This is a genomic window from Halorarum halophilum (assembly GCF_013401515.1).
In the GTDB taxonomy this organism is placed as follows: domain Archaea; phylum Halobacteriota; class Halobacteria; order Halobacteriales; family Haloferacaceae; genus Halorarum; species Halorarum halophilum.
The window spans coordinates 1,157,704-1,380,724 of the sequence record NZ_CP058529.1 but is presented as its reverse complement, the minus strand read 5'-3'; the positions used below and the strand labels follow the sequence as shown (position 1 = coordinate 1,380,724).

The following is a 223,021-nucleotide window of genomic DNA, read 5'->3' as shown; positions in this document are numbered from 1 at the left end:
GTCGGGTTTCCTCGAACGCGAGGCCGAACTCCTGGAGACGGCGTACGAGAAACTGCCGACGCTCCCGTTCGACGACCTCGACGTGCTCGTCGTCGACCAGATGGGCAAGGAAATCAGCGGGACGGGTATGGACACGAACGTCGTCGGCCGCCGCGAGTTTGGCTTCGAACCCGAACCGGAGTCGCCGACCATCGGGCGAATCTACGTCCGCTCGCTGACCGAACCGTCCCACGGAAACGCGACGGCGCTGGGCATGGCCGACCTCGTCCACCGGGATCTCATCGCCGAGACGGACCTCTCCAAGGCGGTCATCAACACCGTCACCGCGAGCAATCTCCGGGGCGCGCGAGTCCCGCCCATCATGGAGTCGGACTACGCCGCGCTCGTCGCAGCGCTCTCGACGGTGGGCATCGTCGGCCCCGAGGAGGTCCGCGTCGCCCGTGTCACCGACACGATGCGGCTCGAACGGCTGTACGTCTCGGAGGCGCTCATCGAGGAGGCCCGCGAGCGCGACGACCTGCGCGTCGTCGCCGAGCCAGAACCGGTCGAGTTCGACGGCGAGGGAGGGTTCACCGCGCCCCCACCCTCGCCCGACGCAGACTAACGCCGAAACGATACCGTGGGCGGCGTTATCCCTTCCGTTCACCGTCCGCGTCGACGTGAACGGTTCCCTTACCCGAACCGTCGGCGTCGCCCGTGGGGACGTTGCTGTCCGTCCGAGGGCTTCGACTCCACTCCCGTCGCACCGGCCCCTACCCGTTCCGCTCCTCGTCGAACCGTTCGGCAGCCACGAGCCGGCGGCCGGATTCAGCACTGACTTCTCCCGGAGAGGTGTCGCTGAACCCTCGGAGGGTCGTTCGTGGACCCGGAGCACGACGGACGGCTAACTCGTCGGGAAGTCCTTGGACCACACGATACGACCTCACTACCCCGGTCGCTCTCGGCGGTGCCGCGTTCGAGAGCGCCGCTCACGAGGATGGTCCGTTCGGTAGCTTTGACTTAACGCAATAAGCTTCCGTTAAAATATAAGATACAGCTACACTTTTCCTTATCCCACCTAGCCCTGGGGAAAGCTATATGTCGATAGCATGGGAGGGTGTAGTATGCCACCGTTTGGCAAGAGAACACTTGACAGACGAGAACTGCTGACACACCTCGCCGCCGCCGGAACCACCGCGGCCGTCGCCGGTTGCATGGGCGTTCCAGGCGGCCAGGGTGGCCAGGGTGGCCAGGACGGCCAGGGCGGTTCAGGTTCCTCCGAATTCCAAAACGAAATCGGGAATATCGATTTTGCTGGCAACTGGCAACAGCGCCGTACCGCCTCTGTGGACCAATGGCCGATCGAGAAACGAACGGCGGTCCCGGAGGGCGACGCTGTCACCAACAAGCAGGCATGGTTGGACTCGGAATCGGTGAAGAGTTCCACCTGGGAGCCTCCGAAAGGGTGGGAGGACACGGCAGCCGGTGACGTCGACAAGATTCAAGTCCTCAACTATGGGGACATGCAGTTCGATCCGGCAACGTACGCGGTCGACGCCATGTTCGAGGAGAAGACCGGCATCACCGTCGAACGGATCCAGATCGTCGTCGACCAGGCCATCCCGAAGATGGCGGCGTCGCTCTCCTCGAAGGAGCCCACGCCTCACCTCCTGCAGTCCACCGTCGACACGTCGATGACGACGTACGCCCAGAACGGGTGGCTCGAACCGGCGGACTTCCTCCTGCCGGACGACGAAATGTACAATCCGTACATTCCGCTCCTCAAGCAGACGTTCACCTGGCAGGGGACCAACTGGGGTGCGCCGGCGAACGTCGAGGGTAACCCGGTCCACGTCCGCGTCGACCTGCTCGAGGAACAAGGCGTCAGTAAGGGTGTCATCGATAAGATCCGGAACGGAAACTGGTCGTGGGACGAACTCGAGACGGTGATGAAGGCGTTCGAGGGTACCGACGTCTACGCCTGGGGCTTCCGCGGTTCCTCCCTGACCTACACCGAGCGGGACTTCCGCATCCACTGGTACCAGACCGGAGGTCAGTACATCCAGGACGACGAGTCGATCAAGGTGAACGGTGAAGGTGCGAAGGCCGCCCTCTCGAAGCTCATCGAGTGGCGTGAGAACGGCTGGCTGCCGGACCCCTCCACAACGTGGACGCAGGGTGACCTCGCGGACGGCTTCATCTCGGGGAACCTAGCGATGGTCCCCGTGGCGACGGACCTGTTCGCAGACGCCAGTAGCGAGTACGAACTCGACAGCCAGTACATCCTCGCCGCGCCGCCCAAGGCGAACGTCGGTCCAAGCCCGACGCAGGCCACCTGGGCAGGCGGTCCAGTCCTGGCGACGAACAAGTTCGCCCCAACGGCGGAGAAGGCCGCGGGCGCGCTCCTCCAGGACGCCCGGTTCTCCACCGAGAACGGCTGGTGGGAGTACGTCGTCGAGAGCAATTTGACCTACGTTAAAAGCAACTACGACGTCGCCGGCCAAAACAACGTAGTGCCGTTCTCGCAGGTCCGCGGCAAGTCGATGGAAGTCGCCAAGAACGAAGTGTTCCCGCAGCAGCGCGCAGTCATGCAGAAGGTTAGCGAGGAGCTCAGCCTGGCGTACTCCGGCGAGAAATCCCCGGAAGAGGCGCTCAACTCGGCTCAGGAGTTCATCGACACGGTCCTGGGTCAGTAGAGACGCCACTACAACAGGACAATATATTCATGGCCACTGAAACACCAACAACCGGTATTGGTACCCAGTCGGACGGCCTGAAGGGACGTATCAGCGCGTGGCTCAACGACCACGTGGTGCTCGTCCTGCTCGGCCCGCCGCTGGCTCTCATCACGGCGATCTTCGTCTACCCGGTTCTCTGGATGTTTTATCAGTCGCTATTCCTGACGGCCCCGGGCATCCCGGAGCCCATCTTCCGCCCACTCTACAACTACGAGAAACTGTTCACGTCGTCGGTGTTCTACACGTACCTGGAACAGACGCTGATCTACTCGTTCGGCTCGCTGGCGCTCTCGTTCACGTCCGGGCTTCTCGTCGCCCTCGCGGCCAATCACGTTGTAAACAAACGGCTGCGGTCGACGTACACGACGATCATCCTCTTCTCGTGGGCGCTCCCGCTCGCGGTAGTCGCGCTCACGTGGAACTGGATTTTCGTCGGACAGCCGTACGGGCTGTTGAACCAGGTTTTGATGGACCTCGGGATAATCTCCAGCCCGCTCGCGCTCCTGGCTAACAAGCGTCTCGCGCTGCCCCTCGTGACGTTCGTCGACGCTTGGCTGCGGATGCCGTTCGCGATGGTCGTGTTCCTCGCGGGACTCCAGTCGATTCCACAGCACATGTACGACGCCGCGAAGATCGACGGCGCGACGACGTGGCAACGGTTCTGGAAGATAACGTTGCCGTACCTGCGGCCCTACATGGCTATCGTGGGGCTCATCTCGTGGATGTTCGCCTTCCGGGCCTTCTCCATCATCTATCCGATGACGCAGGGGGGACCTGGCGTCCGCACGACGACGCTAGCCATCTACATCTACCGCGAGGGGATGGTAAAACTGGACTTCGGGTACGGGTCGGCCATCGCCGTATTCCTGGTCGCGGTCACCGTCATCCTCGCCATCTTCTACGTGACCGTGGTACTCGAACGGATAGAGGAGTGATCACGATGTGTAACAGTCACCAAATGACGACCCACGACGGCCTGCTCGCGGGGCGTGATCCCCGATGAGCACCGAGGAGAGCTACGAGCGAATCAGCTACGAAAAAAGACAGGCGTTCTGGAACGTCATCGAGGGACCGTACATCGTCCACGCCGTACTGGTCTTTACGGTGCTCTCCGTCCTGGTGCCGATCTTCTGGATGAGCCTCACGTCGTTCAAGACGCCCAACGGGGTGTTCTCGCCGACGTACCTCCCCGAGGAGTTCACGTTCCAGGCGTACCAGTTGGTAGTGATTCGAGAAGGATACTGGCGGGCGCTGCTCAACAGCGCCATCATCTCGACAACGACGACCGCCATCGTGATGGTGCTCTCGATCCCGGCCGGCTACGCGTTCAGTCGCTTCCGCTTCCGGTTCGACAACGCCATCTTCATCGGCGTCATCTTCTCGCGGCTGTTCCCGCCGATCGGCATCATCATTCCCTACTTCCAGGGACTGTCCGCGTTCGGCCTGCTCAACAGCCGCACCGGAATCATCCTCGCCCAGGTGTACCTCTGGTTGCCCCTGATGATCTACATCATGCGGAACTTCTTCATTTCCATCCCGAAGGAGATCGACGAATCCGCGCTCGTTGACGGCTGCACGCAGCTACAGGCGTTCCGGAGGGTCGTTGTTCCGCTGGCGATGCCAGGCGTCGCCGCCGTCGGTATCCTCACCTTCCTCTACTCGTGGCGGGAGTTCCTCTTCTCGTTCATGATCTCGAGCACGCTGGCGTCCCGACCTATCTCGGTCGCAGTGTACGACTTCGTCGGCGAGGTGAACATCTCGTGGGCCCAGATGGGCGCCGCGGCGGTGCTCGCCATCATCCCGACCGTCCTCGTCGTACTGTTCTTCCAGCAGTACATCGTGAGCGGGCTGACAGCGGGGGCGATGAAAGGAGAATGACCTCCTCCTTTCACCTCCGACCGGAACGACCGACCAGTAGCCGTACCGATTATCAGTCGAATCCAGAGATACCAAAGGAGATGACACCATGACCGATACAACCTCACAAACGGAACCCTCGACCGCGGACGAGGAGTCCGCCCCCGACACCGCGGGGCCGGACATCAACGTCCGCATCGTCGGGCTGACGAAGATATTCCAGGATAGCGACGGGACGGACGTGGTCGCCGTGGACGACGTTTCGATAGACGTCCGCCGCGGCGAGTTCCTCGTGCTCGTCGGCCCGTCGGGATGTGGAAAGACCACGACGCTCCGAACCGTCGCCGGTCTCGAGGAGCCGACGGAGGGCAGCATCGTCATCGAGGAGATGAACGTGACCGGGCTCGACCCCCGCCAGCGGGACATCGCGATGGTGTTCCAGAACTACGCGCTCTACCCCCACATGCGGGTACGCGAGAACCTTGCGTTCCCCCTCGACGTTCGGAAGTTCCCCCAGGAGGAGATCGACCGTCGCGTCGAAGAAGCGGCAACCCTGCTCAGCATCTCGGACCTGCTCGACCGCAAGCCGGGGGCGCTGTCGGGCGGCCAGCAGCAGCGCGTCGCCCTCGGGCGCGCCATCGTCCGCGAACCGTCGGTCTTCCTCATGGACGAACCGCTGTCGAATCTCGACGCGAAGCTACGGGTGCAGATGCGGACCGAACTCAATGACCTGCACAAGCGCGTCGGCAAGACCACCATCTACGTCACGCACGACCAGGCCGAGGCGATGACGCTCGGCGACCGCGTGGCCGTGATGAACGACGGCAAACTCCAGCAGGTCGACCCGCCCCAGCACCTGTACGACAATCCGACGAACCAGTTCGTCGCCGGCTTTATCGGCGAACCGCCGATGAACTTCTTCGACGTCGACGTCAGGGAGGCGGGCGACCGGCAGTTCGCCGAATCGTCGCTCTTCGACTTCGGGCTTCCGGACGACCTGTCGGCTGCCGTCGAGTCGTGGGATGGTGACCGGGACGCCCTGACGCTGGGACTCCGGCCCGAGGACATCCACGACGCCGAGGTTGCCGACGAGCGGGTCGGCGAGTCGAACACCTTCGAGGCGTACGTCCGCCTCATCGAGCCGATGGGCTCCGACAAGTTCCTGACGCTCACCGACCCCGACGCACCGGACGACCTCGACACCGAGTTCTCCGCCCGCGTCTCACCCGAAAGCACCATCGAGGAGGACGAGGTGGTCACGCTCGTGGCCAACCTGGACAAGATCCACCTCTTCGACGACGTGACCGGCGAGAACGTCACTAACTGAGGCGCCGGTCGTCTCACGCGACCTGGCGTCCGTTTTTCCCGTCCGCCGGCCTCAGTCGTCCTTCCGGTAGGTCTCCAGCCCCTCGAACCGGATGCCGTGTCCCGGATCGTCCGGCGGCGTGAACGCCCCCTCGACGGGTTCCAGTGGCGTCTCCATCACGCTGTCGAGCACCGTCGAGTGGTGTTCGATGTAGGGGACGTTGTCGAAGGCCGTCGCCAGGTGGACGTGCAGCGGTTCGACGAAGTGCGGCGACACGGGGAGGTCCCACGTCCGGGCCGCATGCGCGACGGCGAGCCACGCGGAGACGCCGCCGACGCGGGTGACGTCGGGCTGGAGGACGTCCGCCGCGCCGAGCGCCATCGCCTGCTTGAACTGCGTCTCGTTGAACAGGTTCTCGCCGAGCGCGACCGGCACGGCGATCCGGTCCCGGAGGTCGGCGTGACCGGCGAAGTCCCCCTTGTCGAGCGGTTCCTCCAGCCAGTCGAGCGGGACGGCCCCGAGGTGTCTGGCGAACCGTCGCGCCTCGGGAACCGTGTACGCACAGTTGGCGTCGACCATGAGGTCCATCCCGTCCGGCAGCGCCTCCCGGACCGCGCGGACGCGCTCTGCGTCCTCCGCGTGGCCCCTGCCCACTTTCATCTTCATCCCGGCGAAGCCGCGTTCGGCGGCGTCGTGGGCGTTCTCGACCAGTTCGTGGGTGTCGTACTGGAGCCACCCGCCGTGCGTCTGGTAGGCTGGCACCTCGCGGCGCTCGCCGCCGACGAGTTCGTACAGCGGGGCGTCGAGGCGACGCCCCAGCGCGTCCCAGAGCGCGATGTCGATGGCGGAGACGGCGAGTTCGGAGACGCCCTCGCGGCCGACGTACGTCGTCGCCGCCCGTATCCGGTCGCGGGCAACCCGCGGGGCGGCCGTCCCCCCGACGAGGACCGGGGCGAGCGTCGTCTCGACGAACTCGCGGACCGCCGACCCACCTTCGCCGATCGTGTGCGTGAATCCCATCCCAGGTCCGTCGTCGGTCTCCACATCGACGACGACCAGTTCGAGTTCGTCGAACGATTGGGTTGCGTCGTCCAGCGATTCCTCATTCGGGACGCCGTACAGGTTGACGTCGACGTCGGTTACGCGCGTCACGTCGCCGGCTACGGGTGCTCCACCTATCAAACTACGCGCGGTACCGGTCGATCGCGTCGGCGTCGAGGTCCACCCCAAGACCCGGATCGTCCGGGATCGACACGCGACCGTCCTCCGCGGCGAACGATTCCGCGGCCAGTTCCTCGCGGAGCGGGTTTGACGATCGGTCGAACTCCAGCCACGGCCGGCCGTCGAGCGTGGCGACGAGCTGAAGGCTCGCCCCGAGACTGACGGACGTCCCCCACACGTGCGGCACGAGCGAGACGCCGTGGTCGCGCGCCCGCCGCGCGATGCGGCGGGCCGGCGTCAGGCCGCCAACGATGCAGACGTCCGGCTGGGCGACGTCGACGGCGTGCGTCTCCAGAAGACGGTCGAACTCGGCCGGCGTGTGACACTCCCCACCAGCGACGGGGACCTCGAGCGTCTCGCGTAGCTCCGCGTACCCCTCGAGGTCCTCCGGCTGGACTGGCTCCTCGAACCACTCCACATCGAGCGATTCGAGTTCGCGGCCGACCCGACGAGCGTCCCGCCGGTCGTAGGCGTAGTTGGCGTCGACCATCATCGTCGTCTTCGGGCCGACTGCCTCCCGGACGCGGCGGACGAGTTCGACGTCCTCCCGGGGGCCGTAGCCGAGCAGTTCGAGGCCGACCTTCAGTTTGACCGCGCCGAGTTCGGTCGCGTTCGTCCGCGCCTCCGCCGCGATGCGGTCGTACTGCTCCTCGAGATCGTCGACGGGCTTGAAGTAGTGGCCCGTGGCGTAGGGCCGAATCGACTCGCGCCGCCGGCCGCCGAGCAGTGTCGCCGTAGACACGCCCTGTAGCTTCCCCGCGAGGTCCCACAGCGCGATGTCGAGGCCGCTGATCGCCGGCAGGGGCACGATGGTCTGGTACGTCGCCCGCCCCACGTCGTAGAGCCGGTCGTAGAGTCGCTCGACTTCGAGTGGGTTCTCGTCAACGACATGCGGGGCGAGCACGGACTCGACGACATCGCCGGTCCCCTCGACGGGGCCCCAGCACTCGCCCCACCCGACGGTGCCGTCACTCGCCTCGACGCGAACCAGCGTCGCCGTCCGCTCGTCGACCCACGACTGCGCGTAGCCGAACGGCTCGTCGGTCGGTGCGCACACGCCGATGGCTTCCACCGAGTCAACGGTAACGTCGCTCATTCGAGCGGACGTCGGTGGGGAGACTAATAACCGTGTTCGATTCCGTGTCAAGTGGTACCGGGGAACAACGCTTTGTGCTCGCTCGACGAACTGGTTGCGCATGTCAGACCTCACGGAGGAGTACGAGCGGAGGACGCCGGAGTCGCGGCGGCTGTTCGAGGAGGCGGGCGCCGTCATGCCCGGCGGCGACACGCGCGAGGTGACGTACTTCGACCCATACCCGACGTTCGTCGAGGAGGCGTCGGGGTGTACGCTGACGACGGCCGACGGCGAGGAGCTGCTCGACTTCCTCAACAACTACACGCAGGCGGTCCTCGGCCACGCGCCGCCCGCGGTCGTCGAGGCGGTCACTGAGCGGTTCGCCCGCGGCAACGGCTTCGCGGCACCGACGCGCGAGGCGACCGACCTCGCCGAACGGATCGTCGAGCGGACGCCGTCGGTCGAGTCGGTCCGGTTCGCCAACTCGGGTACGGAGGCGACGATGAACGCCGTCCGGGCCGCCATCGCCCACACTGGGAACGACCACGTCCTCAAACTCGACGGCGCGTTCCACGGCACCCACGACACGGTACTCGTCGGCGTCACCGGCGACGGTCGGGAGAACCCCGGCATACCACGGAACGTCGAAGAGCGGGTGTCGACCGTCCCGTTCAACGATGCCGACGCGCTGGTCGAGGCGTTCGAGCGCCTCGGCGACGACCTCGCGTGTTTCATCGTCGACCCCATCATGGGCAACGCGGGAGTGATTCCACCCCGCCACGACTACCTCGAGACCGCGCGCGACCTGACCGAGGACGCCGACACGCTGCTGGTGTTCGACGAGGTCATGACGTACCGCCTCGCCGAGGGCGGCGCACAGGAGCGATACGGCGTCACGCCCGACCTGACGGCGTTCGGGAAGTTCATCGGCGGCGGCCTCCCGTGCGGCGCGTTCGGCGGCCGCGAGGACGTGATGGCGGTGTTCGACCCCGTCCGCGGGTCGGTCACCCACTCGGGGACATTCAACGGCAACCCGACGACGATGGCGGGCGGCCTCGCCACGCTCGACGCGCTCGACGCCGACGCCATCGACCGCATCAACGATCTGGGCGCGACCGCCCGCGACCGACTCGACGAGGTCTGCGCCGACGCCGACCTCCCGGTGCAGGTGACCGGCGACGGCTCCTTCTTCAACGTTCACTTCACTGACGAGGAGGTGGTCGACGCGGCCACGTCGACGACTGGCCACGAGTCGAGCGGCGGGCCGACCGAACAGTTCTTCCTCGCGCTCCGGAATCGCGGGGTATTCGTCGCCAGGCGCGGGCTGATGAACGTCTCGACCCCGATGGGCGACGCCGAAATCGACGCGCTCGTCGACGCGTTCGAGGCGGCGCTCAGCGATGTCGCCCCAGCCGTCGCGGCTGAGGTCGACTGAATCCTCACCGACCCCGGCTTCCCCACGCGAACGCCGTCCAGCCCCCGTCGGCCGTGAGCACCTCGCCGGTCACGAAGTTGTCCCGCGAGGCGAGAAAGAGCGCACAGTTCGCCATCTCCTCCGTGGAACCGAACCGCCCGAGCGGAGTCCGGTTCCGTACCTCCGCTTCGGTGTAGCCCGCCGACTCCATCGACTGGTCGGTGATGGCCGTGCGGATGTACCCGGGGGCAAGCGCGTTGACGTGGACCCCGTGTTCGGCCCACTCGACCGCTAGCGTCCGGGTGAGGTTGTCGACGCCGCCCTTAGCCGCACAGTACGGCGTTCGCATGTGGAGCCCCATCGACCCCATCATGCTGGAGACGTTGACTATCGCGCCGCCGTCGCCCCGTTCTATCATCCGCCGGCCCGCGGCCTGCGACCCGTAGAATACGCCCGAGAGGTCGACGTCTATCACCTGTCGCCAGTCCTCGGGAGCCATCTCCTCGGCGGGGTCGATGATGGTCATCCCGGCGTTGTTCACCATCACGTCGAGGCGGCCGAACTCCTCGACCGTCGCGTCGACGAGCGCCGACACCGAGTCCGGGTCGGTCACGTCGCACTCGACGGGGAGCGTCGACGCGCCGTCGACCTCGGCGGCTATCTCCTCTGCGGCCGCCTCCGCTCGCTCGTGGGAGCGGGAGTTCGTGACTACGTTCGCGCCCTCCCGGGCCAGCGCTTTGGCGATCGACATGCCGATGCCCTTGCTAGACCCCGTGACGATGGCAGTCTCGCCGTCGAATCGTCCGCTCATGCGGTGATGTCACGACTGTGTGTAATAGTCTCTCGCATCCCTCGCTGGCGGTCGAACCGGTCAGGCCGGGCTGCCCGCAGTGGGCGAGCCCGACCGACGTAGACAGCAGCGACGAACTAGCCGTCGACATCGAGATATCCAGTCCGACGCGGTAAGAACCCTCCACGGACGGACGACCGACGACGACCGGCCGAAGCTTTACCTTTGTCACCGGAGCAGGGAGGCCATGGCACTGAGCGACGACGAGCTCTGTGACCGGTACGAACAGTTGCACCCAGGCGCGGTGGCCGACGGCCTCGACGCACTCGGCTACGAGCGCCGGACGCTCCGGAGCGACGTCGGCCCGCTGACCCTCGACACCCGAATGGCCGGGCTCGCCTTCCCGGTTCGGGGCCACCCCGACGAGGGGACCGACTACGATGAGAACATCGAGCGCTTCCTGCGGATGCTGGGAGACGTCCCCGAACACGGCGTCGTCGCCTACGAGACGAACGACGACGAGTCGGCCCACCTCGGCGAGCTATCGACGACGGCGCTCGCCGCGGGGGGGTGCCGGGGCGCGGTCGTCGACGGCGGCGTCCGAGACGTGCGCTTCATCCTCGAGCAGGGCTTCCCCGTCTTCTCGCGCTATCGGACGCCGGCGGACGCGCCGCCCCGATGGCGACTCGACGACTGGGACGTGCCCGCGCTCGTCGGCGGCGTGGAGATCCGCCCCGGCGACGTGCTCGTCGGCGACGTCGACGGCGTCGTCTGCGTCCCGAGCGATGTCGCCGAGGCGGTGCTGGAGCGCGCCGAGACCAAGGCGGGGACCGAGGACGAGGTGCGCGAGGCTGTCCGCGACGGGACGTCACCGCTCGACGCCTACCGCGAGTTCGGCGCGTTCTAGGCGTCGAGTTCCATCGCGTCGGGAGCTATCTGTCCTGGCGAGGTAACCCTCCCGCATGGAAATCACCGCCGTGGAGACGATCGGCCTCTCGGACATGGACTTCGAGGAGACGTGACGAAGTACGACTACAACCACCTCCTCTCGCGGGTACCGGTCGACGTCGTGATGTTCGATATCGAGTGGATGGGCGGGCTCACGGAGGCCGGGAAGGTGACGGCGATGGCCGAGGCGAACCAGGTGCCGTTCGCCCCACACAACTGCGGCGGGCCGGTGTTGCACTTCGCGAACCTCCACCTCGGGGCCGCGGCGCCGAACCCGAGTGATCATGGAGTCCGTCCGGGGTCGCTACAACGGGTGGCACCGCGAACTCGTGACGACGCCTGCCGAGGCCGAGGACGGCCACCTCCTGCTCCCCGAGGGTCCCGGCCTCGGGACCGAACTCGCCGACTCGGTGCTGGAGGCCGACGGCGTCGAACGCCGCGTGACCGGGGCGTGACTACTCGAAGGCGCTCGCGGCGAAGCCGCCGTCGACGGTGAGGATCTCCCCCGTCGTGTACGACGCCGCGTCGCTGGCGAGGTAAATCGCCGCGCCGGCAATCTCCCCGGGGTCGGCCATCCGTCCCATCGGCGCGCGCTCGCGGATGCGTTCGTACCGGTAGCTCCCCTCGGCGTAGGCGTCCGCCGTCTGGGGGGTCGCGACGTACCCGGGTCGGATGGCGTTGACGCGGATTTCGGGGGCCAACTCCTTGGCGGCGTTGCGCGTGAACGCGTCGATGGCCCCCTTCGCCGTCGAGTAGGCGACGAGGTCCGCCATCGTCACGACGGACGAGAGCGACGAGATGTTGACGAGGCTCCCCCCGTCCATCCGACGGGCGAAGGTCTGACACGTGCGGACGACCCCCGTCAGTTGCACGCCGAGGACGGACGCCCACTCCTCCTCGGTCACGTCGAGCAGCCCCCGGCGGGCGATGGCGCTCGGGGAGTTCACCAGCACGTCGACGCCCCCGAACTCGTCGGCGGTCGCCTCGTAGAGGGCGACGAGCGAATCGCGGTCGGTGACGTCGCAGGTGACGGCGACCGAGGACGCCTCCAGCGAGCGGAGTTCCGCGGTCGTCTCCTCGACGCGCTCCTCGGTCCGGCTGGACGCGACCACGTCCGCCCCGTCAGCGGCGAACGCCCGCGCGATCGCGCGCCCGATGCCGCTCGTGCCGCCCACGACCACCGCCGTCTTCCCCGCGACCGAAACCGGGACGTGCTCGAACTCGCTCGTCATGCCGCCACACACCGACGGTGCGGGCTTAGCTCTTCGCCCGGGACGTAGCTTTATCTCGAAGACCGTCCCACGCCGTGTATGGAGATCACCGACGTCGAGACCTACACGCTCCACCAGCCGCTCGACCGGGTCGTCGGCGACTCGCGGCTCGAAATCACCGACATGTACACCGTCGTCGTGGAACTGGAGACCGACGAGGGGTACACCGGGACGGGGTGGATGAACTCGCTCGGCTTCGCGCCCGACCTGATGGAGCGCTTCGTCGACTCGCAGTTCCGGGACCTCGTCGTCGGCGCCGACCCCTTCGCCACGGAGGAACTGCGGCAGCGGCTCCGGGCGCAAACCGTCTACTACGGCGAACTGGGTCTGTCGGCGTGGCCCCGGGCCGCCATCGACGTCGCCTGCTGGGACATCAAAGCCAAGGCCGCAGGGCAGCCGCTCTACCGGCTCCTCGGCGGCGACGACGACCGCGTCAGGGCGTACGCCTCCAGCATGGACGCCCACCATGACCTCGACGAACTCCGGGCGCTGCACGGGGGATTCGCCGACGAGGGCTTCACCGCGTTCAAGACGAAGGTGGGCGACAAGTCGACTGCGGAGGAGGCCCGCCGCGTCGCCGAGGTGCGCGAGGCGGTCGGCTCCGACGCCGACGTCTTCGTTGACGCCAACCAGGCGTGGACCGTCTCGGAGGCAATCGAGACGGTCGAGGCGATGGACGAACACGGCGTCGACTGGGTCGAGGAGCCCATCACGGAGTTCAACCTCGAGGGCCACCGGCGAGTGGCGGAGGCGACGGGGCCGCCGCTTGCGACGGGCGAGATGCTGAACCGCCCCGAGCAGTTCATCCGCCTCCTGGAGCGCGGCGGCATGGAGGTCGCCCAGCCGGACCTGATCCGGGCGGGCGGGGTCTCCGGCGCGACGCGCGTCGCCGACCTCGCGGCGACGTACGACGTCCCACTGGCAACGCACTTCTACTACGTCGTCAGCGCGCACCTCGTCAGCGCCGCGCAGACGGGGTTCGTCGTCGAGTACATTCCCGAGTACGACGTGGGGCCGCTCCTCGACCCGTCCCCGGTAATCGAGGACGGCACCGTCCTCCTGCCGGACCGTCCAGGCCACGGGTACCGCGTCGACCCCGACGCGAAGGAGGAACACCTCGTCACCTTCGATTGAAGGCACCCTGTCACGTTCGACTGACGAACGCCTCGTCGCGTTCAAGCGAGCGGCCCGAGGGACCGCCGGTACCGTCTTGGTCCGTCCCGCCGACCGATGCACCGATGTCAGAGACGAGGGTCTCCCACGACGAGGACGCCAACCTGTCCGTCCTCGACGGTCGACCGGTGGCGGTGTTCGGCTACGGCAACCAGGGACGGTGGAGGGCACTTAATGCGGACCGACGGATACGGTAACGCCATGGAACGAGAGACCGGTCGGATCGCTATCGATCCCCGACGGATGGTGACGGAGCCGTGAGCGACGAACGCCTCAGGGCAACGTACCTGATAGAGACGGCCCGACCCCTCCGCGAGGCGGCGAGCGCGATGGCAGGCGAACAGTCCTCGGGGACGTTCGTCGACGTCCCGGGGGAGACGGGGGAACTGGAGGCGCGCCACGGCGCACGCGTCGAGGATTTGGTGGAACTCGACGTGGCCGACGAACCGTCGCTTCCCGGCGCGGCGGAGCCGGAGCGATCGGCGAATCCTGAGTACCGGCGGGCGCGGGTCGTCGTCTCGTTCCCCGCGGAGAACGTCGGCGCGTCGCTGCCCAACCTCCGCGCGACGGTCGCGGGCAACCTCTTCGAGTTGCGGCAGTTCTCCGGTCTCCGACTCCTCGATCTCGAACTCCCGGACTCGTTCACTCGGTCGTGCCCCGGCCCGCAGTTCGGGATCGAGGGCACCCGCGAGATTGTCGGCGTCGAGGACCGCCCGATAATCGGCACCATCGTCAAGCCCAACGTGGGCCTCACGCCCGCGGAGACGGCCGACACCGTCGCCGAGGTCGTCGACGCCGGCCTGGACTTCGTGAAGGACGACGAACTCATTGCCGATCCGCCGTACTCGCCGGTCGAGGAGCGCGTCGAGGCGGTCATGGACGTCGTCCGCGACCACGAGGCCGAGACCGGCCAGGAGGTGATGTACGCCTGCAACATCACCGGGAGCGTCCACGAGATGCTCGAGCGCCACGACGCCGTGAAGGACGCCGGGGGCAATTGCGTGATGGTGAGCATGAACAGCGTGGGCATCTCGGGCCTCCTGGACCTGCGCCGGGAGGCCGACCTGCCGATCCACGCACACCGCAACGGGTGGGGGGCGCTCTCCCGACATCCGCTCCTCGGATTCGACTACGCCGCCTACCACACGTTCTTCCGCCTCGCGGGCGCGGACCACATGCACGTGAACGGGATCCGGAACAAGTTCTGCGAGTCCGACGCGTCGGTCGTCCGCTCGGCGCGGGCCTGCCAGGCGCCCATCGCCGACGAGGACGACAGGGTGATGCCGGTGTTCTCGTCCGGACAGTGGGCCGGGCAGGCCCCCGAAACCTACGAGGCGCTCGGCAACCCGGACCTGATGTACCTCGCCGGCGGTGGCATCTTGGGGCACCCCGACGGGCCGGCCGCGGGGGTGGCCCACATCAAGCAGGGGTGGGAGGCGGCGATGCGGGGGATTCCGCTAGAGGAGTACGCCGAAACCCACGAGGAACTGCGGACCGCGATCGAATACTACGGTCCCGTCGGGAGCGGTCGCTGAGATGGTCGGTTCGGACTTCCTCCTCGCCTACTACGGCGACGACTTCACCGGCTCGACCGACGTGCTGGAGGCGTTGTCGCTCTGCGGCGTCCCGACGGTGCTCTTCCTCGAACCACCCGAGCCCGGGGACCTGGAGGAGTTCGACGCGGTGCGGGCAGTCGGCGTCGCCGGCACCAGTCGGAGCATGACGCCGGCGGAGATGGAGGAGGAACTCACGGACGCATTCGCGGCGCTCGGTCGATTCGACGCCGACGTATTCCAGTACAAGGTCTGCTCGACGTTCGACTCCTCTCCGGAGGTGGGGAGCATCGGTCGGGCCCTTGACGTCGGCCAGCGCGCCGTCGACTCGCCGTTCGTCCCCGTCGTCGTCGCCGCGCCGTCGCTCGCCCCGCGCGGGCGCTACGTCCTGTTCGGCAACCTCTTCGCGACGGTGGACGGGGAGACCTACCGACTCGATCGACACCCGACGATGCGCGACCACCCGGTGACGCCGATGCGGGAGGCCGACCTCGTGGACCACCTTGGCGAGCAGACCGACCGCTCCGTCGGCAACCTCGAGATCCGGCACCTCGACGGCGGGGCCGACGACGACCTCGACCGGGCGCTCGAATCCACGCTCGCGGAGAGCGACGTCGTCGTCTTCGACGGTCTGAACCACGACCACCAGCGGACGGTCGGCCGCCTCCTCTGGGAGCGGCGCCCGGACGACGGCCCGCTCTTCGCCGTCGGCTCCTCGGGGCTGAACTACGCGCTGGCCGACCACTGGCGGTCGGTCGGGGTCGTCGACGACCCCGACCTGCCGCAGACGCTCGACGCCGTCGATCGGACGGTCGTCGTCTCGGGGAGCGCATCGCCCGTCAACGCCGCCCAGATCGAGTGGGCGCTCGACCACGGGTTCGTCGGCTTGCCGCTTGACGCGCCGGCGCTCGTCGACCCCGACGCGGCCGACGACGCGAGAGCGCGAGCCGTGGAGGCGGCGACTGACGCGATCGAGCGCGGCGAGAGCCCCATCGTCTACTCGGCCCGCGGCCCCGACGATTCGATCGTCGAGCGGACGAGCGCGCGCGCTCGGGAACTCGGCATCGACGACGAGCGCGTCGGTCGGCGACTCGGCCGACAGCAGGGGCGGATCTTGCGCGACGTGCTGGCTGAGACCGGGCTGGAACGTGCCTGCGTCGCCGGCGGCGACACCAGCGGGTACGTCGTCCCGGAATTGGGAATCTACGCGCTGGAGTTCGCGGCTCCGGTCGGTCCCGGGAGTCCGCTCTGTCGGGCGCGCTCGCACGTTGACACCTTCGACGGCCTCGAGATAGCGCTGAAGGGCGGCCAGGTCGAGACCGCCGCCGAGGAGCCGAACTTCTTCGACGCCGTCCGGAACGGCGGCCTGATCGAAGAGACGTAGTCGCCGCTCGTGTATTCGGAAACGATCGCCGTGGCGCGGCACGCGCCGCCGGCGAAACGGCTAACACGGCACGGTGGAACTTGTTGGACGGCACGATGACGGTCACACTCACCCTCATGGGCGCCGGCGGCAAGATGGGCTGTCGGATCACGGACCAGCTGAAGGACCACCCGGACTACCGGATGCGATACGTCGAACCGAGCGAGGCGGGGCGGGAGCGGCTGGCCGACCGCGGCGTCTCGGCGACGACGGTCGCCGAGGCGGTCGACGGTGCTGACGTCGTCGTCATGGCCGTCCCCGACTCGCTTATGCGGGCCGTCTGCGAAGATGTCGTCCCCGATCTGGACGACGGGGCGATGGTCGTCCTCCTCGACCCCGCCGCGGCGTACGCCGACATCCTACCGGAGCGGGAGGGCGTCTCCTACTTCGTCTCCCACCCGTGTCACCCGCCGGTGTTCAACGACGAGACCGACCCCGAGGCGCAGGCGGACCTCTTCGGCGGGCAGGGGCTTGCGGAGCAGGACATCGTTTGCGCCCTCCACCGGGGGTCGGAAGCGGATTACGCCCGCGGGGAAGCCGTCGCCCGGGACGTCTACGCGCCGGTGAACGAGGCCCACCGGGTCACGACCGAACAGATGGCGATCCTCGAACCCGCGCTGGTCGAGACGCTCCTCGCGACCTGTCTGACGGTCGTCCGCGAGGGATTCGACCGCGCAGTCGAGATGGGCGTTCCCGAGGAGGCCGCCCGCTCGTTCCTGCTGGGTCACATCCGCATCGAGACGGCGATCATTATGGGTCTCACCGACTTCCCCCTCTCCGATGCGGCACTCGAGGCCGTCGAGGAGGCCAAGCCGCGCGTCTTCCGTGACGATTGGAAGGAGAACGTCTTCGCGGTCGAGAGCATCAGGAAGAGTGCCGAGGACATCGCGACGACCGATTGACGCTCCCGAGGGGACGGCTCGATGGAGGGCGACGGCTAGGGCGGACGCGTCGCGAGGACCGTAGTAGCTACACGTCGCGCCGGATTTCGAACGAAGGAAACGGCGAACGCCGGAGAGACACGTCGACGACGGGGCGCTCGGCGGTCGCTCTCCGATCGGTGAGCCCGTACGACCGCGTCGGCCGGAGGACGCGCCGGCCGTTCGGACGACAGCGCGTCCGACGCTCGACGGCAGTTGAATGCGCAGCGGTGTTCGGTACCGCATGAGGTACGCCATCCCGGCGAGCAGCATGGCAGCGATTGACGGGGGAAAGCAACGTTCAAGCGGCCGCCGGGACCACCGACGTACCGATGGAAGACACACAGTCCGGCGTTCGCGCCGGCGCGAGGGACATGGTTCCGCTCCTCTCGGGCGCGATCCCGTTCGGGATGCTCGTCGGCGTCGCCGCCGTCGGGGTGGGCTTCACGTCGGTGCAGGCGACGGTCATGTCTATCCTCCTCTTCGCCGGGGCGTCCCAGTTCGCCGCCTTCGACCTCCTGGCCCGCGACGCCCCCGCCGCCGTCGTCGTGGCCACGGTGCTCGTCGTCAACGTCCGGATGACCATGTACAGCGCCTCGATCGCGCCGTACTTCAGGCAGTTCTCGCCCCGGTGGCGCTGGCCGTTCGTCTACATCCTGACCGACTACATCTACGCGCTGGCCATCACCGAGTTCGACGAGTCCCACCCGGACTACAACCGTCGGTACTACCTCGGGGCGGCGATCCCGCTGTGGATCGCCTACGTCGGCGGAACCGCCGCCGGCGCGGTCCTCGGCGCGCGGATTCCATCGTCGTGGGGACTCGACTTCGTCATCCCGCTCGCGTTCGTCGCCCTCGCGGTCCCGACCATCGAGAACCGCGCGTCGCTCCTGGCCGCGGTGGCCGCGGGCGTCGTCGCCGTCGCCGGCGCGGGACTGCCGTTCAACCTCGGCCTCGTCGTCGCAGCGGTCGCGGGCGTCGCCGCCGGACTGGTCGTCGACTGGGGGGCGGCCTGATGGCCGAGACCGCGGTCTCCCCCACGCTCGTCTGGCTCGTCATCGTCGCGGCCGCGGTCGGCACGCTCGCGCTCCGGGCGTCGTTCGTCGTCCTCTTTCGGCGCGTCGAGACGGTTCCCCCACGGGTCGAGCGGGCGCTGAGCTACGTCCCCCCCGCTGTGCTGACTGCGCTCGTCGTCCCCGCCGTGGTCGTCGTCGACGGGTCGATCGCCGTCTCGCCGGGCAACGAGCGCCTCCTCGCGGCGGCGGTGGCGGCCCTCGTCGCGTGGCGCACCGAGCGGGTCCTCCCGACGCTCGGCGTCGGGATGGCCGTCTTCTGGGGGCTTCGGTTCCTCGCGTGATCAGGCGTCCCCGAGGGGGTCAGTCGTCCCCGGAGGCGGGCCGGCCGTCGTCGGTGGCCGGCGGTGCGCCGACGATGAGCCAGACGTGCTCGCTATCGGTGTCGTTGAGCACCTGTCGGTTGGTCTCGGGCGGGATGCGGACCGCAGTCCCCTCCGGCACGTCGAGCAGCTCCCCCGCGATCTTCATTCGGCCGGGTCCCCGGAGGACGTAGTAGAGTTCCTCCTGTTCGGTTTGGCGGTGGTAGCTCATCGCGTCGCCGGGCGAGAGGTACCACACCTTCGGTCGCATCTCCGTACAGCCGAGCTGTTCGACCAGGTCGACGTGGTCGGTTCCGGAACTCTTCGACGGCTTCGGTTCTACGTCGTCCACCCGGACGATGCTGTATTCGTCGGACATCGTCCGGCGTTCGCCGCCGTCCGCCAAAAAGATGGACCGTCCGACCGCTCGCGGCGTAGTTTTCCCCGATCCCTCGCATCGGTCGGCATGGGTCGAATCGAGCTCCCGAACTCGAATCGTTCGCGCGTTCGGTCGTCGAGTCGTGGGACACCCCGCCGGACGTCGCGGCCGACATCGCAGCGTCGCTCGTCGGCGCCGACCTGACCGGCCACGGCTCCCACGGCGTGCGCCGCCTCGCCACGTTCTCCCCAGATATGCTCGCCAGGGGTGCGCGTCCCTCACGTGCGTCCGGACGTCTCAGGTACGACAACGGCGGTCGAGGCGTCGAGCGTGGCGGTATCCGTCATCCCGGGCTCATCCCGTTCCGCGCAGTTCGTTCGTCATCGTCCGTTGCAATCGGGCGTTCGCCCATATCGTTTCCCCCGGGGGGTGGTTTCTTGTCGGTTCCCCCTGTGGAGCGCGCATGGACACGGAGTTCACGAACGCGTTGCGCGAGGGCGACCCGGTGGTCGGCAACTGGCTCTCCATCGGACACCCGAAGGTCGCGGAGATAAACGGCATCGTCGGGTTCGACTTCGTCCTCGTCGACACCGAACACACGGCGACAAGCCTCGAGACCGTCGAGGACCTCGTCCGTGCGCTCGAGTATGGGAGCGAACCGCGGCCCATCGTCCGGGTCGGCGGCAACGACCCCGTCGAGATAAAGCGCGTCCTCGACATCGGGGTCGACGGCGTCATGGTGCCGATGGTGGAGACGGCCGAGGAGGCCGAGGCCGTCGTCGCCGCGATGCGCTACCCGCCGGATGGAATTCGCGGCGTCGCTACCGGCCGCGCGGCGGGCTACGGCTCGACGTTCGAGGAGTACGTCTCCCGGGCGAACGACGAACTGCTCACGATCGTCCAGATCGAGACGGAGACCGCGGTTGAGAACGCGGCGGGGATCGCCGCCGTCGACGGCGTCGACGCGATGTTCGTCGGACCGTCGGACCTCTCGACGTCCCTCGGCGTCATGGGCGACTGGGAGAGCGAGACGCTGCTCGACGCGATGTCCCGGGTCGTCGAAGCAGGGGAGGAGGCGGGCACCGCGGTCGGATCGCTCGCCGTCTCCGCCGCGGACGTCGACCGCTGGATGGGCCTCGGTTTCGACTTCCTCATCGTCGGCACCGACACGCGCTATCTCATCCGTGGAGGCAACGAACTGAAGGGGGCGTTCGAGGACGCCGCGGGCGGCGACTGACGCCGGCGCACGGGCAGGTTTATGGTGGCACCTCCATACCCCCTCGGCATGGAAGGTGGACGCAAAGACGTCGACTACGCCCCCGTCGACGCCGGATCGTGGACCCTGCGGGACGAGGAGGCGCGGACATTCGTCTCCGCCGCGACGCGGACTGTCGCGTCGCTCGTCCGCTCGACGCTCGGCCCGAACGGCATGAGCACCCAGGTTCAGACCGTCGACAACGTCGAGGAACCCGAGACGGTGCTGACGTCCGACGCCAGCGAGATACTCGACGCCATTGAGCGCGGCGGCGGCTTCGGCCACCCCGTCGCCGCGCTGTTCGTCGACGCCGTCGACGGTATGCGGCGCGAACTCGGCGACGGCTCGACCACCGCTGTCCTCCTCGGGGAGGCCCTGGTCGACGAAGGAGTCGACCTTGTCGAGGCGGGTCTCCACCCGGGGAACGTCGTCGTCGGCTTCTCGATGGCGGCCGCCCGCGCGGGAGCCGTCCTCGACGCGCTCGCGAGGGAGGTCGACCCGGAGGACGTCGACCTGCTCGAACGCGTCGCCGCCACCTCGATGACCGGCGACCTCGACGCGACCACGCGCGAGGCGTACGCCGCTCGCGTCGCGGAGACGATACGCGTGCTCGCCGAGTGGGGCGACACCGACTGGATCGACACCGACGACGCGAAGGTGCTCGCCGGCCCCGAAGCGCCCGGCGGTCGCTACCGCGGCGTCGTCGTCCGCCGCTACCCGGGGCCGCTCGACGAGTCGGATGAGTCGTTGCGGGAGTTCGACTGGTCGATGCTCGAGCCGATGACCGACGCGACGGTGGCGCTCGTCGACGAGGAGATCGACGTCGAGAAGACGGCGACCCCGTTCGGTCAGGGGAGCGACCCCGGGGTCGAAATTGAGTCGTTCGAACAGTGGACCGACTACACCGAGGGGCTGAATCGCCGCGTCGCGGCGCTCGTCGACCGCCTCGACGGGATGGGCGTCGACGTGCTGGTCTCCCAGGAGCGGCTCGACGACCGGACGCGGACGGCGTTCGAGTCCGGCGGCGTCGCGGTCGTCGACGAGGTGAAGTACCCGCTCGTCGATGTCTACCGGCTGGCGCGGGCGTCCGGCGGGACCGTCGTCGACGACCTCTCGGAGCTGACGCCGGACCAACTCGGGATGGTCGGATCGATAACCGAGCGCCGCGTCGGCGACGAGAAGTGGACCTTCTTCGACGACTGCGAGGGCGCCGTGTACACGCTCATCGTCGACGTGGAGACCGAGACGGCCAGCGCCGAACACGAGCGGATGCTGGAGGACGCCCTCGAGGTGACGGCGACGGCGGCCACCGACGGTCAGGTACTTCCCGGGGCGGGTGCGCCCGCGATGGCCGTCGCCGCCGACCTCCGGGGGTACGCCACCTCCATCTCGGACCTCGAACAGCTGGCCATCGAGGCGTTCGCCGACGCGCTCGAATCCGTGCCGGCGGCGCTGGCGGCGAACGCCGGTGCCGACCGCCTCGACCTGCTCGCGGCCCTGCGGGCCGAACACGCGACGAACGAGGGGCCGATATCCGCGGGTGTCTCCGTCGACGGCGAATCGTTCGACGCGTGGGAGGCCGGCGTCGTGGAACCCCGTCGGCTGTTCTCGCAGGCCGTCGAGACGGCGAACTCGGTCGCCGAGCAGTTGCTCACCGTCGACGCGGTGATTCACCCCGGCGTCGACCTGGGGGAGTTCCGTCCGGAACCCGAACGGGACTGACCGTCCTCAGGGACGCTCCCCGAGCCTGTCCGCCGTCTCCTCGTCGCTCAGGTCGGACGCGGGGACCTCGGCGTCCATGCGGACGAGGTGTGTCGCGAGGTCGGTCGCCGCCGACCAGACGTCGCGCTTGAGCGCCGTCGGTTCGGCGATGGGGTCCTCGGCGAGGACGTCGCGGGTCTCGCCGAACAGGCAGTCGACGCCGACCGCGTCGTGCCCCTCGTGGTGGGCGACCCGGAGGCGAACGAGGCCGCGCCAGCCGTCGATGCCGGCGTTGACCGCCAGCGCCCGGGGGATGGTCGCCATCGCGTCGCCGAACGCCTCGATCGCGAGCTGTTCAGCCCCGGCGACCGACCGGGCGTGTTCGCGGACCGCGAGCGTCGCCCCCGTCTCCGCCGCGCCGCCGCCGGGGACGACGGTGCGGGTCCGGAAGGCGTGGTCGACGGCGGCCAGCGCGCTCTCGACGGAGCGCTCGAACGCCTCAACCGAACGGGAATCGGGTGCCCGACAGAACAGCGTGTAGACCGGTTCCCGCTCGGCGCCGACGGACACGAAGGACGTCACGTCGCGGCCGGCCCACCGGGTGACGCGGACGGTCGCGCGCCCGCACGTCTCCGGGGTCACCTGTTCGAGCCCCGGGACGACCGTTGCGCCCGTGGCACGGGCGACGCGCGGCAGGTCCTCGTCGTCGACGCGCTGGAGGGCGAGGACGCCGGCGTTCGCCAGCATCCGCTCGACGCGCTCGTTGATGGCCATGCCCGTCACGACGACGCGGCAGCCGGCGTCGACGGCGGCGTCGAGGTGCTCGCGGAAGCGCTCGCGCTCGCCGTCGCCAATCGCGGCCCGGTCCTCGAAGCGCTCGGGGCTGATCGAGAGCCTGGCGTCCAGCCTGCCGGTACTGCCGCCGAGCTTCGGCACGTCGACCGTCGCCGAGAGCACCGCCACGCCGGCGTCCTCGAGCGTCCGCGGCATGTCGTCGGTCACGGGGTCTCGGTCGAGGACGACGCCCTCGACGAGTTCCGTCTCCGACTCGCCCCCGCCAAGCTGCGACAGGACCTTCACTCGATCGGCGTCGAAGCTGTCGTCGTCGGCGAGGCTCTCGGCGATGCGCGCCACGTACTCGCCCACTTGCGCGCGCGTGTTCGGGTTTCGCGTCGCCGTGAGCGCCGTGCGCGCGACGGCGTCGACGCCCACCTCGTCGAGGGGGCGGGCGCTCTGCTCCAATCGGTCGACCGCGACGCCGAGCGCCTCGCGGTACCCCCGTTCTATCGTCGTCGGGTGGAGTCCCAGTTCCGCGAGGCGGTCGGCCTCGGTCAGGAGCGCCCCCGTGAGCGCGACGACGGAACTCGCCCCATCGCCGTGGGCGTCCCTGAAGTCGCTCGCCGCGCCCTTCAACAGGTTCACCGCCGGGTTGTCGAGTTCGAGCGAGTCGAGAACGAGCGACCCCGACGCCGTCGTCTTCGCCGTCCCGTTCGTGCCGAGTACGAGTTTGTTGGCGCCGAACGGCCCGACCGTCGTCCGGACGAGGTCACAGACGGTGCGGGCGTCGGCAGTGAGGTCGGCACGCGCGTTCTCGGCCATGCCTGTTCCATGGCGCATACGGTGTTATAGATGTGTTGAACCGCGGAACCATCGAACCGCGGGCACCCGTAACGTTATGCCGTCGCCGCGTGCCTGCGTATCCATAGCATGCCTAATTATACCGTGGTCGCCACCGACCAGAACTACGGGGAGTTCGGGGTGGAGCGCGAGATCCTCGGCGACATCGCCGAGATTCGGTTGCTCAGGGAGGACGGCGTCTCGCTCGCCGACGCGGACGCCCTCATCAACCACGTCGACGTCGTCTCCGCCGCTGACGTCGCCGAACTCGACGGCTGCCGCGTCATCGCGCGATACGGCATCGGCGTCGACAACATCGACGTCGAGGCTGCCACCGAGCGGGACATCTACGTCGCCAACGTTCCCGACTACTGTCTGGAGGAGGTCCCGACCCACGCCGTTGCCCTGATTCTGGCGCTCGACCGCCAGCTCAAGCAGTACGACGCCGGGATCGCCGCCGGGGAGTGGAAGACCGACCGGGCCGCGGAGATCCACCGCTTCTCCGAGGAGACGGTGAGTGTCGTCGGGTTCGGGAAACTCGGCCGCGGCGTCGGCGACCGGGCCTCGGCGCTGGGGGCGACGGTGCTGGCGGCCGACCCGTACCTCGAACCCGAGGACCTCGCCGGCCACGACGCCGAACTCGTCCCGTTCGAGGAGGCCGTCGAACGGGCCGACTATCTCTCGGTCCACTCGCCGCTCACGCCCGAGACGGAAGGGCTAATCGACGCCGACGTCCTCGCGCGGATGAAGGAGACGGCATCCCTGGTGAACGTCGCGCGCGGCCCCATCGTCGACGAGACGGCGCTCGTCGAGGCGCTCGACGCCGGCGAGATCGCCGGCGCGGGCCTCGACGTCTTCGAGGAGGAACCCACCGCGCCCGACAGCCCGCTCCGAGATCACCCGCGGGTCGTCGCCACGCCGCACCAGGCGTGGTACTCCGAGGAGTCGAAACGGGAGTGCCGGGAGGGCGTCGCGCGCGCCATCCGACAGGCGCTCGCGGGGGAACGCCCCGAGACGGCGGTGAACGACCCATGAAAGTCGTCGACTGCGAGACGTTCGCCGTCCCGCCACGGTGGCTGTTCGTCCGCCTCGAGACCGCGGACGGCACCGTCGGGTGGGGCGAACACGTCACGGGCGGCGGCGGTCCGGCCCCCGTCGCGGCGGCCGTCGCCGCGCTCTTCGAGCAGCGACTGCGCGGGGCGGACCCGCTGCACATCGAGGACCACTGGACGACGATGTACCGCGGCGGCTTCTACCGGGGCGGCCCCGTGCTCATGAGCGCCATCGCCGGCATCGATCAGGCCCTCTGGGACATCAAGGGCAAGCACCACGGCGCACCCGTCCACGAACTACTCGGAGGGAGAGCCCGCGACCGGATGCGGGTCTACCAGTGGATCGGCGGCGACAGGCCGGCCGACGTCGGCGAGGCGGCCGAACGGAAGGTCGACCAGGGGTTCACCGCCATGAAGATGAACGCGACCGAGGAGTTCCGCCGCGTCGAGTCGCCCGCCGCCGTCGAGGCGGCGGTCGCTCGCCTCCGCGAGGTCCGCGAGGTGGTCGGGCCGGACGTCGACGTCGCCGTTGACTTCCACGGACGGGTGGCCAAGCCGATGGCGAAGAAGCTGGCGGCGGCGCTGGAGCCCCACGACCCGATGTTCGTCGAGGAACCCGTCCTCTCCGAGCACCTCGAGGCGTTCTCGGAGGTGGCGGCCCACACGGACTCGCCGATCGCGACCGGCGAGCGGCTGTTCACCCGCTGGGACTTCAAGCCGCTCTTCGAGTCCGGCGCGGTCGACGTCGTCCAGCCGGACCTCTCGCACGCCGGCGGCATCACGGAGGTGCGGAAGATCGCGGCGATGGCGGAGGCGTACGACGTCGCGCTGGCGCCCCACTGCCCGCTCGGCCCGGTCGCGCTCGCCTCCTGCCTCCAGGTCGACGCCGCCACGCCGAACGCCGTCATCCAGGAACAGAGCCTCGACATCCACTACAACCGCGAGGCGGACCTGCTCGATTACCTCGAGGACCCGTCGGTCTTCGAGTACGAGGACGGCTACGTCGACATCCCGGACGGTCCCGGGCTGGGGGTCACCATCGACGAATCGAAGGTTCGAGGGGCGGCCGAGGACCCCGCGACGGTCGACTGGGGGGAGGCGCTCTCGTTCCACCGCGACGTCTGGCGGCACGAGGACGGGAGTTTCGCCGAGTGGTGAGACGCGGCACACTTTTGACGTCACCCCCCCACTTCGGCACCGATGCGAATCTCCGGCACGATTCCGCCGATGGTGACGCCGACGCTCGGTCGCGACGGCGGCGTCGACGCCCCCACGCTCCGGTCGTTCACCGAGTCGCTCGTCGACGGCGGCGTCCACGCGCTGTTCCCGAACGGCTCGAACGGCGAGTTCTCCAGCCTCACGCGCGCGGAGCGCCGGACGGTCGTCGAGACGGTGGTCGACGCCGCGGACGGGACGCCTATCATCGCCGGCTGCGGCGGGACGAGCGTGGGCGACGTGCTGGCCGGCATCGACGACGCAGAGGCCGCGGGCGCTGACGCCGCCGTCGTGGTGACGCCCTACTACCTCTCGACCCGGCAGTCGGGACTGCGGGAGTTCTACGAGACCGTGGCGACCCGCTCGCCCCTTCCGGTGGTGCTGTACAACATCCCGCAGTTGACGGGCGTCTCCCTCGACGTCGAGACGGTTGCTGCGCTCTCCGGCCACGACGACATCGTCGGCATCAAGGACTCCTGTGGGGGAGCGACCTACCACTTCAGGCTCATCGAGAACACGCCCGAGGACTTCTCGGTCATCCAGGGAATCACGACGCTCGCGACGGCGTCGCTCGACGCAGGTTCGGACGGCATCGTCACGGGGACGGCGAACGTCTTCCCGGGGGCGATGGCCGACCTGTACGACGCCCACGTCGCCGGCGAGGGGGAGCGGGTAACCCGACTCCTCAAGGATGTCGTCATACCCATCAGCGCTGCCCACGACGGCATCCCGACGGCGATGGCGCTGAAGTTCCTCGTCCGCCATAGCGGCACGGAGGTCGGCCCGCCGCTGTTGCCGCTGCCGGAACTGTCCCCCGCGGAGGAACGGCGCCTCGCGGACGCGTACGACGCCGTCGCTACTCGGCTGGACGCGACCCGATGACCGTCGCAGGGCGGCCGGACGCGACCCGCTGACTGACCACCCCTGCAACTTAATGTGAGCCGGTGCGGTTTACCCACCGAGCTATGACTGGAGACGAAGCGGACTACCGGATTCCGCCGGGTGGCGGCGTTCCGTGGCGCGACCTGAGCGTCGAGGAACGCCACCGGCCGCCAGAGCGCGATATCGAGATCACGGGCATCGAGACAATGGCGGTCGCGGGGAACTTCACGTGGGGACTGGTCAAGGTCGAGACGAACACCGAACACTACGGCATCGGCGAGACGTTCCGGGCCGAGGCGGCGCTCGATATGGCCGAGCGGCTCATCGTCGACCTTGCGGGGGAGAACCCGCTCGACATCGACCGCCTACTCGAACTGATGAACCAGCGCTACACCGGCAGCGGGCGCATCGGGCAGGCGGCGTTCACCGGCATCGAGACGGCGCTGTGGGACATCAAGGGAAAGGTCCTCGACGTCCCCGTCTACGAACTGCTCGGCGGGAAGTACCGCGACGAGATACGAATCTACTGTGACACCCACGGCGGCGAATCGCTGGGGCAGGCCGCCTCGCGCGACCCGATGGACGTCTACACACCCGAGTCGTACGCGCAGGCGGCCCGCGAGGTAGTCGACGAGGGGTTTGAGGCGCTGAAATTCGACCTCGACGTGCCCACGCACCGGGACGTCGACACGGCGGCGCGCCGTCTCGACAACGAGGCGATCGAACACAAGGTGTCGCTCGTGGAGGCGGTCCGCGACGAGATCGGGTACGACGTCGACCTTGGGATGGACCTCCACTGGAACTTCACCGTCGAGACGGCCCGTCGCATCGGGCGGAAACTCGAACCGTACGACCTGGCGTGGCTCGAAGACCCCGTCCCGCCGGAGCAACTGGAGGCGCACGCCAGGCTCGCCGAGGAACTGCACCTCCCGATCCTGACGGGCGAGAACCTCGTAACCGCCGACGCGTTCAACGATTACGCGGGGGCCGGCGCGATGGACATCGCGGCGCCCGACGTCAACAAGTGCGGCGGGCTGTGGGAACTCCGGAAGATCGCGACCGTCTGTGACCTCAACGGTATCCCGCTGTCGCCGCACAACATCTCCAGTCCTGTCGGCACGGTCGCGGGCGCCCACGTTTGTGCCGCTATCCCGAACTTCCTCTCGCTCGAGTGGCATGCGCGTGACGTCCCGTGGTGGGGCGAGTTGGTGGACAGGACCGATGCCCCCGACGACCCCATCATCGGCGACGGCTATATCGACCTGCCCGAGGGGTCGGGCCTCGGCGTCGAGCTCGATGCCGACGTCGTCGAGGATCACCTCGTCGAGGGGTCGACGTCGTTCCTCTGAGTTCGCTGAGGGCGGGACACTCTCGTGTTCTGGTTCGTTCGTCCCCTGTACTGGACATACTGTCGGACTCAACGTCCATTCGAACCGTTCGCGAGCTACTTCCGCCTCGTTCCGTGGAATTTTCCGACCCGACACGACCGGCGTGGGATGCGATTTCGGTCGATGTCTCCCAGATGGTCGAGGCGAAGGCTCCCTCGCTCGTCGGCTCAATAATTGACGATCTAACAGGACGGGGAGGGGTTCGGGATGAGAGCGGTGGGACAACACCGCAGTCGGCCGTTTCTGCCGAAAAGTGATATTTTACTATCATTACTTCCGGCGAACCATGCCCCGAACTTTTATTACATATACCGCTTAAGACGAAACTGGTATGTCAAAACATGACACAATGGCTGCCGAAGAACCGCCGGATTCCTCTCGACGTAACTTCCTGAAAGTTACCAGTGCTGCGGGGGCGACCGGCGCGCTCGGGGCGCTCGCCGGCTGTGCCGGCGGCGGAAACGGGGGCGGGAACGGCGACGGAAACGGGGGCGGAAACGGGGGCGGGAACGGCGGCGGAAACGGGGGCGGGAACGGCGGCGGTTCCGAGGGTGCCAGTTTCCAGTATCTCTCGGCCGAAGCCGCCGAAAACTCGCTGACGAAGCCTCACTTCACGGAATCGGTAAAACGCTTCAACGAACAGACCGGCAACAACGCCTCGCTGCAGACGGCCTCGTACTCCGACGTCAGACAGAAGATCTCCTCGACCGTCTCGGCGGGCAACCCGCCGGCGCTGGCGGAGTCCGGCGGCGCGGGGATCGAGTTCTGGAACGACGGAACCGTGCCCGACCACGATCAGTGGGTCGAGGGGAGCGACTACCCGGACCGCTGGAGCGTCGCGTCGGAGGCGACGGCGAACTTCCGCGGGAACTGGTGGAGCGGCGGGCCGCTCCGCCACAGCGTGAGCTCCCTCGGCATCCGGCCGAAGATGTTCAGCCAGGCCGGCGTCTCGGGGCCCGACCAGCTCGAGACGTGGAGCGGGTTCTACGAGGCGCTCCAGATGGTGCAGGAGGAGTTCCCGGACGCGAACGCCTACGAGGAGACCGGCGTCGGGCCCGACCTCGAATCCTACTGGGGACAGGCTCGTACGGCGTACACCGAAGGGACGGACCCGTGGATCCGCGGCGACCCGACCGACCCCGACGTCATCATCAACTCGGACGGCGACGACGGCAAGCGGACCGACGGGATGATCAAGAACACGGTCACGCTGGCCCACGAGTTCTCCAGCAGCGAGTCGGCCAGCCGCGGCGACGAGGAGATTCCGTCGCTGATGCTGACCGACCGCGTCGGGTCGTTCACCTACATGACCCAGAACTTCACCCGCTGGAAGCAGGTGAAAAAGGACGCCACCTTCGGCTGGAACGGCGGGAACGGCGACGTGATGCTGCTTCCCAACCCCAGACTCGACGCCGAGTACGGCTCGAAAATAGGCATCAGCGAACTGGAAGGGTTCGAGGGCCAGCACGGCGGCCACGTATGGGCGCTTGAACAGGCACACTCCATCTTCGACGTCGGCGACCAGGCGAAGATGGACGCCGCCTGGGAGCTCAACACCTTCCTGCACCAGGACGACCAGCACGTCCTCACGCTCTACGGGGAAAAATACCCCGCGATCCCGGCGGACTCGCCGATGCAGCAGAAGCTGCTCGAGGAGTACCCCGACCTGCCGCAGAACTTCAAGAAGGTCCTGTCCAACCTCGAGGAGTACGGCACGCAGTACAACAACACGGGCGCCCCCTGGGACGTCTGGGGCACCGATCAGATCCGCTGGACGGACATCAACGAGACGATGAGCCAGTCCATCGCGGGCCAGGTCCCGGTCGAAAACCTGCCCCAGCAGATCCGCCAGAAGGTCGACACCACACTGCAGGAGCGCAACCAGTAACGTTTCGGTAGGGCACTCGGATGCCATATCGAAGACACCCCATTCGACGGAGGACAGCACGGACATGACTCACAATGATTTTTATACCGGGTTAGTGAATCACTCAACGATGCTCAGAGGTGACTGTTAGCGTGGCACAAGAACAACGAACCGCAGAGGCAATCCGCGAACGATACGGCGTCGGGGACGAGACGCTCCTCGACAGAATCAGGGAGAACTACACCAGTTACCTGTTCATCCTGCCGACGTTCGTCATGTTCATCCTCCTGTTCTACATCCCGATCATCCAGGGGATCTTCCTCACGTTCACGAACGCGACGCTCGGCGGGACGAGCTACCAGTTCGTCGGGCTGGACAACTACGTGTGGATGCTCTCGAACGACCTGTTCGTGTTCGCGCTCGGCTGGACCATGGCGTTCGTCTTCAGCGTGACGGCCCTGCAACTGGTCATCGGTCTCATGGCCGCACTGCTGTTGAACGAGCTCCGGAGCGGGCTGAAGGAGACGTTCAGCGCGGTCCTGATGTCGCCGTACTTCTCGGCCCCCCTGGCCGGCGGTGTCATCTGGTTCTGGTTCCTGAACAGCGACTTCGGGTTACTCGCCAAGGTCGCCTCCGACCTCGGCATGACCCTGCCGGCGTTCCTCGCCGACGGCTTCTGGCCCTACGTCTCGCTCATCGTCGCCCAGGCGTGGCACGACTACGCGTACGCGGCCATCATCTACGGGGCCGCGCTGGCGTCGGTGCCGAGCGCACAGTACGAGGCCGCCGCCCTCGACGGCGCCGGCCGACTCCGTCGGTTCCGCGACGTGACGCTCCCGCACCTGCTCATCCCCACGGTGATCATCCTCGCGTTGCGGACCGCCTGGAACGTCGCCGAGTTCGCACAGCCGTTCGAACTGACCGGCGGTGGGCCGGGGACCAGGACGATGCTCCTGTCCATCCTGACGTACCGCACCGCGTTCGTCAACCTCTCGTTCGCGCGAGCGTTCTCCATCGGCGTGGTGATGATCCTGCTCGCGATGTTCGCGGGAATCGTCTACGTCAACGCCATCAGACAGGAGGAACAACTCTACGTCTAACCATGCTCAACGAAAACAAGCGATCGAAAACGCTGCTGTGGGTCGGCATCGCCGTCTTCACGCTCTGGGCGCTGATCCCCTACATGTGGGTCCTCAGAACGTCAATATTGACGAACTTCGCCGCCGTCGACCCGGCGTCACCGTATATCCCGGCCGGCGAGGTCTTCAGTCTCCAGCCGTTCACGCAGATCTGGAACCGCGCCGACTTCCCGCTGTTCTTCAAGAACAGCATCATCGTCGCGCTCTCGGCGATGGTGATCTCGGTGCTGTTCTCCATCCCGGGCGCGTACGCGTTCGCCCGGTTGGACTTCCCGGGACGGCAGATACTGTTCTACACGGCAGTGTTCACCATCATGTTCCCCTGGATCGTCATCACCATCCCGGTGTACGATATCTTCTACCGGGCGGGACTGGTGAACACGCTCACGGGCGTCATCATCGCCATCGCGATCTTCACGCTGCCACAGAACATCTGGTTGCTCCAGGGGTTCTTCCGGCAGGGGATACCGCCGAACATCGAGGAGGCGGCGCTGCTCGACGGCAACACGGAGATCACCGCGTTCCTCCGCATCGTGCTCCCGCTGAGCGCGCCCGCCATCGGTGCCGCGGCCCTGTTCTCGTTCCTCTCGGGGTGGAACAACTTCCTGTGGGTATTCATCCTCACGAGCGACGAGGACGTCCGGACGGCGACCGTCGCGATCCACTACATCCTCGGGAGCGACGTGCTCCGCGAGTGGAACGTCCTGATGGCCGCCGTCGTGATTCTGGTCGCGCCGCCGGTCATCTTCTACGGCCTCTCCCAGCGCTACGTCGGCGAGGGGCTGGGCGGAACCACCGGAGGTGGATGATCGTGACAGGAACCGATCCCACCCCCGCGCGGCGCTCGCATCGGCCGGCATCGAACCCCGGCACGGCGAGCGTCGTGAGCGGTCCGGGAGTAACGCTAAATAACGGCAGTCCAACATCCACGCAACGAGACACCCATGGCACGATTACAGATAGATAACCTCACGAAAGTATTCGATGCGGATTCCGGTCCCATCGTCGCGGTCGAAGAGCTTGACCTGGACATCAAAGACGGCGAGTTCGTCGTCGTCGTCGGCCCCTCGGGCTGTGGCAAGTCGACGACGTTACGGACGGTCGCCGGCCTCGAGACCGCCACTGAGGGCGAGATCCGCATCGGCGACGAGGTCATCAACGACAAACCGCCCAAGGACCGCGATATCGCCATGGTCTTCCAGAGCTACGCGCTCTACCCCCACAAGACGGTCAGGGGGAACATGGCGTACGGCCTCCGGCTCTCGACCGACCTCACGGATGAAGAGATCGACAAACGGGTCGAGGAGGCCGCGTCGATGATGGGAATCGAGGACCTCCTGGACAAGAAACCCGGCTCGCTCTCGGGCGGCCAACAGCAGCGTGTCGCCACAGGTCGCGCCATCGTCCGCGAGCCCGCGGTGTTCCTGTTCGACGAGCCGCTGTCGAACCTCGACGCGAAGCTCCGCAAGCACATGCGGACCGAACTGGCCCGCCTCCACACGGAACTGGGCATCACGACGATGTACGTGACCCACGACCAGGAGGAGGCGATGACGATGGCCGACCGCATCGTCGTGCTCAACGACGGCCGACTCCAGCAGATGGCCACGCCGAAGGAGGTCTACTACGAACCGGTGAACTACTTCGTCGCCGACTTCATCGGATCGCCCAGCATGAACTTCTTCGAGGTCGAACTGGAGACCGACGCCGACGGCGGCGGACGGCTGGGCAACGAGAGCTTCACCTACGAGGTGTCCGAGCGCATCGTGAACAACGTCCAGGACCGAAGGAGCGATCGGATGATCATGGGAATCCGCCCCGAGAGCATGAGCCCTGCGGACGCGACGACCCCAGAGGGCAAGACCCTCAGCGCCCGCGTCGACGTCGTCGAGGTCGTCGGCTCGGACAACTTCATCTACCTCGACATGGACGGCAAGGAGTGCCGCGTGCGGACGCCGTCGACGATCGAACCCGCCCTCGACACGACCTTCGAGTTCACCTTCGACGAGGAGAACATCCACCTCTTCGACATCGAGACCGAGCAAGCGCTCACCCACGGGACGGAGAAATCCACGGCGTCAGGGGATCAGGAAGCCCCCATCGAGGAAGTAGGCAGCGCGGAGTAGCCCGCCGAACAGTTTTCGCGTTCGCCCCTCGCACTGCGGTAAGGCCGGATTGATTCGTCGAGTTCCCGCGCGTGGTCCAGTCTACTCGTGTCCCGAGACGCGGACCGGTTCGTACGGTTCTTCGAGGTAGTCCATCTCGCTCCCCGACAGCGAGATGTCGAGCGCCTCGACGGCGTCCTCGAGGTGCTCGACGCTCGTCGTCCCCACGATCGGTGCGGTGACCTCGTCCCTGTGCAACAGCCACGCGAGCGCGATCTGGGCCATCTTCACGCCCTTCTCGGCGGCCAGTTCCTCGACCCGCTCGTTCACCTCGATTCCGCCACCCTCGCGGTAGGGGTGTTCGTACATCCGCCGTTCTGACTCCCCGCGGGTCGTCGCGTCGATGTCCTCGGCCGGCCGGGTGAGAAAGCCGCGGGCGAGCGGCGACCACGGGATGACGCCGACGTTCGCTCGCGCACAGAGCGGGAGCATCTCGCGCTCCTCCTCGCGGTAGGCGAGGTTGTAGTGGTTCTGCATCGTCGCGAACCGGTCGGTGCCGAGGCGGTCGCTCGTGGCGAGCGCGTCGGCGAACTGGTGGGCCCACATCGAGGAGGCGCCGAGATACCGCACCTTCCCCCGCCGGACCGCGTCGTCGAGCGCGCGCATCGTCGTCTTGATCGGCGTGTCGTCGTCCCAGCGGTGGATCTGGTAGAGGTCGACCGTCTCCATGCCGAGGCGGTCGAGCGAGGCGTCGAGTTCCTGCTCGATGGCCTTGCGTGACAGGCCGCCCGAGTTCGGGTCGTCCTCGCGCATGTCGCCGTACACCTTCGTCGCGACGACCGACTCCTCGCGCCGCCCGTCCAGCGCCGTCCCGAGGACGCGCTCGGACTCGCCCTTCGAGTACACGTTCGCGGTGTCGAAGAAGTTGATCCCGAGGTCGACCGCCCGGTCGATGATCTCGACGCTCTCCTCCTCGTCGAGCACCCAGTCGCGCCACTCGCTCGTCCCGAAGCTCATGCAGCCGAGACAGATCCGCGATACCTCGAGTCCCGTGTCACCGAGTGTCGTGTACTCCACGCGCGTGGCGTCGGGCGACGCGACGAAAAAGGTACGCGTTAGAGTAAACGGGCGCTGACGGTCGCCCCGTCGCCCCGATCACTCCCGGTCGAGCCAGAAGTCGAACGACCGCCCCGGCGCGAACACGTCGACGCCGACGGCCCGCTCGTCGCCCGTGTTCTCGACGCGGTGGCGCTCCCAAGGTTCGAGCCACGTCGAGTCGTAGGGACCGAGCGTCACCTCGTCGTCTTCGGTGTAGACGGTGAGTTCGCCCTCGGTCACAAGACAGACCTGCTCGTTCTCGTGGTCGTGCATCGGCGAGGAGTGGCCGGGCGGCTTCTCGAACCACTCGAACGAGAATGCGTCGGAGCCAGCCATCGCGACGCGGCGCCAGCCCTCCTCGGGTTCGTACGTCTCCGCCTGGTCGAAGGATACAGGCTCCATTGCACTCCAGCGGACGCGGCACGACGCCATGAACCTTGGCATAGGGACGGATCTGCGTGGGGGCGGACTTGGCATAGGGATGGACCTGACGGGAGGACGGACCCGCTCGGTTGTGACGCTGACGAGCGAATTAAGGGGGCTGGTGACGACGGTGGCTCGTATGCCGAATCGAGTCACCGTTCTCGAAGGTGGTACCGATGACTGAATCGCCGGACATCGTGGTTCTGCGCCGTGCGGCCCATGGGATGTCGACGACGATGCTCGCCGAGGCGATACGCGAGCGACTCCCCGACTACGAGGTGGTCCGGCCGGGAACGCCGGCGGGGGAACGCGAGGCCGCCGCCGAGGCACCGGTCATCGTCGGCCACGGCATCGACGAGGAACTGCTGGAGGCGGCCGAGGAACTGGAACTGTTCGCCTGCTTTTCGGCGGGCGTCGGCCACCTGCCACAGGAGGAACTGGCGGCCCGTGGCGTCGCCGTCACGAACGCCTCGGGCGTCCACGGCCCGAACATCGCGGAGCAGGTCATCGGCAACGTCCTCGCCTTCGTGCGCAACCTCCACGTAGGGTGGGAGCGACAGCGGAACCACGAGTGGCGCCACTACCAGGGGTTCCCGCGTGAACTGGGGGACAGCACCGTTACCGTCGTCGGCCTCGGCCCGATCGGCCAGGCCATCGTTGAGCGCCTCGACGCGTTCGGTCCCCACCTCATCGGGGTCCGATACACCCCGGGGAAGGGAGGCCCGACCGACGAGGTGCTCGGCTTCGACGGGGCGGAGTTCCACGACGCGCTGGCCAGGACGGATTACCTCGTGCTGGCGTGTCCACTGACCGAGACGACCCGCGGGCTCGTCGGACGGGCGGAGTTCGAGACGCTCCCGCCCCACGCCGTCCTCGTCAACGTCGGCCGCGGCCCCATCGTGGACACCGAGGCGCTGACCGACGCGATCAAGGACAACGCCATCCGCGGGGCGGCGCTCGACGTGACGGACCCCGAACCGCTCCCGTCGGACCACGACCTCTGGCGGATGGGCAACGTCCACATCACGCCGCACAACTCCGGCTACACGCCGCAGTACTATCCCCGCGTCGCCGACATCCTCGCCCGGAACCTCGGCCGTGTCGAGGAGACCGGGTCCTACGACGACCTCGAGAACCAGGTCGTCTGAGTCGCCCGGCGACGGCGCGTGCGTAGTACATTTATACCATCGGACGGACTACATCGGATATGACCTACGGCCTGGATGCCATCCACGAACTCATCGAGGATTCCGGGTGGAGCTATCCGGTGACGGTCACCCGCCTCGAACGCGAACACGCCCTCAAGAACGTCAAGCTCGACGAGGACGGCCGGCACATGATCATGGTCTCGGAGCTGTTCGTCGACAACGACGTCGACCGCTTCGAGAACCGCGAGGACCTCGACCGGAAGCTCGAACCGATAATCGAGTCGGAGATACGCTCGCGCCAGGTCAGTCTCTTCGGCCGTCTCAAACAGGCCCTCTTCGCCTGGCGATGACGAACTGGCTACGCGTCGTCTCCGTTTCGTCCGGCACGTTCCTGTTCGCGCTGAGCGTCTGGGCCGCCGTCGCCTACGGCGGCCCGCTCCGGTTCCTGCCGGGCGTCATCACCGCGCTGACAATTCTGCTGCTCCCGAGAGCGCTCGCGTACGCGAAGCTTTGGTCGCGCCGCGGGAGGCGGTACCTCGTGGCCCGCCGCCGTGGCGCCGCGGAACTCGACGCGACGTTCGTCTCGGACGAACCCGACCCGAACCCCGACGGGGCGCTCACGATCATCGCCGACGCCGTCGGCGGCGACATCGCCGACTCCGTCCGTCGGGAGTCGTTCTCCGAGGGCGAGGGGTTGATGGTCAAACACGGCGGCTTCCACAACTCGTTCGTCCGGCTCACCGACAGCGGGCGGCTCGTCGTCACCGGCGCCTCCGAGAGGACGCGGACGCTGGCGGAGTGGGTGGCCGACCTCCGGGACGTGTCGATGCGGAGCCACTCGAACAACCCACTAGTCGGACCGATCCCCGTCCGCGGCGCCCCCAGGTGGTTCCTCGCGCTCGGCCTCGTTGCTATCCTCGTCATTGGGGTCATGGGCGTCGTCAACACGGCGTACGCGACCGACACCTACACCGCCCCCGAGAAGGCCGTGCTCGTCTCCTACGACGCCCGCGCCGACTTCGATCCCGGCACGACGCCGACCGACGCACGCCTCGGGAAGGCCGAGTTCCTGGTCGGCGCGCTCTCCGAGGAGGCGGTCGAGGTGGCCTGGGAGAAAAACGAATCGGCCTACATCGTTGAGGACGGCCGACAGGCCATCGAGATGAGCCGGGACGTCAGGACGCACCTCCGGACGGCCCGCGAGGGGTCGCTCACGCCCGACCAGCAGGAGCGGGCGGCTGACATCGAGACGGACCTCCACGAGGCAGAGCGGGAAGTGGCGGCCGCGCTGGGTGAGCGTCTCGAGTACGGCACCGCCGGGCCGTACGCCGGCGAGGTTCGGTCGCTGCGGGGGCGCCTGCTGCGCCTCGCGGAACGGCCGGCCTGAGAGCTCTCGGCGTGTGGGATGTTACCTCACCAAAAGCGTTTTCTCCTCACATCGTATCGACACGCGTACGCATGGAAATCACCGAAATCGAGAGTTTCGCGGTCTCGATACCGCTCGAGGAACCGGTGTCGTTCGCCACCCGAACCGTCGAGGAGCGGGACCACGCTATCGTCTACGTCCGGACCGACGAGGGGCACGAGGGGCTCGGCTACTCGCTGGGCTACGGCGGCGCCAAACTCGTCGCCGACGCCGCCTCCGACGTGCTCGCGCCGATGCTCGAGGGCGAGGACCCGCGGGACACGACACGCCTCTGGCGGGAGATGTTCGACGGGACCGTCCAGATCGGCCGCAAGGGCGTCATGGTGCGTGCCATCTCCATCCTCGACATCGCGCTGTGGGACATCAAGGCGAAGGCCGCCGGGATGCCGCTCTACAAACTCCTCGGCGGGAGTAAGGAGCGGATACCCGCCTACGCAAGCGGCGGCTACTACCGCGAGTCGAAGGGGCTCGAGGGGCTCCGCGAGGAGATGCGGACGTACGTCGACCGGGGACACAACACGGTCAAGATGAAGGTCGGCCGGAGATCGGTCGAGGAGGAAGTCGAACGCGTCCGCACCGTCCGAGAGACGATCGGCCCCGACCGGACGCTCCTCATGGACGCCAACGGCAAGTGGTCGAACAAACAGGAGGCCGTTCGGGCCTGCCGCGCCTTCGGCGAGTACGACCCCTACTTCATTGAGGAGCCGGTAATGCCCGACAGCATCGACCTGATGAGCGAGGTGAACGCCGCGCTCTCGTACCCCGTCGCGGCCGGCGAACTGGAGTTCACCCGCTACGGCTTCGAGCACCTGATGGACTCCGGCGCGGTCGAGATAATCCAGCCGGACGTCACCGTCGTCGGCGGCGTCACCGAGTGGATGCGCGTCGCGAACGCCGCGGCCGCCCGCGACATCCCCGTCGCGCCCCACTACAATTGGGACCTCCACGTCCACCTACTCGGCGCCATCGAGAACGGCCTCTGGGCGGAGTTCTTCTACCGCGACTCCGACGTGAAGGCGTTCGACGATGTCCTCGTCCACCCGATGGAGGCCGAGGACGGCTACCTCGAAATCCCCGACCGCGACGGCCACGGCGTCGAACTCGACGACGATGCGCTCGAACAGTTCCGCATCTGAGCGACCGGGATTGCGGGGAGAGGAGCTTTTATGATTCGATGCGACGGGACAGGACGTAGCCGACATGAGAGATTATTCCAACCACGCCACGAACCGCGTGCCGGAGCGCGACGTCGAGATAACCGACATCGAGACCTGCGTCGTCAAGGGGAACTTCGAGTGGAACATTGTCAAGGTCCACACCGACGCCGGCGTGACCGGCATCGGCGAGTCCTACCGAGGCGGCGGCGTCACCGCCATCGTCGAGTACATGAAGCGATTCCTTGTCGGCGAGAACCCCCTCGACGTCGAGCGACTGTTCCGCCGGATGGTCCAGGAGACGTCCGGCCACAGCGGCACCACGGGCAAGGTCGTCACCGCGGCGACCGGCATCGAGATCGCGCTGTGGGACGTCGCCGGCAAGGTGCTCGACGTCCCCGTCTACCAGTTGCTCGGCGGCAAGTACCGCGACGAGGTGCGAATCTACTGCGACTGCCACGCCGGTGAGGCGTTCGCTACGGACGCCGGCTACCACTCGCCGGCGTCCGACGACGCGTACGCGGTCGAGGCGTACGCCCAGGAGGCGGGCCGCGTCGCCGACATGGGCTTTTCCGCGCTGAAGTTCGACCTCGACCAGCCGTTCGACAACCACCCGGACCCATACAACGGGCGGGTCTCGAACGCCGCAATCCAGCGGAAGGTCGACACCGTCGAGGCCATCCGCGACGAGATCGGCTATGAGATCGACCTGGCGTTCGACATCCACTGGGACTACTCGATGGACAGCGCGAAACGGCTCTGCCGGAAGCTCGAACCGTACGACCTGATGTGGCTCGAAGACCCCGTGCCGCCGGAGAACATGGATGCCCAGCGCGAGATAACTCGCGTCTCGCCGGTTCCCATCGCCACTGGCGAGAACCGATTCCGCGTCCACGAGTTCAAGGACCTGCTGTACGACTTCGGCGTCGACATCATCACGCCGGACCCCTCGACGTGCGGCGGGCTCGCCGAGTCGAAGGCGATCGCCAACCGCGCCGAGGAGAACTACATCGCCTTCTCGCCGCACAACGTCTGTGGCCCCATCGGCACGATGGCCTGCGTCCACCTCGGGGCGTGCGTCCCCAACTTCGACGTGCTGGAGTTCCACGCGCTCGAAGTCGACTGGTGGGACGACCTCCACGACCACGAGGATCCGCTCATTGAGGACGGTTACATCGAGGTGCCCGAGGAACCCGGCCTCGGCATCGAGCTGAACGAGGAGGTCGCGAAGGAACACCTCCACGACCCGGGCACGATGTTCGCGTAGGCGGCCTTGGGGCCGCTCGCTCGCCAGTCGTTGTCCGCACCCACGGAAAATCGTGGACAGTCGTCGACGACTCGGGAACTAAGTCACGTTCACTCACGGACGAACTATATTTCTATCCAATAAAGAAAAATGCTAGAATCGGTGCATAAATTAACACCCTCTTCGGCGGGGTCGACCGGTCGCCTCAGTCCACTCGATAGCGTTCGACCGCCGCTTCGTCGACTTCGACGCCGAGCCCCGGCCGCTGCGGCACGTCGAGCGTGCCGCCGCTCGGGTCGAACGGCTCCGTGATGAGTTCCTCCCGGAGCGGGTTCTCGCTGCGGTCGAACTCGAACAGAAACGGGTCGGGGAGGTTGTCGTTGTGGGGGTACGAGGGTAGACTCGCCGCGAACTGGAGCGCGGCGGCGACGCCGACGCCGCCGTTCCAGACGTGCGGGTAGACGGCGACGTTCTCCGTCGTCGCGAGTTTCGCGAGGAAACGCGACTCCGAGAGGCCGCCCGCCCGGCCGAGGTCCGGTTGGACGATGTCGACGGCGTGGTCCCTGATGAGTCGTCCGTAGTCGAAGCGCCCGAAGTGCGACTCGCCCGTGGCGACGGGTACGTCTACGCGGTCGGTGAGTTTGCGGAGACCGGTGTAGTCCTCCGGCGGGACAGGTTCCTCTATCCAGGTGAGGTCGTAGGGTTCGAGCGCCTCGACCGATCGGATGGCCTGTTTCAGCCGGTAGTTGCCGTTGTAGTCGACCATGAGGTGGGCGTCGTCGCCGAGGAGGTTCCGAGCGGTTTCGACGCGGCGCCTGTCGTCTTCCACCCCGCGGCCGATCTTCAGTTTCGCCGCCGTGAACCCCTCGTCGACGGCGTCCCTGATAGGATCGGCGGGGTCCTCTTCCCACTCGGTGATGTACATCGTCGACGCGTACGGGACGACGTGATCGGCGTCGCCCCCGCCGAGCAGGCGGTAGACGGGTTCGTCCACCGATTTCCCGATGATGTCCCATAGAGCGACGTCGACGGCCGAGAGCGCGCTCTGGAGGACGGGGCCGCCGGCGACGTTGTACGCCTCGGCGTGCGTCCGTTCGACCAGCGTCTCCACCTCGTAGGGGTCGATTCCCTCGACCATCGGCGCGAGCACCTCGTCGACGGCGGCCGCAGTCGTCCGCGGCGTCGCGAGTGCTTCCCCCCACCCGACGGTGCCGTCGGCCGTCTCGGCACGGACGAGCACGCAGCTCCGCCTCGATGTCAGTCCCCGGGCGTGTCCGAACGACCTTCCCTCGTCGAGTTCGTGCGCCAGTGGTATCGCGTCGACTTCAGTGACTCGCATGGTTCCTGACCCGGGTCGCCGAGATATAAGTTCTCGTCCACGGGGTCTTCCGTGGCGTCGACGCCCGGGAATGGGGTGGTTACTCGACTTCGTCCTCGTCGAGGAACTCCGTCCAGGGACCGTCGATGTGGGGATACTCCTCGACGGCGTCGAAGTCGACTTCCACCCCGAGGCCCGGGCCGTCAGGCACCTCGAAGTAGCCGTCCTCGATGTCGATGTCGTCGACGAGGATCTCCTCGGCCAGCGGGAAGGGGTACATGCCCGCGACGTCGTCGCCGAAGACCGGATACTCCAGGTAGCCCTCCAGCGGCGTCGCCGCCGCGAGGTGGGCGTTCGCGACCAGCCCCAGGTTCGTCCCGAAGTTGTGCGGCAGGAACGTCACGTCCGTCCCCCGGCAGTGTTCGACGACCTCCCAGCACCCCGTGTAGCCCCGGTGGTGTCGGACGTCGCCCTGGAGGAAGCCGACGGCGCCCGTCTCCGCGAGTTCGACGAGGCCCTCCGGCGACTCCTCGCTCTCGCCGCCGGCCAGCGTGACCTCCACCTCGGCGGCCAGGTCCCGGTAGGCGTCGTAGTCGGCCGGCGGCACCGGTTCTTCCAGCCAGTAGGGGTCGAACGCCTCCATCTCGGTCACCAAGTCGACGAGTTCGTCGAACGAGTAGGAGGCGTCGCCCATCTTCCACCAGGTGTGGGCGTCGACCATAATCTCCATGTCGTCGCCCACGGCTTCGCGGATGAGGCGAATGGTCCGGAGGTCGTCGTCGTAGCCCAGTCCCGGGCGGTACTTGTACCCCTTGAATCCCCGGTCCCGTATCGCGGCGGCCTGGTCCGCGTACCCCTCGGGGGGCATGTACATTCCGGCGCTGGCGTACAACGGCATCCGGGTCGTCACGTCGCCGTCGGCGAGCAGATCGTACACCGGGATGCCGCGGCGCTTGCCGAGGATGTCGTGGTACGCGACGTCGACGACCGAGACGGCCTGCGATTCGAGCATCTCGGGGAGGCCGGCGGCCGCGATTCGCTCGTGTATCTCGGCCGGATCCTCGATCGGGTCGCCCGTCACCTCGGGGGCGACCACCTCCTCGATGACGCTGGCGAAGTCGTCCTGGGAGGCGCCCTCGAAGTACTCACGCATCGCAGAACTCGAGGCGCCGCCAGGCGCGACACCTACTTCCCCGTCCGCCGTCTCGACGACGACGAGGACAAAGTCCCGCTTGAGCAGCCGGCGGACGCCGCCCGCGAAGTGGCGATCCTGTGGGGGGTCGATGGGCGAGGAGAGCGTGTGTGCCGTGACGTTCGTGAGTCGCATGTGAACCCCTCTCGCGGAGGGGAGGACATAAAGATACCCGCGGCGGGCACCGTGAGGCGCCTCGTTGACCGAACTGTGCCGCGGTCGACCGGACCGAACCACAGTCAAAAGACGTACTCGGGGCCGTCGACGTACGAGAACCGCTCGTCGTAGTCCTCCCGAAGCGTGAAGCCGAGTCCGGGGCGCTCGGGCGCCTGGACGCGGCCGTCGCGGACATCGAACTCCTCCTCGAAGATGTCGTACATGAGCGGCATGTGTCCCTGGCTCACCTCGAGGACGTGGCAGTTCGGCGTCGCCATCGCCAGGTGGATGCTGGCGGCGAAGAGGACGCCGCTGCCCCAGGCGTGCGGCGCGACACGCAGGCCGCGCGCGGAGGCCATCGCCGCGATACGACGTATCTCGGTGAACCCGCCGGCGCGGGAGACGTCGGGCTGGGCGACGTCGAGCGCGCGCTCCTCGAAGAGGCTCAGGAAATCGAACCGGGTGAACTCCCGTTCGCCCGTCGCGATAGGGATGGTGGTCGCCCGGCGGACCTCCGCCAGGCCGGCGTGGTCGTCCGGCGAGACCGGCTCCTCGAACCAGGAGATGTCGTAGGGTTCGAGCGCGTCGGCGAGCCGGATCGCCGTTGACACGTCCAGACAGCCGTGGGCGTCGACCATGAGGTCGACGTCGTCGCCGATGCCGCGCCGTGCCGCCTCGACCCGGCGGACCGTGTGCTCGATGGCGAAGTCGTCCTCGCCGACGACGCGCATCTTCACGGCGTCGAACCCCTTCTCGGCGTAGCCGCGCAGCTCCGCTTCGGCCGCGTCGCCCGGAGCCCACCCGCCGCTCGCGTACGCCCGGATGTCGTCCCTGACTGGGCCGAGCAGCTTGTAGACGGGCTGGTCGAGGAGCTTCCCCTTCAGGTCCCACAGCGCGATGTCGAGCCCCGAGATGGCCTCCAGCGTCACGCCCCGGCGGTCCTCCCGCGGCTGGGAGTACCCCCGCTCCAGCGACGGCTTCCACCGCGACCCGTCGTACATCTTCTCCCACAGCCGTTCCGTGTAGAGGGGATCTTCGTCGAGCAGCAGCGGCGCGAGTTCGTGTTCGACGATGCTCGTTATCGTCGGCGGGTTGCCGAGTGACGCGCCGACGCCGGTCGACCCGTCGTCGCTCTCGACGAAGACCAACGTCGCGTCCGTCTTCACCTTGGTTCCGAGGTCCGTTCGGTGGCGTTTTTCCTCCGGTACTGGGTCCGACAGCGGGACAGCACGCACGTCCGTGATGTGCATGCACCCGCCAACGCGGTTCGAACGTAAAGAGCTATCACACAACACGACGGGTTCCGAGGTCCAGCGGACCGACCGGGAATCGCCGGGTCTGGCGAACACGAGTCGGAACTGGGTCCACGAAAGGGGGCCGGCACCCGCGAAGCGGGCCGACGCACGCCTGCGAACCGAGCCGTGGCGACGGTGACGGTACGCGTAGTGTAGTCCCGTCCCCACCGGAATTCTCGTCGCCCCGACCACAGGGTCATATGGAATGGGTGCGATGAGGGGCCATGGCGCTGACCGTTCAGCCGTCCGAAGTGCTCGAGGCGTACGTCCCGGACGAGGGCATCGAACTCCGCCCCCTCGTCAGCAGCGACGACCTGATGGTGGTGCGCGTCGACATCGCGCCGAGCGCGACGCTCCAGGTGCACGAACACCCCCACGAACAGGCGGGCTACGTCGCCGAGGGGTCGTTCACGTTCACCGGCGACGAGACGCGCGACGTCGAGGAGGGCGACGGCTACTACGTCCCGCCCGGTCACCGGCACGGCGTCGAGGGCGGCGACGACCACGCCGTCGCCATCGACGCGTTCACGCCCGCCCGCGAGGGCTACCGCGAGCGGTTCGACCACCTCTGAGCCGGCGTCGTCAGGGCGTCGGCGCACTGGTAGCCGAGGCGGACGCCGCTCGGCTGCTGGAGGTTCGCGAGCAACTGCCGGACGTCCGAACGGGCCAGGTCTGGGGCGTCGTCGGCGGACGCGCGTGCGGTCACGACGTACGACCCCCACACGAGGACGGCATCGGCGCCCGACTTCTCGCCCGGCTGAACCTGCGCCATCGCGCGGTCCGGCGAGCGCCAGCGGTCGACGGAGAGCCGGTACTGCCGGCCGCTCGGCGACTCGTAGACGATGAAATGGCGGACGGGCGGGAATACTGACCGCCGTTCGTCGTTGGGGTCGAAATCGGTGAGGTTCCCGTCGAGGACGACTTGCCATCCCTCCAGCCCTGACGTGCTCGCCGTCCGCACGACGCCGGGCCTGATGAGGACCGGGTGGGCGTCGGCCGGGGGAGGGGGACACGCTGACGGCAGGTCGAGCGCCGCGGGTATCGGCGTCGGCGTCGTGGTCCCGGTCCGAGTCCAGGTCGGTGCGCCACCCCCGCCGTCGACGTCGTCGCCGATTCGTGACGTCGACCCCCGGTCGAACTGGGGGCCGACGAGCAGGGGGGTCGTCGCCCCGACCACGACGAGAAGGAGCACCGCCACCGCCGCAAGCGTGCGCGACGAGAGGGTCGTCCGGACGCGGCGAGACTGCGGAATGCCCCGGGCCCGCTCCGTCCCGTGGGAGATACGGGCTCCGAGCGTCGGGTGTTCGGCGCCCGCCCGGAGGTGGCGCTCCCGGAGGCGTCGCCGGTCGGCGTCACCGATGGCGTAGGCGAACCGCTCGTAGAGGTCGCTCGCGTCGACGTGTTCGAACCCGACGTCGGGGCGGAACAGCCGGACGGCGTGGACGGCGGCGCGACCCACCGGACCGCGGGTGACGACGACGTCCGTCGCGTTCGGCCGGGCCAGGAACGAGGCGGTCGCGGCGCCCGTCCCGACGACGCGGAGCGTCGACGACTCGCGGCCGGCTTCGTCGGTCGCCTCGAAGCGGTCCGGCGCTTCGACGATCGTACGCCACCCGCGAGCGGTCCAGAGCGCGGCCACGAAGTCGACGAACGCCGGACCGTCGAGCGACCGGAGTGCCAACACGAACCGCCTCTTTGCGTCGGAAGTCATCGGTGAGCGGTGGGGCCGCGCGCCGTCCCGATTCCCGTTCCGGGTTCGACGGCCTCCGTTGGTTCCGCTACGGTGAACCGCTATATCAGCGTGGTCCCCGTCGGCCACGCGGGAGCGTTCGGGGATCGCACCCATCATTTATTATGAGACTCCCCCTCCTCTCTCCTGAGATGCTACACGCCCAGGGAACACTCCTCACCGTCGACGTGGGCGCACGGGAGGCGGACACGACGAACATCGACGACGAACTCTCGCAGTTCGTCGGCGGAAGGGGCATCGCGACGAAACTGGGCCACGACCGGATCCCGTTCGACGCCGACCCGTTCGGCCCGGAGAACCGGGTCTACTTCTCGACGGGGCCGTACCAGGTCTCCCAGATGAGCTTCACCGGTCGGATGAACATGACGGGGCTCTCGCCGCTGACGGACGGCCTGCTGTCGACGAACGCCGGCGGCTACATGTCGCGGGAGTTCGCGGACACGGGACACAGCGTCGTCGAGATCACCGGCGCGAGCGACGAACTCGTCGCGGTGCACGTCACCGACGAGGGCGTCGAGTTCGAACCAGTGCCCGACCTCGAAGCGGCGAAGACCTCCGAGGTGACCAAGTACATGGCCGACGAACACGACCTGGCCCCAGAGAACATCGCCTGCATCGGCCCCGGCGGAGAAAACCGGGTCCGCTTCGCCTGCGTGATGACCTACGAGAGCCGCGCATTCGGTCGCGGTGGCCTCGGCGCGGTGCTCGGGGCGAAGAACGTCAAGGCGGTCACGTTCCGGGGCGACTCCCGTCGGGAGATCGACCTCGACGAGGAGGCGATGTCGGAGATCCACCGGACGGCCGCCACCGCCGACGACATGATGAAGCGGCAGGGGACGACCGCCAACACCGAGTTCATCAACGACAACTTCTCGCTGCCGACGCGGTACTTCTCGGAGATGAACTTCGAGCACGTCGAGGATATCGGCGGCGACGCCGTCGAGGAGAAGAAGTACAAGAAGGGGGCGTGTTCGGTCTGTGCGTTCGCCTGCAAGCTTCCGACGAAGGACGAGGCCCGCGGCCTCGTCACCGAGGGGCCGGAGTTCGAGACGGTCATGTCGTTCGGGAGCAACTGCGGCGTCGGCGACATCGTCGACGTGATGCAGTCGAACGAACTCTGCGACGAGTTCGGCCTCGATACCATCTCCTGTGGCGACACCGTCGCGGCGTACCTCGCCTCCGAGGACGAGTTCGGCAACCCCGAGTTGGTCCACGAGACGGTCGAGAAGATCGCCCACCGCGAGGGCGTCGGCGACCTGCTCGCAGAGGGTGTCGCCCGCGCCCACGAAGAACTCGGCGTCGAGAACTGGTCGGTCAAGGGCATGGAGTTCGCCGCCCACGACGGCCGCGTCCTCAACGGACAGGGGCTGAGCTACGCCGTCGCCAACCGCGGCGGCGACCACATGTACACGACGACACTCCGCCTCGAATACGACGGCGAGATCGACCCCGAGGGCCTCGACGGCAAACCCGAGATCGTCAAACGGCGCGAAGACATGTGCGCCTTCCGCGACAGCGGCATCGTCTGTGCGTTCGGCGACAGGAGCGAGTACGTCGACGAGGCGTTCCACGAGACGCTCATGGGCTGTGAGTACGAGGATCTGATGGCGATGGGCGCGCGCGTCGTCGAGATGGAGCGACACTTCAACAACAAACGCGGGATGGACCGCGACGACGACGTCCTCCCGTACGACCTTCCCGACTTCGAGTCGGCGCTCGACGAGTACTACGAACTCCGCGGCTGGAACGACGACGGCACCGTCCCCGACAGCACGGTCTCGGAGTACGCCGAGGCGGACGACTGAGCCCGCTGCCGACGTCCCCTATTCTCGCCCGCCGACGACCTGCGGTGCCGTCCGGAGCACGTCGCCGTCCTCCAGTTCCGTCGCCAGTTCATCGCGCTGTCTGACGTTCGTCCCGTTGACGGTGACGTTGACGTGGGTGTCGATGTCGCCCTCGTCGTCGAGGAGACGTCCGTCGAGCACGGGGTAGTCCGCGACGAGGTCCGCGACGAGGTCGGCAACCGTCGCTCCCTCGGGGAGCGTCCGGACGAGCGTCTTCTCGCCCACGTCCTCGCGCATCGGACCAAACAGCTTGACTTCGACGTCCATGCCCGGTGTAACCCCTCCGTCGATATGTAAGCTCCCGTTCCGGTTCTCGTCCACGAACGCGTGTGATCGGGTGACACAACCCTTTTCTTCCGTCCCGGAGTGCGCCGGGACGTATGAATCCGGACTTCCACCGCGCGCTGACCGCCCGCGAGCGACTCACCGGCACCTGGATCTCCATCGGTCACCCGGCGGTCGGGGAGATGAGCGCTCAGCTGGGCTTCGATTACGTCGTCGTCGACACCGAACACACCTCGACGAGTGTCTCGGAACTCGAGGACGTCATACGGGCCGTCGAGGCCGCAGAGGGCGATACTGCACCGCTGGTGCGCGTGCCGAGCCACGACCCGGGCCGCGTCAAGCGCGTCCTCGATGCGGGGGCCGTGGGACTGATGTTTCCGATGGTCGAGACGGCCGAAGAGGCCGAGGACATCGTGGCCGCGATGCGCTACCCGCCCGAGGGCGTCCGCGGCGTCGCGCCCGCCCGCGCCTCCGACTACGGCCGCAGCCTGGGCGAGTACTTCGCGGGCGCCAACGATGGCCTCGTGACTATCACCCAGATCGAGACCCGGCGGGGCGTCGAGAACGCGGCGGAGATCGCCGCCGTCGACGGCGTCGACGCGATACAGATCGGCCAGGGCGACCTCTCGGCCTCGCTCGGCGCGTTCGGCGACTGGGGGGCCAAGGACTTCCAGGGGGCCGTCGACGACGTCGTCGAGGCCGCCCACGCGGCCGACGTCCCCGTGGGGATGCTCGCACTCAATCACGACGGCATCGACCGATGGCTCGACGCTGGCGTTGACTTCATGCAGGTCGGTGCCGACATGGTCTACCTCACCGAGGGCGCGAAGGCGGCCAAAGCGCACTTCGAGGACGCCGTCGATGGGTAGGACCGACGCTCTAATACCAGTCGGTCCGTACGCCGCCCCGTGCAGGTAGAGGTCAACTGTTACGGCGCGGTCGGCGAGGCGGTAGGCGGGAAGTCACACGAGATGACGCTCGAGGACGGCGCGACGGTGCGGACGGTCGTCGAACGGCTCGACGAGCGCGCGCCGGGACTGCTCGACAGACTCCTCCACGACGACCCGAAGCCGCTGGTGGTGATGCGGAACGTGCGGCACGTCTCGATACAGGACGGGGGCGGGACGCGCCTCGAAGACGGCGACACGCTCGCGCTCTCGGACCCGCCGATGCCGGAAGGCTAGCGCCCCGGGTCGAGGCTTCAGATCAGGTGGCGTGTCCCGTCGTCGAACAGGGCGTCGAGTTGCTCGATGCAGGAGGTGCCGCTTGCGAGGACCTCCCTGTCAAGATGGGCGGAGAACTCGGCCTGGAGGTCGCCGCCGACGTCCATGCTGAGTTCGTAGTCCTCGGACTTGTAGCCGAACGACCCCGCCATCCCGCAACACTCGACGGTGGAGGTCCCCACGTCGAAGCCACGCCCGTCGAGGACCGCCTCGGTGTGGGCGTCGAGGCCGAGCGTCAGTTGCTGGCTGTGAGCGTGAGAGGCGACCGCCTCGGCCACTGTCTCGACGAACCCCCCGGTCGTCGTTCTGGTCCAACTCGACCCCTGCTCCTCCAGGGATGGCTCGAATTCCGTAGGGGGTTGTACAGCCATGCCACATCTCACCGACCCAGTACGGGTACCGTTCGACCGCTCCGACCGGTTCCGAGGTCCGTTCCGACCGTCCCGACTGCCTCGGGAAGTGAATACTCACTCCTCGAACAGTCCGTGCGGCGTCGCGACCGTTGCGTCCGGCTCCGGGCCGGCGTCGTCCTCGCGCGCGTGTTCGGTAACGAGCACCGCGTCGATGCCGACACGCCTGGCGCCCGCGACGTCGGAACCCCGTGAGTCGCCCACCATCGCGACGCGACCCTCGACGCCCGACAGCGCCCGCTCGAACAGTTCCGGTTCCGGCTTGCCGACGACGGTGGCGTCCCGCCCAGTCGCGGCCCGGAGTGCGGCCACCAGCGCGCCAGTTCCTGGGGCGATGCCCTCCTCAGTCGGGTAGGCACCGTCGGCGTTCGCGGCCACGAACGACGCGCCGTTACGGACGAGACGGGTCGCGGTCGCGAGGTCGTCGTACGTCGCCGTCCGAGCGAGGCCGACGGCGACGGCGTCAGCGTCCGCCTCGGTCGGCCGCACGCCGTGGCGGCGCATCTCCTCGGTGAAGCCGTCGCTGCCGAGGACGTAGACGGACGATGCGCCCGCATCGGCCAGGTGGGCCGCGGTCGCCGACGCGGCGGTGAACGTCTCCTCGACTGCTGCCTCGACGCCGAGCGATTCGAGGTGGTCGCTGACGCTCTCGCGGGTCGACCGGGAGTTGTTGGTAACGAAGCGGACCTGGGCCCCCCGGTCGCGGAGGCGTTCGAGCGTCTCCACTGCCCCCGTCACGGGGCGGTCGCCAACCACGACGACGCCGTCGAGGTCGAAGAGGAACGCGTCGTACCGGTCTGCGAGCATCGACCGACGGTTCCCCTCCGCTGTACTTCAGCCTCCCGTTCGGGCCGCGTCGGTTCTCCGGTCCTCCCCGTCGGCGAGGACGGTCCGCATCACCTCGTCTTGCGGCGTCAACCGCAATGATTCACGGTCGAGGTCGACGGGCACTCTGGCGGCTAGCCGGCCGTCAGCCCGCCCGTGGCTATAAGACCGTCTGCACGGTTCGTTCCCGTATGTCCGAGGGCGTCCACTCGATCACCGAGACGAACAGCATCAAGTCCCCCGCCGATGTCCGCTACGGCATCGGTGCGACTGGGGAACTCGCCGAGTTCGCCGGAAGCGAGGGCGTCGAGCGAGCGCTCGTCGTCACCGACGCCGACATCGTCGCCGCCGGCGTCCTCGACCCTATCGAGGGCGCGCTCGAATCCGCTGGGGTGGCGGTCGAGGTATTCGACGGCGTCGAACCCGAGCCGAAGCTGTCGATGGTCGAGGACGCCGCGGCTGCGCTCCGCGCGGACGAGTTCGACCTCGTGGTCGGCGCTGGCGGGGGGAGCTGCATGGACACCGCGAAACTGGCGTCCGTGCTCGCAGTCCACGACGTGCCTGTCCGCGACACCGTCGGCATGGGCAACGCCCCCGGGGCAGGCCTGGCGCTCGCGCTCCTGCCGACGACGGCCGGCACCGGCAGCGAGGTGACCCACATCGGCGTCTTCTCGGACTCGGAGGACGGCGGCAACAAGGTCGTCGTCTACGACGACCAGCTCTTCTCGGACCTTTCCATCGTCGACCCGGCGCTCACCGAGTCGCTCCCGGCGGGGATCGCGGCCGCGACGGGAATGGACGCGCTCACCCACGCGATCGAGTCATCCGTGACGATGCTGCGGACGCCGTACTCCGACGTGCTGGCCCGTGACGCCATCGAGCGCATCGGCGACAACCTCCGTGCTGCGGTCCACCAGGGCGCGGGCAACGACCGCGCGCGCTACGAGATGAGTTTCGCCGCGACGACGGCCGGCAAGGCGTTCGTCAACTCCGGGCTTGGCGCGGTCCACGCGCTCACCTACCCGCTTGGCATCGAGTGCGGCATTGGTCACGGCCTCGCGAACGCCGTCCTCCTGCCCCACGTCATGGCGTATAACGTCCCCGCCGAACCCGAACACTTCGCCGAGATCGCTCGACTCCTCGGCGAGGAGCGGGCTCCCGGCGAGTCGACGCTCGATCTCGCGTACCGGAGCGTCGACGCCGTCATGGAACTCAACGACGACGTCGGCATCCCCAACCACATCAGCGAACTCGGCGACGTCGACCCCGACGAGTTCGACCGCTTCGCGGACATCTGCTTCGAATACTCGGAACATAACATCGAGCGGAACCCCCGCGACATGGACCACGACGACGTGGTCGGCGTCTTCGAGGACGCGTACTGACCATCGGTTTTGCGATGCGCTGGCATACCTTTAGGGCCGCCCGCGCCGACTTAAGTGGCGATGCGCATCAGCGAACTGGAGATCCACGAGTTCACCTACCGACTCGACGACGTGGGAATGTCACACGGCCACCAGGGGTACGACCCCGGGAACGTCCTCGAACCGCCGGGGTTCGTCCTCACGATACGGACCGCCGACGGTCTGGAAGGCCACTACCGCGGCTTCTACTTCGTCCCGCCGATGCTGGCACAGATCAGGATGGCGTCGTCGGCCCTGCTCGACCGCGACCCGCTCGAACGGGAGGACATCTGGCAGGACCTCTGGAAGGCGATGCGCCACCTCGACCACGTCGGGATGGGCCCCATCGACGTCGCGCTGTGGGACCTCGCGGGTAACCACTACGGCGCGTCCGTCTCGGAACTCCTCGGCGGCACCAGCGAGCCGGTGCCGGCGTACGCCTCGACGTTCATGGCCGACGATAACGGCGGGCTGGATTCGCCGGAGGCGTACGCTGACTTCGCCGAGGAGTGTCTCGACCGCGGCTTTCCCGCCTACAAGCTGCATGGGTTCGGCGCCCCCGACGGGGACGTCGCCGCCTGTCGCGCGGTCGCCGACCGCGTCGGCGACGAGATGGACCTCATGCTCGACCCGGCCAGCGAGTACGACACCTACGCCGACACCCTCCGCGTCGGACGAGCCCTCGACGAACTCGACTTCTTCTGGTACGAGGACCCGATGGCCGACGGCGGCGAGAGCATGGAGATGACACGACAACTTGCCCGTGACCTCGACACCCCCATCCTCGGCGTCGAACACGTCCGGGGCGGGCCCTACACCCGCGCGAACCACCTCGCCGACGAGGCGCTCGACCTCGTCCGCGCCGACGCCCACCTCGACGGGGGCATCACCGGCGCGATGAAGATCGCGAACGTCGCCGAGTCGTTCGGCCGCGACGTCGAACTCCACGTCGGCGGCCCCGCACACCTCCACTGTATGAGCGCCATCCGCAACACGAACTACTACGAACACGGCCTCGTCCACCCGGCTGGCATCGAGTGGATGAGCGCACAGGGCTTCCTCGAGTCGCCTGAGCACATCGACGACGACGGCACCGTTCCGATTCCCGACGGCCCCGGCCTCGGCGTCGAGGTCGACTGGGACTTCGTCGACGAGCGCCTGACGAACCACGAGGTCATCGACGAACCCCTCGTGAGCGGTCTCGCCTAGAGCGGGAGATCCGTCCGGTACTCCTCGAGCACATCTCGGTCCAGCGTCACGCCGAGTCCCGGCCGGTCCGGGACCTCGACGCGGCCGTCCTCGGCGGTGAAGTCCTCCTCGACGAGGTCCCAGCGGAGCGGCGACTCCTCGACGCAGTATTCGAGCAGCGGCGCGTTCCGCGTGGCCGCGATGAGCTGGAGGTTGGCGGCGACGATGACGTCCGTGCTGTAACCGTGCGGGACGAAGGGGATCCCCGCCCCCGCCGCGATGTCGGCGATCTTCCGCATGTGGGTGATGCCACCCGACCGGGCGACGTCCGGCTGGACCGCGTCGGGACGGCCGCGGTCGACGAACTCCCGGAAGCCGTAGGCGGTGTACTCCTCCTCGCCGCCGACGATTCGCGTCTCGCAGGCGTCGGCGATAGCGGCGTAGCCGTCGAGGTTGTCCGCGTAGACCGGCTCCTCCACCCAGTAGAGGTCGTGCTCGCTGTCGAGTTCGTTGATGCCCTTGATGGCGCGTTTCACGTCGCCTTGCCAGACCATGCCCGCGTCGACCATGAGGTCGAACTCGGGGCCGAGCACGTCGCGAGCCGCGCCGACGAGTTCGAGGTCCTGTACCCGGTCCCGTCCGAACCCGCCCCAGCCGAACTTGATGGCCGAGAAGCCGTCGTCCAGCGCCTGTCCGGCCTCCTCGCGCACGTGGTTGAGGTCGGTCGGTTCCGCCGGGAAGAGGGTGCTCGCGTAGGCCCGCACGGAGTCGCGGTGTTTGCCCCCGATTAGCTGGTAGAGCGGTCGGTCGGTCGCCTTCCCGACGACGTCCCACATCGCCATGTCGACGGCGCTCATCGCGGTGATGGCCGCGCCGCGCCGCCCGAAGAAGTAGGTGCGGTCGTACATCTCGTTCCAGAGCGCCTCCACGTCGAAGGGGTCGCGGCCGAGCAGCACCTCCTTCAGCCCCGCGCTCTTGTCGTGGGAAACCGGCGCCTCGACGATGGCCTTCACCACGAGCGGCGAGGAGTCTGCCTCGCCGACGCCCGTGATCCCCTCGTCGGTCTCCACCTCGACGATGCACGCGTCCTGTGAGCCGTCGGCCTTCTCGCCCTCGACCTCGTCGACCGACAGCGTGTGGACGACGATGTCCGTGATCTCCATGCAGGGTACACCGGCTGACCCCGCCAAGAATCTTCGCCCCGTCCGTCGAGAGCGGTTTTTCGTCGCGGTTCGGGGTACCAGCATGCGACACGACAACGAGATGCGGGAGACACTCGAATCGCCAGTGTGCCCGTCGGCTACTCGGTAACGAGCCCATCGTCGCCGAGACGGGCGAGGGACCACACGCCACCGTCGGCGACCTCGTCTACTCCGGCAGAACCCCGAACCGGCGGCGAGTCGGTCTGCGACGTCGACGGCGAGAGGGTGGCGGTCACGCCCGTCGACTTGCCGTACGTCCCGCCGGGAATCCACGTCGACGCGGGGGCGTGCTACGAGAGCATCGACCGCCTGCGGGAGCGGGTCAGCGAGGATGGCGTCAACCTGAGCGGGCACATGCCGGAGGTGCTCGACCACGACAGCTACCCGGTCACGTAGTCAGTCGAGGTCGAAGACGTCCTCGCCCGGCGCGGCGTGTTCGGTGACCACCTCGGCGTCGAGGTCGATGCCGATGCCCGGTTCCTCGGGCACCTGGATCTCGCCACCGACGATGAGTGGGTCGCCCGTGTGCAGGTCGTCCCACCAGTCGACCTCCCGGGCGTGCCACTCGAGCGCGAACGCGTTCGGCACGGTGGCGCAGGCGTGGACGCTCGCCATCGTCCCGACCGGGCTGGAGATGTTGTGGGGCGCGACAGGAACGTCGAAAGCGTCGGCGACGGTGGCGATCTTGCGGAGTTCGAGGAGGCCGCCGCACTTCTGAATGTCGGGTGCGACGACGTCGACCGCCTGCTCGGTGAGGAAGGGCAGGAACCCCTCGACGCGGGTAAGGTTCTCGCCCGCGAGGACGGGCGTGCTCGTGCTCTCTGTCACCTTCCGGTGGGCATCGACGTTCTCAGGGGGGACCGGGTCCTCGATCCAGTCGAGGTCGTACTCCTCGACGCCCCGAGCGAGTTTCGTCGCCGTCTCGACCGTGAAGTTCCAGTGGAGGTCGAAGCCGAGCGTCGGGTCGTATCCCACCTCCTCGCGGACGGCGTCGACAACGTCGATCTTGTGCTGGATGGCGCCGTTCGAGAGCCGCCTGGTGGCCGTGTCGGCGTCCTCTATCTTGACGTCGAGGTCGAACTTCAGCGCGTCGAACCCCTCGTCGATTACCTCGCGGGCGACGTCGGCGTACGACTCCGGTGTGTAGATGTCGCGGGGGTCGGCCTCCGCCGCCGCCGCGAGGTTCTCGCCCGCGTGACAGTCGGCGTATATCCGGACGGCGTCGCGGTACTTGCCGCCGAGCAACTGGTAGACGGGGACATCGAGCACCTTGCCGGCGACGTCCCACAGCGCGATCTCGATGCCACTGACCGCCGCCTGCGAGTAGCCGAGCGACCCGCCGAGTCCGGAGACGAGCTGCGTCATGTGCTCGACGAGACGGTCCACGTCGAGCGGGTTCTCGCCGACGAGCCCTGGCTTCAGGAACTCGATGTACTCGCCGGCCGGCCCGGGGAACGCCTCGCCGAGGCCGTACTCGTCCGCGTCGGTGCTGACCTTGATCAGGTTCCACGGGAAGTTGCCCTCGACGACGACACACTCCACGTCGGTGATCTCGACGTCGCGCTCGGGGTCCCGCCGCAGGCCGTCGGCCCGCAGGTCGCGCCAGCCGACGCCGCCGGTCATGTCCGCTACGAGCTGTCGGTATTTCGAGTCCGGCATGCGAATCGAGGCTCGACGTCGAGCGGCAAATACCTTCGTCCCGCCGGCTCAGAGCCGCGCTAGGAGGACGTCGGGGTCCTCGATGCTCTCGATGACGTGGTCGGCGAACCCCGCGGCGGTGACGCCGTCGACAAGGCGGTGGTCGTACGACAGCGACAGGTGGAGCTGTTCGCGGATCTCCATCTCGCCGTCGACGGCGACCGGCTCCTCCGCGATGCGGCCGAGCCCCATGATGGCCGCCTCGGGGTGGTTGATGATGGGCGTCCCGAAGGTCCCGTGCTCGCTGTGGCTCCCGACGTTCGTCACCGTGAACGTGCTCCCGCGGAGCTGTCCGGGGTCGAGCGACCGTTCGCGCGCGCCCGCCGCGAGGGAGTCGAGTTCCTCGGACACCTCGACGAGCGACTTGCCGTCGACGTCGCGGACGACGGGGACGAGCAGGCCGTCCTCCGTGTGGGTCGCGACGCCGATGTCGTAGTGGTGCTTCTCGATTATCTCCTCGCCCGACTCGGAGACGCTGGCGTTCACGAGCGGGAACTCCGCGAGCGCGGGGACGACCGCCTTCACCACCATCGCCGTGTAGGAGATGCGCGCGTCGTGCTTCCCGTTCAGCCGCTCGCGGAGCTTCACGAACTCGACGGCGTCGGCCCGGAAGCCGGAGGTGACGTGCGGGATCTCGTCCGTCGAGCGGACCATGTTGTCGGCGATGGCCCGCCGCAGTCCCGTCAGAGGGCGACGGGTCTCGCGGTCGTCGGACGTCGAGCGGTCCTCGGCGTCGGTAGCAGCGGGACGAGCTGACTCGTTTACCCCGGCCGCTTCACTCGCTTGGCCGTCGCCGTGTGCGTCTACGTCGGAGCGGAGCACACGACCGCCGGGGCCGGTCCCCTCGACGGCCGAGAGGTCGACACCGGACTCGCGGGCGTACCGCCGCGTGCTCGGGGCTGCGAACACCCGGCCGTCGGCGTCGGCGTCGGCGTCCGCGGTGGTCCCGGCCTCTGCGGGTTCGGCGGACTGGGCGGATTCGGCCGACTCTGAGGACCGGGTCGATCCGGCGGGTTCGGTATCTTCGGCGGATTCGACCCGGTCGATAGCGCCGGTCGCCGTGGTCGTTCCGGCGGCATCGCGCTGTTCCGCCCCCGCCGTTCCACCGCCCGAGGCGGACTCGGACTCGTCGTCCGCTGCACCCTCGACGCTCCCTTCCTGCTGGCGTTCCGTCGGGGGAGCGTCCGTCTCGAAGACGGCGACGACGTCGCCGACGGCGAGCACGTCACCAGGCGACGCGCGCCGTTCCTCGAGTGTCCCCTCGCAGGGGGCCGGGATCTCGACGACCGCCTTGTCGGTCTCGACGTCGACGAGCGGGTCGTCCTCCTCGACCCGGTCGCCCGGGTCGGCGTGCCACTCGACGACCTCCGCCTCGGTCAGCCCCTCGCCGGGGTCCGGCAGCGGGAATTCGTAGCGCGTCATCGTCGCCTCCCAGCCCCCGGTCGTCGGTGCGGTTCGGGTCGCCCGTGTGCGTGCTCAGAACTCATAGGACATCACCGCCCTGATGGCGTGTTCGGCTCGTTCGGCGTCGGGCAGGTAGGCGTCTTCCGTCTGGTGGCCGGGGAAGTGGACGTCGTAGCCGGTCGCGCGCTTGATCGGCGCGTGGAGGTGATCGAGGGCGTACTCGTTCACCAGCGCGGACAGTTCCGCGCCGAGGCCGAGCGTTCGCCGGGCCTCGTGGAGGACGACACACCGGCCGGTCTTCTTCACCGAGTCGAGGACCGTCTCGACGTCCAGCGGCGAGAGGGAGACGAGGTCGACGATCTCGACGTCCGCGTCGACGCTGTCGGCGGCCGTCTCGGCGTGTTCGAGCATCGCACCCCACGTCAGGAGCGTCACGTCCTCTCCCTCGCGGACGACGCGAGCCTCGTCGAGGGACAGGGTGTACTCGCCGGTCGGGACGGCCTCGCGCTCGCCGCGGTAGATCCGCTTGGGTTCGAGGAACATCACCGGGTCGGGGTGGCGGATGCTCGCCGCGAGCAGCCCCTTCGTCTGGGCGGGCGTGCTCGGACAGACCACACGGACGCCCGGTGTGTGAACCAGGAACGTCTCCGTCGATTCGGAGTGGTACTCGCTGGACTTGATGCCGCCGCCGTAGGGGATGCGGACCGTCATCGGCACCTCGATGCCGCCCCCGGAGCGCTCGTGGAGCTTCGCGAGCGAGTACATGAGCTGCCCGAACGCGGGATAAAGAAAGCCCATGAACTGGATCTCCGGCACGACGCGCTCGCCACGCATGGCCATCCCGACGGCGGTGCCGAGGATGCCGTTCTCCGAGAGGGGCGTGTCGATCACCCGCTCCCCCCCGAACTCCTCGTAGAGGCCCTCTGTGGCGCGGAAGACGCCACCGATGGGTCCAACGTCATAGCCGAGGAGCCGGACCGCGTCGTCGCGGCGCATCTCCTGTGCGAGCGTCTCGCGGACCGCGTCAACGACGTTCCACCGTTCCGTGTCGCCCTCGACGTCGAGGGCTACGTCGCCGGAACTCATTTGAACCCCTCCCCGTCGAAGTCGACGAAAGGGTTCTCCCCCATCCCCTCGCGACGTAGTTCGGCGCGCTGGTGGCGTTCGGTCCACGACTCGCCGTGGAGGTGGTTGTCGAACATCCGCTGGGGGTCGGAGCGGGGCACCGATCGCGCAGCCTCGACGGCCTCGTCCACGTCCGCCTCGGCCGCCTCGGCGACGCGGTCCATCTCGTCGTCGTCCATGACGCCCGCCTCGCGGAGGTACGTCTCGAACCGGTCGACCGGATCGAGGTCAGCCCACCGCGCCAGCTCCTCCTCGTCGCGGTAGACGCTGTCCTCGTCGGCGGTGTTGTGGTCCACCATCCGGTAGGTGACGCACTCGAGCAGCGTCGGCCCCCCGCCGTTCCGGGCGCGCTCGATCGCTTCGCGGGATTTCTCGTAGACGGCGAGGACGTCGTTGCCGTCGACGCGGTCGTACGGGACGCCGTGAGCCTCGGCCTTTCGGGCGAACGTCTCGGCGGCTGTCTGTCTGTGCGTCGGGACGGAGATGGCCCACTGGTTGTTGTGACAGATGGTCACCGCGGGGGCCTCGAAGACGCCCGCGAAGTTCAGTGCCTCGTGGAAGTCCCCCTCGCTGGTCGACCCGTCGCCGACGTACGACATCGTCACGGTGTCCCGGTCGTTGAACGCGTCGGCCATCGCGGAGCCGACGGCGTTCGTCACGTTCACCGTGAGCGGGATGTACGGCGGCGAGAAGTTGACCGCCGGGTTCGACTCGTCGTCGAGGTGTTCGGCCACCGTCTCGGGTTCGGCTCCCATGAGGCCCGCGAACGTCCGGGCGAGCGGGGCGTCCCAGTAGATGGACGCGGCGGTTTGCCGGTACGTCGGGAAGCACCAGTCGTCCGGTTCGAGCGCCGCGGCGCTGCCGACGGAGACGGCCTCCTCCCCCGTGGAGGCGGCGTGGATGCTTATCTCGCCGCGCCGCTGCAGGCTGAGCGCCTTCGCGTCGAAGGCCCGGGACCGGACGAACGCCCGGTACATCCGTCGGAGCGTCTCCTCGTCGACGTCGGGCGGATCGTCGAGCGGTCGGCCGTCCGCGTCGAGGACCCGGTAGAAGTCCTCCGAGGGGCGAACTTCCGTCCAGTGGGACATGGTAACCGCGACGTGGGGGACCGTTGAAAGATTTTGGGTGAGAGAGGTTTGATCGCCGTGTTCTCGCGGGTAGGCCGCATCAGTAGGACGATTCGCGCGACAGCCAGCCCCCGTTCCCGTCCGTCGCCCGGGTTCTCCTCCTCGCCTGGGTTCCCCTCCACCGCCCGTCCTAGTCGTAGACCCGCCCGCCGAGCGCGTGTTCCTCGACGTAGTCCCAGTCGTAGGTGACGCCGATGCCCGGCCCGTCTTGGACGGACACGTGTCCATCGTTGACGGCGTCCATCGCGTCCGTGTAGCCGTCGACGTAGACGGGGGCCTCGACGTGTGGCACCCCGAAGTCCGGGCCGACGAGGCCGAGTTCGTAGTAGTTCGTGTTGCGCGTCGCCGCCAGCAGGTGCCGCTGGACGGGCCCGGCGAGGTGATACTCCACGTCGAGGCCGAATCCCTCGGCGGCGCGGGCGCGCTTTATCGCGCCCGTGATCCCGCCGTCCCACTCGGGATCGGCGCGCGCGAAGTCGGTCGCTTCCTCGGCGATGAAGTCCGTGTGCGGTTCCAGCCCACGGACCAGTTCGGTCATCAGAAGCGGCGTATCGAGCAGCTGGCGGAGCTTTCGGCTCGCGTGCTGTGAACGGGTGGCCCCCCGGAGCGGGTCCTCGTACCAGAAGAACCCCTGTTCGTCGCAGGCCCTCCCGACCGTCAGCGCGTCGGCGAATGTGTGATACTCGCCGACCGGGTCCAGCATCAGGTCCATCTCGTCCCCGACGCGTTCGCCGACGGCGTGGATCATCTCGACCTCGCGGTCGATGTCGCGGTCGTCGAGACCGCCGATGGGGTGGATCTTGAACGCCTTGAACCCCCGGTCGAGACACTCCTCGGCGAAGTCGGCGTACGCTTCCGGCGAGTCGAGGCCGCCCGCTTCGCTCCCGAAGTACGTGGAGACGTAGACCGGGAACCGCTCGCGGTAGGTGCCCAGCAGTTCGTGGACGGGCGCGTCGTAGTACTTCCCGGCGAGGTCCCAGAGGGCGATGTCGATGGGGCCGATGCCCATCCGGTCGTACTTGCGGAGCGCGCGCTTCATCTCGCTCCAGTGTCGCTCGCGTGCCAGGGCGTCCTCGCCGATCAGGTAGTCGGCGACCATGTTCACCTGCGCGAAGGCGGACGGATTCCCACCGATGTACTCGCCCGTCACCCCTTCGTCGGTGTGGATTCGGATCCCGTACGTGATCCGCTCGCGCGTCCGTCCGGGTTCGTAGACGAGGTCGAACCCGTGGGGGTTCCTCGTGACGTCCCGTAACGGGTAGGCGAACTCCGTGGTCTCGATGCGGGTGATCGTCGGCGCCATGGATTCGCCACTCCCGGTGAGGGTAAGGGAGTTGCGGTGCCGGCTCAGCCGTCGAGACGGTTCCGCTCGCGAGCGTCCGGGTCGAGCCGACAGCCGTGACCGGGTTCCTCGGGCAGCACGACGTTGCCGTCGCGGACAGTCGGCCCCGCGGCCAGGAGCGGCGAGGCGTCGTACTCCGGGATGTACTCGGCGTACAGGCCGTTGGGCGCGGCGCTGACCAGGTGTGCGCTGACGGCGTAGTGGACGTGCGGTGCAAACAGGACGTCGTGGCTCTCGGCGAGGTGGGCCGCGTTCAGGAGCCCCGTGATCCCGCCGCCGCGGACGAGGTCGGGTTGTGCGACGTCGACGGCACCCGCATCGAGCAGGTGGCGCAGTCGCTCCGGACGGTAGAACATCTCGCCCGTCGCGATGGGGACGCGCGCCCCCGCCGCGACCCGGCGGTACGCGTCGACGTCGTACGCCGAGACGGGCTCCTCGACCCAGCCGACCCCGCGCTCGGCGAGGGCCGCGACCGCCCGCCGGGCCTCCGCGACGGTCCACGCCTGGTTGGCATCGACGAGTAGCTCCGCTTCGTCGCCGAGTGCCGCCCGCAGGGCGTCGACCCGTTCGAGGTCGGCCGCCAGCGACCGCCCGCCGACCTTCGTCTTGAAGGCCTCGAACCCGCGGTCGGCCTGTGTTGTATGCCGTTCGACGACAGTATCCGCGTCCTCGCCCGCGTCGAGGCGCGAACAGTAGGCAGGCACCTCGCGGTCCGTGCCGCCGAGGAGGCGGTAGAGCGGCACTCCCGCCGCCTGTGCCTTGAGGTCCCAGCAGGCAACGTCGACGACCGAACGTGGATGCGCGGAGAACCCGAGTTCGCCCGGGTAGTAGAGCGTCCGCTCGCGCATCGCCTCCCCGAGGGCCGTCGTGGCGAACGGGTCGGCGCCGACCAGCAGGTCCGAGAACTCCCGGGTGTAGCGCGCGAGCAGGTCGGGCACGCGCCACGTGCTGATCCACCCGGTGCCCGTCAGCCCCGCGTCGGTGTCGAGTTCGAGGACGATCCAGTACCGCTCCGTGACCGACGCCCGCGCGTCGCCGAGTTCGGTCCCCAGCGGCACGCGGAGCGCGTCGACTCGGACGTCCGTGATTTCCATCGCTCGCTCACCTCCGCGACCGGCCGACCGCCGAGGCGACCACGCTACCCTGCCTCCCCCCGCGTGAGCGCGTCCATGGGAACGATGCCGGGCCGGTGGACGTCGACCCGGTCGCCGACGGTGATCGGTTCGATCACCCGCGGGTACTCGAACGACGCGGCGTGCTCGACGAGCGATGTCGGATCGCCGTCGAGCCCCTTCCACATACCGTAATGGGTGGGGAGCAGTCGGTCCAGTTGGAGGTCGTTCGCGGCCTCCAACACCTGGTCCTCGTTCATGTAGACGTTCGAGTGGACCGTCTCGCCCGCCGCCGGATCGAACCGACGCCCGTTCGACCCGAACGCGAGGACGCCCGCGTCGATGTCGAACTCCCGACCGACGGACGCGAACGTTTCGGCGGACCTGGAGTCGCCGCCGTGGAAGAATGTCCCCGACTCGTGCTCGAGGACGTAGGAGACGGGTTCGACGGCGTCCGGGTCGTTCGCGCCCCGGACGTGGACGATCAGGTCGCCCACCTCGAAGCGGTCGCCCGCCTCGACCGTCTCACACCGCTCGGCGTAGTCGCTCACGTCGACGTCGCACGTTGCCTCCTCGTACGACGCCGACGGGGCGTACAACGAGGCGCCGAGTCCCTCGACTAGCGGTTTGAACGAGGGCGGGTGCATGTGATCGACGTGTTCGTGCGTGACGAGGACGGCGTCACAGCGCGTCGCGTCGTTCGCGTCCATCGGCACCGGCGCCATCCGGACGAGGTTCGGCGGGCGGCCGTCGCCGAAGTATGGATCGACGTAGATGGTGGTCTCGGGCGTCCGGAGGGCGAACCCATTGCAGCCGAGATACCACGTCGACAGCCCCGACGGGTCGACGGCTTCCACCTCCGCGTGGACGAACCAGTCGCCCCAAGTCGAGTGGACGTCGCTCATCTGAGCGCCTCGAGGCGGTCGCCGAGCACCTCGCGGACCGATCCCACCTCGTCGCCGACGCGGAGGACGGAGTAGCCGTCCTCGAGCGCCGCGGCCGCCGCGTCGGTGTCGTGCTTGGGAGCGCCGAAGGGCACGTTGGCGTCGAGACAGGCCGACTCGATCCGCTCGATCGCGTCGACCACCTCGGGGTGGTCCGTCTCCTGCGGGTGGCCGAGCGAGACGGAAAGGTCGTTCGCGCCGATGAACGCGAAGCCGAGGTGAGGCACCGAGAGGATCTCCTCGACGTCCGCGACGGCCGCCGCGCTCTCGATCATCGCGCCCACGAGCACCTGCTCGTCCTGCCGTTCGGTGAAGTTCTCCGCGTCGGCGCCCCACGCAGTCGGACGACCGCCGCCCCACCCGCGGTCGCCGGGTTCGCCGTCGAACTCGAAACGGGCGGCCCTGACGGCACGCTCCACCTGGTCGGCCGACTCGACCCGCGGGACGAGCAGCGTCGAGACGCCGGCGTCGAGCACCTTGTGGACGAGCGGCGGCTCCCCGTGGGGGACGCGGACAAGGAGTTCGATGTCGGTGCTCTCGGCCGCCCGGACTAGCGGATCGAGGGCGGTGCTGTCGTAGGGGCTCGCGCCCGCGTGCTCGAAGTCCAGCCACACGAAGTCGTAGCCCAGCCGGCCGTACACCTCGACGAGGACCGGGGACATCGTCTCGGCGCGCGCGCCGAGCACGTTGCCGCCGGACTCCAGGCGTTCCCGTACCTTGTTCTCACGGCTCATACGAAGCCGAGTCGCAAACCGGCGGCAAAACGCTTTGGGTGGCGATCACTCGCCGACGTCGACCTCGTTCACAGACGTCTCCGGGAGTCGCCCCTCGTAGACCGTGCGGACATTCGCCGCCGCGCCGCGGCTCATCCGCTCCAGCGCTTCGACGGTGGACCCCGCAACGTGAGGCGTCACCACGACGTTCTCGAACGAGAAGAGCGGGTGGTCGGCGTCCGGCGGTTCCTCCGCGAAGACGTCGAGCCCCGCGCCCGCGAGGGTGCCGTCGTCGAGCGCCGCGACGAGCGCGTCCTCGTCGATGACGCCGCCGCGCGCGGTGTTGACGAGGATGCCGTCCTGGCCGAGCGCGTCGAGTTCCGCCGTCGAGATCGCGCCACGAGTCTCGTCCGTCAGCGGGGTGTGGACGCTCACCGCGTCGGAACAGCCGAAGAGGTCGTCGGTCGTCTCGACGCGCGTCGCCCCCAGCGGTCCCTCGCCGGCCGGGAGGTACGGGTCGTAGAAGACGACGTCCATCCCGAACCCCCGCGCGAGGGCGGCCATCTCGCCCCCGATGCTGCCGCTCCCGAACAGGCCCAGTGTGTCGCCGCGGACCTCGCTCGCCGTGTACTTCGTCCGGTCCCAGGTCCCCCCGCGGACATCGGCGTCGGCGACCCGGATCCGCTTTCGCACCGCGAGCAGGAGCGTCATCGCGTGCTCGGCGACCGAGGGCGCGTTCACGTCGGGCGTGTTGCAGACGACGACGCCCGCCTCGGTCGAGGCCTCGACGTCGACGTTGTCGAGGCCCGCGCCGTGTTTCGAGACGACCTTCAGGCGGTCGGCGCAGTCGAGCAGCGCGCCGTCCACGACGAAAGTCCGGACGACGACGGCGTCGAAACGGCCGATGTCTGCCCGCATCTGCTCGCGGCCGTCGTACTCGTCGTACCACACGCAGTCCGCGACGTCGGCGATGCTCTCCGGTCCCGCCTCGTCCATCGGTTCCGGGACGAGCACGCGCCAGCGATCCTCGGCCATATGCCACCCTTCCGGGACGAGGAGAAAAAAGGTAGCTCCCGGCCGAGGCCGGACCCCCGGTCCCCGTCGAGGGCGGACTTATGGGCCCGCACGCGGAGTGCGAGGTATGCGCGACCTGGAGTACGCCGCGGTGACGAGGCGGGTCGTGGAACGGCTGGGCGAACTGACGGCAGACGACGAGGCGCTCGTCGTCGCCGACCCCGGCGCCGTCGAACTCGGCCGGGCGCTCACACGGGCGGCGCGGGCGGCCGATGCCTCCGCCACCCTGTCGGTCGTCCCGCGTCTCGCGGGCCACGGGGCCGAACCCCCGGCGGGTGTCGCCGCGGCCATGCGCGCCGTCGACGTCGTCTTCGTCGTCACGGAGCACTCGCTGGTCCACACCGAGGCCAGACGGGAGGCCGCCGCCGCGGGCACGCGCGTCGCCGTCCTCCGCGGCGTCACCCCCGAGATGCTCGTCGAGGGCGCGATGACTGCGGACTTCGAGGCGGTGCGGCGGACGACGGGGCTGGTCTGTGACGCGCTCACCGCCGCCTCGGAGGCGCGCGTTAGCTGCCCCGAGGGGACCAAGGCGGCGATGAGCCTCGAGGGCCGGTCCGCGCTCCCGCTCGACGGCTTCTTCCACGACTACGGCTTCTCGAACCTCCCGCCCGGGCTGGCTGTCTGCTCGCCGGTCGAGGGGACGGCGGAGGGGACCATCGTCCTCGACCACGCGATGGACGGCATCGGCGCGTTCGACGAACCGGTCGAACTCGTCCTCGACGGTGGCCGCGCCGTCGAGTTCCGCGGCGGGTCGGCCGCGGCGACGCTGCGGGACCGACTCGACGCCGCCGACGCGAACGCGCGGAACCTCGCGGAGTTCGCCCCGGGGACCAACCCGGCGGCGCGACTCACGCCGAACCTCGCCGAGTGCAAGAAGCGTCTCGGCGTCCTCGACGTGGCCCTCGGCGACAACACCAGCATCGGCGGCACCACGGCGAGCGAACTCCACATCGACAGCATCATCACGCGCCCGGCAATCGAACTGGACGGGCGGGAGGTCCTCCGCGACGGCGAGTACGACGAGGCCGCGCTCCAGGCCGTCGCCGACGGCTGACTACTCGTGGCCCGTGACGGGCACGGGTTCGTAGGGTTCCTCCAGATACGCCACGTCGCTGGCGGACAGCTTCACGTCGAGCGCCTCAACGGCGTCCTCGAGGTGCTCGACGCTCGTCGTCCCCACGATCGGCGCCGTGACCTCGTCGCGGTGGAGGTGCCACGCGAGGGCGATCTGGGCCATCTTCACGCCCTTCTCGGCGGCCAGCTCCTCGACCCGCTCGTTCACCTCGCGCCCCCCGTTCGCGCGATAGACGTCGATGCGCCCCTCGAGGATGTCGTCCGTCTCGGCCCGCCGCGTCGTAGCGAGTTCGTCGTCGGGACGAGCGAGGTAGCCGCGGGCGAGCGGGGACCAGGGGATGACGCCGACGTTCGCTCGCGCACAGAGCGGGAGCATCTCGCGCTCCTCCTCGCGGTAGGCGAGGTTGTAGTGGTTCTGCATCGTCGCGAACCGCTCGGTGCCGAGGCGGTCGCTGGTGGCGAGCGCGTCGGCGAACTGGTGGGCCCACATCGAGGAGGCGCCGAGATACCGCACCTTCCCCCGCCGGACCGCGTCATCGAGTGCACGCATCGTCGTCTTGATCGGCGTGTCGTCGTCCCAGCGGTGGATCTGGTAGAGGTCGACCGTCTCCATGCCGAGGCGGTCGAGCGAGGCGTCGAGTTCCTGCTCGATGGCCTTCCGTGACAGGCCGCCCGAACTCGGGTCGTCCTCCCGCATCGGGTAGTAGAGCTTCGTGCCGACGACGAAGCGGTCCCGATCGTACGCCGAGAGCGCCTCGCCGAGGATCGACTCCGACTCGCCCTTCGAGTAGACGTTCGCGGTGTCGAAGAAGGTCACCCCGAGGTCGACCGCCCGCTCGACGAGATCGCGGCCCACCTCCGCGTCGAGCATCCACCCATGTTGGCTCCCGAAGCTGTTGCAGCCGAGACAGATGCGGCTCACCGTCGTGCCCGTCGCCCCGAGCGTGGTGTACTCCATGCCGCCGACTCCGCCCCAGGGCCGAAAAGCGTTCGGGACGGCGCCGTCGCCGGGAGGGCGCTATCTGTCCGCGTTCCGCGTCCAGTTGCTGAACTTGTCCCGACGGTAGAATCCGAGTTCGGCGACGGCGTTCGGCGCCTCCTGGCGCGCGGCGAAGGCGATGCACTCGGCGAACTCCTCCGGCGTCGCCGAGTCGATGTCGGTGAACCGCTCGTGGGCGGGGCGGCCATCGTGGATGCCGATCTCCGTGTCGACCTCGCTGGGGCTGACGACGGTGACGCCCACGTCGTCGCGGCCGAGATAGCCCGCCAGCGACAGCGCGAACCCGCGGGTCCACCACTTGGAGGCGGCGTAGATCGGCTGGTCGGGACGGGGGTAGTGCCCCGCGAAACTCGCGACAAATATCAGGACGCCCGCCGTCTCCCGGAGCGCGGGAATCGCCGCCTGTGCGGTGAAGAAGGTGCCGTCGACGTTGACGTCCATCAGCGAGCGGTACCGCTCGGTCGAGATGTCCTCGACGGTCCCCTGCCTGTTGATGCCGGCGTTGGCGACGACGACGTCTACGCCCCCGAGCTCGTCGGCCGTCCGCTCGACCAGCTCCCGTACCTGCGTCTCGTCGGTCACGTCCGTCGGGACGGCGAGCGCCCGCCGGCCGTGGTCGGCCTCGATTCCCTCGGCGAGGTCGTGGAGTCGCTCCTCGCGCCGCGCAGCGACGGCCACGTCGGCACCGTCGCGGGCGAGCAGTCTCGCGGCCGCTCGCCCGATTCCGGAGCTCGCACCGGTCACGAGCGCCGTCTTCCCGTCGAGTGGTGTGTCGTCACGTGCCATGACGGCCGGGGAGACGCGGCGACGGCGTAAAGCCGTCCGGGTCGCGGTACGCATACGCTTAACACGGTCCGGGTCGCACCTTCGGCCGTCTCTGATGCTCACACCGAGGTGCTCACGATGACGGACATCCACGGAGTCGTTCCACCGGTCGTAACGCCGTTCGAAGAGACGGGCGAGGTCGACGCCGACGCGCTGCGCGAGGAGATCCGCTACCACCTCGATTCGGGCGTCAACGGCGTCTCCGTCGCCGGCAGCACCGGCGAGGGAAACGCCCTCTCGGTCGACGAACACGAGGAGGTGTACGGCGTCGCCGTCGACGAGGTCGACGGGTCGGTGCCCGTCGTCGCGGGCGTCATCGCCACCAGCGCCCGCGAGGCGGCCGCGAAGGCCGAACGCGCCCGCGACGCGGGCGCTGACGCCGTCATGGCGACGCCGCCCCACTACGAGCGGCCGACCGACGACGGCCTCGTCGACTACTTCGCCGCCGTCGGCGACGCCGGCGGCCTGCCCATCCTCATCTACGACGTCATCGAGAAGGTGGACGTGACGGCCGACCTGGCCACCCGGATCGCCGACGACGTGCCCGAGCTGTACGGCATCAAACAGAGCGGCGGCGACATGCACGGCCTCGCGAACATGCTCACGGCCGTCGGCGACGAGTTGACCGTCTTGACCGCGCTCGACGACCTGCTCTTCCCGTCGTACGTCCTCGGCGCGGTGGGAACCATCGGCGGCGTCACCTCCATCTACCCCCGCGTGAGCGTCGACCTCTGGGAGGCCGTTCAGGACGGCGACATCGACCGGGCGCGCACCATCCACGAGGCCACGCTCCCGCTCGCGCGGGCGGCGGTGTGGGACCGCGATGGCAACTACCCGGGCGGCGTCAAGGCGGCGATCGAACTGCTCGGTCGGAACCCCGGCCACCCGCGGAGCCCCATCGTCGACTCGTCCGGGGCGGACCGCGAGCGCATCGCCGACGCCGTCGCGGCCATGCGCGACCGCGGCGTCTACGAGCGCCCCGAGAACAGGTAATCCACCGGTAACTTTATTCTCCCGTCCTCGGCGAGGCCACCATGGAGATTGCCGAGATGGAGGTGATCCCGGTCGCCCACCGGGAACCGCCGCTCCGGAACTCGTGGGGCGTACACAGCGAACTCGCCGCGCGGACGATCGTCCGCGTGACGACGAGGGACGGCGAGGTCGGCGTCGGCGAGACGTACGGCGACGAGCAGGTCATCGAGGCCCTCGAAGGCGCCGTCGACCTCGTGGAGGGGCGCGACCCCTACGAGGTCCGCCCGCTCGAACTCCGCCTACAGGACTCGATGGCGTACGGAGCCATCGACACCGCGCTCGTCGATCTGCTCGGCCGGGCGCACGACGAACCCGCGTACAACGTCCTCGGCGGGCGCGTCCGCGACGAGGTGGAGTTCTCCGGCTACCTCTTCTACAAGCACGCGGATTCCGACCCCGACTCGGCCGCGATCGCGCCGGAGGAGGTGCTCTCGGCGGAGGCGATGGTCGAGGAGGCCCGCCAGTTCGTCGACCGCGGCGGCTTCGGGACGCTGAAACTGAAGGGGGGCGTCCTCTACCCCGACGAGGAGGTGCGGACGCTCGACCTGCTCGCCGAGGAGTTCGGCCGCGACACGCCGCTTCGCATCGACCCGAACGGGACGTGGAGCGTCGAGACGGCGACTCGTCTCGCGAAGCGCCTGCGCGGGATGGACCTACACCTGCAGTTCCTCGAGGACCCAGTCCCGTCGATGAACGCCCACGCCCGACTCAAGCGACGCGTCGACTACCCGGTGGCGACGAACATGTTCGTCACCGAGTTCGAGCACGTCGCGCCCGCTGTGGAGATGGACGCCGTCGACGTCGTCCTGAGCGACCACCACTACTGGGGCGGGATGCGCGGCAACGTCCGCCTCGACGACGTCGCGGGGACGCTCGACCTCGGCGTCGGGATGCACTCGAACTCCCATCTCGGCGTGAGCATGGCCGCGATGGCGCACGTCGCCGCCGCCATGCCGACCCTCCGCTACGCGTGCGACTCGCACTACCCGTGGATGGCCGACGACGTGGTGACCGAGCCGCTCTCGTTCGAGGCTGGATGCATCAAACCCGAGGGACCGGGTCTCGGCGTCGAACTCGACGAGGCCGAACTCCAGCGACTCCACCGGCAGTACGAGGAGGGCGACCCCCTGGCGTACTCGTCGGTGTCGTCGATGGCTGCCGAGTACGCGGACGCGATGTCCGACGTCGGCCGATCGGACTGGCTGCCGAACAAACCCCGCTGGTAGTCAGAGCCGCGAGCGGAGGTCGGCGACGACGTTGGCGGTCGTCCCGTCGCCCCCGAGATCGGGGGTGTGGGGCGCGCCGTCGTCCGCGAGGTGGGCGGCCACGGCGTCGCGCAGCGCGTCGGCAGCCGACTCCTCGCCGAGGTCCTCGAACATGAGTGCGCCGCTCAGCACCGCCGCGATCGGATTGGCGACCCCTTCGCCCGCGATGTCTGGGGCGCTGCCGTGGACGGGTTCGTACAGCCCCGGGGCGTCGCCGTCGGGGTTGACGTTCGCCGACGGTGCGAGGCCGAGGCCGCCGGTGACGGCCGCGGTCAGGTCGGTGAGGATGTCGCCGAAGAGGTTCGGCCCGACGACCACGTCGAACTCGTCGGGGCGGAGCACGAAGTCCATCGAGGCGGCGTCGACGAGGAGGTGCTCGAGCGTGACCGACGGGTACGATTCGGCGACATCCTCGACCACCTCGTCCCAGAACACCGGGCCGTAGCGGAGCGCGTTCGACTTCGTGACGTTCGTCAGGTAGCCCTCGCGGTCGAGCGCAGCCTCGAACGCCGCCCTGACGACGCGTTCGACCCCCTTCTCGGTGTAGACCGACGTCTGGATGGCGAGTTCGGACCCCCCGCCGCGGTCGAGGCGGCCGCCGATGTCGACGTACTCGCCCTCGCTGTTCTCGCGGAACCACGCGATGTCGACGTCGTTCCGGCCGTACCCCTTGAGCGGCGTGTTGCCCGCGTCGTGGAGGCGGACGGGGCGGTAGTTGACGTAGAGGTCGAACGCCTGGCGGATGGCGATGGGGCCCTCGATGGACGTCACGTAGTCGGGTACGCGCGGGTCTCCCATCGCGCCGTGCAGGATGGCGTCGTGGTCGGCGAGTCGGTCCATCGCGTCGTCCGGGAATAGCGATCCCTCATCGAGGAAGCGGTCGGACCCCCACTCGTAACGTGTCGTCTCCACTTCGAAGTCGTGGGTCTCGGCCGCCCGTTCCAGCAGCGGCGTCGCCGCGTCGACCACCTCGACGCCGATGCCGTCACCCGGCAACAGGGCGATGTCGTGAGCCATGCGGCCGGCTACCATGGCGGGGAGAATAAACCCCCGCGTCCGATTCCCCGACCGACGACCCAACAGCTATCACGCCCGCCGTGGCAGCGGGAGCCATGGGGCGAGCGAACTACGACTACGAGGGCGAGACGGTGCTCGTCACAGGCGGGAGTTCGGGCATCGGCCGCGAGATAGCCACCGGGTTCGCCGAGGCTGGGGCGGCGATCGTCGTCGCCGACGTCCGCGAGGAGCCACGGGACCACGGGGAGGCGACGCCGACCCACGAGGTCGTCCGGGAACGGGGCGGCGACGCGGCGTTCGTCGGGACGGACGTCAGCGACCCCGAGCAAGTCGAGGCGGCCGTCGACGCCGCCCGCGAGTTCGGCGGCGTCGACGTGATGGTCAACAACGCGGGCGTCCACGTCACGGAGTCCATCCGGTCGGTCGACCCGGAGACGTTCGATCGCGTCCACGCCGTCAACGTCAGAGGGACGTTCTTCGGGTGTCAGGCAGCCGCGAACGATATGATAGACCGCGGCGCGGGTGGGGTCGTCCTCAACATGGCCTCCATCAGTTCGACGGGGGCCAAACCCCGGCAGGTCACCTACGAATCGACGAAGGGAGCGGTCCGGATGATAACGTTGAGCGCCACCGTCGAACTCGCCGAACACGACGTCCGGGTCAACGCGATCGCTCCGGGGCGGATCGCTACGGAGTTCGGCCCCCTCAACGCCGAGGAGACCGAACGGAGCGGGGGGGAAGGGCTCAAGCCGATCCCGGCCGGCCGGGCAGGCCGTCCCGAGGACGTCGCGGGCGCGGCGCTCTATCTGGCGTGCGAGGACGCCGACTACGTCACCGGCGAACTGCTGTACGTCGATGGCGGCTACAGCGCCATCTAGCGGGGACAACGTCGCAGGTTCGATTGACGCTCGGACGCCACCCCGAGGGAGCCACCCGTCCGAAGACCCTCACGTGATACTGCCCGGAAACACGTCCGCAGAGTGGGCGAGGTACGGGGGCTCCTCGGAAACCCTCTCTCCAGTCGATGCAAGGTGTCGGGGCGACCCCCGACACGATCAGCATCGTGAATCCGGGGGGCGATCGTCCCGGCCCGACGGAGTCGGGTACGGAAGTGACTACCCCAGCGGCGAGGGGCGACCCTGTTAAAATGACACAGGAAGTGTGATAACAATCAACAAACCCGTGACAGCAGTATGGATGTAATCTGGGTAGGCATAGAAGTCGGACGTTTGTCGGAAATTAAGGGGGCAACGTTGAAACCGTCGGCTTGACGATCGCGAAGCGATACGGCGTCAACGATGCCATCTACCTCGACGTGACGCTCGTCGTCTTCGCGGTCATTGGGTGCCTCGCGCTGACGATGAAACCCGCTGTTGCTCGTCGTGTATCAGCAGCGCGACGCCATTCTGGTCGTCCGCGCGGTCGGGCTCACGCCCTGACTCTCGTCGGCGTCGTCACACCGACGGCCCGATGCGGGTGATCGCGAAGGCGCTCAATCCGTGACGCTCGGCATAGGACGACTCGCCGTTGAGGACTCGCAGTCGTCCCGGAGCAGCTCCGACGCGGACGCGGGCGTGGCCGTCGCGTCGACGTCCGGGACCCCGGAACCACTCCCGTCTTTCGGCTACCCCGTCTGGGAGGTGACGCGGGCTGCTTAGAGCCGCCTACGGAGATCCGAAACGACCTCCTTCGTTCCGGCGTCGCCGCCGAGATCGGGCGTCCGCGGGGCGTCTTCGTCGGACAACTGGTCGGCGACGACGTCCCACAGGGCCGCGGCGACGGCGTCCTCGCCGAGGTGCTCGTACAGCATCGAGATCGACAGCACCGTCGCGAGCGGGTTCGCGATTCCCTCGCCCGTGATGTCCGGGGCGCTCCCGTGGACGGGTTCGAACATCGATGGCGAGTGCCCCTCCACGTTGATGTTCGCGGACGGCGCCAGCCCCATACTCCCGCTGACGATCGCGCCGATGTCGGTGAGGATGTCGCCGAACAGGTTCGAGGCGACGAGGACGTCGAACTCGTCGGGTCGGCGGACGAGGTCCATCGAGGCGGCGTCGACGAGCAGCCGTTCGACGGTCACCTCGGGGTACTCCGCGGCCACCTCCTCGACGATCTCGTCCCAGAACACCATGCCGTGGGCCTGCGCGTTCGACTTCGTGACGTTCGTCAGGTGGCCCTCGCGGGCGGTCGCCTCCTCGAACGCCGCGCGCACGATGGCTTCGGTCCCCTGCCGCGTGTAGATGGCCGTCTGGACCGCCACCTCGTGCGGGTATCCCCGGTGTTCGTGGCCGCCCGCGTCCGAGTACTCCCCCTCGGTGTTCTCGCGGAACACCACGAGGTCGATGTCGCCGCCCTCGTACCCACGCAGCGGGCTCTCGATCCCGTCGAACAGGACGGACGGGCGCTTGCAGACCTGTTGGTCGAATGCCTTCCTGATCGGGAGCATCATTCCCCGGAGGGTCAGGTGGTCCGGGATGTCGGGGTGACCGACGGCGCCGAGGAGGATGGCGTCATATCCCTCGAGCGTCTCGATGGCGTCCTCGGGCATCATCGACCCCTCCTCCAGGTAGCGTTCGCTCCCCCACTCGTACCGCGTCGTCTCGACGGAGAACCCGCCGAGGTCCGCGGCGTCCTCGAGGAGGGGGAGCGTCGCGTCAATCACTTCGATGCCGATCCCATCCCCCGGAAGTAGTGCGATGTCGTAGCTCACGGGTTTGAGGTGGCGAGTGTGAACATAAACGTTCCCCCTAGCATAACGTCGTCCCCCAATCGTCGCGGCAGGGCTTTCGTCGTCCCGGCGAGGGCTCGGGATTTGGTTGGCCGATGTGGGCTCAGGACTTCGTTTTCCCACGACTCTCGGCTACGTCCGCGGCGACGCGGATAGCGTCGACCATGCTCGTCTCGCTGGCGATTCCCTCGCCGGCGATGTCGAAGGCGGTCCCGTGGTCGACGCTCGTGCGGATAATGGGGAGACCGATCGTCATGTTGACGCCGCTGACGCCGCCCGCCTCGTCGAACCCGAGCATCTTCAGGGGGATGTGCCCCTGGTCGTGGTACATCGAGACGACGCAGTCGAACTCCCCCCGTGCGGCCCGGACGTACGCCGTGTCGGGCGAGAGGGGACCGTCGGCGTCGACGCCCTCCTCGCGGGAGTGCTCGACCGCCGGGGCGATCTCCTCGGCGTCCTCGTCGCCGAGCAGGCCGCCGTCACCGGCGTGGGGGTTCAGCCCGGCGACGGCGACGCGCGGCGACTCGAGGCCGAGTTCGCGCAGCGCCCCGTCGGTCACGCGGATCGTGTCGAGCACGTTCCCCGTCGTCACGAGGTCGCAGGCCTCCCTCAGGGGGACGTGGGTGCTCACGTGGGTCACCCGGAGGTCGTCCTCGATGAGCATCATCGAGTAGTTCTCGACCCCCGTCCGCTCGGCGAGGAGCCCCGTGTGTCCGGCGTGCTCGCTCCCCGCCATCCGCGTGGCCTGCTTGTTGATGGGCGCAGTCGCGATCGCGTCGACCTCGCCGGCGACCGCGAGGTCGATCGCACGTTCGACGTACTCGAGGCTCGCCTCGCCGTACGCCGCGCGCAGTTCGCCCGGGACGAGTTCGTCCACGTTGTCGCAGTCGAGGACCGCGAAGGTGGTCGGGTCGTCCTCAACCTCGTCCGTCGACTCCACGACGCGGACGTCGAACGCGGCGTCGCACGCCGCGGCGGCCGCCCGCATCGCGTCGGCGTCGCCGACGACCACGATCCGCGCGAACTCGGTGACCGAGGGGTACGCCTTCGCCGCGACCTCCGACCCCACTCCCGCCGGGTCGCCCATCGTCACGGCGACCAGGGGCTTACTCGAACTCATCACGTCCACCGAGACGGGCGGCGCACTTACGGATTGCCCCGGGACTTCCGAACGCGCCCGCCTTCGTGACGACGGGAGTCTCGTCCGCGACGCCGCCGGCAACGCACCCCAGCGGGATCCCCTCTTCGACCGCCTCCCCCGAGAGCAGGACGCCCTCCGCGTCCAGCACGTCGAAGACGTCGCTGGCGACGGCACCGCCGGTGACGAACAGCGATTCCGGGGTGTCGTCGTCACGGTGCCAGAGTCGCTCCACCGTCCCGGCCAGCGCCTCGGCGATGTGGGTGCGGACCGACGTCCCCTCGAGTCCGAGACGCCGACCCGCCTCGAGCGCCCGGGCAGGCGCGTCGCTGTCCGGCGCCGAGACGAGCGCGGCGAAGCCAGCGTCGTCGAGTCGGGCGGCACAGGCCGACGCTGCGGCGTCGCTCGCCGCCCCCGGATCGTCGATGGCCGCTTCGAGGTCCAGCGGAACCACCGACTCCGCGTGGAGCGCGCGCACCTGTTCGAGCGTGGCCGGGTTCGTGCTCCCGACGACGCAGAGGACGCTCCGCTCCCGGGTCGGCACTGACGGAGGTCCGTCGGCGGTGGGCGGCGGCGTCTTCACGTACCGGGCGAGTCCGGCGCTCCCGACGTAGACGACCGAACAGCCAGACTTCGCCGCCCCCGTCGCCAGCGCCTCAAGGTGACGCTCGTGGACGGCGTCCGCGACGACGACCGCTCGGCCCTCGCCCGCCGTCGCTCGGAGGTCGTCGGCGACGGCGTCCGCCCCGGCGGCGACGCGGTCCACGGGAAGCCTGACGACCGGGTAGGACGACCCGGCGAAGCGCGTCGGGAGGTGGGACGTATCGACCGGCCGTTCGGGGTCGTCGCCGGCGTCGGTCTCGGCGACGAGGACGCCGTCGACGAGGTGGTACCCCTCGACGGTCGTCCGGCCGTTTCGCGGCGACGCGGGGGCGACGAGTGCGAGGTCGGCGCCGGTCGCGTCGAGCGCGGCGTCCACCTCCGCCACGACGTTCCCCCTGAGCGTCGAGTCGACCTTCTTGTAGACGAACGAGGCGTCGTGAGCGCCGATGACGCGGCGGACCGCCGCCGCCGCGACCTCGGGGTCGACGTACCGGGAGTCCGTGTCAACGACGCGAACGTCCGCCGGGGGACCGTCCTCCGCCGCCGTTGCGGCGCCTACGGAGACGAGGGTCCGGAGGCCGCGGGCGGCGAACTCGTGGCCCGTGTCGGTCGCCCCGGTGAGGTCGTCGGCGACGACGAGTCCGAAGCATGCCATCGCCCGGGGTTCGAAGAGAGGGGGTAAAAAGCCAGTCCCGCAGGCGGGGACACAATCGCGGTTGGTCCCGTCGCCCGCGAATGCGAGACGCAAGGAGGTGCCGCGAGCGGGAACACGAACAGGAGCCCGAGACGATGGGACCGTCGAGCGAGGGTCGGCGATGGCGCAGTGCGTCCGTCGTCGGGCGTCGTCGGGTTAGGACCGGGCGAGCGATACCGCGGCGGCGGTCACGAGTACGTCAGGTTGAGTTCGATGACGTTCGCGGCGCTCTGGAGGCGTTCGGCGACCTCTGTTTCGAACGCCTCCCCCTTCATGCGACTGGTCGGACCGGCGATGCTCACGGCTCCGATGGCGCGGTCGTCGTCGTCGGTGATGGGCGCGGCGACACAGCGGAGTCCGGCGAACCGTTCGCCGTTGTCCTTCGCGTACCCGCGCTGACGGATGGCGTCCAGTTCCGCTTCGAGTTCCTCCCGCGTGGTAATCGTGTTGGCCGTCCGGGCGGGCATAGCCCGGCGTTCGAGTATCTCGTCGACGCGTTCCTCGGGGAGATACGCGAGGATCGCCTTCCCCAGCGACGTACAGTGGAGGTTTACACGCTTCCCCGCGTGGGTGTCGAGATTGACCGCCTGTTTGCCCTTAGCACGGAAGAGGTAGACGCCCACGCCGTGTTCCTCGACGAGCAGGTTTGCCAGCTCCCCCGTGTCCTCGGCTAGTGACTCCACCTCGGGTTTCGCGACGTCGTAGATGCGCATCCGGTCGCGCGTGTGCTCGCCGAGTTCGAGGAACTTCAGACCGACCCGGTAGGTCTCGTCCTGCCAGACGATATACTCGTGTTCGTGAAGGGTCCGAAGATGGCTGTAGACGGTGCTCTTGGGGAGGTCGAGGTCCGTCGCGAGCTCCGTCACGCCCGCGGCACCCTTCTCTTTCAGCGCTTCGAGGATTCGGAACGAGGTTCCGAGCGCTCCGATCGTGTTCGTCGCGTTCGCGGTGTTCGTTCCCATTGGCCGTGTGTTCACAGTTATCATACAAAACGATTGTTCACACAGACCGGACAGATCGTTCACGATAACGATCACTGACGGACGGACCGAACGAGCGACGTGACCTGGCCGTTCCCGTCGGACGGTGTTCAGCGGCTGACGAGGAGACGGCGGTGCGAACCGGATTGCTTCTCTCGAAACCGCTCTCGTCCGAGGAAAGCACGACGGGTTCCAGCCTGAATGTCGGGAAACGAGCCGCGGGATCAAGTGACCGGACGGGTTAGATACGTTGTTCAGCCTTACGATTAATACCAATCCAATCTTATATATTCATAGGATATATGTTCTCTATACTCGGGTCGATATCTAATGAAGACAACGTGATCAGACAGTCAGCCTCGACGGGGGCCAGGTGGGTCCCGTGGGTAGGTGGTGAAGAGTTTCTGAACCCACCACGACGATCCCCCGGTCTACCGTGTCGATCGGCTCCACCTGCGAGCTACCCGTTTCTGTCAAGTCCTCTGGAAGAGTGGCATTACGCCGATTTTGCGACGTTAAACGATCGACCTCCTCGCCCGAGAACCAACGAGAGACCCGAGTCGTGTACTCACCACAGGTGGCCCCGCCGCCGTCAACGCGAGTTGGGTTTCCATTGCGGACAGGTCGCTCGTTCGGCCCCCGGTTTGACGGATTCTTATCGTTACGATCGAATATATCAATAAAATTTCTTATACGGCATATTACTTGAGAAACTACATATATTTCCGAACTCTGAACCCGTCGGATTTGCGCTCGGCCGAACCGTGAAATCGGAGAGGCTGCGGAAGCGATACCGATCCCCCTTGGGAGGTGGGCGTCGTCGACCCCGAATCGAGGGGCAAGCGGCCGCGACCCGAATAGGACGGTCGCAGAAACGCCGTATGATGTCGCGTCTCGCCGGGACGTTGCGCGAACGTTCGTATTCGACTGGGCCTGTGTCGCCCCGTCCAATCCGGCTGTCAACGAAGCCTCACGGTTTTGTTCCCCGCCGCCGACCTCGAGGCATGGCCGGGAAGTACTACGAGGAGTTCGAGATCGGCGAGACCATCGAACACGAGAAGCGCCGAACGGTAAGCGAGCGGGACAACCAGACGTTCTGCGACATGACGATGAACCAGCAGCCGCTCCACCTCGACGCCGAGTTCGCCGAGGACACGCAGTTCGGAGGGCGCCTCGTCAACGGCATCTACACGATGGCGCTCGCGACGGGGCTGTCTATCCCGGACACCACCGACGGCACCATCGTCGCGAACCTCTCGTACGATGACGTCCAGCACCCGAACCCCGTCTTCCATGGCGACACCGTCTACGCGCGGTCGACGGTGCTCGAAAAGCGCGAGACGAGCGACGGCGAGCGCGGCGTCGTCACGATGCGCGTGGAGGCGTTCAAAGTCGCCAACGGGGAGGACGACGATGGGGATGGGGACGGGGACGACACCCTCGTCTGCGAGTTCGAGCGAACGGTGCTCAGCCTGAAGCGCGAGGCGACGGAGTGACCCGCGAACGGAACCGCGGTTAACCGCCGAACGAGGGGGGCCAGCGACCGGCGAGACGGCCGTCGTGGGGGTTTATGACGACCCGCGAGACAGGGCCGGTTATGTCATCGTCCTCCACCGCCGCGCTCCCGGACGGCTTCGACTGGCTCTCGCTCGAATCGGGTGAAGAGGTCGTCTGGACCGGCATCCCCCACAGACTCAGCCTGGTCCCCGCCCTCGCGATCGGCATCCCGCTCTCGCTGGTGCTGATCGGCATCCCCATCGTCGTCTCGGCGTACCTCCGCCGCGAGAACACGGAGTACGTGCTCACGACCGAGGCATTGTACAAGAAGCGGGGCGTGTTCTCGCGCGACGTGAAGCGGGTCGGCTTCGAGAAGGTGCAGGACACCTCCTACACGCAGGACTTCTTCGGGACCCAGTTCGGCTACGGCACAGTCGAGATCTCCACGGCCGGCGGCGCGGGCGTCGAACTCAGTTTCGACAACGTCCCCAAACCGAAGCGCGTCCAGGAGCTCGTGAACGCGCGCATCCGGTCGGGCGAGGGCCGCCGGAGCGACGGCGAGTCGAAGACCGACGTGCTCGCCGACATCCTGACGGAACTCCGGGCGATCCGTACCGCCGTCGAAGGGGAGTCCACGGCGACCGGAACCGGGGCGAGCGACGCCGAGGTCGCGGAGGCCACGGAGCCGTTCGACTTTTCGGGCGCGGGGAGATGACCGCCACGGACGCGCCGACCGGGACCGACGTCCCCGCGTCGCTTCCGCTCGCGGAGGACGAGACGGTGCGCTGGAGGGGACGGCCGCGACTCTCGGCGGCCGGCCCGGCCGCGTTCGTCGGCCTCGTGGTCGCGGCCGTCGGTGTCGGCTGGTGGGCACTTCCGGCGGCTCCCGTCCGGCCGCCAATCCCGGTGGTCATCGCGGTCGTGCTTCTCGGCGTCGCCATCCCGGCGACGACACTGCTGTCGCTCGTGAACACCCGGTACGCGGTGACCGACCGCGCGGCGTACGTCAAGCGCGGCGTGCTCGGCCGGACCGTCTCGCGGGCGCGACTCGTGAAGGTCGAGAACACGGCCTACTCGCAGTCCGTGACGGGCTCGCTGTTCGGCTACGGTACCGTCGAACTCCAGACGGCGGGCGCGTCGTTCGCGTTCCGCCGGGTCGACGACCCCGCGGGCGTTCGTGCGATCGTGGACGAACACGCGGGCGGCTCGACGGCCGAGAGCGACGAGATACCGGGAAGCATCGCGGAGTGGCGGGCGGTCCGCGAGGAGGTCCGGGCGCTCCGGTCGGCGTTCGAGGCGTGATTCGTGCCCTCCGAGATGTGGTCGCGCCAGTGCTCCCCGGACGTGTCGGTGTGCGTCCCGTCGCCTCCGAAAAATGGGTCGCGGCGAGTCCCTAGCGGAACCGCCGCGCGAGCAGCAGTCCGGTCACCAGGACCGCCCCGGCGACCAGCGCGACGTTGAGCAGACTCGTCGGGAGCAGCGAACTCCCCGAGTTCTCATCGGAGGAGGTCGGCGGGGAGTCGGCCGACGGAGTCGTTGTCACGGGTGACGACGTCCCGGTCGGGTCGACGGACGAATCCGTCGTGCTCGTCCCGTCGGGTGTGGCGGTCGGCCCGTCGGTGCTCGATGCGTCCGCCGAATCGGATGAGGAGTCGTCCTCGTCGTCATCGTCGTCGTCCTCCGAGACGGCGACCGAGGACCCTCGCGTCTCGGACACCGAGTACGCGCGTCCCTCCTCGTCACCGAGCGTGGCGACGGAGAGCGAGACGTCGCTCGAACCGTCGGCGTCGCCGGCGAGGGTGATCGTCGCGATCGTCACGGCGCCGGCGTCAGTGGTGTTCATCAGCGCCGCGCGGATGGACACCTTCGACCCGTCGTCGGCGATCTCGACCTCGTCGAGGCCCGGATCGCCGGCGAGTTCAACGTCGGTGATGGACGCGACGTCCGGGTCGTCGACGGCGACGGTCGCGTTGTACGTGCCGACCCCGCCATCCGCGTTATCGACGACGACGTCGATCGTCGTCGTCTCACCCTCCTCGACAGTGCTCCCCGCCGCGTGCAGGCTCACGGTCGTGCTGCCGGCCGCGCTTACCGTGACCGCCGACGCGGTCACCAGGAGCAGCCCGAGCAGCACGACCCCGAGTCGCGTGCACGTGGTCGGTGCGCGTGTGTCAGTCATTGGTTCGAGTTACGCCATCTCCTGGGCGAACAGTGCCTGGATGTCGCTGAGGGTGAACTCGCCGTCGCCGTTGTAGTCGAACGCCTCGGGCGAGTTACTCGCGGCCGGTCCGTCGCGGTCGGCGAACAGCGTCTGGACATCGAGGAGGTCCACGGTACCGTCGCCGTTGATGTCCTCATAGTCGCCGTCACCGTCGAGGTCCTGTGCAGGATTCTCGGAGTTCCCGACGACCAGGGTCGAGGCCGTGAGCGACGCGCCGTTCGTGCCGGTCACGTCGTACGACTCCCCGGCTTCGGTCCCCAGGTCGGAGACGTTGAGCGAGAGGTCGCTGGTCCCCTCCGCGTTCGCCTGCACGGTGACGGTTCCGAGCGTCGCGCTCCCGTCGTCCTCCGTGTCGACCAGGACCGCCTCGATGGTGACCGAGGAGCCATCGTCGGCGATCTGCACGTCGGTGAGCTCCTCGTCGGAAACGCCCGCGAGGTCGACGCCGGTGATGGACGCCACGCTCGGGTCCTCTACCGTGATCGTCAGCTCGTAGGCGCCGACGCCGCCGTCGGTGTCGTCAACGACGACGTCGTACTCGGTGGACTGGTCGACCGCCACGAGGTCGCTCTCGGGCGAGAGACTGACCGTCGTTGCGGGTCCGTCGCCGTCCGGCGCTTCCGAGACGGAGACCGTCTGGGTCGCCGTGTCGGTCTCACCGTCGTCGTCGGTGACGGTGAGCGTCACGTCGTAGTCGCCCGCGCTGTCGAACGAGGTGGTGACCTGCTCGCCGGTGGCGTCGGCCGTCCCGTCGCCGTCGAAGTCCCACTCGTAGCTCGTGATCGCGCCGTCGGGATCGTTCGACGCCGAGGCGTCGAAGGTCACGGTCTCACCCGGTTCGGGGGCGGACGGCGACGAATCTAAGGCGGCCGACGGGTTCAGGTTCTCCGGCGGTTCCTCGCTCACGGCGAGCGTGTCGGACGCGCTGTCGTCCTCGGTGGAGACCGTCACGTCGTGGTCGCCTGTCGAGAGGTCGGTGGTGTCGACGTCGAAGCTCACCTGCTGGCTCGCCCCGCCGTCGAGCGTGACGTCCTGGCTGTCGGTCTCGGTGCCGTCGATCTCGAGCGCGACCGTCTGCGTGGCCGACTCGTCGCCGACGTTCTCGACCGTCGCGGTCACCGTGGCGGTGTCACCCTGCGTGACGGGTGACTCCACGTCCAGTGCCGACAGCTGGAAGCTCGCCGGACTGGCTGCCTCGCCGACGGAGACCGTCTGGGTCGCCGTGTCGGTCTCACCGTCGTCGTCAGTGACGGTGAGCGTCACGTCGTAGTCGCCCGCGCTGTCGTACGTGTGGGTGGCCGACGCGCCCGTGGCGGTCGTGCCGTCGTCGAAGTCCCACTCGTAGCTCGTGATCGCACTGTCGTCGGTCGACGCCGAGGCGTCGAAGCTCACCTGCTCGCCGGTCTCCGGGGAGTCCGGACTGCTGGTGAACGACGCGGTGGGCGGCTCGTTCTCGTCAGGCTCCGCGACCGTGACGGTCGTCGTGGCGCTGTCCGAGGTCGCGCTCGAATCGCTCGGACTCAGCGCCGATCCGTCCGCACTGATCGTGTACTCGCCAGGGTCGGCGTCATCGGGGACGCTGACGGTGTACTCGACGGTGTAGCTGACGTTGACACCGTCGTCGTCGCCGGCGAGCCACGTCCACGTCCCGTCGTTGTACGCCACCGGGCCGGTCGCGGACTGGGACTCGATCTCCCACCCGTCCGGCGTCGTGGCGCTCAACTGGGGCGCGTTGAGTTCGCTGACGGTGAACTCGGTCGTGATCGTGACCGTCTCACCGGGGGCGATCGTCGTACTATCGACCGATTGTGTTACCGAGACGCTCGGCTGCGCCGCGACCGTCCCGACCGGTCCGAGGACCGATAGGACGAGTCCCAGCGCGACGAGCGCGGCCATCGTCTTTCTGAATCGTCTTCGTGCTGTCTCGTTCATCTGTCAGTGGTGTGTCGTCGACATCGCTGCTGTCGTGGGGTGGTCGTCGCCCGATGCCCCGATCGAACGGGGTTCGTCCCGTCGTCGTGACCGACGAGCGGCCTCCTCGGGCCGCGTCGACGGCTCGGCTGGCGCGGTTCGGTATCGTCGCAGTTACCCCCGAAGGGCGCCAGTCGGCGTCGACCTCCGGCGCTCCGGAGAGTGCCGGGGCCGTCGTGGACCCGCGTCCACACGCGGCCGTCGCTGGTGCTCGCACGGCCGTCGCTGGTGCTCGCACGGGCGACCTCAGTGGTCGACCGGTGGCGGGCACCGCCGACGGATGTGGAGGCGTCGCTCATCGTGGTCGTGCGGTCTCGCTACTGCGAGTCGCCCTCCTCGACGATCTCGATGGCTCTGACCTCGGGGTTCTCGACCGCCCCCTGCTCGAAGGCGACCGTGACCGTTCCGTCGCCGTCGTCGGTGACGGTGAAGCTCTTCGTCGTCCCGGTGGCGTGGCCGACGTCGGCCACGGGGTCGTACTGCGTCAGGACCTGCGTCCCCTCGATGGAGACGTTGAACTGCCGGTCACCGGGTTCACTCGCGCCGGGGTACGAGTTGGCGAGGTAGAGTCGCACCTCGATCTCCTGGCCGGCGTCGACCGGGAACTCCCAGGTCATCTCCCCGTAGCGCTCGCAGTCGAACACCGCGTCGGGCGTCGACGAGGGAACCGTCCCGTCGGCCGTGACGTCGTCGCCCGCACAGTAGGTCCCCGCGTCCGAACTCGCCACGGAGGCGAGGTACGGCGAGGACGTGTCCGAGACGCCGGTCCAGTCGGGACCGTCGTCGGTCGCGGGGACGGTCGTGTCCTCGCCCGCGTTCACGCGGTGGAGGACCTGCGACTCCGGACCCGTCGTGTCGCTCGACTCGTCGTACTTCAGCACGACCACGTTCGAGGTCGCGCCGGTGCCGTCGCCGTCCTGCACCGTGGCGACGAAGTGGTTGTACCCGCCCTCGACGCCGCTGCTCGAGGTGTTGGTGAGGGTCACGTCGACCGTGGCCTCGCCGTCGCTGCCGAGGTCGACCGTCTGGTAGTCGACGTTCTCGGCGGTGTTCGCCTCGTAGGCTTCGAGGTCGTACCCGTTCGCCTGGTTGGCGAGTTCGAGCTGTCCCTCGACATGAAGCAGTACCACGGTCGCGTCCGCCGGGCCGGTGACCGTGATGGTCTGGCCGGCCTCGGAGACCGTCGCCGCACTGTGCTGGGAGGCGAGGGCGCCCGAATCGAGCGAGGCGCCGTCGACGCCGAGCGTCGGTGCGCTCGCGAGGTCGTCCGACGCTGTCGCCTGCGAGCCGCCGTCGCTCCCGTCGCCGAACAGCTGCGTCGTCTGCGTGCTGCCGTCGGCGTACTCGACGGTCACCGTCGCGCCGGTGAGCTCGAGGCCGGAGACGGAGCCGGCCGCGCCCGTCCCCTGGGCGTTCTTGATGCTCGTCGGGTCGATGTCCGTCGAGAAGGCGAACGTCTCGCCGTTCTCGAAGTCGTCGAACGTGGTCGTCAGCTCGTCGTAGCCGTCGGCACCGTCCTGACCGTTGTGCGGCGCAGCGAACGACCCGCCCTGGAGGCCGGTCGCGCTCCCGCCGCTGTCGGCGGTGAAGCCCTTGCCGGCCGAGTCGCCGGCGGTCCCGTCGGGGTCGAACACCACGTCGGGGAACGTCGCCGAACTCAGGTCGTAGGTCACCGACGAGATCTGTTTGTCGCCGGTGTTGGTGACCTCGAACGAGCCGCCGCTGTAGGTGCTCGCGTCGATGCCGCCGTTCTCGTTGACCGTGAAGTCCGCCGAACCGGTTCCGCCCGAGGACGGGGCTTCGACCGTGACCTCGAAGCTCTCGGTGGTCGTGGTCGTGCCGTCGTCGGCCGTCACGTCGACCGTGTACGTCCCGGCGTCGCCCGACTGCGGGGCGACGCTGAGCGTCCCCGTGCCGTCGCCGGCGTCGTCGAGACCGACGAAGCTCGGACCGTCGACCGACAGCGACAGCGCGTCGCCGTCAGCGTCGGAGGCACTGACCGGGACGGACGCCGAGTCGCCCTCGGTGACCGTCAGGTCGCTGATCGAGTCGACGGATGGCGCCGCGTTGCCGTCGCCGTCATCGCTCGCGGTCCGCACTTCGATGGCGCTGACCTTCGCGTTGTCGTAGACGGTGCTGAACTGGACGTTCAGTTCGCCGTCGGTCACATCGGCCGTGAACGTCTCCTGGGTCGCGTTCAGCGGGCCGACCTCGGCGTAGATGTCGTAGTTCTCCAGGACCTGCTGGCCCTCGATCGAGGCGTCGAACACCCGGTCGTTCTCCTGAGTCCCGTCGTCGGGACCGGTCGAGTCGACACCGTCGTTCTCGGAGACGCCCTGGTAGATCTCGGCGAAGTGCAGGGTGACCTCGTACTCGCCGTCCTCGAGGGGGACGTCGTACGAGAAGTCGCCGTACCGTTCGGTCTGGTACAGCGGGTCGTCCTGCGTGTCGCCGATGTCCTGGGTGACGCTGTACGTGCTCCCGCCGCTGAAGCCGGTGTCGGCCTGGAAGACCGTGCCGTCCCCTGCGGTGTACTCGGATCCGCCGGCGTTGACGGCGAAGGCGACGTCGCCGTCGCCGGTGTCGCCGTCGCCGGCGCTCTCGTCGTACTGGAGGACAACGACGTTCGAGGCGAGGCCCATGTCGCCGGAGGCCTCCCCGTGCGCGGCCACGAAGTAGTTGTAGCCGGCGTTGTCGTCGCCGTCGGACGTGGTGTCGGTCAGCGTGACCGGGATCTCTGCCTGGCCGTTCGAGCCGACCGTCGCCGTGTAGTACTCGACGTTCTGTGCGTTGTTCGCCTCGTACTCTTCGATGTTGTAGCCGTCGTTCGGGACGTTCGTCAGCGTCAGTTCGCCCTCGACGCGCACGAGCGTGACCGTCTCGCCGGGTTCGCCGGTGACCATGATGGTCTGGCCGGCCTCGGAGACCGTCGCCCCGCTGTGGTAGCCGTCGAGCACGCCGCTGTCGAGCGAGACGTCCTGTGCGCCGATGGTCGGCGCCGGAGTCTCGCCCTCGGTGACGACGGCGGTCGAGCCGCCGTCGCTCCCGTCACCCATCAGCTGGGTGGTCTGGGTCGTACCGTCCGCGTAGGTGATCGTCACCGTCGAGCGGGCGAGTTCGAGTCCTGAGACCGGACCGGCCTCCTGGGAGCCGACCGTCGCGCCCTTGATGCTCGTCGGGTCGTTGTCGGCCCAGAAGGTCGCGGTTTCGCCGTTCTGGAAGTCGTCGAACTCGACGGTCATCACGTCGTAGCCGTCGTCGGCGTCCTGCCCGTTGTGCGGCTGGGAGAACGCTTCGTCCCCTTCGGCGGTCGTGATGCCGGTGCCGCCGTCGCTGGCGATGTTGAGACCCTCGCCGGTCGGGTCACCCGCGGTACCCTGCGGGTCGAACACCATGTCCGGCAGCGTCGCCGTGCTGAGGTCGAACGAAACCGCCGCGATCTCCTTCTCGCCGGTGTTCGTCACCTGGTAGGTTCCACCGCCGTAGGTGCTGGTCTCGAGCCCGCTGTCGGGCGTGATCTCGACCAGCGCCGAGCCGGTTTCGCCTCCGCTCCCGCCGCCGACACTGGCGTCGGTCGCCCACATGTTGATGAGGGTCTGGATCTCCGAGTCGTCGATGGTCTGCCCGCCGGTGTTCGGCACTTCGCCGCCGGTCGACCACCAGTTGATCGCCTGCTGGATCTCCGAATCCTCGATAAGGGTGTCGTTCTCGCCACCCATCGCGACGGCCTCCGCGACGGACATGTCGCCGCCGGTGTCCGAGTCGGTGTCCTGCACCGTCACGTCGACCGTGTCGGTGTCGGTGCCTCCGTTGCCGTCGGCGACCTCGACCTGGAAGGTGAACGTCGTGTCACCGTCCACGTCGGGGGCGGTGAACGTCACCTGCTCGCTGTCGCTCATGTCGAGCAGCCCCGAGGGGCTGCCCGACGTCTGCGTCCAGGTGTAGCCGAGCGTGTCGCCGTCGGGGTCGGTCGAGCCCGAGGCGTCGAGCGTGACCTCCTGTCCCTCATCGACAGTGACGTCCGCGCCCGCGTCGGCCGTCGGCGGCTGGTTCGCGGGTGGGTTCAGCTGCTCGACGTACAGGTTCTGCCACGTCGCGTCGAACGTCGAACTCGCTCCGTTGGACGTCGCGATGACGCCAACGGCGGTGCCGTTCCCGTCGGCGGTGTCGAACCAGCTCGTCGGAACGGTCGTCTCGCCGACGAACTGTTCTTCGCCGTCGTCCACGGCGTAGTACGCCTCGACGGTGCCGTTGCTCGGGTACACCGTCATGGAGAGCGTGGTCGCGTTGCCGGCGGTCGGTGCCGGCGGGTTCGCGACATCGGTGAAGCTCCCGTCCTCCTCCGTGGCGAACTGGACGCCGGAACCGCTTCCGGAGCTGAAGCCAGTGGCGGTCAGCTTCGCGTAGTTGTCCTGGTCGCCGGTGCCGAGGAAGATCCCCTGTGACTGGAACGACTCCGCGTCGTCGGGAAGCCCGTTCACCGTCGATTCGATCGTGAACGGCTCGTCGGCGTTCACGCCGACCTGGTAGCCGTGCTGCTGAGTGTTCGTGTTCTGGTGTGCGTCACCCTGTGGAACGTTCTCGACCGTCAGGACGTTGGCCGCGCCGCCCGCGGTCACCTCGTCCGGGTCGTAGAGTTCCTGGTAGTCCTGACCGTTCGTCATCACGCCCGTGAAGCCGAGGTTCAGGATCGTCCCGGACTCGGAGTTGGGCGCGAAGTCGTAGGCGACCGGCAGGTTCGTGTCGAGCCCGTTGTTCGGGTCGATCGCGAACGGGTCCTCGGTGTCGTCGAGCCCGTCGTTGTCGTCGTCGGGGTCGTTGACGTTCGAGGTCCCGTCGTCGTCGAAGTCAGCGGGCGTGGACGCCGCGGAGCACGGGTCCGAACCCGCGTCGATCTCGTCGGCGTTGTCGTAACCATCGCCGTCCTCGTCGAGGGACGGGTCGTCCGCCCCCGTGCACTGGTCGCCACCGCCGTCGCCGAAGTCGTTCGGCTCGAAGACGGTGACGTCGCCATCACCGTGGTTGGCGGTCCAGATGGTTCCGGGGTACGCCTCGTCGTCGTCCTGCGCGGTGATGCCCAGCGCACCGGCCGTGTTGAACGGCGACGTGACTTCGGTGACGCCGTCACCGGCGGCGTTCAGCTGAACGCGCTTGATGGTGTTGCTGTTCTCGACGACGAGCAGGTCACCCTGCATCTCGCCGCCGAAGTTGGACGCCGTGTACTCCGTGATGCCACCGGTCCAGCCGAACGTCGGACCGATGGAGTTGTCCTCGTTCGGGTCCTGATAGTCGCACTCGACGGGGTTGGCCATGTCGAACGGGACGGGCGTGTCCGACGAGTCGAAGTCGTGGTACTGGTTCCCGTCCGCGTCGTAGAGGCCGGCGTCGTCCGGGTTCGCCCGGATCGGCGCGGCGTGGCCGCCGTAGGAACCCTCGGTGGCGAGGTGGAGCTGGTCGCCGGTCCCGTAGCTCCCGTCCTCGTTAGGGACGTTGGTACAGACGCCGCTCGCACCGTCGCCCTCCGGCTGGCCGCCCCAGCCGCCGTTCGGGCCGTTGTCGATGACGTAGAGCTGCTCGTCCTCCGACAGGACGAGGTCGTACGGGTTCCGGTACCCGGGCGAGTAGACCTGAACCGGACCGCCCTCGACGATCTTGGCCTGGTTGAGGCCGTCGTCGCCGCCGAAGGGCAGGTCGCCACCCTGGACGGTCGGGATCGAGTACAGGTAGTCGAGGTCCGGGTAGTTCCCGTTCTCGTTCTGGAGGCTCTTCGCCTGGTAGTTGGCCTCGATCTGTGCCAGGTCGATTTCGAGGACCGCCGCGGAGAGCGCGTACTCGGGCGTGTGTCCGAAGTTGTCACCGGGGGCCCCTTTGTTGGTGTGCCCGCCCTGTGCGACGTACAGCGTGTCGCCGTCGGCGGTCAGGTCGAGGCCGTTCGTGGCGTGGTTCTCCTCGGAGCGCGGGAGTCCGAGGACCATCACGTCGTGGTCGACGCTCGCGAGGCTCCCGTCCGCGTTCCGGTCGAACGCCAGCCGGGAGATCGCGCCGGAATTTGTGTCGGTGGCGTCAGTGTCTTGTCCGACACGTATCTCGGGATCGCTCGAGGAGACGTAGACGATCGGTTGTTCGGCCGTGCCGCCGACCGTGAGTCCGGTTATCTGCCTGTTGGTCTCGCCCGCGTCGAGGTTCCCGAGGTCGTCGTGGTTCGGGATGTCCTCGATCGCGTCGATCTGCTCCTCGTTGACGACCTGGTAGTCGCCTCCGTCCGTGCGTTCGACCTCTAGCGCATAGACGGCTCCACCTTGCGTGGAGACGTACGCCCGGCCGTCCGGCCCGAAGTCGATGGCCGTCGGGTTGCCGGCGCTGAAGCCCTGCAGCGTGGACTCGCTGAAGCCGACCGGGACGTCACTCGCGCCCTCGCCGGAGAGTGCGACCTCCAGCGGGGAGTTGCTCCCGGAGTGGTCGATGGTGAGCGTCGCGGCCTTTGACTGGGCGTCCGAGGGCGCGAACGTCACCGGAACGTCCGCGGACTCGCCGGGCGCGAGCGTCGCCTGTGACGGAGCGCCCGCGGAGAACGCGTCGTCCCCGGCGACGGAGACGTCGTCGATCGTGATGTCCGCGTCGCCGTCGTCGCCGAGGTTCGTCACCGTGACCGTCTCGGTCTCGGAATCGTCGACGAGCACGGTGCCGAAGTCGACGCTCGACGGTCCGCCGAGCGTGTCGGGCTGGGGCTCGGCTTCGACGATCTCGATGGCGGAGATCTTCGCGTTGTCGACCTCGGTCGTGAGGCCGACGTCGATCTGGCCGTCGTCGGGCGCGACCGTGTACGACTTCATCGTACCGGTCGCCGAGCCCACGTCGGCGTAGATGTCGTAGTCGTCGAGGACCGTCTCACCCTCGACGCTCACGTCGAAGACGCGGTCACCCTCGCCGCCGGCGGCGTTGCCGCCGTCGACGCCGTGGTATATCTCGGCGAAGTACAGGCGGACCTCGTACTCCTCGCCGCTCTGGATGCCGTCGGAGAAGGTCCACTGCTGGTCGCCGTACAGTTCGCTCTGGAACACGGAGCTCGGCGTACTCGCCGGGACGGTCCCGTCGGTCGAGACGCTACTCGCTGTGGAGTACGTCGATCCACCGCTCACGTACGCCGATCCGGAACCGGCGATCCAGTCCTGGCCGCCGTCGGTGGCCGCCACGGTCGATCCGCCTCCGTTCACGCGATACAGGACGTCGCCGGGTGCGGCGGACGCCGACCCGGTGAAGGCCACCGTGCCGGCGAACATCGACGTCATCATCAGTACCGCGAACAGTACCGCGAATATTCGGTTGTCTCCGCCGCGCATCATGTGCGCGGGCTCCGTTTCAACTCGATTCGTTGCGTAGGCATGGTTCGGTCATCTCGGTGTGACCCCGACCGGGGTGCATCGACCCCGGAGGGACGGGAAATAGTTGGATAGTCTATAGTATCAGTATAAATGTGATAACCGTAGAGGGGTTCGAGATGGGGCGATCTACTGCCGGTTATCGGCACTATAGCCCGACTATCACTACGGTCACTGATCGAGCATTATCGACCGAATCCCGAGTTCCAACACGAAACCGAGCGACGGCACGGGGACACGTAGTTCAACCAACAGAAGCGGTCAGGAATACTTCGGCGGAATTTACGGGTCAGCGCCGGGGTAACCGTGGTTTAGCTACCGACTGACACCGGATAGTTACCAGCAAGAACGGCCGCGTGGCCCCGACCGGCGATCGAGCGACCCCATCTCGGACTCCACCGCGTCGCGGAGCGTCAGACCCGGTTCACAGCACGGTGCCGTGCTTCTTGTCGGGCAGGGACTTCTCGACGTCCGCGTAGAAGTCGAACCGCTGGACGAGCTCCTCGCGGAGCGCCGAGGGCGGGACGATCTCGTCGATGACGACCTCGCTGGCCATCCGGTGGACGTCAATGTCGCGCCGGTACTCCTCGCGGAGTTCGGCCTCGCGTTCCCGCCGCTCCGCCTCGTCCTCGATGTCGTCCAGTTTGTTCGCGTAGACCGCGTTGATCGCCGCCTCGGGACCCATGATGCCGATCTCACCGGACGGGAGGCCGATGACGGATTCGGGTTCGTACGCGGGGCCGCCCATCGCGTAGATGCCTGCGCCGTACGCCTTCCGGACGACCACGGTCTGCTTCGGGACGGTCGCGGAGGAGGTCGCGTAGATGAACTTCTTCCCCTTCTCAAGGATGGCGTCCTTCTCGACCGCCGCGCCGGCCATGAACCCCGGCGTGTCACAGAGGTACAGCAGGGGCACCTCGTAGGCGTCACAGGTCCAGATGAACTCCGCGGCCTTCTCGGCCGCGTCGGGGAAGATGGCGCCCGAGCGCTGGGTCGGCTGGTTGGCGACGACGCCGACCGGCCGGCCGTCGATGCGGACGAACGCGGTGACGATCTCCGCCCCGTAGTCGGGCTTGAGTTCGAACACCGACTCCGCGTCGGCGACGCGCTCGATCAGATCGTGGACGTCGTACGGGCGGTTCGGGGCCTCCGGGATCAGCTCGTCGATGCCCTCGGGCGAGTACTTCGGCGGTTTCGCCTCGCTCCGCGGGGGTTTCTCGCCCGCCTTGTCCGGCAGGTACGTCATCAGCTGTGCGACGAGTTCGCGGGCGTGCTCCTCGTCGCGGGCGACGAGGTCGGCGCTGCCGGAGTGCTTCGCGTGGACCTCCGGTCCGCCGAGGTCCTGCATGTCGATCTCCTCGCCGGTGACCATCTTCACCATCCGGGGGGAGGCGATCGCCATCGCAGACATCCCCTCGACCATCACCGTGAAGTCGGCGAACACCGGCGTGTAGGCGGCGCCGGCGATGCAGGGGCCGTACAGCACGCAGACCTGCGGGACGCGCCCCGAGAGCATCGAGTGGTTGTAGTAGTACTTCCCGATGCCCTCGCGGTTGGCGAAGAATCCCGTCTGCTGGTCGATGCGACCGCCCGAGGAGTCCATGAGGTACAGCACCGGCTTGCCGTTCTTCAGCGCGCGCTGTTGCATCCGCAGGAACTTCTCGACCCCTCGGCCGGCCATCGACCCCGCCTTTACGGTGAAGTCGTTCGCCATGAAGTGGACGTCCCGCCCCTCGAACTCCGCGGCGCCGGTGATGAGCCCGTCGGCGGGCACCCGATCGGACTCGTCGTACTCCTCGACGTCCGGCGAGTCGGGGTGCCACGCGTCGAAGTGCGCGAACTTGCCATCCTCGAACTTCAGGCCACCCGAACCGGCCTCGCCCTCGTCGTCCCCGCCGAACCAGAGGTCGAGCCGGTCGCGGACGAACAGTTTCCCCTGCTCGGGGAGTCGATCCCTGTACTTCTTCGGGCCCCCCTCGAGGATGTCGGCGATCTCCTCGCGGAGCGCGCCCTCGCGGTCGGTCGGCCCGAGGTCGTCCGCCAGCGGGTACTCCCGCTCGGGCGCGGACGCGGTCGCCGCCGGCTCGTCGCTCTCGCCCGCGAACACCTCGATATCGACCGCCAGGTGCTCCGCGAGTGCGGACGCGATGGCGCTCGCCTCCTCCTCGCTCGCCCCTGCGCCCACGTGGACCTTCATACGAACTCCTGTGCAAGAATTGCCCAAAGGAGTTTCCATGCGCTCCGACCGAGCGCCGGCGGAGGCGCACCCGAATCTATTTGCTAATCCATTCCGAGGTAATTGTATGGGGTTACATGACGTCCAGTCGACGTGGTTCCCGCCCCGGAGCCATCGTCGGTCGCTCGTCAAGACGGCCGGCTATCGCCTGCTCATGGTGGTCGTAACGGTGCTCGTCGCGCTGCTCGTCACGGGGAGCCTGACACAGGCGCTGAACATCGGCATCGTCGCCAACGTCGTGAAGACCGGCACGTACTACGGCTACGAGCGGCTGTGGGCGCGGATCGACTGAGTTCACTGGCAGCTCGATAAGAAGAAACCGCTGTCGCTTCCCGAGGTCTCGTACGCTCGACCGCGCCCTAATCGAACATCCGGTCGTCGAACTCCGGGATGTCGAACCCGCCGTCGCCGCCCCAGCCGTCCATCACCCGGCTCTGGTACAGCGCCATCGCGACCTGTGGCACGGCCTGCGGCGGGACGGGGGAGGGCTGGTCGAACGCCTCGCCCGCCCACTCGTTGTACGCGTCGACCACGTCCATCGCGTCCTTGAACGAGCGGAGCATGAGTTCCTTGTACCGGTCTCTCATTGCACCGACCTTGTGGCGACCACGTGAAGCGCTTTCGGGATGCGGCTAGCGCGTCACCGTCGCTTCCAGCCGGTCGACGAGTTCCGCGTTGCCGACGTGGACCGGCGTCCGCTGGTGGAGTTCCGTCGCTTCGACCTCGAGCAGCGACCGGGATCCGTCCGAGGACGCCCCGCCGGCGGCCTCGACGATGTAGCCGATCGGGATGCCCTCGAACTGCAGGCGGAGCTTCCCGTTCGGGCTCGATTCGAGCGCCGGGTAGGCGAACACGCCGCCGTAGGTGAGCACCTGGTTCACGTCGCCGATCATCGCGCCGCCGTACCGGAGCTTTAGCTCCCGTTCGACCTCGTCGACGTACGCCGCGAAGTCAGCCCGCCAGTCCGGGACGCGGCCGCCGAAACCGTACACCGTCGGGTCCTCGGGGAGTTCAACGTCGCGGAGTTCTTCCCGCGTGCCGTCCTCGTCGACAAGGTACTCCGTGGGCGTCCCGCCGCGCGCGACCATCATCGTCGTGATCGGCCCGTAGAGGACGAAGGCGGCGGCGACGAGTTCCCGACCGGCGGCCGGGAGGGGGGCGTCGTACACCCCGACGATGGTTCCCATCGTGTTGTTCGGCTTGAGGTTCGAGGAGCCGTCGAGCGGGTCGCACGTCACCGACAGGCCCTCCCCGGCGTCGACGACGCCCTCGCGCTCCTCGCTGGCGTACGCGCCGACGCCGTCGATGCCCGTCAGCCGGTCCTCCAGCAGGTCGTCGGCGTGGTCGTCGGCCGCGAGCATCGACTCCCCCGAGGGGTTCTCCTCGTCGAGGTACGACCGCCGGCCGACGAGGCCGCGGCGGACCTCCGGCGCCGTCCGGGCGACCGTCTCCATGATTCGGGTGACGACGTCGTCGTCGCCCATCAGTCGTCCGCGAGCGCGGCGTCACCCGTCAGCTCGATGGCCTCCTTGGCCGTCTTGCCGTCGTAGATGACCGCCTCCAGCGCGTCGAGGATCTCGATTGGGTTCTCGCGCTGGAACACGTTCCGGCCGACGGCCAGGCCGGCGGCGCCGTTGGAGATGGCGCTCTCGACGGTCGAGAGGAACGCGGCGTCGTCGGTCTTCGACCCGCCCGACATGACGACCTTCGTCGGGGCGGCCATCTCGCAGGCCTGGGCCATCGCCTCGCCCGAGCCGGGGTACTTCACCTTCGCGATGTCGGCGCCGAGTTCGAGCCCTTGCCGGGCCGCGTACGCGATGGTGTCCGCGGCGGTGTCGTTCTTCATCCCCTGTCCGCGCGGGTACGACCACATCACGACGCCCATGTCGTGCTCGCGGGCGGTCTCCTGGGCCTCCCGGAACTCCTCGGCCATCTCGACCTCGTAGTTCGACCCGCCGTACAGCGTGAAGCCGATCGCGTCCGCGCCGAGGTCGGCGGCGTACTCGGCCGACCAGTTCACCGCCGAGTCCGGTTCGCCCATCCACATGTTCGACGTGCCGTTGAGCTTCGCGAGCAGCGATACGTCGTCCGAGTAGGACGGGTAGTACGCCTCGGCGATCCCCTTCTGGACCGCGAACGCGGACACGGCGTCGTGGGTCGCGAGGTCCCACACCGCCTCGGGGTCGGCGGTGTCCGGGTTCGGCTCGAAGTCCACCGGCCCGTGCTCCAGGCCGTGGTCGTACGCGAGGATGAGGGCCTTGCCGTCACGGGTTATGGCGTCGTCCGCGTGGGGAAGCATGTCGTTGAGTGATGGCGCTTCGTTTCACATAAAGCGTCCGGTGACGCGTGGTGTGAAATTAACTCGGAATCGAATTACGCCTTCCCGTCCCGTCGCTCACCCGAGGTACTCGCTGGCCGCGTCCCGGAGGTTCGTGACGCGGTCGGCGTCGCGGTCCAGGGCCTCGGCGACCTCCCCAGGGTTCGCCGCCGAGAGCGACCTGACAGAGGTGATGCCCGCCTCCGCGAGGTCGGCGATCGTCTCCTCGTCGACGCCGTCGAGTTCGGTGAGCGGGGTCGGACGCGAGCGGTCGCGCCAGGCCGACTCCGCGGCGACCGGATCGCCAGACCCGTCGGCCTCCGCCGCCTGCTCCGCGTTCGCGGCTGAGGCGGCGACCCACGCCGCCTCGCCGTCGTCGCCCTCGACCGGTGTGAGGTCGCGCTCGCTCCAGTCGTCCGAGGCGGCGGCGACCCAGGCCCGTTCGGCATCGCCGAGTCCGCGGACCTGGGCGGACCGGCGCCGCAGGTCCTCCGAGTCCTCCGAGTTGAACGACCAGGAGAGCGAGTGCTCGCGACGGATCCGCGCCGCGACGCCCGGGTTCACGCTCGCGTCGATGAGCATGCGGAACGAGACGCTCTTGGCGCGAACGTCCGCGGCGTCGAACGGCGCGTCGGCCAGCACCGCGGCAGTCGCCGGTCCGACGTACTTGATGTCGGTTGGGTCGGGTGCATCATCGGTCACGGGCGCTCACCAGTTGCGGAAGCCTTGGCGCCCTGGTTCTTAACCTTTCTGTGCCGGTTATCGCCATCGAATAATTTGTCCGACGCACCCCTCCTCCGTCCCCGTGTTCCCGACCCAACGAGGGGGTGTTCAGCGGGGATCCAGCGAACCGCTACCGACGGTGATACATCGGACGGCGTGGGGGACCTTCGCTACCCTTACGGCTCCCCCCGCCGGCATCACAACGTATGCGCGGACGCTCGGACATCGAGACGGTCGCCGTCATCGGGGCGGGGACGATGGGCAACGGCATCGCACAGGTCGCGGCGACCGCCGGCTACGACGTGGTGATGCGCGACATCGAACGGGAGTTCCTGGACAACGGCTTCGAGGCGATCGACGACTCGCTCTCGCGGCTGGCCGCGAAGGACGACCTGGAGGAGGACCCGGGGACGATCCGCGATCGGATCACCGGCACGACCGCCCTCGGGGACCTCGCGGAGGCGGACCTCGTCGTCGAGGCCGCCGTGGAGGAGATGGACGTGAAGCGCGATATCTTCGCGGACCTCGACGGGATCGTCGACGACGACGTCGTGCTCGCGACGAACACCTCGACGCTCTCGATCACGACCATCGCGTCGGCGACCGACCGGCCCGAGATGGTCGTCGGTCTCCACTTCATGAACCCGGTCCCGGTGATGCGCGGCGTCGAGGTCGTCGTGGGCGAGAAGACGGATCCCGACGTGACGGAGTTCGCCCACTGGTTCGCGGAGGACCTGGGCAAGGAGACGTGGGAGAGCGACGACAAGCCCGGCTTCGTGACGAACCGCGTGCTGATGCCGTGGATCAACGAGGGCATCCGCGCCTACGACGAGGGCGTCGCCTCGAAGGAGGACATGGACCGAGGGATGAAACTCGGGACGAACGTCCCGATGGGTCCGCTCGAACTCGCGGACCACATCGGGCTCGACATATGTCTCGACGCGAGCCGGACGCTCCACGAGGAGCTCGGCGACCGGTACAAGCCCGCCTACCTCCTCAAGCGGAAGGTCGACGCCGGCGACCTGGGGAAGAAGACGGGCCAGGGCTTCTACGAGTACGAGTAACCCCGCGGCCATCCGGAACGCCTAACCCCGGCCCGTCCGCTCGGGCGGGTATGAAGGCGACCGCGACGGCCCACCCCATCCAGGGCCTCGTCAAGTACCACGGGATGCGCGATCCGGACCTGCGACTCCCGTACCACGACTCCATCAGCCTCTGCACCGCGCCGTCGCGGACGACCACTACGGTCGAGTGGGAACCCGACGGGACCGAGGACCGGTTCCGGATCGACGGCGAGACGGTCGACGGGCGCGGCGCCGAACGCATCGCCCACGTCGTCGAACACGTCCGCGAACTGGCCGACTTCGACCACGCCGTCCGCGTCGAGTCGGAGAACTCCTTCCCGTCGAACGTCGGGTTCGGCTCCTCGTCCTCGGGCTTCGCGGCGCTGGCGATGGCACTCGTCGAAGCCGCGGGCCTCGACATGACCCGGCCCGAGATCTCGACGGTCGCGCGGCGCGGCTCCTCGTCGGCCGCCCGCGCGGTCACGGGCGCGTACTCGCACCTGTACGCGGGCATGAACGACCACGACTGCCGCTCCGAGCGCATCGAGACGAAGGCGAGCGACGCGTTCGACCCTGAGGAGGACCTCCGCATCGTCACCGCGCTCGTCCCCGCCTACAAGGAGACCGAGGAGGCGCACCGCGAGGCCGAGGCGAGCCACATGTTCGACGCACGGATGGCACACGTCCACGGGCAGATCCAGCGGATGCGCGACGCCCTGCGCCGCGGCTCGTTCGACGACGTCTTCGAACTCGCCGAGCACGACTCACTGTCGCTCACGGCGACGACGATGACCGGCCCGTCCGGCTGGGTGTACTGGCAGCCCGAGACCATCGCCACCTTCAACGCGGTCCGGGAGCTCCGCGAGGAGGAGGACGTGCCCGTCTACTTCTCGACGGACACCGGCGCGAGCGTATACGTGAACACGACAGCCGAGTACGCGGACCGGGTCGAGGAGCGCGTGAGCGAGGTCGGCGTCGAGACCGAGGTGTGGGAGCTGGGCGGGCCGGCGCGGGTGCTGTCCGCGTCGAAGTCGCTGTTCTGACTCGGTCGGTGTCCGGCCCGCAGATACGGTCCCGGGACGAACGCGGTCGCTGACGGCGTTGCGAACAGGCGGGACGGTCGTCACCCCGCGGCAGCGTCCCGCGCGACCGCGTCGCGCCGCGGGGCGGTGGTCACGTCACGGCGGCCGTGATCCCGTCCTCGTACTTGAACCCTCGCCGCTACGCTCTTTCCGCCCGCCCCCGAAGGGCGGGTGTTCATGCACGTCGTCGTTCTCGGCGCGGGCTACGCCGGTCTCACGTTGACCCGCCGTCTCGAATCACGACTCCCCGAGGCGGTCGATCTCACGCTCGTGAACGACGGCCCCGACCACGTCCTGATCCACGAGATCCACCGGGCGATCCGTCGCCCGGGGGTCGTGGACGCCGTCTCGGTCTCCATCGCCGAGGTCCTCGACCGGGCGGAATTAGTGGACGCCCGGGTCCGCGAGGTCGACGTCGACGCCGGGAAGGCTGTACTCCACGGGGACGAGATCGTCTCCTGGGACTTCGGTGCGGTCTGTCTCGGTTCCGAGACGGCCTACTACGACATCGGCGGACTGCGGGAGCACGCGATCCCCATGAAGTCACTCGCGGACGCGGCGACCGTCCGGGAGGGGTTTCAGATGCTGTGCGAGACTGGCGGCCGAGCGTTCGTCGGCGGCGCAGGACTCTCGGGCGTCCAGGTGGCCGGCGAACTCGCCGCGTTTTCCCGGGAGGAAGGTGTCAGGGTCCCCGACGACGTGGAGGTCGTTCTGCTCGAACAGTTCGACGAGGTCGCCCCGAGCTTCCCCGCGAACTTCCAGCGCGCGGTCCGCGAGGAACTCGAGGCGCGCGGCGTGGACGTCCGGACCTCCACCGCCGTGGAGCGCGTCTCCGCAGGGGCAGTCAGCACCGACGAAGGTGAACTCCGCTACGACCAGCTGATCTGGACGGGCGGCATCACCGGAACCCCCGCCACGGGAGGTGACCGCCCGACGGTTCGCGCCGACCTCCGGGCATCCGATCGGACGTTCGCGCTGGGGGACGCGGCGCGGATCGTCGACGCGGACGGGGAACCGGTCCCGGCGAGCGCCTCGGCGGCGATCCGCGAGGCGAGGACGGCGGCCGAGAACATCGCCCGGCTCGTCGAGGCGGAGCGGTCGGGGTCTGACGACGGCTTCCGCCCCCGGCTCGACCAGTACCGGTTCGACGCCCCCGGCTGGATCGTCTCCGTCGGCGACGGCACCGTCGCGCAGGTCGGTTCGACCGTGCTCCGCGGCGGGGCGGCGAAGGCGGTGAAGGCCTCCGTCGGCGCCGGCTACCTCACCTCCATCGGTGCGGTCCGGAACGCGGCCTCGCTCGCCGAGGAGGAGTTGCGGTGACGCTTCCGTCCGGTTGGGCAAAAGAATGTGAGATGGTTGTCGAGTGTACCGACTGCGGCGCACGCGAGCGGTCGAACACGCATCCGTGACCCTGCTCGAACTGCGCCGGCCCCGTTCGGAACATCGCCGTCAGCCGGGAGCGATCGGGGGCGTCCCGCCGCTCCCTGTGAAGCACAATTACCGTCCCGATTCGACGTGAGTTTCACGCGCCGTCTCGCGACCGGCGCGCCCGACTAGCGTGACAATCACCCGCCCGGAGCGCGGGGCTTAACCCCCTCGCACGACTATTCCGGCCAATGAGTGACGCGGTGCGATCGGGGGGGATGGACGCCTTCGCGTCCCTCGGGGACGCGGTCAGGGGGGCGCTCTCCGAGCGGGGCTTCACGACGCCGACGGAGCCGCAGCGCCGAGCGATTCCGCCCCTCGCGGCGGGGGAGAACGCGCTCGTCATCGCGCCGACCGGGACGGGGAAGACGGAGACGGCGATGCTCCCGGTGTTCGACTCCCTCGTTCGGGACGGCGGACCGCCCGAGGGGATCGGCGCACTGTACGTCACGCCGCTCCGCGCGCTGAACCGCGACATGCAGGAGCGGCTGGAGTGGTGGGGCGAGTACCTCGACCTGGACGTCCAGGTGCGCCACGGCGACACGACCGACTACCAGCGGAGCAAGCAGGCGAACGACCCGCCGGACGTCCTGGTCACGACGCCCGAGACGGTCCAGGCGATGCTGACCGGCAAGAAACTCCGCGCGGGACTCTCGGACCTCCGCCACGTCGTCGTCGACGAGGTGCACGAACTCGCGGCCTCGAAACGGGGGGCGCAGTTCACGATCGCCATGGAGCGCCTCCGCGCGCTCGCCGGCGACTACCAGCGCATCGGCCTCTCGGCGACCGTCGGCGACCCGGAGGAGGTCGGGCGGTTCCTCACCGGCGACCGCGGCTGCGAGATCCTCGAGGTCGACGCGGGCACGAACGTCCACCTCGACGTCGTCTCGCCGGAGGTCACCCAGGAGGACGAACGGCTGGCCGGCGAACTCGCGACCGGAGCGGACATCGCCAGCCACGTCCGGGTCATCCGCGACATCGTCCGCGAGCACGAGTCGACGCTCGTCTTCGTCAACACCCGCCAGACCGCCGAGGCGCTCGGCTCCCGGTTCAAGACGCTCGGGGAACCGGTCGGCATCCACCACGGTTCGCTGTCGAAGGACGCCCGGATCGAGGTCGAGGAGGCGTTCAAGGCCGGGGAGATCGACGGGCTCATCTGCACCTCCTCGATGGAACTCGGAATCGACGTGGGCCGGGTCGACCACGTCGTCCAGTACAACTCCCCGCGCGAGGTCGCGCGCCTCCTCCAGCGCGTCGGCCGGGCGGGCCACCGGCGCGGCCAGACCTCCTACGGCACCATCATCACCGACCACCCGGACGACACCCTGGAGGCGATGGCCATCGCCCGTCGCGCCGCCGCGGGCGAGGTCGAGGACTCGGGCATCCACCACGCGAGCCTCGACGTGGTGGCGAACCAGGTCGTCGGCCTGCTGATGGACTTCGGCGAGCTCGACGCCCGCGAGGCGTACGAACTCGTGACGGCGGCGTACCCGTTCGACGACCTCCCCGAGGCGACGTTCCGGGACGTCGTTCGCGAGCTCTCGAGCAACCGCCTCGTCTGGATCGACGAGGAGCGGGACGTGCTGGAGAAGTCGGGGGGAACGTGGCAGTACTACTACCGGAACCTCTCGATGATCCCCGACGAGGAGACGTACGACGTATACGACATCTCCTCGCGCCGGCAGATCGGCACGCTCGACGAGCGGTTCGTCGTCAACTTCGCCGCGCCCGGCGAGACGTTCATCCAGCGGGGCGAGATGTGGCGCATCAACGACATCGACGACGAGGAGGGGGAGGTGAACGTCGCGCCCATCGAGGACCCCGGCGGCGAGGTTCCCTCCTGGACCGGCCAGGAGATCCCCGTCCCGCGTGCGGTCGCCGCGGAGGTCGGGGAGATGCGCGGCGTGGCCGAACCCCAGTTCGCCGGCGGCGCCTCCGCGGCGGCGGTGGCGCGCGAGTTCGCCTCCCGCTACCGGACCGACCGCCGGACGGCGGAGGCGGGTCTCGAACAGGTCGAACGCCAGGTCGAGACCGGGGGGCCGATGCCGACCGACCGCCGAATCGTCCTGGAGGGGCAGGGCCGCTCCATCACGCTCAACGCCGCCTTCGGCCACGAGGTGAACCGGACGCTCGGCCGCCTGCTCTCGGCGCTCGTCGGCCAGCGCACCGGCTCGTCGGTCGGGATGGACGCCGACCCGTACCGCGTCGAACTGGAGGTACCGACGAAGGTCGACCCCGGGACGATCATCGAGGTGCTGGAGGAGACCGACCCCGCGCACGTCGAGGCGCTCCTGGAACTCGCGCTGAAGCACTCGGACACGCTGAAGTTCACGCTCACCCACGTCGCCGCGAAGTTCGGCTCGTTGAAGCCGTACCAGGGGAACAAGCGCTTCGGCGCGGACCGGCTCATGGCCGCCCTGGAGGACACCCCCGTCTTCGAGGAGGCGATCCGGGAGGTGTTCCACACCGAACTCGCCGTCGAGGAGACGGCCGACCTGCTCGCCGACATCCAGTCGGGCGAGGTCGAACTGGTGTCCGCGCGGGAACCGACGCCGATCGGCACGGGCGGCCGGTCGTCGGGCCGGGAGTTCCTCGTCCCCGAGAACGCGGACGCCTCGGTCATCGAGACCATCAGGGACCGCATCATGGACGACCGGGTCATCCTGCTGTGCGTCCACTGCCACGACTGGCACCACAAGACGAAGGTGCGACGGGTCCGCGAGACGCCCCGGTGCCCGGAGTGCGAGTCGACCCGCATCGCCGCGCTGAACCCGTGGGACGAGGAGGCGGTGGCGGCGGTCCGGGCCGACGAGAAGGACGACGAGCAGGACCGGCTCACCCGCCGGGCGTTCCGCGCGGCGAACCTGGTGCAGGCGCACGGCAAGCAGGCGGTGATCGCCCTCGCGGCGCGAGGGGTCGGGCCGCAGTACGCCGCGCGCATCATCGGGAAGCTCCGCGAGGACGAGGACGACTTCTATCGGGACATCCTCGCACAGGAACGGCAGTACGCGCGGACGCAGGGCTTCTGGGACTAGATTCGCTCCGACGACTCCGCGTCAACTCCGCGTCGACTCCGCGTCGACTCCGCGACGGTTTCCGACGATTCCGTCGGAACCGTGTTCCCTCGGTGCCGTCTCGCGCGAAACAGCCGCTCGATCGGGCCAGCGTGGGTCACAAACGGCGGCTAGCGTGTCCCTCTATCCACGTATCCTGGGCCACCCCGTTCCGATACCGACGCCGAGTGCCAGTCCGAGGGCGATGCCCATCGCCAGTTCGTCCGTCGCGACGCCGATGGCCACGCCGAGCACGAGCCCGACTGCGATTCCCGTCCCGACGTCGTCCCGTGACCCGTCTTCGTCTCCACCCGAGGACATACTCCTCCGGTGTATGGCGTCCCGTGATAAGGTCGTTCCCGTACCGGCCGACCCGAACCCACGACGAGGTCTCCACGAGTATCACGGTCCCTCCCGAAGTTGCCGACGGAACTGGCGGATTCGAGGACGCCCGACCGTAGTTATTTACTCCGCTCCGTCACAGTGTGACACGTCATGACGGACGAGACAATCGGCTTCATCGGACTCGGGATCATGGGGCTCCCGATGGCGAAGAACCTCGTCGACGCCGGCTACCGCGTCGTCGGGTACAACCGCTCGGACGAGCCGACGGAGGAACTCGTCGAGCACGGCGGCGAGGGGGGCGACTCGCCCGCCGCGGTCGCCGAGGAGAGCGACGTCGTCCTGCTGTGTCTCCCCGACTCGCCCGACGTGGAGAACGTCGTGCTCGGCGAGGGCGAGGAGCCCGAACCCGTGATCGATGGCCTGACCGAGGGGACGACGCTCGTCGACCACTCGACCATCTCGCCGACGGTCGCGGAGCGGGTCGCCGACCGGCTCGCGGACGTCGGCGTGACCGCGCTCGACGCGCCCATCTCGGGCGGGGAGGAGGGCGCCATCGAGGGCACCCTGTCGATCATGGTCGGCGGCGACGAGGACGCGCTGGAGGGGGTGCGCGAGGTCCTCGACGTGATGGGCGAGACGGTCACCCACTGTGGCCCCGCCGGCGCCGGGCAGACGACGAAGGCGTGCAACCAGATCGTCGTCGCCGCCCAGATGGTGGGCGTGAGCGAGGCGCTGGTGTTCGCGGACAACGCCGACGCCGACCTCGAGGCCGTGGTGGACGCGATCAGCGGCGGCGCGGCCGGGTGCTGGACGCTCGACAACCGCGCGCCGGACATGATCCACGGCGACTTCGACCCGGGCTTCTTCGCGGAGTACCAGTACAAGGACCTCCGCATCGCCACCGACGCGGGCGAGGCGTTCGGTTCGCCGATGCCACAGACCTCGCTCGCACACGAACTCTACAAGACGATGGTCCAGAACGACATGGGTCGAGACGACAACTCCGGCGTGATGCAGGTGCTCGAACTGCTGTCCGGCACCGAGGCGCGCGTCGACGGCTGAAGCGACCGAGCGGCCTCAGGACTCCCACTCGGAGAGCGTCGAACTGAGTGCGTGCGCCAGCGCGTCGAAATCGCGCAGTTCCACGCCGTCGGTGGTCACGAACACGGCGGTATTCTCACCACCGACGCGGACGAGGTAGCCGTTCTCGAACACCCGGAGCGTGTAGCGGTAGTCGCCGAGTTCCGAGCCCCCGTACGCGTCGGCCGTCGTGTTGAAGTCCTGGCGCTCGATGCCGATGAAGTCCATCAGGTCGGCGTCCCGCTCCAGGTCGTCCCGGAGGTACACCTGCTGGAAGTCGGTTCGAGTGAAGTACGTCACCGACCGGAGGTTGTCGCCGACGGTCGTCCGGCACGTCGCGACGAGCCGCTCGGTCGCCTCCTCCGGCAGCAGTCCGTCCATGGACCGGCTACCGTTCCCCGGGTGTTTACCTTTACCCCCTGGCCACCAAGACCCACACCGAGACCACGCCACCCAGTATCATCCCGTACGCGGATTTACGTTCGGACTCCCGGTACGCCGAGCCATGTCGGACCCGTTCGGCCGCGCGATCCGCGACTTCCACCGGGGCGAACAGGACGAGCCGCTGCTCCAGCTCGACGGCGACGAGGTGAACGAACACCCCATCGAGGAGTTCTACTTCGGGGAGCGCACGCCGGACCAGGACGGGACCGAGTTCCTCGAATCAAGGCTGGAGGGACCGTTGCTCGACCTCGGCGCCGGCGCCGGTCGCGACTCGCTGTACTTCCAGGACCGGTTCGAGACGGTCGCGCTGGAGGTGTCGGACCACCTCGTGGCGACGATGCGCGAGCGCGGCGTCGACGACGCGAGGCTCGGCGACATGTTCGCCCTCCGCGAGGGGTTCGGCCGGGACCGTTTCTCGTCGGTGCTGGCGTACGGAACGCAACTCGGGCTGGCCCGGTCGATGCGCCGCCTCCGCGAGTTCCTCGGCGACCTCGCGCACGTCACCGCCGACGACGCCACGGCCGTCCTGGACAACTACGACCCCGAGTACGACGAAACGCGTGAACTGCTCGGCTACCGCCACGATCCGACGCCGGGGCTGGGCTTCCGCGTCATGCACTTCGAGTACGAGGGCGACGTCGGCGACACCTTGCTGTTCCGGCTGTTCTCGCCCGACAGGCTCCGCGACGCCTGCGTCGGAACCGGGTGGAGGCTCGACGAGGTGAATCGGGGGGCAGTCAGTAACGAGTATCACTACCAGGCGGTGCTGGAGAAGGAGTGAGGGGACAGGCTACGACGACAGCGTCGGCGACACGGACTCCAGCGCGGCCTCGAAGTCCGCCATCGTCACCGAGAGCTCGTCGGCGTGCTCGTTCGCCGCCTCTCCGTGCTCGTCGGCGACGCGTTCGACCGCGCGCATCGTCGCGTCCCTGGCCACCGCGGTGAGGTCCGCACCGGAGTATCCAGCCGTGCGCGAGGCGATCGCCTCCAGGTCGACGTCCTCGGCCAGCGGCTTCCGCTCCGTGTGGACCCGCAGGATCTGGAGCCGTGCCTCCTCCTCGGGCGCCGGCACCTCGACGTGGCTCTCCAGCCGGCCCGGGCGGAGGAGCGCGTCGTCGAGGCTGTCCCTCCGGTTGGTCGCGGCCAGCACCGCGAGGTTGGGGTTCTCCGCAGCGCGGTCGAACTCGGTCAGCAGTTGCGAGACGACGCGCTGGCCGACGCCGGAGTCGCCGCCGGCGAAGTCGCGGTCGCCTGCCAGCGCGTCGATCTCGTCGAAGAAGACGATGACCGGCGCGGCCTGGCGGGCGCGCTCGAACAGTTCGCGGACGGCCCGCTCGGACTCGCCGACGTAGCGGTCGAGGAGCTCCGGCCCGGCGACCTGGATGAAGTTCACCTCCGACTCGCCGGCGATGGCCCGCGCGAGCAGCGTCTTCCCGGTGCCGGGCGGCCCCCAGAGCAGCACGCCGGTCGGCGGGTCCGCGTCGGCGGCGTCGAACAGCGGGCCGTAGGTGAGCGGCCAGGTCACGGCGCGCTCCAGCGTCTCCTTCGCCTCGGTCAGCCCGCCGACGTCCGCGAACGTCGTCGACGGCTTCTCGGCGACGTACTCGCGCATCGCGGAGGGTTCGACGCTCGCCATCGCGGACTCGAAGTCCGCGCGGGTCACCTCCACGCTCGCGAGGTCCGCGTCGGCGTCGGCGTGGCGGACGCGACGGAGCGCGGTCAGCGCGGCCTCGGTGGTGAGCGAGTCGACGTCGGCGCCGACGAAGCCGTACGTTCGGGCCGCGAGTCGGTCGAGGTCGACGTCGTCGGCGAGGGGCATCCGGCGGGTGTGCACCTCCAGGATCTCCCTGCGGCCGGCCTCGCCGGGCACGCCGATCTCGATCTCGCGGTCGAAGCGCCCGCCGCGCCGCAGGGCCGGGTCGAGCGAGTCGACGCGGTTCGTCGCGCCGATTACGATCACGTCCTTCCGGGCGTCGAGGCCGTCCATCAGCGAGAGCAACTGGCCGACGACGCGGTTCTCCATGTCGCCGCCGTCCTCGCGCTCGCCGGCGATGGAGTCGATCTCATCGAAGAAGATGATCGCCGGCGCGTTGTCGTCGGCCTCCCGGAAGATGTCGCGCAGGCGCTCCTCGCTCTCGCCCTTGTACTTCGAGGTGATCTCCGGGCCCGACACGGAGATGAACGTGGCGTCCACCTCGTGAGCGACCGCCTTCGCGATGAGCGTCTTCCCGGTGCCGGGCGGGCCGTGGAGCAGCACGCCCTTCGGCGGGTCGATGCCGAGCCTGGTGAACACCTCGGGCTCGGCGAGCGGGAGTTCGATCGTCTCGCGCACGAGGTCGAGCTCCTCGTCCAGCCCGCCGATGTCCTCGTAGCTGACGCCGGTCGCCGCGGGCGCCGAGGGCGCGGCGGTGGAGCCGCTCCCCCCCGTCCCGGCCGACGCGCCACCCGACCGCGTTCCGCTCGACCCGTCGCCCCCGACGTTCGTCCGCGTCGACCCGGACGTGGAGCGGCTCCGACTCCCGCCGGAGTCGTCGCTCCGACGGACGGTCAGCCTCGTCCGGTCGCCGATCTTGACGGGACCGTCGGGCGACGTGGAGGCGACGACGAAGACGTTGCCGCCGAGGTGCGGGAGCCGGACCTGCTCGCCGGCGGTGACGGGGCGGCCGTCGAGGTCGCGCTTTGCCGCCCGGGCGAGGGTCACGTCGTCGATGTCCACGCCGTCGAGCGCCGCCGGCGCGGTGAGGGTGACCTCGTCCGCGGGTTCGACGCTCTCGGCGACCACCCGCACGGTCTCACCGATCTTCGCGCCGGCGTTGATCCGCGTCTCGGCGTCGATGAGGAGTTCGCCGTCGTTCGCTTCGGTTCCCGCGGGCCACACCTTCGCGGCCGTCTCTCGCTCGCCGGCGATGCGGACCGTCTCGCCGGAGAGGACGCCGAGCGCGCTCATCGCGGCGTCCGGGAGGCGGGCGATGCCGCGGCCGGCGTCGCGCTTGGCGGCGCCCCGGACCTGGAGGGTGATCCCGTCGTCGTCGCTCATGACGCGTCGTTGGGATGGTGGGGCTTTACCGGTTTCCACTGTCCGGACAGGCGGGTCGAATCCTACTCGGCGTCTTCGTCGGTGCCGTCGTCCGTGTCGTCGCCGGCGTCGATTCCGGCCGCCGTGAGGAGGGCGGCGGCGGTCTCGTCCGCGTCACTGCTGGGGTCCACTTGCTCCGCGTACCACCGGACGGCCGCGCCGAGCACGTCGGCCGGGTCGGTCGCGGCCACCTGGATGCTCGCGGTCTCGTCGTCCGCTCTCCCGGCCAGCGCGAGACCGTATGGGGCGCTCAGGGCGTCGAGTTCGGCCGCCAGCGCGTCCAGATGGGGGCGTTCGTCGGGGGGCCCGCTCGGGCCATCCTCGGGTCTCGTCGGCCCGTCGTTCGTTCGCCTCTCCTCGACCTCGACGCCGCCGGCCCCCGTGGAGATGACGTACCGACCCTCGCCGCGCTCGTAGACCTCGTCCCGCTCGCGGATGTCGAGGTCGTCCGGGTCGAGGACCCCGTCGTCCGGCGGGTCGTCGCCTGAATCCGTCCGGTCGTTCCCGTCGCTCACGGGCTGTCGTCCGGCGGCATCCGCCTTAGTTCCTCAGTCGGGAGTATCAGGGGTGAGAGCGGATTGCCGGCCTGTTTGCGTCTCCGAACTCTAGCCTCCTGCTCGAGGATAGGGCCTGCTGACCCAGATCATCCTTCGCGGTCCAGTGACGCGGACGTGCGGTAGCAGTCGACGCACGTCCGCATCTCGCACTGCAACACCACGGTTTTGATATGCACCGGGCGGGTTCGTTCGGTATGGACGATAGCGACGTCTCGGACCAGTACGCCCCGGAGGCGGTCGAATCCGCCGTCGAGGCGCACTGGGACGAGGAGGGCGCCTACGAGGCGGCGAAGGAGGCGCACGCCGACGACCCCGACTTCTTCTTCGTCGACGGCCCGCCGTACACGACCGGCCAGATGCACCTGGGGACGGCCTGGAACAAGACGCTGAAGGACACGGTCCTCCGGCACAAGCGGATGACCGGGCACAACGTCACCGACCGGCCGGGCTACGACATGCACGGGCTGCCCATCGAGACGAAGGTGGAGCAGGAACTCGGCTTCGACACCAAACGGGACATCGAGGAGTTCGGGATGGAGAACTTCATCGAGGAGTGCCGCGAGTTCGCCGAGCGCAACCGCGAGAACATGGACGAGGACTTCCAGTCCATCGGGACGTGGATGGACTGGGACGACCCGTACAAGACGATCTCGCCCGAGTACATGGAGGCCGCCTGGTGGGCGCTCTCGCGGGTCCACGACCGGGGGCTCGTCGAGCAGGGCAAGCGCGCCATCTCCCAGTGTCCCCGCTGTGAGACCGCCATCGCCAACAACGAGGTGGAGTACGAGGACATCGAGTCGCCCTCCATCTACGTGAAGTTCCCCCTGACGGGGCGCGAGGGCAACCTGGTCATCTGGACGACGACGCCGTGGACCATCCCCGCGAACGAGTTCGTCGCGGTCGGTCCGGAGCTCACGTACCAGGAGGTTCGAGCAGAGAAGGACGGCGAGGAGGAGACCCTTTTCCTCGCCGAATCGACGGTCGAGGACGCCCTCAAGCGGGGCCGCTACGACGACTACGAGGTCGTCGCGGAGTACGCCGGCGAGGACCTCGTCGGCTGGGAGTACGAGCACCCGCTCGCCGAGGAGGTCCCCGACCACGCCGAGGGCGAGGGCGTCGGGCAGGTGTACACCGCCGACTACGTCGAGGCCGACCGGACCGGCCTCGTCCACTCCGCGCCGGGCCACGGTCAGGAGGACTTCGAGCGCGGGCAGGAACTCGGCCTGGAGACGTTCAGCCCGGTCGGCGGCGACGGCGTGTTCACCGACGAGGGCGGGGAGTACGCCGGCCAGTTCGTCCGCGACGCCAACGACGACATCGTCGCCGACCTCGACGCGAAGGGTCTCCTCCTCGCCGCGGAGACCCACGCCCACAGCTACGGTCACTGCTGGCGGTGCGACACGCCCATCGTCTTCCTCGCGACCGACCAGTGGTTCATCCGCATCACCGAGATCAAGGACGAACTGCTCGACAACATCGACGACAGCGAGTGGCACCCGCACGAGGCCCGGGAGGGCCGCTTCCGCAACTTCGTCGAGGAGGCGCCCGACTGGAACATCTCCCGCCAGCGCTACTGGGGCATCCCGCTTCCCATCTGGGTGCCCGAGGGTGAGGGGAACCCCGACATGGACGACCTGCTCGTCGTCTCCTCGCGCGAGGAACTCGCGGAACGGGTCGACCAGGACGTGGACCCCGAGACGGTCGACCTCCACCGGCCGACCGTGGACGACCTCACCATCACCGAGGACGGCGTCACCCACGAGCGCGTGCCGGACGTGTTCGACGTGTGGTTCGACTCCTCGGTCGCCACGCTCGGCACCATCGGCTACCCGTCCGACCAGGAGACGTTCGAGCGCCTCTGGCCCGCCGACCTCATCATCGAGGCGCACGACCAGACCCGCGGCTGGTTCTGGTCACAGCTCGGCATGGGCACCGCCGCGCTCGGCGAGCCACCCTACGACGAGGTGCTGATGCACGGGTTCACGACGCTCGGCGACGGGACGAAGATGAGCAAGTCCCGCGGCAACATCGTCACCCCGCAGGAGGCGATCGAGGAGGTCGGGCGCGACCCGCTCCGGTGTTACCTCCTCAGCCACGAGCAGCAGGGTCAGGACCTCGCGTTCGAGTGGGACGGCCTCCACGCGATGCAGTCCACGCTCAACATCCTCTGGAACGTGTTCCGCTTCCCGCTGCCGTACATGCGCCTCGACGGCTACGATCCCGCGGAGCCGGAACTGAACGACGGCGACCTGACGACCGTCGACGAGTGGGTCCTAAGCCGCCTGCAGACGACGAAGGCGGAGATGGCCGACGCCTGGGACGACTACGAGGTCGACGACGCGCTGAACGCCCTGCTCTCGTTCGTCACCGAGGACGTCTCGCGCTTCTACGTGAAGGCGATCCGCGAGCGGATGTGGGAGGACGAGGACTCGGCGAGCAAGCGCGGCGCCTACGCCACGATGGCGACCCTGCTCGACGAGGTCACGCGCCTGCTCTCCCCGTTCGCGCCGTACCTCACCGAGCGGATGTACCAGCACCTCGACGGGAGCGCGACGACGGTCCACCAGCTCCCGTACCCCGAGGTCGACGAGACGCTCCGGGACCCCGATCTCGAACGCGACATGGCCGTCCTCCGGGGCGTCGAGGAGGCGGCGGCGAACGCGCGCCAGCGCGCCGAGCGCAAACTGCGCTGGCCGGTCACCCGCGTCGTGGTCGAAAGCGCCGACCCCGCGATCCGCGAGTCGGTCGGCAACCTCCGGGACCTGCTGGCAGAGCGCGTGAACGCCCAGTCGGTCGAGGTGGTCGACTCGTACGGCGAACTCGTGGAGGTGGCCGAACCCGAGATGTCGAAACTCGGCCCAGCGTTCGGCGGCGACGCCCAGCGCATCATGGAGGCGATCCGGGGGTCCGTCCGCGCGGAACTCGACGCGGGCGACGGGCTCTCCGTCACCGCCGACGGCGAGGAGTACGACCTCGACGAGGGGATGGTGGACTTCCACTCGCAGGCGCCCGAGGGCGTCGTGAGCGCCGAGTTCGACGGGGTCCCCGCGTCGGGGGACGCGGGAGCGCGCCGGACCGGGTCCGGCGGCGGGACCGTCTACGTCGACACCGAACTCACGGAGGCCATCGAGTCCGAGGGGTACGCCCGGGACGTGGTCCGACGGATCCAGGAGATGCGCAAGGAACTGGACCTCGACGTGGACGAGCGCATCCGCGTCTCCCTCGACGTCGCCGACGACCGCGTCGCCGACTTCGTCGACGAGCACCGCGACCACATCGCCGAGGAGACGAGGACCGACGAGTTCGTCGAGGGCGTCGCCCAGCGGCGCGAGGGCGGCGACCCCGACGGCGTCGACTTCGACCTCGTGGAGGAGTGGACCGTCGAGGGCGTGGCCGTCACCATCGGCGTCGCCCGTGTCGCCGCCGAGCAGCAGGCGGACTGACCCGCGTCGGCGACCCCTCTCGTTCTGCGACCCGGTAAGTCCGTCTCGTACCGGAGACGGAAGCGCCGCGTGCTCCGTGTCCGCGTGAGTGGCGTTCCACCGTTTAGTAACCGAGACGGGGGGCGTTCGAGAGACGAACCCGACGCTCGGGTGGAACCAGCGTGAGACCGTCGGTTGGTACGTCCCTAAATTCCCCTTTCGGCTTACACCACGACCCGTCCAAAACTCACCTCGTCCGGCGAGAGATGGACGGTGAGGCCGTGCGCTTCGTCGGCGGGCGCGTCCCATTCGTAGGTGTTCTCGGGTCCGTTCTCCACGGCTACCCGTATCTCGAACAGTCCCTCCTCTCGAACTGGGTTCTGGTAGCTCCGTGATTCGTCCTGCGCGATGGTGGTGGTGTCCGAAAACACCTCCTCCCCGTCGGAGGCACGAATCACGGACGTCGTGACGGTGACGTCCCGCTCGAAACCGTTGAACAGCCTCAGATCCTCGATATCGGAGAGCGAGAGGCATCCTGCCGTGGACAGTACAGCCACGCTCGAGACTCGGAGGAAGGTACGACGGGATGGAGGGTCCGACATATCCGACGCGTGTAACCCCGTTGGTAAGTGTTTTCCCTGTACGTACCTGCGGGGATTCGACCCCTCGCCCCCGAACGGGTTCGACCTAACCGGTCGACGCGGTTTCGGCGACCACGCGAGGACACGAGCAGGCGCCCCGAGGGTCGACGTGGATTCGATCGGGGTCGACGTATTCGGACCTGTCCTATCGAGGTATCCCCCCTCGGTAGGAGCGGAATTCCTGCAGGAAGCGCGGCGGTAGGGTCCGAAATCGCCGAACCGCTTCCGAGCGACGAAGCGGCGCTGTACGACCGCTGTAACCCTCGTAAATTACTTTCAACGTTTCCGCGGTCGGTTATTAACTAACTCCCGTCGCCCGCTTCGGGTAGTGTATGTCGGATCCGAGCAGTTTCGACGGGTACTCCCGCCGGGGGTTCCTGAGCGGGATCGGAGCGGCGGGTACGGCGGGAACGCTGCTGGGGAGGACGGCCGCTGCGTCGCGAGGGGAGTCACCCGCGCCGACGAGGGACGTCGACGTGCACGAGGGGCTCACGTACGCGGAACGCGACGGGGAGTCGCTGGAACTGGACCTGTACGTACCGGAGACGGACGACCCGTCCCCCCTCGTCGTGTGGATCCACGGCGGTGCGTGGGTCGCCGGGGACAGAACTCGTTCTCCCGACCTGCGCAGGTACTTCGCGAGTCGAGGCTACGCGATGGCAACTATCGAGTACCGGCTCTCGGCGGTTCCGAGGGGGGTCACCCCGACGATCACCCCGAACGGCAACGAACCGAGGGGGACGTTCCCCGACCAGATCGTCGACGTGAAGGCCGCCATCCGGTGGCTACGGTCGGAGGACGGGACGTACGACCTCGATCCGGACAACGTCGCGGTCTGGGGGCGCTCGGCCGGTGGCCACCTCGCTGCCCTCGCGGGGACGGCCGCCGACGTCGAGGAGATCGCGGGGGACGTCTACCCGGACGAGGCGGTCGAGAAGACGGTCGCCCCGGCGGAGTCGGGCCGCGTGCAGGCGGTCGTGGACTGGTGCGGGCTGACCGACTTCCTCGAAGCGGACTCGCAACTCGACGGCAGGGGGTTCTCGCACAGCGGCCCCGGGTCGCCCGAGTCGCTCCTCCTCGGGGGGCGGATCACGGAGAACGAGGACGAGGTCGAGCGGGCGAACCCGATAACGTACGTCGACTCCGAGGACCCGCCGTTCCTGATCGTGCACGGCCGGGCCGACACGACCGTCCCGTACCAGCAGAGCGAACTCCTCTACGAGGCCCTGCGGGACGCCTGCGTCGACGCGACGTACTACGAACTGGACGGGCTCGGGCACCGATTCGGGTTCGACGAACTGAGCCGGACGCCGGGAGCCGACCAGACGGTTCTGGAGACCCGGGACTGTGAGGACGACGAGGAGTCGACGCCCGGCGACGGTTCCGGGAGCAGTCCGCCGATCGGACCGGACGCGATCGAGCAGTTCCTGGACCGGAACCTGGGTCAGTAGAACAGCGACCGCGCGTTCCGGCCGTCCGTGGTCGCGACGAGCTCGGATGCGGCGACGTGTGGCCGGGGGTGAAGGGCGAGTGGTATCGGTACCAGTCGAACGAACATCTCTATCCGTCGATATCGGTGAGAACCTGTTCGGCAAGGTAGTCGCCGAAGGGGAGGGACGACGTGAGCCCGGGCGAGACGATGTTGAGCACGTGCAGCGAGTCGGGACCGCGTTCGATCAACGGGTCCTTGACGAGTTCGCCATGTTCGTCGACGAGTTGCGCACGGTTGCCCGCGAAGCTCCGCCGAAAGTCCGCTTCACGAACGTCGGGAACGAGCCGCCGGGACGCCTCGACGAACTTCCCCTTTCGGTACGACTTGTTGAGTTCGTCCCACGCGACACCGATCATCTTCGGACTGGCGATGAGCTTCCGGAACCCTCCGTACCGGAGCGTCTCGGCGAACTCGCCGAGGTCGAACTGGGTGTTCCGATACGCCTCGCGTCCGAACGCCAGCACGGCGTTGGGGCCGACGATCACCTTGTCGTCCGTGCGCCGGGTGTAGTGCACCCCGAGGAACGGGAGTTCGGGGTCGGGCGTCGGGTAGATCATCGTCTCGCAGAGGTACCGCTTCTCGGGCACCAGTTCGTAGTACTCGCCGCGGAACGGCACGATCTGGTACTCCGTCCCCACGCCGAGCTGGTGGGCGATGCGGTCCGCGTACAGCCCGGCGGCGTTCACGAGGTACCGCGCCGAGACGCTCCCGCCGCTGGTCTCGACGACGTGACCCGACTCACCGTGGCGTACTTTCTCGACACGATGGCCAAGGTAGAAGTCGATGCCGAGGTTCTCGACCTCGGTCGCCAGTGCGTAGACGTACTTCTGGGAGTCGATGGAGGCCGCCTCGGGGCAGTAGAGCGCAGCCACGCCCTCGGCATGCGGCTCGCGCTCCGCGAGTTCGTCGGGGCCGATGATCTCGGTCTCGACGCCGTTCTCGTCGGCCTGCGCCCGCAGGGTGTCGAGACGCGCCACCTCCGTCTCGTCCCTCGCTACCACGACGACGCCGAACTCCCGCAGCGGGATACCGTTCTCTCTTGCGTACTCCTTGAGTCGAGCCGTCCCCGCCGTGGCGAACCGAGCCTTCAGGGAGCCCGGTGGGTAGTTGAACCCCGGGTGGAGCACGCCGGAGTTGCGTCCGCTCTGGTGTTCGGCGAGGTGGTACTCCTTCTCGAGGATGCAGACGTCGAGGTTCGATCGCTCGGCGAGGTGCTTGGCGACCGAACAGCCGACGCAGCCGCCGCCGACGATCGCGACGTCGTACTCGATCATTGGCGTGAACCCGTTCCACGGACGTAACGCGGCCGTGGACCTACAGTTCGTATCCCTGCCTCCATAAGGGATTCACCGGCACTCGAAGGGGGGACGGTCCTCTACTCGGAGGATGGATCACCGACGCCTACTCCCGCGGAGACGACGAACCTACGACGCGGAATCGGACGCCGTGCAGACCAGATAGCAGTACCACGAGTTTCCGCGACTCACCTCGCCGCTCGCCCCGACCGCGAACCCGCCCTCCTCCAGCATCGACTCCCAGTAGCCGAGCGGGTCGTCCGTCGCCTCGTGGGTCGCCGAGAGTTCCAGCACGCCGAACTGCCCGTCGCCGTCGAGCGCCCGTCGCGCCTCCCGGACCGTCGCCTCGGCGTCCGGACGGGACAGGTCGTGCAGCACCCGACACGCCGTCACGACGTCCTGCGACCCAGTGCGAACCGGAAGCCGAGTCGCGTCGCCCCGGACCGCTTCCGCGTCGACGCCCGCCGCCCCGGCGTTTCGCACGGCAATCCCCGCCGCGTTGCCGAGGATGACGCCGGAATCGAAGACGTCCAGCGCCGTGACCCGGGTAGCCGAGAGCGCGTCGCTCCCCGCACCGGACGTCGCCACCCCCGTCAGCGACCGCCCGGTACCGGAGCCGACGTCGAGCCACCGGTCCGCGTCCTCCAGGTCGAGGGCGTGCCGGAGCGGCGCGTACTTCCAGCCGTCGGCCTGCCACGGGGCGGGGACGAACAGGCGCTTCAGGGCGGGTTGTCCGTACCAGAGACCGCCGAAGACGAGCACCAGGCCGAGGATCCTGGCGGCGTCCGTGCCGACCAGCGTCCCGAGCGCCACCCCCGCGAGTGCGACCGCGACTCCCGCGCCGATCCGGCGGAGGCGGCGCCGCCAGTGGTACACCCCGAACCAGTAGCGGAACACGGCCGACCGTTCCGCGCGGACCCCTTGCCTCTGTCGGTCAGTGGCGGTCCGCCGGCCATACTGCCGCCTGGCCGCCCGGGGCGTGCCGACCGGAGCGGGGAACGCCCGACACCCACAAGTCGCCTGGTCCGCACGATTCAGTATGGACACGGACGTGCTCGTCGTGGGCGGCGGGGCGACCGGCGTCGGCGTCGCGCGGGACCTGTCGATGCGCGGCGTCGACGTGACGCTCGCCGAGCGCGGCGGCCTCTCGTCCGGGACGACCGGCCGGTCGCACGGGGTGCTCCACTCGGGGGCGCGCTACGCCGAGTCGGATCCCGACGGCGCCGCCGAGTGCATCAGGGAGAACGGGATCCTCCGCGAGGTGGCGACCGGCTGCGTCGCCGAGACCGGCGGGCTGTTCCTCTCGCTCGACGGCGACGATCCGGCGTACTTCGACGCGAAACGCTCTGCCTGCCGCGACGTCGGCATCGACGCGGAGGAGATCGACCCGGCCGAGGCGCGCGAGGCGGTGCCGGACCTCGCCGGGGACCTCGACAGGACGATGCGCGTGCCCGACGGCGTCGTCTTCCCCTCCCGTCTGGTCGCCGCGACGGCGGACGACGCCCGGCGGCACGGCGCCGAGATCCTGACGGACGCGCCGCTCAAAGCGCTCCACGTGGAGGATGGCACCCTGGCGGGCGCGACGGTCGGCGGAACACGGGTCGACGCCGAGGTCGTCGTGAACGCCTCAGGCGCGTGGGCGGGCGAGTGTGCCGCGCTCGCCGGGGTCGAGGTGGAGATGCGCCCGACGAGGGGGGTCATGGTCGTGGTCGAGTACCCCGGGCTGGGGCCGGTCCTCAACCGTAGCCGAGCGCCGGCCGACGGCGACATCGTCGTCCCGCACCGCGACAGGGCGGTGCTCGGGACGACGAGCGTGGCGGTCGAGGACCCGGACGAGTACCCCCGCGAGGAGTGGGAGGTGGAGCGCGTGATCGACGAGTGTTCCGCGATGGTACCCGACCTCGACGACGCCCCGGTCGAGGGGACGTACTGGGGCGTCCGCCCGCTGTACGGTCCGGACGAGAGCAAACGGGAGTCTCGCGGCATCTCGCGTGACTTCTTCCTCCTCGACCACACGCGGGACGGCGTCGACCGCTTCCACACCATCGTCGGCGGGAAGCTCACCACCCACCGCGCGATGGCGGAGGTGACGGCCGACCGCGTCTGTGCCGACCTCGACGTGGACGCGCCGTGTCGCACCGCGGACGAACCGCTCGCCGCCGCGGGCGACCCCGACCGCCTGGACGAACTGGTCGCAGAGTTCGACGCGCGCTCGCCCGCCGACGCCGACGTGGTCGGCGCCGACTGAGAACGACGACCGGGCGACACCCCACGGCCGCACGAGCGGGTGTCACGCTACAACGATCGCCCCAGCCCCGAAGGGTGGGAATGGAAGGGGCCGCGCTCTCGGCGAACCCCGGCGGAGCAAGCACCGCAGGCGAGTGAACGAAGTGAACGAGCCGAGTAGCGCAGCGAGCCGCGGGAGCAGAGAGCGCGGGGGCTTCCAGAACGGTCTTCGTCGTCGGCACGGTAACCGCGTTCACGACGACTATTACCGCGAACCGTCACCGACGACGCTTTCCCGCGGGCGCCCACAGCCTGGGGCAACCGGATGCCCCCCACCGACGACACCACCGACCTCGGGGAACTCGACGAACTCGAAGACCGCGACGAGTCCGACGAGGCGACCGAACCGACCGTCCCGCCGCTGGCGCTCGACATCGACGGCACGCTCACGACGCCGGCCCACACGATCGACCCGCGCGTCTTCGAGGTGCTCCCGGAGTGGCCCGCGCCGGTCGTCATCGCGACCGGGAAGGCGTTCCCCTACCCCGTCGCGCTCTGCCACTTCGCGGGCATCCCCGAGCGCGTCATCGCCGAGAACGGCGGCGTGGTCTGCGTGGACGAGCACGTGAGCTACGAGGGCGACCCGGAACGGGTCCGGGAGGCGGCCACCGCCTTCGCAGAGCGGGGCGGGGACCTCGGGTGGGGCGCCGCGGACACGGTGAACCGCTGGCGCGAGACCGAGTTCGCGGCGCGGCGGACGGCCGACGAGGCCACACTGCGCGCGCTCGCCGACGAGTTCGACCTGAACTTCATCGACTCGCAGTACGCCTACCACCTCACCTCCCAGGGCGTGAGCAAGGGCCGGGCGCTCGGGACGGTCGGGGAGGTCCTCGACATCGACCCGACCGAGTTCGTCGCGATCGGTGACAGCGAGAACGACGCGGAACTGTTCGGGGTCGTCGGGGAGAGCTACGCGCTCTCGAACGCCGACGACACGGCGAAGGAGGCTGCCGACACCGTGCTCGACGTGGGGTTCATGGACGGGACGCTGTCGGTGCTGAACGACCTTCTCGACCGGGCGTAGGGGGAACCACCTTCAGGCGTCGTCTTCGCTCCCGGTCGACTCCTCGATCCACTCCGCGAACGGCGCCGCGACCGCGTCCGCCTCGAACCGCTCGACGCACGGGACGTCGTACGGGTGGAGATCGGCGACGCGTTCCTCGGCCGCCGCGACGGTTTCTGCGCTCGTCTTCACGAACAGCACCTCCTCCGCCTCGTCCTCAAGCACTTCGCCGTCCCACCGGTAGGTCGACTCGCAGGGGACGCGGTTGACGCACGCCGCGAGGCGCTCCTCGACGAGCGTTCGCGCGAGGTTGGGGGCCGCCTCCGGCGGTGCGGTGACGTACAGCGTCGGCATCGCCTACTCGTCCGTCCCCTCGATGGGGAGGAACGTGCCGTTGATGTCCCACTCGTGGATGCAGTACACGTCGCCAGGCCCGTCGGCGAGCCGCCAGGCGTCGGCCTCGTCACTCCACTCCTCGATCCGGCCGCAGCGCTCGCACTCGCGTCGATCCGGCCGGCGAATCTGCACGGGCATACACCGAGAGGGTACGGCACGCGGCTTAAGCCCACCGTCGGTGGCAGAGGCCGCGCGACCGCTCGGCCCGTCACCGTGGGGGCAGAGCCAAGTGGCCCTCCCGCGTCTTCCCGGCCGTGATCAAGGTGGTCGAGTTCGTCGTCCGCGACGACGGACTTACGCACGAGGAGTTCGCGGAGTACTGGCTCGACGAGCACAGCCCCATCGCCTCCGAACTTCCGGGGCTGAAACGCTACCTCACCTCGCTCTCGACCGACCCCGAACGCGCCGACTACGACGGCGTGCTCGAACTCTACTTCGAGGATATGGACGCTTACGCGGCCGCCTTCGAGTCCGACGCCGGCGAGCGGACGCTCGCTGACGCCGACTCGTTCCTCGAGGTCGGGGCGGGGCCGCGGATGATCGTCGAGGAGACGATCCAGGTCGACGACCGCTGAACGGGCCGACAACGGGGACAGGGGCCGAGGGCTTATCGCCCGGGGCGACGCCTCGGACGTATGGGCTTTCACACGTTCGACGTGGAGCGGGCCGACATGCTGGAGGAGCCCGACCGCTTCCGCCACTGCTCGGCCGAGGAGTTGGTCGCCGCGCTCGGGGTTCACGCGGACGCGACAGTGGCTGACCTGGGGAGCGGCACCGGGTTCTTCACCGACGTCGTCGCGCCCCACGTCGGCCGCTGTTACGCGGTGGACGTCCAGCCGGAGATGCACGACCTGTACCGCGAGAAGGGCGTTCCCGAGACCGTCGAGTTCCTCACGGCCGAGGTCGCCGACCTCCCGCTCGACGACGACGCGCTCGACGCCGCGTTCTCGACGATGACCTACCACGAGTACGCCGGCGAGGAGTCGGTGGCGGAGCTCGCGCGAGTGGTCCGGCCCGGCGGCCGGGTCGTCACCGTCGACTGGACCGCGGCGGGGTCGGGCGAGGCGGGCCCCCCGAGGGACGAACGGTTCGCGCTCGGCGACGCGGTCTCGGCGTTCGAGTCGGCCGGATTCACCGCCGAACGGGCGGAGACGCGGGTGGAGACGTTCCTCCTCGTCGCCCGCCGGTAATCACCCATCGCCCGCTGGTGCCAGTTCGACGGCCAGCGGTCCGTGTCGAACGATTTCCGTGGTCAGACGGCGGGCGACGGGGTGCTCACCCCGCGGACTCGTTCCGGCGCTGCTCGCCGTGGGAGTCACACAGTATCTCACCCGTCTCGGTGTCGAAGTAGAACGGCTCGCCTGGCCGGATCATCCTCCCGTCGACTCCGCAGCCGTCCTCGTGGTTCAGGAAGTACTTGCCGCCCCCAGTTCCCGTTTCCAATCGGCTGGTCCGGACGGCGAACCGAACCAGTCCCTCGCCGATCTGTGTGCGCTCGGCCGAGTCGGCCATCTCGAACCTGATGACTGGCATCGTTCCGATGGAGGTTCGTCGCCAGTGTGCAAAACGTTCGGCCCTGACGGACGCATCCGACAATCGACTGGTCGGCAGCCGTCGCCTGACCGCCCGCGTGTACCCAGTAGGGGGCCGGCTTCCGGCACGTAGCACTAACCGGATCTGCCCCGTCGTTCCCCCACGATGACGGACGCCACCGACGTCACCGACCTCCACGAGGAGTTCGGCGGGGAGCGACTCCCACCCGGCCAGCGCCAGACCGAGCGGTTCCCCGTACTCTCGAAGAGCGGAACTCCCGGCTGGAGCCCGGAGACGTGGGAGTTCACCGTGACGGGCGCTGTCGAGACCGACCTCTCGATCACCTGGTCGGAGTTCACCGATCTGCCGGCCGAGACCCAGAGACAGGACTTCCACTGCGTCACCGGGTGGAGCCGGTTCGACAACGAGTTCGCGGGCGTCACGTTCCCCGAACTCGCCGGGCGCGCCGGCGTCGACGACGACGCCGTCCACGTCATGTTCCGGTCGCTGGACGGCTACTCGACGAACCTCCCGCTCGACGACTGCATGCGCGAGGAGGTGCTGTTCGTCCACGAGTTCGACGGCGACCCGCTTCCGACCGAGCACGGCGGACCCCTGCGCGTGGTGACCCCGCACAAGTACGCGTACAAGGGGGCGAAGTGGGTGACCGGCGTGGAGTTCCTCACCGAACCGGAACGGGGTTACTGGGAACGTCGCGGCTACTCCAACACGGCGAACCCGTGGAACGAGGAGCGGTACAACTAGACGGCCGTTCCGCGTTCGCGTGTCCGGCCAGCCGACAGTACCGGCCCTGCGGCGTTCGCCGACTCACTCCTGTCCGTCCCAGAACCGTTCCAGCCCGAACCGGAGCATGTCCGGGCTGACCGGCCGGAACTCCTCCCGGGCGGGCTCGGGGAAGTACTCGCGCACCGAGTTCCACGAGTCGCGGGCGTAGCGGGCGTCCACGAGCACGCGGACGCCGACCTCCTCGGGACCGCGGATGACCCGCCCGATCGCCTGTCGGGCCTTCCGGACCGCCGGCACCGTGAGCGCCGTCTCGAACCCGTTCCCGAACTCGCGGTCGTACGCCGTCTTCACGGCCTTCGTCCGCGGCGAGGCCGTGTTGATGATCGGCACCCCGCAGATCACCGCGGCCGAGAGCCGGTCGCCGCGGTAGTCGACCCCCTCGGTGAGCGTCCCGCGGATGCTCGTCACGAGCGTCTTCCCCTCGCCGCCGAAGAACTCGGCCTTCAACTCCTCGGTCGCCTTGTCGGCGCTCGACTCGTCCAGCAGCACCGGCGCGTCGGTTCGCTCGTCCAGCACGCCGGCCACCCACTCGGCCTCGCCGTAGCTCGGCATCCCGACGAGCACGTTCCCGGGCGTCGTCCGGACCACCTCGACGACGGCGTCCGCGTGGGCCTCGCGCGTCTCATTCTCCTCGCCCGGCGGCCCGCGGTTGCCGTAGGTGAACTTCGGCGCGTCGATCGCGAACGACGCCCGGTTCCGCTCGGGGAACGTGAGCCCGTAGGTCCGCTCCTCGACCGGGCGGCCCTCGGATTCGAGGTAGTTCAGCCCGGTCACCTCGCGGAACACGTCGAGCGGTGCGAGCGTCGCGGACATGAGCACCCCTCCGCCGAAGTCCGCGATGCGCTCGCCGATGGCGTCCGCGGGGACGCAGTTGTGGAGCGCCAGCCGGGCGTTGTACGCCCGGCGCCAGGAGTCGGCCGGCTCCGTCTCGTCCCACGTCCGCTCCAGTTCGAGTTCCCGGAAGTACGACTCGTGGTCGAGCCGGTACCAGGCGTTCAGCAGGCGGCCCACCGCCGGCGCAGCGCGCTGGGTCTCCTCCTCCTCGGCCTCGTTGAGGATCCGCGCCACGACGGCGCCGACGGTCTCGGCGCGCGCCCACACCTTCTCGCCGTAGCCGGCGTCGCGGGCCCACTCGGAGAGTTCGTCCTCCGCCGGTTCCTCGGGGTCACGGAGGGGGACTTCGGCGTCGTGCAGGTTCGTCAGGTCCGCGCGCCAGCCCCGGTGCTCGCTGTCGAGGTGGGCGGTCACGCGTCGGTCCACCTCCTCGCGGAGGTCGCGGACGAAGTCGCGCACGAGTTCCAGTTCGCTCAGGCTCACCTCCGCGTCGGAGAGCTCCCCCCGGACGAGTTCCGCGTCGGTCGTCCCCCGGGCGCGCTTCCCCTCGTCCTCGAAGGCGACGGGCTGGATGACGCGGGTGAGTTCGTTCTCGGCGTCCCGGAGCGTTCCGTCGCCGACGCCGTCGGAGACGAGGTCACGGACGCGCGGTTCGAGCATGTGCGCCTCGTCGCAGACGACGAACGTCGAGTCGTCGAGCAGCGCGCCGGTGAACGTGGCGGCCGTCACGGGGTCGAACGCGTGGTAGTAGTTGCCGACGACGACCTCGACCTCGGGGACGAGCGCCCCCATCATCGAGTGCGGACAGGTCCCGTTGCCCGCCGACAGCCTGACGAGTTCCTCGGCGTCGACGAGCCCGGCGTCGGCGAAGTCGAACGGCACCGCCTCGACGGGGTCGCCGTCCTCCGGGAGGTCCTCGAGGAACTGGGCGTAGAACGGGCAGTACTCAGTCCCCTCGCCCGTCGCGCCGCCGCCGTGCTCGGGCATCTGGGGGAGGTACGGCGTCGGCTCCCCCGCGGTTTCGAGGTAGGAGACGCCCGCCTCGCCCGAGTCCGCGATGCCGGTCTGGGCGCGTCTGGCCTGCTGGACGAGCGCGCCCGCGGTCGCGTCACCGCCCTCCCCGGTCAGCGCCCGGGTCCGCTCGCGCAACCCCTCGCAGCGGTCGTACATGTTCGAGTCGTCGATGCCGGCCCGGTTCTCCCGGGCGTACGGGCAGACGTCCGCCTTCCCGACGAGCGTCATCGCCGAGACGGGCCGCCAGTCGTCCGGGAGGTCGGCGTTGATCGTCTCCAGGTCCTGTTCGAACTGGCGGAGCTGTTGCTTGACGCTCGTGAGCACGAACACGCGCTCGAAGTCGGAGTCCGGGTCGCGGACGAGGTGGATGCCGGCGGTGAGCGCGAGCATCGTCTTCCCCGTGCCACAGGCCCCCTCCAGCGCCAGGTACCCGCCGTCCCGCGCCGCAGCGACGGCCGCCTCGACCCCGTCCTCCTGTTCGGGGTACGGGTTCGAATGCCCGAACACCGCTCGCCAGTCCTCGGCCTCGGTCACGCTCTCACTCACGTTCGACACGGCTTCAGTGCGTCGATGGTCCCCCCTTCGGTGATAAACCTACGTCGGGGCGGGGGCTCGCACGGTCACGGGACCGAACCCGGACACCAGCCGGTCCCGGTCGACACGTCCGCAGCGGACGCGTCGGCGGTGGCGGTGGTCTCGGCCGTGGTCGTACCGCTGTCCGCGTCGGTACCGGCGACGGCGTCGGGCGTCCCTTCCGAGGAGGCGTTGGCGGCGGCCGTCAGCGCGGCCTCGGAGTCGATCGCTCTGGCGTCCCCGTCGGCCGTGTCGCGGAGGATCGCCTCCACCTTCGCGGGCGACAGCGCCTCGTCCGACTGCATCGACGCCACCGCGCCCGCGACGACCGGGGCGGCCGCGGAGGTGCCGTCGAACCGCCCCGCGACGGCCGTGTCGGCCGCGCCCGGCGCGCTGACGTCGGCGGACACGGAACTGTACCGTCGGAGCGTTCCGGAGTCGTCCACCGCGGCGACGGAGATGACGCCCGCCGCGTCGGCCGGTGCGACTGTGCTCCCCTCCCCGACCGCGTGGGCGAGCGACCGTTCGGCGGCGAACAGATCGACCGGCTCCTCGCCGGCGTCGCGGGCGTAGACGGCGACGTAGTAGTGTCCCTCCGAGAGCGTCGCGTCGATGGCCTCCGCGTTCCCGCTCGACCGGGTCGACTTCGCGACCACCGGGTCGTCCGGGCCGGCGAGGTCCCGGTAGAGGTAGAGGTCGTAGTCGGCGTCGCCGTCCCAGTAGAGCCTGAGGGTCACCTCGCCCGCGAGGGCGCCGTCGCCGAGCCGGTTCCCCTGGACCCCGTCGGCGAACTCGACCCAACCCTCGTCGTCGGGGCTCCCCCGCCAGTGGCTCTGGCCGTAGTTGCCGGCGGAGGTGACGAAGACGGCGCCGGACTCGGTCGCGCGCTCGGCCGCGCCGGAGATCTGCTCCATCCCGTCGGCGGTCGAGGGGAAGTAGCTCCCGGAGTCGACGATGACGTCCACGTCGTTCCCCAGCAGCCAGTCGACGGCGCGCTCGTACTCCGCGGGGGACGGCTGACTCCCGACGCCGACGAGGTAGAGGCCGGCGTCGTCGGTCCGGTCGGCAACGATCTCGGCGACGGCCGTGTCGTGGGACGACGCGGACGGCGCGTCGAGCGCGAACGACGACCCGGACAGCTGCGTGTGCGCGACGACCCGCCCGTCGAGCGTCGGGTGGCCGCTGTCGAACTCGCTCCCGATGACGCCGACCCGGACGGCGTCGTCACCGACGCCCGGGTCCCCGGTGGACCGGTCGACGGGGCTGCCGACGACGAACCCCTGGACCGTCGGCGAGACGTCGCCCCCGTAGGCGTCGGTCCCGGACGCGCCGGTCGCGCCGACGAGGCCGATGCTGATGCTCGCGAGCGCGACGAGGACGGCGAGCACGGGAGCCGCCCGGTTCACGGACCCACCCCGCGCGCCGTGGTCGGCCCGCCGGTTCCCATCACCGCACCCGGACGTGTTCCACCGCGAGGACGGTCAGCAGCACGAGGAGGCCGCCGGCGAGGAAGGCCGCGCCGGGCGGGAGGGCGCCGAGGGTGGAGGAGGCGGTCGCGCCGACAGAGTCGCCGATGCGCGGCGCAGTGGCGGGTCCCCCGAGGTCGACGACGCCGGCCCCGAACGCCCACTGGACGAGGAGGCTCGCGCCGCCGAGCAGGCCGACGACGCCGAGGATGCCGCGCAGGGAGTCGAGGAACGAGTTCCGGTCGTCGTCCCCGCCGACGGCGACCACGAGGCGCTCGTTCGCCGGGCCGTAGACGGTCATCTCGCGACCCTTCACGGAGTAGCGCGTGTCGACAGCCGTCACCAGCCCCGCCTCCTGGAGGTTCCCGAGGTGGTGGCGGACGTTCTGGACGGACGTGTCGACCTCCGCAGCCAGTTTCGACGCGGTGCGGGGTTCCTCGTGGAGGGCGGTGAGCAGCGAGCGGGCGGTCTGGGAGGAGAGCGATCCGATGAGCGCGTCGGCGTCCTCGTCGTCGAGCCAGCAGACGCGGACGTCGCCGTCCCCGGCTTCGGCGTCGACGGCCTCCTGCGGGCCCGCGTCGCTCCCTGTCGCCGTCCTGGTGACGGTCCCATCGCCACTCGCGGCGTCGGCGTCGGACGGGAGCAGTCCTGACATGCGGGGACGTTTCGCACACGTAGACTAAATGGTTCTGGCAGGTTTCACTACGAAAAGCTCGGATTAAACTCGCCAGACCGACGGTCGTTCAGTTCGTCGCGAGCGCGGCACCCGCCCGATTTACGGCGAGGGGCGTCGAACCGACGGTCGACATGATCACCTCCACCCGGATGGCGATGGTGGACCGCAACGCCGCGGCCCTCGGCGTCCCGCGAAAGCAACTCATGGAGTCGAGCGGGAACGCCGTCGCCCGGGTCGTGCGCGGGAGGGCGGACCCCGGCGCCCGCGTCACGCTCGTCTGTGGCCGCGGGAACAACGGCGGCGACGCGTTCGTCGCGGCCCGGTTCCTCGAAGGGTACGACCTCCGGGTCGTCCTGCTCGGCAGGCCGGGGACCATCTCGACCGACATCGCCCGGGAGAACTGGACGGCCCTCGCCGAGGCCGAGATCCCGACGGAGACGTGCACCGATTCACGGAACTTCTCCCTGGAGGGCGAGGACGGCGACGAGCCGGACCTCGTCGTCGATGCGATGCTCGGCACGGGCGTCTCCGGCGCTCCGCGCGAACCGGAGGCGACGGCGGTGCGCGCGATAAACGACGCCGACGCGACGGTGGTCTCGGTCGACGTGCCCTCCGGGGTCGACGCCGACACGGGCGAGGCGGCGGGCGTCGCCGTTGACCCGGACGCGGTCGTCACCTTCCACGACGACAAGCCGAGGCTCTCGGACCTCGACGCGGACGTGACCGTCGCGGACATCGGCATCCCGGACGGCGCCGAGACGTTCGTCGGACCGGGCGACCTGCTGCCGTTCGACCGCGATCCCCAGTCGCACAAGGGCGACCACGGCGAGGTGCTCGTAGTCGGCGGTGGCCCCTACACCGGCGCGCCGACGCTGTCCGCGCAGGCGGCGCTCCGGGCCGGCGCGGACCTCGTCCGCGTCGCCTGTCCCGAGTCGGTCGCCCGCGAGGTGCAGGCGTTCGACGAGAACCTCATCGTCCGGTCGTTCCCCGGCGACCATCTCGCGCCGGAGCAGGTGAACCGGATCGCCGACCTCGCCGCCGAGCACGACACCGTCATCTTTGGGCCCGGCCTCGGCGACGCGGACGAGACGCTCGACGCCGTCGCGGACTTCCTCGAGGGCTTCGGCGGGACCGCCGTCGTCGACGCCGACGCGCTCCAGGTCGTGCCCGAGGTCGACACGGACGCGACGCTGGTCTGCACGCCCCACCAGGGCGAACTCCGGAAGATGGGCGGCGAGACGGCAGACGACTGGCGCGAGCGCGCCGACCTCGTGACCGACTTCGCCGCGGAGCTCGGACACGTCCTGCTCGTGAAGGGCGCCTACGACGTGATATCCGACGGCGAGACGACCCGAATCGGCCGGACCGGCAACCCGGGGATGACCGTGGGGGGGACCGGCGACGTGCTGGCCGGCGTGACGGGGGCGCTCGCGAGCACCCAGGAGCCGACCCACGCGGCCGCCGTCGCCGCCTACGCGAACGGCCGCGCCGGGGACATGGTGGTCGAGGAGCACGGGTACGGCCTGGTGGCGACGGACCTCCTCGACAGGATTCCGGACGCGATGCGGGACGAGGGGGACGAGTGAATGTCCGGCAATGACGACCTCACCCACACCGACGAGGAGGGCGACGTGCAGATGGTCGACGTGGGCGACAAACCCGACACGGCCCGTCGGGCGGTCGCACGCGGGGAGATCCACCTCGCCGAATCGACGGTCGACGCGATTCGGGGTGACGAAGTAGAGAAGGGCGACGTGCTCGCCACGGCCCGCGTCGGCGCCGTCCAGGCCGTGAAACACACCTGGGAGACGATCCCGATGTGCCACCAGATCCCCATCACGAACGTCGACACCGACTTCGAACTCGGCGACGACCGCGTCACCCTCACAGTCGCCGTCGAGACGACGGGGAAGACCGGCTGCGAGATGGAGGCGCTGGAGGGCGTGACGACCGGCCTGAACGTCGTCTGGGACATGGTGAAGGCGGCCGAGAAGGACGAATCCGGGAACTACCCGGGTACACGCATCTCGGACGTGGAAGTGCTGACGAAGGAGAAGCGGGCGCTGGAGTAGCGCCGCCCGTTTCCCGGTCAGTACGTCCGGAGGTCCTCGTACAGCTCCGCGCCGCGGGTATCGAGGGCACCCCGAGGCGCCCCGGCCGGGCGTGGCGCGGACGCCTCGCCGTACCGGTCGAACGTCGTCCCGATGCGGTAGGTGAACTGGCGGGTCGTCGTCCCGCCCTCGCCGTCCCGGACGCGTTTCGTCGCGACGCGGTGGTCGTGCAGGCTGCGCAGGAGGCCGGTTTCGACGTCGAGCGTGGCGGCGATCCGACTCCCCTCGTGCACCTCGGCCGCGTAGGTGAGCGGCGGGACCTGCGCGTACCCGTCCCTGTCGTCGAGGAGGTACGTGATGGTCTCCCCCGAGTCCCCGTCCTCGCGGTCGGTCTCACGCCACTCGGCGCGGTGGGGGAGGACGTACTCGCCGAACGACAGGGTGCGCCCGCCGTAGTTCGCCCCGCGTGCCGTGTCGGCGCCGTCGAACTCGGGGACCCCGTCCGCGCTCTCCGGCGTGTCGGCCGTCCAGTCCGCGAGCACGGTCCCGTCGGTGACGTGGATCACCGAGGACACGGGGAGGGGTCGGTCGCTGTTCGCGGCGTACGAACCGTGGAGGTGGGCGTACAGCCCGCCGGTCGTCGGCGCGGGTTCGCCCGGCGGCACCCGGAGGGTCGTGAACACAGCCGCTTGGCGTCGGCGCGAGTGCTCGTGGACCCGCAGGTACCGCGTGCTCGGATACGGCGCTCCGTCCGTGCCGTCGTCGAGGACGGAGACTTCGATGAGTGCCCGATGGTCGACCGCGTGGAGCCGGCGGGCCGCGGCGATGACCCGCTCGTTCGCCGACCCGTCAGGGAGTCCGAGTTCCGGCTCGTACGGGCGGACGTCGCCCACGCGGAGCGCGCCGTACCCGGCCAGCGTCGTCGCGACCCCGCCGAGGGTCGCGAGCGCGCGTCGGCGGTTCATTCGTCACCCTCCGGCGTTGAGGTTTCGGTCGGGGTCCTGGCGGTCGTCCGGGTTTCGGTCCTCGTTGGGGTCGTAGTATCCGTCTGGGCCGCCGTCTCGGTTCCCGTCTGCGACTCCAGCTCCCAGGCGTCGAGCGAGATGGAGGAGTCGCCGTCGGGATCCGTCCAGACGAGGTGGACCGTGGCCCGCTCCTCCACGCGGTGGAGGACGGAGTCGTTGGGTTCGACGGGGAAGGAACCGACCGGTTCCACCTCGCCGTCCCCGTGTCGGGCCCCGTCGTCCGTCGCCCAGATGGTTTCCGCTCCCGCGGACGAGACCGAGAGTTCGGCGGTGTTGGTCCGGGTGATCCGGTTGCCGGACTCGATCGTGACGCGGTAGGCCGACTCGTCCGGGAGCCACTCGAAGGAGGCGAAGAGATTCGGCGGGGACGTGGGGCGCTCGGGGGTTGATGGTGGCTCGGGTTCGAGTCCACAGCCGGCGAAGGTTGCGGCGGCGGACGCGAGGAGGGCTCGTCGGAACACGACCGTGCTGCCGAGCGGAGTAGAAAAGTCGTTCCGCTCCGGGAATCAGTTTCGAGACGCAGGGCCGCCATCCCGTGTGGAACGCGGTTGTCCGGCGGGGTGGAGGGAGCAGCAGAACGCCTATTCCCCGTCCGCTGGAGTCGAATCCATGCCCTCCCCGCAGCTCTCCAGGAGAGCCCTCCTCGCAGCATCTTCCGTCGGTATCGCCGGAACCGCATGCTGCGCCGAAATCGCGGACCGGTTCCGAGAACACCCCGTCACGTGGCAGACGGACGTCGCCGACCGGTACCTCTGTTCCCCGTTCGCGATGGTCGATGGTCGGCTGCTGGCGATGGGCGAGAACCACCTGACCGCCCTGGACCCCGCCTCGGGCGAACGGCTGTGGCGCTCGCGGTTCTACGAGCACGCCGCGGACGGCCCAGTCGTCGCTGAGGGCGTCGCGGTCGTCGGCGACGAGCGTCGTGCCGGATACGGCGCCGACGGCGACGAACTCTGGTCCCGAGAGACGGACCACCACTTCAGTCCCCACGACGTGCTCGCCGACGGCGCCATCGTCGGGTCCCTCACCGGCGACGCGCCGACGCTCCTCACGATCGATCCGGCGGACGGCAGCCGTCGATGGGCGTACGCGCTCCCGGAACCGTCCCCTCAGGGCCACGTCACCGACGCCGTCGCGGTCGAGGCCGGCGTCGTCGCGACGCGGTTCGACGGCCGCCTGTCCGCCGTCGACGCGGACGGAACGGATCGGTGGCGCGCTTCGAACGACTGGGATGGACACGGGCCGGGGAGGCCGACGCTCGCGGCCGGCCCCGGCGTCGTCGTCGCGGCGAACGCGGCTGTCGCGGGTGTCGACGCGGCGACCGGCGAGCGTCGCTGGCGACACGTCCTCCCGGACTACGCGGCCGGCGTCGCGATCGTTGACGGGGTCGCCCACGTCGCCGTCGGGAGCGACGACATGAAGGTCGACTCGTGGGACGCGCCGGGTGGCGTGCTGGCGTTCGACCTCGCGGACGGCACGGAGCGCTGGCGAACGCGCCTCTCGGGGCGCGCCGGCCCGCCGACCGTCGACGGGGATACCGTCTGGGTCGGAACGGGCGACGGCCGACTCGTCGCACTCGACGTCGACTCGGGGGAACGTCGGTGGCGTCGTTCGGTGGGCGAGCGCGTGGAGACGGCGCCACTGGTGACCGGTGGTCGGGTGTTCGTGGGCGTCGGGACGCCGGCCGCCGGGGACGCCTGTACCCTCGTCGCGGTTCGTCGCTGACCGTTGGCCGGGTCGCCCCCTGCGCACTGTGGGGCGTCCCACGCAATCCGCCACGGCGTCGGGGGATACCTTTTACCCTCGGCGGCGATACTCCCGGGTATGATTTCACTCGACGAGGCCGTGACGGCACGGCTCGAATCCCACGGCGCGCGCTTCGAGGTGCTCATCGACCCCGACGCCGCCCTCGCCATCAAGCGCGGGGAGTTCGAGGGCGACCTCGAGGACGTCATCGCCGCGGAGGACGTGTTCGAGAACGCCTCGCGGGGGGACCGGCCGGCCGAGGAGGACGTCGAGGAGGTGTTCGGGACGACCGACCCGCTCGAGATCATCCCCGAGGTGGTGAAACGCGGGGACATCCAGATCACGGCCGAGCAGCGCCGCGAGATGACCGAGCAGAAGCGGAAACAGCTCGTCAACACCATCGTCCGCAACGCGGTGAACCCGCAGATGGACGACGCGCCCCACCCGCCCGAGCGCATCGAGCGCGCGCTCGAGGAGGCGGGGTTCAACATCGACCCCATGGAGCCGGTGGAGAACCAGGTGGACGAGGCGCTCGAACTGCTCCGTCCGGTCATCCCGATCCGATTCGACGAGGTGACGATCGCCGCGCAACTCCCCGCCGAGTACGCCGGGAGCGGGCAGGCGAAGGTGCGCGAGTTCGGCGACCTGGAGCGCGAGGAGTGGCAGGCCGACGGCTCCTGGGTCGGCGTGGTGACGTTCCCGGCCGGGCTCCAGAACGACTTCTACGACCTGGTGAACGAGGTGTCGAGCGGCGAGGCGGAGACGCGCGTCATCAAGGACGAGGACGACCTGAACACGCGATAATCGGCGGGATGTTTTGGGCCGGAAGCGACGCCAGGCGGGGCTGCAGCTACGCCATTCTGAAGCCGAGGAGGAAGCCGCCGGCGAACCCGGCCGACACCGGGACCGTGGAGACGATCGACTCGAGCCACGACGGCGGCGTCCCCGCGGCGGCGTCGCGGCTCGCGTCGGCGAACCCGCCGCCGAACCGGTCCCAGTCGACGGCGATGACCGCCCGGGATTCGAGGAACTTGAACAGCGCCAGTTCGAGGCCGACGACGACCGCGACCAGTTTCGCGAGCTTCCGCGCCGCGAAGCCGATGATCCCCCCGACGACCGCGCCGGTACCGAGTTCGAGCCCCAGCTGGTTCGGGTCGAACTGCTGGGCGAGTAGGTCCACCATACCCGGAGGTAGGAGGTGATGGATAAGTCGATTGTTGGAGGGTATCGACCGAAAGGTACCGGGGTAGTGACCACAGGTGCCGGTCGTCACGACCGGGGTTCGCCTGGTCTCTTCAGATCGACTCGCGAAGGTAGCCCGTCGCGTTCTTCAGCACGAACTTCGCGACCGGGGCGCCGCGGGGCAGCGTGTACAGGTCGCCGAGCGACTCCGGCTCTCGCACCGCGCCCTCGCGGATGTTCTCCACGGCGGTGGCGAGCATGTCGTCGGACTCGACGAACAGCCGCCGTCGGACCGCGCCCCAGGTGTGGAGGTCGTCGATGGGGACGGTCTTCAGCGCGGCGATGCGACCCCCGTCGAGCGTCTCGCTGAGTTGCTGGACCGTGATCCCGGCCGTGTCGTCCCCGTGGACGAACTCCCAGAACCCCATCGGCATGCCGCGGTACTCCCGCAGGTCACCGTGGTGGAAACTGAGGACGCCGTGGTCGAGTTCCGAGAGGATCGGTCCGACGAGGAAACCGAACCCGAACCGGATGCCCACGTCCGCGTGCGGCGCGACGGACTCGACGGTCTCCTCGGGGATGCGCTGCTTCCAGCCGTCGACGATGGACGGCCGGACGTGGAACGTCCGAGCAGAATCGAGGTCCACGACGAAATCGAGGCGGACGGGGTCGGTCTCTGGGACGGGTCGGCCGAGGAGCTTCGTCAACAGGGAGACCGGCGTCCACTCGCGGAGTTCGATCGCCCGTTCGATCGTCTCCTGTGGGGTTCGGGACTCCTCGTACTCGTTATAGACGACCGTCGTGAGTTCCACGTCGGGCTCCGCGAACAGCGTCGCCAGCGTGTCGGCGACGTATCGCGATACAGTCGGCTCGTCGAGCAGGAGGCATACCCGCATCGTGTCCGCCATCAACGTTCGAGGTACCTGTCGCCGAGGGATTTCATGGTCATCACGTTCAGTTCCTCGTCAGGGATATCGCCCAGGTGTTCGAGGTACCGCTCTAGAACCGACCACTGGTCTTCGTTACTCAGGTCGTACAGGTGGCACCAGAGGTGGAACGGCGACTCCGATTCGATGGCCCGTCGCGTGGCACGTCGAAGGTTGTACTCGTGTACCCGCTTTCTCGCCGCGAGGGGGAACAGCTGGTACCCTCGGTACGGGTCCTCCTGCCCGGACGGCAGCGTGAGCGCGGTTAAGGACGGGTACGAGGTGCAGTAGGTCTGCAGTAGCCCGTCCTCGACGCGGGGTGCCCAGTGCGGCGCGGGACCGACGGTGAGCTGTTTGAACCGGTGAGCGTGCGTCGGCGACCGCCTCGATTTCGCGTAGCGTGCGACTCTAATCCCGTTCCGCCGGAGCACCTCGTCGTTCGGCCGGGAGTGACGCGGCGGCACGAACGAGGAGACGGGGGCGTCGAACTCCTCGTGTAACTCCCTGACTCGCCGGAGTTCCGCGTCGAGGAGGTCGTCCGACACCTGACCACAGAGCAGGTGGGAGAAGGTGTGCGTACAGAGTTCGTGGTCGACGTCCGCGTTCAGCACTCGGCGCGCCAGATCCGGGCCGTAGAACAACCCGTCCGACTCGACGTCGGTGCCGGGGTCCGCGTCGAACCAGCCCGCCGGATACGGGCCGTCGTGGGACCCGTCACACTCCGCCAGGAGGAGGTGGCCGACGATGTCGAAACTGATCGGCACACCCGTCTCGTCCGCCTTGTCGAGCAGTTTGTCGAGGTACTCCCGCTCCCGCCGTCCGCCGTCGGAGAGGTGGGTCACGGTCGGGAGATCGTGGACGCCCCACCCGAGTTCGATCTCTATACTGAGCGTCAACGTACCGGCCATCTGACTACTAGAATCGGGGTACCGTTAATAATAGTCGCTCCCTTACATTTTACGTGGCGCGCCGTTCCCGCAGCGTCACAGCATACCTCCGGTCCACGAGACGGATTCGGGATCGGCCGTTTCGACACCTGCGGACCGCCGACCGGCCGGCCGTCGGGTCGGCACCACGGTTAAATCCACGCGCCTCGTACGCGCGAATGTGACAGTCAGAACCGAACGTGAGGTGACGGGCCCCCGCCCCTGACCACGTGGTGCGGGTGCTCACGCGGCCGACCGCTCGACCGTCGAACAGCCACGGCAGCTTGCCGAAACCCGCGGCACGGCATGTGGGGGTGAACGGATGAGAGCGCTCGTCGCCAAACGCGTCGACCGGGGGGTGGCGGATCTCGCCGAGATCACCGACCTCGCGGAGGCGGCCGGGCACGAGGTCGTCGCCACCCTGACCCAGACCCGCGAGGAGGACGCGGCCTACCACTTCGGCGAGGGGAAGGCGGACGAACTCGCCGCCCTCGTCGTCGAGTCGGACGCGGAGTGCGTCATCATCGACAACGAGGTGGGGCCGTACCAGACGTTCAACCTGGGGCGGAAGCTCCCCGAGGACGTCGAGGTCATCGACCGATTCACGCTCATCCTCGAGATATTCGGACAGCGCGCGCACACCCGTAAGGCGCAGCTCCAGGTGGAACTCGCGGAGCTCCGCTACGAACTGCCGCGCGCGGAGGTGAAAGCCAGCCTCGCGCAGCGCGACGAGCGACCGGGGTTCATGGGGCTGGGCGAGTACGACGAGTCGCGGGAACGCGACATCAAGTCCCGCATCTCCCGCATCGAGACCGAACTCGACGACATCGCCGACAAGGAGGAGGAGCGGCGCCAGCGCCGACGCGAGTCCGGCTTCGACCTCGTCGCGCTCGCCGGCTACACGAATGCGGGGAAGTCGACCCTGCTCCGACGGTTGGCGGCGGACCTCGAGATGGACGAGAACGCCGACCAGCACCCCGACCTCGACGAGACCGCCGAGTCCGAGGACAGGCTGTTCACGACGCTCGGGACGACCACCCGGCGAGCCGAGACCGGCAAGCGGGACGTGCTCCTCACGGACACCGTCGGCTTCATCTCGGACCTGCCACACTGGCTCGTCGAGTCGTTCCAGTCCACGCTCGATTCGGTGTACTACGCCGACCTCGTGCTGCTGGTCGTCGACGCCAGCGAGCCCGTGCCCGAGATGCGCGAGAAACTGGTGACGTGTCACGACACGCTGTACGAGCGGAACGAGGCGCCGCTCGTCACCGTCTACAACAAGGTGGACCAACTGACGCCGAAGGAACTCCGCGAGAAGCGGGAGGCGCTCTCCGCGCTGGCGCCGAACCCGATCGAGGTGTCGGGGTTGACCGGCCAGAACGTCGACGAACTCCGCGCCCGGATCGAGGCGGAACTCCCGGACTGGCGGCAGGAGCGAATGCTCCTCCCGCTGTCGGACGAGGCGATGAGCCTCGTCTCGTGGGTCCACGACAACGGCCACGTCGAGCGTGAGGCGTACGACGAGGAGGGCGAGACGGTCACGCTGGAGTTCGAGGCGCCCCCGTCCGTCGTGGAACAGGCCCGCGCCCGGGCCGGGGAGCTCGGGCCGGGCGTCGAAGCCGGCTCCATCTGAACCGACGAGCGATTTCTGCGTTTTAGCGACCTGTTACCGTGATTAAGGGGCCCGTAACTAAGCCCCCGAACGTGGTTCATCGGTTCGTATGACAGGTGGACTCGTGTTTCACGTCGTCTGTCGAGAGTGCCCGACCGAATCGCTTCGCCAGTCCGCCGCCGAGGCCGAGACCCTGGCGACCGCGCACGCGTCCGATACGGACCACAGCGTGGCGGTCGAACGAATCGAGTGACGTATCACGGGGGCGGCCGTCGTCCCCGCCATGACGAGTGACGGGAGCGCAGCCGATCGGCTGGCGACGTGCGTGACCGCCGCCGAAAGTGGCGGCGAGTTCGCCCTCGAGTCGTTCCGCTCGGCGCTCGCGGTCGAGACGAAGGACGGCCCGATGGACGCGGTCACGGAGGTGGATCGGGCGGTGCAGCGGCACGTCGTCCAGCAGATCGCGGCGACGCATCCCGGCGAACCCGTCGTCGGCGAGGAGGACGTCACGTTCGACGGGACGTCCGATGGGGCGACGGACGGCGAGACGGCGTCGGTGGACGTCCTTGAGGCGGTCCCGCCGTCGGGCCCCTGCTGGGTCGTCGATCCCATCGACGGGACGAACAACTACGTCTCGGGCAACGCCAACTGGGTGACGAGCGTCGCGTTCTGTCGGGACGGGGATCCGGTCGCCGCGGCGAACTACGCTCCCGTCACCGGCGACCTGTACGCGGCCGACCCGAGCGGCGCGACCCGGGACGGCGTCCCGGTCTCGGTCGGGGAGCGGTCGGACCTCGATTCGTTTCTCGTGAACCCGATCTTCGGCTCTTCACCGCGCCACCGGAGGGAACTCCTCGCCGCCGTGGAGACGGTACTGTCGTCGTTCGGCGATCTCCGGCGGTTCGGCTGCGCACAGGCCGCGCTCTCGGGGGTCGCCGCGGGTGAACTGGACGCCGCCGTGTCGACGGTCGAACTGCACGACTGGGACACCGCGGCCGGCGTCTGTCTCGTCCGCGAGGCGGGCGGTGTCGTCACCGACGTCCACGGGGGCCGGTGGGCTCCCGGGGACGAGGGACTGATCGCCTCGAACGGCAAGGCGCACGGAGAACTGGTCACCTCGTTCGAGCCGTCGGCGCCGTCGGAGTCGTAGCGGCCGGCCGGATCAGCGGAGCGACTCGACGACGCGCAAGAGGTCGTCCTTTTCCTGGACGCCGACGAGACGCTCGGCCTCCTCTCCGTCGGCGTAGAATTGGAGCGCGGGGATGCCGCGCACGCCGGCGTCCTGTGCGAGGTCCTGGTGCTCGTCGACGTCGACCTTCAGGACGAGGAGGTCGTCGACCTCGTCGGCGAGTTCGTCGATCGTGGGTTCGAGCATCTTGCACGGGCCGCACCAGTCGGCCCAGTAGTCGACGAGGACGATCCCGTCGTCGGTCAGGTCCTCGAACTGTTCGCGGTCCTCGACGTGAACTGGCTCGCCGGCGGCAGTCTGACTGCTCATGAACGGGATTTGGGGACTTCGCGGTAAAACGGTTCCACACGAGTGTCGGCCTCGCGCACGAGCGCCGCATCGCGGTCCGACACCGGTGTCTCGCTCTTCGATTCCCCCAGGGCATTGCTTCCCGGGCAGTAACGCTCACGTGGAGCATCCGGGTGACTGGCGAACAGGCGGTCCGGTCGCTCGCGCCCGTCGGTGGACCGCGAACGGCCGCGTCCCCACCCGGAGGGGAGCGCGGGCCACAACCGCTGCACGACGGGCGGCGCTGGTCAACGCACGGGGCGTCTGGCCGCGTCTTCGTACTTAAACTTCGTAAGAGAGCAGCACCCCGTCGTCTACGCGCTCGACGTCGACGAGATCGAGGTCGGGGAACTCGTCGACGAACCCGTCGCCGTCGGCCAGCGTGGGGGCCTCGCGGCCGCCGATGACCATCGACCCGACGTAGAGGGTGAGCTCGTCCACGAGGTCGGCGGCGAACAACGAGAAGATGAGTTCGCCGCCGCCCTCCACCATGAGCCGCTCGACGCCCTCCGATTCGAGCGCGTCGAACGCCTCGGCGAGGTCGACGCGCTCGGCTCCCGCGATAACGACCGCGGCGCCGGCAGATTCGAGGGCCGCCACGTCGTCTTCGGGCGCCGCCTCGCTCACGAGGACGTACGTCGTCGCCTCGTCGTCGAGGATCCGCGCGTCCGTCGGGGTGCGCGCCCGAGAGTCGGCGACGACGCGGGCTGGGGTGCCCTCCCGACCGCTCCGGAGGCGCTGGACCCGGCGGTCGCCCTCGTCGAGGGTCAGGTGGGGGTCGTCCGCGAGCACCGTGCCCACGCCGACCAGCACCGCGTCGGCCGCCGCGCGGATCCGGTCCACGCGGTCGAAGTCGGCGGGGCCGCTGATCTCCACCTGCTCGCGCCGCCGCGTGGAGAGCTTCCCGTCGACCGAGACGGCGGCGTTGACGTGGACGTGCACGGGGTCAGTTCTGGTAGCCGAGCGGCCGCTTGTGTTCGACCTCGATCTCGACGTGGACCGAGTCGGGGAACTCCATGTGGCCCACCTCGCGTGCGATGTGGTCGTTACCGTGGATCTCGAGTCGGCGGGAGAACACCTCGTAGCTCCAGTCGGCGATCGTGGACCCGGGTGCGAGGTTCCCGGAGAGCGGGACGCGGACGTGCTCCGACGGCTCCGTGTGCGGTCCCTTGCACTCGGCGCCCTTCCGTTCGAGCAGGTCCCGGAGGCCGTCGACGGTGTCGTCGAGGGCGACGCGGTCCCCGCTCTGGAAGCGGAGTTTTGTGACGAAGGTCATGGTGTGGACTGGGTCGGTTCGACACTGTGCGCGCGATGCGTAAAAGCACATCTACCCGCCGGCCCCGACCCGGCGGCGGCCGAACTCCCCGTCACGTCGGCTATCCGCCCGTTTCCCGGTCCGACATTCTCTTAACACCGGGTTGCTTACCTAACGATAATGCCGGTCGAAGCGACCAGTGCCGGAGCCATCCTCTTCCGCGAAACCCGCGGCCACCGGGAGTACCTGCTCCTGAAGAGCCGACCCGGGGACTGGGAGTTCCCGAAGGGCGGGGTCGAAGGTGAAGAGGAGCTCCAGCAGACGGCGATCAGGGAAGTGCAGGAGGAGGCGGGAATCGGTGACTTCAGACTCATCGACGGCTTCCGCGAGCAGTACGACTACGTCTTCCAGGCGGGCGGGAACACCATCCACAAGACGGTGCACCTGTTCATCGCCCACTCGTTCGAGGCGTCGGCCGAACTCTCGACGGAACACCGCGACCTCCAGTGGCGCGACTACGAGCAGGCGCTCAACACCATCACCCAGGACGGTCCGCGCGACATCCTCCGTGATGCCCACGACTACCTCGACCAGCTTCAGGAGGAGGCGGACGAGGAGTACCTGCTCCAGCGGTCTGAGGGGTAGCGAGCGACTCGAAAGCCCCCTCGCCCGCCCGTCCCTGAGCGACTGCGACGCTCGCTCGATCTCCGGATCTACTCGCGGGCATCCGATAGCAAGTGCGGCCAGTAGCGACCGGCTCGTCGCACGGTTTCGGACGGCGCCACCGAAACCGATTTCCACCCCAGCGGCGTCCCCCCTGACGTGTTTCCCGGGGCGGGCGACAGCGAGTTCGCGTTCGAACTGCTCGTGTGCAGGTGGGCGGAACTCGCCTGGCATCCGACGGACGGCGAGCGCCCCGTCGTGGTCGCCCGACAGCTCGGGACGAAGAACCGGCGCTGGGACACAGTTATTCTGGAGGTCGACCCGGAGGCGTTCGCTGAGCGCCGCCTGTTCGGCGAGCGCGACCTGGACAGGGACCTCCTCCGGGTCGTCCGCGACGCCCCCGCGGCGTTCGAGTGGTACCGCGACGCCCTCCCGCACCCCGGGTTCCCGTGGCGGTACGTCCGCGCGGCCGTCCACCGCGCGGCCGGCCGCGACCTGATCGAGAAACGACGTGGGCCGAACGGCCGCGTGGAGTTCCGCCGCGTCCGCGAGTACCCCGACTGGGTCGAACGGGTGGTCGTCGTCGAGAACAAGCCAGATCTCGACGCGAGCGCCGCGCGCGCGCTGGCCGGCCAACTCCGGCACGACCTCGACGCCGGCCTCGCCGACGAGGTGTGGGTCGCGACGGGCGCGACCGGGAACCGCGTGTCGCCCGCGCTGCTCGAGGACATGCCGGTCGAGGTAGGCGTGCTGGAGTTCGACTTCGGCGACGGCGTCGGACCGGACGCCGCCGAGGTGCTCTGGCACCCGACGCGGCTCGACGCCGACGGCGACCCGGACAAGCGGCTGGAACTCGCCGAGCGCGGCTACGGCAAGGGGTGGCGCTCGTTCCGCGAGACGATGCGGCCCGACTGTCGGCACTTCGAACTCCGGCGCGAGGGGCGGGCGCTGGTGCCGTACTGCGGCGCGAAGGAGCGCGTTCCGACGGCCGCGGAGTGTTCGGGCGGCTGTCCGGAGTTCTCGCCGGAGCCGCCCGGGTGGCGGACGAACGGCTGGCCCATCGAGGGTGGGCCGGGGAAGGGGATCCGCGCGCTGTTGGGCCGGCGTCGGGAGCGGGAACGGGAGAAGGCGGAGACGGGAACGGAGCCCGGAACGGGGACGGCTACTCGCTGACGCCCACGTCCACGGCGTCGCGCTCGACGGCGAGCCGGAACGTGGGGACGGTGCGGTACTCGACCTCGACGACGTTCTTCCGGCGGAGGCTCTGGAGCGCGCGCCGGACATCGCCCACCTCCGGGTCGACGTCGAACCGCTCGCGAAGCTTCTGGAGGACGGACACCACCGACTCGGAGCGCTCGTCGGGGCCGGCGAGCACGGCGAACACCTGGCTGTGTAGCTCGGGAACGCGGATGCGGTCGGGGATGCCACCCTCCTCGCCGTCGTCCTCGACGCCCGGCTCGACGCCGGTCAGCTCGGCGGCCTCGCTCGTCGCGCGGATGAGGCTGTTGTCGTCGCGGTAGTAGTAGTCGGAGAGGTGGTTCTCGAGGTAGCCGTGGACGTCGCTGCCGCTCTCCATCCCCCACCGTTCGCCCAGCTCCGAGTTCTTCGTCGGCTGGAGGCGCACGACGTCGGCCAACCGCTCCAGCTCCTCGTCGGTGAGGCTCATCGGCCGGGCGTTTCCTCCGGGAGTATTTGGACCTCTCGATTCGGTGAGGTCGAACCCTCCTGCACCCGCCGGCGTCCGGGGGAACAGTTACGGCCCGCCGCGCCGATTCCTGGCGCATGCCAGACTCGGACACGGTCACGCTCGACGTCGAGGACGGGGTGGCGACGCTCACCGTCGACCGCCCGGACAAGCTCAACTCCCTGAACGTCGAGACGCTGGAGGCGCTCGACGAGGCAATCGACGAGGCGAAGGCGGCCGATGCGCGGGCGCTCGTACTCACGGGAGCCGGGGAGGACGCGTTCGTCGCCGGGGCAGACATCAGCTACATGAAGGACCTCTCGACGCCCGAGGCGCAGGCGTACGCCGAACTCGGCCACGGCGTCGCGTCGAAACTGGAGACGTTCCCCGCGCCGACCGTCGCGGCGATCAACGGCTACGCGTTCGGCGGCGGCTGCGAACTCGCCATCGCCTGCGACCTCCGCGTCGCCTCCGAGCGCGCGGTCATCGGCCAGACCGAGATCGACCTCGGCATCATCCCCGGCTGGGGCGGCAGCCAGCGGCTCCCCCGACTCGTCGGCGACGAGACCGCCCGCCGGCTCATCTTCTTCGGCGAGCGCGTCGACGCGACCGACGCACGCGAGTACGGCCTCGTCGGCGAGGTCGTCGCCCACGACCAGCTCGACGAGCGCGTCGCGGACCTCGCGAGCGACCTCGCGGCCAAGCCGAAGTTCGCCCTCCGGGCGGCGAAGGAGGCCATCAACGCCGTCCACGAGGAGCCGCAGGGCGCCGGACTCACCTACGAGCGCCGCGTGTGGGCCGGCCTGTTCGGGACGCACGACCAGCGCGAGGGGATGGAGGCGTTCGTCGACAAGCGCGACCCGGAGTTCGAGTAGCGACCGCTTCTAGCGGGGTCCTCCTCGCTCGCGTCGCCCGCCCGTCGGATTCCCAGACGATCCGACGATGCAGTCGGAGTTCGGTGGACTCCGAAACGCCGATCAAAAACGGTGTTCGCACTCCACTCCGGAGTACGGATAGAAGACAGCGCGTGGCAGGCTGATGTTGTGGGGCGTTTATGCCCCCGGAACGCCTCCTGAACGGTGGTAGAACGGATGAAGACCCAATACTACACAGCGACGAGCATCGACGGGTATCTCGCCGACGAGGACGGTTCCCTCGACTGGCTCTTCCAGTTCGGGGAGATCGAGGAGATCGAGGGCGTGGAGGACGACTACTCGCAGTTCATTGACCAGGTCGGGGCCATGGCCATGGGCTCGACGACCTACGAGTGGGTCATCGAGCACGAGAACCTGTTGGAGGACCCGGAAAAGTGGCCGTACGAGGTCCCGACTTGGGTGTTCAGCAGTCGGGAGCTACCGGCGGTCGACGGTGCGGACGTTCGCTTCGTGCAGGGGGACGTCGCGCCCGTCCACGCGGAGATGGTGGAGGCCGCGGACGGCGAGAACGTCTGGCTCGTCGGTGGTGGAGACCTCGTCGGACAGTTCCACGATCGCGGGCTTCTCGACGAGATCGTTCTCAGCGTCGCTCCCGTCACGCTTGCGTCGGGCGCGCCACTGTTGCCGCGGAGGATCACCGACCCGCCACTGAAACTGGTCAACGTGAAACAGTACGACGACGTTTTCGCGATTCTAACCTACGAGGTGCAACAGGCCAGTGAGAGCTGATCGATCGGCCGATCGACGACCGTCCCACCGGCGCCACGATTAGGTCACTGTAGCGCGTACCCGTTTCACATGGACCGAGTCAGACTATCCCGCGTCGAGTCACGCCTCGACGAGCTCCAGTTCCCCATCAGCCGCGAGGACGCGGCCGAACACTTCGCGGACACGACGCTGACGTACGCGGACGGCGAGGAGAACCTCGGCGACCGGATCCTCGACTGCCGGAGCGAGTCGTTCGCCGACCTCGACGAACTCGTCTCCGACCTGTACAACGTCCTCCCGGTCGAGGCCGTGGGCGAACCCGGCCAGTCCGAGGGCGACGGCTGAGGCGGTTCGAAGCCGTCGGGGGCGACGCGTCGAGTAGACGGAAGGGCTTGCAGACGACGCCGAGGACGCAATCCCCGGCGCTTAAGTGCGACCACGGCGGACCACGGGAGTATGGAGTTCTGCGACGAGTGCGGTTCGATGATGAAGACGGAGGGGGACCGGTGGGTGTGCGGCGCTTGCGGGTTCGAGAAGCTCCGTGACTCGGCGAAGGAAGCGGCGATGACGACGACCCAGGGCCAGCAGGAGGGGGAGATCGTCGACATGTCCGACGTCGACGCCGCCGAGATCGGCCCGACGGTCGAACAGAAGTGCCCCGACTGTGACGAGGTGCGGTCGGTGCGCTACGAGATGAAGCAGATCCGCTCGGCCGACGAGTCCGAGACGCGCTTTTTCACCTGTACAGAGTGCGGGCACAAGTGGCGCGAGGACGACCACTGATCGTTCGTCCCTAGGGACGGCTATTCTCGGTTCTCCTTCGATCGACAGGGATTATGGCTAGCGACGGCGACGGGTCGACGTCCTCGCACCGTCGTTCGCTGCACTCACGAACACAACGTGCTTCTACCAGGGCGTTACCCCTGTCGCAGTTCGGTCCCGTCGCGCGGACAGTACCGAACCTCCGGATCGCGCGTTCGGAACCCACATTCCGGGCAGACCCCTGCACGTGCCTGGTCGGCGTCAGCCCGACCGCGGAACAGGAACGGGACGAATGGGACGAGCAGGAAGACGAGCAGCGTGTCGAAGTAGATCCAGGCGACGACGCTGACGGCGACCGAGATCGCGAGGCCGACGAGGGCGGTGACGGTGCGCGAGGAGACCACGCTACGCTTCTCCGTCCTCCCCACCGGGTTCGCCCTCGTCGTCCGGTTCAACGACCCGTTTCCCCGTCTCCATCGGCTCGATGCGTCGGTCGGCGTCCGCCCACTCCCGCTCCAGTTCCCGGCCGTCGAACAACCGGTCCAGGAACACCGCGAGGCCCGCGACCTCCGAGTGGGGCTGGTTCGTCACGCCGACGTTGAAGTCCGCGTGCTCGTAGAACTCGAACGGCACCTTCTCGCCGCCGACCACGACGAGCAGCGGCGCGTCGGCGTGGGCTCCCTGGACGTCCCCTTCGACGTCCTGGACGCGCTCGCCGTACATCGTGAGGTGGACGACCGTCCCCTCCCAGCCGCGGGTGAACGCCCGCTGGTCGTCCCGGAGTTCCACCTCGAACGGGCCGCCGAAGCGGTCGGTGATGTCCCGGATCGTCTCGGCGGACTGGCCCGCGTTGTCCGGGAGGACGACGCGGTCGGCGCCGAGCGCCCGCGCCGTGAGGCCGACGTGCGTCGTCATCCGATCGTCCCGGCCCGGTCGGTGGCCGTAGCGGAGGACGACCGTCTCGTGTGACTCCTGCATGGGTGTCGAGGCGGGCCCCGTCGGTGAGGGCGTTTCGCTTCGCGGGCGCGAGTTCGCCCCCTTCGCCCACGGTTAGGGGGCGGATACGGCCGGTGGCGCTTTGGTTCATGACGTCGTACGCGAACTATGCCTTCCCGTCCGGAGGACCTCGCGGGCGTCGCCGACGTCGATCTGGCAGGCAGGACCGCGCTCGTCACCGGCGCGACCTCCGGCGTCGGCGCCGAGACCGCCCTCGCGCTCGCCCGCCTCGGCGCCGACGTGCTCGTCCACGGACGCGACCGTGCGGCCGGCAGCGCGGTGGTGCGCGAGGCCCGCGACGCCGGCGTCGACGCGACGTTCCTCCCCGCCGACTTCGCCGATCCGGACGCCGTCGACGCGCTCGCGACTGCGGTGCGGGAGGACGTCGACTCGCTGGACCTGCTCGTCCACAACGCCGGGGCGCACTTCGACGAGGGTGCGCTGGTCGACGCAGGCGCCGAGCGGGCCGAGCGGACGTTCGTCGTGAACCACCTCGGCCCGTTCCGACTCTCGTTCGACCTGCGCGAGGTCCTCGCGCCGGACGCTCGCGTGGTGGTCGTCGCCTCAGCGGTCCACGGTCGCGCTGACGGGACGTTTGACGTGCGCTCGGTCGACGAGTACGACGGGCTGGGCGCCTACGCCCGCTCGAAGCTCGCGAACGTCCTCTTCGCCCGGGAACTGGCGGACCGGCTCGACGGCGCCGCGGTCGCGTCGTGTCACCCCGGGTTCGTCCCCGGGAGCGGGCTGTGGCGCGAGGCGTCGGTCCCTGTCCGGGTCGCGGTCGGGGGGCTGGACCGCCTCCCGTCCCGGCTGACGCCCGACGTCGTCGACGACGCTGCGGAGGCCGCCGCCACGTCGGTGTACCTCGCGGCGGCGCCGGAAGCCGCGGACGCCGCCGGCGGCTACTACGTCGACTGCGCACGCGTCGACCCGGCCGACGTCGCCCGGGACGGCGACCGCGGCTCGACGCTCTGGGACCTCAGCGAGGACCTGACGGGCGTCCGATGGTGACCGTCGCCCGACGGGGGACGAACCGCCGCGGACGCGACCGGCGACCGGAAGACACTTTCCGGTCTCGGCCGCTCTCGAGGACATGAACCTCTCCGGGAAGTCTGTCCTCGTCACGGGCGGCGCGGGCCTCATCGGCTCGCACCTCGCGGCCGAACTGGCGGCCGACAACGACGTGCGCGTCGCGGACGACCTCTCCAAGGGCGACCGCGACCGCGTGCCCGACGGCGTCGAGTTCGTCGAGGCGGACGTGACCGACCCCGACGATGTCGCCGACGCCGTGACGGGCGACCTGGACGTCGTCTTCCACCTCGCCGCGTACACTGACACGAACTTCGAGGACGATCGGACGCTGTTCGAGGAGAACACCGAGATGACGTACAACGTCCTCGAACGGATGGCGGAGGTCGGCGTCGACAGGTTCGCCTTCACCTCGTCCTCGACCGTGTACGGCGAGGCGCCGCGTCCCACCCCGGAGGACTACGCCCCCCTCGAACCCATCAGCATCTACGGCTCCTCGAAGCTCGCCGACGAGGCGCTCATCTCGACGTACGCGAAGAGCTACGGCGTCCAGTCCTGGGTCTTCCGGTTCGCTAACATCGTCGGCCCGTACCAGCGGGGCAACGTGATCCCGGACTTCATCCAGAAGCTCCAGGCCGACCCCGACACGCTCGAGATCCTCGGCGACGGCCGGCAGGAGAAGTCCTACCTCCACGTCGAGGACTGCGTGGACGCCATCACCCACGTCGTCGAGCACGGCGACCGCGACCTGAACACGTACAACCTGGGCTCGCGGACGACGACCTCCGTGATCCGCATCGCCGACATCGTCGCCGACGAACTCGACCTCGACCCCGACTACGAGTTCACGGGCGGCGACCGCGGGTGGACCGGCGACGTGCCGAAAATGCGCCTCTCCGTCGAGAAGCTCTCCGCGCTTAGCTGGGAGCCGCCGAACTCCAGCGACGACGCGGTGCGACGCGCAACACGTGATCTCATTGACGAACTGGTATGACGCTCGGGCGTCGACGCCAACTCTAACCGACGACGACGACTGTCTCGGCCTCCGACTCCCTCCTGACTCCGTCGTCCTCGGTTGTGAGCCACGCCCGGACCGCGTACTCGCCCGGCGCCGGGTCGGACCACGTCGCCGTCTCCGTCACGGACTCGCCTGGCCCGAGTTCCTCGGCGCCGAGCGCCATCGTGAACATCCGGCCCTCGCTCCAGTGCCAGACAGCCTCCTCGTCACCGGCCCCCCGTCCGTTCCCCTCGGTTCCCGCCCCGGTTCCTCCATTCTCCGACCCGGTTCGATCGGCGACGAACTCCGCCCGCTGTCCGTCGCGGAACGCGAGCGTGACGCGGTCGCTCCCGACGTTCTCCACGGCGAGCGTGAGATCGAACCCCTCGGGCGTCGGCGCCACGGTCAGCGTCGCCTCAAGCATGCCGTCCCCCACGCCCGGCCCGAACTAAAGCCCTGCCTCGTCGGCGGGGTCGTGTCGACCGAGTAGTGTTGGTGTTCCGACCAACTAGAGTGCGATCACGGCCAGGTAGGGTAACTTTCACAAGGGGCAGGCTGTATAGTCGCGCCCCATGGGTCTGGTAAGCACGATCGCCGACACGCTCACGGACGACGCGACCGATCCGGACGCCGTCGGATACCTGTGCAGGGACTGTGACACGTCGTTCGAGCGGTCCGGCAACCGGATGATCCGGATGCGCTGTCCCGACTGCGGGTCGGCGGACCTCGGGGTCAGGGACGGGAACTGATCGACGAAGAGGGCGAGTATCGCGTGCGGGGAGGTGACCTCAGTCGTCGCTCGAATCGTAGCCGAGCGCCGCGGCGACGTCGAGGAGTCCGGCACCCTGTTCGTTCGAGGAGAGCCCGATGTCCTCCGCGGTGCTCGTGAGTCGACTCCGCGCCTCGGCGTTCGTGTAGCCGTCCGCCATGAGCTGGCCCGCCGCGCCGGCGACGTGCGGCGTCGCCATCGACGTGCCGGAGAAGGTGTCGTAGCCGCCGGGGACCGTCGAGTAAACGTCCGTCCCGGGCGCGACGAGCTCCACCTCGGGGCCGGTCGAGGAGAACCCGGAGAGCGAGTCGTCCGACGCCGACGAGGAGACCGCGAGACACTCCTCGTAGGCCGCCGGGTAGCCGACGCAGTCCGAACACGGACCGCTGTTGCCCGCCGCGGCGACGAGGAACACGCCGTTGTCGACGGCGTAGGCGCAGGCGTCCTTCAGCGTCTGCGAGCCGGAGGAGCCGCCGAGGCTCATCGACCCGACGTCCCAGCCCTGGTCGGCGACGTACTCGACGCCGGCCGCGATGTCGGAGAACGAGCCCGAACCGCGCTTGTCGAGCACCTTCACCGCGTGGAGCGTCGCCTCCGTCGAGACGCCGCGGACGCCCTCCCCGTTATCGTCGGCGTCGGCGATGCCGGCACAGTGGGTGCCGTGGTCGTTGTCGTCGTCCCAGCTCTCCGCGTACGGGCCGCGGGCGCTGGCGAACGCCCGGCCCGAACCGAGGTTGTCGATCAGGTCGGGGTGGTCCGAGTCGATCCCGGTGTCGAGGATGGCGACGTCGGCGCCGGCGCCGGTCGAGCCGTTCGCGGTGGCGACGTCGGCATCGACGCGGTCGACGCCCCAGGTGAGCTGCTGGGCGAGCGCGTGCATCGTCCCGTTGTGCTCGACGTAGCGGACGTCCGGCCGGTTCGCGAGCCCCTGGATCGCGTTCTCGTTCACCCGGAGCGTCAGCGCGTCGAAGGCGAACTCGCGGACGACCGCGCTCGCCTCGGCCTTCGCGGCGCGCCGTCCGCTCTCGGCGCTGTAGCCGACGTTGACCTCGACCGTGGCTGGTTCGGCCGATGCGACCCCGGCCAGGCCCAATCCGGCGACCGCTCCCCCGGTTGCTCTGAGTACGTCACGCCGCGTCGTGCCCGTGTGGTTGAACACCATGGCGCAAGTTACTGGCAACCAGATTGATTTTAATCTTTATACAGTTTAATTTAATTAACCAAGGCGAACTTTGATTCGGTAGTCACTGACCGAATCGATGTACGATGGAACGGGGTACAGTCACGACCGGGAACGGCGGATGAACACGCATATTGCCGCCCGCCGACTACCGGGGGTCGTGCAGGTCGTGGGGTACGAGACGCCGGCGGGCGCGCTGTTCGTGAGCGACCGCGACCCCGGCGGACCTCCCGGCGACCTCGAAGACGTCTCGTCGTCGGGCGACGTCGCTCGCGCTGGGCGGTCTGTCGACCGCGTGGCGCTCGACCCCGGGACCGACCTCTCGTGGTCGCTCGGCGAGCGCCACTGTGCCGGGACGGTCCACGAGGGCGGGCACGTCGCCTGCGATCGTGAGACGGCGCCGTACTGTCGCGACCACCGTTCGACGTGGGTGTGCGCCCGCTGTACGGGAACCTGCCTGAAGGACGAGATGGACTGTTTCGACGACCACGCGGTGTACCTCGCGGCGTTCGCGCCGGACGTGTTCAAGGTCGGCGTGACGAAGGAGTGGCGCCTGGAGACCCGCCTGCGCGAGCAGGGCGCCGACCGGGCCGCCCATCTCAGGACCGTGGAGGACGGCCGCATCGCCCGTGAGATCGAGGCCGGACTGGCCGAGGAGTTCACCGACCGGGTCCGGGTTCCGACGAAGGTCGACGGCCTCGCGGATGGCGTCGACGAGGCCGCGTGGGAGGCGATCCTCGCCGAGTTCGACCCGGTCGAGACGTTCACCTTCGACTACGGCTTCGAGGTCGCGGAGCGGCCAGTGGCCGAGACGCTCGCGACCGGGACCGTGGTCGGGACGAAGGGGCGCGTGCTCGTGCTGGAGAACGCCGGGAGCACCTACGCGGTCGACATGCGCGACCTGGTCGGGTACGAACTCGAGGATGGCGGGTCGGAGCGCGAGTTGCAGTCGAGCCTGGGCGCGTTCGGCTGAGGACCGCGGTCCTCGCGCCGGTCACGTTTCGGTCGGTTCCGCTACCCGATCCTGCCTGCCGGACGAGGTGGACCCTCGCTGCTCGTTCTCGCGGCGCCCGGGATGGCACCGGTCGTCGCCTCGCCGTCCGTGATACTCCACGCGTCCGGGGCGTCCGGCGGACCGCGTTCGAGCCCGGTCACTCGATGTAGCCGAGTCCCTGGAGGCGCCGCTCCACGGACTCGACGTCGCTGTCTGGGTCGATGCCGGCCTCCGCACCGCTGTACCGTCGTGTCTCGATCTGTGCGTCGGCCGCGGGGGAGTCGGAGGCGACGATCTCGGAGAGCACCCGACCGTCGGTGGCCGCGGGGATCGGCTCTCCACAGAGGTGGAGGATCGTCGGGGCAACGTCGACGACGGTCGCCCCGTCCGGCACGCTTCCCGGTTCAACGTCCGGCCCCCGGGCGAGGAGGATCCCCTCGCTCCGGTGGCTGGCCGCTTTCGCCCCCGTCGAGTAGAACTCCTCGTCGGTGAGGGGCGTCTGCACCTCGTACCCGTCGTCGGCCTCGACGATCAGGTCGGGCGAACCGTCGTCCCCGGGGAACAGGTCGTCGCCGTCGTGCACCTCGAGCACCGCCGTCCCCGTGTCCGGGTCCTCGACGCTCGAGAGCAGCTCCCGGAGTTCCCGTTTCACCCGCGGGACCGACTCCGGTTCGACCGTGCCGCTCTCGAACCGTTCGGTGTCGTTGACGTAGAGACACCCCTCGCCGTGGACGAACGCCGTCGTCTCCTCGTAGTTCACGTCGTAGAGGGCGCGCTCGCCCGGGATCTGGAGGCTCGCCATGTCGACGAACGCTTGCGGGACCGACTCGATGAGCTGATCCTCGTCGATCCCCATGCGATCGATCCAGGACCGAACGCTCCTCTTCGTGAGCCCGACTCGCTCCAGCAGTCCGCGCGTCCCGGTGTTCTCCCGTCGGGTGAGATACCCCTTCCGCTCGAGGATCCGGTTCACGGCGACGATGGTGGACACCTCACCGAAGCCGTGATCGGAGACGACGAAGAGGTTCGCCGACCGCCGATCGGCGTAGTCGAGAGCGGTGGCGAGGGCGTCGTCCAGGCGGCGGTAGTGGTCGAGCAGCACGTCCTCGTCCCAGACCAGGTGCTGGAGTCGGTCGGGCGCGGTGTAGACGAAGAAGAACAGGCGAGGGTCCCCCTCTTCCATGGGCAGTTCCATCAGGTCGACGCGGGCGTCGACCATGCCGTCCAGTTCGTCGACGAACTCCGCCGGGTCGTCGCCGTACTCGGACCAGTCGAGCCCCACCTCGTACTCCGGGATCCGCTCCTCGATCTCCGTGGCGAGCGCCGACGGGTGGGTGAACCCCTCGTCCCGCGACGCGGTCATCATCCCGGTGACGAGCCGCCCGTCGATCTCCTTCGCCGGGTACGTCATCGGCACGTTCCCGACGACGGCCGAGTCGAGCATCTCCCACAGCGTCGGCTGCGTCAGGTCGTGGCTCGTGTTCATCCGGTGGGTGTAGTCGCCCTCCAGCCCGCGGAACCAGTAGAGCCCGTGCTTGTCGGGCCAGGTCCCCGTGGCGATCGAGGGCCACGCGAGGGGAGTCGAGGCGGGGGTGGTACTCTCGAGCCCGCCGGCCGCCCCCTCCTCGATCAGTCGGGCGAACGTCGGCAGTTCGCCAGCTTCGCTCCAGCGCTCGACGAGGTTCCAGGGCACACCGTCGAGCCCGATCACGACGGCGTTCTGCGTTCGTGTCATCCTACTTGCCACCCCTCGCACTGTCCCCGAAGCGCCGGTTCAGTTCCGGTAGTGTCGGACTCATTGCTGATTGTCCGTCGGGAGGTCTCGATTGGGAACCCCCGACGACGTGATCGTAATACCGCTCAACGCGTATTGAAAGCAGTTCCCAGTAAAGGAGAGCGTAAACGCGAAACCGCGTCGGAAGCCGGCTTCGAAGCGAGATACCGATTCGGCCTGTTCCGGCATCGTCGGGCGATTCGAGTGCGGGAAACCGGTGAGTAACAATGCCGGTTCGTCGGTAATCTCGGCGGAGATGGGAGACAAGGTGTGGAATCCGAGGAACCTGTTCGACGTGTTCGGTGACTCGCTCAGTAGGCGGATCCTGCTTCTGGCGAACGACTCGCCGGTCTCGGCGACGGTACTCGTCGACGAACTGGACGTCACGCCGCCGACCGTGTACCGTCGGCTGGACGAACTGGGCGAGCACGACCTCGTGAAGGAACGCCGACGGATCGACGAGCGCGGGAACCATTATCGCACGTTCGAGACGAGCCTGCACCGGGTCGAGTTCGAGATCGAGGACGGACGGTTCACCGTCGACGTCGACCTGAGACGGGACCTCACGGATCGCTTCGAGGCGTTCTGGTCCGAGTTCGAGGGGGGAAGGCCGGACGCCGGCGTCGACTCCCCCGAGCGGGGCGACCGCCCCAGCGTGCGCGACGACGTATCGACCACATGAGCGAACTGGCCCGACTCGGCGTGTTCCTCGTGGCGAACGTCCTCCAGTTCAGCGTCGGCATCGGTATCACGGGGCTGAGCTACCTGGCGTACCGGTCGAGCGGCGGGAGGCCCGCGTTCCGCAACTCGACGCTCGGCTTCCTGCTGATCACGATCGGCGGCGTCCTCGCCCCCGTGTACCAGATCTGGATCAAGGGGGACTACTCCGTCAGCGGTCGCGAACTCCTCGAACTACAGATCATGGAGGGAACGCTGATCACGATCGGACTCGCGCTGCTCCTCTACTCGATCTACAGTTTCAACGCGGGATTCAAGCGCGTGTCGGCCGACGTCTACGATTTCGGGGACGGGAAGAGTCCCTGATCCGATCCGCGTCGGGCCGAGCGCCCAGGACCGAGGTACGGGACCCGGACACCAACGGGCAGGTTGCGGAGGGTGTTCACCCGGACCAGTCGGCGTCGGAGAGCGTCCGCTGGACGGCTTCCTCGCCGACGGCGGACGCGAGCTTCTGGAAGCCGGCCTTCTCCGAGCGGTCCGACGAGTTGGCGACGAGCCGGGAGACGATGAACTCCGGCGTCGACTTCCCGACGGTGCCGAACCGGGGCTGGTAGTCGACCCGGAGCTTCAGGTCGTTCGTCAGCCCCTCCGCGAAGATGCCGTCCACGCGGGCCACGTCCGGAAGGGGGCTCAGGTCGTCGGCGAGGTGGGTGACGTACGCGCCGAGCGCGCCGCGGTCCACAGTCAGCTCCACGAGGCCGTTCAGCAGGTCCGCGGCCCTGCCCGGTTCTGTGATGGCCTCGAACTCGTCGACGAGCATCAGCGTCCGACCCTCGCCCGACAGCGGCGGGACGATCGACTTCAGCGTCGCCTCCAGCACGCCTGCGTTGAACGAGGCGTGCCGCCGGTGGAAGACGACCGTGTCGAAGCTCCCGACCTCCGCGGCCTCGGCCGGGACCGGCAGCCCCATCGAGGCGAGCACGGTCACCTGACACAGCGTCTCCAGCAGCGTCGTCTTCCCGCCGGAATTCGCCCCGGTGAGCACCGTCACGCGGTCGCCAGACGGGGCGTCGATGTCGAGGCCGTGGTCGCCGACCGCGTACGTCACCGGCTGGACGTCGCCCGCGAGGAACAGGTTCCGCGCGCCGTCGACCGCCACGCCATCGACCCGACCTCCCACGCCGCCCTCACCGCCGTCACCCGCGTCCCCGTTCTCGCTGTCGCCGTCAGTCCCGTCGCCGTCGAGTACCGGCCGGGTCAGGTCGTACTCCACCGCGAACCGCGCGAGCGAGAGGAGGAACGCGATGTCGCTCACGGCCGTCACGGCGGCGTCGACGTCGCCGCCGGCCTCCTCGACCGCCGCCTCGAGCTCCGCCCGGACCTCGGCCTCGTGCTCTGCCACGTCGGCGTCGAGGTCGGACGCGAGCCCGCGGAGCGTCGCGCTCACGAAGTCGGCCGAGTCGACGGCGCCGTCCGGCGCCGCCGACTCGACACGGCCGCGGGTCAGGTCGGTCTCGCTCGCGACGTACTCCACGACGGTCGAGCGGAACGCGTCGGCGTCGCGGACGCCCCGCTCCCTGATCGTCTCGATGACGTCGAACGCGGAGTCCTCTAGCTCACGGGCCGCGTCACGTTGTTCGCGCAGGCGGTCGAGTCGCTCGTCGGCGCCCTCGGCGATCTCCCCGGACCCGCCGTCCTCCCCCGACTGGTCGAACGTCCCGGAGAACGCCGCGAGGGCCTCGCCGGCCTCGCGCAGCGCGTCCTCGTCGATGTCCTCCAGGGCGGCGAAGGTCCCGCCGCGCAACCCGGCCGCCCTGAGCGCCAGCGCCGTCCGGACGGCCGCCGTGTCCGTGCCGCCGGCCTCGTCGAACTCGCGGAACGCGTCGAGCACCGCCTCGCGCTCCTCGTCGTCGAGACCGATCCAGGCGTCGCGGGCCTCGAGCACGTCGTCGAGGCGGTCCCGTCGGTCCGCGGGGTCGGTGAGCGGTGTGAGCACGCGGACCCGGTCGGCGGCGTGCTCGGTGACGGCGAACTCGGCGGCGAGCGTCAGCAGGCGGTCGTAGACGTTGCGGGCGTCCGCGGTGCCGAACAGGTCCATCCCGGCCTCGCCGTTCGCCCGGCGGAGCACCCAGGTCGCCCGTCCGCGCGACACCCCCGCGTCGGCCAGCGCGGCGACGTCCGCCGATTCGATGGCGGAGATCGCGCGTTCCTCGCCGAGCGTCCCCCGGAGCGTCTCGGCCGTCTTCGGTCCGACGCCCCAGTAGTCCTCCAGTCGCATACCCGCCCGGTGGACAGGCGGGCCTTTGTCGCTACCGGTCCGTCAGCTCAGGCCGGCTGGCGTTCGGGTTCGCCGGGACCCTCCGACCGGTCCGCCTCGTCCTCCTCCGGGTGTCCCTCGGTCCCGCCCGGGTCGTCGAGCGATCCCCCGAGCGCCCGCGCGAGCGCCAGGGTCGCCTCCTCGTGTTCCCGGCGGGTCGCCCTGACCGTCATCGGCCTGACGCCGAGCGCCTCGTACTCCCTCATTCGGTCCGTCGACCCCTCCCGCTCCCCGCGCTCGTCGAGGTTCGTCCGGACGCAGTCCAGGAGCGCGTGGAGGTGGATGAGTTCGTTCTTTCGCATAGTACGCGTGCTACGTGCTGGAGGCACCTAAGGGGCTTGCTCGGGCCGATTTTCGGCTCCGAAGCCCCTGCGGGTCACCCGTCCTCGAGCGTCCCGTTCAGCACCTTTGCGGCGACGAGCACCGGGTCCCAGACGGGGGAGAACGGCGGCGCGTACGCGAGGTCGAGCCGTTCCACCTCGGCCACGGTCATCCCCGCCTCCAGTGCCGTCGCGACCGTGTCGATGCGCACCGCCGCGCGGTCGGTGCCGACGATGGCGCCGCCGAGTAGCCGGCCGGACTCTCGGTCGGCACACAGCGTCACGGTCGTGTCGGCGTTGCCGGGGTAGTACCCCGACCGCGAGCCGGCGGTGATCGTCTCGCTCACCGGTTCGAACCCGGCCTCGCGGGCGTGGTCGTGGTCGATGATACCGACGCGCCCGCACTCCTGCTCGAACGCCTTCACGACCGCCGTGCCGGCGACGTTCCCGACCGGCGTCGGGTCGCCCGCGACGGTCGCGCCGATGGCCCGACCCGCTCGGTTCGCCGTCAGGCCGAGCGGGACCCAGGCCGATTCGCCCGTTACGGCGTTGGTGTCCTCGGCGCAGTCGCCGGCCGCGTAGACGTTGTCGGCGGACGTCTCGCCGTACTCGTCGACCGCGACGGCGCCCGACGCGCCGAGGTCGATCCCCGCCTCGGCCGCGAGGTCCGACGCCGGTTCGACCCCGACCCCGACGACGGCGAGTGTCGTCTCCAGCTCCTCGTCGCCGCAGACGACCGCCTCCAGTTCCCCGTCGCCGCGGAGCCGCTCGACCGGCGTGTCGAGGTGGAGCGTGACGCCCCGCTCGCGGAGTTCCGTCGCGACGGCGTCGCCGACCGCCTCGCCGAACGGCTTGAGCAGCCGCTCGCCGCGCTGGAAGACGTGGACGTTGAGATCCCAGGCGGAGAACGCCTCAGCAAGTTCGACGCCCACGTAGCCGCCGCCGACGATGACGGCACGTTCGGGCGGGTCGCGCTCGGCATACCGCCGCACCAGCGCCTCGTCGGTGAAGCCGTCGCCGACCGTGGCCGGGTCGACGCTCCCGGGCTCCTCCAGGAACGCGCGGATCGCCGCCGCGGAGTCCATGTGGTGGAGCGTGAACGCCCCCGCGAGTTCAACCCCGGGGAACGGGACCGCCGCGGTCGCGCCGGTCGCCACGAGGAGGTCACCGTAGGGCTGCTCGAACTCCGCACCCCCGCCGCGGACCGTCACGGTCCTCCCCTCCGTGTCGATCCCGATCACCTCGTGGTCCCGGCGGAGGTCGATCCCGCGCTCCTCGATCTCAGCGGGGGAGAGCGACGTGAGGTCGACGAGGTCGTCGACCTCGCCCTTCACGTAGTACGGCGTGCCGCAGTGGGCGTAGGAGACCCAGCGGCCGCGCTCGAACACGACGACGTCCCGCTCGGACTCGCGGGCGCACTTGCTGGCCGCGCTGAGCCCGGCCGCGTCCCCTCCGACGACGACGAACGGATCGGACATGCGGATGACAACGAACGGCCCCCGGATAACGTCTCGCCTCCCGTCCACGTCCGCCGATTCGCCGCGGACGGGGCGACACCAGTCGTCGCCGCGGGGTTTTTGCCGACCGACCCGAAGCTACCGCCATGCACGACCGGACGAGGGGGCTCGTCTACATCGTCGTCGCCGTGGCGACCCTGTTCGTACTGCTCGCGCTCACGGCGCTCCCGTCCGTGGCTCCGGGGCTGCCGTTCGTCGGCACCGTCGGCTACTCGTTCGCGCTCCTCGCCCTGATGGTCGTCGCGTTCCCCCTGCTCTGGGTCGGCGGCCGGCGAACGATGGAGTCGCTCCGGGACGAGTTCCCGGAGGACGACGCGGTGGGACGCCGACGTCGCGAGTAATCCCCACTGTGCCACCGCGTCCCGTTCCCAGGGATCTCGTTCCTGCCTGCACGGCCCGGGCAGGGCTCTACCTGAACGTTCAATCAATCCCGGCAGGTATTTCATGTCGTAGTGGAAGGAGTTAGGCGAAAATGTCCCCCAGTTTACCCTCTGGTCCGGTCCCTCGCGCCCTCCTGGCGGCGCTGGTCGTCCTCGCCGGCCTGACGGCCCCGGTCGCGGCCGACGGATTTCTCGCGGTGACCGCGAGCGTCGGGACCGACGACGTGGTTCCAGAGACCGAGTTCCCAGTGAACGTCACGGTGACGAACGCGGAGGACAGTAGCAACGACTACATCGTCACCGACGTCGTGATCCGGGAGGGCAGGAACCGGTCCTCCGACGAGATCGAGGAGCTGGACGTCTCCGAGCGCATCCGGCCCGGCGACGCCCGCGAGTTCACCGTCCGCCCGATGGTGAACGAGACGGGCCGACACACGATCTACGTCCACGTCAACGTCCTCGAGACGGACGGCGACCGGCGGCGGATCGTCCAGCCGATCGGCGTGACGGTGCGCGAGCCGCACCCGCAGCTCGAACTCAACGTCGAGGAGGCGGTCGCCGGCGCGAAGCGCCCGGTCAACGTCACCGTCTCGAACGGGCTGAACGAGTCGGTCCGCCAGCTCGATCTCACCGTCTCCTCCCCCGCCGACGAACTGACATTCTCCACGAGCGCCCGCGTTCGGTCCGTCCTCGGCCCCGACGAGGACGCGACGTTCACGTTCCCGGCGACGGCCGCCGAGACCGGCCGGTACCCCGTCGAGGTCACCTTGCGCTACACCCAGGACGGCGAGCGCCGCCGGGTGTCGCGGAGCTTCAGCGGCGACTTCACCGAGCCGCAGAACCCCGGACGCATCCGCCTCAGCGGCGTCAACGCCGAGCGCGAGGACGGTGTCCTCACCCTCTCGGGTAGCGCGGCGAACGTGGGCTCGAACGCCGTCGAGAGCGTTATCGTGAGCGTCGCCGAGGGCGACGGGGTCTCGGCCGCCCAGCCCCAGCCCGACTACTTCGTCGGCACCGTCGAGGGCAGCGACTTCGTCTCGTTCACGCTGAACGCGGAGGTGGCCGACGGCACCGAGTCGGTCCCGATCACCGTTGAGTACGTCGTCGACGGCGTCGAGCGCTCGTACGTGGCGGACGTGCCCGTCGGCGACGCCGGGCAGGCCACGCCCGAACCCCAGTCGTCCGGCGGCGGCGGGCCGAGCCTCCCGATGCTGGTCGGGGCGGCGCTCGTGCTCGCGGCGGTCGGCGTCTTCCTCTGGCGGCGGTAACATGGCGGACGCCGACGTCTCCGACCGGACGAACGGGAGCGACGGAGTCGACCGCGACGGCGCGGTCATCGAGGGGACCGACGTGGTCAAGGAGTACGTGACGGGCGGCGAGACCGTCCGCGCGCTGAAGGGGATCGACTTCCACATCGACCCCGGCGAGTTCGTCGCCATCGTCGGCCCCTCCGGCTCCGGGAAGTCGACCCTCCTGAACGTGCTCGGGCTCCTCGACGTCCCCACGAGCGGCCTCGTCACCCTCAAGGGGACGGACGTGGCGACGTTCAGCGACACGGAGCGGACCCGGCAGCGGAAGGAGGTCATCGGCTTCGTGTTCCAGAACTTCTACCTCATCTCGACGCTCACCGCCCGCGAGAACGTCGAGGTGCCGCGACTGCTCGACCGCACGCCCGGGAAGACCCGCGAGCGCGCGACCGACCTGCTCGAACGGGTCGGCCTCGGCGACCGCATGGACCACTACCCCGACGAGCTGTCGGGCGGGCAGAAACAGCGCGTCGCCATCGCCCGCTCGCTCGTCAACGACCCCGAACTCCTGCTCGCCGACGAGCCGACCGGCAACCTCGATCGCGACACGGGCGACCAGATCCTCGCCGAGTTCGAGCGCATCACCCGCGAAGGCGTCGCCGTCGTCACCGTCACCCACGACGACTACGTCGCCGCGTTCGCCGACCGGGTCGTCCGGCTCATCGACGGCGAGGTGGTCGTGGAGGACACCGACATCGTCGACCGCGGGGGCGGCACCGTCGAACGGTCCCGCCGGTCCGCGGGGGACGACGAATGAAGCTCCGCGAGCGCCTGTGGGGGACGTTCCCGACGTTCCTCATGGCCCGTCGCAACCTCACCCGCGCGCGGACACGCTCGGCGCTGGCCATCGCCGCTATCGTCATCGGCGTCGTCGCCATCGGCGCCATCGGCGCCGGGGGGGTGTCGTTCAAGGAGGCGCAACTGGACACGATCGGCACCATCGGCTCGGACCTCCAGGTGTTCCCGGGGCCGGACAAGGACCCGCAGACGATGACACAGGCGGACGTGGACACCATCGACCGCGTCACCGGGACCGCCGGGATCATCCCGCTGAAACAGGAGAACGCGCAGGTGGTCGAGCGCGGTGAGACGACGGGAGGCGTCACGGTGTACGGCGTCGAGCAGCCCCACGAGCTGTACACGGTCGTCGAGGGGTCCGTCCCGGGGAACTGGCGCAAGAACGCGCTCGTCGGCGAGTCGTTCGCGGACGAGTACGGGCTGGAGCCGGGCAACAAGCTCGTCCTCGAACGCACGGTCGTCCGCGACGGCGAGCAGGTCAGCGTCCAGCAGACGTACCGCGTCGCCGCCGTCCTGCAGGACGAGGGGCAGGCCGCGGTCGCGCGGCCGAACGACGCGATCGTGCTCCCCCCCGAGCAGTTCGAGGAGGACACGTACGTCCAGGTGGTCGTCCGCACGGAGGACACCCGGCAGGCGAACGCGACCGCCCAGGACATCCGCCGGGCGTTCAACGGCCGCCGCGAGAACATCCAGGTGTTCGAGCGCGGCCAGGTCGCCGAGCAGATCGACCAGGCGTTCGCGCAGATCAACCTCTTCCTCGTCGGCATCGGGGGCATCTCGCTGCTCGTCGCCGGCGTGAGCATCGCGAACGTGATGCTCATGTCGGCCATCGAGCGCCGCGAGGAGATCGGCGTGCTCCGCGCGGTCGGCTACGAGAAGGGGGACATCCTCCGGATCCTCCTCGCGGAGGCGACGCTGCTCGGCGTCGTCGGCTCGCTCATCGGCGCCCCGCTCGCGCTCGCCATCACGGCGCTCATCAACGACGCGCTCCTGCAGGACCCGCTCGCGTTCACTGTCCAGGGCCTCCAGTACATCGCGGCGGGGGTCGTCTTCGGCATCATCGCCAGCATGCTCGGCGGACTCTACCCGGCGTGGAAGGCGGCCCGGGAGCGTCCGGTCGAGGCGCTACGCGGATGAACTCGACCAGGTGCGAACGGACGGCGTCGAAGGTGGGCGGGTAAAAACGGAGTTGCAGATCGGCGGCGTCCGGTGGTCAGGGGCCGCCGGAGGTCCCGGTCGGGGAGGAGCCGTCGCCGCTCCCCCGGTACGTCCTGAGGAGTTCCTCGAGGATCATCCCGGGGCGGTCCGCCGCGTCGTAGTTCTCGTCGATGAACCGCTCGGCCGCCTGGAAGTCGTTGCGCAGGCCGTGCTGCCGGACGGTGATGACCGCGTTGAGGAAGTCGCGGCCGCCGTCCGCGCCGAGGAGGACCGGTTCGTCTTTGAGGTCGAGTTCGTCCTTCAGCTCGCCGTAGTTGAACGTCTCGGGCTCCCAGTCGTCGTCGACGAGCGCCAGAACGTACTCGGCGGAGAACCGGTAGAACTCCGACTTGCTCTCGAACACGCCGTCTTCGACGAGCCTGTCGATCTCGTCCACGACGGCGTCGGGGTACCGAACGGTGTCCTTGGCCATACCTGCACCTCCTGTTGTTCGCTCCTATCCGTGGAAGGATATAGTAGTTTGGGAAGCCGTGTCGCTCCAACCCGTCGAGACGACGTTCTGGACCGTCTCGAGGCGTCTCCACGCGTTCGTCGTCTTCTCCGAACCCGAACAATACTGGTTGGCAGTTCGGCAGAAAACCGGTCAAATACGCAACCAGAGGGGTCCATCCGTTGGATGTTCGAGCAGGGCGGTGCGCGAGGGACTGGCGACTCGAAGCGGGAATCACACGTCGGGGGACGACCGCGCGGCGTGCCGGAAGCGGGGCGTTCACGTGATCGGTCCGCGAACCGCGGGGCGTGAAGCGTCCGTCGCTCGACGCGGTCCGTGGCTTCGACCGCGCGGTCTACGTCGTCGCCCTCGGCCAGCTGGTCAACGTCTTCGGCTCCGGGCTGGTCTACCCGTTCGCGACCGTCCACTTCCACCTCGAGGTCGGCATCGGGCTCTCGGTCGTCGGCCTCGGTCTGGGGGCGCGGAGCGTCACGACGGCGGTCGGTACCGGCGTCGGCGGCTACATCGCCGACGCCGTCGGTCGAAAGCCCGTGATGGTCGCCTCGATGGCGCTGACGGCCGTCGCACTCGCCGCGTTCGCGTTCGTCCCGGAACTCGCCGTGACGGTCCCGCCGAAGCTCGCGGCGACGACCGGCGTCTCGCGGCTCGGCGTCGCGTTCGTCGGCGTCTGCGTCGTCTCCGGGGCGGTCGTCGGGCTATACACGCCCGCGGCGTCGGCGATGACCGCGGACCTGACGGGCGACGCCGAGCGCGACCGCGGCTACGCGCTCCTGAAGTTCGCGAACAACGTCGGCTTCGGCGCCGGCGTCGTCGTCGGGGGGATCGTCTACTCCGTCGCGAACGTGGCCGTGTTCCTCCTCGACGGCGCGACCTCGGCCGTCGTCGCGGCCATCCTCCTGCTGTTCGTCCCGGCAGTCCACGGCGGGAGTGGAACGGGGGAGGACGGCGACGGCGAAGCCGACGCTGGCGCGGCGTCCGACTCGTCGCTCTCGCGGTGGTGGGCCGCCGCGACCCGCCCCCGGGTGCTCGCGCTCGCGGCCATCAACGTCGGCTTCGCGGCGATGTACGCCCAGATGCAGACCACGGTCCCCGTGGTCGCGAAGGAGGGGCTGGGACTGACCGCCGCACAGCTCGGCACGCTGTTCGTCCTGAATCCGCTCACCATCGTCCTGCTGCAGATCCCGCTCGTCGACGCCGTCTCCGGCTGGCGGCGGACCCGGGGGCTCGCCGTCTCCGCCGCGCTGTGGGGGCTCTCGATGGTCGTCGCCTGGGGGGCCGATGTCGGCGCGGCGCCGGTGCTCGTCGGCGTCGCGCTTGTCGGCGGGCACCTCGTGTGCCGGACGCTCGGGGAGATCCTCCACTCGCCGCTCGCCTCGTCGCTGATGTCGTCGCTCGGGACGGCCGGCGAGCGGGGGACGCAGCTCTCGGTGCTCGAGATCGCCAAAAGGCTCGGCATGGGCCTCGGCGCGTTCCTGGGCGGCGTCTTCTTCGACTACGGCTACTCGGGGGTCTGGTGGGGGATCCTCGTCGCCGTCTGCCTGCTCATGGTCGTCGCGCTCCTCGGGTTCGAGCGGTCCGTGTCGGCCGAGGAGAACGGCGCCCTCGGCGACGCTGCTGTGGCTGATTGAGGCGCACGCGGCCGCAGTAGCTCGTCTCGAACCACGTCGTGCCAGAGAAATCGAGGATTGAGGGGAAAGCGGGCCGACGACCGCCCCGATGCGGGCGTCCAGGAACAGGTACACGTCGAATGCACCGGTGAAGATACGCGTCGAACGCCGCACGCGGACCCACGGGCCCGTCCGGTCAGTTCGACTGGCGGTACACGAGGTTGCGCTGGACCTCGTTCGCGCCCTCGTAGATGACCGGGATCCGGACGTCCCGGTACACCCGGGCGATGCGTCGGTCGGCGAGAACCGAGCGCCCGCCGTGGAGTTGCATGCCGCGCTCGGCGCAGTCGACGGCCGTCTCGGTCGACTTCAGTTTCGCCATCGCGGCCCACAGGCCGGCGTTCTCCCCGGTCTCGACCTTCTCGGCGGCGCGGTACGTCAGCGACCGCGCGGCCTCGAACTCCGTGCGCATGTTCGCGAGGTCGTGCTGGACCGACTGGAACTCCGAGAGCTTCCGGGCGAACGCCTCGCGGTCGTGGACGAACGACCAGGCCTCCTCGATGGCCGCCGCCGCGAGCCCGAGGCCGTGGCCGCCGACGACGACCCGGCCGTGGTTGAAGAAGTCCGCCAGCGCGTAGAAGCCGCCGCCCTCCGCGCCGACGAGGTTCCCCTCCGGCACGAAGCAGTCCTCGAGGACGATGTGGCCCTGCTTGGACGCGCGCATCCCCATCTTCTCGGGGATGTGCTCGGCTTCGTAGCCGTCGCGGTCGGTCTCGACGATGAACAGCGAGTAGTTGCCGTAGCGGTCCTCGCGATCTCCTGTCTTCGCGTAGACGGTGAGCCAGTCGCCCTCGACGGCGTTACCGACCCAGTACTTCTCGCCCGTGAGCTCGTAGCCGCCGTCGACCTTCTCGGCCGCGGTGGTCATCCCCGCGAGGTCGGAGCCGGTTTGCGGCTCCGAGACCGCGAGCCCGGAGATCTGCTCGCCCTCGGCGACGGGCCGGACGTACTCCTCGCACTGCTCCTCTATGCCGTACTTGTAGACGAGTTCGTTGCCGAACGACGCGAGCATCAGCGTGAGCCCGATGCCGGCGTCGGCGCGGTAGAACTCCTCGGCGACGGCCAGCATCTCGGCGAGCGAGAAGCCCCGTCCGCCGTACTCCTCGGGGATGTCCTGGCCGACGAGGCCGGCGTCCTGCCCGGCTTCGAGCACCTCCCACGGGTAGCTCCCCTCGCGGAAGTGCTCCTCGGCGACTGGAGCGATCTCCTCGGCGGCGAACTCCCGCGCCTCGCGCTTCACCTCGCGGGCGTGCTCGGGGACGACTGACTCCTCCAGCAGGTCGAGGTCGGTGTCCATGCCCCGACGTACGGAACCGGCGCCATTAACGGTCGTGGAACTGTGGGCCGCGGGTCCGTCGTTTATCGGTTCCCCGGGCTGGTAACGGACCGGTGGTGAGCCGGGGGTTCGAAGGCCGGCAGGTCCGCGGCGCGGATGCATGTCCCTGCACCGTCCGCGGGTTCGGGTTACTCGTCGGCCTCGCCGAGTCGTTCGCGGACCGCCGGCCGCTCGACCGTCCCGGAGTCGGTCCGCGGGAGCTCCTCCGCGAACGCGACCGTCCGGGGGCGCTTGAAGTCGGCGAGGCGGTCGCGGCAGAACTCGGTCACCGCCTCGGCGTCCAGGTCCGGGTCGGAGCGGACGACGAGCGCGGCGACCCGTTCGCCCCACTCCTCGTCCGGGAGGCCGAGGACCGCGGCGTCGTCGACGTCGGCGTGTTCGCGCAGGGCTGCGACCACCTCGCCGGGATCGACGTTCTCCCCGCCGGTGATGATCCGGTCGTCGACCCGGTTCAGCACGTAGCAGAACCCCTCCTCGTCGCGATATCCCACGTCGCCGGTCCGTAACTCGCCGTCGACGAACGACGTCTCGTTCGCCTCCCGGTTCCGGTAGTAGCCGGGCGAGACCGTCGGTCCGGAGACGACGAACTCGCCGACATCGCCCGGGGGAACCCCCTCGCCGTCCGCGTCGACCACGCGGAGGTCGGTCCAGAACAGGGGCCGACCGACGGTGCCGACTCGGTCGAACGCCTCGGTCGGGCGGGCGGCGGCGATGCCGGAGGCGGTCTCGGTCATGCCGTACGTCGGGTGGACGGGGACCGAGTAGTTACGACAGCGTTCGAGGAGTTCCTCGGATGCGGGCGCGCCGCCGAGCAGTACGACCCGGAGCGAGTCCGAGAGCGTCCCGCGCGCGTCGAGCATCCGGCGGAGCATCGTCGGCACGAGCGAGATGCCGGTCGCGTCGTACTCGCGGACGTCGTCGGCGACGCCGCCGGCGTCGAACCCCGTCCGGAGGACGACGCTCGTGCCGTACAGCGTCGCGCGGTACAGCGGCATGATACCGCCGGTGTGGTGGAACGACAGCGCGGCCATGTAGCGGTCGTCCGGGTCGACGCCGAGTCGGAACGCGGACGCGACGGCGGAGGACAGGACGTTGCCCATCGTGAGCACCACGAGCTTCGGGCTGCCGGTCGACCCGGAGGTGAACAGCATCAGGAGGGGATCGCCACGGTCCCAGGTCGCCGGGTCGAACGCCTCGGCGTCGGCCCGACGGAGGTGTGCGACCGCGTCGGTGTCGGGGTCGTCGAACGAGACGACCGGGACCGTCGGATCGCCGTCCGCCGACCCTGTCGAGCTCGCCTCGACGGCAGCCCCCTCGGTCTCGCTCCCGCAGAGGAGGAGCGTCGGGGCGGCGGTGTCCAGCCGCGGACGGAGCTCCGCGGGGGTGAGTTCGTGGCCCAGCGGAACGAGCCGAACGCCGAGCCGCATCGCCGCGTGAACGAGCGTGACGTACTCCGTGCGGGGCTCCGTCACGACGGCGAGGTGGTCGCCCGGGGCGAGGCCGAGGCCGGCCAGGCGCTCGGCCATCGAGTCCGCGGCGTCGTCGATGTCCTCGTAGCTCCACGTCCGGCCGCTCGCCGCCGAGACTAGCGCCTCGGCGTCCGGCGAGGCGTCGACCCGGTGGGCGAGCCAGTCGCGCATACCGAGGGACGTGGACCGGGGCCTTACTACTCTTGCGCCTGGCGACGGTGCCGGGCGACGCGAACCGGGGCCGGCCGCTCAGTGCTCGACGAACTCGACGAGCACGCCGCCGGTCGACGCCGGGTGGAGGAACGCGACGTCGTGACCCCAGGCGCCCGGGCGGGGCTCGTCGTCGACGAGTTCGATGTCGAGCGCGCGCGCCCGACCCAGCGCGGACTCGACGTCCTCGGCCGCGAACGCGAGGTGGTGGATACCCGGTCCGTTCTCCTCGACGTACCGCGCGATGGTCCCATCGTCTAGCGGTTCGAGCAGTTCGAGGTACGAGTCGCCCAGTTCGAGGAAGACGACGCCCATCCCGTCGAACTCCTCCTCGTGGGCGACGCTCGCGCCGAGGAGGTCGGTGAACAGTTCTGCGAGGGCCGCGGCGTCGTCGGTTGCGATGCCGACGTGGTCGAGGTGCATGGTCGTACCGTGGCGCGGAGGGGTCTAAACTGGGGTGGGATGCGATTCGGCTGCGGGTTGTGCGGTGGCCCGCGGCGGCCGCGCCTCGTGTGCGGCCAAGGTGCGCGAGGGATGAGCGAGGAGCGTCCTCCGAGGTAAGGGAGGTCCGTGGCGTTTCATTGGATTAGCAGTCGCGGTCAGTCTCCTTTCGTCCGAACCGGCGTCACGTCAACGAGGGGCACCTCCGGGGTCGGTCAGCCGGATTGCTACAGACGCAGGAGACTCAGCTTTGTCGAACCCCTCGCTGAGCCGAACGAGAACTGGTGAATACTACTCACCCTGGCCAGAATGGGTTGCCGAATGTAGAGAATCTATGCGACATGGTGGCGGCATTACATACGAAGTGGATCTATTGGATTAAAATAGAGATTAGCGCTTTCGAGCGACGAGCGAGATGCTTTTCACGCCGTACTTCTGGCACGCGCCCTGCGCCTGTTGTGAGGTGAACTCGTACTGCGAGTTGTCCCGGACTTCGATGAGTTTGAAGCCAGGTGTTTCGATCATCGCCGTGTAGTCGTCGACCTGTTCGGCGCCGCCGATACAGGCCGCCCAGAGGTCTGCGTTGGTTTTAATGCTCTCAGACAGTCGCTGCTCGCTGATGATGTCCGAGAGTGCTAACCGACCGTCGGGCTTGAGCACGCGGCTTACCTCTTCGAAGACACGATCCTTCTCCGCCGAGAGGTTGATAACGCCGTTCGAGATCACCGCGTCGAACGATCCGTCCTCGAACGGAAGGTTCTCGATGTACCCTCGGCGGAACTCGACGTTGTGGAAGCCGTTGGCCGCTGCTAGGGTGCGAGCCTTCTCGACCTGCTCGTCGGTCATATCGATACCTGTCACTGTGCCGGTCTCTGTGACATGCACCCCAGCGACGAAGGCGTCCATTCCCGACCCGCTACCGAGGTCGAGCACTGCCTCGCCTGGCTCGAGCTCGACCATGTCGAAGTAGTAGCCGACACCCGCAAACGAGTCGATCGCCGGGTCGGGAACGTACTCGAGATCGTCGGGGTCGTAGCCGAGGCGGTCGGCGAGGTCGCGGCCCGTCTCGAAGTGGAACTCCGCGTCAGCGGACTCAGCGACGTCCCGGTACATCGACTTGACCTCACGTTCGAGTTTGTCCGTGTCGAGTGATTCACTCATCGGTGGTCACCAGTCAGTCGTCGCCCGCCACCTCGGCGGGCGCGTTGATGGTCATATCGACGTCCTGAGCGAGGGAGACGAACGTGTAGACGGGTGCCCGCCGCGCCCACTCGTCGATCAGGTCCCGATCGAGATCCTCGCCGTCGATCTCGACCTCGGCGGAGAGGTTCTCGAAGACCGAGTCGGCCTCTCGGAGTTCCTCGAGACTGAAGAGAACCGCTGGATCGAAATCAGTCCGGACGCGCGTCTGGAGGTGGTCGATATCCACGCCGTTCGCGGCGGCGTTGATGGTGATGCCGACGTTGATACAAGCGGCCAGCGCCGACAACGCCGCTTCTATCGGTTCGAGCCGGTCGGTCCCGCCGACCCACCCGCCGGCGTCCAGTACTTCCTTCCAGGCGCCGTAGGGAATCGTGTACTCGCGTGTTTCACGAGTGATCGTCTCGCCTCCGAGCTCGTAGCTATCGACTTTCGCCAGGCTGTGCGCGGCCGTCCCCTCGTAGGTCGCGGATGCCCCGAGGCCAAAGTGGACGGCTTCGGGATTCTCCGCAGCGTGTGCGGCGAACCCTTCGAGTGTTTCGAGGTCGATACCGTGCGACAGTTGTCGTTCGTCAGTCATTGTTGTGTCTCTCCCCAGTTGGAGCTACGTTTGTGTCTCCAACCGGCAAAAGCAGTTACGAAGATGAGTGTATTGTAGCTATTTCGTGGAGGTTCGGCAGCTCCTGCCGTTCACGCATCCACTGCAAAAGAACCACCAACTGCAATCCGGCGCTCGTCGAGTCCGACCACGTCACGTGAGTCACTACGTCTCGAGATCGGGCGAAACGTGAGTGGAATGTACCAGGCCAAATCAGGTCGCAGGGAACCTTACCCGATGTTCTTTTGCGGTTCAACGGGGCGTGCACCAGACCTGTAAGTTTCGTAGACGGACTTCGCCCACTCGCGGACCGCCGGCGCGTCGGTATCGACCAATGCACGTACCGTTCCACTGTCCTGATCGTAACAACTGATCGTGACGCGTTCGTCGAGCAGACCAATTCCGTACGGAGAGAGGTCGTCGTGCTCTAGAATCGTGAAGTTATCCCGTTGCATCATCTCCGAGCTGCGATTCGGGTACGTCGAAAGAAAGTACGTGTGGCACTCCGGTCGGTCGATCAACGTCGTGTCTAGACCCTCCTCGATCAGTTGGTGGAGCACGTCGAAACACGGATCCATCAGCGCGACTTCAGGGCGGAGAAACCGTAAGGTGGCCGTCTCCCGGAGAAGCGACTCGAATCGACCCACCGGACGATACGGAGCATCGGGTTCGGCGACGGTTACGGTCAGTTCCGACCACGTCTCGAACGGAAACTCGCTGATCGCGTCGGGGAGCCAGTGCCAGACATGACGCAACTTTCGCTCGGTTTCGACTCGTTCGATCAAATCCCCCATCCCGGATGCGATAGCCTCTCCCAGTCGTGTCGCCACGTACTGATACCCGTCTTTGCGGATCCAGAGCCGGTCGTCGAATTCGTCCAGCGTCCGGCGCATCGTGGAAGACGAAACCCCGGCCAACTCGCAGAGTTCGGAGCGGCTACGGGGTCGTTCCGTCAGTGCGACGAGCGTCGGGACGCGATGTTCGGACCGCGCGAGATACGCTATGTCGACGATCGCCGATCCCATATTACGGTGTTCCATGTTAACAAATCTCATAACAGGGGTACGCTAAGGATCGTGAAAACAATTATGTCCTCTCACGCGACGCTCGGTAGTAGATTCGCCGAGGTGTCTGCTAAATTCCGATAAACGCAGTACAGTCAAGGAAACGCGACATCACTCGCTCGTCAGCATCCCTCTGTCCCAGCAACGGTCGCCTTCTCCTCATAGAGGAAGTGTTGTCTTCGGGTAGAATCGCAGCTGGGTCCACGAGCGGCTACCTGCGATCTGTCCCTGAGCAGTGGCATCTGCCGACTACGCGCTCTGTATTCAGCGTGACCCGACGAGCATCACCAATACCTGATCGAAATTCGACGGATCAGTTCGCAGTTCTACGAAACAGTTGATTCAAACAGAGCCAATTGAACAGTTCCGCTATTGAGTGTGACCGCTGTTAGATACCAGTCGGACTCGCGAAGGAGTGTTGCCAGCTATAAGTTATTCTCGGAAGCGACCCCCTGTACGGCTGACTGATGTACCGCTCCGTACAGCGTGCAGACTTATCACCCACACAGATGATGCATCGTACATGCTGTCCCTCCATGAGTGGTTGTCATCGCGGGGAGACTGGAAACGAGCTATCCTGAGTGGTGGTCTCGCCAGCCTCAGCTACGCCAGTATTATCTTCGGGTATAGTGCTCAATCACCCAACATCCAAATCACGGGTTCATACTGGGCCTCGTTTGGGTTGGCTGCACTCTTCGCATTCGGAACGATTGGCGTCCCCGTTCTGCTCTGGGTACGTTTCCAGATTCGAGGCCCATCCATACTCATGGCGTTCATTCTGCTGTTCTGGCACGTCTTGGTTCACATCCCCGTTCTCGGGAGTGAAGGGGGTGACGTGCCTGCGTTTGCATTAGTACTCTTCTTGGCGCCGTTCTATCTGGTCGCGTATGGACTTCTCGCCGGTGGGGAGTACTGGCTTCGAGGACGAAACGTCTCAGTATCCACCCCCAGCACATAACAGGGTAGTCGGTTTGCAGGTCTACGTAGCGGTTGATTCAGACTTAGCCGATTGAACAACTCCTTCCTTGAGTGTGAGCGCTGTAAGTGACAGTCGATCCTCGACGAAGAGTTGCCGAGAATAGGTAATTCTCGGAAGTGACCCCTATACAGCTGACTGATGTGAAGATAATTACAGGTAAGCAGTTATCGGAGCGCCTACCGATCCCTCCGGGATCTGCCAAACATTGCTTACTGAATACCGAGGGTGGATTCAGCATAGGGAGCGCGTTCTACACGGAGGGAAACAATCGAATCAGCTACGTGGTGTACCGCCGACTACTCGCTTTCCGAAATTTCTTCCTCCGCAAACCCCTAGAAGTTCTCCGCGTGCGTTTCCGTCTGGTTCTCGAACTCGCTCCGCATCGCCACTCCAACGATCCTCTTCAGCGTGCCCGTGAACTCGTACTCTTAGTCCCAGACGTACTTCGTCCGCTCGGCAGTCACGGGAGTCAATCGTGTCGAGATCGCCATCAGCACCTGTGGCGCTTCCATCGTCTGTCGGAACTCGTCAGACAGGTCTCGCTCGGTCACCGTCGCCGTCAACTCGATGGTATTGCCGTTCATCTCGAACACGAGCTGGTCCTTCGCACCCGGCATTCCGGGCGAACCGCTCACGTGCTCTTGACTCACGATTCCCTCCATCCATCCGATCCTGTTGGTGGTTTCGCCGACGAGTGCAGCAACCTCCTCGATGGGCGCGTCGATCCCTGTTTCCATCGTGTACTTCATGGAATTAGGGAAGTAGCCTTCAGGCCACAGTTTCCAGCCGTCCAAGCATCGAGCTCCAGCCCTGTGAAGTATCCTCGACCATCCCGGGATCGAGGTTCTCGTGCGTGAACACGACCTCCGTGCCCTCTCCGACGTCGTGGAACTCGACAGTGATGCGGCTCTCCGGGTTATCGATCGGGTGGTCGATTCACGGACGGTACTCCCATCGTAATGGGATGAGGGCGGCTTCAGGCGTCTCATCACAGCTAACCTGCTGGCCGTACATGGAACCTCCCCTGTTGCCTAGAACGATGTCAAAGACTTAGAATAACAACCATTTCTATGATTCGATTCCGAACCCATCTCAAGTCTATCAATCAGGGGAAGGGTCGTATTTATTGGACAATTTTATATCATGAAACTAAATGATTAGGGCATGACTTCATTGGAGGTGTCTGAGCATGGGAACATACGTTGGTATTCGAACTGGAGAAGCTGCGGAAACTGCTCGCAGAGGCCCCTTCATTCGAGGCTACGTCAATAGTGCGCTTCGTAGACAGGGAGGAGAGCGAGGAAACGCCGACTGAGAACTCCGATGCTGAGCCAGGAACTGGACTCTTCGATTACGACCCAAGTGAACTGTGCAGTCGAAAGGACTTCGTCCTGAAACTCGGCGTTTCTCACGACGAATTGTTCTGCCAACTAGTGGAGGCCAATGGGGGTACGCTTCCACAGAAGGAGTTCGCCACCTACGCGAATTTGTCGAGTTCGACGATCAGTCGGCTCCTCCAGGAGATGGAAGACGATGGCCAGGTCGTGCGCGTGCCGGTCGGCCGTGAGAAGGTGGTCTGCCTCCCCGAATACGCGCCACAGAATCAGCTCTCCGCGACCGACGACGGCGATGATACGCTCCGCGTGTGAGGAGCTTCCGCTCCAGCGGTGGGGGCAGTACGTGGCTCACGTGTCCTCGTTTCGAACAGTGGCGGAGCCCGTACCATTCGCCAACCGTCCACAGAGAATCAGCCGCTCGGAAGAACTTGCTTAGTGAGCATGGACTCCATTGTTACCCGGTTACTCAAACGTCCACACTCTGTAAAAATCAAGGAGTACATCGGTGTTCGCCCCCGTATACAGCCAATGGTCGATAGCAAACAGCGCAAATACGACCGACGTGAGGACCCATTCTCTACCAACGAATCCGTGGCGAGACTCCGCCTCAGATTGAACCACAAATCCCTGTTAGAATTAGAGGAAGATGATGTGGTCAGATGGGACAGGGACAGCAACGTCGTGAGCGAAGGACCGAACTTTATCGAGGCCTGGGAAGAGGCTAACTGCGGTCGGAACCTCAGTCTCCATTACTGAGCGATACATTCACCATCCGGTACACCAGTCCGCCCTCGTGCCCGATACGCGCTCTGGATGCAGCACGTCTCCCGAAATCTATCCTCAGCGAGGGTTTCAACGAGGTCGGATGCTCCTCTCCGCTGACGACGAACCCAGCACTTACACAGAACCCGGCTGGTACTCCCCGAACTCCTCGCGCAGCACGTTGCAGATCTCGCCCACGGTCGCGTACGCCTTCACCCCGTCCACGATGTGCGGCATCACGTTCTCCTCCCCGCGTGCGGCCTCCCGGAGCGCAGCGAGCGCCGCCTCGGCCGCCTCCGAGTCCCGGGACTCGCGGAGTTCCTGCACGCGGTCGACCTGCGCCCCCTGCTCCTCCTCTGACACGTCTTCCAGGTCGACCTGCGGCTCCTCGTCCTCGACGCGGTACTCGTTCACCCCGACGATGATCCGCTCGCCCTCCTCGATCTCGCGCTGGCGCTCGAAGGCGGTGTCCTGGATCTGGCGCTGGACCCACTGGTTCTTCACGGCCTCCAGCATCCCGCCGCGGCGGTCCACCTCCTCGAGGATCTCGAACGCCTCCTCCTCGATCCCGTCCGTCAGGCTCTCGACGTAGTAGCTCCCGGCCAGCGGGTCGATGGTGTCCGCCGCGCCGGACTCGTGGGCGAGGATCTGCTGGGTCCGCAGCGCGGTCCGGACGGACTTCTCGGTGGGGAGCGAGAGCGCCTCGTCCTTCCCGTTCGTGTGGAGGCTCTGGGTGCCGCCGAGCACCGCCGCGAGCGCCTGGTAGCCGACGCGGACGACGTTGTTCTCGATCTGCTGGGCGGTGAGCATCGAGCCGGCGGTCTGGGTGTGGAACTTCAACTGCTTCGACTTGGGGTTCTCGGCGCCGAAGCGCTCCTCCATGATCTGGGCCCACATCCGCCGGGCGGCACGGAACTTCGCGACCTCCTCCAGGACGTTGTTGTGGGCGTTGAAGAAGAACGAGAGCTGCGGGGCGAACTCGTCCACGTCGAGGCCCGCGTCGACGGCGGCCTGCACGTACTCGATACCGTTGCCGAGGGTGAACGCGATCTCCTGGGCCGCCGTGGAGCCGGCCTCCCGGATGTGGTAGCCGGAGATGGAGATGGTGTTGAACTTCGGCGTCTCGGCCGCGCAGAACTCGAAGATGTCGGTGATGAGCCGCATCGACTCCTCGGGCGGGTAGATGTAGAGATTCCGCGCGACGTACTCCTTCATGATGTCGTTCTGGATGGTGCCGCGCAGCCCCGAGCGGTCCACCCCCTGCCGGTCGCCGACGGCGACGTACATCGCGAGCAGCACGGACGCGGGCGCGTTGATGGTCATCGACGTGGACACCTCGTCGAGCGGGATGCCGTCGAAGACGCGCTCGAAGTCCTCCAGCGAGTCGATGGCGACGCCCGACTTGCCCACCTCGCCGGCGGCCATGTCCGCGTCCGAGTCGTAGCCCATCTGGGTCGGGAGGTCGAACGCCATCGACAGCCCGGAGGAGCCCTGATCGATGAGGTAGTTGAAGCGCTCGTTCGTCTCCGCCGCGGTACCCATCCCGGCGTACTGGCGCATCGTCCACAGGCGGCCGCGGTGCATCGTCGGGTAGACGCCGCGGGTGTACGGCTCCTCGCCGGGGAAGCCGAGGTCCTCGTCGTAGTCCAAGTCGTCCACGTCGTCGGGCGTGTACAGCCGCTTCACCTCCTGCCCGCCGGTGTCCGTCGTGAACTGCTCCTCGCGCTCCCCGAACCGCTCCAGCGTGGGCGAGAGCGTCTCCTCCTCCCACCGCCGTTTCTCCGAGCGGATTTCCTCGAGATCGTCGGGGTCGAACATACGCGTGAGGTGGCTCCGTCACCCCTTAAACCCTCAACGTCGGGCCGCGGCTCCACGGCGTGCCGCGCGGTCGCGTCGTTCGACCGGGATTTATGCAGTCCCCGGGTCAGCATCCCGACATGCCCACGGCACTCACCGCGGCCTACATCCTGCACACGCTGTTCGCCGGCGTCTGGGTCGGCGCCGTCCTGCTCGCGACGTGGAAGGTCGTCCCGCTGGCGAAGGGTGGCGACCTCGGCCCCGACGCGCTCCGGTCGATCGAGTCCGGCCTGACGACGCTCACGCGACTCGCCGCGGTCGTCTTCGTCGCCACCGGCGGTCATATGGCCGCGACCGTCTACGGGAGCGAGGGGCTGTTCGGAACCGGCCGGGGGCACCTCGTCCTCACCATGCTGACGCTCTGGTTCGTGATGACCGCGCTCGTCGAGGTCGGCGGGCGGCGGATGCGGTCGGCGCTCGACGTGGGCAAGGTCCGGACCGCCGCCCGCGACGCGGACGCGTTCCTGAAGGCGGCCAGCGTGGCCGGCCTCGTCCTGCTGGTCATCGGCGGCTACCTCGCCGGGCCGGCGGTGTGACGCCTCACAGCTCCGTCTCGACGACGTAGCCCCACGGCTCCAGCCCCTCGGCCTCGTAGAAGTCGAGCGCCCCCTCGTTCCCCAGCCTGTTCGCGAGCGCGACGTACTCGCAGTCCCGTTCGCGCGCCCACGACTCGACGAACGACAACAGCGCCGCGCCGTGGCCCTCGCCCCGGCGCGACCCCGTGACGACGATGTCGTGGATCCACGCGTGGCGGGCGTGGTGGAGCACGCGCTGGGTCGAGACGCCGACGACGCCGACGAGTTCCCCACCTTCGTAGCGACCGAACAGGCGGTAGTCGTCCTCCTCCCGCCAGGACCGGACGAACGGCTCGTCGACGTCGCTCCACAGTTCTCGCAGGATTGGGACCGCACAATCCCAGCCCTCGTCGGTCGTGACCTCCTCGATTCGCGTGGCGTCCATGGTCCCGGCTTCCGCTCGTCCCACGAATACGTATCGGCGGCGTGACCCGAAGGCTCACAGTCTCCGGGGTGGTCCATCGACGCATGGTCCTCTCCGACGACGTTACGAGGTTCGTTCGCGCCACCGGCCCCGAACACACCGACGTGCAGGAGCGCATGGACGAGTTCGCCAGCGAGCACCACTTCCCGAACATCGGCCCGGACGCGGGTGCCGTCCTGTGCATGGTCGCCCGCATGACCGACGCGGAGGCGGTGTTCGAGTTCGGTTCGGGGTTCGGCTACTCGGCCTCGTGGTTCCTCCGCGGCGGCGCCGACCGCGTCGTCCTGACCGAGTTCGACGCGGACGAACTCGAACGGGGGGAGGAGTTCCTGTCGGAAGCCGGCCTCGCCGACCGCTGTTCGTTCGAGCACTGCGACGCGATGGACGCCATCGACCGTTACGACGGCCCGTTCGACGCCGTGCTGATCGACCACGAGAAGGAGCGCTACGCGGACGCCTTCGAGGCGGTCGCGCCGAAACTCGCGGAGGGGGGCGTGGTGATCGCGGACAACGTCATGTACGGGCCCATCGACTTCGACGCTGTACTCGCACACCTCGAGGGGGAGGACGGCGCGATCGATGCGGACGACGAGGAGTCCCGTGGAATCGCGGAGTACCTCGACACCGTCTGCAACGCGGACGGGTTCGAGACGGTCGTGCTGCCGGTCGGCTCGGGACTCGCGGTCACGACGAAGGTCGACTGACCGCTCGACTCGCCGCGTCCGGCGACGCACGATCGTTCGCGGCCATCACTACCCGTCCGTAGGTTCAAATACCGAACCGGGACCATCCCTCGCGTGCGCTGAGAAGTCCCGTCTGGCGCTCGCGATTGCGCGGCGTCACGCCGGACGGAATCGCCCCGAGCACGACGAGACGCCGGCCGCGTGCGAGGGCGGGGAGAAGCGACGCCGCCTGTCAGCACGCACAGACCGTCACGAGCGCCGGCTTCCCGGCTGGGGGTCGACGTGCGGTTCCGGAATGAGCTCGTCGAACTCTCGGTCGTCGAGCCACTCCAGCAGGCGCACCAGCTGGTCGCTCGCCGCCTCGAACAGCTCCGCGCCGACCTCCGCCGTCGCGTCCGTCTGGTCGCCGAAGACGCCGTTCGCCGAGTTGTCAGCGCAGTCGTAGTACGTCCGCGCGCCGAACTGCCGGGTCTCCTCCGCCGTGAGTTCGAGCACCCCGCCGTCCCGGGCCGACTCGAGTTCCCCCTCGCGGACCAGCTCCGGCGCGATGTGCTGGATCATCGCCGTCTCCTTCGGGCCGCCGTGGGGGCCGTTGTGCGCGAACACTTCGCGAACGAGCCGGGGGATTGACTCGTCCCACATCCACTCGATCGCGTAGGCCGTCCGGTCCCGCCTGAGGCGCCCGCCGACCTCGCGGAGGTGGGGAACGTTGCCGCCGTGGGCGTTCACGAACACGACGCGGTCGACGCCGTGGTACGTGAGGTTGCGCGTGAGGCTCTCCACGTAGTCGCGGAAGACGTCGGGTTCGACCCACATCGTCCCGTGGAACTGCCGGTGGTGCCCGGAGACAGTGATCCGCACCGGCGGGGTGCAGACGAACCCGGTCCGGTCCGCCGCCTCGCGCGCCAGCGCCTCGGCGATGAGCGCGTCGGTCGCCAGCGGCAGGTGGGGGCCGTGCTGCTCGGTCGACCCGAAGGGTACCATCGCCACCGACTCCTCCGCGACGTAGTCCCCGAGTTCGGGCCACGTCCGTTCGGCCAGTTGCATGGACGATGGCTGGTCGCCGCAGGGCTTCAAACGATGGGATGGTAGCGTTCGTGCCGCCTCCGTCACTCCTGGGGCTGCGGGGGGATCCCGTCGCGTCGCAGACGCACGTCGCCACGCTTTTGCTCCACGCCGCCGACGAATCGGGCATGTTCGGAGGCGGCGGCATGAATCCGCGGAAGATGGAACAGATGATGAAACAGATGGGCATCGACGTGACCGAGCTCGACGCAGAGGAGGTCATCATCCGAACGGCCGACGAGGAGCTCGTGTTCACCGACGCGCAGGTCACGCGCATGGACGCCCAGGGCCAGCAGACGTACCAGGTCGTCGGCGACCCCGACTCCAGCGAGCGAGGCGGGAGCGACGACGGCCCGGCGATCGAGGGTGAAGACGACGCGTCCGGCGAGGGCGCGGCCCCGGAGATCCCCGCGGACGACGTGGAGATCGTCGCACAGCGCGCCGGCGTCAGCTCCGACGCCGCCCGCGAGGCGCTCGAAGCGGAGGACGGCGACCTCGCTGCTGCCATCTCGCGACTCGAGTGAGCGACGCCGCCGTCCTCCTCGTCCACGCGGACTCCGACAGGGAGTACCTCCGCGCGCCGGGCGAGGAGCTCCAGACCGACCTGGGCGTCCTGACCGTCCCCGAGGCTCCTCGACCCGGCGAGACCATCGAGACGCACCTCGGCGAGACGTTCGCGGTGCGGCGCCTCCGCGGGCCGGACCTGTTCAACCACTTCGAGCGCACGGGGGCGCCGATGATGCCGCGCGATATCGGCCTCGTAATCGGCCACACCGGCGCGCAGTCGGGCGACAGGGTACTCGACGCAGGGACTGGGACCGGCGTGCTCTCGGGGTATCTCGGCCGCCTCGGCGCGGAGGTGACCACCTACGAGCGGGACGCGGAGTTCGCCGAGGTAGCCCGCGGCAACATGGCGCTCGCCGGCGTCGCGGACCGCGTCGACGTCCGGACGGGCGACGTGCTCGAGGACCTCGAGGACCTAGCCGGGGGCGAGTTCGATCTGCTCACGCTCGATACCGCCGACGCCGCCGCAGTCGTCGAACGCGCGCCGGACCTGCTCACGAACGGCGGGTACTGTGCGGTGTACGCCCCGTTCGTCGAGGACGCGCGACGGGCGGAGGAGGCGGCGAGGGGGGCAGGGCTGCTCGGCGTGGAGACGCTCGAGACCATCCAGCGGGAGCTCCACGTCGACGACCGGGGGACGCGCCCGAGCACGGCCGGCGTCGGACACACGGGCTATCTCACTTTCGGGAGGCGAGGATAGTGAAAATTAAAGTCCCGAGCTCGCCGATACGGTTCCATGCCCTCGCGCCCGCTCGACGCGACGCCCTCCGTCGCCGAGACGCTGCTCGCTGAGACGCGCAATCCACTGTTCGTCTCCCCGCCGGTCCGGCTCGCCCGCGCCGTCGCCTGCTCGCTACGGACCGGGGACGGGGAGGCCAGACTCCTCCTCACCCCCGACGAGGCGTCGTCGCTGTTCGGCGAGTTCCGTGCGGCCACTGCGGCCGCGCAGGCGATCGACGACGGCCGGCTCGCGGTCCGGACCACGGACGAACTGACCGAGAGCCTGACGCTCGGCCACGGGGCGGTGTGGGTGCACGTCCGCACGGACGACCACATCAGCTCCCTCTCCACCACGGACGACGAGGCGACCGACGCGTTTCGTGAACCGTTCGAGGAGAGGTGGGACGACGCGGGGACGTACGCGGTGGACGTCCCCAGCAGACGGGTCCTGCTCGACACCTTCGGCGACCGATGGCCCGACGCGGCGGACACACTCTCCGGGGCAATCGAGGGCGCGGGCGCCCTGTGGGCCGACGAAGCCGTCGACTCGGTCGGCCTCTGCACCCTCGTGGGTGCCCGCCACGAACTGTTCTCCATCGAGCTCGGCGAGTGGGCCCGCGACATCGGCTTCTCCAGCCGCACGGAGGTCGCCCGCGCGAAGGAGCGGCTGACGGAGGCCGGAATCGTGGAGACGCGGCGCGTCCCGAACGGCGTCGGCCGCCCGCGCCAGCAGCTCGAACTGGCGGACGACGAGTTCGCGTCGGTGCCGCCCGAGGATCTCGTTCCGGCAGCCCGCGAACGGATCACTCGCGGTGCGTCTCCCGAATGAGTTCCTGCAGGTCGACCTCGAACCGATCGGGTTCGAGGTGGCGCTCTAGCGCGTGGGCCGTCTCCGGGTCGGGTGCGTCGCGGACGGTTTCGGGGTAGGCGCCGCCGGCGAGCACGTACCCCTCGTCGACCGGCCGGACCCCCGCCAGTCCACGCGTCCGGAGCGACACCGACCCGACCGAACAGGCCGCCGCGTACTCAGCGAACCGCGAGCGCTCGTCCCCAGTGGATCGTCCGTCCTCCCTGAGACGCTCGTCGAGGTCCCCTCCTCCTTCGGCACGATCCGTGCGACGGACGTCGGCGAATCCGCGTTCGGCCAGGGTGTCGCCGAACCCGTCGAGCACCCTGCCGGCGACGAACGCCGTCAGGGCTCGGGAGCGGGGAACCGACGGGCGGTGCGCCAGTCGGGCGGCGACGAAGATCCGCCACGGCCGGTCGAGACCGGTGTCGTCGTAGATTCGGTGTCGGAGCGCCCCGTCCTCGTACGCCACGCTGTTAGCGTCGACGGCGACGAGGCGGGCGTCGAACGGCGTCCACTCCGCCCGCTCCAGTTCCGTCCAGCCCTCGCTCGCGAGCCGGTCGACCGGCACCGTCGGCGGCCCGACGGGCATACCCATCGAGTGGGTCGCTCGGGGCATAACTGTAGGGCGGCGCGGACCAGGTATTCGGAGCTTTTAACCGAGCCCACGTCCGTCATTCGACAATGGCTTTTGAGGAACTCCTGGAGGACCCGGTCATCCAGAAGTACCTCCACGAACTCGTCGGCCCCACGGGCATGCCCGTCGCGGCGGCGCCGCCGGACGGGGAGGTAACCGACGAGGAACTCGCGGAGGAGCTGGGACTGGAGCTGAACGACGTGCGCCGGGCGCTGTTCATCCTGTACGAGAACGACCTCGCCTCCTACCGGCGGGTCCGCGACGAGGACTCCGGGTGGCTGACCTACCTCTGGACGTTCGAGTACGACAACGTCCCGGAGAACCTCGAGGAGGAGATGTACCGGCTGCTCGAGGGGCTCGAGCAGCGGCAGTCCTACGAGGACGACCACCAGTTCTACCTCTGTGAGGTGGACTCCATCCGCTTCGAGTTCGAGGAGGCGATGGAGTTCGGCTTCGAGTGCCCCGAGTGCGGGTCGCCCCTCGAGTCGATGGAGAACAGCCGGCTCGTCGAGGCGATGGAGTGGCGCATCGACCAGCTCCGCGACGAACTGAACGTCGACCACGACGACACCGAGGCCGGCGCGTAATGGTCGTCATCGCGACGAAGTGCTACGTGTCCGGCGAGGCCCGCGATCGGGCGCTGGACGGGATGAGATCGCTCGTCGCCAACGACCTGGGGGAGCTCGACGTCGAGTACGAGGTCGGGGTCCGCCGCGACGACTTCGTCTCCGTGACCGTCGAGGGCCCCGACGCGACGGTCGCCCGGAACGTCCTCCGGGAGCAGTGGGGGGAGATCACCGACCACTTCGAGGACGGCGGGACGTACTACGGCACCCTCGAGGGGTGGGACGACGACGGCTTCACGCTCGACGCCGGTCGAGAGTTCCGCGTCCCCCGGGAGGGGCTGGGGCTTGGAACCGGGTCGCCCTCGCAGATCCGCGACCGCTTCGGGCTGGTCCAGCACCTCACCCTCCGGTTCGTCTACCACGAGGACGGCGCGAACGAACTGGCCGAGGCCGAGCAGGACCGACTGTACGACTGGACCCGGGGGAACGGCCGCGTCAACGTGAACAGCGCGACCCGCGGCGAGGTGCGCGCGACGGTGAACCGCGCGGGGCACGCCCAGGACATCGTCACGGTCGAGCGGCTGGGCCTCCTCGAACAGAGCATCGTCTGCACCGAGGGGACCGACCCGCCGGGGCTGCTCGCGTCCATCGGCGGGTATCTCCCCGCGGAGTTGAAAGCCGTCATCCCATGAGCCGCCGCCGGGTCCTCGCGCTCCTCGCTCTCGTCGGGATGCTCCTCCTCTCCGGCTGTCTCGGCTTCTTCGGCGACGACTCCGTTCCGGCCGACCGGCTGGACGAACAGCCGGCCGGCGACAGCTACGCGTGGAACGAGAGCGTCGACGTCCACGTGACCGTCACGAAGGACTCGTCGTTCCAGGCCGTCTACCGGATGAACGACACCGAGATCGAGCTGTACCGGAACGACGGCCTCGGCGGCCAGAACCCGCTCGACGTCCGCGCGGTCAGGTACCGCTACCCGAACGGGACGGTCATCAACGGCACGACGCTGGCCGAACGCGGGAGCGTCCAGGAGACCCGCGACGAGGTGACGATCCGGACCCCGGTCGATGGTGGAAAGCTCGCGGTCACGGCGAGCAGCACGCCGAAGCGCTTCTCGCTCCCGACGTACGTCGACGGCTCCTACGAGGTCGTCCTCCCACCGGGGCGCCGCGCGTCCGCACCGATCTTCGGTCGCATCTCGCCGGGCCCGACGACGACGAGCATCGACGACAACGACCGCGTGCACATATCCTGGGAGAACGTCACCTCCGACGCCGTCCTCGTGCAGTTCTACCTCCAGCGCGACCTCGGCCTGTTCGGGGGGCTGGTGGCCGTGTTCGGCGTCGTCGCCATCGTCGGGCTGGCGTACTTCCGGCGGCAGATCCGCGAACTGCGCGAGACCCGCGAGGAGATGGGCCTCGACGTGGACGTCGACGACGACTCCGGACGCGATCCGCCGCCGGGCATGGGGTAACGACCCTCGGCACGTCGGCGATCGATGGTCGGGACGACGACCGGCGGCGGAGGGGTGTTTCTCGTCTCGCGATGTCCCGACCCTCGCCCGCGAACTTATGGCCGCGACCCTCGTCTCCCGGTTCATGAAGGCAGCCATCGTCACCGTGGGGGACGAACTGCTCACGGGCGACACCGCCGACTCGAACGCGACGTGGCTCGCGGGTCGCCTCGACGAGCGCGGCGTCGCGGTCGAGCGCATCACGACGGTGCCCGACCGGGTCGCCGACATCGCGCGCGTGGTCAACGAGTTCCGGGCGGAGTACGACGCGGTCATCGTCACCGGCGGCATCGGGCCCACCCACGACGACGTCACGATGGAGGGTGTCGCCGCCGCGTTCGGCCGCCGGCTGACGCGGAACGAGGAGGCGCTCGACTGGCTGCTTGAACACGGCGGCTACGCGGCCGGCGACCTGACCGACGGGACGACGAAGTTGCCCGAGGGGGCGCGACCGCTCAACAACGAGGTGGGCGTCGCCCCGGGGTGCGTCCTGGAGTCGGTGTACGTGTTCCCCGGCGTCCCGGCCGAGATGGAGGCGATGTTCGAGGGCGTCGCGTCCGAGTTCTCGGGTCGGGTGACCTACACGGCGACGGTCGAGGCGGCCGAACCCGAGTCGACGCTGATCGACCGGCTGGCGGCGGTCCGCGAGGAGTTCGAGGTGTCGGTCGGCTCGTACCCCGGCGAGCACGTCCGGGTGAAGCTGACGGCAGGCGACGAGGGCGAGGCCGAACGGGCGGCCGCGTGGCTTCGCGAGCGCGTGGAACCCGCAGAGTAGGATCGGTCGGCCGAACCCGGCCGAGCGATCGCGGACGATCTGTTCGTCGGGAGCAGATCAGCTGTACAGGTGGAGCAGCCAGGCGACGGTGATGAGCAGGCTGGCGACGAGCACGACCGTCGCCGTCTCCGTGACGGGCAAGCTCGGCGCCTCCGTCTGGGCGAGCAGGAGCGGATTCATCGTGCGCGAGGCTTCCGACTGGCACCGCATAAGCGTGTCCAAATTGGCGGAATCCTCGCGGGGACGGCAGCGTTCCCCGTCAGTGCCGCCCCCGTCAGCCGGCGTTCCCGTCGATGCCCTCCTCGTCCGCGTACGACTCCGCGAGCGCGTCGAGCGCGTCGTGGTGTCTCGTCGTGTGCGGCGCCGTCAGCGGCGAGACGGAGACGCGGCCCTCAACTACCGCTCGCCGGTCCGTCCCGACGGGGTCCGGAACGGAGCCCTCCTTCATCCGTTCCCAGATGCCGTCCCGGAGGACGATGGCGTCCCCGTCGCGCTCGGCCGTCATCTCGTACAGCGTCGAGGGGCGGGTGACCTCCATCGGCGCCGGCGACCCATCGGGCCACGGCGCGTTCACGTTCAGGTACTCGGCCGTGTCGAACACGCCGGCCTCCTCGGCGTGTTCGGCGAGGTAGCGGGCGGCGCGGGTGACCTCGCGGTAGTCGTCCTCGGTCACCTCGAACTCCCTGTACGCCTCCCCCGACCCGGCGGGGACGTACTGCGAGACCGCGATGGCCGGCACGTCGAAGAACGCCGCCTCGACGGCCGCCGACACTGTGCCCGAGCGGCCGAGGACGTACGCACCGAGGTTGGCGCCCTTGTTACACCCGGCCAGCACCATGTCGACGTCCGGACAGAGCGACTCGAGGCCGACGACGGTGCAGTCCGCCGGGGTGCCGTCGATGGCGTAGCCGAGTTCGTGGTCCTCGACGGTGACGTGGCCGGACAGCGACCGGCCGACCGAACTGCGGTCGTCCGCTGGCGCCACGGCGATCACCTCGCCGATCGACGAGAGGGCGTCGTACAGCGCGCGGAACCCGGGGCTCTCGATGCCGTCGTCGTTCGTCAGGAGAAACCGGGGCTCGCCGCTGCGACTCATTGGCAGGGCGTGGTGGACGGCGGGGAAAAGCACGTCGGGTTTCGGCCGGTTCCGGGACGCCTGGTTACGGCACGAGGTCGCCGTCGCGGTCCTTTCCATCTTGCTCGTCCGGATAGGGGCCCGCTTCGTCGGGGATACCGTCCGACGGCGATTCGATCGACGTTGGCGAGTCCACGGTCGCCCCCCCACCCCCGGCCCAGTCGACGGGTTTCGAGAGGACGACGACGTCGCCCACGGCGCGGACGTCGCGATAGGGGACGCGGAGTCCGGCCGCGTCCTCGGGGAAGGTGCCGACGATGGGTTCGTTCACGTCCTGGAGCGCGAGCGCCGGCCGCTCGCTCGTCTCCAGTTCGACCACGATGTCGACGACGCGGCCGACGTAGCGGCCGTCGGCGGCGTACACCTCCTTGTCTGCGAGGGCCGTTACGGGGGCCACGGGACCAACTGTCATGACAACCAGCCGAACGATGGGGCCCCACTTAATGGCTTCCTCACGGCGTCCGAGCCACCGCAAGACACAGGGGGACCGGGACGTATCCCCCGGGTATGGGATTCGGAAGCACGGCGAAGAAGATCCAGACCGTGGCCGACACGGCCGAACAGCTCTACGCGAAGGTGAACGAGGTACGCCAGCAGGTCGAAGAGATGCGGGAGACGGTGACCAACACCGAGGAGCGCGTCGAGCGGCTCGAGGGGGAACTCGCAGAGCAGCGCGCGCTCGTCGCTGCGCTCGCAGAGGAGCAGGGGATCGACCCGGAGTCGGTCGTCGCCGAGGTGGACGACGAGGTCGAGGACGTGGACGTCGAACCGGACGCCGTGGACTCCGCCGACGCCGACGAACCGGCCGGCGCGGAGACGCCCTGACCGATACGGCGCACGCCCTCCTTCGCCTCGCTACCGCGTCCGCGACCCGGAACGGGCTACCCCTTCAGCGTTCGAGTCGACCCGGAGTCGTCCGGTTTCCGACCGGTTCACTCCGACCGATTCTATCCGACCCGGCCGCCGGATAGCAAGATACGTAACCCGGGGCAATGTTTGCCAGCGTATGACCACCCACCGGGAGCCCCTCGACTCCGTGCTGGAGGCCGTGGGGGAGACGCCGCTCGTCCGAGTACACGCCTCGCCCGATTCGGTTCCCGTATACGCGAAACTGGAGTCGTTCAACCCCGGCGCCTCGGTGAAGGACCGCATCGGGAGGTACATGCTCGAGGCGATGCTGGCCGACGGCACCCTCGAACCCGGTGGCACCGTCATCGAGCCGACGGCCGGGAACACGGGTATCGGGTTCGCGGTCGCGGCCGGCCAGCTTGACGTGGACGCCGTCTTCGTCGTCCCCGAGCGGTTCAGCGTCGAGAAGCAGCAGCTGATGCGCGCGCTCGGCGCCGAGGTCATCAACACGCCCAGCGAGGACGGCATGGGTGGCGCCATCGACCGCGCGCACGCGCTCGCGGACGAACTGGACGGCGCGGTGGTGCCCCAGCAGTTCGAGAACCCGCTGAACACCGAGGCGCACTACGAGACGACCGCGCCGGAGGTGTTCGAGGCGCTCGACGGCGAGGTCGGCGCGGTCGTCGCCGGCTGCGGTACCGGGGGAACGCTAATGGGCCTCGCACGGTACGCCCTCGAACGGAACCCGGACACCCACGTCGTCGCGGTCCAGCCCGAGGGGTCGACCTACGGCGAACTGTTCGGCGAGGACGCGGAGGAGGGCGAGTACAAGACGGAGGGGATCGGCACCCACGACGTCTCCACCAACGAGCTGTTCGACCCCAGCCAGGTGGACGACCTGAAGACCATCCCCGACGAGGACGTCCATGAGGAGATGGCACGACTGGCGAGCGAGGAGGGCCACCTGATCGCGTCGAGCTCCGCCGCGAACTCGCTGGCGGCGCGGCAGGTGGCGCGGGAGATCGAGCGCGGCGAGGTCGACGTCCCGCACGACTCCGTGGTGACGGTGTTCGCGGATTCGAGCGAGCGCTACCTCTCGAAGGGCGTGTACCGCTCGTTCGAGGAGTGGACCGGGTGACAGTCGAGTCCGGGCAGTCCGTGTGACGGAGGGTCCGGAAAGTGTGGCCGAGGGTCCGGCACGTGTGATGGACGATTTGGGACGCCTGCCGGAGGAGCTACGTCGGGCGGTCGCCGGCCGCCTGCAGCGTGAACGAGAACGTCGTTCCCTCGCTAGGGTCGGAGTCTACCCGGATCGTGCCGCCGTGACGCTCGACGATGCGCTTGCAGAGCGCGAGGCCGATCCCGGTGCCGGCGTGCTCCTCCTGGGTGTGGAGTCGCTGGAAGATCTCGAAGATGCGGTCGGTGTCCGCAGGATCGATGCCGATCCCCTCGTCACGGACGGACACCGTCCACGTCGCCCCGGTTCGATCGGCGGAGATTCGAACGCGGGGCGATCCGTCGCCGCTGTACTCGATGGCGTTGCTCAACAGGTTCTGGAGCAGTTGACGCAGCTGATTCCTGTCCCCCTGGACGCGGGGTAGCGCCTCCGATTCCACGGTGGCGCCGCTCTCGGTGATCCGCACTTCGAGGTCCTTCCTGACGTCGGCGAGCACCTCGTCGAGTTCGATCGGGGTCAGCGGCTCGCCCTGCGTCCCGACCCGAGAGTACGCGAGCAGCCCGTCGATCATCGCGCGCATCCGGTCGGCGCCGTCGACGGCGAACCCGATGAACTCCCTGCCGTCCTCGTCGAGGGAGTCGCCGTACCGCTGTTCGACGAGCGTGAGGTAGTTCGTGATCATCCGCAACGGCTCACGGAGGTCGTGGGAGGCGGCGTAGGCGAACTGTTCCAGGCGTTCGTTCGACTCCTCGAACCGCTCGTTCGCCCGTTCGAGTCGCCCCACCGTCTTCTGGAGTTCCGCCTCGGTTCGCTCGAGTTCCCGGTTCCGCCGTTCCAGGTCGACGGCTCTTGTCCTCGCGAGCGCGTCGTAGACGCCGACCCCGTACCCGGCGACGCTCCCGAACGCCGTGAGGACCAGCAGGCCGCGGATCGGTTCGCTGATGCTCTCACCCGGCTCGAACTGGTAGACGACCAGGCTGACGTACATCAGCCCGGTGCCGGCGAGACACCAGCCGGCGACGGTCGGGTAAAACGTCGGGTCAATGTCCGTTCGGGGCAGCCGATAGCCGCCGTAGACGAGTCCGAGCCCCGGAAGGCCGATGAAGAGCGAGACGAGCAGCACGTTCGAGACGGGCCGTCCCAGGGCGAGGTGCTGGATCGCCCACCCCGACGCGAGCGCGACGTACAGCCCCCCGAGGCCGACGATGGTCCGCCTCCCCCAGGCGGGGGACGTGAGGTTCCTCCAGCGTGTCACTCTCGCCCGTCCGTAGCGCTTCCACATCAATTTCGTGCTGCCAGGTGGCGTCGACGGCTATCCGCTCCGCGGGAAAGTCGGCCACCGTGATGTTCGGCTACGCGTCCGGGTCGGGGGCTCGGCCGTCGCTGTTGGGGCGACCCCGACGACGCTCCGGGCGCGAACGATGAGCCGCCGTCAGTCCATCAGCCGGGCGTACTCGACCTTCATGCACTTGTCCTGCGTGGCGAGGAGGCCGGCGTCCTCGACGCGAGCGAGCGCCTCGTCGTCGGTGATGCCGAGCTGGAGCCATACGCCGCGGATGTCGTCGCGATCCTCCTGTCGGTCGAGCACCTCGTCGACGATACCGGCGACCTCGTCGCTCGGGCGGAACACGTCCACGAGTTCCACGTCCGCCTCGACCTCGGCGAGCGAGTCGTACGCCTCGCGCCCGAGGATCTCGTCGGCGTAGGGGTTCACCGGGATTACGTCGTAGCCGTGCCGCTGGAGGTACTGCGGGATGTCGTGGGCGGCCTTCCCCGGCGTGCTCGAACAGCCGATCACGGCCACGGGGTCCATCGAGAGCAGGTCGCGGAGCCCCTCGTCGTCGGTCACGGGCATGGGCGGTCGTAGGGCCGCCCCGGCGAAAAGGGTTCGGCGGCACTCGGATCCGGCGGGTCTTGGACTCTGGCGGCGCTCGGGTACGGTGGCAGCACGGAGGAAGCGTCGGACCCCGAATCGCTCCTCAGGCGTCGGCGAGCCTGACCGCGTGCTCGCCGTCCTCTGCGGTCTCGATGACGCCGTCGAACAGCTGTTTCAGCGTGTTCATCGTCTGGTCGTCGTGGGCCGTCGAGTCGATGCAGTACACGCCGAACCCGTCGACGCTCTGGATGCGGCCGGTGAACACGTGGAGGAAGCGGAACACCGTCTGCAGGTCCGAGTACATCAGCAGCGTCGACAGCGAGTGGAGCATCACGCGGTTGCGCGTGATGCCGCGGTCCTTGTAGAAGCTCTCGAGGAACTCGGAGAGCTTGATCCCGACGCCCGTGAGGTCAACGGGGGAGGAGGTGTACTTCACGTACTCGTCGTCGCGAACGTCGCCGACCCCCTGCTGGCGCGTGACGGTGTCGACGACGGCCACCGGCTTCCCCTCGTAGTCGACGCGGCGGCCGAGCCGGTCGAGCAGCCGGTCCGCGCCGTCCTTCGTGGTCACGATGATGGCGCCCTCGCCGTCCTCGACGCCCTCCGCGAGGATGTCGAGCGCGAGCTCGCGCTTCCCGCTCAGCGGCGGGCCGGTGATGAGGACGTTCGAGCCCGGGTCTATGCTCGACCCGAGCGCCTCGACGTCATACATGGTCGACTCCCTCCCCCGGTTCGGGGACGGTCCACGACTTGCTGGCGGAACGGGACCTCCCGATGGGAGTCATTGGTCGTTAGGTCCATGCTGTGAGCCTGTATTATTCTTTTTGTTTGCCCTCTCAGCCGGCGACGGCGAGCCGTCCGACGACGAACGCGGTCGCGGCGAGGAACGTCCCCCGTTTGAGCCACCGCTGGGCGGTTCCCGGGTCCCTGAAGCCCCACGCGGTCGCCCCGACCATCACCGCGTCAGCGGGCACCACCAGCGCGAGGTACGCGACACCGAACGTCCCCCGGGCGTAGGGGAACGCGCTCGCCGCCGCGCCGATGACCATGACGGCGACGGCGAGAGTGAGCGTCGCCCGCTCGCCGGCGACGATGGGCAACGTCCGGAGCCCCTCCTCGCGGTCGCCGGCCACGTCCTCGACGTCCTTCACGAGCTCGCGGGCGAACGTCGCGACGGCCGCCAGCCCGAACAGCACCCAGACGTCCGGCCCGAGCGCCCCCACCGCAGCGGCGCCGAAGAGGAACGTGCTCCCGGTGAGGTACGCGACGACCGCGTTGCCGACGCCGGGGAGCCCCTTGAACAGCTCCGTGTAGGCGAGGAGCGCGAGCAGGTTTACGACGGCGATGGCGAGCGCGAGCATCGGCAGCGTGGCCGCGGCGACGACAGCGCCGAGGAACAGCACGCCGGCGAACGTCGCCGCCGTCCGGGGCGTGACCCGGCCGCTCGGAATGGGTCGATCCGGCCGGTTGACGCGGTCGATGTCGCGATCGAAGTAATCGTTCGCCGCGTTGCCCGCGGCGACGGCGAACACGGTCGCCGCGACCGCCAGGGTGACGGGAATCGGCTGGAGGCCGCCGCCGACGAACGCGCCGATGAACGTGAGCGCGCCCGCGGCGACGGCGTTGCCGGGTCGGGTGAGTTCGAGCAAGCCGCCCGCCAGCGCCCGCGTGTCCCCCATGTCGTCACCGTGTCCCGCCGGTGTCGTGATAAATGACGCGACACGGGTCTCGGCGGTCGGGCCGAAACGCGGGAGTTAAAGGCGACCCGAGTGTACGACGGTGTACGGGCGCTTAGCTCAGCTTGGACAGAGTACCTGGCTTCGGACCAGGCTGTCGCGGGTTCAAATCCTGCAGCGCCCATTCGTTTTCCGAACGATTAAAATCCGACATGAGGCGGTAAGTCGCTTATAAAACGACTTTGGCTGCCGGATTTGATTTCGTTCGATGGTCGAACGAACGAGTAGCTATCACCAGAATTCGCGTACATCCAGACTGGTGACTACAGAGAAAACCAATCGCTTACTGATCCGAAGTTCCGCTGATGTCGTAGATGCGAGGTGCAGTTTTGACGTTCGACCTGTAAACAGGACACAGACTTGGAAAAGTAGCAGGTGTCGCAGTCGTGGGGCGTAACGGGATGCACGACGAGTTCTTCCGCCCACACCGAGAGCATATCACCGAGTCAGATCCGTCTTCTCATCGAGCGGGTTCGAATCTGCTCTGACCGATGTGTAGACGCGCTCCGCCCACTCACACGCGATCGGCGAATCCGTATCGACGAACACCTGCATGAGACCGGTGGTTTCGTCGTAGCCGCCGATACCGACACGCTCGTCGAAGAGAGCGAGGCCGTACGGCAGTTCATCACGCGTCCGGAGTGTCAGATGCCCGCGGTCGATCGATTCCTGGGCGCGCTCCGGGTACGTCTCGAACAGTTTCTCCACGATATGTGGAAGATAGATGATCTCGGTGTCGGTATCGTCGAACACCCGCTGGTGGAACTCGCCGAGGACCAGCGGAGCCATGTGCGTCGTATTGAACCCCCGAAACGTCTCCGACTCGTCGACGAGTGCGATGAACCGCTCGACCGGCCTGTAGGGATCGTCAGGTTCGGCGACGGTGATCGTCGCGTCGACGAACGGTTCGACGACGAACTCCCGGTGGTCCTCACAGATCACGTCGAGAAGCGGGGTCAGTCTGTGCGCCGTCCGTATGTTCGCTTCGAACCGGAGCACCTCCTCTGCGACGACCTCGCCGCGCCAGGTCAGTTGGAATCGCCCATCGACTTTCTCAACGAATTCGTGCTCGTCGAGCCACTGCGTGTAGCGGTGGCTCGTCGCCCGCGAGACGTCGAGTCGCTGTTCGATCTCCCGGCGATCGAGCGGTTCTTCCAGTAGCGCTTCGAGGATGGGTTCGAGTCTGATGATGTCTCCGAGGAGTTCTGTATCGATGCGATCGCCCGCGGCGTCCAGGCGCTTGCCGAGATAGCGGCGGTTTCGCTCGTTTTCCAGGATCGCCTCGAAGACCGGCGAGCCAGGTGGCGGGCGGCCATCGTCCTCCAATCGGTCGTCTTGGTCAGGGATCATGTGGCCCACTCGCTAGACAGTGGCTGTCACTGATAGTAACTCTATCCCGTACGCGCTCTGGAATTCGTCTCACTGCCTGAAACGGTACTCTCGACACCGAACTCCACTCGATGGGTGAGGCCAATACCCGCGCTGTCGTCCACTTCTGCATGGCACAACACGTCATCCCCGCCGAACGGATCGAACGGTTCGAAGCAGAATTCCACGGCGGCCTGATTCGTCCCGACGACGCCGACTACGACGACGCGCGCACGGTGTGGAACGGGATGATCGACAAGCGTCCGGCCCTGATTGCGCGATGTCGAGGCGTCGGAGACGTCATCAGCGCGGTGGACTTCGCGCGCGAGAACGATCTCCTGGTCGCGGTACGTGGCGGTGGCCACAACGTCGCCGGAACCGCCGTCTGCGACGACGGGCTCGTGATCGATCTCTCCGAGATGAGGGGCGTGTGGATAAACCCTGACGCACGGACGGCACGGGTCCAGGCCGGTGCCACGTGGGCGGATGTGGACCGCGAAACCCAGGCCTTCGGGCTGGCAACGCCTGGAGGGGCCGTCTCGGAGACGGGGGTCGCTGGATTGACGCTCGGTGGTGGCATCGGTCATCTCCGCTGCGAGTACGGCTTGACCTGTGACAACCTCGCATCCGTAAATCTGGTCACGGCGGGCGGCGAGTACATGACCGCCAGCGGGGACGAGAACTCGGACCTCTTCTGGGGACTCCGTGGTGGCGGCGGCAACTTCGGGGTGGTCACCGGCTTCGAGTTCGACCTCCACCCGGTCGGCCCGGACGTGGCGATCTGCCTCGTGTTCTATTCGGGTGACCGGATGGTCGAGGTTCTGGGAGCCTACCGCGACTACGTCGCGGATGCGCCCCCGGAAGTAAGCTTGCTCACTCTGTCCGGTGTGATGCCCGACGAGGACCTCTTCCCAACAGATGCGGTGCTCGAATCCAAGATAGCGATCGCGGGCTGTTACGCGGGCCCGGTCGCGGACGGCGAACGCGCACTGGCACCCTTGCGAGGGATCGCCGAGCCGATCGCCGACTTCAGTGAACCGATGCCGTACGTCGAGTTCCAGCAACTCTTCGACGAGGACTACCCCGACGGGATGCGCTACTACTGGAAGTCACTGTACCTCGACGGCCTGTCGGAGTCCGCCATCGATCGAATCGTCTACTGGTCCGATGTGGCACCTTCACCGCTCTCGACAGTGGATGTCTGGCAGTTGGGTGGCGCAATCGCCCAGGTTGGCGTCGAGGACAGCGCGTTCGCGGGGCGACACGCGCCCTTCCTGCTGGGCGTCGAAGCGAACTGGGAACGCCCGGAGAACGACGACGCCAACGTCGAGTGGGTGCGGGACTGTCTCGACGACATGCGCCAGTTCTCGGACGGCTCGGTGTACCTGAACTTCCCGGGATTCCTCGAAGAGGGCGACGACATGATGCGGTCCACGTTCGGACCGACGTACGAGCGGTTGGTCGCGCTAAAGGACGAGTACGACCCGACGAATCTGTTCAGCCTCAATCAGAACATCGCGCCGTCCGAAAACGTTCGAGCCGACGGTGGAAGATGCCATGAGTGATAGGGACGCCGGATTCGCGGCAGTCTGGAGGGTATCGACAGCCTCGAACGTACTGTTGGGTGTACTGGTATTATCGCTGAGCGTCCTGCTGATCGGCCCCGTGTTCAATGAGTCCGGGCGGGCCGCTGCCACGGTCGGTTACGTCCTGGCGGAAGCGCTCGTGCTGTACGTCGGATACGGGGCGCTGGCGCGGGTTGCTAGCCCGGCCGCCCGTGAGATACTCGTGAGCACCTGACCGTGGAACTCCTTGGCCTCGGTATCTCGATGATCGGTCTCTTCGTCGGATTCGGCCTGCTCATCGGCATTCTCTTCGGGTTCTTCGGGATGGGCGGGTCGTTCCTCGTGACGCCAGCGCTGTTGGTGATCGGATATCCGGCACCGGTGGCCGTCGGGAGCGGACTCGCGTTCGTCTTCGGCACCAGTGTCATTGGTGCGCTCAGACACCGTGATCACGGCCAGGTCAGCTACAAACTGGCGACGGTGATGATTCTCGGACTGACGTTCGGTATCGAGGTCGGCACCCGGGTCGTGTTCCTGCTTGCGGATCTCGGCAGCGCCGACGTCGTCATCGGCGTGGTGTACGTCGGACTTCTCGGTGCCGTCGGCCTCACCGTCCTCCGAGATGCCCGTACTGACGGTACAGATGCGGGAACGGGCCGAGTCGCTACCAGGGTTCGGGCCATCCAGATCCCGCCAATGGTGTCGCTACCTGGCGGTGCGACCGTCTCAGTGTGGGTTATCCTTGCTGTTGGGTCGGCGATCGGCGTTCTCTCTGGATGTCTCGGCGTCGGTGGGGGATTCCTTCTGCTCCCCGTCATGGTCTCCGGGTTCGGCATACCCGCTGCAATCGCTGCTGGGACCAGTATCCTCCAGATCTCGGTTTCGGGTGCGTTCGGGACGTTCGTCTACGCCCAGTCGAACGCCGTCGATATTCCCGTTGTCGCCGCGTTACTCGGCGGGAGCGCGCTCGGTGCTCGCATCGGTGCGAGTGCGACACGGCTGGTAAACGAGGCTGACATCAAGGGATACTTCGCAGTGATGCTGCTCTCGGGGAGTGTCGACACCGCAAGTAAGCAGGTGAGTGTCGCATACGGCGTTGGGATGCTTGGAACTGGGAGTACAGTCCTCATCTTCGGAACCGCGGTCGTGGTCAGTGGTGCGATCGTCCGCACGTCGATCGCTGCGCTCAGAGAGAATCGAGAGCGTGGGTCGTCACTGACCCACTAATAACCGGTATAGTTCGACAGGAGCGGCCGAAGTCCGAACGGTAGACCATCCCGGCCCCGTGGTTTCTCATACCGTTCGTTCGGCAGTAGCTGATGTGATTCGTTCGAACTCATCCAGGGTTTTCCTCCGTCATGTTGTACAGCAGTAACAACTTGCGTGATACGCGACGAAGCTAAACGGTAGCCCTGCTCCGTCGTCTCGGTACACCCTATTGCAAGAGGAGATGATTCAACTTTCGAGAATCACATCTCCACCTCCGGTCACGGTTCCGTCGTAGCCACAATGCGAGAACATCACTGGGTCTGCCGTATTCTCTCTCCCCGCGAACAACGAGTCCAGGGCATCCGGGTCGAGGACTGAGTACAACTGCTCGGGAAGATCGGTCGGGCCGACAGTCAACTCCCGGGGGACGGATTCAACGACGATCGCACTTGCTTGTTCCCTTATTGGAGTGGAAACTGGTAGGACCGTGGGAACGGCTGGCTGGACTCCATCGAAGTACGTCGGTTCGTTATGGGACTAGCTGAGTGTTACCGCTGTTCCACGAGTTCCCCGTCGGCGCAGTCGACGACGACTTCGAGGAGCGGTCGGATCTCCTCGAACCGTGACCCTCGGCAAATCTCGTGTGTATTCTCGTTCCATCGGACGAAGCCATAATCCACGAGTTTGGGCAGATGCGTGTGATACAGCGCCATCCGTTGACGGTCGGGGTCGTCCGCTCTCGAATCCCTATCCGTGGGAACGTGAATGGTGTCCTCGTGGGAACGTGATTCGAACAGCTCGACCAGGAGCGTTCGTCGGTGCCCGTTCGCCAGCGCATCGAAGGTGAAGTCGTTCATGATCGCTGAGGGGGTCCCAAGCGAGAGTCGGTCGGTTTCTCGACCGGCCTCACTTCCTCATCGAAGGGATGCACTGACCGGTAGATAACGATGTTGTGAACGTAGGCAACCACGTTCGAGTATCCGCAATTACAGGGCGTAGAATCACGATTTCTGTTCTGAGGGGTGTGTATTCTCTCAAGATATCACTGGAAATCTGTGGAAAACACACCACGCCACGAGTGCGGTCACCTACGACTCGGTGTCGTCCACATCCCCTTCGCCGTGCGCGTCCTCCAACTCCGACCCCTGCAGGAAGAAGTGGTTGAACGGCTGCACGTGCCGGCGTCGCATCATCTCCGAACTATCGATTTCGATTCCGATGTCGTGAATGGCATCGGTGATTCTGGTGATGTCGGCCGTGCTCGTCCCGACGACGTCGACGTGGACGTTCCGACGGCCGGTGAGCATCTCGCGAACGTCGATGACGCCCTGAATGCCCCGAATTTGCTCCGAGATGTCGGGGAGTTCGGTGGGTGGTGCACTGATGACGAACGTCACCTGTAGCGGGAGATTGGCCGCTTCGTAGTCGATCTCCGGGTGGTAGCCTTTGATGATCCCGTCCGCTTCGAGCTGGTCGATTCGGTTGCGAACGGTGCTCGGCGAGACGCCAGCGGTGTCGGCGATGTCCTGTGCTGTCGTGTTTCGAGCATCTCTCTGCAGCAGATAGAGAATACTCCGATCGACATCGTCCAGGTCACGACCCATAGCTGACCTACGGTGTGAGGGCTCCTAACACGTTCCCTCCTCGCGCTGGAACGCTGTTGTCTCGTTGTCTAATCCCTACCAGTAGATTCCCGGGAGGATTGGCCGGTCGGCTGGGATCTACCAGGCAGGAGAATCGGTCAGAACTCCACATCCATCTGTTGGCTCGCGGTTTGGAGGCAGTCCAGCAGGGATTTCAATTCGGAATGCCCCCCGATACTGGACCGTGTTCGATTCCGGGTCGTGGGTCACGACATCGGCGTCGGCGAGCCTGGGGAGGATCGAGTGGTGTGACTGGATCACGACCCGGTCTGGTTCCCCATCGGACCCCGTGCTGAGTTCGCTCGCGAGGTCACTGATGGAGAACACCTCCGCCGACTCTGCTCTCATGCAGGTGATCGCATCCCTGCAGCGTGAGTTTGCGAGGGGGCTCAGTAACTGGTCTACCGTCTCAGTAGGAATTGATCGCTGGTGGTCCATGGTGGGGTTCGCTCGGGACAGCGGCCGGATGAAATCCGTATGCGAACCACGAGGCGTTCCTCGGGAATGGACGGCAGCCACGCCGTCAGTACGTCTTCCACTGCCTGTGAGAGCGGATGCATACTGTGAGATCTCGGGAGCTGTAGAGGGTCACACGTGCGTCGACGATCGAGCTCGTCCTTCACCCCTGTCATCACACTACGCCAAGGAAGGGGCCCACCGAAATGTAGCAGTCGTCACCGACCGGTGACCGACTGCGAAGTAGACTGCTACTGAACCAAACGAAATTCAAGAGCGTGATCGAGACCGTACTTCGCTCGGTGTTGTTCTCGGCGTTCGAGAGTTCCTTTCAGGAACAGACGACGTCGGCCGAGCTAAATGCCGGGCGCGTAACGGTCACGGTCGCCAAGTCGCTAAAGGGAGTCGCCGTCCAAGGAGGCGTATGGGAACGATCTTCGTCGCGTTCGGGGGTTCCGAGCACCGGAGCAACGTCCTGGAGTTCGCCGTTGAACAAGCAGCAGTGAGCGACCACGACCTGTTCGTGTACCACGTTCAGGAGTCGGAGGAGGAGTCCGTCCAGCAGATCCGCGACGAGATCGAGACGGTGATCCGGCGAACGGCTCCGGACCTTACCTTCGAAGTGGAGATCGATACGAGAGGTGGGTTCTCGGATCGGACGAACGTCTCGGAAGAGAAACTCCTCACCGACGCGATACTGGACTCCGACCGAGACTACGAATTCGTCGTCATGGGTGACCGTGAACACGACTTCCTCGACGACCTCATGCACTCCAGTATGACGGAAACGGTTCTCGAAACACACGCCATCCCCGTCATGTTAGTCCCCGTTTGATCGATTGGAATCCTCTCTGATGGCGGTTCGGTCCACCAGTCGTTCGGACGCTTTCCGGCCGGCATACGCGAGCTACACGCCAGTTCGGTCATCGAGCCCTCGGGTGACAACGGTCCACTTCACATAGCCATCGAGGCTCGGTAGCTGTCGCAGGAGGAGGGAGAGTGGATTACTTACCGACTGACAACCGGACTTCGTCGTCGGTGACTCGGTCGATGTTCTCGTCCTCGATGGGATAGTTCCCCTCGTCGGCGTCACCCCAGCCCAGCGTCGTCTTGATTCGGTCGACGAGTCCTGGTTCGGGGTCGATGTATGCCGTACTCCCGCTCACCTCTTCGACCATACCCACCGCTTCGCCTCCAGCGTCCACGACTGGCTTCCCTTCGTCGTCCTCTGTGAGTCCTGTCCGCCCGTCCTCGCTCCGTTCGGCCTCGGCCTGCTCAGCCTCGGTGGCCTCGGTCTCGTACTCCGTCACACCAACGGGGGCTGCCTCTGTCTCCAGGTCTTCGCTATCGACGAACGCCGTCTCAGTGGGGTTGCTCGCGTTGATCTCGATCTGAACGACCTCGCTCTCGTCGAGTTCGCCCCGGATCACTTTTCGCTCGGTAACGTCGTCCTCCACGGTCCGCCGCTGGATGAGCTGTGTTCGGACGACGTCGTCGCTGTGGAACTCGCTTTCGATGGATTCACTCTCGACGACCTCCTCGGCGTCGGCCTCCGTCTCGATGAGATCGCTTTCCAGAAGTGAACGCTGGAGGCCATCGATTTCGATCGAACTCTCGAGGGTCTCGGATTCCACCTCGTCGGTCTCGGTGACGTCCACGTCGACGATCCTGCTCTCGATGGTCACGCGCTCGAGCACCTCGCGAGTGACCGACCAGTCCTCCTCGACTTCGACCTCGACGCCGATCGGCCGGGGGAGTTCCTCCCGAAACCCGCCTTCGAGCCGGCTCATATCCTCGAACCGGGACTGGTCAACTTCGTCGAGCAGGTCCCGATCGAGCACGTGGGAGCCGACGATCTCCCTGGAGAGCAGTTTGACATCGACGACACGGCTATCGAGCTCCTCGGTATCGACGATCCCGCTCTGAACCGTTGCACGCTCGACGATCGTCCGATCGATGACGGTCGTCTCGGTGAACTCGCTCGTGATCGTCTCCCCTGCCAGCAGACGCTCATCGAGCTCGGTGGTCTCCACGGGTTCGTGGGCCAGTACTTGGTCGCGGCCAACAACCTCGAACAGCCGGTCGGCGCTCTCGTCGTGGAAGACGATTACGAGCCCGAACTCCTCGACATCCTGGAAGAACTCGTCCCAGTGGAGCGACTCCATCGTCTCGGTTTGCTCGGTCTCGGGGCGCAATTGGTAAGGGACCGCGGCTTCGTCCGCGTCTGCGGTTTCGGTTGTACGGACGGGAGTCGCGTCGTACATCTCGGCCCATTCCCTGATCGTTTCACGATCCATCGTCAATTTTCGTTCCTCGGTGTCTTCTGCGGTCATATTTTCCACGTATTCCAACGTCTGGCGGGGGCATAACTGTCAGTTAAGATTTGCAATCCCGTTACTGGTCAATTCGCTGATTGTCACCCGGAAGGTCACAGTACGTATCGCAATGGTCGGTCCCACCGGAAGATGATAGATTACCAATTCCTTCGGGGTTCGATCAGCAAGTGATAGTTTAGACGCTGCGCCGGTACGGGAGAGTTACTGCCAGTCACCATGACAGGCGAAATAAACTCGGCGCTGCCCGGGAGTACCTCCTTGGCCTCGTTCCGACTCCGTGGGATCGCTGCTATATTCGATGCGAAAAGGCGAAACGTCTCACCTCGATCGGCTGTAGTCGGCGATACGACGTCCAGTAACAAGATTGGGTTACTGAACTCTCGGTACTTTCTAACTAACCCCGTCGGCGACGAATCCCTCTGTGTGATGTTTACAGCAACGCTACAGGGTCACGTACTCCAGGTATCCGTGCCGGGGTTCCTCGAGGAGACGATCGCGGGGATAGTTGCGTTCGCTCCCCGACTGCTGGGGGCACTCGTCATCCTCCTGATCGGCTGGGTCGTCGGTGTCGCCGTCGCGAAGGTGGTCCGAGCGGTGGCCGATCGCGTCGAACTCGACCGAATGGTCACGGAGACGCCGCTCGGAAGCCTCCTCGGCGGGTCGGAAACTGCCGTCGCGAACGCGTTCGGGGGGCTCGCGAAGTGGTTCGTCTACGCCATCGCGATCCTCGCTGCGGCGAACGTGCTCGCGATTCCGCTGCTCTCGGAGTGGATCGGGACGGCCGTCTCCTATCTCCCGGCGTTCGTTGCCGGGCTTCTGGTGATCGTCCTCGGGTTCGTCGTCGCCGACTTCATCGGTGACGCGATCACGCGGACCCGAGCTGCCACCCAGACGGCGTACACGTCGTGGTTCGCAACGGGGACTCGCCTGTTCCTCTACTTCACCGCGGTCGTGATCGGACTCGACACGATGGGCATCGACGTCAGTATCCTGTTCGTGTTCGCTAACGCGGCAGCATGGGGACTGGCCGCTGCGATCGCCCTCGGCGCCGGACTCGCCTTCGGGTGGGGCGGACACACCTACGTCGAGGAGAACCTCCCGAACTGGGCCGGCCGCGCATCCTCGGCATCGCCCGCACCACAGGGCTCACCCCGCGCTGACGGCGGCGAGCAGCACACCTCGGATGACGACGTAGACGACTGATCCCCCGGCGGCCGCGACGAGGGAGGGATCGTGACTTCGTCGGTCGTCACGATGCTTGTGATCGCGTTCTTCCGGGGCGTCCGACTGTGACCCAACGGTCCGTCTCGGTAGTCGAGCCGTCACACCCCGAACCCCGGACCGGTCGCAGGCTGCGTCCGAACCTTGATTGACCTGGCCGTCGTCTGGGGAGCATGGCTGAGTTTCCGGACGAGCGACACCTCGTCGTCCAGGCGCGCGCACATCTGGACCAGTGGACGAGAACTGCCCGGGCGGAGGCGTACGCTGAACTGTTCGAGGGCGACGATCCAGTTGTCTCCTCCGAAGAGGTGCGGCTCCTCGACGCGCTCGATTCCGAACTGGAGCGACAGGGGGGTGACGGGGTCTGGGGGACCGATCAGTACGGGATCCACACGGCCGGGACATCGAGTTCGGACACCTCGCTCGGCGTAGTCTGCGTGTATCACCCCCAGATTACGAGGGACTCCGTTCTTCGCGGGGTCGACGAACTCGACGATGAGACCGAAGAGCGACTCAACGCCGCGCTCTGGACGTACAGCGAGCGTGTTGCGACGCTCATCGAAGAGGAACTCGACGAGTTCGTCCGTCGAACGCAGAGCTAGGTCTCACCGGATGTACACCCCATGCACCCTCCACGTGAACGACGAATCCGGCGCGTGAGGGGATCTGATGCGACTGCACCTGTCTCGATTACCGGGGTCCGGCATCACTGATGGTCACTCGTAGGGGTCCGATTCTGTCCATTCAAGCCAAGAGCACGGATGTCGTAATGGGGACATGACTGAACAGGGTGATCGTCGACGTAGACTTTCGGACAATGCCGGATTGTCGATCTTGGCGGCGGTAAGCAGCGTTCTCGCCGCGCTCCTCGTTCTCACACAGCTTCAGTACGTCCTGCTCGCGATCGTCCTCGCATACGTTCTCGCTCCCGCACAGCGGAGACTCGAGCGTCGGATGCGCTCGGATACGGCTGCCCTCACCCTCATCTCGCTCTCGGTATTCTTGCTTTTCATCCCGGTTGCATACGTCCTCGCGGTCGCAATTCAGCAGGGACTCGGGCTCCTGACCGCCATCCAGGAGGGGAACCTCAGTCCCGACACGATTCAGGAACAGTTCGAAACCATCGGCTACGTGATCGACTTCGAGCTGTTGTACGCGACGTATCAGGAGCCGATCGCCACTGGGTTGCAGCGTCTCGCGACCGGCGCAGTAACCGTCATCGGAGGTCTCCCTGGCGTGCTGATCGGGCTCACCGTGACGGTCTTCGTACTCTTCGCGTTGTTGCGGGACGGTGACCAGTTCGTCACGTGGCTGCGATCGGTCGTCCCCGTCTCCGATCGTGTCCAGCGGGAACTGCTCGGTGAACTCGACACCCTCATGTGGGCGTCCGTCATCGGGAACGTCGCTGTCGCGGGGGTCCAGGCGGTACTGCTCGGCATCGGATTGGCGCTCGTTGGCATGCCGGGGGTCGTGTTCTTGACCGTGGCGACGTTCATCCTCACGCTGCTCCCGCTCGTTGGGGCGTTCGGTGTCTGGCTTCCGGTTTCGGGCTACCTGCTCGCGATCGGTCGCCCCCTCGCAGCGGCCCTCCTTGTCGTCTACGGGTCGGTGGTCAGCGCATCGGACCTCTACCTCCGCCCGGCGATCATCAACCGGAGCGGAGCGCTCAACGTAGCGACCATCGTCGTGGGGATCTTCGGAGGAATCGTCCTGTTCGGGGCGATCGGCCTGTTCGTCGGCCCGGTCGTCCTCGGCGGAACGAAGGTCGCCCTCGACCAGTTTGCACGGGAGCAGATGAACTCGACCACCGACTGATCGGGATCGTCCCCCGCCGTCGATTCTCTCGTGTCGATCGGGCGAGGTTGCGTCACCCGTATCGGTGAGCGACCACACCGTTTTCCGAGTCGACCTCCAATTGCTTGGGATGGTAGATGACAATCAGGGCCGAGACGACCAACTGGACGACGAAGAGGGACACCAGCGAGAGCGGAAGAAGGAGGAGATACGCGATCGTGCCGACGAAGACCTGCCGATGCACGGCGACCCTGGTGGGCGGCTTGGCGACCTCGATGACGAGCTCGAAACCCACGACTATCCGACCACGACGGACGAACTGGTCGAGGCCTACGGCGACTACGAGATCGACACTCGAGGTGGGGAGGAATCCCTCGAGGAAGTGCTCGCCCCCACTGATAACCAAACGTACGACTCGGCCGACGACGTTCGCAGCCGGATACTGGGACTGATACATCGCTGATCACGCCCTATCACCCGTCTCGCCAGTTGGATCTCCCTGGCTCTCGTACGTATCTCCTATGTACTTGTCGTTTCATCAGTCAGTCCCACGGGGACATTTCCGAGAATCGCGTTTCTCGACAACGCAACTTCGTGGATCCGACTGCCAACTCACAGTGGTCGCGCGCAAGGCCGGAGTTGTTCGATCGGCTGTGTCCGAATCAACTGCTACGTAGACCTGCGAATTAATACTGAACCCATGCCGGAGCGCCTACTCGCTGTGGACCCCCACGTGGCTCCCGTCGATTCGAATCCGGTATTCGGCGACAGTGAACGAGATCGTGACGTCGTCGTGGGTGACGAGCGAATCGAGTGCGTCGGGATCGATGTACTCGCTCAAGGGCAAGCCTCCTCCGAACGCAAGGTCGTCCGGCTCCACGTTCTCGACTGCTGCGATGGCCTCGATGACAGCAATACTCGGTGCCATATCCGACCAGTCGTATCGAACGCGACCCCGCGCATCATCCGTGGTTAAGGTGCTCACGACAAATATTCGCGCTCCATCCGGTAAAGCGTGGTGTGAGCATTCGGGTGAAAGTCAGCTCCCACTCAACCGGTCCACGTCACGTGGCAGTCATCACCGATCGTCGACCGATGCTTATAGCGCCGATACGTTTGAGCCGCGATGATCGCCCGATCACGCCGGGACGATCAGTCGAACGGGCGCGTTTTTGCTTTCGTTCGATGGTGGAATTGGGAAGTGATGCCACAGGGATTCGCGTACAGTCAGGATGGAACTGTCGTCACGGTCCGGCTTCGAGTACGAGGTTGAACGGCGTCTCGGTCGCCCGGCGGACGCTCGCGAACCCTCCCTCGGTGATCACTTCACTGAGACGTGCTTCGCCAGCCTGTGCTCCCAGGGCAGGATCGCCGCCCTGGCCGAGCGAGTTCGGAACGCAGGCCATCGTCGAGGCGCAGTAGAACGCCCTGCCGACCGGATTCAGGTTGTCCTCGACCCGATCGTTGGCGAACGGCTCGACCAGCATCCACGCCCCGTCGTCGGCGAGCGTCTCCAGGACGTGCGACGCAACGCCGACCGGATCACCCATGTCGTGATACGCGTCGAACATCGTCACGAGGTCGTAGTCGGTCCCGTCGTACTTCTTCGCGGTCGCCACCTCGAAGCTGATGCGGTCCGCAACACCGGCTTCTTCGGCTCGCTCGCGAGCCACCTCGATCGAGTGCTCGTGGTAATCGATGGCGACGAACTCCGAACCGGGATAGGCCTCGGCCATGATGATCGTCGACGCGCCGTGACCACAGCCCACATCGGCCACGCGCGCACCCGTCGTGAGCTTCGCGTCCATTCCGTCGAGCGCGGGGATCCACTCGTCGACGAGATTCGTCTCGTAACTTGGTTGGAAGAAGCGCTCCGTGCCGTGGCAGACGTCCTCGTCCTGCTCGTGCCAGCCCACACCCTCGCCGATACGGAAGTCGGCTTCGATCTCCGAGAGCCGTTTCTGATAGCCCATCAAACCCTGGAACCCGCCGGCGAGGAACACGGGGCTGTCTTCGTCGGCCAGCAGCGCGGTTTGTTCGGGAGTGAGGCTGTAGCGACCAGTCCCGGAATCGTACGTGACGTACCCGCCGGCCGCTCCCGCGGCGAGCCACTCGCCGACGTACCGCTCCACGGTATCCGTCCGCTCGGCCAGCTCGACGGGCGTGAGCGGTCCGCCGTCTGACAGCGCTTCGTAGAGGCCGAGCCTGTCGCCGATGACGATCAGTGGGGCGTAATACGCCGCCCCGAGCTCGTTGACGGCCATTCCGACGAGTTCGTCCAATCGCTCCTCATCGATCGGTTCGCCGGCGATAGTCGGTGGTGCCATACCCGAACTGTGGGTGGCAGCCATATTGGCCTCACCTGCAGAGACGACGTTCCACCAGCTGAACGCCGTTTCAGCGCGTGAGTGGGCGTTTCGGGGCGTGAACCGAACTCGACATCGTGCGAGATAGAATTACTACCTGCGCCACCAAATCTCACGATAGTGATTGACATGGACGCCCCCGAAGACGACCGAACGGACGACCACGTGTTCAAACCGCCCGGATCGCCGATCCTCGAGGCCGTCCTGCAGAACGCGCGGAACCAGAAATACCTCGGTGAGCGCATGGACGCGGCCGGTTCCCGCATCGACGCGGACCGGCTCGGCGACATCGTGCGCCACGGCCCGATTCTCGAAGCACTCCGTCAGGAACCGCTGGACCGCCGGGAAATCGAGGAGCGCCTCGACGTCTCGCGGGCGACGAGCCACCGCCTGACGAAGTGGCTCGACGAACAGGGGTTCGTCGAGAAAGTCGATAGCCGGTTCAAGTTGACGGGACACGGCGAGGCGGTCACCGACGAGGTGCTTCGGTTCGAGGCGAACGTGAGCGCCGTCTATCGGATGGGGCCGCTGCTTGACGTGATCTGTCCGCACCACGCGGAGCTCGCCATCGAACCGATGGTCGACGCGACCGTCACCGTCGCGGGACCTGAGGATCCCTACCGACCGGTCGAGCGATTCATCTCACTCGTCGACGAGTCGGAGACGTTCAGGGGGTTCAGTACGACACATATGGCACCGTTGAGCATCGGTGAGTTCTACCAACGGATATTCGACGCCACCGAGAGCGAGGTCATCTACCCACCCAATATCGTCGAAAAACTACTGGACAGGTACCCGGCCCAGGCAAACGAGGCGATCGGCCGCGGGCAGTTTACCCTTCGGACCCGCGAGAAGCTGCCCTACGGACTCGCTATCTTCGACGAACGCGTCGGGATCGGTGGATACGACGACGAGTCGGGACTGATGCAGGCGTTCGTCGATACGGACTCGCCCCTCGCCCGCGAGTGGGCCGAGCGGGTCTTCGCGTCGATCGAGGCGGACTCGACCCTATTCGACAGTCCGAGGGAACAGCGATAGCAACCGGTCTCATTCCGGGGGTTACGGGGGAGCTCCCCCTGGCTCAGTTCGCCGTGCCCCAGTGACCGGTGTGGATTCTGGCTATCCGCGTTCCCCATTCTCCCGTATTCGGTTTCCCTTCGCTGCCTCGAATTGTACTCTGGATGGAACGAGGGAATGATCGGTAAACGGGAATGGCTGGCCACGCTGTGTTCACTCCTCCGCTTCCTGGTAGTGATTGGATCCTGGTTGGTACCGAGGACTGGCGTTTACATACATCCAATCACGAAAACATGTAAAGTATACATAGAAACTACTACATGTCTAATCTCGGTACAGAACTCCATGGAAGACAAGTCGGCGTCCCAGCTCACCGTCCTCCACGTCGATGACGACCGCTCCTTCCTCGAACTCGCCGCGACGATGCTCGAGCGGGAACACGACCGACTTACCGTTCTCTCGGAGACGACCGCTGCCGATGGACTCGCCCGATTGTACGCCGACGGGAACGAGATCGACTGCGTTCTGAGCGACTACGAGATGCCCCAAATGGACGGACTCGAGTTCCTGGTAACCGTCAGGTCGGAGTTTCCGGACGTTCCGTTCGTCCTCCTGACGGCGAGGGGGAGCGAGGAGGTCGCCAGCCTCGCGATCTCCGCCGGCGTCAGCGACTACCAGCAGAAGAGCGGCGGGATCGACCAGTTCGCCCTGCTGGCGAACCGGATCGGCACGCTGGTGTCCAGAGCACGGATGCAGGATCGCCTCGACGCGGTCGAACGCGAACTCGTCTTCTGGAAGGAGTTCGCTCCGGCCGCCATCGTGGTCGAACCCGATGGGACCATCATCACGGCGAGCGCGACGAGCAGCGGCCTGTTCGGTGCGGATCAGCCGGATGCCTTGCTCGGGAGGGACGTCCGGGAACTGGTCCACCCCGACGAGCGGGGCGAGATCGACGCGGTACTGAGCCGGATCGTCGAAGACCGGGAGGAACACGTCTGCCGCGACCGGACGCTGGTCGGTTTCGGCGGCGAGCAGAAGCGGACCACAGTCCAGTGGCGAACGATCACCCACTGGGGGCAGGACGCCGTGCTCGCAGTGATGAACGATTTCCCGCTGGAGTCCGACGGTGTCACGGCACCGCCGTGAACGTGCTGCATCCGCCCGGGTTCCGATCGAGTGATTCGACCGCCGCTTGCTCCGCATGTCCCTCGGCCCTTTCGTCGATCGCCCTGTTCGGGACGCGTCGAACCCTCTCCCGTCGATCCCATCCACCCCTGCTTCGGGGCCCCAATCCTATCCGGGTTCGTCGGGAAGGGATACTATGGTCCGCGTCGCGCTGATCGCACACGACGAGGAGAAGGCGGAGATCATCGACCTCGCGCGTTCCTACGAGGACCTGCTCTCGACCTTCGAGCTCGTCGGGACGGGCACGACGGGAAAGCGCATAATGGAGGAGACCGGACTGACCGTCGAACGAAAGCAGTCCGGACCGATCGGCGGGGACCTGATGATCGGCGCCGAGGTCGCCGAGGACAAACTCGACGGGATCGTCTTCCTGCGCGATCCGCTCACCGCCCAGGCGCACGAACCGGACATCACGGCGCTGTTGCGCATCTGCGACGTCCACGACATCCCACTCGCCACGACGCGCTCCTCGGCCGAGTTCCTGCTCGACGGGCTGGCCCGCCGTACCGACGCGGACTGATCGGGGATTCGGCGACCCGGGGGGAGTCCACTCAGACCGGGATCCCCTCCGACAGTTTCGAATCCCCGTCGTCGTACAGGAGGAGCGAGTACCGCTCGCGACGGTGAGCCTGTCGACGGACAGCTACATCCACCACCGGCCGGTTCGATACCTCGAAGGTCAGGTCCGGCCGAGAGGGTCGGCGTCGTTAGGAAATCGGACGGAACACCTCCCCGACCGACAACTGGGACGACCGGTGGCGTATTTTACGTGATTTCACGCCTGCTTATGTGACCAATAATCATGTCCCTCTCCCCCGACGGACTGGTCGGAGTCATGACAGATGCGCCGCGCCGGTCGGTCCTCAAGGCCGCCGGTACGACAGTCGGAACTGCCCTCCTCACGAGCGCCGGGATCTCTGTCGCCGCACAATCGGGCGACGATGCGGGGGACGACGACAGCGAGAGCGACGAGTCGTACACGTGGCCGATGTATCGAGGCGGACCCGCCCGAACCGGGTTCTCCGAAGCGGTGGACGTCGGTCCCTCCGCGACGAAGCGATTCTACGTCGGCGATAACAACGACCCGTCGACGCCGACGGAACTCTCCGTCGGGGACGGCCGCGTCTTCCTGACCGGAATGGTGGACGACGTCACCGGCGCGAACGAGCTCCGAGCTTTCGACGCGGGGACGGGCGAGCGGGAGTGGACCTACGAACCGCCGAGCCGCGACGGGGCCGGGGGGTCGCCGGAGGAGGGGCTGGGCGACGTCCAAGACCCGCCCGCGGTCGGCGACGGGACGGTGTACGTCGCGAGCACCGCCCACAACAACGACGGAGAGTGGGCGTACGGCGGCCTGTTCGCGTTCGACGCCGAGACGGGCGAGGTGGAGTGGACCCACCGCGACGCGCCCCACTGGCGGAACCCGATTCTGGCGGGGGACACGCTCGTCGCGCAGGACCTTCGCAACAACCTGGTCTCCGCCGTCGACACCGATACCGGGGAACGGGAGTGGACAGTCGAACTCGACCTGACGGAGTCGTACCTCCTCGCCGTTCGTGACGACACCGTCTACGCCCGGCTCGAAGGCCCCGACGGCGGGTCGCTCGGCGGGCTCTCACTCGCCGACGGCTCCCTGCACTGGAAGCACGATCTGCCCCCGGACGTCGACGCCGATCAGCGACAGGGCGAACCGATATCCGTCGCCGTCGGCGAGGACGCCATCTACTACGCGACGCGGACCGGGGACGAGAACGCCGTCGTCGCGCAGTCGCTCGAGGACGGGAGCCGTCTCTGGAACCGTTCGCTCACCGAACTCTGTGGCGAGCCGCGCCCGCACCTGAGCGCTCCCGTGCTGGCCGACGGTTCGATCTACGTCTTCACGACCGCCGATCGCTCGGCGGATACCCTCGCCTCACCGTCCTCCCTGTGGGCGCTCGACGCCGAATCCGGCGACGAACGGTGGCAGTTGAACTCCGCGCATCACCTCCTCGGGTCGCCCACCGCGACACGGGGGACGGTGTACGTGGGAACTGACGTGCCGCTCACCGAGGACGCCTCGCGGAAGTACTACGACACGGAGCCCATCGGCGAGTATCCGACCGTGGCGGCCGTCGACGCCGCCGACGGCTCCGTTCGCTGGGCCTACGCGGAACCGCCGGAGAACGGCGGTGAAGACGAACTCTACGCGCTGACGCCCGTCGTCACGGACCGCGGCCTCTTCGTGAAGACGACGGGCGACGACCGCGACTCGGCCTCCAGGATCCTGGCGCTGGAATCCAGCGAGGCCGAGGTCGGGCCCGACCACCGACCCCAGGATCTGTAGGTGTCGTCACCGGGTTCGGGCCGCCGGAAGGCGCGCCCCGACCGCCGTCCTTGTATTTGCAACAACAACGAGAACCCGCGTCACTCCCGAAATACGGCCCGCGATGTCACTAGCAGATACCGCGTCCAAGATCGACCACCTGAGCGACGAACAGCGCGAGTGTCTCGAGAACTGTTTCGAGGCCGCCGAGGTGTGCGAGTGGTGCGCCGACGAGTGCATCGACGAGGGGGAGGGGATGGAGAAGTGCATCCGCCTCTGTCGCGACGTCGCCGACGTCGCCTCCCTGCACGCCCGATTCATGGCCCGCAACTCCAACTACAGTACCGGTCTCGCGGAGGTCTGCGCCGGTGTCTGTGAGGAGTGCGCGGAGGAGTGCGAGCGGCACGACCACGACCACTGCCAGGCCTGCGCCGAGGTGGTCCGCGAGTGCGCGGAGTCCTGCCGGAACATGGCCGGCGCTTGAGGACGAGGTCGGACGACTCGATCCGCCTTTTTCGTTCGTCACTGGATCGCGTACCCAGTCAGTTGTGAGGACTCCACCCTTCGCTCGGGCCGAGATGGAAGTACGGAACCACGCCACGATCGGCAAACTACCAATTATACATATATACTAGAAAATAAACCCCTGGGGGTCCGTACAGGTTCGGTCCGCTGTTCGGGATTGATCAACCGAACTGGCGAGAACTGTCCGCTAAGCAGTCATCGTTCGAGGATCGAATTCGTCGGGCCGATGACTCCGACCGGGATGACGTCGTGGTGATCGCGACTGTGGGTTCGTCGGGAGCTGGATAATCCGGCAGAACTTCGCCGAGATAGGGAATAGAACGCCGGATTCGGGGTAGGCGACCGGGGGAGAGAAAACGCATTCGGGAACAGTACCGAACTCCTGAATAAATATATGGGATCAGGTTGGTTCGGGAAAATAATAGAATTCGTATATGAGTGATGGATGCGTGAGGCGGTTAGGACGAAAGAGCGGATCGTCCGCCGATCGAGACGGGTCGATAGGGGGCCGACCGCCATCGCGGACGCCGACCTTACAGCTCCACCACGTCGCCGCTCTCGGCGGCCTCGTGGATGGCCTCGATGGTGCGCATGTCGGTCAGCCCGTGCCGCCCGTCGGCGTGGATGTCGCCGCCGGTGAGCACGCGGTCGGCGAAGTAGTCGAACTCCTCGCGCATCTCCCCCTGGGCGTCGAACTCCTCGTGCTCGACGGTGACGGAGACGTCGTTCCGCGAGAGGTGGAGCGTGCACTCCCCGTGGAACGCGGGCTGGATGTCGATCTGCCCCTCGGTCCCGGTTATCTTGAGTTCGGTGTCCTCGTGGGCGTTCTGGCTGTCGGTCGTGACCATCCCGACGTCGTCCTCCAGCACCAGGATGGCCGAGGAGCGCTCGTCGGGGACGTCCGAGAACGCCTCGTGGGTCGAGGACATCCGCGACTGGACGGCCACCGGGTCGCGGTCGAGCAGGTACCGCGCAGTGTTGATGGAGTAGATCCCGAGGTCCATCACCGAGGTGCCGTACCCGGAGAGGTCTGGATCGAGCCGCCATTGGTCCGGGTCCGGGATCATCTCGAGCAGCGGCTGGCTGTTGTTGCCGTACACCGAGACGGGCTCGCCGATGAAGCCGTCCTCGATGAGCTCCCGGCACCGCTGGATGGCGGGGTCGGTGTGCATCCGGTAGGCGATCATCAGCGGAACGTCGGCGTCCTCGCAGGTCTCGACCATCCGCTCCGCGCGCTCGACGGTCGCCTCCATGGGCTTCTCGCAGAGGATCGCCTTGCCGAGCTCGGCGGCGGTCTCGGCGTATTCGAGGTGGTAGGCGTTCGGCGTGCCGACGTAGACGGCGTCGTAGGAGTCGCTCGCCGCGCCCTCGTGGAACTCGTCGTAGCTGATGCCGGCGCCGACGTCGTGTTCCGAAGCGAGCCGTTCGGCCTTCTCGGACGTGCTGCTCACCAGCACCGTCGCCTCCCCGAGGTCGGACTCCTCGATCGCGGGCAGCGCGACGTCGATGGTCCACCAGCCCAAGCCGATGAGGGCGTACCTGACGGTGCCCTCCGATGTCGTCTGCCACTCCCGCGCGTCGTAGCCATCGAGCCAGTCTTTCATCGTCCCCCAGTACAGAAAGCCGAGTCTAAAACCCTTGGTTACGAGGGAACGCGGGTGGCCGCCCGCCCGGAGTTTTCCGCCGTCGAACGCCGATTCGGACCCGAAGTATCCCGTCGTTGCGGGCCGGGTTCGGAGCCGTCGGACCTCAGTCCGTGGTCCGCCGAACGCCCCGGTCCCGTCAGTTCGGAAGCTTCCGCCCCAAACCTACTAGTCGAACCGGCGTGGAGTACGGGTATGGTCGAATACGAACACACGCCGATCGGCGTCGACGGCAGGCGGGTCGTCGTCGTCGGCGGGACGAGCGGGATCGGGCAGGCGATCGCGCTCGGGTTCGCGGCGGAGGGCGCGGACGTCGTCGCGACGAGCAGGAGCGAGGCGGCGGTCGAGGAGACCGCGACGGCGATCGAGGAGCGCGGCGCGGACACGGCCCGCGTGACGTGTGACGTCACGGACCGAGCGACGCTCGATGGCGTTCGCGAGGCGGCCGTGGACGCGATGGGCGGCGTGGACGTCGTCGTCGCGTCGCAGGGCGCCATCTCGCGGCAATCGGTCGCGGACGTCGACGAGGACGAGTGGGACCGCGTCACCGACGTCGCGCTCGACGGCGTCCGACGCGTCACGCAGGCGATGGTCCCCGCGATGGCCGACGGCGGGGCCATCGTCAACGTCTCCTCGCTGGCCGCGCGCCTCTCGATGGCGAACCTCCCCGCCTACTCGGCGGCGAAGGGCGGCGTCGAGGCGTTCACGCGTGCGTCTGCGAAGGAACTCGCGCCCGAGATCCGCGTCAACGCCGTCGCGCCGGGGTTCGTCATCACCCCGCAGAACGCGGACACGTACGCCGTGGGAACCGAGAAGCGGACGCGCATCGACGAGCGAACGCCGCTCGGCCGCGTGGCGGACCGCGAGGAAATCGTCGGCGCGGCGATCTTCCTCGCCAGCGGCGCCGCCTCCTACGTGACGGGCGAGGTGCTCACGGTCGACGGCGGCTTCGCCGACAGCGCGTTCTGACCTCGACGCGTCGGGCGCGACGCTCCACATCCGAACGGGGGCGACGGCAACTCACGACCCGAGTCTGCGGTAACGGTGGTTCAGGCGGGAGGCCGATCGTCCGGGAGCTGGCGGTTGTGGAGCGCCTCACCGGTCTCGCCGTCGAACACGTGAATCGCGTCGGTCGGTACGTGGACGGTCACGGCACTTCCCGCCACGAAGGTCCGCATGCCGCCCGTCGTCGCGAGCAGGTCGTCCGCCTCGCCGCCCGCGTGGGGGAACTCGAGGTGGACGACGTTCTCGTCGCCCATCGGCTCGACGACAGTCACTTGCATCTCGAACTCGTGTTCCGGGTTCATCCCCGTTTCGCCGGCGTCGAGCAAGTCCACGTCCTCCGGGCGGATTCCGAGGACGACGTCGTCGGCGTCACCGACTGCTCCGGCCACGCTGTCGTCGAACGGGTAGGCCACTGGGCCGGCGTGGAACGCGGACCCGTCGAACTCCCCGTGGAGGAAGTTCATCGACGGCTCGCCGATGAACTCGGCGACGAAGCGGTTGACGGGCTCGTGGTACAGCTCCAGTGGCGTCCCCGCCTGCTGGAGTTCGCCGTCGTTCATCACGGCGATGCGGTCGCCCATCGTCATCGCCTCCGTCTGGTCGTGGGTCACGTACACCGTCGTGACACCGAGTCGTGCCTGCAGACGCTGGAGCTCGGTTCGCATCTGCGAGCGGAGCTTCGCGTCGAGGTTCGACAGCGGCTCGTCCATGAGGAACACCTCGGGGTCCCTGACGATGGCGCGGCCGAGGGCGACGCGCTGCTGTTGCCCGCCCGAGAGCTCAGCGGGTTTCCGATCGAGCAGGTCGCCGATCCCCATCATCCCGGCGGTCTCCTCGACGAGTTCCTGGATCTCGGCGTCGGACAGGTCGGTGGACTCCTCGAGCCCGAAGGACATGTTGCCGCGGACGGTCATGTGCGGGTAGAGCGCGTACGACTGGAACACCATCGCGATGTCCCGCTCCTGGGTCGGCACCTCGTTCAGGGTCCGCCCGCCGAGGCTGATCTCCCCGCCCGTGATCCGTTCGAGCCCGGCGATCATCCGCAGGGTGGTGGACTTTCCACAGCCCGAGGGGCCGACGAGGACGAGGAACTCCCCGTCCCCGATGTCGACCGAGACGTCGTCGACCGCGACGACGTCGTTTCCGTCGTCGTCGGTGAACACCTTGCTCACGTCGTCGAGTCGCAGTTGTGACATTCCGTGAACACCTCAGACGTGGGTGACCTCCGCGTTCGGTTCGAGGCGGCGGTTGTGGAGCGCCTCGCCCGTCGCCTCGTCGAACACGTGCACGTGGTCGGGCTCGATGGCGACGACGACGGACTCGCCGGCGGAGGTGACGTACATCCCTTCGGTCACCGCCTGCAGAACGTCGTGATCGTCCGACGCGTCGGGCGGGGACAGGTGGACGACGTTCTGGTTGCCGTGTGGCTCCACGACGCTCACGTCCATGCGGAACTCGTGGTCGTCGAGGTCGGCCTCCGCGGCGGGAGGCTGCTCGCCCACGGCGACGTCCTCCGGGCGCACGCCGAGGACGATGTCCCTCGCCTCGCCCACGTCCGACAGGATGTCGCGCTCCAGCGGGTACTCGAGGTGGTCGCTCGCGAACGTCTCGCCCTCGCGCCGGCCGTGGACGAAGTTCATCATCGGCTCGCCGATGAACCCGGCGACGAACTGGTTCGCGGGCGCGTGGTACAGTTCGAGGGGTTCGCCCACCTGCTGTAGCTGGCCCTCACGCATGACCGCGATGCGATCGCCCATCGTCATCGCCTCCGTCTGGTTGTGCGTGACGTACACCGTCGTCACGTCGAGCTGGTTCTGGAGCTGCTGGAGCTCCGTGCGCATCTCCGACCGGAGCTTGGCGTCGAGGTTCGCGAGCGGCTCGTCCATGAGGAACACCGCGGGCTCGCGGACGATGGCACGTCCGAGCGCGACGCGCTGCTGTTGCCCGCCCGAGAGCTCCGCGGGTTTCCGACCGAGCAGGTCGGTGATGCCGAGCAGGTCGGCGACCTCCTCGACTCGCTCCATCCGTTCGGCCTTCGTGTACCCCTCCTCCTCCTCGACGCCGAACTTGATGTTCCCGCGGACGGTCATGTGTGGGTAGAGCGCGTAGTCCTGGAACACCATCGCGATGTCGCGCTTCTGGGGCACCCGGTAGTTCATGTGGTCACCGTCGATGTAGATGTCGCCAGCCGAGGGCGTCTCGAGGCCGGCGAGACAGCGCAGCGTCGTCGACTTCCCGCAGCCCGAGGGGCCGACGAGCACGAGGAACTCGCTGTCCGCGATGTCGAGGTCGAGCCGATCGACCGCGACCGTGTCTCCGAACCGCTTCGTCAGGTCTTGGATTCTGATTCGTCCCATGTGTACTCCTCCGTTATCCGCTCTCCGTGCGCAGTCCCTCGGCGAACTGTTCGGCGAACGCGACGTAAATGATCAGCGTCAGTAGCGCGGCCAGGAACGACGCGGACATCCGGATCCCGAAGTCGATCCCGGACGTCGACGCCCCGACCGCGGGCAGGATCAGCGTGACGACCGCCTGCGGGGTGTCCGCCCCCGTGATGAGCGTGAACGCGAAGAGGAACTCGTTGTAGATCTGGGTGAACTGGTAGATGAACACGACGCCGAACATCGGCTTCGAGATTGGGAGGATGACGCGCCGGTAGATCTTCGTGATGCTGGCGCCGTCCGTCTTGGCCGCCTCCACCAGCGAACCGGGGAGGCTTCGGTAGTACGACCGGAAGAGGATCGTACAGATCGGGATGCCGTACGCGATGTGGGTGATGATCAGCGGGACCAGGTTCGCGTGGAACCCCTGCAGGAACGGGAGGGCCTCGAACGTCGGCTCCAGCATCGACGCCAGCGGGAAGATGTTGTTCCAGAACCGGGCGAGGGGGACCAGCACCGCCTGGTAGGGGAGGAAGATGCCGATGAGGAACAGCGAGAGGAACCCCATCTGCGCGCGCCAGTCGACGAGGGTCAGCCCGTAGGCCGCCATGCTGCCGAGCAGGACGCTGCCGATCGTCGCGGGGATCGCCATGAACAGGGAGTTGAAGAACGACCCCGAGAGCCGCTCGAACGCGAACCGGAGGTTGCCGAGCGTGAACCCCTCCCCGGTCGGCGGCGCGAACGGGAGCGAGCGTGCGACCGCCTCGTTCGTCTTCAGCGCGGTCATGATGCCCGTCTCCAGGGAAACGAGGAAGAACCCCAGGAAGAGGACGATGAGCGCGTAGTGACCGACCCGGGCGAGGTCGAACTCCTCGACGAGCCCGGCGACGTCGATTCCCGCGTCGGAGGTGGATCGTGACATGGTCAGAGGCTCCCCTGTCTGTACTGGTAGTAGAGGTACGGCGCGATGACGCCGAGCGCCATGAGCATCAGGAACGATGCGATGGCGGCGGCGTACGCCCACTTGCCGAACTTGAACGCCTGCCGGACCATCAGCGTCGCCAGGATGTCGGTCCCGTTCGGCGGGCGGTACCGACCGGTGAGCGCGTACAGGAACGTGAACGCCTTGAGCGCGAACACCATCAGGACGACCGCCGCGCTGACGGACGCCTCCTTCAACTGCGGGACGATGACCCGGAGGTAGGTCTTCGTCGTGCTCGCCCCGTCGACGCGTGCCGCCTCGAACTGGTCGGTCGGAATCGAGCGCAACCCTGCCAGGTAGACGACCATGGTGTAGCCGCTGAACTGCCAGATGAGCGCGAAGATGATCGCCCCCAGCGCGATGGACGGGTTCCCGAGCCAGTCGATCGAGTCGAACCCGAACGCGGTCACGATGATGTTGAGGATACCGTTCTGCCGGTTGAACATCCAGAGCCACATCTGGGCCGTGACGACGAACGAGAGGCTCATCGGCAGGAGGTAGATCGTCTGGATCTTGTCGTCGAATCGGATCCCCTGATCGAGGAGGACGGCGAGGAACAGTCCGAAGATCAGGCAGATCGTCGTGAACACGACGAGCAGCACCAGGTTGTTCTGTGCGGCCTGGAGGAACGCGTCGTTCCCGAGGACCGCGCTGTACATCTCCAGGTCGAGGTTACTGTAGTCGGGCGGGGTCAGTCCCTCCGCGTCCGTCAGCGAGATGGCGACGTTGAAGCCGATCCCCCCGTACACGGCGATCCCCATCAGGACGAAGGGGATTCCCCAGTAGGGCGACGACCGGACGAAGTCGCTGTTCAGGAAGTACCTGAGTTTCGTCTCCCAGTCGACCGTCTCCTCGGTCGGTTCCGCCGTCTCCGTCGTTTCGTGCGTACCCATCTGTGTGTCAGTGTATCGAAATCCTGTGAGGTGTCGTTCCGGTTCGGGAGCTACTGCGAGACGGCATCGAGCAGCGCGTCGGCCGCCGAGCCCGTGTCGTACGGACCCATCATGTTCTCGCTCATCGCGGTCTTGCACGCGCCCATCTGTTCGGGCGTGACCGCGAGCCCGTGCGCGATGGTGGCGGGTACCGGTCGGAACTGGTGAGGTCCTCGTACGTCATCCCGATGAAGTCGCCGAGTTCGCCGGGGTCGATGTCGGTCCGGAGCGGCACCGATCCCTTCAGGTTGTTGAACTCGATCTGCGCCTTCTTCGTCCCGACGAACTTCTGCCAGGCGATGGTCTCCTCGGTGCTCGGGTTGTCCGCCGGGGCGACGATGGCGTCGATGTGGTAGCCGTAGACGCCCTCGGTACCGGGGAACGGGACCCAGTCCCAGTGCTCCTTGTAGTTGAAGGAGTCGTCGACGCGGAACTGGCCGGCCAGCCAGTTACCCTGGTGCATACACGCGACCTCCCCGTTGATCATCTTCCCGCCGACGTCGGTGAAGCTGACCGAGGACGCGTCCTCGGTGATGTAGTTCTCCTGTATCTCCTGAACGGCGTCGAGCGACTCGACGATGGCCTGCCTGTCGCCGTTGCCATCGATGAAGTCCATGTACGCATCGACGCTCGCCTGGCTCATCAGGACCTGGGCCCAGAGCTGGAGCACCGTCCACGGTGCGACCATCGCCTGGCCCATGGGCGTGACGTCGGTGTTCTCCTGGATGGCCGAGAGCGCGTTCATGAGGGCGTCCACGCTATCGAGGCTCCCGGCGTCGACGCCGGCCTCCTCGAAGACCGAGACGTTGTAGAAGAGGTTGTTCATCCGGTGGGAGCCGAGCGGCACCGCCGGCATCTTGTCGTTGAACGTACAGAGCTCGATCGCCCTGGACTGCATGTTCTCCTTGTACCCCTCGGCCTCCCAGACGTCCGACTCCAGGTCCATGAGGTGATCGCGATACCGTTCGAGGTTGTTCCCGGGCCAGTTGGCGAACGAACTCATCGGGTTGTTGTTCACCATCCGGCGCAGGATCGTCGCGTTCAGGTTGACGTTGGCGCTGGCCCCGACGGCCTGGAAGTCCGTGTCCATGTCGGGATGCTCCTCCTCGAACGCCTCGATGAGTGCGGTGACGGCGGCTTCGCCGTCGCCCCCGGCCCAGCCGTGGAGCACCTCGAGGGTGTTCCCGCCATCCCCCCACCGTTGCCGCCGCCGTTCCCGCCGCCATTACCGCCGCCGTTTCCGCCGTTTCCACCGTTTCCGCCCGTGTTCCCGGAACAGCCGGCGAGTCCGAGCGCGGCCCCCACGGTCAACCCCCTCAGGTACCTGCGCCGCTCGATACTGGAACGCGAATTGTCATCATCTACCATGGCGACCTGTCAGTATTACCAGATGCAGATAAAACCACCGGTACTTACAAACCGGATGACGTCGCCCGTCCTCGTACGGGCTCGTCAGGAACCGGGAGAGCGGCGCTACCCGACGAACTCCCCGTCGCACGTCGACTCCCGGCTGCGACGTCGCGGCCAACCGGGACGACGCCGGACCGTCCACGGTCAGGTATTTGTCGGGGGCACGCGTTCGGCCGTCCATGTCGCTCGAACGCGTCACCAATCACGAATGCGAACTCGGGGAGGGCCCCGTCTGGCACCCCGGTGAGGAGCGCCTGTACTGGGTCGACATCACAGCCGGCGAACTGCTCCGGTACGACCCGGCCGCGGACGCGAGCGAGTGCGTCCACGAGGCCGACGTCATCGGCGGCGTCACCGTCCAGCGCGACGGGTCGCTCCTCCTCTTCATGGACGGCGGGCGGGTCGGTCGCTGGCGCGACGGCGACCTCGAGACGGTCGGGACCCCCGTCGAGTCGGACACCCGGTTCAACGACGTGATCGCCGACCCCCTCGGCGGCGTGTTCTGCGGGACGATGCCCTCGTCGGACCGCGGCGGCACGCTGTACCGTCTGGACACGGACGGGAACGCGACCGCCATCGAGGACGACGTCGCTATCCCGAACGGGATGGGATTCACCCGGGAGCGGGACCGGTTCTACTTCACCGAGACCGAGGCCCGGACGATCTACCGCTACGCCTACGACGGGGGGACGGGCGCCGTCTCGGATCGCCGACCGTTCGTCCGGTCGTCCGACGCGCCGGGGGTGCCCGACGGGCTGACCGTCGACGCCGAGGACTGCGTCTGGTCGGCCCGCTGGGACGGGGGCTGCGTCGTCCGCTACGACCCGGACGGGGCCGAACTCGAACGGTACGACGTTCCGGCGGAGAAGGTGACGAGCGTCGCGTTCGGCGGCCCGGACCTCGACGAACTGTACGTGACGAGCGCCGGCGGCGACGACAGGCCGGCGCAGGGGGAGTGGGCGGGGGCGCTCTTCCGCCTCGACGTAGGCGTTTCCGGCCGCGAGGAGTTCCGCTCCGACGTACCGCTCTGATCACACCGCGTTGATCACAAGCGAGCACTCACCGGACTGCTTCGCTCGGATTCGACCGACCGCTGGGGCCGGGGGCTGTCGACCCAAGAAACGTCGATGGAAAATCGGAGGACTGCCTGCTCGACGAAGCTACGCCTTGTCGAACATCTCCACCCCTTCGACGAGGTGCTCCTCGACCGCGTCGAAGTCCAGCGTCAGCCCGAGCCCCGGCTCCTCCGGGATCTCCATGTAGCCGTCCTGGATGAGGTCGTCCTCCTCGACCAGGTCCTCCCACCAGCCGAGTTCGTAGCTGTGGTACTCGACGGCCAGCGAGTTCGGGATGGCAGCGCCCACCTGCGCGGACGCCATCGTTCCGATCGGCGAGGAGACGTTGTGCATCGCGACGGGGACGTAGAACATGTCCGCGAGCGTCGCGATCTTCATCGACTCCCGCATCCCGCCGACCTTCGGGACGTCCGGCGCGACGATGTCGACCGCCTGGTCGGTGATGAGCTTGCGCTGGCCGTGGGTTCGGTAGACGTTCTCGCCGACCGCGATGGGCGTCGCGGTCGACTGCGTCACCTCCCGCTGGACGTCGTGGTTCTCCGGCGGGACGGGGTCCTCGAGCCACCAGACGTCGTACTCCTCGAGCTCGCGCGCCAGCCGCTTGGCGCTGCCGGACGAGAACGCCCAGTGGCAGTCGAAGGCGGCGTCGGCGCGGTCGCCGACGCGCTCGGTGACGCGCCGGACGATCTCCGCCTTGTGATCGATCTCCGGTCCGCGGAGGTGGCGGTTGGCGCGGTCCTTCTCGTGACCCGACGGCACGTCGAGGTCGAACTTGAGGGCGTCGTAGCCGAGTTCGTCGACGACGCGCTCGGCCTCGTCCGCACAGGCCTCCGGGTCGGCCTCGTCCTCGGTGTGGCAGTCGCAGTACGTCCGGACCTCGTCGCGGTACTTGCCGCCGAGGAGCTGGTAGGCCGGGACGTCGAGGATCTTCCCGGCCACGTCGTGGAGCGCGAGTTCGATCCCCGAGATGGCGGCGATGTCCTTCCCCGCGATCGAGCCCTCGCCGGACATCTTCTGGACCATGTGCTCGTAGAGGCGATCGATGTCGAGCGGGTTCTCGCCGACGACGAACGGCGTCAGCCGCTCGATGATCTCCGGCAGCGCGCCGCCCCAGTACGCCTCGCCGTTCCCCACCTCGCCGGCGTCGGTGTAGACGCGGACGAGCGTCCAGGGGTAGTTGCCGTCGACGATCACCGTCTGCACGTCCGTGATCTCGACGTCGCGCCGCTCGCCGCGACTCCGGGAGATGCCCATCGTCTCCGCCGAGAGGTCGCGCATCGTGTACTCCGCGTTCGGGTCCCGCAACTGCTCGTAGTTCATGCGACGGTTCGACATCAGGGGTCTCGGTGAAAACGGTTCCGGGACCTGAACCGACGTGTCGTCGGAGAATGACTTCCGAACCTGGATGACAAGTGGGTGTGACTGTTCGGGGAACGCCGTAGGCAGCGGTCCCGATTCGAGCCGTCTTTACAACCCATCACTGACTGGCCGCCCCGCTTTCTTCCAATCGCTGGTTCCCTTCGCGTGGCACCTCACGAGCCCTGATGTGGACTTCACCGAGCTCACATTCGCTCTCGGTCCTCATCTGGTGGGGATGTCCCACCGTACAGTCGAGAAAGTTGGAATCGGGGCAAAGAGCGCACATTCACGCAGATCGTTCCTCATTGGTGAACGGAGACGTGATCCCGCACCCTCGATCGCGGAACTGAAAGTCGACCGTACGCGGACGGTTCACCCTGCCATTACAGAGATACCGCTGTAAGCCGATGCGTTCCACAATCCTGAACCGAGTGCCTCCAAGGTATCAAGTTGGTTACCGGATTCCGCTCGGGATTGCCGGGACCTCGTCACCATTCGAAGTTTTCCTTCACTATCGGCGGACTGCCTCCCGCTATCTGGCTACTCCTTCTACATAGCTGAATAAAGACTTATCCGCGATCCACGTAAGGCGGTCGTATGGCGAAGGAAGCGAAGAACGCGGTGAAATCGATCGAGACGGCCTTCGACGTGCTGGACGCGCTCGTGGAGCTGGACGGCGCCGGGAGCACGGAACTCGCGCGTCACTTCGGGATGCCGAAGAGCACCGTCCACAACTACCTGAGCACGCTCCTGCAGGAGGAACTCGTCGTGAAGGACGGCTCGACGTACCGCGTGGGAATCCGCTTCCTCGAGTACGGAGCGTACGCGCGCCAGCGGCTGAACATATTCGAGATCGCGAACCCCGAGGTCGACAAGCTCGCGGAGTCCACGGGCGAACTCGCGAACCTGATGATCGAGGAACACGGGCGGGGTTCCTACCTGCACCGGGCGCGCGGGGAGGACGCGGTGCGGGTCGAAGCGCACGTCGGCACGCGCGTCCCGCTCCACAGTACCGGCCTGGGGAAGGCGATCCTCGCACACCTCCCCGACGAGCGGGTCGAGGAGATCATCGACGAACACGGCCTGAAACAGTTCACGCCGAACACCATCACCGACCGCGAACGGTTGTTCACGGAGCTCCGCGAGATCCACGACAGCGGCCTGGCGTTCGACGAGGAGGAGCGGCTTCGCGGCCTGCGCTGCGTCGCCGCGCCGATCCTCAGCAACAACGGCCGCGTGCTCGGCGCCGTCAGCGTCTCCGGGCCGACGAACAGGGTTCGAGGCGACTACCTCGAGGACGAACTCGCCCAGCGCCTGAAAGAGACGGTGAACGTCATCGAACTGAACGTCACGTACTCTTAGCTCTCGGCTCCCCGCCGACGTCGCTTCCGTCCGAACCGTTCGAACCCGTGACTGAAAATGACAGGGAGCAGGATTAGTTCCCAACCAATCTAACATCTTATATTTATGATTCCTCGGCGAGGCCTCTCCCCTTAACTGAATCGGACTTCGGGATACGCGTGCAGATGACGCATCAAGCGCCGATCTCTGCGATCGATACCGGTCGCTGATCCGATCGACCCCCGGGTCGAGTTGGACTCACCCAGTTCCCAGGACGAATACCGAAGAATGCTCTTCTTTGAGCTCTCACCGGCAGTTCGGGCTGATCTCTGCCGGGGGGTGTGAAGATCTCCTCCGATTCCGCGTCGAGTTCCTCGCCGGTTTTATGTCATATTTGTATAATACGTGGGAAACTGGGGTAGGGGATCGGATGGAGATCTCTCGGGGCCGGCGGCAGGTGTGCTACCGTCAGTCATCCCGCGGACGGCCGTCACTCACTTCCGAACAGGTGGAGAAGTACCGGCGATGCGAATCTCAACGATCGTCGTCCTGCTGGGTATCGGCCTGTTCGTGCTTCCGATTCCGGGAACGTTCATCGCCGGCGGCCTCGTCGCGCTGCTCGGTGTCGGCCTCCGCCTGTTCGGCAAGTAATTATCCGCTCACCCGACCCGTACGCACGTCCGACGCGGCGTACGTAGTAGCGGGTCGGATCGACTCGATTCAGGAAACATTCTCGTCCGCCGAGAGCGCCGCGTACGCCGCCCATGACTCGTCCTCCGCCGGCGGCTCGACCCGCTCACCGTCGACGACGACGCCCTCTCCCTCCCGCACGCGGCCGGCGACGCCGACGGCGGTCCCGCGCGACTTGAGCGCCGAGACGACCGCGTCGACCGACCCGGGCCGGACCGCCACGAGGAGCGTCCCCGCAGTGGTGCAGGCCCACGGATCGAGGCCGAGCGCCTCGCAGGCGGCGAGGGCGGCCGAGTCCTCCGGGACCGCGGTCGAGTCGACGTCGATGCGGACGCCGGCGGCGCCGGCGAGTTCGCACAGCGCGCCGCGAAGTCCGCCCTCGGTCGCGTCGTGCATCGCCGTGACGCCGCCCCCCTTCACGTCGCGCCCGGTGGCGTCGATGTCTGCGACCCCCTCGCCGTCCTCGCTCCGCCCGGCCTCCGCCACGGCGAGCGCGTCCCGAACGACGCTCGTCCGGTCGAGACACGCCTGCGCGTCGCGGAGCGTCGACTCGTCTAGTTCGTCGAACGTCCCGGGGTACAGCGTCGTGAGCAGGCCGGCCGTCTCGATGGCCGGACCGCGGGTCACGAGGAGGCGGTCGCTCGGCCGCGCCCCGTCCGGGCGGATCAGGTCGTTGTGGTCTCCGACCCCGAGGACGGTCGTCGCGCCGACCCAGGGGTACGACGCGCCGGGGTAGCGGGCGGTGTGGCCGGTCGCGACCGCGATGCCGAGGTCCTCGCACTCCGTCGCCATGGCGCGCCACAGGTCGGCGAACTCGTCGTCGGTCATCGCGGTCGGCAGGGAGAACGTGGGGGCGATGTGGGAGGGGCGAACCCCGGAGACGGCGACGTCCGCGAGCGCGAACGAGAGCGCGAAGCGCCCGGCGCGTTCGAAGCCCAGGTCGGGGAGCACCGACAGCGGGTCGGTTGCGACGACGAGCGCGCGCCCGCCGACGTCGAGGACGCCGAAGTCGACGCCGTGGGCCGGACCGAGCGCTACGTCCGCCCGGTCCGCGCCGAGGTTCGGGTAGATCGCCGTCTCGAACAGCGCGCGGTCGGCCTTCCCGAGTCGGTCGGTCATCGTCCGTGGCTGGGTGGGCGTCCGTGAAAAGCGGTCCGCGTCTCCCCCGACTCCTCCGACCTGCCCAGTTGTCACCGGATTCGCAACCGGGCCCGGGTCACCCGTTGCTCGTGATCGGCGGGAGGCAGTCCCACTGGCTCGTCCCGACTCAGAACCGGGGCGCCATCGGGTGCGAGATCTCGTGTTCGGCGCGCTCGGCCGGCCGGTCGATCGTCGTCTCGCGCCCGTCGGGCCAGCGGATCCTGACTCGCTCGGGGGCGGCGTCGCCGAGCCCGAAGTGGGCGACCGGTTCCATCTGGCAGAGGTAGCCCGAACCGGCACAGACCACCCTCGTCCTGGTCCACTCGTCGGTCTCCAGGGTGACGGCCGCGCCGCGGGCCGGGGCGCCGTACTGGGTGGTGGGTCGGACCCTGAGCCAACCCCTGTCGTTCTCCGCGGCGTACAGCGACAGCGGCTGGGCGGCGAGTTCGCCGTGGACGAGCAGGAGTTCGAGCGTCCCGTCGCCGTCGAAGTCGGCGACCGTGGCGCCGGTGCCCAGCCCCTTCGGCTCGGCGGCGGGGCCGGGGTCGAGCATCGACCAGCCGTCCGGGGTCCGGCGGAACAGTCGGTTCCCGGCTCCCATCACGTGGACGAACAGCTCCTCGCGGCCGTCGTTGTCGAAGTCGGCACAGGCGAGGGTGCGGACGCGGGTCGGCTGCGCGAACTCGGGCGGCGCGACGTCGTCGAAGGTGCCGTCCTCGCGCGGCTCGAATATGCGGTTGGGACCCTCCCACGACCCGTAGGCGATCGCGGCGTCGGCCATGGTTACCCCCCGCGCGTCGGTCTCGCGATCCGCGACGCCGACGTCGGCCGCGATCTCCTCGTAATGGCCCGACTCGTTGCGATACAGCCGGTTCGGGCCGCGCTCGACCCCGACGAACAGGTCCATGCTCTCGGAGACGATCGGGCCGGCGAGCAACGAGCGCCCACAGGCGTCCACGTCGAGGCCGACCGCCGAGGCCATGTCCGTCAGTTCGCCGTCGTCGCCGAGTTCGTAGAACCGGGAGGGAGTGCCGTAGGAGGCGACGAAGACGCCGTACCGGCCGGTGCCGTACCGGTCCAGCGCGGCGACGGACCGGCCGGCGCGGAAGTTCCCCCGGTCCGCGTTGATGCCGAGGCCGTATAGGTCACGCCACCGGGCCCCGTCGCAGTCAGGCGAGCACTCGACGGGGTCGAGCAGCAGATCCGTGTCGCGCGTGCGCCCACCGAACTCGTCGGTGTTGTGGACGTAGAACTCCTCGTACCCGTCCGCGTCGAGGTCGGCCGCGACGACACCGATGGCGTGTCGCCCCTCGTCCGCGACCGCGGGCGAGGCGACGTCGCGCAGGGCGCCGTCGCGCCAGGTGAGGAGGCGGTTGGCCAGCCCGTACCCCGTGACGAGCGCGCATGGGCCCCGTTCGCCGGGGGTGACCGCGACGCCGTAGCCGCGGTGGGGGCGCTCGTCCGCGAGTGAGTCGGACCGGTCCGTGAACACGCCGCCCCCTCGGGGACGGTGAAATATGAACGCACGGGTTGGTCGCCACCGTGGATGTCACTGCACACACCCGCTGAGGACGGCCATCCGGATGCACGGACCGATTTCGTCATTTCTTTCGACCTACCAGTAGAGGAGACAACTGTGGAACAGGTCAAAGCGGCCGTCGTCGCGGGGGCATTCACCCTCTGTGGCATGTACCTCGGGCACGCCGCGATGCAGGCATACTTCTGACCGTCCCGTCCGGTCGGGAACATTGGCCGGTGATACTGTCAGGACCGTACCGACGGTGTCCGGGCAACGAGGGTCGGTGATGAGGCCGACGACGAGGGTCGGGAACGGGCCCGACGACGGGGCGGCGGGACGAACACGTGGTTCGGCAGCGACCGGTGTTCTCCCGCAGGAGTGCTATCGAGAGACAACCCTTTTCGGAGGGCGGGCCGAACCGACTCCCATGGCCGAAGACGAACCCGAGGATGCCACGTCCGGCGAGGAAGGAGTCGAGAACGACGAGGGCGGGAGCGACGAGGAGAAGTCGTTCCGCGAGCGCGTCGAGGAGATCCGCGAGCGGCGCGAGCAGGAGCGGGAGGAGGGGGAGGCGCCGGACCCCGAGGAGCTGATGGGCGGCGGCGGTCCCGGCGGCATGGGCGGCGGCGGCAATCCGTTCGCGCAGATGATGGGCGGGATGATGGGTGGCGGCGGCGGCATGGGTGGCGGGATGGGCGGTCCCGGCATGGGCGGCCCGGGCGGCCGCGGCGCCGAGGAGGAGTCCGCCGGCAACGAGGAACTCGTTCGCGAGGTGCGCCAGCTCCGCGACGAGGTCCGCGACGCGACCCGACAGCTCCAGCGCATCGCGCAGGCGCTCGAGGACGACTGAGTTCCGACGAACGGTCGCTCGCGAATCCTCGATCCCTCCGCGACCGCTGACTGATTTTTCGCCGACCGTCTCCGGAGGAGGGGATCCCTCGAGTCGACCCCCGAACGTTGCTACAACCCGTCGTACACATGGGCGAGCCGGTCCACCGCGTGCTCGACGCTCATCCGTTCCCGTCTGTCCAGACAGCGTTCCGACAGCGTTGGGCGCCCGGCCAGCGTCCGCTCAATGGCGTCGGCGAAGTCGGTCGTGTCGCCGCGGGCGAAGTGATAGCCGGTGACCCCGTCGACAACCGTGTCCGCGAGCGCGCCGTCGTTCACGCCGACGACCGGCGTGCCGCACGCGTTCGCCTCCAGGGCGACGAGCCCCTGCGTCTCGACGGGCGAGGGGAAGAGGAAGGCGTCGAGCGCGCTGTAGAACGCGGGGAGGTCCTCGCGAGGGAGGAAGCCGAGGAAGCGGGCGTCGATGCCGTACTCCGCGGTCATGCGTTCGAGCGCCCCCCGCGCGGGACCGTCGCCGCCGAACACGAGCGTGGCGTCCGTGTCGGCCGCGTCGAACGCGGCCGGGATCTCGTCCAGGTCCTTCTCGAAGCCGTGCCTGCCGGTGTAGCCCACGAGCGGGCCGTCGGGGAGGTCGTACCGCTCCCGGAAGTCGCCGCCATCGACCGGGCCGAAGAACTCCGTGTCGACGCCGTTCGGGACGACCGAGACCGGCGCGTCGATGCCGATACCCCGGAGGTGCTCGCGCGCCGGTTCGCTCGGGACGACCACCACGCGCGCGTGGTTCAAGTACCAGCGCTCGTATTGGCGGGCGACGCCCTCTATCGCGGTCGCCGTGCGACCGTTGGCGATGTAGTCGGCGTACTCCGAGGTCGGCGTGTGGTAGGAGGCCACGAGCGG

The 223,021-nt window shown here is 68.0% G+C and carries 218 protein-coding genes, 1 tRNA gene and 4 pseudogenes (2 of these 223 running past the window's edge); 115 read left to right on the top strand and 108 right to left on the bottom strand.

The annotated features are described in order from the left end of the window. The 5 genes from HUG10_RS07155 to HUG10_RS07135 form a co-directional block, all read left to right on the top strand. Positions 1 to 604 carry the 3' portion of a DUF362 domain-containing protein gene (locus HUG10_RS07155; RefSeq protein ID WP_179168914.1) on the top strand. It extends 746 nt beyond the left edge of the window, so 604 of the gene's 1,350 nt are visible here — the last part of the coding sequence; its start codon lies beyond the left edge, outside the window; its stop codon occupies positions 602 to 604. Positions 605 to 1,502: 898 nt separating this feature from the next. Further along, entirely contained in the window at positions 1,503 to 2,675 is a 1,173-nt protein-coding gene (locus HUG10_RS07150; RefSeq protein ID WP_179168913.1) for an ABC transporter substrate-binding protein, read from the top strand. A 29-nt stretch (positions 2,676 to 2,704) separates the two neighbouring features. Further along, positions 2,705 to 3,652 (top strand): carbohydrate ABC transporter permease, encoded by a 948-nt coding sequence (locus tag HUG10_RS07145; protein ID WP_179168912.1) that lies wholly within the window; start codon positions 2,705 to 2,707, stop codon positions 3,650 to 3,652. Positions 3,653 to 3,716: 64 nt separating this feature from the next. Continuing rightward, complete coding sequence (locus HUG10_RS07140; protein ID WP_179168911.1) at positions 3,717 to 4,595, top strand: carbohydrate ABC transporter permease; 879 nt, start codon at positions 3,717 to 3,719, stop codon at positions 4,593 to 4,595. Between the two features lie 88 nt (positions 4,596 to 4,683). After that, complete coding sequence (locus HUG10_RS07135; protein ID WP_179168910.1) at positions 4,684 to 5,901, top strand: ABC transporter ATP-binding protein; 1,218 nt, start codon at positions 4,684 to 4,686, stop codon at positions 5,899 to 5,901. Between the two features lie 51 nt (positions 5,902 to 5,952). On the opposite strand, the gene HUG10_RS07130 is transcribed toward HUG10_RS07135, so the two are convergent. Continuing rightward, entirely contained in the window at positions 5,953 to 7,032 is a 1,080-nt protein-coding gene (locus HUG10_RS07130) for a mandelate racemase/muconate lactonizing enzyme family protein (protein WP_179168909.1), read from the bottom strand. 31 nt (positions 7,033 to 7,063) lie between these two features. After that, the gene (locus tag HUG10_RS07125) at positions 7,064 to 8,197 is read right to left on the bottom strand and encodes a mandelate racemase/muconate lactonizing enzyme family protein (RefSeq protein WP_179168908.1); all 1,134 of its coding nucleotides are present in this window, start codon (positions 8,195 to 8,197) and stop codon (positions 7,064 to 7,066) included. Between the two features lie 100 nt (positions 8,198 to 8,297). Between HUG10_RS07125 and HUG10_RS07120 the strand changes: the two genes are divergently transcribed. Beyond that, positions 8,298 to 9,611: an aspartate aminotransferase family protein gene (locus tag HUG10_RS07120; protein WP_179168907.1), complete on the top strand. Its 1,314-nt coding sequence runs from the start codon at positions 8,298 to 8,300 to the stop codon at positions 9,609 to 9,611. A 4-nt stretch (positions 9,612 to 9,615) separates the two neighbouring features. On the opposite strand, the gene HUG10_RS07115 is transcribed toward HUG10_RS07120, so the two are convergent. Next, the gene (locus HUG10_RS07115; protein ID WP_179168906.1) at positions 9,616 to 10,401 is read right to left on the bottom strand and encodes an SDR family NAD(P)-dependent oxidoreductase; all 786 of its coding nucleotides are present in this window, start codon (positions 10,399 to 10,401) and stop codon (positions 9,616 to 9,618) included. Positions 10,402 to 10,627: 226 nt separating this feature from the next. Here HUG10_RS07115 and HUG10_RS07110 point away from each other — a divergent pair, with 226 nt between their 5' ends. The 3 genes and pseudogenes from HUG10_RS07110 (at position 10,628) to HUG10_RS21735 (ending at position 11,783) form a co-directional block, all read left to right on the top strand. After that, positions 10,628 to 11,287 carry an RraA family protein gene (locus HUG10_RS07110; RefSeq protein ID WP_179168905.1) on the top strand — a complete coding sequence of 220 codons (660 nt, stop codon included), beginning with the start codon at positions 10,628 to 10,630 and terminating at the stop codon, positions 11,285 to 11,287. 165 nt (positions 11,288 to 11,452) lie between these two features. Next, a pseudogene (locus HUG10_RS22160) lies at positions 11,453 to 11,554 on the top strand (enolase C-terminal domain-like protein); the annotation flags it as partial. 58 nt (positions 11,555 to 11,612) lie between these two features. Then, a complete protein-coding gene (locus tag HUG10_RS21735) occupies positions 11,613 to 11,783 on the top strand; it encodes a hypothetical protein (protein WP_246310231.1) in 171 nt (56 codons plus the stop codon). On the opposite strand, the gene HUG10_RS07100 is transcribed toward HUG10_RS21735, so the two are convergent. Further along, positions 11,784 to 12,560: an SDR family NAD(P)-dependent oxidoreductase gene (locus HUG10_RS07100; protein WP_179168903.1), complete on the bottom strand. Its 777-nt coding sequence runs from the start codon at positions 12,558 to 12,560 to the stop codon at positions 11,784 to 11,786. A 78-nt stretch (positions 12,561 to 12,638) separates the two neighbouring features. Here HUG10_RS07100 and HUG10_RS07095 point away from each other — a divergent pair, with 78 nt between their 5' ends. The 7 genes from HUG10_RS07095 (at position 12,639) to HUG10_RS07070 (ending at position 19,025) form a co-directional block, all read left to right on the top strand. Next, positions 12,639 to 13,733 (top strand): mandelate racemase/muconate lactonizing enzyme family protein, encoded by a 1,095-nt coding sequence (locus HUG10_RS07095; RefSeq protein WP_179168902.1) that lies wholly within the window; start codon positions 12,639 to 12,641, stop codon positions 13,731 to 13,733. A gap of 104 nt (positions 13,734 to 13,837) precedes the next feature. Beyond that, positions 13,838 to 13,969: a hypothetical protein gene (locus HUG10_RS22000; RefSeq protein ID WP_281375712.1), complete on the top strand. Its 132-nt coding sequence runs from the start codon at positions 13,838 to 13,840 to the stop codon at positions 13,967 to 13,969. A gap of 60 nt (positions 13,970 to 14,029) precedes the next feature. Then, positions 14,030 to 15,307 carry a ribulose-bisphosphate carboxylase large subunit family protein gene (locus HUG10_RS07090; protein ID WP_179168901.1) on the top strand — a complete coding sequence of 426 codons (1,278 nt, stop codon included), beginning with the start codon at positions 14,030 to 14,032 and terminating at the stop codon, positions 15,305 to 15,307. A 1-nt stretch (position 15,308) separates the two neighbouring features. Continuing rightward, positions 15,309 to 16,709 (top strand): four-carbon acid sugar kinase family protein, encoded by a 1,401-nt coding sequence (locus HUG10_RS07085; RefSeq protein WP_179168900.1) that lies wholly within the window; start codon positions 15,309 to 15,311, stop codon positions 16,707 to 16,709. Between the two features lie 95 nt (positions 16,710 to 16,804). After that, positions 16,805 to 17,650 carry a phosphogluconate dehydrogenase C-terminal domain-containing protein gene (locus tag HUG10_RS07080; protein ID WP_179168899.1) on the top strand — a complete coding sequence of 282 codons (846 nt, stop codon included), beginning with the start codon at positions 16,805 to 16,807 and terminating at the stop codon, positions 17,648 to 17,650. Positions 17,651 to 18,000: 350 nt separating this feature from the next. Beyond that, complete coding sequence (locus HUG10_RS07075) at positions 18,001 to 18,684, top strand: AzlC family ABC transporter permease (RefSeq protein ID WP_179168898.1); 684 nt, start codon at positions 18,001 to 18,003, stop codon at positions 18,682 to 18,684. Beyond that, positions 18,684 to 19,025 carry an AzlD domain-containing protein gene (locus HUG10_RS07070; RefSeq protein WP_179168897.1) on the top strand — a complete coding sequence of 114 codons (342 nt, stop codon included), beginning with the start codon at positions 18,684 to 18,686 and terminating at the stop codon, positions 19,023 to 19,025. Before HUG10_RS07075 ends, HUG10_RS07070 begins: the two co-directional genes overlap by 1 nt. Before the next feature lie 19 nt (positions 19,026 to 19,044). On the opposite strand, the gene HUG10_RS07065 is transcribed toward HUG10_RS07070, so the two are convergent. Next, positions 19,045 to 19,422 carry a cupin domain-containing protein gene (locus tag HUG10_RS07065; RefSeq protein ID WP_179168896.1) on the bottom strand — a complete coding sequence of 126 codons (378 nt, stop codon included), beginning with the start codon at positions 19,420 to 19,422 and terminating at the stop codon, positions 19,045 to 19,047. 463 nt (positions 19,423 to 19,885) lie between these two features. On the opposite strand from HUG10_RS07065, the gene HUG10_RS07060 reads away from it, so the two are divergent. Beyond that, entirely contained in the window at positions 19,886 to 20,659 is a 774-nt protein-coding gene (locus HUG10_RS07060) for an HpcH/HpaI aldolase family protein (RefSeq protein ID WP_179168895.1), read from the top strand. A 48-nt stretch (positions 20,660 to 20,707) separates the two neighbouring features. Further along, on the top strand, positions 20,708 to 22,399 hold the full coding sequence (locus tag HUG10_RS07055; RefSeq protein WP_179168894.1) for a TCP-1/cpn60 chaperonin family protein: 1,692 nt from the start codon (positions 20,708 to 20,710) through the stop codon (positions 22,397 to 22,399). Between the two features lie 6 nt (positions 22,400 to 22,405). Here the strand turns inward: HUG10_RS07055 and HUG10_RS07050 are convergent, their stop codons facing one another. Beyond that, positions 22,406 to 23,977, bottom strand: coding sequence for a TCP-1/cpn60 chaperonin family protein (locus tag HUG10_RS07050; RefSeq protein ID WP_179168893.1), 1,572 nt, complete (start codon positions 23,975 to 23,977; stop codon positions 22,406 to 22,408). 108 nt (positions 23,978 to 24,085) lie between these two features. On the opposite strand from HUG10_RS07050, the gene HUG10_RS07045 reads away from it, so the two are divergent. The 8 genes from HUG10_RS07045 to HUG10_RS07010 all read left to right on the top strand — a co-directional run bounded on the left by HUG10_RS07045 (position 24,086) and on the right by HUG10_RS07010 (position 33,664). Next, complete coding sequence (locus HUG10_RS07045; RefSeq protein WP_179168892.1) at positions 24,086 to 25,030, top strand: C-terminal binding protein; 945 nt, start codon at positions 24,086 to 24,088, stop codon at positions 25,028 to 25,030. Further along, positions 25,027 to 26,205: a galactonate dehydratase gene (dgoD, locus tag HUG10_RS07040; RefSeq protein WP_179168891.1), complete on the top strand. Its 1,179-nt coding sequence runs from the start codon at positions 25,027 to 25,029 to the stop codon at positions 26,203 to 26,205. Before HUG10_RS07045 ends, dgoD begins: the two co-directional genes overlap by 4 nt. 42 nt (positions 26,206 to 26,247) lie before the next feature. Beyond that, the gene (locus HUG10_RS07035) at positions 26,248 to 27,144 is read left to right on the top strand and encodes a dihydrodipicolinate synthase family protein (RefSeq protein ID WP_179168890.1); all 897 of its coding nucleotides are present in this window, start codon (positions 26,248 to 26,250) and stop codon (positions 27,142 to 27,144) included. Between the two features lie 83 nt (positions 27,145 to 27,227). Then, complete coding sequence (locus tag HUG10_RS07030) at positions 27,228 to 28,493, top strand: mandelate racemase/muconate lactonizing enzyme family protein (RefSeq protein ID WP_179168889.1); 1,266 nt, start codon at positions 27,228 to 27,230, stop codon at positions 28,491 to 28,493. A 388-nt stretch (positions 28,494 to 28,881) separates the two neighbouring features. Continuing rightward, the gene (locus HUG10_RS07025; RefSeq protein WP_246310230.1) at positions 28,882 to 30,420 is read left to right on the top strand and encodes an ABC transporter substrate-binding protein; all 1,539 of its coding nucleotides are present in this window, start codon (positions 28,882 to 28,884) and stop codon (positions 30,418 to 30,420) included. Between the two features lie 131 nt (positions 30,421 to 30,551). Beyond that, entirely contained in the window at positions 30,552 to 31,499 is a 948-nt protein-coding gene (locus tag HUG10_RS07020; RefSeq protein ID WP_246310229.1) for a carbohydrate ABC transporter permease, read from the top strand. A 2-nt stretch (positions 31,500 to 31,501) separates the two neighbouring features. After that, on the top strand, positions 31,502 to 32,347 hold the full coding sequence (locus HUG10_RS07015; RefSeq protein ID WP_179168888.1) for a carbohydrate ABC transporter permease: 846 nt from the start codon (positions 31,502 to 31,504) through the stop codon (positions 32,345 to 32,347). 135 nt (positions 32,348 to 32,482) lie between these two features. Beyond that, positions 32,483 to 33,664, top strand: coding sequence for an ABC transporter ATP-binding protein (locus tag HUG10_RS07010; protein WP_179168887.1), 1,182 nt, complete (start codon positions 32,483 to 32,485; stop codon positions 33,662 to 33,664). 81 nt (positions 33,665 to 33,745) lie between these two features. Here the strand turns inward: HUG10_RS07010 and HUG10_RS07005 are convergent, their stop codons facing one another. Both HUG10_RS07005 and HUG10_RS07000 read right to left on the bottom strand, forming a co-directional pair. Further along, positions 33,746 to 34,720 (bottom strand): aldo/keto reductase, encoded by a 975-nt coding sequence (locus HUG10_RS07005; protein WP_179168886.1) that lies wholly within the window; start codon positions 34,718 to 34,720, stop codon positions 33,746 to 33,748. Between the two features lie 78 nt (positions 34,721 to 34,798). Beyond that, complete coding sequence (locus tag HUG10_RS07000; RefSeq protein ID WP_179168885.1) at positions 34,799 to 35,143, bottom strand: cupin domain-containing protein; 345 nt, start codon at positions 35,141 to 35,143, stop codon at positions 34,799 to 34,801. A 197-nt stretch (positions 35,144 to 35,340) separates the two neighbouring features. On the opposite strand from HUG10_RS07000, the gene HUG10_RS06995 reads away from it, so the two are divergent. The 5 genes from HUG10_RS06995 to HUG10_RS06975 all read left to right on the top strand — a co-directional run bounded on the left by HUG10_RS06995 (position 35,341) and on the right by HUG10_RS06975 (position 40,159). Further along, a complete protein-coding gene (locus HUG10_RS06995; protein WP_179168884.1) occupies positions 35,341 to 36,312 on the top strand; it encodes a D-2-hydroxyacid dehydrogenase in 972 nt (323 codons plus the stop codon). A 59-nt stretch (positions 36,313 to 36,371) separates the two neighbouring features. Continuing rightward, entirely contained in the window at positions 36,372 to 36,662 is a 291-nt protein-coding gene (locus tag HUG10_RS06990) for a hypothetical protein (RefSeq protein ID WP_179168883.1), read from the top strand. Next, the gene (locus HUG10_RS06985; protein ID WP_179168882.1) at positions 36,659 to 37,699 is read left to right on the top strand and encodes a hypothetical protein; all 1,041 of its coding nucleotides are present in this window, start codon (positions 36,659 to 36,661) and stop codon (positions 37,697 to 37,699) included. The genes HUG10_RS06990 and HUG10_RS06985 overlap by 4 nt, the downstream gene beginning before the upstream one ends. A gap of 71 nt (positions 37,700 to 37,770) precedes the next feature. After that, positions 37,771 to 38,874: a mandelate racemase/muconate lactonizing enzyme family protein gene (locus tag HUG10_RS06980; protein ID WP_179168881.1), complete on the top strand. Its 1,104-nt coding sequence runs from the start codon at positions 37,771 to 37,773 to the stop codon at positions 38,872 to 38,874. Positions 38,875 to 38,938: 64 nt separating this feature from the next. Next, complete coding sequence (locus HUG10_RS06975) at positions 38,939 to 40,159, top strand: mandelate racemase/muconate lactonizing enzyme family protein (protein WP_179168880.1); 1,221 nt, start codon at positions 38,939 to 38,941, stop codon at positions 40,157 to 40,159. A gap of 184 nt (positions 40,160 to 40,343) precedes the next feature. On the opposite strand, the gene HUG10_RS06970 is transcribed toward HUG10_RS06975, so the two are convergent. The 3 genes from HUG10_RS06970 to HUG10_RS06960 all read right to left on the bottom strand — a co-directional run bounded on the left by HUG10_RS06970 (position 40,344) and on the right by HUG10_RS06960 (position 44,054). Next, positions 40,344 to 41,477, bottom strand: a complete 1,134-nt coding sequence (locus HUG10_RS06970; RefSeq protein ID WP_179168879.1) for a mandelate racemase/muconate lactonizing enzyme family protein — start codon at positions 41,475 to 41,477, stop codon at positions 40,344 to 40,346. Between the two features lie 79 nt (positions 41,478 to 41,556). Continuing rightward, positions 41,557 to 42,783 (bottom strand): mandelate racemase/muconate lactonizing enzyme family protein, encoded by a 1,227-nt coding sequence (locus tag HUG10_RS06965; RefSeq protein ID WP_179168878.1) that lies wholly within the window; start codon positions 42,781 to 42,783, stop codon positions 41,557 to 41,559. Positions 42,784 to 42,887: 104 nt separating this feature from the next. After that, entirely contained in the window at positions 42,888 to 44,054 is a 1,167-nt protein-coding gene (locus tag HUG10_RS06960) for a mandelate racemase/muconate lactonizing enzyme family protein (RefSeq protein ID WP_179168877.1), read from the bottom strand. Positions 44,055 to 44,323: 269 nt separating this feature from the next. Here HUG10_RS06960 and HUG10_RS06955 point away from each other — a divergent pair, with 269 nt between their 5' ends. After that, the gene (locus HUG10_RS06955; RefSeq protein WP_179168876.1) at positions 44,324 to 44,671 is read left to right on the top strand and encodes a cupin domain-containing protein; all 348 of its coding nucleotides are present in this window, start codon (positions 44,324 to 44,326) and stop codon (positions 44,669 to 44,671) included. Here HUG10_RS06955 and HUG10_RS06950 read toward each other — a convergent pair. Then, positions 44,644 to 45,810 (bottom strand): hypothetical protein, encoded by a 1,167-nt coding sequence (locus tag HUG10_RS06950; RefSeq protein ID WP_179168875.1) that lies wholly within the window; start codon positions 45,808 to 45,810, stop codon positions 44,644 to 44,646. The genes HUG10_RS06955 and HUG10_RS06950 overlap by 28 nt on opposite strands. Positions 45,811 to 45,980: 170 nt before the next feature. Between HUG10_RS06950 and HUG10_RS06945 the strand changes: the two genes are divergently transcribed. After that, positions 45,981 to 47,654 (top strand): aldehyde ferredoxin oxidoreductase family protein, encoded by a 1,674-nt coding sequence (locus HUG10_RS06945; RefSeq protein WP_179168874.1) that lies wholly within the window; start codon positions 45,981 to 45,983, stop codon positions 47,652 to 47,654. Between the two features lie 18 nt (positions 47,655 to 47,672). Here HUG10_RS06945 and HUG10_RS06940 read toward each other — a convergent pair whose 3' ends face one another. Then, positions 47,673 to 47,960 carry a ubiquitin-like small modifier protein 1 gene (locus HUG10_RS06940; RefSeq protein ID WP_179168873.1) on the bottom strand — a complete coding sequence of 96 codons (288 nt, stop codon included), beginning with the start codon at positions 47,958 to 47,960 and terminating at the stop codon, positions 47,673 to 47,675. Between the two features lie 113 nt (positions 47,961 to 48,073). Here HUG10_RS06940 and HUG10_RS06935 point away from each other — a divergent pair, with 113 nt between their 5' ends. Then, a complete protein-coding gene (locus HUG10_RS06935; RefSeq protein WP_179168872.1) occupies positions 48,074 to 48,847 on the top strand; it encodes an HpcH/HpaI aldolase family protein in 774 nt (257 codons plus the stop codon). A 39-nt stretch (positions 48,848 to 48,886) separates the two neighbouring features. After that, entirely contained in the window at positions 48,887 to 49,162 is a 276-nt protein-coding gene (locus HUG10_RS06930; protein WP_179168871.1) for a MoaD/ThiS family protein, read from the top strand. Positions 49,163 to 49,179: 17 nt separating this feature from the next. Here HUG10_RS06930 and HUG10_RS06925 read toward each other — a convergent pair. Next, positions 49,180 to 49,473, bottom strand: a pseudogene (locus HUG10_RS06925) (LUD domain-containing protein); the annotation flags it as partial. Positions 49,474 to 49,668: 195 nt separating this feature from the next. Continuing rightward, positions 49,669 to 50,418, bottom strand: a complete 750-nt coding sequence (locus tag HUG10_RS06920) for an HAD-IIA family hydrolase (RefSeq protein ID WP_179168869.1) — start codon at positions 50,416 to 50,418, stop codon at positions 49,669 to 49,671. A gap of 209 nt (positions 50,419 to 50,627) precedes the next feature. On the opposite strand from HUG10_RS06920, the gene HUG10_RS06915 reads away from it, so the two are divergent. Continuing rightward, a complete protein-coding gene (locus tag HUG10_RS06915) occupies positions 50,628 to 51,821 on the top strand; it encodes an iron-containing alcohol dehydrogenase family protein (RefSeq protein ID WP_179168868.1) in 1,194 nt (397 codons plus the stop codon). Positions 51,822 to 51,875: 54 nt separating this feature from the next. Beyond that, positions 51,876 to 53,048, top strand: a complete 1,173-nt coding sequence (locus HUG10_RS06910; protein WP_179168867.1) for an enolase C-terminal domain-like protein — start codon at positions 51,876 to 51,878, stop codon at positions 53,046 to 53,048. On the opposite strand, the gene HUG10_RS06905 is transcribed toward HUG10_RS06910, so the two are convergent. Next, positions 53,045 to 54,190, bottom strand: a complete 1,146-nt coding sequence (locus tag HUG10_RS06905) for a mandelate racemase/muconate lactonizing enzyme family protein (RefSeq protein WP_179168866.1) — start codon at positions 54,188 to 54,190, stop codon at positions 53,045 to 53,047. The two genes, HUG10_RS06910 and HUG10_RS06905, sit on opposite strands and share 4 nt — an antisense overlap. Before the next feature lie 264 nt (positions 54,191 to 54,454). Between HUG10_RS06905 and HUG10_RS06900 the strand changes: the two genes are divergently transcribed. Then, positions 54,455 to 54,625, top strand: coding sequence for a hypothetical protein (locus tag HUG10_RS06900; protein WP_179168865.1), 171 nt, complete (start codon positions 54,455 to 54,457; stop codon positions 54,623 to 54,625). Here HUG10_RS06900 and HUG10_RS06895 read toward each other — a convergent pair whose 3' ends face one another. From HUG10_RS06895 to HUG10_RS06855, 9 genes are all read right to left on the bottom strand, one after another. Next, positions 54,626 to 55,888 (bottom strand): mandelate racemase/muconate lactonizing enzyme family protein, encoded by a 1,263-nt coding sequence (locus HUG10_RS06895; protein WP_246310227.1) that lies wholly within the window; start codon positions 55,886 to 55,888, stop codon positions 54,626 to 54,628. Positions 55,889 to 55,936: 48 nt separating this feature from the next. Next, entirely contained in the window at positions 55,937 to 57,349 is a 1,413-nt protein-coding gene (locus HUG10_RS06890) for a dihydrolipoamide acetyltransferase family protein (protein WP_179168864.1), read from the bottom strand. 54 nt (positions 57,350 to 57,403) lie between these two features. Then, on the bottom strand, positions 57,404 to 58,417 hold the full coding sequence (locus HUG10_RS06885) for an alpha-ketoacid dehydrogenase subunit beta (RefSeq protein ID WP_179168863.1): 1,014 nt from the start codon (positions 58,415 to 58,417) through the stop codon (positions 57,404 to 57,406). Then, complete coding sequence (locus HUG10_RS06880; RefSeq protein ID WP_179168862.1) at positions 58,414 to 59,544, bottom strand: thiamine pyrophosphate-dependent dehydrogenase E1 component subunit alpha; 1,131 nt, start codon at positions 59,542 to 59,544, stop codon at positions 58,414 to 58,416. Before HUG10_RS06880 ends, HUG10_RS06885 begins: the two co-directional genes overlap by 4 nt. 169 nt (positions 59,545 to 59,713) lie before the next feature. Beyond that, positions 59,714 to 60,886, bottom strand: coding sequence for an enolase C-terminal domain-like protein (locus tag HUG10_RS06875; RefSeq protein ID WP_179168861.1), 1,173 nt, complete (start codon positions 60,884 to 60,886; stop codon positions 59,714 to 59,716). 44 nt (positions 60,887 to 60,930) lie between these two features. Then, a complete protein-coding gene (locus HUG10_RS06870; protein WP_179168860.1) occupies positions 60,931 to 62,019 on the bottom strand; it encodes a mandelate racemase/muconate lactonizing enzyme family protein in 1,089 nt (362 codons plus the stop codon). A 44-nt stretch (positions 62,020 to 62,063) separates the two neighbouring features. Beyond that, positions 62,064 to 62,942 (bottom strand): MBL fold metallo-hydrolase, encoded by an 879-nt coding sequence (locus HUG10_RS06865; RefSeq protein ID WP_179168859.1) that lies wholly within the window; start codon positions 62,940 to 62,942, stop codon positions 62,064 to 62,066. Further along, positions 62,939 to 63,715, bottom strand: a complete 777-nt coding sequence (locus HUG10_RS06860; protein ID WP_179168858.1) for an HpcH/HpaI aldolase family protein — start codon at positions 63,713 to 63,715, stop codon at positions 62,939 to 62,941. Before HUG10_RS06860 ends, HUG10_RS06865 begins: the two co-directional genes overlap by 4 nt. 45 nt (positions 63,716 to 63,760) lie before the next feature. Further along, a complete protein-coding gene (locus HUG10_RS06855; RefSeq protein ID WP_179168857.1) occupies positions 63,761 to 64,729 on the bottom strand; it encodes a hydroxyacid dehydrogenase in 969 nt (322 codons plus the stop codon). A gap of 106 nt (positions 64,730 to 64,835) precedes the next feature. Between HUG10_RS06855 and HUG10_RS06850 the strand changes: the two genes are divergently transcribed. Beyond that, positions 64,836 to 65,822 carry an aminopeptidase gene (locus HUG10_RS06850; RefSeq protein ID WP_179168856.1) on the top strand — a complete coding sequence of 329 codons (987 nt, stop codon included), beginning with the start codon at positions 64,836 to 64,838 and terminating at the stop codon, positions 65,820 to 65,822. On the opposite strand, the gene HUG10_RS06845 is transcribed toward HUG10_RS06850, so the two are convergent. Then, positions 65,823 to 66,800, bottom strand: coding sequence for an aldo/keto reductase (locus HUG10_RS06845; protein ID WP_179168855.1), 978 nt, complete (start codon positions 66,798 to 66,800; stop codon positions 65,823 to 65,825). Positions 66,801 to 66,860: 60 nt separating this feature from the next. Next, positions 66,861 to 67,628 carry an SDR family oxidoreductase gene (locus tag HUG10_RS06840; RefSeq protein WP_179168854.1) on the bottom strand — a complete coding sequence of 256 codons (768 nt, stop codon included), beginning with the start codon at positions 67,626 to 67,628 and terminating at the stop codon, positions 66,861 to 66,863. Positions 67,629 to 67,745: 117 nt separating this feature from the next. Here HUG10_RS06840 and HUG10_RS06835 point away from each other — a divergent pair, with 117 nt between their 5' ends. Next, positions 67,746 to 68,660 (top strand): dihydrodipicolinate synthase family protein, encoded by a 915-nt coding sequence (locus HUG10_RS06835; RefSeq protein ID WP_179168853.1) that lies wholly within the window; start codon positions 67,746 to 67,748, stop codon positions 68,658 to 68,660. A 41-nt stretch (positions 68,661 to 68,701) separates the two neighbouring features. Continuing rightward, a complete protein-coding gene (locus HUG10_RS06830) occupies positions 68,702 to 69,925 on the top strand; it encodes an enolase C-terminal domain-like protein (protein ID WP_179168852.1) in 1,224 nt (407 codons plus the stop codon). On the opposite strand, the gene HUG10_RS06825 is transcribed toward HUG10_RS06830, so the two are convergent. Continuing rightward, positions 69,926 to 70,981 (bottom strand): isocitrate/isopropylmalate dehydrogenase family protein, encoded by a 1,056-nt coding sequence (locus HUG10_RS06825; RefSeq protein WP_179168851.1) that lies wholly within the window; start codon positions 70,979 to 70,981, stop codon positions 69,926 to 69,928. Between the two features lie 95 nt (positions 70,982 to 71,076). Between HUG10_RS06825 and HUG10_RS06820 the strand changes: the two genes are divergently transcribed. Continuing rightward, the gene (locus HUG10_RS06820) at positions 71,077 to 71,859 is read left to right on the top strand and encodes an SDR family NAD(P)-dependent oxidoreductase (RefSeq protein WP_179168850.1); all 783 of its coding nucleotides are present in this window, start codon (positions 71,077 to 71,079) and stop codon (positions 71,857 to 71,859) included. Between the two features lie 776 nt (positions 71,860 to 72,635). Here the strand turns inward: HUG10_RS06820 and HUG10_RS06815 are convergent. The 4 genes from HUG10_RS06815 to HUG10_RS06800 form a co-directional block, all read right to left on the bottom strand. Then, positions 72,636 to 73,691, bottom strand: a complete 1,056-nt coding sequence (locus tag HUG10_RS06815; protein ID WP_179168849.1) for an isocitrate/isopropylmalate dehydrogenase family protein — start codon at positions 73,689 to 73,691, stop codon at positions 72,636 to 72,638. 121 nt (positions 73,692 to 73,812) lie between these two features. Next, positions 73,813 to 74,829 carry a 4-hydroxythreonine-4-phosphate dehydrogenase PdxA gene (gene pdxA, locus HUG10_RS06810; protein WP_394354987.1) on the bottom strand — a complete coding sequence of 339 codons (1,017 nt, stop codon included), beginning with the start codon at positions 74,827 to 74,829 and terminating at the stop codon, positions 73,813 to 73,815. After that, positions 74,816 to 76,105: a four-carbon acid sugar kinase family protein gene (locus HUG10_RS06805; protein WP_179168847.1), complete on the bottom strand. Its 1,290-nt coding sequence runs from the start codon at positions 76,103 to 76,105 to the stop codon at positions 74,816 to 74,818. The genes pdxA and HUG10_RS06805 overlap by 14 nt, the downstream gene beginning before the upstream one ends. A gap of 227 nt (positions 76,106 to 76,332) precedes the next feature. Then, the gene (locus HUG10_RS06800; protein WP_179168846.1) at positions 76,333 to 77,106 is read right to left on the bottom strand and encodes an IclR family transcriptional regulator; all 774 of its coding nucleotides are present in this window, start codon (positions 77,104 to 77,106) and stop codon (positions 76,333 to 76,335) included. 1,022 nt (positions 77,107 to 78,128) lie between these two features. On the opposite strand from HUG10_RS06800, the gene HUG10_RS06795 reads away from it, so the two are divergent. The 3 genes from HUG10_RS06795 (at position 78,129) to HUG10_RS06785 (ending at position 79,923) form a co-directional block, all read left to right on the top strand. After that, complete coding sequence (locus tag HUG10_RS06795; RefSeq protein WP_179168845.1) at positions 78,129 to 78,620, top strand: MaoC family dehydratase; 492 nt, start codon at positions 78,129 to 78,131, stop codon at positions 78,618 to 78,620. A 101-nt stretch (positions 78,621 to 78,721) separates the two neighbouring features. Then, positions 78,722 to 79,336: a PH domain-containing protein gene (locus HUG10_RS06790; RefSeq protein WP_179168844.1), complete on the top strand. Its 615-nt coding sequence runs from the start codon at positions 78,722 to 78,724 to the stop codon at positions 79,334 to 79,336. After that, entirely contained in the window at positions 79,333 to 79,923 is a 591-nt protein-coding gene (locus HUG10_RS06785) for a PH domain-containing protein (RefSeq protein ID WP_179168843.1), read from the top strand. Before HUG10_RS06790 ends, HUG10_RS06785 begins: the two co-directional genes overlap by 4 nt. Positions 79,924 to 80,014: 91 nt before the next feature. On the opposite strand, the gene HUG10_RS06780 is transcribed toward HUG10_RS06785, so the two are convergent. From HUG10_RS06780 to HUG10_RS06765, 4 genes are all read right to left on the bottom strand, one after another. Then, positions 80,015 to 80,800, bottom strand: coding sequence for a hypothetical protein (locus tag HUG10_RS06780; RefSeq protein WP_179168842.1), 786 nt, complete (start codon positions 80,798 to 80,800; stop codon positions 80,015 to 80,017). Positions 80,801 to 80,809: 9 nt separating this feature from the next. Next, positions 80,810 to 82,774, bottom strand: a complete 1,965-nt coding sequence (locus tag HUG10_RS06775; RefSeq protein WP_179168841.1) for a PKD domain-containing protein — start codon at positions 82,772 to 82,774, stop codon at positions 80,810 to 80,812. 356 nt (positions 82,775 to 83,130) lie between these two features. After that, the gene (locus HUG10_RS06770) at positions 83,131 to 90,156 is read right to left on the bottom strand and encodes a malectin domain-containing carbohydrate-binding protein (RefSeq protein WP_179168840.1); all 7,026 of its coding nucleotides are present in this window, start codon (positions 90,154 to 90,156) and stop codon (positions 83,131 to 83,133) included. A gap of 460 nt (positions 90,157 to 90,616) precedes the next feature. Continuing rightward, on the bottom strand, positions 90,617 to 92,389 hold the full coding sequence (locus tag HUG10_RS06765; RefSeq protein ID WP_179168839.1) for an acyl-CoA carboxylase subunit beta: 1,773 nt from the start codon (positions 92,387 to 92,389) through the stop codon (positions 90,617 to 90,619). 106 nt (positions 92,390 to 92,495) lie between these two features. Between HUG10_RS06765 and HUG10_RS06760 the strand changes: the two genes are divergently transcribed. Beyond that, on the top strand, positions 92,496 to 92,720 hold the full coding sequence (locus HUG10_RS06760; RefSeq protein ID WP_179168838.1) for a DUF2061 domain-containing protein: 225 nt from the start codon (positions 92,496 to 92,498) through the stop codon (positions 92,718 to 92,720). Positions 92,721 to 92,787: 67 nt separating this feature from the next. Here the strand turns inward: HUG10_RS06760 and HUG10_RS06755 are convergent, their stop codons facing one another. The 4 genes from HUG10_RS06755 to HUG10_RS06740 form a co-directional block, all read right to left on the bottom strand. Next, positions 92,788 to 93,015: a hypothetical protein gene (locus HUG10_RS06755; protein WP_179168837.1), complete on the bottom strand. Its 228-nt coding sequence runs from the start codon at positions 93,013 to 93,015 to the stop codon at positions 92,788 to 92,790. A 45-nt stretch (positions 93,016 to 93,060) separates the two neighbouring features. Next, entirely contained in the window at positions 93,061 to 93,912 is an 852-nt protein-coding gene (locus tag HUG10_RS06750) for a class 1 fructose-bisphosphatase (protein ID WP_179168836.1), read from the bottom strand. Continuing rightward, positions 93,912 to 94,727: a class I fructose-bisphosphate aldolase gene (locus HUG10_RS06745; RefSeq protein ID WP_179168835.1), complete on the bottom strand. Its 816-nt coding sequence runs from the start codon at positions 94,725 to 94,727 to the stop codon at positions 93,912 to 93,914. Before HUG10_RS06745 ends, HUG10_RS06750 begins: the two co-directional genes overlap by 1 nt. A gap of 96 nt (positions 94,728 to 94,823) precedes the next feature. After that, positions 94,824 to 95,447, bottom strand: a complete 624-nt coding sequence (locus tag HUG10_RS06740; RefSeq protein WP_179168834.1) for a DUF7409 domain-containing protein — start codon at positions 95,445 to 95,447, stop codon at positions 94,824 to 94,826. A gap of 227 nt (positions 95,448 to 95,674) precedes the next feature. Here HUG10_RS06740 and HUG10_RS06735 point away from each other — a divergent pair, with 227 nt between their 5' ends. The 4 genes from HUG10_RS06735 to HUG10_RS06720 all read left to right on the top strand — a co-directional run bounded on the left by HUG10_RS06735 (position 95,675) and on the right by HUG10_RS06720 (position 102,074). After that, positions 95,675 to 96,532, top strand: coding sequence for a 3-hydroxyacyl-CoA dehydrogenase family protein (locus HUG10_RS06735; RefSeq protein ID WP_179168833.1), 858 nt, complete (start codon positions 95,675 to 95,677; stop codon positions 96,530 to 96,532). A gap of 50 nt (positions 96,533 to 96,582) precedes the next feature. Next, a complete protein-coding gene (gene mvaD, locus HUG10_RS06730; protein ID WP_179168832.1) occupies positions 96,583 to 97,575 on the top strand; it encodes a phosphomevalonate decarboxylase MvaD in 993 nt (330 codons plus the stop codon). Positions 97,576 to 97,791: 216 nt separating this feature from the next. After that, positions 97,792 to 98,934, top strand: a complete 1,143-nt coding sequence (locus tag HUG10_RS06725) for an NAD(P)/FAD-dependent oxidoreductase (protein ID WP_179168831.1) — start codon at positions 97,792 to 97,794, stop codon at positions 98,932 to 98,934. 296 nt (positions 98,935 to 99,230) lie between these two features. Further along, on the top strand, positions 99,231 to 102,074 hold the full coding sequence (locus HUG10_RS06720; RefSeq protein ID WP_179168830.1) for a DEAD/DEAH box helicase: 2,844 nt from the start codon (positions 99,231 to 99,233) through the stop codon (positions 102,072 to 102,074). A gap of 162 nt (positions 102,075 to 102,236) precedes the next feature. On the opposite strand, the gene HUG10_RS06715 is transcribed toward HUG10_RS06720, so the two are convergent. Next, positions 102,237 to 102,413, bottom strand: coding sequence for a hypothetical protein (locus tag HUG10_RS06715; protein ID WP_179168829.1), 177 nt, complete (start codon positions 102,411 to 102,413; stop codon positions 102,237 to 102,239). A 174-nt stretch (positions 102,414 to 102,587) separates the two neighbouring features. Between HUG10_RS06715 and HUG10_RS06710 the strand changes: the two genes are divergently transcribed. Continuing rightward, complete coding sequence (locus HUG10_RS06710; protein WP_179168828.1) at positions 102,588 to 103,499, top strand: NAD(P)-dependent oxidoreductase; 912 nt, start codon at positions 102,588 to 102,590, stop codon at positions 103,497 to 103,499. Positions 103,500 to 103,514: 15 nt separating this feature from the next. On the opposite strand, the gene HUG10_RS06705 is transcribed toward HUG10_RS06710, so the two are convergent. Continuing rightward, entirely contained in the window at positions 103,515 to 103,898 is a 384-nt protein-coding gene (locus tag HUG10_RS06705) for a DUF7522 family protein (protein ID WP_179168827.1), read from the bottom strand. Positions 103,899 to 104,022: 124 nt separating this feature from the next. Here HUG10_RS06705 and HUG10_RS06700 point away from each other — a divergent pair, with 124 nt between their 5' ends. Then, on the top strand, positions 104,023 to 104,742 hold the full coding sequence (locus HUG10_RS06700; protein ID WP_179168826.1) for a methyltransferase domain-containing protein: 720 nt from the start codon (positions 104,023 to 104,025) through the stop codon (positions 104,740 to 104,742). A gap of 9 nt (positions 104,743 to 104,751) precedes the next feature. Here the strand turns inward: HUG10_RS06700 and HUG10_RS06695 are convergent, their stop codons facing one another. Together HUG10_RS06695 and HUG10_RS06690 are read right to left on the bottom strand one after the other, a co-directional pair. Further along, the gene (locus HUG10_RS06695) at positions 104,752 to 106,998 is read right to left on the bottom strand and encodes an AAA family ATPase (RefSeq protein WP_179168825.1); all 2,247 of its coding nucleotides are present in this window, start codon (positions 106,996 to 106,998) and stop codon (positions 104,752 to 104,754) included. A gap of 62 nt (positions 106,999 to 107,060) precedes the next feature. Then, positions 107,061 to 107,552, bottom strand: coding sequence for a DUF7500 family protein (locus HUG10_RS06690; protein WP_179168824.1), 492 nt, complete (start codon positions 107,550 to 107,552; stop codon positions 107,061 to 107,063). Positions 107,553 to 107,788: 236 nt separating this feature from the next. Here HUG10_RS06690 and ileS point away from each other — a divergent pair, with 236 nt between their 5' ends. Further along, complete coding sequence (ileS, locus tag HUG10_RS06685) at positions 107,789 to 111,037, top strand: isoleucine--tRNA ligase (protein WP_179168823.1); 3,249 nt, start codon at positions 107,789 to 107,791, stop codon at positions 111,035 to 111,037. Between the two features lie 203 nt (positions 111,038 to 111,240). On the opposite strand, the gene HUG10_RS06680 is transcribed toward ileS, so the two are convergent. Continuing rightward, positions 111,241 to 111,573: a hypothetical protein gene (locus HUG10_RS06680; protein ID WP_179168822.1), complete on the bottom strand. Its 333-nt coding sequence runs from the start codon at positions 111,571 to 111,573 to the stop codon at positions 111,241 to 111,243. Positions 111,574 to 111,989: 416 nt separating this feature from the next. Here HUG10_RS06680 and HUG10_RS06675 point away from each other — a divergent pair, with 416 nt between their 5' ends. Then, positions 111,990 to 113,108: an alpha/beta hydrolase gene (locus HUG10_RS06675; protein ID WP_179168821.1), complete on the top strand. Its 1,119-nt coding sequence runs from the start codon at positions 111,990 to 111,992 to the stop codon at positions 113,106 to 113,108. A gap of 109 nt (positions 113,109 to 113,217) precedes the next feature. Here the strand turns inward: HUG10_RS06675 and lhgO are convergent, their stop codons facing one another. Together lhgO and HUG10_RS06665 are read right to left on the bottom strand one after the other, a co-directional pair. Beyond that, positions 113,218 to 114,423, bottom strand: coding sequence for an L-2-hydroxyglutarate oxidase (gene lhgO, locus HUG10_RS06670; protein ID WP_179168820.1), 1,206 nt, complete (start codon positions 114,421 to 114,423; stop codon positions 113,218 to 113,220). 150 nt (positions 114,424 to 114,573) lie between these two features. Then, entirely contained in the window at positions 114,574 to 115,341 is a 768-nt protein-coding gene (locus HUG10_RS06665; RefSeq protein ID WP_179168819.1) for a class I SAM-dependent methyltransferase, read from the bottom strand. Between the two features lie 142 nt (positions 115,342 to 115,483). On the opposite strand from HUG10_RS06665, the gene HUG10_RS06660 reads away from it, so the two are divergent. After that, a complete protein-coding gene (locus HUG10_RS06660) occupies positions 115,484 to 116,692 on the top strand; it encodes an FAD-dependent oxidoreductase (RefSeq protein ID WP_179168818.1) in 1,209 nt (402 codons plus the stop codon). Positions 116,693 to 116,995: 303 nt separating this feature from the next. Further along, positions 116,996 to 117,754 carry an HAD hydrolase family protein gene (locus tag HUG10_RS06655; RefSeq protein ID WP_179168817.1) on the top strand — a complete coding sequence of 253 codons (759 nt, stop codon included), beginning with the start codon at positions 116,996 to 116,998 and terminating at the stop codon, positions 117,752 to 117,754. Positions 117,755 to 117,766: 12 nt separating this feature from the next. Here the strand turns inward: HUG10_RS06655 and cutA are convergent, their stop codons facing one another. Together cutA and HUG10_RS06645 are read right to left on the bottom strand one after the other, a co-directional pair. Then, positions 117,767 to 118,087 carry a divalent-cation tolerance protein CutA gene (gene cutA / locus HUG10_RS06650; RefSeq protein ID WP_179168816.1) on the bottom strand — a complete coding sequence of 107 codons (321 nt, stop codon included), beginning with the start codon at positions 118,085 to 118,087 and terminating at the stop codon, positions 117,767 to 117,769. Positions 118,088 to 118,090: 3 nt separating this feature from the next. Continuing rightward, the gene (locus tag HUG10_RS06645) at positions 118,091 to 118,267 is read right to left on the bottom strand and encodes an HEWD family protein (protein WP_179168815.1); all 177 of its coding nucleotides are present in this window, start codon (positions 118,265 to 118,267) and stop codon (positions 118,091 to 118,093) included. 116 nt (positions 118,268 to 118,383) lie between these two features. On the opposite strand from HUG10_RS06645, the gene HUG10_RS06640 reads away from it, so the two are divergent. Next, entirely contained in the window at positions 118,384 to 118,704 is a 321-nt protein-coding gene (locus tag HUG10_RS06640; protein ID WP_179168814.1) for an EthD family reductase, read from the top strand. 60 nt (positions 118,705 to 118,764) lie between these two features. Then, the gene (locus tag HUG10_RS06635; protein WP_179168813.1) at positions 118,765 to 119,319 is read left to right on the top strand and encodes a class I SAM-dependent methyltransferase; all 555 of its coding nucleotides are present in this window, start codon (positions 118,765 to 118,767) and stop codon (positions 119,317 to 119,319) included. An 85-nt stretch (positions 119,320 to 119,404) separates the two neighbouring features. Here the strand turns inward: HUG10_RS06635 and HUG10_RS06630 are convergent, their stop codons facing one another. Further along, positions 119,405 to 119,662, bottom strand: a complete 258-nt coding sequence (locus HUG10_RS06630; protein ID WP_179168812.1) for a hypothetical protein — start codon at positions 119,660 to 119,662, stop codon at positions 119,405 to 119,407. A gap of 165 nt (positions 119,663 to 119,827) precedes the next feature. Here HUG10_RS06630 and HUG10_RS06625 point away from each other — a divergent pair, with 165 nt between their 5' ends. Next, on the top strand, positions 119,828 to 120,427 hold the full coding sequence (locus HUG10_RS06625) for a sulfite oxidase-like oxidoreductase (RefSeq protein WP_179168811.1): 600 nt from the start codon (positions 119,828 to 119,830) through the stop codon (positions 120,425 to 120,427). Positions 120,428 to 120,490: 63 nt separating this feature from the next. On the opposite strand, the gene HUG10_RS06620 is transcribed toward HUG10_RS06625, so the two are convergent. From HUG10_RS06620 to HUG10_RS06610, 3 genes are all read right to left on the bottom strand, one after another. Continuing rightward, positions 120,491 to 122,872: an ATP-dependent DNA helicase gene (locus tag HUG10_RS06620; protein WP_246310226.1), complete on the bottom strand. Its 2,382-nt coding sequence runs from the start codon at positions 122,870 to 122,872 to the stop codon at positions 120,491 to 120,493. Between the two features lie 65 nt (positions 122,873 to 122,937). After that, positions 122,938 to 124,296: a S8 family serine peptidase gene (locus tag HUG10_RS06615; protein ID WP_179168810.1), complete on the bottom strand. Its 1,359-nt coding sequence runs from the start codon at positions 124,294 to 124,296 to the stop codon at positions 122,938 to 122,940. A 40-nt stretch (positions 124,297 to 124,336) separates the two neighbouring features. Then, complete coding sequence (locus HUG10_RS06610; RefSeq protein ID WP_179168809.1) at positions 124,337 to 125,011, bottom strand: ArsR/SmtB family transcription factor; 675 nt, start codon at positions 125,009 to 125,011, stop codon at positions 124,337 to 124,339. A 152-nt stretch (positions 125,012 to 125,163) separates the two neighbouring features. On the opposite strand from HUG10_RS06610, the gene HUG10_RS06605 reads away from it, so the two are divergent. Further along, entirely contained in the window at positions 125,164 to 126,618 is a 1,455-nt protein-coding gene (locus tag HUG10_RS06605; RefSeq protein WP_179168808.1) for an NAD(P)H-hydrate dehydratase, read from the top strand. Continuing rightward, entirely contained in the window at positions 126,619 to 127,104 is a 486-nt protein-coding gene (moaC, locus tag HUG10_RS06600; protein WP_179168807.1) for a cyclic pyranopterin monophosphate synthase MoaC, read from the top strand. A gap of 17 nt (positions 127,105 to 127,121) precedes the next feature. Here moaC and HUG10_RS06595 read toward each other — a convergent pair whose 3' ends face one another. After that, the gene (locus HUG10_RS06595) at positions 127,122 to 128,048 is read right to left on the bottom strand and encodes a hypothetical protein (protein WP_179168806.1); all 927 of its coding nucleotides are present in this window, start codon (positions 128,046 to 128,048) and stop codon (positions 127,122 to 127,124) included. Continuing rightward, entirely contained in the window at positions 128,045 to 128,569 is a 525-nt protein-coding gene (locus tag HUG10_RS06590) for a hypothetical protein (protein ID WP_179168805.1), read from the bottom strand. Before HUG10_RS06590 ends, HUG10_RS06595 begins: the two co-directional genes overlap by 4 nt. Before the next feature lie 148 nt (positions 128,570 to 128,717). Between HUG10_RS06590 and HUG10_RS06585 the strand changes: the two genes are divergently transcribed. Continuing rightward, the gene (locus tag HUG10_RS06585) at positions 128,718 to 129,833 is read left to right on the top strand and encodes an outer membrane protein assembly factor BamB family protein (RefSeq protein WP_179168804.1); all 1,116 of its coding nucleotides are present in this window, start codon (positions 128,718 to 128,720) and stop codon (positions 129,831 to 129,833) included. Positions 129,834 to 129,932: 99 nt separating this feature from the next. After that, entirely contained in the window at positions 129,933 to 130,658 is a 726-nt protein-coding gene (locus HUG10_RS06580) for a ribosome assembly factor SBDS (RefSeq protein ID WP_179168803.1), read from the top strand. Positions 130,659 to 130,704: 46 nt separating this feature from the next. On the opposite strand, the gene HUG10_RS06575 is transcribed toward HUG10_RS06580, so the two are convergent. From HUG10_RS06575 to HUG10_RS06565, 3 genes are all read right to left on the bottom strand, one after another. Further along, positions 130,705 to 131,034: an FUN14 domain-containing protein gene (locus HUG10_RS06575; protein ID WP_394354990.1), complete on the bottom strand. Its 330-nt coding sequence runs from the start codon at positions 131,032 to 131,034 to the stop codon at positions 130,705 to 130,707. A 115-nt stretch (positions 131,035 to 131,149) separates the two neighbouring features. Beyond that, positions 131,150 to 131,932, bottom strand: coding sequence for a formyltransferase family protein (locus HUG10_RS06570; RefSeq protein WP_179168801.1), 783 nt, complete (start codon positions 131,930 to 131,932; stop codon positions 131,150 to 131,152). An 11-nt stretch (positions 131,933 to 131,943) separates the two neighbouring features. Beyond that, positions 131,944 to 132,870: a polysaccharide deacetylase family protein gene (locus HUG10_RS06565; protein ID WP_179168800.1), complete on the bottom strand. Its 927-nt coding sequence runs from the start codon at positions 132,868 to 132,870 to the stop codon at positions 131,944 to 131,946. Between the two features lie 340 nt (positions 132,871 to 133,210). Here HUG10_RS06565 and hflX point away from each other — a divergent pair, with 340 nt between their 5' ends. The 3 genes from hflX (at position 133,211) to HUG10_RS06550 (ending at position 135,650) form a co-directional block, all read left to right on the top strand. Then, positions 133,211 to 134,521, top strand: a complete 1,311-nt coding sequence (gene hflX, locus HUG10_RS06560) for a GTPase HflX (RefSeq protein ID WP_179168799.1) — start codon at positions 133,211 to 133,213, stop codon at positions 134,519 to 134,521. A gap of 88 nt (positions 134,522 to 134,609) precedes the next feature. Further along, entirely contained in the window at positions 134,610 to 134,753 is a 144-nt protein-coding gene (locus HUG10_RS06555) for a hypothetical protein (RefSeq protein ID WP_179168798.1), read from the top strand. A 30-nt stretch (positions 134,754 to 134,783) separates the two neighbouring features. Further along, positions 134,784 to 135,650, top strand: coding sequence for an inositol monophosphatase family protein (locus HUG10_RS06550; protein WP_179168797.1), 867 nt, complete (start codon positions 134,784 to 134,786; stop codon positions 135,648 to 135,650). A gap of 12 nt (positions 135,651 to 135,662) precedes the next feature. On the opposite strand, the gene trxA is transcribed toward HUG10_RS06550, so the two are convergent. From trxA to HUG10_RS06535, 3 genes are all read right to left on the bottom strand, one after another. Then, positions 135,663 to 135,998: a thioredoxin gene (gene trxA / locus HUG10_RS06545; protein WP_179168796.1), complete on the bottom strand. Its 336-nt coding sequence runs from the start codon at positions 135,996 to 135,998 to the stop codon at positions 135,663 to 135,665. Positions 135,999 to 136,298: 300 nt separating this feature from the next. Then, on the bottom strand, positions 136,299 to 136,958 hold the full coding sequence (locus tag HUG10_RS06540; RefSeq protein WP_179168795.1) for a 2,5-diamino-6-(ribosylamino)-4(3H)-pyrimidinone 5'-phosphate reductase: 660 nt from the start codon (positions 136,956 to 136,958) through the stop codon (positions 136,299 to 136,301). Positions 136,959 to 136,962: 4 nt separating this feature from the next. Further along, positions 136,963 to 137,292, bottom strand: a complete 330-nt coding sequence (locus HUG10_RS06535; RefSeq protein ID WP_179168794.1) for an uS10/mL48 family ribosomal protein — start codon at positions 137,290 to 137,292, stop codon at positions 136,963 to 136,965. A gap of 159 nt (positions 137,293 to 137,451) precedes the next feature. On the opposite strand from HUG10_RS06535, the gene HUG10_RS06530 reads away from it, so the two are divergent. Together HUG10_RS06530 and HUG10_RS06525 are read left to right on the top strand one after the other, a co-directional pair. Further along, positions 137,452 to 137,916, top strand: coding sequence for a bis(5'-nucleosyl)-tetraphosphatase (locus HUG10_RS06530; RefSeq protein WP_179168793.1), 465 nt, complete (start codon positions 137,452 to 137,454; stop codon positions 137,914 to 137,916). 177 nt (positions 137,917 to 138,093) lie between these two features. Beyond that, positions 138,094 to 139,107: a DUF5787 family protein gene (locus HUG10_RS06525; RefSeq protein ID WP_179168792.1), complete on the top strand. Its 1,014-nt coding sequence runs from the start codon at positions 138,094 to 138,096 to the stop codon at positions 139,105 to 139,107. Here the strand turns inward: HUG10_RS06525 and HUG10_RS06520 are convergent. Further along, positions 139,097 to 139,600 (bottom strand): DUF5797 family protein, encoded by a 504-nt coding sequence (locus HUG10_RS06520; RefSeq protein WP_179168791.1) that lies wholly within the window; start codon positions 139,598 to 139,600, stop codon positions 139,097 to 139,099. The two genes, HUG10_RS06525 and HUG10_RS06520, sit on opposite strands and share 11 nt — an antisense overlap. 116 nt (positions 139,601 to 139,716) lie before the next feature. On the opposite strand from HUG10_RS06520, the gene HUG10_RS06515 reads away from it, so the two are divergent. The 4 genes from HUG10_RS06515 (at position 139,717) to HUG10_RS06500 (ending at position 142,044) form a co-directional block, all read left to right on the top strand. Continuing rightward, the gene (locus HUG10_RS06515) at positions 139,717 to 140,493 is read left to right on the top strand and encodes an enoyl-CoA hydratase/isomerase family protein (RefSeq protein ID WP_179168790.1); all 777 of its coding nucleotides are present in this window, start codon (positions 139,717 to 139,719) and stop codon (positions 140,491 to 140,493) included. 216 nt (positions 140,494 to 140,709) lie between these two features. After that, on the top strand, positions 140,710 to 141,282 hold the full coding sequence (locus tag HUG10_RS06510; protein WP_179168789.1) for a dihydrofolate reductase family protein: 573 nt from the start codon (positions 140,710 to 140,712) through the stop codon (positions 141,280 to 141,282). Between the two features lie 69 nt (positions 141,283 to 141,351). Continuing rightward, on the top strand, positions 141,352 to 141,606 hold the full coding sequence (locus HUG10_RS06505; RefSeq protein ID WP_179168788.1) for a DUF5789 family protein: 255 nt from the start codon (positions 141,352 to 141,354) through the stop codon (positions 141,604 to 141,606). Positions 141,607 to 141,717: 111 nt separating this feature from the next. Then, positions 141,718 to 142,044 (top strand): transcription factor S, encoded by a 327-nt coding sequence (locus HUG10_RS06500; protein ID WP_179168787.1) that lies wholly within the window; start codon positions 141,718 to 141,720, stop codon positions 142,042 to 142,044. A 134-nt stretch (positions 142,045 to 142,178) separates the two neighbouring features. Here the strand turns inward: HUG10_RS06500 and HUG10_RS06495 are convergent, their stop codons facing one another. Then, positions 142,179 to 142,427 (bottom strand): hypothetical protein, encoded by a 249-nt coding sequence (locus HUG10_RS06495; RefSeq protein WP_179168786.1) that lies wholly within the window; start codon positions 142,425 to 142,427, stop codon positions 142,179 to 142,181. A gap of 1 nt (position 142,428) precedes the next feature. Next, on the bottom strand, positions 142,429 to 143,001 hold the full coding sequence (locus tag HUG10_RS06490; RefSeq protein ID WP_179168785.1) for a tRNA (cytidine(56)-2'-O)-methyltransferase: 573 nt from the start codon (positions 142,999 to 143,001) through the stop codon (positions 142,429 to 142,431). A 126-nt stretch (positions 143,002 to 143,127) separates the two neighbouring features. Between HUG10_RS06490 and HUG10_RS06485 the strand changes: the two genes are divergently transcribed. Further along, positions 143,128 to 144,030, top strand: coding sequence for an SDR family NAD(P)-dependent oxidoreductase (locus tag HUG10_RS06485; RefSeq protein WP_179168784.1), 903 nt, complete (start codon positions 143,128 to 143,130; stop codon positions 144,028 to 144,030). 82 nt (positions 144,031 to 144,112) lie between these two features. Next, positions 144,113 to 145,042 (top strand): NAD-dependent epimerase/dehydratase family protein, encoded by a 930-nt coding sequence (locus HUG10_RS06480; RefSeq protein WP_179168783.1) that lies wholly within the window; start codon positions 144,113 to 144,115, stop codon positions 145,040 to 145,042. Positions 145,043 to 145,064: 22 nt separating this feature from the next. Here HUG10_RS06480 and HUG10_RS06475 read toward each other — a convergent pair whose 3' ends face one another. Beyond that, a complete protein-coding gene (locus HUG10_RS06475; protein WP_179168782.1) occupies positions 145,065 to 145,469 on the bottom strand; it encodes a BsuPI-related putative proteinase inhibitor in 405 nt (134 codons plus the stop codon). Positions 145,470 to 145,617: 148 nt separating this feature from the next. Between HUG10_RS06475 and HUG10_RS06470 the strand changes: the two genes are divergently transcribed. Further along, positions 145,618 to 145,794, top strand: a complete 177-nt coding sequence (locus tag HUG10_RS06470; RefSeq protein WP_179168781.1) for a hypothetical protein — start codon at positions 145,618 to 145,620, stop codon at positions 145,792 to 145,794. 39 nt (positions 145,795 to 145,833) lie between these two features. Here HUG10_RS06470 and HUG10_RS06465 read toward each other — a convergent pair whose 3' ends face one another. After that, a complete protein-coding gene (locus tag HUG10_RS06465; RefSeq protein ID WP_179168780.1) occupies positions 145,834 to 146,976 on the bottom strand; it encodes a S8 family serine peptidase in 1,143 nt (380 codons plus the stop codon). Positions 146,977 to 147,154: 178 nt separating this feature from the next. Between HUG10_RS06465 and HUG10_RS06460 the strand changes: the two genes are divergently transcribed. Further along, positions 147,155 to 147,967, top strand: coding sequence for a DUF2797 domain-containing protein (locus HUG10_RS06460; RefSeq protein ID WP_179171012.1), 813 nt, complete (start codon positions 147,155 to 147,157; stop codon positions 147,965 to 147,967). 178 nt (positions 147,968 to 148,145) lie between these two features. On the opposite strand, the gene HUG10_RS06455 is transcribed toward HUG10_RS06460, so the two are convergent. Further along, the gene (locus tag HUG10_RS06455; protein ID WP_179168779.1) at positions 148,146 to 149,723 is read right to left on the bottom strand and encodes an alkaline phosphatase family protein; all 1,578 of its coding nucleotides are present in this window, start codon (positions 149,721 to 149,723) and stop codon (positions 148,146 to 148,148) included. 295 nt (positions 149,724 to 150,018) lie between these two features. On the opposite strand from HUG10_RS06455, the gene HUG10_RS06450 reads away from it, so the two are divergent. Next, positions 150,019 to 150,444, top strand: coding sequence for a winged helix-turn-helix domain-containing protein (locus HUG10_RS06450; RefSeq protein ID WP_179168778.1), 426 nt, complete (start codon positions 150,019 to 150,021; stop codon positions 150,442 to 150,444). Further along, positions 150,441 to 150,806, top strand: a complete 366-nt coding sequence (locus HUG10_RS06445) for a DUF7521 family protein (protein ID WP_179168777.1) — start codon at positions 150,441 to 150,443, stop codon at positions 150,804 to 150,806. Before HUG10_RS06450 ends, HUG10_RS06445 begins: the two co-directional genes overlap by 4 nt. A 76-nt stretch (positions 150,807 to 150,882) precedes the next feature. On the opposite strand, the gene HUG10_RS06440 is transcribed toward HUG10_RS06445, so the two are convergent. The 3 genes from HUG10_RS06440 to HUG10_RS06430 form a co-directional block, all read right to left on the bottom strand. After that, a complete protein-coding gene (locus HUG10_RS06440; RefSeq protein ID WP_179168776.1) occupies positions 150,883 to 152,718 on the bottom strand; it encodes a DNA mismatch repair protein in 1,836 nt (611 codons plus the stop codon). 47 nt (positions 152,719 to 152,765) lie between these two features. Next, positions 152,766 to 153,059 (bottom strand): UPF0058 family protein, encoded by a 294-nt coding sequence (locus tag HUG10_RS06435; protein WP_179168775.1) that lies wholly within the window; start codon positions 153,057 to 153,059, stop codon positions 152,766 to 152,768. A gap of 74 nt (positions 153,060 to 153,133) precedes the next feature. Continuing rightward, positions 153,134 to 154,555: an FAD-dependent oxidoreductase gene (locus HUG10_RS06430; protein WP_179168774.1), complete on the bottom strand. Its 1,422-nt coding sequence runs from the start codon at positions 154,553 to 154,555 to the stop codon at positions 153,134 to 153,136. Between the two features lie 125 nt (positions 154,556 to 154,680). Between HUG10_RS06430 and HUG10_RS06425 the strand changes: the two genes are divergently transcribed. The 4 genes from HUG10_RS06425 to HUG10_RS06410 all read left to right on the top strand — a co-directional run bounded on the left by HUG10_RS06425 (position 154,681) and on the right by HUG10_RS06410 (position 158,216). Further along, complete coding sequence (locus HUG10_RS06425; RefSeq protein ID WP_179168773.1) at positions 154,681 to 154,935, top strand: hypothetical protein; 255 nt, start codon at positions 154,681 to 154,683, stop codon at positions 154,933 to 154,935. A gap of 131 nt (positions 154,936 to 155,066) precedes the next feature. Next, positions 155,067 to 156,242, top strand: a complete 1,176-nt coding sequence (locus HUG10_RS06420) for a COG1361 family protein (RefSeq protein ID WP_179168772.1) — start codon at positions 155,067 to 155,069, stop codon at positions 156,240 to 156,242. 1 nt (position 156,243) lies between these two features. Continuing rightward, on the top strand, positions 156,244 to 157,038 hold the full coding sequence (locus HUG10_RS06415; protein WP_179168771.1) for an ABC transporter ATP-binding protein: 795 nt from the start codon (positions 156,244 to 156,246) through the stop codon (positions 157,036 to 157,038). Beyond that, positions 157,035 to 158,216, top strand: coding sequence for an ABC transporter permease (locus HUG10_RS06410; RefSeq protein WP_179168770.1), 1,182 nt, complete (start codon positions 157,035 to 157,037; stop codon positions 158,214 to 158,216). The genes HUG10_RS06415 and HUG10_RS06410 overlap by 4 nt, the downstream gene beginning before the upstream one ends. 76 nt (positions 158,217 to 158,292) lie before the next feature. Here HUG10_RS06410 and HUG10_RS06405 read toward each other — a convergent pair whose 3' ends face one another. Continuing rightward, the gene (locus HUG10_RS06405) at positions 158,293 to 158,709 is read right to left on the bottom strand and encodes a ribbon-helix-helix domain-containing protein (protein ID WP_179168769.1); all 417 of its coding nucleotides are present in this window, start codon (positions 158,707 to 158,709) and stop codon (positions 158,293 to 158,295) included. A 326-nt stretch (positions 158,710 to 159,035) separates the two neighbouring features. Here HUG10_RS06405 and HUG10_RS06400 point away from each other — a divergent pair, with 326 nt between their 5' ends. Further along, complete coding sequence (locus HUG10_RS06400; RefSeq protein ID WP_179168768.1) at positions 159,036 to 160,376, top strand: MFS transporter; 1,341 nt, start codon at positions 159,036 to 159,038, stop codon at positions 160,374 to 160,376. A gap of 175 nt (positions 160,377 to 160,551) precedes the next feature. Here HUG10_RS06400 and HUG10_RS06395 read toward each other — a convergent pair whose 3' ends face one another. The 8 genes and pseudogenes from HUG10_RS06395 to HUG10_RS22155 all read right to left on the bottom strand — a co-directional run bounded on the left by HUG10_RS06395 (position 160,552) and on the right by HUG10_RS22155 (position 168,573). Then, the gene (locus HUG10_RS06395; protein WP_179168767.1) at positions 160,552 to 161,712 is read right to left on the bottom strand and encodes an acyl-CoA dehydrogenase family protein; all 1,161 of its coding nucleotides are present in this window, start codon (positions 161,710 to 161,712) and stop codon (positions 160,552 to 160,554) included. A gap of 185 nt (positions 161,713 to 161,897) precedes the next feature. After that, positions 161,898 to 163,391 (bottom strand): annotated as a pseudogene (locus HUG10_RS06390) (class I adenylate-forming enzyme family protein); the annotation flags it as partial. A 78-nt stretch (positions 163,392 to 163,469) separates the two neighbouring features. After that, the gene (mce, locus tag HUG10_RS06385; RefSeq protein ID WP_179168765.1) at positions 163,470 to 163,853 is read right to left on the bottom strand and encodes a methylmalonyl-CoA epimerase; all 384 of its coding nucleotides are present in this window, start codon (positions 163,851 to 163,853) and stop codon (positions 163,470 to 163,472) included. Between the two features lie 408 nt (positions 163,854 to 164,261). After that, a complete protein-coding gene (locus tag HUG10_RS06380) occupies positions 164,262 to 165,032 on the bottom strand; it encodes a methyltransferase domain-containing protein (RefSeq protein WP_179168764.1) in 771 nt (256 codons plus the stop codon). A gap of 13 nt (positions 165,033 to 165,045) precedes the next feature. Next, positions 165,046 to 165,651, bottom strand: a complete 606-nt coding sequence (locus tag HUG10_RS06375; protein ID WP_179168763.1) for an OsmC family protein — start codon at positions 165,649 to 165,651, stop codon at positions 165,046 to 165,048. Between the two features lie 248 nt (positions 165,652 to 165,899). Next, the gene (locus HUG10_RS06370) at positions 165,900 to 166,694 is read right to left on the bottom strand and encodes a helix-turn-helix transcriptional regulator (RefSeq protein ID WP_246310225.1); all 795 of its coding nucleotides are present in this window, start codon (positions 166,692 to 166,694) and stop codon (positions 165,900 to 165,902) included. A gap of 1,446 nt (positions 166,695 to 168,140) precedes the next feature. Further along, the gene (locus tag HUG10_RS06365; RefSeq protein ID WP_179168761.1) at positions 168,141 to 168,506 is read right to left on the bottom strand and encodes an SRPBCC family protein; all 366 of its coding nucleotides are present in this window, start codon (positions 168,504 to 168,506) and stop codon (positions 168,141 to 168,143) included. Continuing rightward, positions 168,481 to 168,573, bottom strand: a complete 93-nt coding sequence (locus HUG10_RS22155) for a hypothetical protein (protein ID WP_394354986.1) — start codon at positions 168,571 to 168,573, stop codon at positions 168,481 to 168,483. The genes HUG10_RS06365 and HUG10_RS22155 overlap by 26 nt, the downstream gene beginning before the upstream one ends. Before the next feature lie 341 nt (positions 168,574 to 168,914). On the opposite strand from HUG10_RS22155, the gene HUG10_RS06355 reads away from it, so the two are divergent. After that, entirely contained in the window at positions 168,915 to 169,361 is a 447-nt protein-coding gene (locus tag HUG10_RS06355) for a helix-turn-helix transcriptional regulator (RefSeq protein ID WP_179168760.1), read from the top strand. Between the two features lie 585 nt (positions 169,362 to 169,946). Here the strand turns inward: HUG10_RS06355 and HUG10_RS06350 are convergent. Beyond that, positions 169,947 to 171,629: an acyl-CoA mutase large subunit family protein gene (locus HUG10_RS06350; RefSeq protein WP_179168759.1), complete on the bottom strand. Its 1,683-nt coding sequence runs from the start codon at positions 171,627 to 171,629 to the stop codon at positions 169,947 to 169,949. Between the two features lie 119 nt (positions 171,630 to 171,748). Here HUG10_RS06350 and HUG10_RS06345 point away from each other — a divergent pair, with 119 nt between their 5' ends. Then, complete coding sequence (locus tag HUG10_RS06345) at positions 171,749 to 172,204, top strand: CopD family protein (protein ID WP_179168758.1); 456 nt, start codon at positions 171,749 to 171,751, stop codon at positions 172,202 to 172,204. A gap of 4 nt (positions 172,205 to 172,208) precedes the next feature. On the opposite strand, the gene HUG10_RS06340 is transcribed toward HUG10_RS06345, so the two are convergent. Continuing rightward, a complete protein-coding gene (locus tag HUG10_RS06340) occupies positions 172,209 to 172,628 on the bottom strand; it encodes a GNAT family N-acetyltransferase (protein ID WP_179168757.1) in 420 nt (139 codons plus the stop codon). Positions 172,629 to 172,711: 83 nt separating this feature from the next. Between HUG10_RS06340 and HUG10_RS06335 the strand changes: the two genes are divergently transcribed. After that, positions 172,712 to 173,371 carry an O-methyltransferase gene (locus HUG10_RS06335; protein ID WP_179168756.1) on the top strand — a complete coding sequence of 220 codons (660 nt, stop codon included), beginning with the start codon at positions 172,712 to 172,714 and terminating at the stop codon, positions 173,369 to 173,371. 228 nt (positions 173,372 to 173,599) lie between these two features. Here HUG10_RS06335 and HUG10_RS06330 read toward each other — a convergent pair whose 3' ends face one another. Continuing rightward, positions 173,600 to 174,397 carry a creatininase family protein gene (locus HUG10_RS06330; protein ID WP_179168755.1) on the bottom strand — a complete coding sequence of 266 codons (798 nt, stop codon included), beginning with the start codon at positions 174,395 to 174,397 and terminating at the stop codon, positions 173,600 to 173,602. A gap of 146 nt (positions 174,398 to 174,543) precedes the next feature. Here HUG10_RS06330 and HUG10_RS06325 point away from each other — a divergent pair, with 146 nt between their 5' ends. From HUG10_RS06325 to HUG10_RS06315, 3 genes are read left to right on the top strand one after another with little or no spacing between them, the layout of a single operon-like run. Beyond that, entirely contained in the window at positions 174,544 to 174,939 is a 396-nt protein-coding gene (locus HUG10_RS06325) for a nascent polypeptide-associated complex protein (protein WP_179168754.1), read from the top strand. Continuing rightward, on the top strand, positions 174,936 to 175,679 hold the full coding sequence (locus HUG10_RS06320; RefSeq protein ID WP_179168753.1) for a methyltransferase domain-containing protein: 744 nt from the start codon (positions 174,936 to 174,938) through the stop codon (positions 175,677 to 175,679). Before HUG10_RS06325 ends, HUG10_RS06320 begins: the two co-directional genes overlap by 4 nt. 36 nt (positions 175,680 to 175,715) lie before the next feature. Beyond that, positions 175,716 to 176,528 carry a transcriptional regulator TbsP domain-containing protein gene (locus HUG10_RS06315; RefSeq protein WP_179168752.1) on the top strand — a complete coding sequence of 271 codons (813 nt, stop codon included), beginning with the start codon at positions 175,716 to 175,718 and terminating at the stop codon, positions 176,526 to 176,528. On the opposite strand, the gene HUG10_RS06310 is transcribed toward HUG10_RS06315, so the two are convergent. Continuing rightward, entirely contained in the window at positions 176,503 to 177,138 is a 636-nt protein-coding gene (locus tag HUG10_RS06310; protein WP_179168751.1) for a hypothetical protein, read from the bottom strand. The two genes, HUG10_RS06315 and HUG10_RS06310, sit on opposite strands and share 26 nt — an antisense overlap. A 92-nt stretch (positions 177,139 to 177,230) precedes the next feature. Between HUG10_RS06310 and HUG10_RS06305 the strand changes: the two genes are divergently transcribed. From HUG10_RS06305 to HUG10_RS06290, 4 genes are all read left to right on the top strand, one after another. Beyond that, entirely contained in the window at positions 177,231 to 177,770 is a 540-nt protein-coding gene (locus HUG10_RS06305; protein WP_179168750.1) for a transcription factor, read from the top strand. After that, positions 177,770 to 178,441: a DUF2110 family protein gene (locus HUG10_RS06300; RefSeq protein WP_179168749.1), complete on the top strand. Its 672-nt coding sequence runs from the start codon at positions 177,770 to 177,772 to the stop codon at positions 178,439 to 178,441. The genes HUG10_RS06305 and HUG10_RS06300 overlap by 1 nt, the downstream gene beginning before the upstream one ends. Further along, positions 178,438 to 179,223, top strand: coding sequence for a DUF5803 family protein (locus HUG10_RS06295; protein WP_179168748.1), 786 nt, complete (start codon positions 178,438 to 178,440; stop codon positions 179,221 to 179,223). Before HUG10_RS06300 ends, HUG10_RS06295 begins: the two co-directional genes overlap by 4 nt. Positions 179,224 to 179,347: 124 nt before the next feature. Continuing rightward, entirely contained in the window at positions 179,348 to 180,037 is a 690-nt protein-coding gene (locus tag HUG10_RS06290) for a competence/damage-inducible protein A (RefSeq protein WP_179168747.1), read from the top strand. 57 nt (positions 180,038 to 180,094) lie between these two features. On the opposite strand, the gene HUG10_RS21995 is transcribed toward HUG10_RS06290, so the two are convergent. From HUG10_RS21995 to HUG10_RS06280, 3 genes are all read right to left on the bottom strand, one after another. Continuing rightward, a complete protein-coding gene (locus tag HUG10_RS21995) occupies positions 180,095 to 180,217 on the bottom strand; it encodes a hypothetical protein (protein ID WP_281375711.1) in 123 nt (40 codons plus the stop codon). A gap of 94 nt (positions 180,218 to 180,311) precedes the next feature. Next, positions 180,312 to 181,133: a 5'/3'-nucleotidase SurE gene (surE, locus tag HUG10_RS06285; RefSeq protein WP_179168746.1), complete on the bottom strand. Its 822-nt coding sequence runs from the start codon at positions 181,131 to 181,133 to the stop codon at positions 180,312 to 180,314. Between the two features lie 64 nt (positions 181,134 to 181,197). Continuing rightward, positions 181,198 to 181,584: a PRC-barrel domain-containing protein gene (locus HUG10_RS06280; RefSeq protein WP_179168745.1), complete on the bottom strand. Its 387-nt coding sequence runs from the start codon at positions 181,582 to 181,584 to the stop codon at positions 181,198 to 181,200. Between the two features lie 95 nt (positions 181,585 to 181,679). On the opposite strand from HUG10_RS06280, the gene HUG10_RS06275 reads away from it, so the two are divergent. After that, complete coding sequence (locus HUG10_RS06275) at positions 181,680 to 181,997, top strand: DUF5798 family protein (RefSeq protein ID WP_179168744.1); 318 nt, start codon at positions 181,680 to 181,682, stop codon at positions 181,995 to 181,997. 181 nt (positions 181,998 to 182,178) lie between these two features. After that, positions 182,179 to 183,159, top strand: a complete 981-nt coding sequence (locus HUG10_RS06270) for a PLP-dependent cysteine synthase family protein (protein ID WP_179168743.1) — start codon at positions 182,179 to 182,181, stop codon at positions 183,157 to 183,159. 97 nt (positions 183,160 to 183,256) lie between these two features. Here HUG10_RS06270 and HUG10_RS06265 read toward each other — a convergent pair whose 3' ends face one another. From HUG10_RS06265 to HUG10_RS06250, 4 genes are all read right to left on the bottom strand, one after another. Next, complete coding sequence (locus HUG10_RS06265; protein WP_218780652.1) at positions 183,257 to 184,453, bottom strand: sensor histidine kinase; 1,197 nt, start codon at positions 184,451 to 184,453, stop codon at positions 183,257 to 183,259. A 177-nt stretch (positions 184,454 to 184,630) separates the two neighbouring features. Further along, positions 184,631 to 185,053, bottom strand: coding sequence for a CoA-binding protein (locus HUG10_RS06260; protein WP_179168741.1), 423 nt, complete (start codon positions 185,051 to 185,053; stop codon positions 184,631 to 184,633). A gap of 124 nt (positions 185,054 to 185,177) precedes the next feature. Next, on the bottom strand, positions 185,178 to 185,786 hold the full coding sequence (locus tag HUG10_RS06255) for an RAD55 family ATPase (protein WP_179168740.1): 609 nt from the start codon (positions 185,784 to 185,786) through the stop codon (positions 185,178 to 185,180). A 124-nt stretch (positions 185,787 to 185,910) separates the two neighbouring features. Beyond that, a complete protein-coding gene (locus HUG10_RS06250) occupies positions 185,911 to 186,753 on the bottom strand; it encodes a geranylgeranylglycerol-phosphate geranylgeranyltransferase (protein ID WP_179168739.1) in 843 nt (280 codons plus the stop codon). Positions 186,754 to 186,859: 106 nt separating this feature from the next. Between HUG10_RS06250 and HUG10_RS06245 the strand changes: the two genes are divergently transcribed. Further along, positions 186,860 to 186,934: transfer RNA gene (locus HUG10_RS06245), tRNA-Arg, on the top strand. 314 nt (positions 186,935 to 187,248) lie between these two features. On the opposite strand, the gene HUG10_RS06240 is transcribed toward HUG10_RS06245, so the two are convergent. Continuing rightward, entirely contained in the window at positions 187,249 to 188,160 is a 912-nt protein-coding gene (locus tag HUG10_RS06240; protein ID WP_179168738.1) for a helix-turn-helix transcriptional regulator, read from the bottom strand. A 149-nt stretch (positions 188,161 to 188,309) separates the two neighbouring features. Between HUG10_RS06240 and HUG10_RS06235 the strand changes: the two genes are divergently transcribed. Genes HUG10_RS06235 through HUG10_RS06225 form a run of 3 tightly spaced genes read left to right on the top strand, consistent with a single transcriptional unit; the run spans position 188,310 to position 190,970 of the window. Further along, the gene (locus tag HUG10_RS06235; protein ID WP_179168737.1) at positions 188,310 to 189,743 is read left to right on the top strand and encodes an FAD-binding oxidoreductase; all 1,434 of its coding nucleotides are present in this window, start codon (positions 188,310 to 188,312) and stop codon (positions 189,741 to 189,743) included. Next, positions 189,736 to 189,978, top strand: a complete 243-nt coding sequence (locus HUG10_RS06230) for a DUF7512 family protein (protein WP_179167592.1) — start codon at positions 189,736 to 189,738, stop codon at positions 189,976 to 189,978. The genes HUG10_RS06235 and HUG10_RS06230 overlap by 8 nt, the downstream gene beginning before the upstream one ends. A 29-nt stretch (positions 189,979 to 190,007) precedes the next feature. Next, positions 190,008 to 190,970: a sulfite exporter TauE/SafE family protein gene (locus HUG10_RS06225; RefSeq protein WP_179171010.1), complete on the top strand. Its 963-nt coding sequence runs from the start codon at positions 190,008 to 190,010 to the stop codon at positions 190,968 to 190,970. A 228-nt stretch (positions 190,971 to 191,198) separates the two neighbouring features. On the opposite strand, the gene HUG10_RS22150 is transcribed toward HUG10_RS06225, so the two are convergent. The 4 genes from HUG10_RS22150 to HUG10_RS22265 all read right to left on the bottom strand — a co-directional run bounded on the left by HUG10_RS22150 (position 191,199) and on the right by HUG10_RS22265 (position 193,033). Continuing rightward, a complete protein-coding gene (locus tag HUG10_RS22150; protein ID WP_179171009.1) occupies positions 191,199 to 191,417 on the bottom strand; it encodes a HalOD1 output domain-containing protein in 219 nt (72 codons plus the stop codon). An 83-nt stretch (positions 191,418 to 191,500) separates the two neighbouring features. Continuing rightward, the gene (locus tag HUG10_RS22270; protein WP_449272360.1) at positions 191,501 to 191,809 is read right to left on the bottom strand and encodes a DUF7344 domain-containing protein; all 309 of its coding nucleotides are present in this window, start codon (positions 191,807 to 191,809) and stop codon (positions 191,501 to 191,503) included. A gap of 231 nt (positions 191,810 to 192,040) precedes the next feature. Beyond that, a complete protein-coding gene (locus tag HUG10_RS06215) occupies positions 192,041 to 192,556 on the bottom strand; it encodes an Lrp/AsnC family transcriptional regulator (RefSeq protein ID WP_179168736.1) in 516 nt (171 codons plus the stop codon). A 117-nt stretch (positions 192,557 to 192,673) separates the two neighbouring features. After that, positions 192,674 to 193,033, bottom strand: a complete 360-nt coding sequence (locus HUG10_RS22265; RefSeq protein ID WP_449272359.1) for a DUF7344 domain-containing protein — start codon at positions 193,031 to 193,033, stop codon at positions 192,674 to 192,676. A 442-nt stretch (positions 193,034 to 193,475) separates the two neighbouring features. Between HUG10_RS22265 and HUG10_RS06210 the strand changes: the two genes are divergently transcribed. Further along, on the top strand, positions 193,476 to 193,886 hold the full coding sequence (locus HUG10_RS06210) for a universal stress protein (protein ID WP_179168735.1): 411 nt from the start codon (positions 193,476 to 193,478) through the stop codon (positions 193,884 to 193,886). Positions 193,887 to 194,055: 169 nt separating this feature from the next. Here HUG10_RS06210 and HUG10_RS22090 read toward each other — a convergent pair whose 3' ends face one another. Continuing rightward, the gene (locus HUG10_RS22090; RefSeq protein ID WP_179168734.1) at positions 194,056 to 195,384 is read right to left on the bottom strand and encodes a hypothetical protein; all 1,329 of its coding nucleotides are present in this window, start codon (positions 195,382 to 195,384) and stop codon (positions 194,056 to 194,058) included. Positions 195,385 to 195,813: 429 nt separating this feature from the next. On the opposite strand from HUG10_RS22090, the gene HUG10_RS06200 reads away from it, so the two are divergent. The 4 genes from HUG10_RS06200 to HUG10_RS06185 all read left to right on the top strand — a co-directional run bounded on the left by HUG10_RS06200 (position 195,814) and on the right by HUG10_RS06185 (position 198,865). Continuing rightward, positions 195,814 to 196,590 carry a mechanosensitive ion channel family protein gene (locus HUG10_RS06200; RefSeq protein ID WP_179171008.1) on the top strand — a complete coding sequence of 259 codons (777 nt, stop codon included), beginning with the start codon at positions 195,814 to 195,816 and terminating at the stop codon, positions 196,588 to 196,590. A 191-nt stretch (positions 196,591 to 196,781) separates the two neighbouring features. After that, the gene (locus tag HUG10_RS06195) at positions 196,782 to 197,210 is read left to right on the top strand and encodes a DUF7539 family protein (RefSeq protein WP_179168733.1); all 429 of its coding nucleotides are present in this window, start codon (positions 196,782 to 196,784) and stop codon (positions 197,208 to 197,210) included. Positions 197,211 to 197,433: 223 nt separating this feature from the next. Continuing rightward, a complete protein-coding gene (locus tag HUG10_RS06190) occupies positions 197,434 to 198,423 on the top strand; it encodes an AI-2E family transporter (protein ID WP_394354985.1) in 990 nt (329 codons plus the stop codon). Between the two features lie 109 nt (positions 198,424 to 198,532). Continuing rightward, entirely contained in the window at positions 198,533 to 198,865 is a 333-nt protein-coding gene (locus tag HUG10_RS06185; protein ID WP_179171007.1) for a DUF5789 family protein, read from the top strand. Between the two features lie 249 nt (positions 198,866 to 199,114). On the opposite strand, the gene HUG10_RS06180 is transcribed toward HUG10_RS06185, so the two are convergent. Both HUG10_RS06180 and HUG10_RS06175 read right to left on the bottom strand, forming a co-directional pair. After that, a complete protein-coding gene (locus HUG10_RS06180; protein ID WP_179168731.1) occupies positions 199,115 to 199,330 on the bottom strand; it encodes a HalOD1 output domain-containing protein in 216 nt (71 codons plus the stop codon). A 316-nt stretch (positions 199,331 to 199,646) separates the two neighbouring features. Continuing rightward, entirely contained in the window at positions 199,647 to 200,729 is a 1,083-nt protein-coding gene (locus HUG10_RS06175; protein WP_179168730.1) for a class I SAM-dependent methyltransferase, read from the bottom strand. 168 nt (positions 200,730 to 200,897) lie between these two features. Between HUG10_RS06175 and HUG10_RS06170 the strand changes: the two genes are divergently transcribed. The 5 genes from HUG10_RS06170 (at position 200,898) to HUG10_RS06150 (ending at position 205,756) form a co-directional block, all read left to right on the top strand. Continuing rightward, entirely contained in the window at positions 200,898 to 201,806 is a 909-nt protein-coding gene (locus HUG10_RS06170) for a helix-turn-helix transcriptional regulator (protein ID WP_179171006.1), read from the top strand. Positions 201,807 to 202,130: 324 nt separating this feature from the next. After that, a complete protein-coding gene (locus HUG10_RS06165; protein ID WP_179168729.1) occupies positions 202,131 to 202,931 on the top strand; it encodes a response regulator in 801 nt (266 codons plus the stop codon). Between the two features lie 175 nt (positions 202,932 to 203,106). Next, positions 203,107 to 203,490, top strand: coding sequence for a methylglyoxal synthase (locus HUG10_RS06160; RefSeq protein ID WP_179168728.1), 384 nt, complete (start codon positions 203,107 to 203,109; stop codon positions 203,488 to 203,490). Positions 203,491 to 203,805: 315 nt separating this feature from the next. Continuing rightward, positions 203,806 to 205,293 (top strand): outer membrane protein assembly factor BamB family protein, encoded by a 1,488-nt coding sequence (locus HUG10_RS06155; RefSeq protein WP_179168727.1) that lies wholly within the window; start codon positions 203,806 to 203,808, stop codon positions 205,291 to 205,293. A 103-nt stretch (positions 205,294 to 205,396) separates the two neighbouring features. Then, a complete protein-coding gene (locus HUG10_RS06150) occupies positions 205,397 to 205,756 on the top strand; it encodes a four-helix bundle copper-binding protein (RefSeq protein WP_179168726.1) in 360 nt (119 codons plus the stop codon). 574 nt (positions 205,757 to 206,330) lie between these two features. Here the strand turns inward: HUG10_RS06150 and gfo6 are convergent. Beyond that, positions 206,331 to 207,401, bottom strand: a complete 1,071-nt coding sequence (gene gfo6 / locus HUG10_RS06145) for a D-xylose 1-dehydrogenase Gfo6 (protein ID WP_179168725.1) — start codon at positions 207,399 to 207,401, stop codon at positions 206,331 to 206,333. A 234-nt stretch (positions 207,402 to 207,635) separates the two neighbouring features. Between gfo6 and HUG10_RS06140 the strand changes: the two genes are divergently transcribed. Next, a complete protein-coding gene (locus tag HUG10_RS06140; protein WP_179168724.1) occupies positions 207,636 to 208,409 on the top strand; it encodes an SDR family NAD(P)-dependent oxidoreductase in 774 nt (257 codons plus the stop codon). Between the two features lie 80 nt (positions 208,410 to 208,489). Here the strand turns inward: HUG10_RS06140 and HUG10_RS06135 are convergent, their stop codons facing one another. The 5 genes and pseudogenes from HUG10_RS06135 to HUG10_RS06115 all read right to left on the bottom strand — a co-directional run bounded on the left by HUG10_RS06135 (position 208,490) and on the right by HUG10_RS06115 (position 214,045). Further along, on the bottom strand, positions 208,490 to 209,641 hold the full coding sequence (locus HUG10_RS06135) for an ABC transporter ATP-binding protein (RefSeq protein WP_179168723.1): 1,152 nt from the start codon (positions 209,639 to 209,641) through the stop codon (positions 208,490 to 208,492). Positions 209,642 to 209,653: 12 nt separating this feature from the next. Next, a complete protein-coding gene (locus HUG10_RS06130; protein ID WP_179168722.1) occupies positions 209,654 to 210,802 on the bottom strand; it encodes an ABC transporter ATP-binding protein in 1,149 nt (382 codons plus the stop codon). 13 nt (positions 210,803 to 210,815) lie between these two features. Beyond that, complete coding sequence (locus tag HUG10_RS06125; RefSeq protein WP_179168721.1) at positions 210,816 to 211,748, bottom strand: carbohydrate ABC transporter permease; 933 nt, start codon at positions 211,746 to 211,748, stop codon at positions 210,816 to 210,818. Positions 211,749 to 211,750: 2 nt separating this feature from the next. After that, complete coding sequence (locus HUG10_RS06120; RefSeq protein WP_179168720.1) at positions 211,751 to 212,701, bottom strand: carbohydrate ABC transporter permease; 951 nt, start codon at positions 212,699 to 212,701, stop codon at positions 211,751 to 211,753. A gap of 50 nt (positions 212,702 to 212,751) precedes the next feature. Further along, positions 212,752 to 214,045: pseudogene (locus HUG10_RS06115) on the bottom strand (ABC transporter substrate-binding protein). Positions 214,046 to 214,329: 284 nt separating this feature from the next. On the opposite strand from HUG10_RS06115, the gene HUG10_RS06110 reads away from it, so the two are divergent. Further along, on the top strand, positions 214,330 to 215,181 hold the full coding sequence (locus HUG10_RS06110; RefSeq protein ID WP_179168719.1) for an SMP-30/gluconolactonase/LRE family protein: 852 nt from the start codon (positions 214,330 to 214,332) through the stop codon (positions 215,179 to 215,181). A gap of 129 nt (positions 215,182 to 215,310) precedes the next feature. Here the strand turns inward: HUG10_RS06110 and HUG10_RS06105 are convergent, their stop codons facing one another. After that, a complete protein-coding gene (locus HUG10_RS06105; protein WP_179168718.1) occupies positions 215,311 to 216,546 on the bottom strand; it encodes a mandelate racemase/muconate lactonizing enzyme family protein in 1,236 nt (411 codons plus the stop codon). A 636-nt stretch (positions 216,547 to 217,182) separates the two neighbouring features. Between HUG10_RS06105 and HUG10_RS06100 the strand changes: the two genes are divergently transcribed. Together HUG10_RS06100 and HUG10_RS21990 are read left to right on the top strand one after the other, a co-directional pair. After that, positions 217,183 to 217,947 (top strand): IclR family transcriptional regulator, encoded by a 765-nt coding sequence (locus HUG10_RS06100; RefSeq protein ID WP_179168717.1) that lies wholly within the window; start codon positions 217,183 to 217,185, stop codon positions 217,945 to 217,947. A gap of 504 nt (positions 217,948 to 218,451) precedes the next feature. Next, positions 218,452 to 218,577 carry a hypothetical protein gene (locus HUG10_RS21990; RefSeq protein ID WP_281375710.1) on the top strand — a complete coding sequence of 42 codons (126 nt, stop codon included), beginning with the start codon at positions 218,452 to 218,454 and terminating at the stop codon, positions 218,575 to 218,577. Between the two features lie 69 nt (positions 218,578 to 218,646). On the opposite strand, the gene HUG10_RS06095 is transcribed toward HUG10_RS21990, so the two are convergent. Both HUG10_RS06095 and HUG10_RS06090 read right to left on the bottom strand, forming a co-directional pair. Next, positions 218,647 to 219,735, bottom strand: a complete 1,089-nt coding sequence (locus HUG10_RS06095; RefSeq protein ID WP_179168716.1) for an AIR synthase-related protein — start codon at positions 219,733 to 219,735, stop codon at positions 218,647 to 218,649. 148 nt (positions 219,736 to 219,883) lie between these two features. Beyond that, positions 219,884 to 221,248, bottom strand: a complete 1,365-nt coding sequence (locus HUG10_RS06090) for a CRTAC1 family protein (protein WP_179168715.1) — start codon at positions 221,246 to 221,248, stop codon at positions 219,884 to 219,886. 54 nt (positions 221,249 to 221,302) lie between these two features. Between HUG10_RS06090 and HUG10_RS06085 the strand changes: the two genes are divergently transcribed. Both HUG10_RS06085 and HUG10_RS06080 read left to right on the top strand, forming a co-directional pair. Next, positions 221,303 to 221,482 (top strand): hypothetical protein, encoded by a 180-nt coding sequence (locus HUG10_RS06085; RefSeq protein WP_179168714.1) that lies wholly within the window; start codon positions 221,303 to 221,305, stop codon positions 221,480 to 221,482. A 220-nt stretch (positions 221,483 to 221,702) separates the two neighbouring features. Then, entirely contained in the window at positions 221,703 to 222,125 is a 423-nt protein-coding gene (locus HUG10_RS06080; RefSeq protein ID WP_179168713.1) for a hypothetical protein, read from the top strand. A 110-nt stretch (positions 222,126 to 222,235) separates the two neighbouring features. Here HUG10_RS06080 and HUG10_RS06075 read toward each other — a convergent pair whose 3' ends face one another. Further along, positions 222,236 to 223,021: the 3' portion of a glycosyltransferase gene (locus HUG10_RS06075; protein WP_179168712.1), read on the bottom strand. 312 nt of this gene lie beyond the right edge of the window; only the last 786 of its 1,098 coding nucleotides appear in the window; its start codon lies beyond the right edge, outside the window; it ends in the stop codon at positions 222,236 to 222,238.

Excerpts from the sequence above, each read along its gene's own strand:
- dgoD (WP_179168891.1), top strand. The coding sequence starts at position 25,027 with ATGAAAGTCGTCGACTGCGAGACGTTCGCCGTCCCGCCACGGTGGCTG.
- HUG10_RS06445 (WP_179168777.1), top strand. The coding sequence starts at position 150,441 with ATGAGCGAACTGGCCCGACTCGGCGTGTTCCTCGTGGCGAACGTCCTC.
- HUG10_RS06200 (WP_179171008.1), top strand. The coding sequence starts at position 195,814 with ATGTTTACAGCAACGCTACAGGGTCACGTACTCCAGGTATCCGTGCCG.
- HUG10_RS06915 (WP_179168868.1), top strand. The coding sequence starts at position 50,628 with ATGTCCGAGGGCGTCCACTCGATCACCGAGACGAACAGCATCAAGTCC.
- lhgO (WP_179168820.1), bottom strand. The coding sequence starts at position 114,423 with ATGATCGAGTACGACGTCGCGATCGTCGGCGGCGGCTGCGTCGGCTGT.
- HUG10_RS06660 (WP_179168818.1), top strand. The coding sequence starts at position 115,484 with ATGGACACGGACGTGCTCGTCGTGGGCGGCGGGGCGACCGGCGTCGGC.
- HUG10_RS06905 (WP_179168866.1), bottom strand. The coding sequence starts at position 54,190 with ATGGAGATCACGGACATCGTCGTCCACACGCTGTCGGTCGACGAGGTC.
- HUG10_RS06895 (WP_246310227.1), bottom strand. The coding sequence starts at position 55,888 with ATGCCGGACTCGAAATACCGACAGCTCGTAGCGGACATGACCGGCGGC.
- HUG10_RS07070 (WP_179168897.1), top strand. The coding sequence starts at position 18,684 with ATGGCCGAGACCGCGGTCTCCCCCACGCTCGTCTGGCTCGTCATCGTC.
- HUG10_RS06270 (WP_179168743.1), top strand. The coding sequence starts at position 182,179 with ATGACCACCCACCGGGAGCCCCTCGACTCCGTGCTGGAGGCCGTGGGG.
- HUG10_RS06870 (WP_179168860.1), bottom strand. The coding sequence starts at position 62,019 with ATGGAAATCACGGACGTCCGAGTCGACGCGCTCCGCGTGCCGCTGGGG.
- HUG10_RS06610 (WP_179168809.1), bottom strand. The coding sequence starts at position 125,011 with ATGTCAGGACTGCTCCCGTCCGACGCCGACGCCGCGAGTGGCGATGGG.
- HUG10_RS06240 (WP_179168738.1), bottom strand. The coding sequence starts at position 188,160 with ATGATCCCTGACCAAGACGACCGATTGGAGGACGATGGCCGCCCGCCA.
- HUG10_RS07075 (WP_179168898.1), top strand. The coding sequence starts at position 18,001 with ATGGAAGACACACAGTCCGGCGTTCGCGCCGGCGCGAGGGACATGGTT.
- HUG10_RS06785 (WP_179168843.1), top strand. The coding sequence starts at position 79,333 with ATGACCGCCACGGACGCGCCGACCGGGACCGACGTCCCCGCGTCGCTT.
- HUG10_RS06420 (WP_179168772.1), top strand. The coding sequence starts at position 155,067 with ATGTCCCCCAGTTTACCCTCTGGTCCGGTCCCTCGCGCCCTCCTGGCG.
- HUG10_RS06505 (WP_179168788.1), top strand. The coding sequence starts at position 141,352 with ATGGACCGAGTCAGACTATCCCGCGTCGAGTCACGCCTCGACGAGCTC.
- HUG10_RS06570 (WP_179168801.1), bottom strand. The coding sequence starts at position 131,932 with ATGCGGGTATGCCTCCTGCTCGACGAGCCGACTGTATCGCGATACGTC.
- HUG10_RS07015 (WP_179168888.1), top strand. The coding sequence starts at position 31,502 with ATGCTCAACGAAAACAAGCGATCGAAAACGCTGCTGTGGGTCGGCATC.
- HUG10_RS06695 (WP_179168825.1), bottom strand. The coding sequence starts at position 106,998 with ATGAGCGACGACGACGGGATCACCCTCCAGGTCCGGGGCGCCGCCAAG.
- HUG10_RS21990 (WP_281375710.1), top strand. The coding sequence starts at position 218,452 with ATGCGAATCTCAACGATCGTCGTCCTGCTGGGTATCGGCCTGTTCGTG.
- HUG10_RS21995 (WP_281375711.1), bottom strand. The coding sequence starts at position 180,217 with ATGAATCCGCTCCTGCTCGCCCAGACGGAGGCGCCGAGCTTGCCCGTC.
- HUG10_RS06425 (WP_179168773.1), top strand. The coding sequence starts at position 154,681 with ATGCACGACCGGACGAGGGGGCTCGTCTACATCGTCGTCGCCGTGGCG.
- HUG10_RS07055 (WP_179168894.1), top strand. The coding sequence starts at position 20,708 with ATGGAAGGTGGACGCAAAGACGTCGACTACGCCCCCGTCGACGCCGGA.
- pdxA (WP_394354987.1), bottom strand. The coding sequence starts at position 74,829 with ATGAGTTCGAGTAAGCCCCTGGTCGCCGTGACGATGGGCGACCCGGCG.
- HUG10_RS07050 (WP_179168893.1), bottom strand. The coding sequence starts at position 23,977 with ATGGCCGAGAACGCGCGTGCCGACCTCACTGCCGACGCCCGCACCGTC.
- HUG10_RS07060 (WP_179168895.1), top strand. The coding sequence starts at position 19,886 with ATGGACACGGAGTTCACGAACGCGTTGCGCGAGGGCGACCCGGTGGTC.
- HUG10_RS06795 (WP_179168845.1), top strand. The coding sequence starts at position 78,129 with ATGGCCGGGAAGTACTACGAGGAGTTCGAGATCGGCGAGACCATCGAA.
- HUG10_RS06955 (WP_179168876.1), top strand. The coding sequence starts at position 44,324 with ATGGCGCTGACCGTTCAGCCGTCCGAAGTGCTCGAGGCGTACGTCCCG.
- HUG10_RS06520 (WP_179168791.1), bottom strand. The coding sequence starts at position 139,600 with ATGAGCCTCACCGACGAGGAGCTGGAGCGGTTGGCCGACGTCGTGCGC.
- HUG10_RS06775 (WP_179168841.1), bottom strand. The coding sequence starts at position 82,774 with ATGAACGAGACAGCACGAAGACGATTCAGAAAGACGATGGCCGCGCTC.
- HUG10_RS06295 (WP_179168748.1), top strand. The coding sequence starts at position 178,438 with ATGAGCCGCCGCCGGGTCCTCGCGCTCCTCGCTCTCGTCGGGATGCTC.
- HUG10_RS06255 (WP_179168740.1), bottom strand. The coding sequence starts at position 185,786 with ATGTATGACGTCGAGGCGCTCGGGTCGAGCATAGACCCGGGCTCGAAC.
- surE (WP_179168746.1), bottom strand. The coding sequence starts at position 181,133 with ATGAGTCGCAGCGGCGAGCCCCGGTTTCTCCTGACGAACGACGACGGC.
- HUG10_RS06830 (WP_179168852.1), top strand. The coding sequence starts at position 68,702 with ATGGAGATTGCCGAGATGGAGGTGATCCCGGTCGCCCACCGGGAACCG.
- HUG10_RS06500 (WP_179168787.1), top strand. The coding sequence starts at position 141,718 with ATGGAGTTCTGCGACGAGTGCGGTTCGATGATGAAGACGGAGGGGGAC.
- HUG10_RS07115 (WP_179168906.1), bottom strand. The coding sequence starts at position 10,401 with ATGAGCGGACGATTCGACGGCGAGACTGCCATCGTCACGGGGTCTAGC.
- cutA (WP_179168816.1), bottom strand. The coding sequence starts at position 118,087 with ATGCCGACGCTGTACGTCACCGCACCGCCGGAGGCGGCCCCCAACCTC.
- HUG10_RS07000 (WP_179168885.1), bottom strand. The coding sequence starts at position 35,143 with ATGGAGCCTGTATCCTTCGACCAGGCGGAGACGTACGAACCCGAGGAG.
- HUG10_RS06710 (WP_179168828.1), top strand. The coding sequence starts at position 102,588 with ATGACGGACGAGACAATCGGCTTCATCGGACTCGGGATCATGGGGCTC.
- HUG10_RS07030 (WP_179168889.1), top strand. The coding sequence starts at position 27,228 with ATGACTGGAGACGAAGCGGACTACCGGATTCCGCCGGGTGGCGGCGTT.
- trxA (WP_179168796.1), bottom strand. The coding sequence starts at position 135,998 with ATGAGCAGTCAGACTGCCGCCGGCGAGCCAGTTCACGTCGAGGACCGC.
- HUG10_RS06370 (WP_246310225.1), bottom strand. The coding sequence starts at position 166,694 with ATGGGATCGGCGATCGTCGACATAGCGTATCTCGCGCGGTCCGAACAT.
- HUG10_RS06720 (WP_179168830.1), top strand. The coding sequence starts at position 99,231 with ATGAGTGACGCGGTGCGATCGGGGGGGATGGACGCCTTCGCGTCCCTC.
- HUG10_RS07025 (WP_246310230.1), top strand. The coding sequence starts at position 28,882 with ATGGCTGCCGAAGAACCGCCGGATTCCTCTCGACGTAACTTCCTGAAA.
- HUG10_RS06700 (WP_179168826.1), top strand. The coding sequence starts at position 104,023 with ATGTCGGACCCGTTCGGCCGCGCGATCCGCGACTTCCACCGGGGCGAA.
- HUG10_RS06230 (WP_179167592.1), top strand. The coding sequence starts at position 189,736 with ATGAGTGATAGGGACGCCGGATTCGCGGCAGTCTGGAGGGTATCGACA.
- HUG10_RS06310 (WP_179168751.1), bottom strand. The coding sequence starts at position 177,138 with ATGCCCGTCGGGCCGCCGACGGTGCCGGTCGACCGGCTCGCGAGCGAG.
- HUG10_RS06215 (WP_179168736.1), bottom strand. The coding sequence starts at position 192,556 with ATGGGTCGTGACCTGGACGATGTCGATCGGAGTATTCTCTATCTGCTG.
- HUG10_RS06555 (WP_179168798.1), top strand. The coding sequence starts at position 134,610 with ATGACAGGTGGACTCGTGTTTCACGTCGTCTGTCGAGAGTGCCCGACC.
- HUG10_RS06565 (WP_179168800.1), bottom strand. The coding sequence starts at position 132,870 with ATGGCCGGTACGTTGACGCTCAGTATAGAGATCGAACTCGGGTGGGGC.
- HUG10_RS06875 (WP_179168861.1), bottom strand. The coding sequence starts at position 60,886 with ATGGCGCCGACGATCACCCGCATCGAGACCACGGAGTTCGCCTACCCG.
- HUG10_RS22270 (WP_449272360.1), bottom strand. The coding sequence starts at position 191,809 with ATGAACGACTTCACCTTCGATGCGCTGGCGAACGGGCACCGACGAACG.
- HUG10_RS06300 (WP_179168749.1), top strand. The coding sequence starts at position 177,770 with ATGGTCGTCATCGCGACGAAGTGCTACGTGTCCGGCGAGGCCCGCGAT.
- HUG10_RS06550 (WP_179168797.1), top strand. The coding sequence starts at position 134,784 with ATGACGAGTGACGGGAGCGCAGCCGATCGGCTGGCGACGTGCGTGACC.
- HUG10_RS07135 (WP_179168910.1), top strand. The coding sequence starts at position 4,684 with ATGACCGATACAACCTCACAAACGGAACCCTCGACCGCGGACGAGGAG.
- HUG10_RS06675 (WP_179168821.1), top strand. The coding sequence starts at position 111,990 with ATGTCGGATCCGAGCAGTTTCGACGGGTACTCCCGCCGGGGGTTCCTG.
- HUG10_RS06330 (WP_179168755.1), bottom strand. The coding sequence starts at position 174,397 with ATGCAACTGGCCGAACGGACGTGGCCCGAACTCGGGGACTACGTCGCG.
- HUG10_RS07095 (WP_179168902.1), top strand. The coding sequence starts at position 12,639 with ATGGAGATCACCGACGTCGAGACCTACACGCTCCACCAGCCGCTCGAC.
- HUG10_RS06405 (WP_179168769.1), bottom strand. The coding sequence starts at position 158,709 with ATGGCCAAGGACACCGTTCGGTACCCCGACGCCGTCGTGGACGAGATC.
- HUG10_RS06130 (WP_179168722.1), bottom strand. The coding sequence starts at position 210,802 with ATGGGACGAATCAGAATCCAAGACCTGACGAAGCGGTTCGGAGACACG.
- HUG10_RS06745 (WP_179168835.1), bottom strand. The coding sequence starts at position 94,727 with ATGCTTCCCCACGCGGACGACGCCATAACCCGTGACGGCAAGGCCCTC.
- HUG10_RS06290 (WP_179168747.1), top strand. The coding sequence starts at position 179,348 with ATGAAGGCAGCCATCGTCACCGTGGGGGACGAACTGCTCACGGGCGAC.
- HUG10_RS06155 (WP_179168727.1), top strand. The coding sequence starts at position 203,806 with ATGACAGATGCGCCGCGCCGGTCGGTCCTCAAGGCCGCCGGTACGACA.
- HUG10_RS06430 (WP_179168774.1), bottom strand. The coding sequence starts at position 154,555 with ATGTCCGATCCGTTCGTCGTCGTCGGAGGGGACGCGGCCGGGCTCAGC.
- HUG10_RS06750 (WP_179168836.1), bottom strand. The coding sequence starts at position 93,912 with ATGGGCGACGACGACGTCGTCACCCGAATCATGGAGACGGTCGCCCGG.
- HUG10_RS06535 (WP_179168794.1), bottom strand. The coding sequence starts at position 137,292 with ATGACCTTCGTCACAAAACTCCGCTTCCAGAGCGGGGACCGCGTCGCC.
- HUG10_RS06415 (WP_179168771.1), top strand. The coding sequence starts at position 156,244 with ATGGCGGACGCCGACGTCTCCGACCGGACGAACGGGAGCGACGGAGTC.
- HUG10_RS06850 (WP_179168856.1), top strand. The coding sequence starts at position 64,836 with ATGCGCGACCTGGAGTACGCCGCGGTGACGAGGCGGGTCGTGGAACGG.
- HUG10_RS06960 (WP_179168877.1), bottom strand. The coding sequence starts at position 44,054 with ATGCACATCACGGACGTGCGTGCTGTCCCGCTGTCGGACCCAGTACCG.
- HUG10_RS06825 (WP_179168851.1), bottom strand. The coding sequence starts at position 70,981 with ATGGCTCACGACATCGCCCTGTTGCCGGGTGACGGCATCGGCGTCGAG.
- HUG10_RS06080 (WP_179168713.1), top strand. The coding sequence starts at position 221,703 with ATGGCCGAAGACGAACCCGAGGATGCCACGTCCGGCGAGGAAGGAGTC.
- HUG10_RS06645 (WP_179168815.1), bottom strand. The coding sequence starts at position 118,267 with ATGCCCGTGCAGATTCGCCGGCCGGATCGACGCGAGTGCGAGCGCTGC.
- HUG10_RS06395 (WP_179168767.1), bottom strand. The coding sequence starts at position 161,712 with ATGGACACCGACCTCGACCTGCTGGAGGAGTCAGTCGTCCCCGAGCAC.
- HUG10_RS06410 (WP_179168770.1), top strand. The coding sequence starts at position 157,035 with ATGAAGCTCCGCGAGCGCCTGTGGGGGACGTTCCCGACGTTCCTCATG.
- HUG10_RS06475 (WP_179168782.1), bottom strand. The coding sequence starts at position 145,469 with ATGCTTGAGGCGACGCTGACCGTGGCGCCGACGCCCGAGGGGTTCGAT.
- HUG10_RS07120 (WP_179168907.1), top strand. The coding sequence starts at position 8,298 with ATGTCAGACCTCACGGAGGAGTACGAGCGGAGGACGCCGGAGTCGCGG.
- HUG10_RS06435 (WP_179168775.1), bottom strand. The coding sequence starts at position 153,059 with ATGCGAAAGAACGAACTCATCCACCTCCACGCGCTCCTGGACTGCGTC.
- HUG10_RS06465 (WP_179168780.1), bottom strand. The coding sequence starts at position 146,976 with ATGGTGTTCAACCACACGGGCACGACGCGGCGTGACGTACTCAGAGCA.
- HUG10_RS06180 (WP_179168731.1), bottom strand. The coding sequence starts at position 199,330 with ATGGCACCGAGTATTGCTGTCATCGAGGCCATCGCAGCAGTCGAGAAC.
- HUG10_RS06235 (WP_179168737.1), top strand. The coding sequence starts at position 188,310 with ATGGCACAACACGTCATCCCCGCCGAACGGATCGAACGGTTCGAAGCA.
- HUG10_RS06790 (WP_179168844.1), top strand. The coding sequence starts at position 78,722 with ATGTCATCGTCCTCCACCGCCGCGCTCCCGGACGGCTTCGACTGGCTC.
- HUG10_RS06315 (WP_179168752.1), top strand. The coding sequence starts at position 175,716 with ATGCCCTCGCGCCCGCTCGACGCGACGCCCTCCGTCGCCGAGACGCTG.
- HUG10_RS06880 (WP_179168862.1), bottom strand. The coding sequence starts at position 59,544 with ATGTCCCACTGGACGGAAGTTCGCCCCTCGGAGGACTTCTACCGGGTC.
- HUG10_RS07045 (WP_179168892.1), top strand. The coding sequence starts at position 24,086 with ATGCCTAATTATACCGTGGTCGCCACCGACCAGAACTACGGGGAGTTC.
- HUG10_RS06735 (WP_179168833.1), top strand. The coding sequence starts at position 95,675 with ATGCGCGGACGCTCGGACATCGAGACGGTCGCCGTCATCGGGGCGGGG.
- HUG10_RS06515 (WP_179168790.1), top strand. The coding sequence starts at position 139,717 with ATGCCAGACTCGGACACGGTCACGCTCGACGTCGAGGACGGGGTGGCG.
- HUG10_RS06485 (WP_179168784.1), top strand. The coding sequence starts at position 143,128 with ATGCCTTCCCGTCCGGAGGACCTCGCGGGCGTCGCCGACGTCGATCTG.
- HUG10_RS06350 (WP_179168759.1), bottom strand. The coding sequence starts at position 171,629 with ATGTTCGACCCCGACGATCTCGAGGAAATCCGCTCGGAGAAACGGCGG.
- HUG10_RS06225 (WP_179171010.1), top strand. The coding sequence starts at position 190,008 with ATGATCGGTCTCTTCGTCGGATTCGGCCTGCTCATCGGCATTCTCTTC.
- HUG10_RS07085 (WP_179168900.1), top strand. The coding sequence starts at position 15,309 with ATGGTCGGTTCGGACTTCCTCCTCGCCTACTACGGCGACGACTTCACC.
- HUG10_RS06490 (WP_179168785.1), bottom strand. The coding sequence starts at position 143,001 with ATGCAGGAGTCACACGAGACGGTCGTCCTCCGCTACGGCCACCGACCG.
- HUG10_RS06855 (WP_179168857.1), bottom strand. The coding sequence starts at position 64,729 with ATGGCCGAGGATCGCTGGCGCGTGCTCGTCCCGGAACCGATGGACGAG.
- HUG10_RS06965 (WP_179168878.1), bottom strand. The coding sequence starts at position 42,783 with ATGCGACTCACGAACGTCACGGCACACACGCTCTCCTCGCCCATCGAC.
- HUG10_RS06845 (WP_179168855.1), bottom strand. The coding sequence starts at position 66,800 with ATGGAGTACACCACGCTCGGGGCGACGGGCACGACGGTGAGCCGCATC.
- HUG10_RS06440 (WP_179168776.1), bottom strand. The coding sequence starts at position 152,718 with ATGCGACTGGAGGACTACTGGGGCGTCGGACCGAAGACGGCCGAGACG.
- HUG10_RS06175 (WP_179168730.1), bottom strand. The coding sequence starts at position 200,729 with ATGGCACCACCGACTATCGCCGGCGAACCGATCGATGAGGAGCGATTG.
- HUG10_RS06890 (WP_179168864.1), bottom strand. The coding sequence starts at position 57,349 with ATGACGCGCTACGAATTCCCGCTGCCGGACCCCGGCGAGGGGCTGACC.
- HUG10_RS06135 (WP_179168723.1), bottom strand. The coding sequence starts at position 209,641 with ATGTCACAACTGCGACTCGACGACGTGAGCAAGGTGTTCACCGACGAC.
- HUG10_RS06345 (WP_179168758.1), top strand. The coding sequence starts at position 171,749 with ATGCCCACGGCACTCACCGCGGCCTACATCCTGCACACGCTGTTCGCC.
- HUG10_RS06760 (WP_179168838.1), top strand. The coding sequence starts at position 92,496 with ATGGGGTTACATGACGTCCAGTCGACGTGGTTCCCGCCCCGGAGCCAT.
- HUG10_RS06470 (WP_179168781.1), top strand. The coding sequence starts at position 145,618 with ATGGGTCTGGTAAGCACGATCGCCGACACGCTCACGGACGACGCGACC.
- HUG10_RS06990 (WP_179168883.1), top strand. The coding sequence starts at position 36,372 with ATGACCTACGGCCTGGATGCCATCCACGAACTCATCGAGGATTCCGGG.
- HUG10_RS06380 (WP_179168764.1), bottom strand. The coding sequence starts at position 165,032 with ATGAGTGAATCACTCGACACGGACAAACTCGAACGTGAGGTCAAGTCG.
- HUG10_RS06705 (WP_179168827.1), bottom strand. The coding sequence starts at position 103,898 with ATGGACGGACTGCTGCCGGAGGAGGCGACCGAGCGGCTCGTCGCGACG.
- HUG10_RS06885 (WP_179168863.1), bottom strand. The coding sequence starts at position 58,417 with ATGAGTTCCGGCGACGTAGCCCTCGACGTCGAGGGCGACACGGAACGG.
- HUG10_RS06510 (WP_179168789.1), top strand. The coding sequence starts at position 140,710 with ATGAAGACCCAATACTACACAGCGACGAGCATCGACGGGTATCTCGCC.
- HUG10_RS21735 (WP_246310231.1), top strand. The coding sequence starts at position 11,613 with ATGGAGTCCGTCCGGGGTCGCTACAACGGGTGGCACCGCGAACTCGTG.
- HUG10_RS07080 (WP_179168899.1), top strand. The coding sequence starts at position 16,805 with ATGACGGTCACACTCACCCTCATGGGCGCCGGCGGCAAGATGGGCTGT.
- HUG10_RS07010 (WP_179168887.1), top strand. The coding sequence starts at position 32,483 with ATGGCACGATTACAGATAGATAACCTCACGAAAGTATTCGATGCGGAT.
- HUG10_RS06335 (WP_179168756.1), top strand. The coding sequence starts at position 172,712 with ATGGTCCTCTCCGACGACGTTACGAGGTTCGTTCGCGCCACCGGCCCC.
- HUG10_RS06940 (WP_179168873.1), bottom strand. The coding sequence starts at position 47,960 with ATGGACGTCGAAGTCAAGCTGTTTGGTCCGATGCGCGAGGACGTGGGC.
- HUG10_RS06325 (WP_179168754.1), top strand. The coding sequence starts at position 174,544 with ATGTTCGGAGGCGGCGGCATGAATCCGCGGAAGATGGAACAGATGATG.
- HUG10_RS06860 (WP_179168858.1), bottom strand. The coding sequence starts at position 63,715 with ATGAGCCGTGAGAACAAGGTACGGGAACGCCTGGAGTCCGGCGGCAAC.
- HUG10_RS06655 (WP_179168817.1), top strand. The coding sequence starts at position 116,996 with ATGCCCCCCACCGACGACACCACCGACCTCGGGGAACTCGACGAACTC.
- moaC (WP_179168807.1), top strand. The coding sequence starts at position 126,619 with ATGTCCGGCAATGACGACCTCACCCACACCGACGAGGAGGGCGACGTG.
- HUG10_RS22265 (WP_449272359.1), bottom strand. The coding sequence starts at position 193,033 with ATGGACCACCAGCGATCAATTCCTACTGAGACGGTAGACCAGTTACTG.
- HUG10_RS22000 (WP_281375712.1), top strand. The coding sequence starts at position 13,838 with ATGTCAGAGACGAGGGTCTCCCACGACGAGGACGCCAACCTGTCCGTC.
- HUG10_RS06595 (WP_179168806.1), bottom strand. The coding sequence starts at position 128,048 with ATGAACCGCCGACGCGCGCTCGCGACCCTCGGCGGGGTCGCGACGACG.
- HUG10_RS07110 (WP_179168905.1), top strand. The coding sequence starts at position 10,628 with ATGGCACTGAGCGACGACGAGCTCTGTGACCGGTACGAACAGTTGCAC.
- HUG10_RS06780 (WP_179168842.1), bottom strand. The coding sequence starts at position 80,800 with ATGACTGACACACGCGCACCGACCACGTGCACGCGACTCGGGGTCGTG.
- HUG10_RS06975 (WP_179168880.1), top strand. The coding sequence starts at position 38,939 with ATGAGAGATTATTCCAACCACGCCACGAACCGCGTGCCGGAGCGCGAC.
- HUG10_RS06950 (WP_179168875.1), bottom strand. The coding sequence starts at position 45,810 with ATGACTTCCGACGCAAAGAGGCGGTTCGTGTTGGCACTCCGGTCGCTC.
- HUG10_RS07065 (WP_179168896.1), bottom strand. The coding sequence starts at position 19,422 with ATGTCCGACGAATACAGCATCGTCCGGGTGGACGACGTAGAACCGAAG.
- HUG10_RS06630 (WP_179168812.1), bottom strand. The coding sequence starts at position 119,662 with ATGCCAGTCATCAGGTTCGAGATGGCCGACTCGGCCGAGCGCACACAG.
- HUG10_RS06210 (WP_179168735.1), top strand. The coding sequence starts at position 193,476 with ATGGGAACGATCTTCGTCGCGTTCGGGGGTTCCGAGCACCGGAGCAAC.
- HUG10_RS06835 (WP_179168853.1), top strand. The coding sequence starts at position 67,746 with ATGACGGACATCCACGGAGTCGTTCCACCGGTCGTAACGCCGTTCGAA.
- HUG10_RS06120 (WP_179168720.1), bottom strand. The coding sequence starts at position 212,701 with ATGGGTACGCACGAAACGACGGAGACGGCGGAACCGACCGAGGAGACG.
- HUG10_RS07125 (WP_179168908.1), bottom strand. The coding sequence starts at position 8,197 with ATGAGCGACGTTACCGTTGACTCGGTGGAAGCCATCGGCGTGTGCGCA.
- mvaD (WP_179168832.1), top strand. The coding sequence starts at position 96,583 with ATGAAGGCGACCGCGACGGCCCACCCCATCCAGGGCCTCGTCAAGTAC.
- HUG10_RS06725 (WP_179168831.1), top strand. The coding sequence starts at position 97,792 with ATGCACGTCGTCGTTCTCGGCGCGGGCTACGCCGGTCTCACGTTGACC.
- HUG10_RS06250 (WP_179168739.1), bottom strand. The coding sequence starts at position 186,753 with ATGGGGGACACGCGGGCGCTGGCGGGCGGCTTGCTCGAACTCACCCGA.
- HUG10_RS06305 (WP_179168750.1), top strand. The coding sequence starts at position 177,231 with ATGGCTTTTGAGGAACTCCTGGAGGACCCGGTCATCCAGAAGTACCTC.
- HUG10_RS07150 (WP_179168913.1), top strand. The coding sequence starts at position 1,503 with ATGCAGTTCGATCCGGCAACGTACGCGGTCGACGCCATGTTCGAGGAG.
- HUG10_RS07035 (WP_179168890.1), top strand. The coding sequence starts at position 26,248 with ATGCGAATCTCCGGCACGATTCCGCCGATGGTGACGCCGACGCTCGGT.
- HUG10_RS06160 (WP_179168728.1), top strand. The coding sequence starts at position 203,107 with ATGGTCCGCGTCGCGCTGATCGCACACGACGAGGAGAAGGCGGAGATC.
- hflX (WP_179168799.1), top strand. The coding sequence starts at position 133,211 with ATGAGAGCGCTCGTCGCCAAACGCGTCGACCGGGGGGTGGCGGATCTC.
- HUG10_RS06455 (WP_179168779.1), bottom strand. The coding sequence starts at position 149,723 with ATGACACGAACGCAGAACGCCGTCGTGATCGGGCTCGACGGTGTGCCC.
- HUG10_RS06110 (WP_179168719.1), top strand. The coding sequence starts at position 214,330 with ATGTCGCTCGAACGCGTCACCAATCACGAATGCGAACTCGGGGAGGGC.
- HUG10_RS06450 (WP_179168778.1), top strand. The coding sequence starts at position 150,019 with ATGGGAGACAAGGTGTGGAATCCGAGGAACCTGTTCGACGTGTTCGGT.
- mce (WP_179168765.1), bottom strand. The coding sequence starts at position 163,853 with ATGCACCTCGACCACGTCGGCATCGCAACCGACGACGCCGCGGCCCTC.
- HUG10_RS06100 (WP_179168717.1), top strand. The coding sequence starts at position 217,183 with ATGGCGAAGGAAGCGAAGAACGCGGTGAAATCGATCGAGACGGCCTTC.
- HUG10_RS06755 (WP_179168837.1), bottom strand. The coding sequence starts at position 93,015 with ATGAGAGACCGGTACAAGGAACTCATGCTCCGCTCGTTCAAGGACGCG.
- HUG10_RS06165 (WP_179168729.1), top strand. The coding sequence starts at position 202,131 with ATGGAAGACAAGTCGGCGTCCCAGCTCACCGTCCTCCACGTCGATGAC.
- HUG10_RS06715 (WP_179168829.1), bottom strand. The coding sequence starts at position 102,413 with ATGTCCTCGGGTGGAGACGAAGACGGGTCACGGGACGACGTCGGGACG.
- HUG10_RS06275 (WP_179168744.1), top strand. The coding sequence starts at position 181,680 with ATGGGATTCGGAAGCACGGCGAAGAAGATCCAGACCGTGGCCGACACG.
- HUG10_RS06605 (WP_179168808.1), top strand. The coding sequence starts at position 125,164 with ATGATCACCTCCACCCGGATGGCGATGGTGGACCGCAACGCCGCGGCC.
- HUG10_RS06085 (WP_179168714.1), top strand. The coding sequence starts at position 221,303 with ATGTCACTGCACACACCCGCTGAGGACGGCCATCCGGATGCACGGACC.
- ileS (WP_179168823.1), top strand. The coding sequence starts at position 107,789 with ATGGACGATAGCGACGTCTCGGACCAGTACGCCCCGGAGGCGGTCGAA.
- HUG10_RS06805 (WP_179168847.1), bottom strand. The coding sequence starts at position 76,105 with ATGGCATGCTTCGGACTCGTCGTCGCCGACGACCTCACCGGGGCGACC.
- HUG10_RS06920 (WP_179168869.1), bottom strand. The coding sequence starts at position 50,418 with ATGCTCGCAGACCGGTACGACGCGTTCCTCTTCGACCTCGACGGCGTC.
- HUG10_RS06170 (WP_179171006.1), top strand. The coding sequence starts at position 200,898 with ATGGACGCCCCCGAAGACGACCGAACGGACGACCACGTGTTCAAACCG.
- HUG10_RS06980 (WP_179168881.1), top strand. The coding sequence starts at position 37,771 with ATGGAAATCACCGAAATCGAGAGTTTCGCGGTCTCGATACCGCTCGAG.
- HUG10_RS06800 (WP_179168846.1), bottom strand. The coding sequence starts at position 77,106 with ATGGGAACGAACACCGCGAACGCGACGAACACGATCGGAGCGCTCGGA.
- HUG10_RS22090 (WP_179168734.1), bottom strand. The coding sequence starts at position 195,384 with ATGACCGCAGAAGACACCGAGGAACGAAAATTGACGATGGATCGTGAA.
- HUG10_RS06995 (WP_179168884.1), top strand. The coding sequence starts at position 35,341 with ATGACTGAATCGCCGGACATCGTGGTTCTGCGCCGTGCGGCCCATGGG.
- HUG10_RS06580 (WP_179168803.1), top strand. The coding sequence starts at position 129,933 with ATGATTTCACTCGACGAGGCCGTGACGGCACGGCTCGAATCCCACGGC.
- HUG10_RS06150 (WP_179168726.1), top strand. The coding sequence starts at position 205,397 with ATGTCACTAGCAGATACCGCGTCCAAGATCGACCACCTGAGCGACGAA.
- HUG10_RS06260 (WP_179168741.1), bottom strand. The coding sequence starts at position 185,053 with ATGCCCGTGACCGACGACGAGGGGCTCCGCGACCTGCTCTCGATGGAC.
- HUG10_RS06945 (WP_179168874.1), top strand. The coding sequence starts at position 45,981 with ATGCTACACGCCCAGGGAACACTCCTCACCGTCGACGTGGGCGCACGG.
- HUG10_RS06105 (WP_179168718.1), bottom strand. The coding sequence starts at position 216,546 with ATGAACTACGAGCAGTTGCGGGACCCGAACGCGGAGTACACGATGCGC.
- HUG10_RS06095 (WP_179168716.1), bottom strand. The coding sequence starts at position 219,735 with ATGACCGACCGACTCGGGAAGGCCGACCGCGCGCTGTTCGAGACGGCG.
- HUG10_RS06765 (WP_179168839.1), bottom strand. The coding sequence starts at position 92,389 with ATGAAGGTCCACGTGGGCGCAGGGGCGAGCGAGGAGGAGGCGAGCGCC.
- HUG10_RS06125 (WP_179168721.1), bottom strand. The coding sequence starts at position 211,748 with ATGTCACGATCCACCTCCGACGCGGGAATCGACGTCGCCGGGCTCGTC.
- HUG10_RS06865 (WP_179168859.1), bottom strand. The coding sequence starts at position 62,942 with ATGAGCGACGTCCACTCGACTTGGGGCGACTGGTTCGTCCACGCGGAG.
- HUG10_RS06375 (WP_179168763.1), bottom strand. The coding sequence starts at position 165,651 with ATGACTGACGAACGACAACTGTCGCACGGTATCGACCTCGAAACACTC.
- HUG10_RS06340 (WP_179168757.1), bottom strand. The coding sequence starts at position 172,628 with ATGGACGCCACGCGAATCGAGGAGGTCACGACCGACGAGGGCTGGGAT.
- HUG10_RS06140 (WP_179168724.1), top strand. The coding sequence starts at position 207,636 with ATGGTCGAATACGAACACACGCCGATCGGCGTCGACGGCAGGCGGGTC.
- HUG10_RS07140 (WP_179168911.1), top strand. The coding sequence starts at position 3,717 with ATGAGCACCGAGGAGAGCTACGAGCGAATCAGCTACGAAAAAAGACAG.
- HUG10_RS07100 (WP_179168903.1), bottom strand. The coding sequence starts at position 12,560 with ATGACGAGCGAGTTCGAGCACGTCCCGGTTTCGGTCGCGGGGAAGACG.
- HUG10_RS06840 (WP_179168854.1), bottom strand. The coding sequence starts at position 67,628 with ATGGCACGTGACGACACACCACTCGACGGGAAGACGGCGCTCGTGACC.
- HUG10_RS06280 (WP_179168745.1), bottom strand. The coding sequence starts at position 181,584 with ATGACAGTTGGTCCCGTGGCCCCCGTAACGGCCCTCGCAGACAAGGAG.
- HUG10_RS06820 (WP_179168850.1), top strand. The coding sequence starts at position 71,077 with ATGGGGCGAGCGAACTACGACTACGAGGGCGAGACGGTGCTCGTCACA.
- HUG10_RS06185 (WP_179171007.1), top strand. The coding sequence starts at position 198,533 with ATGGTAGATGACAATCAGGGCCGAGACGACCAACTGGACGACGAAGAG.
- HUG10_RS06635 (WP_179168813.1), top strand. The coding sequence starts at position 118,765 with ATGGGCTTTCACACGTTCGACGTGGAGCGGGCCGACATGCTGGAGGAG.
- HUG10_RS06625 (WP_179168811.1), top strand. The coding sequence starts at position 119,828 with ATGACGGACGCCACCGACGTCACCGACCTCCACGAGGAGTTCGGCGGG.
- HUG10_RS06480 (WP_179168783.1), top strand. The coding sequence starts at position 144,113 with ATGAACCTCTCCGGGAAGTCTGTCCTCGTCACGGGCGGCGCGGGCCTC.
- HUG10_RS06935 (WP_179168872.1), top strand. The coding sequence starts at position 48,074 with ATGAATCCGGACTTCCACCGCGCGCTGACCGCCCGCGAGCGACTCACC.
- HUG10_RS06195 (WP_179168733.1), top strand. The coding sequence starts at position 196,782 with ATGGCTGAGTTTCCGGACGAGCGACACCTCGTCGTCCAGGCGCGCGCA.
- HUG10_RS06585 (WP_179168804.1), top strand. The coding sequence starts at position 128,718 with ATGCCCTCCCCGCAGCTCTCCAGGAGAGCCCTCCTCGCAGCATCTTCC.
- gfo6 (WP_179168725.1), bottom strand. The coding sequence starts at position 207,401 with ATGAAAGACTGGCTCGATGGCTACGACGCGCGGGAGTGGCAGACGACA.
- HUG10_RS06770 (WP_179168840.1), bottom strand. The coding sequence starts at position 90,156 with ATGATGCGCGGCGGAGACAACCGAATATTCGCGGTACTGTTCGCGGTA.
- HUG10_RS06985 (WP_179168882.1), top strand. The coding sequence starts at position 36,659 with ATGACGAACTGGCTACGCGTCGTCTCCGTTTCGTCCGGCACGTTCCTG.
- HUG10_RS07145 (WP_179168912.1), top strand. The coding sequence starts at position 2,705 with ATGGCCACTGAAACACCAACAACCGGTATTGGTACCCAGTCGGACGGC.
- HUG10_RS06970 (WP_179168879.1), bottom strand. The coding sequence starts at position 41,477 with ATGCGAGTCACTGAAGTCGACGCGATACCACTGGCGCACGAACTCGAC.
- HUG10_RS06530 (WP_179168793.1), top strand. The coding sequence starts at position 137,452 with ATGCCGGTCGAAGCGACCAGTGCCGGAGCCATCCTCTTCCGCGAAACC.